This is a genomic window from Azospirillum sp. B510 (assembly GCF_000010725.1).
GTDB lineage: Bacteria > Pseudomonadota > Alphaproteobacteria > Azospirillales > Azospirillaceae > Azospirillum > Azospirillum lipoferum_B.
Genome location: NC_013859.1, coordinates 361,918 through 537,299 on the forward strand (window position 1 = coordinate 361,918; position 175,382 = coordinate 537,299).

Below are 175,382 nucleotides of genomic sequence, written 5' to 3' on the forward strand. Positions count from 1 at the left end.
TGAGGGGCAAGCGGCATTGCGCAGCCTCTCCCACCGTTTTGCGACCGCCGATCCCTTGTTTTGGGCGAGAGTGAAGCCTAATCCTGCGCCTGTCCAGCGGTGCGATGTCTCAAACCGTTATCGAGGAAAGGATTTGCGCAATGGCGGATGTCGCGGCCTATGGCGGCCTGTTCCTGGTGGCCCTGGTCGCTGCGACGATTTTTCCCGCCCAGTCCGAACTCCTGCTCGCCGGGCTGCATGCCTCCGGCAACTATCATGACGCCTTGCTGATTCTGGTGGCGACGACCGGCAATGTCGCCGGCTCCACCATCAATTGGGCGCTCGGCCGCTACCTGATGCGTTTCCGGGACCGCCGATGGTTTCCCGCCTCGCCAAGGCTGGTGGAGCGGGCGACCGGCTGGTACCGCCGCTTCGGCATCTGGTCGCTGCTGCTGGCCTGGGTACCGGTGATCGGCGATCCGCTGACGCTGGTGGCGGGCATCCTGCGCGTCGACCTGCGCCTGTTCCTGCTGCTCGTCACCATCGGCAAGCCGGGACGGTACGCTGCGCTGATTATCATGATATAAGACAGTACGGTACGAATATTGTAAGTAATACCTTTATTATTGAACAATAATCAGCTTGTGGATCTGGCTGCGGCCACAGTATTAACGGACCCTGGAATGCGGACCCCTCGAACCGGTGAAAAGCCTTGGGGCCAACAAGGCTTTCTCAGAATATCGACGCTGTTTGACCGAGGTCAAACGCGCCGTGCTGGTGGTCGACTATGCTCCGCGCCAACGTGGAACCGGTAATCAGGCGCATCGACATGCCAGACGGAAGCATCGTGCAGCAGGGCCCCGCCCAACCCGCCAAGGTTCCGCTGTACGAAAATCACAAGAAGATTCATCCCAAGGCGGTCAAGGGTGTCTATCGCCGCCTGAAGACGATCACCTTCTCCGTTCTGCTGGCGCTGTTCTTCATCGCCCCCTGGATCCGGTGGGAACGTGGTCCCGACGCCCCGGCGCAGGCGGTGCTGTTCGATCTAACCGCGCCGCGCTTCTTTCTGTTCTGGATCGAGATCTGGCCGCAGGAGATCTACTATTTCACCGGCATCCTGATCGTCGCGGCGCTGGGCCTGTTCCTGGCGACGGCGTTGGCGGGCCGCGTCTGGTGCGGCTTCGCCTGCCCGCACACGGTATGGACCGACCTGTTCGTCTGGATCGAACGCGCCTTCGAAGGCGACCGGGCGGAGCGCGTCCGCATGGACATGCAGCCCTGGACGATGCGGAAATTCCTGCGCAAGGCCGGCAAGCACGCGGGCTGGCTGGCGCTGAGCCTCGTCACCGGCTTCGGCTTCCTCGCCTATTTCAGCGACGCGCCGGCTCTGCTGCGCGATCTTCTGACCTTCCAGGCCAGCTACGAGGCGGTGTCCTTCTTCGCCATCTTCGCCGGCATGACCTATGTGATGGCCGGCTGGACCCGCGAGCAGATGTGCATGTACATGTGCCCGTGGCCGCGTATCCAGAGCGCCATGCTGGACGAGCATTCGCTGGTCGTCACCTATCAGGCCGACCGCGGCGACAACCGCGGTCCGAAGCGCAAGTCGCAGAGCTGGGACGAGCGGCGCGCCCAGGGCTTCGGCGACTGCATCGATTGCGGCCAGTGCGTCCAGGTCTGCCCGATCGGCATCGACGTCCGCACCGGCGAGCAGGCCGACTGCATCAATTGCGGGCTGTGCGTCGACGCCTGTGACGGCATCATGATCCAGCAGGGCCTGCCGACCCGCCTGATCGCCTTCGATTCGCTGGCCGCCCAGGATACGCGGGCCTCCGGCAAGACCTATCAATGGCGCTTGGCCCGTCCGCGCGTGATCGTCTATGCCCTGCTGATGCTGGTCATCGGCGGCGCCATGGCCTGGAGCTTCGCGCTGCGCCCCAGCCTGAGCATCACCGTGCTGCGCGACCGCGCGCCGCTGTTCGTCACCCTGTCGGACGGCTCGATCCGCAACGCCTACACCTTCAAGGTCGCCAACAAGACCCGCCAGACCCGTTCCTACACCCTCAGCGTCGCCGGCCTGCCCGCCGCCGACATCAAGGTGATCGGCGAGGCGGAGGAGGAGACCGCCGCCCACACCGCCACCCTCTCGGCCGAGCCCGACAGCGTCGCCACCTACCGCGTCTATGTGACGGCGCCGCGCGCGACGGTGACCGCCGCTTCCCTGCCGCTGACCTTCCAACTGTCCGACACCGGCACCGCCGAGAAGAACAGCCGCGACAGCGTCTTCATGGGTCCGGCGAACTGATCGTCCATTCCTCCCCGGCAGGAGCACGAAAGGCGGTGGCCGACAGATCGGCCTACCGCCTTTCGCGTTGGCGCGCAAAGGGAGGGCACCCGCATGGACAGTTTGCACAGGCCGGACGGCCGCTCACCTGACTCCCTGAACGATGGCCGGGCACGGGAAACCCTGAACCCGGCGAACGGGAGCGAGGTGAGGGACCCATGCTTTTCGATTTCGAGCCATCGGGCATCAACGACACCTACCTGCGCCTGACACGGTGCGGACTGTCCTGCGTCGTCGCACCGGCCGGGGCCTGGAACGGGCTTCTGCGGGTCAACTACATCGTCGCCAGCGCTCCCGGTGCCGCGGAGCCGCATATGGTCTTCCGCTGCCTCGATGTCGGCTGGGACGATGGCCGCTTCTGCTGGAAGGGTCGCGCGGCACCGGTAATGACCAGTTCCGCCATGGTCGACATTCTTCAAGATCGCGGGCTGGTGACCGAGACGGAGGCGGAGCGGCTGCTGTTCGGCATCAACACGCCGGCGGCCGGCGCGACCTCGGACGAGACGCTGATGATCCGCGCGCTGCTCGCCGGCTGCAGCGTCACCCCGGTCTATGACCAGCGCCCTCTCGATTCCGAACCGCCCGTCGTTGTCGGATTCGCCCTGCGTACCTTGTCCGATCCCGACGCTTATCTGCTGGACGCCCGCAACGGGGTACCCGTGCTCGACGGCGAGGCGCGGGACGCGCTGCGGCGCTTGGTGGGCGTTCTGTTGTGATTGCGTCATCCTTTGGTCGAAGACGGCGGCCGGATGACGGCAAACCCTGCCCAACGACATAGGGATTAGACGTTCGGGCGATAGAAACTGTCACAGTGCCGCGACATTCTTATTGCAATTGCACACAGGACCACCGCTGACGCCGACCCCGCCCCTTCGCGCGAGAGAGACCGACCAGCCATGACCGCCAGATTGTCCCATCGCTGCACCGCCCTGATCGACCGTGCCCGCGCGGCATGGCTCAGCAAGCCGCTGGTCCGCAAGCTGGCGGCGCGGAGGTCGACCGGGCGTGTGCGCGGCCGGCGCCGGATCACGATGGAACTGCTGGATCTGGAACTCTACCGCATCGACATCGGCGGCTGAGAACACCGTCTGCTGACAGCGGGACGCCGGAGCGCAAGGCCGCGCTCAGGCCGGCTTGGTTCCCTCCCCGTCCGTCAGCAGCCGGCGGATGGCGTTCACCAGCGGCTTCATGTGGAAGGTCGAGTTCGGCGAAACGGCAACGGTGCCGCCGGCCGCCTCCACCGCTTCCGCGACCACCGGACCGACCGCGGCGATGCGCGTTCTGGCCAAGCCCTGGCGGAAGGCATCACCGAGACCGTGGGCTTCCGCCACCTCCCGCAGGCGCCGCACCTGGGGCGAGGCGGTGAAGGCGACGAAGTCGATGCGTCCGTCCGCCATGTCGCGGATCGCCGTCTGGACGGCGCCGGTCTCCGAATCATTGGCGTAGCGGTAGGGCGTGACCGCCACCGGATCGCCGCCGCGCGCCCGCACCGCCTCCAGCAGGCCGTCGTTCGGGTTGTCGGGATAAAGCTGGACGCCGACGCGGCGGCCGACCAGTTCCTCCTCCGCCAACATGGCGATGACGCCGTCGCTGGTCGGGGCCGGGGCGGATTTGTAAGGGGCGCAACCAATCTCGCGCAGGGCCTTCACCGGCTTCGGGCCACGGACGAACACCCGCGCGCGGCCGATGGCGGCGATCACCTCGGCCTCCCGCCCCATGGCGCGGGCGGCGGCCATCAGGCGTCGCAGCCCTTCTCCGGTCAGCAGCACGATGTCGTCGAAGCCCTCGGCCAGCAGCCGCTCCAGCCAGGCCCGCGCCGGAGCCGGATCATCGAGGTCGAGGATCTTCACCATCGGACAGCGGATCGTCTCGGCCCCATGCTGTTCCATCATGCCGGCGAACAGGTCGAGATCCCGGCTTTCCGGCACCAGAATCCGCTTTCCCGCCAGATCGCCGCTTTGCCCGGCCATGGTTGCGCTCCCGTGATCGCGTATGTGGTGCGGGTAAGACTAGCAGCAGGGGACGGGCGCGGTCACGCGGGGATGGGCGGCAGCCGTACCCACATGCCGGCGAACGGACTTGACAAGCGCGGCGCACGGGCTTCCCCATCGCGCGGCCCTTTCATGGCGGCGCTTAACGACCCCGGAACGACCCGATGCTCCTGTCCCCGCTCCCGACTGTTTTCCTCTTCACGGTGGCGGTCTGCGTATCCTGGGCCATCCTGCGCCTCATCGCACCGCGGCTGCGCCCGCAACCCGGCTCCGACGCCCGCTATGCCGGCATCGACGGATTGCGCGGATTGCTGGCCTTCGCCGTGTTCATCCATCATGGCGTCATCACCTGGCAGTATCTGCACACGGGCGTTTGGGCGCTGCCGCCGTCCCGGCTCCACACCCATCTGGGACAGAGCGGCGTCGCGCTGTTCTTCATGGTCACGGCCTTCCTGTTCTGGGACAAGCTGCTGAAAGCGGGGCCGGGAATGGACTGGACCGGCTTTCTGTCGTCCCGCTTCCACCGCCTCTATCCGGTCTATGCGGTCGCCGTCCTCCTGACCATGATCCTGGCATTGGCGGCGACGGGATTCGAATTCAGGACGGGGCCGCTCGACCTGCTGCGCCGGCTGATCGGCTGGGCCACCTTCAAGGCGCCGCCGATCAACGGCCTGGAGAATGCCGGGCAGATCGTCGCCTACGCCACCTGGTCCCTGCCCTATGAGCTGCTTTTCTATGCCGCACTGCCGGCGCTGGCCCTTCTGGTCTCGCCCGTCCGGCGGCTGCGGCCGGCGCTCGTGTCGCTCGTCCTCACGCTGGCGCTGCTGCTCTATTTCCGCAATTTCAGCCTCAACGTGCTGCAATGCTTCCTGGGTGGCATCGCCGCCGCCTACGCGATCCGCCAGCCCCGGTTCGTCCGCTTCGCGCGCTCGGACCGCGGCCTCGTCCTGGCTCTCGCCGCCCTGCTGGCGACCGTGGCCGGCTTCCCCGGCGCCTATGCGCCGGGGCCCGTGCTCGGGCTCGGCCTGTTCTTCGCGATCGTCGCGGCGGGGCAGGATTTCCGCGGCACCCTGACCAGACAGCCCGTCCTCTGGCTGGGAGAGATCAGCTACGGAGTCTATCTGCTGCACGGCATCGTGCTGTGGACGCTGATCACCGCCAACGGTCCGCTGCGCGCCCTGATCGGAGCGGACGAGTCCCTCTATCTCCTGGCTCTCACGGTGGCGGGCGTCCTGGTCGTCGCCCTCGCCAGCCTCGTCCATCTGACGGTCGAGCGGCCGGCGATCCGGTTCGGCAAACGGAGCCGCGACCCGCGTCAAGCCAGGCGCGTTCCGGCCTGACGCAAATCCCCTTCAGGCCACCTTATTCACGCCTTCTGGCCACGCCGGCAGTGCAGCAGGCTGAACAGACCGAAGGGCGGCAGGGTGCGGATGGTCTCCACCGCCAGACGGGACCCGGTCATCATCGTCTCCAAGGTGAAGTCGGGACGCCAGCCGAGCTTCTTCGACAAGGGCGACAGCCATCCCTCCACCGCGCGGCGGATGCCCGGCCGTGGTGCGGCGAAATGATTGACGATGACGATGTCGCCGCCGGGTTTGCAAACGCGCTCCAACTCCGCCATCGTGCCCTGGGGGTCGGGAACCACCGTCATCACATACATCGCGACCACCACGTCGAAGCTGTCGTCGGCGAAGGCCAGCTTGCCGGCATCCATCTCCAGCAACCCCTCGACATGGTCGAGCCTCTCGCGCTCGACCCGCGCGTGCGCGACCTTCAGCATATCGGTGGACAGGTCGATGCCGACGACGCGATTGTCCTTGCGATAGTCCGACAGCGACAGGCCGGTACCGACGCCGACCTCCAGGATGCGCAGGCCACCGCGGCGGTTCAGCCACTCCACCGCCGCGTGCCGTCCGGAGGCGAGGAGCACTCCGAACACCCGGTCGTAGAATCCGGCATAGCGGCGATAAGCGGCGCGAATGGAGTCGACATCCATGATCCTGTCCTCCCTTTTTTGGTCCGTTTCCGGCAGATTCCGCAAGGTCATGCCAAAGCCGGCGGCGGCGCACCATACCCGGCTTTCACGCGTCATGAAAGTGACGCAAACAACAAAAGCCGGTCAATGTCGCGGCAAGGACCAAAATTCATTTGGCGTAGCGGCTGTATTGATTTGAACACCCGCCTTCCCATTATTTTTAATTGAACGTTCATTCAAAAGAAATTCATCCATTCATCACTCCGCCATCCCGCCGGAAAAGGCGCTGGACAGTATCGCCGTCACGGTTCCATAGACAGGCCATGGCCGAACCCGTTCCATCCCGTCCACCACGCCGCCGCAGGCTGGCGATCATCGTCGCGGCTTTGGCCGCGATGACGGCGCTGGCCTGCTGGGGCGCCTATCGCTGGGCCGAGGCCGAGGCGCGAGCGGCCCTGATCCTGAACGGCGACCAGCGGCTGGGGCTTTACGCCAGCAGCATCCGCAACGCCGTCGGCCGCTACGACTATCTGCCCTTCCTGGTGGCGCGCGACCATGAGATCCTCGATCTGCTGGCCTCTCCGTCGGAATCGCGCCGCGACACCGCGAACCGGCGGCTTGAGACGGCGAACGCGGCGGCGGGGTCGGCGGCGCTCTATGTGGTGGACCGGTCGGGGCTGGCGCTGGCGTCCAGCAACTGGGCCGATCCGGTGCAGAGCTTCGTCGGCCAGCGCTATGATTTCCGGCCCTATTTCCGTCAGGCGGTGGAAAGCGGCAGTGGCCGCTATTTCGGCATCGGCGTCACCACCGGCCTGCCCGGCTTCTTCCTGTCGCATGCGGTGCGTCAGGGACCCGCGCTGATCGGCGTCGCCGTGGTCAAGATCGATCTGGAACCGGTGCAGCGCGATTGGGCAGCCGGCGGCGAGCGGGTGCTGGTGACCGATGAGAACGGCATCGTCTTCCTGTCGAGCCATGCCGACTGGAAATACCGGGCGCTGCGCCCGCTGGCCGATGCGGTGAAGGCACGGCTGGCGCAGACCCGCCAGTATGACCGCAGCGAGCTGATCCCGCTCGGCCTGCATGACGGCCCGCAGATGGGGAACGGCGCGCGGCTGGTCAGCCTTCCCCTGTCCGCCGCCGGCACCGGCCCGGTCCGCCGCGCCTATCTGATGCAGGAGCTGGAGTTGCCGGAATTCGGCTGGACCATCCGCTTCCTGTCAGATTTGGAACCGGTGGAGGCCCAGGCCAACGGGGCGGCGGCGCTGGCCGCCATGGGCGTCCTGCTGCTGGCGGCGGCGGCGGCGCTGGGCTGGCAGCGGCGCCAGACCCTTCAGCTCCAGCGGGGCCTCCAGCGGGAGGCGCGGGTGATGCTGGAACGCCGGGTGGAGGAGCGCACGGCCGAACTGCTGACCGCTAACCGCGTCCTGCGCGAGGCGCAGGAGGAGCTGGTGCAGGCCGGCAAGCTGGCGGCGCTCGGCCAGATGTCGGCGGCGCTGGCGCATGAGATCAACCAGCCGCTGGCCGCCATCCGCACCTTCGTCGCCTCGACCCGGCTGCTGGCCGAGCGGGGGGAGACGGCGATGGTCCGCGACAATCTCGCCATGATCGGCGATCTGGCGGAGCGGATGGCGCAGTTGTCCGGCCATCTGAAGGAGTTCGCCCGCAAGGGGCCGGCGCGGGTCGAGGCGGTGGCGGTCGACCGCGCCATGGACCGCGCGCTGGTCCTGCTCGCCCCCCGCCTGCGCGAGGAGGAGGTGCGGGTGGAGCGGGACATCCCGGCCGACGCCCGCGTGCGCGGCGATTCGGTGCGGCTGGAACAGGTCTTCGTCAATCTGCTGCGCAACGCCGCCGACGCCATGGCCGGCTGCGACGAGCGGCGTCTGACCCTGACCGCCGCCCGCAACGCCGAGGGCTGGGAGATCCGCATCGGCGACAGCGGCACCGGCATCGCCGAGGCGCACCAGTTCCAGCTGTTCGACCCCTTCTTCACCACCAAGGAGGTCGGGCAGGGGCTTGGCCTGGGGCTGTCGCTGTCCTATGGCATCGTGCGGGATTTCGGCGGCACCCTGCGGGCGGAGAACAATCCCGGCGGCGGCGCCTGCTTCGTCATCCAGCTGCCGCAAGCGCAATGAGGGGCAGATGAAGACCGATCCACTTGCCACACCCGTGCTGTTCATCGACGACGAGCTGGCGATGCGCGTGTCGGTGACGCAATGGCTGCAACTGGCCGGCTTCGCGGCGGAAGGCTTCGAGACGCCGCAGCCGGCGCTGGATCGGCTGTCGCCCGATTTCCCCGGCCTGCTGGTCAGCGACCTGCGGATGCCGCGGATGGACGGCATGGCGGTGCTGGAGCGGGCGCTGGCCCGTGACGCCGACCTGCCGGTGATCCTGGTGACCGGCCATGGCGACGTGGCGCTGGCGGTGGAGGCGATGCGGCGCGGCGCCTACGACTTCATCGAGAAGCCCTTCGAACCCGACCATCTGGTCGCCGTGCTGCGCCGCGCCGCCGAGAAGCGGCGTCTGGTGCTGGAGAACCGGGGCCTGCGCCGGCGCGCGGCCGGCGGCGGGATCGAGACGCGGCTGATCGGCACCTCCCCCGCCATCGCAGAGCTGCGGCGCGAGCTGATCGGGCTTGCCGCCACCAGCGCCAGCGTGCTGATCCATGGCGAGACCGGCACCGGCAAGGAGCTGGTCGCCCGCTGCCTGCATGATTTCGGCCCCAGGGGCGACAAGGGCGCCTTCGTCGCCGTCAATTGCGGCGCCATTCCCGACAGCATGGCGGAAAGCGAGCTGTTCGGCCACGAGCCGGGGGCCTTCACCGGCGCCACCCAGCGCCGCGCCGGCAAGCTGGAACATGCCAGCGGCGGCACCCTGCTGCTCGACGAGATCGAGAGCATGCCGATGGCCATCCAGATCAAGCTGCTGCGGGCCCTGCAGGAACGGACCATCGAACGGCTGGGCTCCAACAAGCAGGTTCCGGTCGACCTGCGGCTGGTGGCGGCGACCAAGACCGATCTGCTCGACCTCAGCGAGACGGGACGCTTCCGCGCCGACCTCTATTACCGCCTGAACGTGGCGGAGCTGCACATCCCGCCGCTGCGGGCGCGGGCGGAGGACATTCCGCTGCTGTTCGACTATTTCGCCGCCGACTTCGCCACCCGCCACGACCGCGATCCGCGCCCGCTGGAGCCGGCCGACCTCGACGCCCTGCTGGCCCATGACTGGCCCGGCAATGTGCGGGAGCTGCGCAATCTGGCCGAACGCCACGTCCTGTCGGTCGGGCGCGGCGGCATCGCCGGCCTGCTGCGCCGCCGTCCCGTCGGCGGCGACGCGGTGGCGGCCCCCCGCGCGCTCGCCGATCAGGTCGACGCCTTCGAGAAGCGGGCGATCGAACAGGCGCTGGAACGCTGCAAGGGCGACATCAAGGCGGTGATGGAGCTGCTGGACATCCCGCGCCGCACCCTGAACGAGAAGATGGCCCGCCACGGGCTGGACCGCATGCGCTTCCTGCCGCGGAGCTGAGCCCCGCTGCCGTCGGGCCGGTCATCTCCCCCGTCCGCTTCGCGCCCGCCCGTCGGCGCGGGCCGCGAAATCCGTCGGCGGGAAGCACCGGCCGCCGCGCCTTGTCATGTGAAGTCCCCGCCATGGATCGGTGCCGGCGCAGCAGACGGGACAACCCTGACAACGCCGGACACCAGCCCGAACACAATCACGCCACCAGCGGAAAATTATCTCAAATATTCGAGTTCCCGGACTGAAGCGGGGAGGCAATACCCCGATGCGACACCTTAGCGCGGCCCTCCAGCAAGGATTTCGTTCAATATCCGAGCAACGTTTACCTGCATGACACCCTGCACGACAAGGCGACTGCGATACGCCGAAAGGTGGTGGTCAAATGGCCAAATCTTCTCTTTCCATCCGCGCCAAGCTTCTGATCCTGGTGGCGACGGCCAGTCTCGCCTGCATGGCGATCGCCGGCGCCGGCCTTTATCTCAGCTATAACCGGATGTACCAGGACCGCGTGGAGTCCCTGCGCTTCATGGTCGAGGCAGGGCACAGCCTGGCGGCCCGATTCGAAGGCGAGGTCACGGCGGGCCGCCTGTCGCGTGACGAGGCGCAGGCCCGCTTCAAGGACGCCTTCATGGCCATCCGCTACAGCGGGGAGGAGTATCTGTTCTCCCACACCTATGACAGCATCGGCTTCGCCCATGCCAACAAGGCGCTGATGGGCAAGGACGTGTCCGGCATCAAGGACGCGGCGGGGGTGCCGGTCATCCCGGCGCTGATCGCCATCGCCCGGACCAAGGGCGAGGGCACCTACGCCTATGACTGGCCGCGCACCGTCGGCGGCACCGAGACCGCGGTCAAGCTCGCCTATGTCAAGGGGTTCGAGCCCTGGCGGATCTTCATCGGCACCGGCGTCTTCATCGACGATCTGTGGAACGAGTTCCTGTCGCAGCTGTGGACCCTGCTGGGCATCATCGCCGCGCTGGCCGGGCCGGCGATCATCCTGCTGGCGCTGGTCGGCCACAATGTCAGCGCCACCATCCGCTCGCTGGCCGACCGGATGCGGACGATGGCGGACGGCGATCTGACGGTCGACTTCCCCGAAACCAGCCGGGGCGACGAGCTGGGCGACATGAGCCGCGCCACCCAGGTGTTCAAGGAGAACGCCCTGGCCAAGCGGCGGCTGGAGGCCGAACAGGCCGATCTGGCCCGCCGCGCCGAGGCGGACAAGCAGCGCGCCATGGCCGATCTGGCCGACCGGTTCGAGCGGGCGGTGGGCGGCGTCATCCATGCGGTGGTCGAGGAAACCGCCGGCATGGAGAGCCGCGCCAACGCCGTGACCCAGGCGGCGGACCAGACCGGCAGGCTGGCCAGCGATGTCGCGGTGACGACCGAACAGACCTCCGCCAATGTCCAGACCGTCGCCGCCGCGACGGAGGAGCTGTCCAGTTCCATCGGCGAGATCAGCCGGCAGGTCGGCCAGTCCTCGGAGATCGCCCGCGAGGCGGCCGGCATCGCCGAACGCGCCAACATCAAGGTCGGCGGGCTGTCCCAGGCGGTGCAGCGCATCGGCGCGGTGGTCGAGCTGATCAACTCCATCGCCAGCCAGACCAACCTGCTGGCGCTGAACGCCACCATCGAGGCGGCGCGCGCCGGGGATGCCGGAAAGGGCTTCGCCGTCGTCGCGTCGGAGGTCAAGGCGCTCGCCACCCAGACGGCGAAGGCCACCGACGACATCGCCGTCCAGGTCGCCGACATCCAGTCGATGACCGGCGAGACGGTGAGCGAGTTGCAGGAGGTGGTCCGGGTCATCGGCCACATCAACGAGGTCGCCACCTCCATCGCGTCGGCCGTCGAGGAACAGGGCGCGGCGACCCGCGAAATCAGCCGCAACATCCAGCAGGCCGCCCAGGGCACCCAGACCGTCTCCGACAGCATCGGCGGCGTCAACCAGGCCGCCAGCCAGAGCGGCAAGGTCGCCTACGAGGTCCTGACCTCCGTCCGCCAGTTGTCCAGCCACACCGACGCGCTGAGTCACGAGGTCGACCGCTTCCTGAGCCAGGTCCGGGCGGGATGACATCCCGGCGAAGCCCGGCGGACCCGATATAAAGTTCGCTTTAGCTCATTGACGTTGACTTCCCCCCCGCGCCCGTGGCGAAATCGCTGGCGCGGGGGATTGTCCATAACACAAATGACTATGACCGAACGGACTCGGGTGTATGGCGTGACGGAACTGGCGGCGGAGTTCGATCTCACGCCGCAGACCTTGCGCTTTTACGAGGAGAAGGGGCTGCTGGCGCCGCAGCGGGCCGGGGGACGGGCCGGTGGGCAGCGGCTGTTCACCTACCGCGACCGCGCAAGGCTGATGCTGATCTTGAAATTCCGGCGGGTCGGCTTCTCGCTGGAACAGATCGCGGACTATCTCGCCCATTACCGCTCCGGCCAGCCCAGCGCCGACCAATACCGTGACGGGCTGCGCAAGATCCGCAGCCGCCTCGACGAACTTGAGCGGATGCGGTCGGAAATCACCGAGATCATCGACGAATTGAAGGCGATGGAGGCCGACGCCGGACGCCGGCTCGCCGCCTGCGCGGTGGACGATGCCCCGGAACCGGGAACGGCCGAACAGAAAATGCCAAAGCGGAAGAGAAACGAACCGGGAGTGAAACGATGCTGCGCGGAATGATGATGAATGGCCCCCTGCTGGTGACGGCGATCCTGCGTCACGCGGCGCTCTATCACGCCGACACCGAGATCGTGTCGCGCACGACCGAGGGGCCGATCCACCGCTACAGCTACGCCGACGCCTGGGTCCGGGCGCAGAAGCTGGCCAACGCGCTGGCGGCACTGGGAATGAGGCCGGGCGACCGCATCGGCACGCTGGCCTGGAACGGCCACCGCCATCTGGAATGCTATTACGGCATCGGCGGGTCGGGCATGGTCTGCCACACCATCAACCCGCGCCTGTTCCCCGAACAGATCGCCTACATCGTCAAGCATGCCGAAGACCGGCTGCTGTTCACCGACCTGACCTTCGTACCGTTGCTGGAGGGCATCGCCCGGGAGCTGACCGGGCTGAAGGGCATCGTCGTGATGACCGACCGGGCGAACATGCCAACCTCCAGCCTGCCCAACCTGCTGTGCTACGAGGATCTGCTGGCCGAACAGCCCGACGGTTTCGACTGGCCGGAGCTCGACGAGAACACCGCCTGCGGCATGTGCTACACCTCCGGCACCACCGGCAACCCGAAGGGCGTGCTCTACAGCCACCGCTCCTCCTATCTGCACGCCATGGCCGCCTGCATGCCCGACGTGTTCGGCCTGTCGGCCTCGGACGTGGTGCTGCCGGTGGTGCCGATGTTCCACGTCAATGCCTGGGGCATTCCCTATGCGGCACCGATGGTCGGCGCCAAGCTGGTCCTCCCCGGCGGCAAGCTGGACGGCGCCAGCCTGTACGAGCTGTTCGAGGCCGAGAAGGTCACCAACAGCGCCGGTGTGCCGACCGTCTGGCTGGCGCTGCTGAATTGGCTCGACGCCAACAGGAGGAAACTCACCACCATGCGCCGCATCGCCATCGGCGGCTCGGCCTGTCCGCCGGTGATGATCCAGCGTTTCAGCGAGATGGGGGTGGAGATCCTGCATGCCTGGGGCATGACCGAGACCAGCCCGCTGGCGCTCGCCAACCGCCCCAAGGCCAAGCATCGCGGCCTGGACGCCGAGGCGTCGGTGGCGCTGGCGGCCAAGCAGGGCCGGCCGATCTGCGGCGTCGAATTCCGCGTGGTCGACGGTTCCGGCGCCGACGTGCCGCGCGACGGCGTCAGCTTCGGCCGGCTGCTGGTGCGCGGCGCCACCGTCTGCTCGGGCTATTTCGGCGTGGTGGACAGCCCGTCGCACCAGATGCTTCCCGGCTGGTTCGAGACGGGGGACGTGGTGACGATGGACGCCGACGGCTATGTCCAGGTCGTCGACCGCACCAAGGACGTCATCAAGTCGGGCGGCGAATGGATCAGCTCCATCGATCTGGAGAACATCGCCGTCGGCCATCCCGGCATCCAGGAGGCCGCCGCCGTCGCCGTGCCCGACGACAAGTGGGGCGAACGCCCGGTGCTGGTCGTCGTCCGCAAGCCGGATTCCAGCGTGACCCGCGAGGAGCTGCTGGCGGTGTTTGAAGGCAAGGTGGCGAAATGGTGCATCCCCGACGATGTCCGCTTCGTCGAAAGCCTGCCCCATACCGCCACCGGCAAGCTGTTGAAGAGCGAAATCCGCCACATGGTCACCAGTCCGGCCGGGGCGTGAGTCAAAAGAAGCGGGCCGGACGGTGTTGAACCGTCCGGCCCAGTGTCCTCGCGGGACATGCGAGGCGGACGCACCCGAGGGAGGAGCGTTCGGTCAAATCCGGATGGTCAGCGCTCGGACCGCACCCGCGCCACGGCGTCGCGCCAGCCGCCATAGAGGCGGTCGCGCTTGTCCCGCTCCATGCGCGGCTCGAACCGGCGTTCGCTGCGCCAGGCATCCGACACCGCCTCCAGCCCGTCGAACACACCGACCTTCAGCGCCGCGAGGCAGGCGGCCCCCAGCGCGGTGGTCTCGATCACCTTCGGGCGCTCGACCGGCATGTCGAGGATGTCGGCCAGGAACTGGCAGAGCCAGTCATTGGCCGACATGCCGCCATCGACGCGCAGCGCGTTGATGGTTCCGCCCCAGTCGCCGGCCATCGCCTCCATCAGGTCGCGGGTCTGGTAGGCGACCGCCTCCAATGCGGCGCGGGCGATGTGGGCGGGGCCGACATCCAGCGTCATGCCGAAGATCGCGGCGCGGGCCTCCGAATCCCAATGCGGCGCGCCCAGCCCGACGAAGGCCGGAACGAAATAGACGCCATGGCTGTCGGGGACGCGGGTCGCCATGTCGTCGGTCTGGCTGGCATGGGTGATGATGCCGATGCCGTCGCGCAGCCATTTGATCGCGGCGCCGGCGACGAAGATCGAGCCTTCCTGGGCATAGGCCGGCTTGCCGTTCAGCCGGTAGGCGACGGTGGTCAGCAGCCGGTTCTTCGACACCACCGGCGTCTCCCCGGTGTTGATCAGCGCGAAGCAGCCGGTGCCGTAGGTCGATTTCGCCATGCCCGGCGTCAGGCAGGCCTGGCCGAAGGCCGCCGCCTGCTGGTCGCCGGCGACCCCGGCGATGGGAACCGGGCGGCCGAGCAGTTCCGGCTCGGTGGTCCCGAAATCGTCGGAGCTGTCCAGCACCCGCGGCAGCATGGCGCGCGGCACCCGGAACAGCGCCAGCAGCTCGTCATCCCAATCCTGGGCATGGATGTCGAACAGCATGGTGCGCGAGGCGTTGGTCGCGTCGGTCGCATGCACCTGCCGGCCGGTCAGGTGATAAATGAGGAAACTGTCGATGGTGCCGAAGCACAGCTCCCCCCGCTCGGCCTGCGCGCGGGCGCCCGGCACATGGTCGAGGATCCAGGCGATCTTGGTGGCGGAGAAATAGGCGTCGATCAGCAGGCCGGTCTTCGACCGCACCAGCTCGGCATGGCCGGCGCTCACCAGATCATGGCAGAGCGCAGCGGTGCGGCGGTCCTGCCAGACGATGGCGCGATGGATCGGCTCCCCGGTGGCGCGATCCCAGACCACCGAGGTCTCGCGCTGGTTGGTGATGCCGATGGCGGCGATGGTGGCGGCATCGACCCCGGCCTTCTCCACCGCTTCGCGCGCCACGGTACGGACATCGCGCAGGATGTCGGCCGGATCATGCTCGACCCAGCCGTCGCCGGGATAATGCTGCGGGAATTCACGCCGCGCCTCGGCCAGCGGCGTCCCCCGGCCGTCGAACAGGATCGCCCGCGACGACGTGGTGCCCTGGTCGATGGCGAGGATGTGGCCGGGTTTGGTCATGCTGTGTGTCCCATTTTTCCGATGATCGCGCGTCTCCCCCTCCCCCCGGGGAGAGGGGATCCAGGAGAAAAATAAGAATGGGGCGGCGGCAAGCCGCCGCCCCAAGGGTCACCCCCGGCCCAACCAGGACGAAGCGCCGGGAGGGAGAACCGTCAACCGCACCCGTCGTTACTGGGCGCGGCCTTCCCGCCAAGCCTTGAGCAGGTCGTCATAGGCGATGGTCTGGCCCTTGGGCTTCTCGTTGTCGAGCTTGGGCTTCGGCGCGCCGGGAGCGGCGAACCACTCCTTCGGGTCCTTCTTCGGGTTCAGCTTCGGCGCGCAGTCGCCGCCGATGTTGGCGCGCTCCATGCGGGCCAGCACCTGCTCCATCTGCTCGGCCAGATTGTCCATCGCCTGCTGCGGGGTACGCTCACCCGTCACGGCCTCGGCGATGTTCTGCCACCACAGCGGGGCCAGCTTCGGATAGTCCGGCACGTTGGTGCCGGTCGGAGTCCAGGCGACGCGGGCCGGGCTGCGGTAGAACTCGACCAGACCACCCAGCTTCGGCGCCACCTGGGTCATCGCGTCGGACCTGATGTCGCTTTCGCGGATCGGGGTCAGGCCGACCAGCGTCTTCTTCAGCGACGCGGTCTTCGACACGGTGAACTGGGCGTAGAGCCAGGCGGCCTTGCGGCGCTCCGCCGGGGTCGACTTCAGCAGCGTCCAGGAACCGACGTCCTGGTAGCCGAGCTTCATGCCCTGTTCCCAATAGGGGCCATGCGGCGAGGGGGCCATGCGCCACTTCGGCGTGCCGTCGGCGTTGACCACCGGCAGGCCCGGCTTGGTCATGTCGGCGGTGAAGGCGGTGTACCAGAAGATCTGCTGGGCGACGTTGCCCTGGGCGGGCACCGGGCCGGCTTCGGAGAAGGTCATGCCGGCGGCTTCCGGCGGCGCGTACTTCTTCAGCCACTCGATGTATTTGACCAGCGAATAGACGGCGGCCGGGCCGTTGGTGTCGCCGCCGCGGGCGACCGAGGCGCCGGCCGGGCGGCAGCCCTCGACGCGGATGCCCCATTCGTCGACCGGCTTGCCGTTGGGCAGGCCCTTGTCGCCGGCGCCGGCCATCGACAGCCAGGCATCGGTGAAGCGCCAGCCGAGCGACGGGTCCTTCTTGCCGTAATCCATGTGGCCGTAGACGCGGACGCCGTCGATCTCCTTCACGTCGTTGGTGAAGAAGTCGGCGATGTCCTCATAGGCCGACCAGTCGAGCGGGACGCCCAGGTCATAGCCGTACTTGGCCTTGAACTTCTCCTTCAGGTCGGGACGGGCGAACCAGTCGGCGCGGAACCAGTAGAGGTTGGCGAACTGCTGGTCGGGCAGCTGGTAGAGCTTGCCGTCCGGAGCGGTGGTGAAGCTGGTGCCGATGAAGTCCTTGACGTCGAGCGTCGGCAAGGTGACGTCCTTGCCCTCGCCCCCCATGTAGTCGGACAGCGGAATGGCATGGCCATAGCGGAAATGGGTACCGATCAGGTCGCTGTCGTTGATGTAGGCATCATAGACGTTGCGGCCCGACTGCATCTGCGTCTGCAACTTCTCGATGACGTCGCCTTCCTGGATCAGGTCATGCTTGAGCTTGATCCCGGTCAGCTCGCTGAACAGCTTGGCCAGCGTCTTCGATTCGAACTCGTGAACGGTCAGGGTTTCGGACACGACGTTGATGTCCATGCCCTTGTAGGGCTCGGCCGCCTTCACGAACCATTCCAGCTCCTTCATCTGCTCGTCTTTGGAGAGCGAGGAGGGCTGGAGTTCCTCGATGATCCGCTTGGCGACGCCTTCCTGCTCCGGCGTCATGGCGGCCGACGGTCCGGCCGAGGCCATCGCCAGCAGAACGCCGATGCCGCCGGCCATCACGGCCCCGGTCAGACGGCGACGCAGAGTCTGTTGCTGAAGCATGTTTCCTCCCATTCGATCGACTTGGTGTCGGGTTGACGTTTCGTTGCTCTACGACCGGCGGAAACCACCGTTCTTTCCGTCCTCCCCGCAGCCCCGCGGGGGACCGGATCCCTTGAAAACCTGTTTCCTTCTCCTCAGCCCAAGCGGATCACCCGAACCGGATGACCAGGGCGATCCAGGCCAGCGAGACGGCGAAGGCGCCCCACAGCGACGCATCGGTCGCGGCGAGCCAGCCCAGATGGATGAAGGCGCTGCCGAGCAGGCCGATGAACAGGCGGTCGCCGCGGGTGGTGCGCATCGGCAGGAATCCCTTGGCCTCCACCGTCGGCGCCACCAGCTCCCAGACCGTCATGCCGGCCAGCATCAGGGCGATGCAGAGGAAGAAGATCGCGGTCGGCGCGGTCCACGCCATCCAGTCCATGTCCATGACGCGGGTCCTCCCTCAAACCCGGCCCAGGGCGAAGCCCTTGGCGATGTAGTTGCGGACGAACCAGATCACCAGCGCGCCCGGCAGGATGGTCAGCACGCCGGCGGCGGCGAGCAGGCCCCAATCCATGCCCGAGGCGCTGACGGTGCGGGTCATGGTGGCGGCGATCGGCTTGGCGTCGACCGAGGTCAGCGTGCGGGCCAGCAGCAGCTCGACCCAGCTGAACATGAAGCAGAAGAAGGCGGTGACGCCGACACCGGCCCGGATCATCGGCAGGAACACCGTGCCGAAGAAGCGCGGGAAGCTGTAGCCGTCGATATAGGCCATCTCGTCGATCTCGCGCGGCACGCCCGACATGAAGCCTTCCAGGATCCAGACCGCCAGCGGCACGTTGAACAGGCAGTGGGCGAGCGCCACGGCGATGTGGGTGTCGAACAGCCCGACCGTCTGGTAGAGCTGGAAGAAGGGCAGCAGGAACACGGCCGGCGGCGCCATCTTGTTGGTCAGCAGCCAGAAGAAGACATGCTTGTCGCCGATGAAGCGATAGCGCGAGAAGGCGTAGGCCGCCGGCAGCGCCACCGTCAGCGAGATGACGGTGTTCAGCGTCACATAATAGATCGAGTTGATATAGCCGCCGTACCAGCTTGGATCGGTGAAGATGACGGTGTAGTTGCGCAGGGTCGGCACATGCGGATACAGCGTCAGGCCCGACAGGATCTCCTCGTTCGTCTTGAAGGACATGTTGATCATCCAGTAGATGGGCAACATGAGGAAGACGATGTAGCAGACGAGAATGATCGTCCTTTTGGACACCCGGGCGGAGGACCGGCGGATGTTGGCCGGCGCCGCCAGGGAACCGGGAGCGAGAACCGCGGCCTTGCTCATTTCCTCTCTCCCGATCCGGAATTGGTGATGACGGTGTAGAAGATGAAGCTGAACAGCAGCACGATCAGGAAATAGACGATGGAGAAGGCCGCGGCCTTGCCGATGTCGAACTGGCCGACCGCCATCTGCGTCAGATACTGGCTGAGGAAGGTGGTGGAGTTGCCGGGACCGCCGCCGGTCAGCACGAAGGGCTCGGTGTAGATCATGAAGCTGTCCATGAAGCGCAGCAGGACCGCGATGATCAGGACGCCGCGCATCTTCGGCAGCTGGATGTAGCGGAACACCGCCCATTTCGAGGCGCCGTCGATCTTGGCCGCCTGATAGAAGGCCGGCGGGATCGACTGGAGACCGGCATAGCAGAGCAGCGCGACAAGGCTGGTCCAGTGCCAGACATCCATCACCAGCACGGTCAGCCAGGCATCCAGCGATGTGTTGGTGTAGTTGTAGTCGATGCCGATGGCGCGGAAGGTGGCGCCGAGCAGGCCGATGTCGCCGCGGCCGAAAATCTGCCAGATGGTGCCGACCACATTGAACGGGATCAGCAGCGGCAGGGCCAGCAGCACCAGCGTCAGCGACGTCTTAGCGCTGCGACCGCCGGGCATGCCAAGCGCGATCACGATGCCCAAGGGGATCTCGATGGCGAGAACGGCCAGCGAATAAATGATCTGGCGAACCAGCGCATCGTGCAGCCGGTCATCCTTCAGCACCGCCTCGAACCATTCGGTGCCGACGAAGAAGGTCTGGCCGGGGCCGAAGATCTCCTGCACCGAATAATTGACCACCGTCATCAGCGGGATCACGGCGCTGAAGGCGACGATCAGAAAGACCGGGATGATCAGGAACCAAGCCCGGTTGTCCTGGACCTTATCCATGGCTCATGGCTCCTTTCAATCGACCGGCCGGCAACCGACCAGATGGCTGTCGCGGTAGAGCTTGGTCCACCGGCTGGGGAAACGGATGGCGGCGTCCAGCGCCGGGATCTCCTGCTCCTCGCTCAAGCGGGCCTTCAGCGTGTGGTTGCCAAACCGCACCGTCGCCAGCTTGGAGGTGCCGAGATCGTCGACGCCGGTGACCTGCACCGGGATGGCGCCAGCGCTGCCGCTGCGGGTCAACTCCAGGAATTCGGGGCGGATGCCCAGCTCGAACTTGCCCCCCACGGTGGGGACGGCACGGTCGGGCAGCGGGATGGCGATGCCGTCGACCAGCGCATGATCGCCGCCCAGCGTGCAGGGCATCAGGTTGATGCCGGGGCTGCCGATGAAATAACCGACGAAGGTGTGCTGCGGATCCTCGAACAGCTCCTGCGGGGTACCGAGCTGGACCATGGCGCCCTCATACATCACCGCGACCTTGTCGGCGAAGGTCAGCGCCTCCACCTGATCATGGGTCACATAGATCATGGTCAGGCGGTATTCCTCGTGGATCTGGCGCAGCTTGCGCCGCAGGATCCATTTGGTGTGCGGGTCGATGACGGTCAGCGGCTCGTCGAACAGGATGGCCGCCACGTCGGAGCGCACCAGCCCCCGGCCCATCGAGATCTTCTGCTTGGCGTCCGGCGTCAGCCGCTGGGCGCGCTTCTTCAGGTCGGCGGTCAGGTCCAACGCCTCCGCCACCTGCCGCACCCGGCGGTCGACATCGGCGGCCGGAACCTTGCGGTTGCGCAGCGGGAAGGCCAGATTCTCGTACACCGTCATGGTGTCGTAGATGACCGGGAACTGGAACACCTGGGCGATGTTGCGTTCCTCCGGCGTGCAGCGGGTCACGTCCAGCCCGTCGAACAGCACCCGCCCCTCGCTGGGCACCAGCAAGCCGGAGATGATGTTCAGCAGCGTGGACTTGCCGCAGCCGGACGGCCCGAGCAGCGCATAGGCCTTTCCGTCCTCCCATTCCTGCGACAGGCGGCGGAGCGCGTAGTCCTCGGGCTTCTTGGGGTGCGGGTGATAGGAGTGGCCGAGATTGTCGAATTGGATGGTCGCCATCGCTCCCGTCCCCCTCAAGCGATGTTGCGCAGCGCGCCGCGCCGCCAGTTGGGTGCCGCCACCAGTTGCCCGGCGGCGGAGAAGACGAAGATGCGGTCGGGATCGGCATAGACCTGGATCTCGCTGCCGATCGGGTGGCTGTGCACCCCCTCCTCGCGCGCGATCAGCGTGGTGTCGCCGTGGCGCAGATGGATGAAGGTCTCCGACCCGCTGATCTCCGACAGCTCGACGCGGCCCCTGACCGGGACCAGCCGTTCGCTGCGCCGCAGCACCGTCAGGTGGTTGGCGCGGATGCCGACCTTGCAGGGACCGGCCGGCAGGTTGCGGTCATGGGCCGACAGCGGCAGGCCGGTGCCGTCGGACAGCGCCACCCGGTCATTGGTCAGGATCGCGTCCACCACATTCATCGGCGGATCGCTGAACACCTGCGCGCATTCCAGCGACACCGGCGCGTGGAACACCGCGCCGGTCGCCCCGGTCTGCAACATCCGCCCCTCATGCAGCACCGTGACGTTGCCGCCGAGGATCAGCGCCTCCTGCGGTTCGGTGGTGGCGTAGACGACGGTGGTCCTGCCATCGGCGAAGATGTCGCGCAGTTCGGCGCGCAACTCCTCGCGCAGCTTGTAGTCGAGATTGACCAGCGGCTCGTCGAGCAGAAGCAGGCCGGCGCCCTTGACCAGCGCGCGGGCGATGGCGCAGCGCTGCTGCTGGCCGCCCGACAGTTCGGCCGGCAGCCGGTCGAGATAGGGTTCGATCCGCAGCATGGCGGCGGTGCGCCGCACCTTGGCGTCGATCTCCGCCCTGTCCTTGCCCTGGCGGCGCAGCGGCGAGGCGATGTTCTCGAAAACCGTCATCGCCGGATAGTTGATGAACTGCTGATAGACCATCGCCACGTCGCGATGGCGCACCGATGTGCCGGTCACGTCCTTGCCGTTCTCCAGCACGCGCCCGGCGCCGGGCGCGTCCAGCCCGGCCATCAGCCGCATCAGCGTCGTCTTGCCGGCCAGCGTCCGCCCCAGCAGGACGTTGAAACTGCCGGGTTGCAGTTCCAGCGACAGCGGGTGGAGATGCTGCTCGGCGCCGACGCGCTTCGCCACGCCTTCCAGAGTGAGTGTCACCGCAATCCTCCCATCGACCGGCCGATTCAGGCGGCGGCGTTTTCGCCGGCGCCCCTGTTGGCCGTTGCTTCGCGGCGGCGGTCGAACCAGCCGCCGATGGCTTCCCGGATCTTGGCGTCCAGGTGCAGCCCGAGTTTGGAACGCCGCCACAGGAAATCGTCGCCGGTCATGGCGAACTCCTCCCGCTCGGCATAGTCGAGTTCGGCCTCGTAAACGCCGCCCCCGAAATCGATGCCCAGATCGCCGAGCCCCTTGGCGTCGCCCAGCAGCCGCTCCACCCGCGTGCCGTAGGCCCGCGCCAGCCGCAAAGCCAGCGCATCGGGCAGCCAGGGCCGGCGGCGCTTCAGACCGGCCAGGAAGCCGGCGAAATCGGCGTCGGCGATGTCGCCGCCGGGCAGCGGCACATCGGCGGTCCAGGTCACGGCGGTCTTGCCCAGCGCCTTGCCGAGCTTCTCCGTCGCCTCCTCCGCCAGCCGGCGGAAGGTGGTGATCTTGCCGCCGAAGATCGACAGCATCGGCGCGGTGCCGGCCGGTTCGTCCATTTCCAGCACATAGTCGCGGGTGACGGCCGAGGCGTTGCCGCTGGCGTCGTCGAACAGCGGCCGGACGCCGCTGTAGGTCCACACCACGTCGCTCTCGCGCACCGGCTTGGCGAAATAGCGCGACACCGCCCGGCACATGTAGGTGATTTCCTCCGGGCTGATCGCCACCGCGCCGGGATCACCCGAATAATCGAGGTCGGTGGTGCCGATCAGGGTGAAGTCGCGCTCGTAGGGGATCGAGAAGACGATGCGGCGGTCGTCGTTCTGAAAGATGTAGGCGTGGTCGCCCTCATACATCCGCGGCACCACGATGTGGCTGCCCTTGACCAGACGGACCGACTTGTCGACGGTGACGCCGGTGCGCTTGGCGATCATCTCGCGCACCCAGGGGCCGGCGGCGTTGACCAGCGCGCGGGCGCGGACGCTGCGGGTGGCGCCGGTGTTCACGTCGACCAGGGTCGCGTGCCACAGGCCGTCGCGCCGCTCCGCCGCCTCGCAGCGGGTGCGGGTCAGGATCTCCGCCCCACGGGCCTGCGCGTCCATCGCGTTCAGCACGACCAGCCGGCTGTCCTCGACCCAGCAATCGGAATATTCGAACGCCTTGGTGAAGCCGCCCGCCAGCGGCTTTCCGGCCGGCGCCGTCGTCAGATCGACGCCGTGCGATCCCGGCAGCAGCTTGCGTTTTCCCAGATGATCGTAAAGGAACAGGCCGATGCGCACCATCCAGGCCGGGCGCATGCTGCTGTCATGGGGCAGCACGAAGCGCAGCGGCCAGATGATGTGCGGAGCGGCGCGCAAAAGCACCTCGCGCTCCTGCAGCGCCTCGCGCACCAGACGGAACTCGTAATATTCGAGATAGCGCAAGCCGCCATGGATCAGCTTGGTGCTGGCCGACGAGGTGGCGCCCGCGAGGTCGCCCTGTTCGCACAGCACCACCGACATCCCGCGTCCGACCGCGTCACGGGCGATGCCGGCCCCGTTCACGCCGCCGCCGACGATCAGCAGGTCGGTCACCGCGGACTCGTTTGACATGGGTTCCTCTCCATACCGCGCCGGTTCCTCACGAACCCGGCCGCTTTCGTTTCAGAACATATGATGTTCGTTCGCGTTTGAAAAGGAAAATGTTCGTTCAACGGACCATGTTTCGGAGGCTACGCTGGATCGCACCATTTTCCTATCGGAAATATAGCTGCCCCGGTACCATACCGCGCATGAGCTTTCAGGCGGCGCGGATGCCGCCGAGCAGACGGTCGATATCGTCGCTCAGGCTTTCGGATCGTTGCGAAAGCGCGCGGGTCGCCTCCACCACCTGGGCGGCGGCGCTGCCGGTGCGGTTCACCGCGTCATCCACCGAGACCACCGTATCGGCGATGCTCTGCACGGCCTCGGAGGCATGGTTGATGCTGCGGGCGATCTCGTCGGTGGCGGCGGATTGCTCTTCAACCGCGGCGGCGACCATGGCGGTGATCTCGTCGATGCGGCCGATGGTGCGGCCGATGCCGTCGATGGCCGACACCGCCCCCTGGGCCGTCGTCCGCACCGCCTGGACCTGCTGGGCGATCTCCTCCGTCGCCTTGGCGGTCTGGCCGGCGAGGCTGCGCACCTCCTCCGCCACCACGGCGAATCCCTTGCCGGCATCCCCGGCGCGCGCCGCCTCGATGGTGGCGTTCAGCGCCAGCAGGTTGGTCTGGCCGGCGATGGCGTTGATCATGCCGACCACATCGCCGATCTTCTGCGCCGCGGCGGCGAGCGCCACCATCAACTGGTTGGTGCTGCGCGCCTCGTCCACCGCGCCGCGGGCGATCTGGCTGGAATCGCCGACCCGCCGGGTGATCTCGCCGATGGAGGCGGACAGCTGGCTGGCGGTGGCGGCGACCGACTGCACGTTGGTCGCGGTGTCGGCCACGGCGGAGCGGACGTCGGTCATGCTGCGGCAGGTCTGCTCGGCGGTGGCGGACATCCCCTCCGACGCCGCGCGCATGTCGGCGGACGCGGCGGCGATGTGGCGCGACGCCTCCTTCACGCTGGCTTCGATGCTGGCGGTGATGGTCTGGAGGGTATGCGAGCGCTCGGCATCGGCGGCCCGCTTCATCGCATCCTGTTCCTGCTGCAACCGGGCGATCTCGGCGCTCTTGTCGCGGAAGACGCCGACGATCCCCGCCATCTCGGCGATCTCGTCACGCCCGCCGACCCCGGCGTCGGCGGCCAGATCGCCGGCCGCCACGGCCCGCATCGCGCCGATCACCCGCAACAGCCGCCGGGTCAGCCGGTTGCGGACATAGAACCAGACGATCAGCAGGCTGGACAGCACCACGATGGCCGCGGCGGCGCCCTGGACGGCGACGGCGCCAGAGATGGCCGTCTCCGTTCGCTTCACATCGGCCTCGGTGCGCTCCTGCCGGTGGGCGACCACCGCGTCGATGGTCGCGTTCAGCTCGGTGGTCAGCCGCACCGTTTCGGCCAGCGCGCTTTCGATGTCGCCGATGATCCGCGCCTGATCGTCACGCAGGCGGAACACGCTGCCGGCACCGCCGCCGAAGGCGGCCAGCCCGTCGCGCGCCTTGACCAGCGACGGCCGGTCGGGGTTGTCCTTGGGCAGGGCGCCGATGGCGTTGTCGACCCGCAGCAGCGCCCAATTATATTTGGACCGGATGTTGTTCAGCGTCGCCCCATGGGGCACGCTGGAGGCGGCGGCGATCATGCCGAAGGCAAGGTTGCCGTTGGCCTGGACATTCATCAGCTGGGTGATCGCCGGCAGTTCCTCCTGCGCCAGCCGGCGTCCCAGCCCGGTGGCGGCGTCGACCGCCTGGGCCGCCGCCAGATCGCTGACCACATTGTTGACCGACAGGGTCGACACCTCCAGCAGCGGCGCCACCAGATCGGTGAAATCCTCATGCGCCATCACCGCGTCGGCGACCAGCGCGTTGAGCTTCTCCTCGACCGCCAGCCGTTCGGCGGTGCGCTTGCCCAGGGCGTCCAGCGCCGCCGCCATGCGCTCCGCCAGGGCGGCGACCGCGTCCGCGTCGCCGGCCATGCCTCCGGTGGCATCCGCGGCCTGCCCGCGCATCGCGCCGATGCGCTCGCGCAAGCCCGCCAGCCGCTTGGTCAGGCCACCCATCCGCTCCTCCAGCTCCGCCGTCTCACGCGACGCCGCCACCGCCGGGGCGTCGGCGGCGATAGCCGAGCTTTCCTTCGCCAGAGTGAGCGAACCGACGATGGCCGGCACGCTGCTGCGGCCGATCTCGCCCATCGATCGCCCGGTTTCGGTCAGCGACCACCAGGCCATGACGCTGGCGAAGGCGGCGAGCGTCGCCACTCCGCCAAAGGCCAGGAACAGCCGGCCCTGAATGCCGAGCCGAATGGCGAGGCGGCTCCGATCCCGCGATCCGGAACATCCGCCCTTCTCCAGCACCAGTCGCGTCATGTCCCTCTCCCATACGTTATCTTTCTGTCAGCGTACCGGATCATTGGGTAAAGCGGCAAATTTCATGGATCCGATCGACGGCGGTCAGTCGCGGCAAACCCCCAACCCACCCCAAAAAGACGGGACCGACCGTTTCGTCTCCGCCGGACAGGGCACAGGGAATTGCGCTGAGGCCCGTCATATCATGCGCGTTCATTTTCGTAAAGAAACATGCTTGTGTCACAAACAATATTCGGCGTAGGCTACCGCAGTCCGCCCAGGCGCCCCCTCGGGCGCCCCGCCAGACAGCGGCGGACGCCGGCAACGCGGACCCATGCTTTTCGCTTTGCCCCATTCCGCGCATCTGATTCACTGACGATCCTTCCACCGGAGACATGCCCCCAAATGGATGCGCGCCTGGACGCCGAACGCCGCCAGCAGGAAATCGTTGCCCTGGTCCATGCCAAGGGCATGGTGCAGATTCAATGGCTGGCCGAGCATTTCGACGTCACGCCGCAGACCATCCGCCGCGACATCGAGCATCTGGCCGGCCAGTCCGCCGTCCGCCGCTTCCGTGGCGGCGTCACCGTGCCGTCGAGCGTGGAGAACATCGCCTATTCCACCCGCCAGACCCTGATGGCGGAGGAAAAGCGCCGCATCGCCGAGCTGGTCGCCCGCCATGTGCCGGAGGACGCCTCGCTGTTCCTCAACATCGGCACGACGACGGAGGCGGTGGCCAAGGCCCTGCTCGGTCACAAGCGGTTGCGGGTGCTGACCAACAACCTGAACGTCGCCACCATCCTGCACAAGAACACCAATTTCGCCCTGTCCATCGCCGGCGGTCTGGTGCGCGAGCGCGACGGCGGCATCATCGGCGAGGCGACGGTGGAGTTCATCCGCCGCTACAAGGTCGACATCGGCATCATCGGCATCAGCGGCATCGACGCCGAGGGCGACCTGCTGGATTACGACGAGCAGGAGGTGCGCGTCGCCCGCGCCATCATCGAAAGCTCGCGCCGGGTCTTCCTGGTCACCGACCACACCAAGTTCGGCCGCAACGCCATGATCCGCATGGCCGACGTCGGCGTGCTCGACGCGCTGTTCACCGACCGTCTGCCCCCGGCCGAGCTGATGGAGGTGCTGGGCAACGCCGACTGTCAGGTCCATGTCGCCGACGGCAGCGACGCGGCGAACGGTGACGGCGAGGAGGCGGAGGAGTAACAGGATACCCCGCGTTTTCGGCGAAACTGCTTCAAACGCCGCCCCCCACGCACACCCCCGATGCCGCTTGCCGAAGCGGGGCATCGCCTCCACTCTGTGATGTCGGGCCCGTCGAAGCCGTTGGCCCGGCAAACAGAACCAGGCAGGTGCGCGGTGATCATCGAAAGCGATCTCAAGCTCGACTTCAAGGATGTGCTGATCCGGCCGAAACGCAGCACGCTGCAAAGCCGCAACGACGTGGACGTCAACCGGACCTTCACCTTCCTGCACACCAAGCGCGACTGGACCGGCTTTCCGCTGATCGCCGCCAACATGGACGTCACCGGCAGCATGGGCATGGCCCGCGCCCTGTCGCGCTTCGGCGCCATGACCGCCCTGCACAAGCATTACAAGGCCGACGAGCTGGTCGCCTTCTTCCGGGCGGAGGCGGAGTCCGCCATCCTGTCCAACGTCTTCTATTCGATGGGCATCACCGACGCCGACCATGACAAGTTCCGCGCGGTGACGGATCAGGCGCCGGTGGGGAAGATCTGCCTGGACGTCGCCAACGGCTATACCGAACGCTTCGTCGAGGTGATCGCCCGCCTGCGCGGGGAGAATCCCGACGCCGTCATCATGGCCGGCAACGTCGTCACCGGCGACATGACGGAGGCGCTGCTGCTGGCCGGCGCCGATATCGTCAAGGTCGGCATCGGGCCGGGATCGGTCTGCACCACCCGAAAGATGACCGGCGTCGGCTATCCCCAGCTCTCCGCCATCATCGAATGCGCCGACGCCGCCCACGGGCTGAAGGGACAGGTCTGCGGCGACGGCGGCTGCACCGTGCCGGGCGACATCTCCAAAGCCTATGGCGCCGGCGCCGACTTCGTCATGCTCGGCGGCATGCTGGCCGGCCATGACGAGTGCGAGGGCGACATCCGTTACGAGGACCGTGACGGCGACCGCGTGCCGGTCGCCATGATTTTCTACGGCATGTCGTCGGACACGGCGATGCACAAATATGCCGGCGGTGTGGCTTCCTACCGCGCGTCGGAAGGCAAGACGGTGGAGGTGCCCTACCGCGGCCCGGTGGAGAACAGCATGCAGGAGATCATGGGCGGCGTGCGCAGCATGATGACCTACATCGGCGCCACCCGGCTGAAGGAGGTGCCGAAACGCACCACCTTTGTCCGCGTCGGCGCCCAGTTGAACACCGTGTTCGGGAACTGAGGAGCCGCCGGGGTGCCGCTGAAGCCCCCGCTCAGGGCACCGTCTTCCCGGTGAACGGATTCCAGCCCAGCGCCGCCAGCGCCGCCCAGGCGGTCGCGCCCAGATGGGGACGGCGGTAATAGAGGAAATCGTCGGTCTTGCTGTCCGGCCCGATGGCCAGCCCGGTGGTCAGCACCTGCGGCCGGGTGGCGTAGAGATAGCCACCGGGGCTGATCTCCTTCAGCAGCTCGCCGAACAACCGGTCGGCGTCGCCCGGACGGCCGACCGCGCGGTAGGCGAGAGCCGCCTGGGCCGTGCCCTCCACCCACATGCCGTCGCGGTCGTCGTTGAAATCGAATCCGCCATCGACGCCATGGGCACGCTCCGCATAGGACAGCGCGGCATGCCAGCCCTCCGGCGCCTTCGGCAGCAGGAGTGGCCAGAGCTGCGCGTCGAGCCCGGAGGTCGAATTGCTGACGCTCACGCCGTCCGGCCCGGTGCCGATCGGGAAATGGTCGCCCCCCGCCGCCCACAGCTTGTCGAGGAAGCCGCGCGCCTCGCCCTCCGGCCCGGCGAAATCACCGGCCGAAGCGTTGCCCAGCCAGCCGAACAGCGCGACGAGATCGGTGTTGTGCTCGGTCGATTTCCAGGTCAGCGGCTGCGGCGCGTCGTCGAATCCCTGGACGCCGCCGTTGAAGCCGCCGGGACCACGCGGGTCGCGGGTATGCTCGACCACCCAGCGCGCCAGCTCCGCCGCACCATCGCGGAAGCGCGTCTCGCCCGTGACGTCGGCCATGGTCAGCAATGCCAACCCGGCCCAGGCGACATTGCCGGTGGCGGTGCCGACCTGATAGGCATCCTCGGCCCAATGGTTGCCGATGGCATCCCACCAGCCGTTGGGCGGGATCGGCCGCTGCCTCTGCGCGCCGGCCCGGTAGGTGTTGCGCAGCCGCCCCTTCCAGCCGGCCCGGTCGAGCGACACCGCGTCCAGCAGCGCCTCGCCGATGCGCGACGCCCGGTCACGCTGGCCGCAGGCGGTCAGCGCCATGATCGCCAGCGCGTTGTCATAGGTGAAGGCGGCGTTGGACAATGCCGGCTCCGAGGTCGGGCCCGGCGCATAGGAATTGTCATAGCTGCGCAGGAACAGCGGCCCGCTCCCCGGAATCTCGTCGACACGGGCGGTCAGCGTGGCGCAGGTCCTCTGCGCCAGCTCACGGGCCGGGGGGACCGGTGCGGCTGCGGCGGGAGCCATCAGGGCGGACACTCCAAGCACCGCCGCCGCCAGTGCCGCAAGGCCGAACCGCGCACCCTGCCGGAGAAGCACCCGCTCGACACTGATAGGCTTTGACATCGATACCGCCGGCCAGTTCCAGAAAGCCCCAGATATGGCCCTTCCGCCGGCCGGCGACAACCGAACGGGACGGCGACCGTCTCACAACGGCGCCAGACCCGCCATGATGTGCGTCTTGCGCTCGGCATAGGCGCTGCCCAGTTCGGCGGCACGGCCGCCGTTCAGGGCCTCCCTGGCCTCCTCGAACAACTCCTCCTCCTCCTCGTCCAGATGGTGGCGGACCAGTTCGCCCAGCACCTGGAGCTTTTCCGCCCAGCCGCTGTCGCTCGTCTTCATCGCGTTCAGCTCGTCCAGCAGGCCATTGATCAGGTGATGCTCGTTCAGCCCCTCGACGGTTTCCGACCTGGCCTCCTTGGCCGACCTCAGCGCGGCGTAGAAGACGCCCTCCTCCACCTTGGAATGGGCCCACAGCTCGCGCTGCAATTCCTCGAACACCGGGCGGCCGCTGCCGTTGGCCGTCTCCGTCTTGTCGAGAAGGCGGCGGATGGTGTCGTGGTCGGCCTTGATGCGGGCGAAGATGTCGGCCTGGGTGCCGGCGGCGGTGGTCTCGCTGGCCATCGTCGGGGGTCCTCAACGTCTGTTGCGGGGGGCGCCCGTCGTGCAGGCGCCGTTGAACGGTTGCCAATAGAACCCCGCCGCGGCCGGACGGTTCCCGGCCGCGCCACATCACCCCCGACATCGGGCCCCTCCGCCGTTCCTCACCCTTGCGGATGCGTCCCGACGAATTCCTCCAGGGTATGCATCAGCTCCACCGCATGGGCGACCTGCCCATGATTGCAGGCTTCGGCGATGTCGTCGGCGATGATGTGGGCGATGACGCCCGTTCCACCTGGGCAGTGGGCAAGGCAATGCCCCATCTCCACCGCCAGGATCTTCGGCAGATGCTCGTGTTCCGCGATCGCTTCGATCTCGGCTTCGGTGAGATCGCTCAGAGCGATGCAATCCGTGATCGTCAACATGGCGCATTCCTCCCGGGAATGGCCGGACTGCCCCGGTGGGCAGGATTGGAACGGTCCCGCTGAACGGCATCGCTGCAAATGCCAAAGCCGCACGGCTCCCCCGCCGGAACTGGCGGTGGGGAAACCGTGCGGCCGAAAACCGGCAAAAATCAGTGAGCCATCAGAACCGGCAGCCCGGCATGGTTCAGCACGTAGCGCGTGACACCGCCCAGGATCATTTCCCGCATCCGGCTGTGGCCGTAACCGCCCATGACCAACAGGTCGGCGCCCAGCTCCACGGCTTTTTTCGTGACCGTCTCCCCGACGGGTTCCGATCCCGGATGCAATATCGTTAACTCAGAGTTAACTCCCTGCCAAGCGAGATATTCGGCGATGCGGCGTCCTGTCGCGCCTTCCGTGACCGAGGTCTCGGCGGTCAGCACATGGGTGCGATCGGCGCTGCGCAGGAAAGGCAGGGCGGCGGCGACGGCGCGGGCGGATTCGGTCTTGCCGTTCCAGGCGACGGCGATGCTATGGCCGATCCCCGCCGGCAAGGTCTTCGGCACCAGCAGAACCGGCCGGGCGGAGGCGAGCAACGCCGTTTCCATGGTGGCATAACCCTGGGTGTCCGCCTCGACCGAGGTATGGGCGCAGACGATCAGGTCGGACAGGCGGCCTTCGGCCGGCACCACATCCTCGATCCGGCCGACGACCTCGCGCCAGGACGCGGACGGCTCCTCGATTCCGCCGGGAACATCGCGCAGTTCGAACCCGGACGCGGCGACGGCCGCGTCGAAATGGCGGCGGGCGATGGCGCGATGGCTGTTCGATTCCGTCTCCGCCGCGCGCATGATCTCGTCCACCATGGCGCCAGACATGCCCTCGCCCAGCATCGGCACGGCGTCGCGCGGGTCGAGACCGACGAAAAGACCGACGATGTGGGCGTCGAAGTCCCGCGCCACCGCGACCGCCCCCGCCAGGGCCACCGGATCGTTGTCACTGCCGCACAGCGGCACAAGAATGCTCTTGTAGGTCATTTCGTGTCCTCCCGGACCGGTTCGAGCGGCCTTTCCCGGACGGCGGCGGCCCGTCCGCCGGCGTGGCGGGCGGTTCTCACCATACCGTCATTCGCCCCATCGTCGCTGCGGTCCACGGCCCGGGGCGGAGGCTGCGGCCCTCGACATCTCGCAATCCGTTGTCTCACCTGGAATTAGGCCAAGCTTGCCAGGGCGTCGTCCAGCACATCCGCTGCAACCCTGCCAGAATCCAGGCGCGTCCAACCGATGGCTCCCAAATCATAGGATTCCTGCCGTTCCGCCAGTTCGGCGGTGGCGTCGGACGCGTCGTTGCGGCGATTGGTCACACGCGCCACCCGTTCGGACAGCGGCGCCTCCATCCAGATCCCGTCGAACCGAACGCCGGCCCGTGCCGCGACCGCTTCGATCCGCCGCCGCTCCTCCGGCCGGGCGCTGACCGCATCGACCACCGCGGCATGCCCGGCGGCCAGCGCCACCGCCGCCCGCCGGTACAGCTCGGCATAGACCCGGTCGGTCACCGCCGGGGCGTAGCCGGAGTCGGGCAGCCGCTCGGTGTCCGAGACCCCGCACAGCCGCTTGCGCAACACGTCGCTGCGCAGCACCACCGCGCCGGGCGACGGCCCCAGCCGGGGGGCGATCCCCTGGGCAAGCCGGGTCTTGCCGGTGCCGGACAGCCCGCCGACCGCGACCAGCCGTGCCGGCACCGGTTCCAATGCGGCAAGGGCCTGATCCAGATAGAGACGCGCCTCCCCGGCCAGCCCCCCGTCCACCCCCTCCATCCGCCCGCCCAGCCGCAGGGCCGCCGCCGAGACCTTGGCCCGCACCGCCGCGCGCACCGACAGGAACAGCGGCAGCGCGGCCAGACCGCCGTAATCCTCCGTCTCCTCCAGGTAACGGTTCAGCACCAGGGTGCCCAGCGGCCTCAACCCGCGATGCTCCAAATCCATCAGCAGGAAGGCAAGGTCATAGAAGACGTCGGCCACCGCCAGCGCCTCGTCGAACTCGAGGGCGTCGAACAGGGTCGGCTCGCCCTCCAGCAGGACGATGTTGCGCAGATGCAGGTCGCCATGACCGTGGCGGACGAATCCGGCCCGCCGCCGCTCCTCCAGAAACGGGGCGAGACGGTCGAGCGCCGCACCCGTGCGCTCGGCCAGCCGGGCGACCGCCGCTGTGGGAAACAACTCCGGCTCGGCGCGCAGCTCCTCGAAATTGCCGTCTGCCAAGCCCCGCATCGCCTCCACCCCTCCACCCTCCGGCCGGGGGGCGGCGTCGCGATGGAAGGCGGCGATCCGCTCGGCCAGACGGCGCATCAGGGCGGGGGTCAGCGCCTGACGTTCCGCCATGCGGTCGAACAACGCCCCGTCAGGGAAACGCGCCATCGACACCAGCCAGTCGACCGGCTCCCCTGGCGGCTCCCCTGGCGGCGCCCCCGGCGACTTCCCCGCCTCCGCGCCCTCATCACCATCCAGCCGCAGCCGTCCGTCAGTCCCCCGGCGAATGGCGCGCACGCCGCGATAGAGCGCCGGCGCGGTGCGGCGGTTGACCGCCAACTCGGCGAGACAGGCGGCATGGCGCGCCTCGACCGTCGAAAAATCCAGATAGGGGTAACGCACCGCGCGTTTCAGCTTCAACGCCCGCTCCCCCGCCAGGAACACCAGCGCGGCATGGGTGTCGATCCGCTCCACCGCCTGTCCACCATGGGTGCGCGGATCACCCAGAAAGGCGATCGTCTCCTCCTGCTGCGCGGGGTCGCAACGGGGTGGGGCGGGCTTCATGGGCACGATCCCATCGTAACGGAGCATGAGGACACGTCGCTCATGCTTTCATGGTTGAAATGGCGATGGCGATGGCGACATCCTAGGGGTAGTATCAATATGTCCTGGATCGGCCGTCACGCCCCATCTTTCCGGTGGCTGGACCGCCCGATACCACCTGTCGCCGGGAGGGGCCCGTGAAGCGCCTGCCGAACCGCCCGTCCCGCCGCTGGCGACCGCGTGTTCCTGCCGCGTGGGCGACTGGTTGGCCCGTGCTGTTGCTCGGGCTCCTGGCGGCCGGCAGCGGTGTGGCGCGGGCGGACGCCGTCGACACCGATGGGCGTTTCGGCAACTGGGCGCTGGGCGGTCTCGCTTATAGCCTGCAACAGCAACCGGACAGTAGCCTGACCGTGCTGAACAGCAAGATGCGGATCGGATCGTCGCTGATCCCGCAGGCCGAACCCTATCTCAGCGTACAGCCCTGGATCGGGCCGGGACAGGGCGGCAGCCTGACTCCGCGCGGCGCGGTGAACGGCCTGACCGGTGGCATCAGCGGCGGCGTGCTGATCGACGTGCCGCTCGGCTCCTTCGTCTTCACCCCCAGCGTCGGCGCCGCCACCCTGCCCAGGGCCCGGCGGGACGGCGCCCCCACCACGGAATTCCGCTCGCAACTGGAGGTGGGATACGAGTTCGACAACAAATCGCGCTTCAGCCTGGGGTACAGCCGCATCCTCAATGACGCCGCCGCAAGCGATCCGGCGGCCGGAACCAACAACATCTTCGGCTTCTATTACCGCTTGCCGTTCGGTGGCCCCTGACCCTGCGGACCAGCCTCCGATCACATGGCCAGGGCATCGGCCGGGACATCATGTCACGGGATCCGCCACCGGCGGAACGCGCGCACCGGTAGCGTCTTAACCGCATTTTAAACATGGTTCGCTCAAGTGGAGCCGGACCGAACGCTCCCTGGGGAACCCACCATGGCCACCAAGCGCAAGACCGCCTCCTCCGCCGCTCCCGCAACCGCCCCCGCCGCCACCGCGCCGGTGTTCGAGGCCCCGGTGGAAAGCTGGGCCGACACCATCCTGCGCACCAACTTCGCGTCGGTCGAACAGGACAGCATCGTCCTGCTGCAAGCGGCCGGCAGCCTGCTGGACTCGGAGTCGCCGGAGAAGGTCAACGTCGCGCTGGACCAGAATCTGAAGCTGTGGATCGCCATCAAGACGGTCCTGCTGAACGATGACTGCCCGGTCGAGCCGGAGGTGAAGGCCAACCTGCGCAATCTCGCGCAATATGTCGTCTCCACCACCATGCTGGCGACCCAGGGCGCGATCGAAACGAGCAAGCTGGTTTCGCTCGCCCGCCTGAACATGAACATCGCCGAGGGCCTGCTGAGCGGCCAGCGCAACCGCATGATCCAGGAACGCGCCTATCAGATCTGGGAAGAGGACGGCCGCCCCGAAGGCCGCGAGCAGGAGCACTGGCTGCGCGCCGAGGCCGAAATCTCCGGTCTCTTCAAGGTCTAAGCAATATCCAGTCCCCCGGTGGGTTTACGCAACGCCGCCATACCGCACCGGCATGACCGCCCGCGTCTCGACACCGTGACGCGGGCGGCGACGCTTGGTAGGGTCGGGGCATTGTGACATCCACACCGCGAACCCTCCCGCATCCGCACAAGCGCGTCGACAACACCCCGCTCGGCATCGGCTCGATGCTGATGTCCGTGCTGTTCTTCTCGCTGATGAACGTCCTGGCGAAGCTCCTGATGGACCGCTTCCCGGTGACCGAGGTCATGTTCTTCCGCAGCCTGTTCGCGCTGGTCCCGGTCTGCCTGTCGATCCATCTCGGCTCCGGCTTCGCGACGACGCTGCGCACCCGCTATCCCTGGGGCCATATGGGGCGGTCGCTGATCGGGCTGACCACCATGGTCGCCATGTTCTGGTCCTTCCACCTCCTGCCGCTCGGCGACGCCATCGCGCTGAACTTCGCCGCCCCGCTGTTCCTCACCGCCCTGTCGGTGCCGCTGTTGAGCGAGAAGGTCGGCATCCACCGCTGGAGCGCCGTGCTGGTCGGCTTCGCCGGTGTGCTGATCATCGTCCGGCCCAGCGGCGACGTGCTGAATCTGGGCGCCATCGTCGCGCTGTGCGGCGCCCTGACCAACGCGCTGGCGATGATCGCCATCCGCCAGTTGAGCCGGACCGAGCCGCCCGACACCATCGTCTTCTATTTCACCCTGCTGACCACGATCCTGCTGGGTCTGGCCCTGCCCTTCTCCTGGGTGACCCCCGACCCGATGGGCTGGTTCCTGCTGCTGGCGACCGGACTGCTCGGCGGCTGCGGTCAGCTGATGCTGACGCGGGCCTATTCGTTGGCGCCGGCCGCCGTGGTGGCGCCGCTCAACTACACCTCGCTGCTGCTGGCGGTCACCTTCGGCTGGTTCCTGTGGGGAGAGGTGCCGACCACCACCATGGCCGTCGGTGCCGCCGTGGTGATGGCGAGCGGTCTCTATATCCTGCACCGCGAGACCCGCCGCAGCGTCACGGTGACCAAGCCGCTGCCCGCCGGTGATGGCGACTGAGGTGACGGCCGGCACAGGCCGCCCCGCCGCGAAATTTCGGCTCCTCGCCACCCGTCATAGTTTCGCCATGGCGGCGTGATCGGCTGTAGCATCGCGACGGCGGACAAAACATGTCGGTGGGCATGCCACGGGTGGCGCCTATATGATGGGTTCGCGCCGAATGGCCCGGCGGCGGCGGGCAAACCGCCTGACCGACCGCTTTCCGGCGCCGAGGGGGCGGCATGAAGCAGAATGAGCGACGCGGCGACGCCGGCGGAAGTCAGGAGCAGGGCCGGACGGCCGACCCGGCGGACGGGATCCCGGAGCCCCGTTTCCGTCTGGCCCAGGCGCGGGCGGCGCTGCTGTGGGAGCGGCTGGGGCCGGCGCTGTGGGCGCCGCTGTCGGTGCTGGGCGGCTTTCTCACCCTTGCCCTGCTGAATGTGCTGATCCTGCTGCCGGGCTGGCTGCATGGGTTGGCCCTGCTGGTGCTGGCCGCCGCCTTCCTGCTGTCGCTCACCCTCGGACTCCGGCGGTTCCGCGCTCCGGCGGAGGGGGAGGCCCGCCGCCGGCTGGAGCGGGACAGCGGCCTCGCCCACCGCCCCTTGCACACGCTGCGCGACCAGCCCGCCGGCAACGACCCGACCGCCCAGGCGCTGTGGCGCCTGCACCAGAAGCGCACGCGCGCCGCCATGCGCGGCCTGCGCGTCGCCTGGCCGGGCACGGAGGTGCCGTCGCATGACCGCTATGCCCTGCGTGCCCTGGTGATCCTGACGCTGGTGGCCGCCGGAGCGGCGGCCTGGGGCGATTGGCGGCCCCGGATCGCCGCGGCGCTGGCTCCGCGCTTCGACGGCGGCACCGTCACGGCGGCGGCGACGCTCGACCTCTGGATCAACCCGCCCGACTATACCGGCCTGCCTCCGCTCTTCCTGAAATCCGGCTCCACCGCCAAGCCCGCCACCCAACCAGGCGCCCAACGGGACGGGGGCGACCACCCCGCCGACCAGCCGGTGCAGGTGCCGCAGGGCAGCCTCGTGCTGGCCCGCGTCACCGGCGGCGGCGGCGTGCCCAGCCTGGAGGCCGGCGACCAGACCGGCCCGTTCGAGGCGGTGGATTCGACCAACTTCCAGATCCAGAAGCCGGTGACCGGCGGCAACCGCATCGTCGTGACCCAGGGTGGTCGCACGCTGGGATCCTGGCCGATCCAGCTGGTGCCCGACCGGCCCCCCATCATCGCCCACGCGACCCCACCCGCCGCCGGAGAGCGCGGCGCGCTGAAGCTGGACTATGTCGCGCGCGACGATTACGGCCTGACCGAGGTGAAGGCACAGATCCGCCTCGCGCCCGAAGGGCCGCCCGCCGCCGCCCCAGCCACTGCCAAGGAGGCTCCGGCAAGCGACGCCGGCCCGGTCCTGGAAGTCCCGCTGTCGCTGCCTGGCGTAAGGCCGAAGGAAGCGCGCGGCACCGCCTTCCAGGATCTGACCGCCCATCCCTGGGCCGGCATGCCGGTGACGGTGCGGCTGACCGCCACCGACGGCGCCGGCCAGACCGGACGGTCGGACGACGCGGCGATCGTCCTGCCCGAACGGACCTTCAACCACCCGATCGCCCGCGCCATCGTCAACCAGCGCAAGATCCTGACCCGCAATCCGCAGGAGTCGCGGGTCGAGGTCGCCCGCGCCCTGGCGGAGATCTCCGCCCGCCCCGGCACCTATGGCGACGACATCGTCGCCTTCCTGTCGCTGCGCACCGCCGTCGCCCGCCTGATGCTGGACCAGAGCGCCGACTCCGTCCCCGCCCTCCAGCAGCTCTTGTGGGAGACCGCGCTGCGGATCGAGGATGGCGGGTTGTCGCTGGCGGAGAAGGATCTGCGCGACGCCGAGAAGCGGCTGTCCGAGGCGCTGGACAGGAACGCCTCGGACGAGGAGCTGAACCGCCTGATGGACGAGCTGCAGGCGGCCCTCGACAAATTCATGAACGCCATGGAACAGCGGATGATGGAGGCTCTGCAACGCGGCGAGCAGATCCCGATGGTCCCGCCGGAGATGGCCGACCGGATGACCGACCGCAACGACCTGCAACAGATGCTCGACCAGATGCGCGAGATGGCGCAGACGGGGTCGCGCGACGCCGCCCGCCAGATGCTGTCCCAGCTCCAGCAGATGCTGGAGAACATGCGTTCCGGCGCCATGGCCCAGATGAACCAGCAGAACGGGCGACAGCAGCAGAATCAGGCCTGGGAGATGATGCAGCAGTTGCAGAAGCTGGCGCAGCAGCAGCAGCAGCTCCTCGACCAGAGCTTCCGCCAGTCTCAGGACTCGATGGGCCAGCAAGGGCAGGAGCAGCCGCGCGGGCGCCAACCCACCCAGCGCCGCAACCAGCAGAACGGCCAACAACAGAACGGGCAGCCCACCGGCAGCCCGACCATGCAGAAGCAGGCCGAACAGCAGGAGGCGTTGCGCCGCCAGCTGGGCGAGCTGATGCGCCGGATGGGCGAGCAGCAGGGCGGCGAGATCCCGCAGCCGCTGGGCCGGGCCGAACGGGCCATGCGCGACGCCGCACAGGCCTTGCAGCAGGGCGCCCCCGGCGCCGCCGTACCGTCGCAGACCGAGGCGATGGAACAGCTTCAGCAGGGCATGCAGGGCATGGCCGAACAGATGGCCCAGCAGATGATGATGGGCCAGGGGCCGGCGATGATGGGCCAGCAGGGCCAGATGCCCCGCCAGGGTCGGGGCCGTGATCCACTGGGCCGCCGCCCGTCCGGCTATGGCATGCAGGATTCCAACGACGTGAAGATCCCGGAACAGTCGGACCTCCAGCGCGCCCGCGAGATCCTGGACGAGCTGCGCCGCCGCTCCGGCCAATATGGCCGCCCGCAGGAAGAGCGCAACTACATCGACCGACTGCTGAAGCAGTTCTGACGGGCGCCGCCGGACGGCGAAACGGAAACGCCGGACGGAAACGGAAACGGGACCGGCCCTTCGCCGGTTCCGTCCGCAGCATCATCGGGCTTCATCGCCTAAATCACTGGCCGGATCGCTCGTCATCCGGATTGTGGTTGGCGGCGTGATCCTGCATCTGCTCGGTCTGCACGGCCTTGCCGTCCAGGCCGCGGGCCTCGGAGTGACGGGACTTGTCGCGGTTGGACAGCACCGCGTTGTCGCCGATCGAGCCGGCAGGCAGGTCGGTGTTGGCGCCCGTGCCGGTGCCCTTGCCCTGTCCGCTGACGCTCATGTGCTTCTTGCTGGCGTTCGCCATCGCATCCCCTCCCTCATTTGTTCATGTCGGTGCCATGGCGCTTGCCCAGCGAGACGGTGGTGTCGTCGTATTTGAACTCCGCCATCTGCTTGACCTGATCCTCGGTCACCTGACGGGCGACGACGCGATCGCCGTCGGTCCGCAACAGGGCATAGTCGAGCGCCACCTGCTTGGCGCCGATCCCCATCACGCCGCCGCGGTCCAGGATCACCTGGGTGGCCTTGCCGGTCTGGCCGTCGAGGATGATGTCGGCGACGTTGCCCAGCTTCCCGCCATCGTCGCCATAGACGGTCTTGCCCATCATCTTTTCAAAGCTGGCACCCTGCCGCATGGCGCCAGAGGTGGAGGCCCCTGCGGAGGCGACCGCCGGGCGCAGGTCGCGGACCTGGCGCAGATGCTGTTCCAGCGTCGGCAGGGTCTGCTCGGCGAAGCGCTTCAGGTCGGCGTCCCGGCCGGTTTCCGCCTGCTGCCGGAACAGCGTGACGGCGGTCTGATGGGCGTCGATCTGGCCCTGGAGATAGGCGGAGTCGAACCGTTCGCCCTTCAGGCCGCGCAGCGTCTCCAACTTCTTCTGGTGATCGGCATCCAGCGTCGTCGGCAGCGTCATCGCCTTCTGTTGGGCCAGGGTCTTCATCGCGTCGGAGGTCTTGGTGTGGTCGGTCACCATATGGCTGCCGAACCGCTTGACGCCCTGGTCCTTCGCCTGATCCTGCGCCAGCTTGCCCGCCTGGATTTCGAACAGGTCGCTGATCGCCGCCGTCCGGGCGAAATTCATATCCTGCTGTGCCAGTTGCCCGGTGCCGCCCGCCGCCTTCGCCGGAGGCATCGGCGCCGGCGTCTGGGCCGGATTCTGGGCCAGGGCCGGAGATAGGGCCGGGGCGGTGAACAGGATCACCGCGGCGGTCGCGAGAAGACAAGGGCGTTTCATGGTGGCGGCTCCTGGATTTGCGTTACGTCCGGTCGACGTCTCCGGCCAGGCGGACAGCCGGACCGGAACGCCGTTCTCCGCCTTTTCAACCGACGGGCGCGGCTGTCGTTCCCGCCACCGAGAGCGTCGGTGGTGCCGCGCATTGGCGACGGGATCCACAGGGGGAACACGCCGGGGGTATAGCCGAATGAGCACTCGGCCTAGGCCACGCGTCCGGGGCAAGAAGGGTGGGCTTATGACTCCCGGTAGGAGGCCCGCTTGCTTCGTGACGCCCGCCATGTCCTGAACGGCACCCACATCGACTGCGATCTGTGCGTGATCGGCGGCGGCGCCGCCGGCCTGACCATCGCGCGTGAGCTGGCTGGCGGCCGCCTGAGCGTCGTCCTGCTGGAAGGCGGCGGGCTGGAGGTCGACGGCATCTCCCAGGCGCTCTATGCCGGCCGCAATGTCGGCCTGCCCTATGAACGGCTGACCACCGCGCGCAGCCGCTATCTCGGCGGCAGCACCAACTGCTGGGGTGGCTTCTCCCGCCCGCTGGAGCCGACGGACTTCGGCGAGCGGCCCTGGTTCCCCGGCAGCGGCTGGCCGATCCCGCGCAACAGCCTGATGCCCTATTACGAGCGCTCGCACGACGTGCTCGGCCTCGGCCCCTTCGATTATGACACCGACTATTGGATGGAGCGGGTCGGCGGTCCCAAGGCGGCGCTGATCCCGGTGGAGACCGGGGATGGCGGCAGCGGCGCTTTCGAAAACCGCGTCGCCCAGCTCAGCCCGCCGATCCGCATGGGGGAGGCCTACCGCGCCGAGATCGGGCGGGCCGCCAACATCACCGCCTTCCTGAACGCCAACGTCACCGGGCTGGACAGCAACCCGACCGCCACGGCGGTGGAGCGGGTGCAGGTGCGCACGCTGGACGGACCCTGCTTCACCGTCGGCGCCCGGTTGTTCGTGCTGTGCTGCGGCGGAATCGAGAACGCGCGCATCCTGCTGCTGTCCAACACGGTGCAGGCGGCCGGGCTGGGCAACGGCAACGACCTCGTCGGCCGCCATTTCGCCGACCATCCACGCTTCAAGACGGCGCCGGTCCGCCTGACCCGGCAGGGGCGCCACCGCACGCTTTACGACGTCAGCCTGTGTCTGGCCCGGCGGCGGCTGCGCCGGCCGCATCCGTCGATCGCGCTGGCCCTGTCGCCGACGGCCGCCCTCCAGGAACGGCACGGGCTGCCCAATTCCCGCACCTATCTGGTCGCCTCCTACCATTCGGCGGCGTTGGACGCCTTCAAGGCGATGCGCGACCTGCGGATTCTGCCCTCGCGCCACCGCTGCCGCCGCTTCGGCGTGTCGGAGGACGAGGCGGCGAGCCTGTTGCGCAATGCCGGACCGCGCATCCTGCGCAGCCTGCCGCAGTTGGCCCATGCGCTGTTCGACAGCACGGTCGATCCCGGCTGGCTGCCCCGCCGCTTCACCCTGGAAACCGTGCTGGAGCCGGTGCCCAATCCCGACAGCCGGGTGACGCTGGACCTCGCCACCGATCCGTTCGGCCGCAACCTGCCACGGGTGGACTGGCGCCTGACCGCGCAGGACCGCTGGGGCGCCACCGAGACCCAGCGGCTGCTGCGCGAGGAGCTGCTGCGCCGCGGCCTGATCGCCGTCGACAGGACGGCGAATGGGGCGGGAGGGAAGGTGGCGGAGGAGGAAGCGGCGATGGCCGATGTCGGTTGGTGCTGGCACCATATGGGCACCACCCGCATGCATGACTCGCCGCGCCATGGCGTGGTCGATCCGGACGGGCGGGTCCATGGAATGGGCAATCTCTATGTCGCCGGCAGCTCCGTCTTCCCGACCATGGGGGCGGACCACCCAACCATGACCATCGTGGCGCTGGCCCTGCGGCTGACAGACCGCATCCTCGCCCTGCTGCGGGACGAACGCGGCAGCCCGCCCGCCCCGGCGGTGGCAGCTTCGCTTTGAGCAGGGCGGCGGCGTTCTATATTCCTCTCCCGTCCGAGAGGAGTGCAGTATGGATCTGTTCGACGATGCGCCGGCCCCACCCCCGGAGGACATGCCGGCGGCCGCCGGACCGCTGCCGGACATCGTGGCGCCGGGGCTGGACTGCCTGTTCGTCGGCTTCAACCCCGGCCTGCGCTCCGGGGCGCTCGGCCATCATTATGCCGGGCGCGGCAACCAGTTCTGGCGCCTGCTGCACGAGGCCGGGCTGACGCCGCGGCTTTACCGGCCGGCGGAGGACGGCACCCTGCCGGCCGTCGGCCTCGGCTCCACCAACCTCGTCGCCCGCGCCACCGCCAGCGCCGCCGAGCTGTCGCGGACGGAGTTGCGCGGCGGGGTGCCCCGGCTGGCGCGGATCGTCGGCCACGTCCGGCCGCTGGTTCTGGCCTATACCGGCAAGGGCGTCTATCTGGCGGCGACCGGCCTGCCCGACGCCCCCTGGGGCGTGCAGCGGCAGCCGCTGTTCGACGGCGTCGCCGATGTCGTCGTGCCGTCGCCGAGCGGTCTCGCCCGCCTGCCCTTCGCCGAGAAACTGCGCTGGTTCCGCGAATTGCGGGCGGAGGTCGACCGGCGGCGACGCGGCCGATCCGGTCCCCTCACTCCAGATGGGGCTGGCGGGTCACCGTGAAGCTGACCGAGCCGTCGGCTTCATAACCCAGGATCCAGACGGTGTGGAAATCGTCGCCGTCCCACTTCTGCGGCACCTGGTCGGCGGGCGCGCCGAGCGCCAGAGCCAGTTCCGGCAACTTGCCATGATGCCAGCAGATCAGCACCGTGGCGCCGGTATAGGGTGCCGCGCTCAACAGCGCCGGAACCTGGGCGACATCGTCGTCGGCGATGGTGTGGCTCAGCGGCAGGGCACGGATCAGGCTGATCGGCGTCACCGTTTCGATGGGCCGCACGCTGTGCGGCGAGGGGGCCGTCGCCACCACCGCCGAAATGGCCGGCGCGCCCGTCGGAACCAGGGCCGGCAGAGTCGTGGTGATCGAGCAGGCGCGCTGCCAGCCTTTTCCCGACAGGTTGGGATCGGTGTCGCCGTCCGGCTTCTCGCCATGACGGATCAGCAGGACGGTGTTCGGCGTCGGGTTCGGCTTTGTCATCGGCATTGACTCTCTGGAACGGGGAAACCTTCCAGAGGCTACGCATGTATCGGGGATTCTTCCAACGGATTTCGCGCTGAACGGGTATGGACGGATCTCCCGGCCGCCGGTGAGGGCGGCCGGGAGATGGCGTCAGCTCCACCACCCGGTCAGCTGACGATGCCGCCCCGGCTGAAGGGCAGCGTCTGCAAGGGCTGGCCGGTCACCGAGAAGACGGCGTTGGCAACCGCCGGCGCCACCGTCGGCACACCCGGCTCCCCGGCGCCGGTCGGCCGCTCGTGCGAGGGCACGATATGGACCTCCACCGCCGGCATGTCCGACATCCGCAGCGGCAGATAGCCGTCGAAATTTCCCTGATCCACCTTGCCGTCGGTCAGGGTGATCTCGCCGCGCAGCGCATGGCCGATGCCCCAGCCGGCACCGCCCTCCATCTGCGCCTTGACGATGTCGGGGTTGACGACCTCGCCGCAATCGACGGCGACGACGACGCGGTCGACCTTGATCTGCCCCTTGGCGTCGACCGTCACGTCGGCGACATGGGCGACATAGGTGTTGAAGCTTTCATGCACGGCGACGCCGCGCCCCTTGCCCTTAGGCAGGGGCTGGCCCCAGCCGGCCTTCTCGGCCGCCAGCTTCAGCACGCCGGCCAGACGCGGATGGTCCTTCAGCATCTCCATACGGAAGGCCACCGGATCCTTGCCGGCCGCCTTGGCGAGGCGGTCGATCATCACCTCCTTGGCGTAGGCGGTGTGGGTGTGGCCGACCGAGCGCCACCACAGGGTGGGAACCGGAGAGGCGACGGTGTGGGCGTCGACCGCGAGGTTCGGCACCGGATAGGCCATGTCCGAGGCGCCCTCGACCATGGTCGCATCGACGCCGTTCTTGACCATCACCGCCTCGAACGCGGTGCCGGCCATGAAGCTCTGGCCGACGATGCGCTGCTTCCAGGCGACGAGCGCGCCCGTGGCATCGACCGCCGCGGCGATCCTGTGCAGGAACAGCGGGCGGTAATAGCCGCCCTTGATGTCGTCCTCGCGCGTCCAGACGAGATGGACAGGGGCCTTGGGATAGGCCTTGGCGATCATCACCGCCTCGGCGATGTAGTCGGCGGTGGTGGTGGCGCGACGGCCGAAGCTGCCGCCGGCCCACTGGGTCTCGATCCTCACCTGCTCCGGCTTACAGCCCAGGATATGGGCGGCGACCATCTGTTCGACCGTCTGGAACTGCGACCCCGCCCAGATGGTGCAGCCACCCTCCGGATTGAGCGCCACCACGGCGTTGAGCGGCTCCATCGGCGCATGGGCGAGGTAGGGGAAAACGAACTCTCCCTCCACCACATGGCCGCCCTTAGCCTTGGCGGCGGCGAAGGCCGCGTCGGCATCGCCCTTGGCGGCGGCGACGGCACCCGGCGTCTCCGCCAGCTTGCGGTAGTCGGCCAGCATGGCGTCGGTGCCGCGCATCTCGGCCTTGGAGTCGTCCCAGGTGATCGTCAGCGCCTCGCGGCCCTGCATGGCGGCCCAGCTGTTCCTGGCGATCACCGCGACACCGACCGGCAGGCTCACCACCTCGATGACGCCCGGCACATTGCGGGCGGCGGCATCGTCGACGCTCTTCACCGTGCCGCCGAAGCGCGGGCTGCGGGCCAGCACCGCCGTGACTTGGCCCGGACGGCGGATGTCCATGGCGAAGATGGCGGTGCCGTTGGTCTTGCTGACGTGATCCAGCCGGTGCAGGTCCGGCTTGCCGATCAGCACATAGTCCTTCGGGTCCTTCAGCTTGACCTGCTGCGGAACCGGCAGCTTCGCCGCCTCCTCCGCCAGCTCGCCGAAGGTGAGGCTGCGGTTGCCGGCGGCATGGCGGACCACGCCCTTCGACACCGTCACCTCGCCGGCCGGCACGCTCCAGCGAGCGGATGCGGCGGCGACCAGCATGGCGCGGGCGGCGGCGCCGGCCATGCGCAGCTCGTCCCAGCTGTTGGCGACGGCGGTCGAACCGCCAGTGCCCTGGATACCGAAGAAATGGTTGGCGTAGAGCTTGGCGTCGGCGGGGGCGAAGGCGCCGCGCACCTGGGCCCAGTCGGCGTCCAACTCCTCCGCCACAATGGTGGCGATGCCGGTGACGATGCCCTGGCCCTTGTCGAGATGCTTGGCCAGCACGGTGACGGTGTTGTCGGGCGCCACGATGATGAAGGCGTGCGGGCGCGGGTCGGCCGGTCCGATGATCTTGGGCGCCGTTTCGGCGGCCAGCGCCGGGAAGGGCAGATGGGCGCCGACCACCAGCGCGCCGGCCCCGGCGCCGATGGCCTTCAGGAAACCGCGGCGGGAGGGGACCGCCAGCGGCAGCGGCGACGGCGTGCCGCCAAAGCCGGTCTGGGCGGCCTGACGGATCAGATGATGCAGCATGGATCAGGCCCTCATCGTCTGGGCGGCATCCTTGATCGCCGCGCGGATGCGGACATAGGTGGCGCAGCGGCAGACATTGCCGTCCATCGCCGCGTCGATGTCCTGGTCGGTCGGGTTCTGGTTGTCGGTCAAGAGCGCGATGGCGCTCATGATCTGGCCCGACTGGCAATAGCCGCACTGGACGACGTCCAGCTTTTGCCACGCCGCCTGCACCGCCTGGGCGGCCTTGCCCTTCACCCCCTCGATGGTGGTGACCTTGCTGTCGGGCGTCAGCATGCCGACCGGCGTCTGGCAGGCGCGGGTCGGCGCGCCGTCGACATGGACGGTGCAGGCGCCGCACTGGGCGATGCCGCAGCCGAACTTGGTGCCGGTCATGTTCAACTCGTCCCGCAGAACCCACAGGAGCGGCATGTCGTCGGAGACGTCGAGCTGACGCTCCTCACCGTTGACGTTGATGCGAACCATGGCTTTTGCCTCTTTCTCCCTGAACGGAACCGCCGGCCTGCCGCGGTGATCTGGAACGCGGCGGCGACGGGTCCGCTGCCCGGTTGGGGCCTTGGCTACGGATTGTGCTATGGATTGGATTTTATGATTGGCGGCTGCTGAACCAGCTCTGGCTCGACAGAATACACGGTCCAGTGCACAATGAAGTAGACTGCTTTGGTTCATATCGCCATGAAGGCAATTCATAACCCTGCGCTCGACCTCAACCTGATCAAGGTGTTCGACGCGCTGCTCGAAACCCGCAACGTCTCGCGTGCGGCGGACGCGCTGGGCGTCAGCCAGTCGGCGGTCAGCCACGCGCTGGGCCGTCTGCGCACCCTGGTCGGCGACCCGCTGTTCGTGCGCACCGGCAACCGGATGGAGCCGACGCCGCGCGCGCAGCGGCTGGCCGAACCACTGCGCGACCTGCTGGTCGGAGCCGCCCGCGCCCTGTCGGCGGAGGAGGATTTCGACCCCCAGCGCGAGGAGCGGCGCTTCACCATCTCCACCCCCGATTCGATGCAGGCGGTCCTGCTGACCGGGATCCTGCGCAACGCTGTGGAAGGCGACCTGCGCGTCTCGGTCTCGCTGCTCAACCTCGACCCCGACGCCACTTTGAACGCGCTGGACGACGGCACCCTGGATCTCGCCATCGGCTATCAGCCGGAGTTGCGGCGCTGGCACGACCGGCAGGTGCTGTACCGGGAAACCCATGTCTGCCTGTACAATCCGGCCCTCGTCCCGGTCAAACCGCCGATCGGACTGGAGGATTACACCCGCTATCCCCATCTGATGCCGTCGCTGCGCGGTGGGCTGACCAGCTTCATCGATGACGAGTTGGCGGCGCTCGGCACAAGGCGGCGCGTCGCCGCCTCGACCACCCAGTTCCTGGCGATCCCGATGATCCTGACGCGGGCGCCGATGCTGACCTCGCTGCCCACCCGGCTGGCCCGGCTGTGCGCCGACGCGCTCGGCCTCGCCATCAGCCCGTTGCCCTTCGATGTCGGTGACTATGAGGTGTCGATGATCTGGCACCGCCGCGACACCACCTCCCCCTCCCACAGCTGGTTGCGCCAGCGCATCGGCGAAGAAGCGGCGGCACTTTAGGGCAAGGGAGCATGCGCCGGCCCCCGCATACACGGCAATGCACGCGGAAAAAGAGTTTCTGGTTTAGAATTTCCATTGAGTTGGCAAGGTTATCAACGCTAGATCATCATCCATATCGATAATTTCTTGCCTGGCGGGTGTCCTTGTCATCCGTCACAGCTTCTTTGCACGCCCGATCCAGCGCGGCCGGTCCGCCACGGCTTCGTGCGCCCTCACGGAAAGGAATCGACATGAGTTTCCTGAACCCGGTGCGCCTTGTTTTTTCAGGAATTTTCCAGGCCGACGTCTCGACGGTGAACAATGACGTCCGCCATTTCGACAATGAGAGTTTCGAATCCTCCTATCAGGAATTCCAGAAAAAGCTGCCGGGCGGGGAGACCGTCGCCAATGGCTGGTGGAATCCGACCGGCTCCGGCGCCTTCCGCCTGATCGACTGCAAGGTGGTCGGGCTGGGCTTCGCCGACGGCAGCTATGTCGACACTCCCGGCGCCGACGCCGCGCTGGGCATGCTGATCGGCGGTTCGACCGACCGCACCAGCGGCAAGCTGGTCGATCTCGACCCGCAATGGCAAGTCGCCTCGGCCCCCTGGGGCCTCGACGTGCGGCTGACCGACGGCAAGACCTCCGCCTTCTTCGGTGGCCGCTACCAGCCGAACCCCTTCCGTGACCTGTGGTTCAACCGGAACGTCAACGCCCAGTCCGACAGTGCGGCCTCCTCCACCTTCCAGTCCGTGCTGGAGAATGTGGAATGGGCCGACGGGGCCATGCTGAGCCCCTTCCTGCGGCAGCTGCGCGACGCCACCACCGGCGGCATGCTGTCGATCCGTCTGGCGACCTTCGGCTACAACGGCAACGTCAAGGATCCGCGCTTCACGCTGGGCACCGTGGTCGGCACCATCGGCCCGCAGCTGGAGGGCGAGCCGGTCTCCTTCATCCGCGGCCGCCGCTTCGTGCCCGCCAACAACATCCCCAACAGCTGGGCCGGCATCACCTATTTCTCCGGCCAGATCGACGAGCCGTCGCGCACCGCCTTCCTCGACCTGTCGAACGCGCTGCAGATCGTCGACTCCAAGGGCACGCCCAATCCCATCGGCACCCTGACGCTGGGCATCCTGCGCGACGACGCGATCGCCGAGAATACCCCGGTCACGCCCGACAGTTTCCTGCCCGTCGCCCGCATCCCCTATGACGAGCCCGGCTGGCTGGCCAGGACCGCCGGCGTCTTCGCGACGAAGCTGACCGACGAGCAGTTCGAGCTGGCGAAGACCCGTCCGCTCGCCCTGGTGACGGTGTCGGAGACCAATCCCGGCAGCACCGACCTCGACCTCGGCTACGGCATCGTCGCCATCCGCGAGGCGCAGGGCGGGATCTATGTCGGTGCCGAGCCGCTGGTCCACCGCATCGACGGGGCCGGGCGGGCGGAATCGCTGGTCTACGCCACGCGCTACGGCCAGCCGGTGCCCGGCGCCGCCATCGCCATCGCCCAGATGGGCCGCATCCCCGGCCAGGGCGGCGGCTACGGCATCGACCAGCCGGACGCGCCGATTCCCGACATGGGCGTGCCCGAAACGGCGGTGACCTTCGCGGTGGAAGGCGGACCGGCCACCGGCGGCACCCTCATCGCCGACGAGGACGGCATCGCCCGGCTGGACATCTCCACCCGGTCGCCGGACAACCCGCGCGGCTACATCGACGGGCAGGTCTATCTGGTCGATTACCGCATTCCCGGCCAGAGCAACACGGCGCGCTCCTCCTTCGACTATATCGCCCTGCATGTCCGCGACGATTTCGACGTGCCGGCCGACCCGAGCTGGGACGACATCGCCCCGATCATGACGCAGTACGGCAACCTGTACCCGATCATGAGCAAGCATCTGGTCGATCTCGGCAGCGAGGCCTCGTGCGCCCGGCATGCCGACATCCTGCATCTGGCCTTCTCCCTGCCGGAATCCGACCCGAACTACATGCCGGTCACCCGCGACCTGTCGGTCTACAAGCGCGACACCATCCTGCGCTGGCTGGAGAAGGTGCGGCGCGGCGAGACGGCGGTGAAGCTCAAGGCGCATCAGGCCGTCGCCACCGCCGACACCGCCAATGCCGCCCCGGCCCTGCGCACCGGCCCGTCGGGCGCCGCTCCGGCCAAGGCGGCCACCGCGACGCCGGACCAGCCGACGGCGGCCGACGGCAAGACCCGCTTCGCCCAGAATTTCGCCCGCGTCTCCCCGCGTCCGCGCTCCTGACGGTCCAACGGGCCGTAGAAGGAAGGATTCCGCCATGCTGAAGATTCAGCCGCACTTCACCCAGGGCATCGACACCGTCCAGGTCCTGCGCAACGCCCTGCAATCCGCGGTCGAGCTGGAGCACGCCACGCTCCCCGCCTATCTGACCGCGCTCTATTCGATCAAGCCCGGCACCAACCGCGAGGCGGCGGCCATCATCGGCTCGGTCTCGGTGCAGGAAATGCTGCACATGACCATCGCCGCCAACATCCTGAACGCGGTCGGCGGCAGCCCGGTGATCGACAAGCCGGGCTTCATCCCGGTCTATCCCGGCCCGCTGCCGATGGGCGTCCATGAAGGGCTGACCATCTCGCTGGGCAAGCTGACCCGTGGTCTGGTCTATGACGTGTTCATGACCATCGAGGAGCCGGAGGTGGCGGTGGCCTATCCGGTGAAGCAGCCGGCGATCGCCCTGCTCCAGCAGACGTCCGCCGCGCTCCATGATCCGGGATTCGCCACCATCGGCGAATTCTACCAAGCGGTCTCCGACGCCATCGCCCGGATGGGCGAGGAGATCTTCACCGGCGATCCCGCCAATCAGGTGGTGGACAATGGCTGGTTCCCGCCCGACCAGCTGTTCCCGGTCACCGACGTGGCGAGCGCCCAGCGCGCCATCCAGGTGATCGTCGAACAGGGCGAGGGAACGCCCCAATCCCCGCGCGAGGCCGACAACGAGGCGGCGCTGGCCCATTACTACCGTCTGGCGCAGATCGTCTATGCCCGCCGGCTGGTGAAGGACCCGGACGAACCGCTCGGCTGGTCCTATTCCGGGGCGCCGATCGGCATCGACCCGGCCGGGATCTGGAACCTCTACCCCAACGCCAAGACGGTGGATTATCCGGAGGGCAGCCGCGCCCGCACCGTCTCCCAGCAGTTCAACACCACCTATACGGCGCTGCTGACAGCACTGCACATCACCTTCAACGGCCAGCCCGACCGGCTGCGTTCCGCCATCGGCCTGATGTATGAGCTGAAGCTGACCGCCGACCAGCTGGTGACGATCCCGCTTCCCGGCACCGACTACACCGCGGCGCCGACCTTCGAATATGCGCCGGTGAACGTATAGATCGGATCGCGTAAAATCGGACCCGATTTGAAGCGTGAATCCGATCGTCCGAAGCTATGGCGTCGTGCGTTTCCTATCAAATGCACGACGCCATAGCTTGACCGCCCTCTCCCCACCCCTCAATCCGCCGTCACCGAGCGGATTTCGTCCCGGCTGAAGCGCTGCTGCTCCTCCATCACCATCTGCGACAGCTCGCGCTTCAGCCGGTTGAACTCGGGGGCGGAACCGTCGCGCGGGCGGGGCATGTCGACGGCGACGTCGCGCTTGATCGTGCCCGGCCGGTAGGTCATCACGATGATGCGGTCGGCCAGATAGATGCTCTCCTCGATGGAGTGCGTCACGAACAGGATGGTCTTGCCGACCTCCTCCCAGATGCGCAGCAGTTCGTCCTGAAGCGTGCGGCGGGTCAAGGCGTCGAGCGCGCCGAACGGCTCATCCATCAGCAGGATCGGGCTGTCGAGCGCCAGCACGCGGGCGATGGCGACGCGCTGGCGCATCCCGCCCGACAGATCCTTGGGAAAACGGTTGCGGAAATCCTGCAAATGCAGCTTCCGCAGCAGCCATTCCACCTTCTCCGCGATCTCCGCCTTGGCCATCCCCTTGATCTCCAGGCCGAAGGCGACGTTCTGCGCCACCGTCATCCAGGGGAACAGGGCATATTCCTGGAACACCATGCCGCGGTCGGGACCGGGCTCGGTGATGATGCGGCCATCGACGGTGACGGTCCCCCTGGTCGGCGGCTGGAACCCGGCCACCGCGTTCAGCAGCGTGGACTTGCCGCAGCCCGACGGCCCCAGCAGACAGACGAACTCGCCCTTGCGGATGTCGAGGTCGATGCCCTGAAGGGCGACGATCCTCTGCGCCCCGACGGCGAAGGTCTTCTCCACCCCGCGCACCCGGATCTCGACGGGGGCCGCCTCGGCGGCGGATTCGGCGGCGGCAACACTCTTCAGCATGGGCGTCATCTCCATCCCCTCCCTGTCCATTTTTTGATGTTCAATTCTCAAGACCGCGGTGCCAGCGCAGCAGGTGGTTGTTCAGGCGGTTCATGCCGATGTCGATGGCAAGGCCCAGCAGCCCGATGGTGAACATCCCGGCGATGATCTTGTCGGACCACATGAATTCGCGTGCCTCCAGGATGCGGAAGCCGAGGCCGGAATTGACGGCGATCATCTCCGACACGATGACGACGATGAAGGCGGTGCCGATGCCGATCCGGGCGCCGGCCAGGATGTAGGGGGTGGCGGCGGGCAGGATGACGCGCAGGAACATGGTCAGCTTGCCCGCCCCCAGATTGCGGGCGGCGCGCAGATAGATGCCGTCGACATGGCGCACCCCGGCGATGGTGTTCATCAGCACCGGGAAGAAGGCGCCGATGGCGATCAGGAACACCGCCGGCGCGTTGCCCAGCCCGAACCACAGGATCGCCAGCGGGATGTAGGCGATGGGCGGGATCGGCCGCAGCACCTGCATCAGCGGGTCGAACAGCGCGTGGATGCGCGGATTGCCGCCCATGGCGAGACCCAGCGGCAGCGCCAGCCCGGCCCCGATGGCGAAGCCGAGCACCACGCGGTACAGGCTGGACCAGGCGTCGAACAGCATCTCGCCCGACAGCGCCCACAGGATCCAACTGGATGTCGCCGGATCATAGGGCTCGGTCGGCAGCAGATAGGCCCACCAGCGCACCACCACCTGGACCGGCGAGGGCAGCACCACCGGGTTGATCAGGCCGGAGCTGGACAGAATCTGCCACAGCGCGATCACCAGGACCGGCACCAGGGAGCCGCGCAGCAGGGCGGCGGGCGAGAAACGGGGCTTGGCTTGGGACATGGGGCGTCCTCCCTGCGCTGGATGTGGCTCAGTTGGTCTTGACGGCCCCGCTCTTGTCGCCGCCCTGGGCGGCCTTGGCCTTCTCCAGCAGGTCCAGCTTCACCCAGTCGGCGGCCTTCGGCGGGTTCTCCATGCGGCCGACGCCGAACTTCTGCATCATGTCGGTCGTGACCTGCACATGCGCCACCGAGATGTCGTAGCTGTAAGGCGAGTTGCCGATGGCGTCCTTGAAGTCCTGGCTGGTGATCTGGCCCTTGAACATCTGCTCGCGAACGTATTTCTCGGCCAGATCGGGGTTGGCGATGAAGGTCGCCGTCGCCTCGACGAAGCAGCGGACCAGCCGCTCGGCCACGTCGCGCTTCCTCGTGTAGAAATCCTCGGTGACCACCAGCGAGCGCACCGGCTCGCCCAGCTCGGTGTCATAGGGCTTGACCACCTCGACGCCGAAACCCTTGTTGATGGCCTGGCTCGACTGCGGTTCGGACTGCGACATGGCGTCGATGCTGCCGGCGAGCAGCGCCTGATTCATGTCGGCATAGGCCATGTAGACGATCTGCACATCCTTGCCGGGACGGTCCGACCAGCTCAGCCCATGCTTGGCCAGCTCGGCCAGCAGGATCAGTTCCTGCGCGCCGCCGCGCGGGGTGGCGACCTTTTTGCCCTTCAGGTCGGCGACGGATTTGATGCCGGCGTTCGGCCTGGCGACGATGCGCGCCCCACCCTTGGCGAAGCCGGCCACCGCATAGATCGGCACGCCCGACGCCCGGCCGGCGATGGCGGCGTCGACCGCGCTGGCGGCCGCATCGATCTCCCCGGCGACGATGGCCGGCAGGATGTCGATGCCCTTGGGGAAGACCCGCTCCTCGATCTTCAGGTCATACTTGCCGGCGATCTCCTTCATGTAGGAGACCGCGCCGTAATGGGCGAATTTCAGGTTGCCGAGTCGGACCAGATCGGCGGCCGAGGCCCCCTGCGCGGCGAGGCTGGCGGCGGCGAAGGCGGCGGCGGCAAGCAGGCTGTTCCGGAGCATCTTTCTCTCCCCTGGGTCTTGATCCGCGGCCCGTCGCCGCGGTTGCCCGGAGAAGGAGCAAGGGGCATGCCATAATCAGTTCGCCGCGCAAACAGTTGGAAAGCCTGGACCAGCCATTCCAAGCGGAGCACAGCGTCGGCGGAAATCCGCCGGTGCGTTCGGCGTCATCGGCGGATTTCCGCCGACGGCCGGGCTGCGGCAGGACGCCGCGCCGGGCGAAAGTCGCCCCTGCCGCTTACGACAAGTCATCGCGACGCAATGGAAAAACGTGTAGAACTTGCTGCACCTGCGAACCAGCGCAATGACCAACCAGTCGACCGCGAACCAATAGGGACGAGAAACAATGGCCGAGAGCAAGGGAATCGAAACGATCGGCGTCATCGGCGCCGGTACCATGGGCAACGGCATCGCCCAGGTCTGCGCCGTCGCCGGCCTGACGGTGGTGATGACCGACATCTCCGAGGCGGCGGTGCAGCGCGGCCTGTCGACCGTCGGCGGCAGCCTGGACCGTTTGGTCAAGAAGGAGAAGATGACCGCCGCCGACCGCGAGACGGCCCTGGCGCGCATCACCGCCACCACCGACAAGTCCAAGCTCGGCACCTGCGATCTGGTGATCGAGGCCGCGACCGAGAACGAGGATCTGAAGATCAAGATTCTCAAGGACCTCTGCGCGCTCCTGAAGCCGGAGGCGCTGGTCGCCACCAACACCTCGTCGATCTCCATCACCAAGCTGGCGACCGCGACCGACCGTCCGGACCGCTTCATCGGCCTGCATTTCTTCAACCCGGTGCCGCTGATGGCGCTGCTGGAGATCATCCGCGGCATCCAGACCAGCGACGACACCCACGCCAAGGCGATGGCCTTCGCCAAGCGCGTCGGCAAGTCGCCGATCACCGCCAAGAACAGCCCCGGCTTCGCCGTCAACCGCATCCTCTGCCCGATGATCAACGAGGCGATTTTCGCTCTGCAGGATGGCATCGCCACCGCCGAGGACATCGACGCCGGCATGAAGGCGGGCTGCAACCACCCGATCGGCCCGTTGGCGCTCGCCGACCTGATCGGCCTGGACACCATGCTGTCGGTGATGGAGGTCTTCTATGAAGGCTTCAACGACCCGAAATACCGCCCGGCCCCGCTGCTGAAGGAGATGGTCGACGCCGGCTATCTCGGCCGCAAGACCGGCCGCGGCTTCTACGACTACAGCAAGTAAGGGCAGCCCGAGGCCACCCGCGGGCGAGACCACCGGATGCCGCTTCCATCCGACACCCGGCGGACTCCCGGCGACGGTGCGCAGAACCGTCAAAAGCGGTTCGGATGGAGCAATCCCCCGGCCGGGCATCGCCATAGGATCGGCGCGTTCCAGCGTCCTCATGGAGATGCCCCATGCCGGTCCGCCTTCGCGCGGCTGCGGTCGCCCTTTTGCTGTCGGCCGGCCCGGTCCACGCCGCCGGACCAGCCAACCCGCCGCCGCTGACCAACAGCCGCTTCGACGAGGATTACCGTTATCTCCTCGCGCCCGGCGCCGGAACCGGGGCTTATTGGGAGCGGTTCAAGGCGATCCCGGTCACGGCGGACGGCTCCGCCTCGCTGTCCACCGGGCTGGAGTTGCGCCTGCGCGGCGAGGCGATCCGCAACAGCGGCTGGGGCCGGGACGAACCGCGCAGCGACGCCTATGGGCTATGGCGCGCCCTGCCCTATGCCGATCTGCGCGTCGGCGACAGCCTGCGCCTGTTCGGCCAGTTGATCATGGCCGACACGCTGGGCAAGCTGAAGCCTCTCGCCCCGCCCGATTCCGACCGCATCGACCTGATGCAGGGCTTCGCCGACGTCAATGTCCCGCTGGGCGACGCCCAGGGAACGGTGCGCGTCGGCCGCCAGATGCTGGCCTACGGTTCGGAACGGCTGATCTCCTTGCGCTACGGCGCCAATGTTCCCCGCGCCTTCGACGCGGTGAAGGGCATCGTCAGCGCCGGCCCCTGGCGGGTCGACGCCTTCTATGGCCGGCCGGTCCAGCCGACGCCGGACCTGTTCGACGATGGCCGCGACGCCAGACGCACCGCCTGGGGGCTCTACGCCACGCGGCCGCTCGATCTGGGCTTTGGAAGCGGCGGAAGCGCCGGGCTGGACGCCTATTACCTCGGCTACCGCAACCGCCGCGCCGGCTTCGACGCCGGCAAGGCCAGCGAACTGCGCCACACCATCGGCCTGCGCAGCTTCGGCAAGGCGGCCGGCTGGGACTGGAACTGGGAGGCGATGGGCCAGTTCGGCCGTTTCGGCGGAGGGTCGATCCAGGCATGGTCGCTCGCCACCGACAGCGGCTATCGCTTCACCGCGCTGCCGCTGCAACCGCGGCTGGGCCTGAAGGCCAACATCGCCAGCGGCGACGGCAACCCGCGCGACGACCGTTTGGAGACCTTCAACCCGCTGTTTCCCCGCGCGAAATATTTCGGCGAGCTGACGCCGGTCGGCCCCTACAACCTGATGAACCTGCACCCGTCGCTGGACCTCGTCCTGTCCGACGGGTTCAGCCTCACCGCCTCCGCCATCGGCTATTGGCGCGAGCGCCTGGGGGATGGTGTTTATGACCTGACCGGCGGCCTGCTGCGCGCCGGCGCCGCGTCGCGGGCGCGCTACATCGGCACCCAGGGCGAACTGGTGCTGTCCTACGGCTCCGGCCGCTCCTTCGAGGGATTGATCTCCTATTCGCTGTTCCGTCCGGGAGCCTTCCTGAAGGGTAGCGGCCCGGCGAAGACGATCCAGTTCGCCGGGATGGAGGCGGTGTTCAAGTTCTGATCCAAGCCGGCCGGGTGGGGAAAGGGCTCCTCACTTGCCCCGCCCACCGAACAACCGCTTCTGCGCGTTGCGGATATGCCGGCGCATCGCCTGCCGGGCGGCGGCGGCGTTGCGGCCGCGGATCGCCTCCAGGATCACCCGGTGGTCGGCGCACATGCTGACGATGATCGAGCCGTCGGAATAGCGGCGCTCGAACTTCGCGTAATGCAGGGTCTTGCGCTTGCGCCACAGCATGTCGGTGAGGTCGACGAAGAGTGGGTTTCCCGTCATCGCCCCGATCATCTGGTGAAACTGCTGGTCATGCTCGTGGAAGGTCTCCATGTCGCCGGCCGCCGCATCCGCCTCCATCCGTTCGACGATGCGGGTGATGGCGTCGATCTGCACATCCGTCGCCTTCTTCGCGGCGAGCGCCGCGATCTCGCCTTCGATCGCCTCGCGCGCCTCCATCAGCGCCTCGACACCGATCTCCTCCTCCGCCGTCCCCGTGTCCGCCGTCGCCGCCGCCTCGCCATCATCGGGTGGGGTGGGGCGGACATAGACCCCATGCCCGGTACGGATCTCGACCCAGCCATTGATCTCCAGCGCGATCAGCGCCTCGCGCACCGAGGAACGGCTGACGCCGAGCTGCTTGGCGAGATCGCGCTCCCCCGGCAACAGCTGGCCCGGGGCGAAATGCCCGTCTCGGATGTACTGGATCAGCACGTTCGATATCTGGCGATACAGGCGCTCGACCTTGACCGTCGGCAAATCCATGACACTGCTCCGGAACGACTTTCTGCTGCGCGGCCCGCGATGATCGCGCCGGGCCAGGCCGGCGCCCGTGCGGCGCGGTGACGCATCCAACACCAGGAGCGCGGCAAAATCCAAGCGCCATCGGGCTTTCACCGGAAACGCCTCGCCAAGCCGGTCCGTTCGCCCTTGAAAAGCCCTCTTGCGGGTGGTCAGACGATTAGGCTAACGTTTGCCCAACTGGTCAGGCCAGTGGACCACCGGACCCGCTTCCGCTGGTCGGCGCAAGCGGCGCCGCCCGGCCTGATCCATCACTCATCCCGCAGCGCCGACCGCCGGCCTGCACGCTTTTGACGAGACCGACGATGAAGATGACCTTCCGCTGGTACGGCGAGTCCGACCCGATCCCGCTCAGCCACATCCGGCAGATCCCCGGCATGACCGGCATCGTGTCGGCGGTTTACGACGTGCCGGTTGGCGAGGTCTGGCCGGTCGCCAACATCCAGGCGCTGAAGAGCAAGATCGAGGCGCACGGCCTCGAGCTCGAGGTGATCGAAAGCGTCCCGGTCCATGAGGACATCAAGCTGGGCAAGCCGTCGCGCGACCGGCTGATCGACAATTACTGCGCCACCATCCGCAATCTGGCCCAGTGCGGCATCAAGGTGATCTGCTACAACTTCATGCCGGTGTTCGACTGGACCCGCACGGCGCTGGACATGACGCTGCCGGACGGCTCGACCACGCTGGCCTTCGACACCGCGACGGTCGAGAAGATCGACGTCAGCCAGGGCATCTCGCTGCCGGGCTGGGACGCCAGCTACCGTCCGGAGCAACTCAAGGCGCTGCTGGCCGATTATGCCGAGGTGGACGAGGAGACGCTGTGGAGCAACCTCGACCATTTCCTGAAGCGCATCATCCCGGTCGCCGCCGAGGTCGGAATCCGCATGGCGATCCATCCCGACGACCCGCCCCGTCCGATCTTCGGCCTGCCGCGCATCGTCAAGGACCGCGCCGACCTCGAACGGCTGCTCGCCATCGTCGATCATCCGGCCAACGGGCTGACGCTGTGCTCCGGTTCGCTCGGCGCGTCCTGCAAGAACGACATCCCGGCCCTGGTGCGTGAATTCGCCGGACGCAAGCGCATCCACTTCGCCCATCTGCGCAACGTGAAGATCAACGAGGCCGGCGACTTCCACGAGACCAGCCACCGCTCCGCCGACGGCTCGCTCGACATGGCCGAGATCGTCAAGGCCTATTACGAAGCCGGCTTCGACGGCTACGCCCGGCCCGACCATGGCCGCATGATCTGGGGCGAGACCGGCAAGCCGGGCTACGGCCTGTATGACCGGGCGCTGGGCGCCGTCTATCTGAACGGCCTGTGGGAAGGCGTCGCCAAGGGCGAAGCCGCCAAGACCAACGGCGGGAAGTGAGGATCCATACCATGGAAAACCCCTTCAACCCCGCCGATCTCCAGGGCAAGGTCGCCGTCGTCACCGGCGGCGGCGGCGTCCTGTGCGCCGGCTTCGCCCGCGCTCTCGCCAAGGCCGGCGCCCGCGTCGCCATCCTCGATCTGAAGGCGGAGGCCGCCGAGCAGGTGGCGGCGTCGCTGCGGGCCGAGGGTAAGGAGGCCGTCGGCATCGCCGCCGACGTTCTCGACCGCGCCTCGCTGGAGCGGGCGGCGGCCGTGGTGCTGGAAAGCCTGGGGCCGTGCGACCTGCTGGTCAACGGCGCAGGCGGCAACCACCCGCGCGGTACAACCACCAAGGAATGGCTGGAGGAGGGCGATCTCGCCGATCCGTCGCTGACCAGCTTCTTCGACCTTGATCCCGTCGGCATCAAGTTCGTCTTCGACCTGAATTTCCTCGGCACGCTGCTGCCGACCCAGATCTTCGCCCGCCAGATGATCGGCCGGCAGGGCTGCGGCATCATCAACGTCTCGTCGATGAACGCCTTCCGCCCGCTGACCAAGATCCCCGCCTATAGCGGCGCCAAGGCGGCGGTCAGCAACTTCACGCAATGGCTGGCGGTGCATTTCGCCAAGACCGGCATCCGCGTCAACGCCATGGCGCCGGGCTTCTTCCTGACCGCGCAGAACCACGCCCTGCTGATCGACGCCGCGACCGGCGAGATGACGCCGCGCGCCCGCAAGATCGTCGACCACACCCCGATGGGCCGTTTCGGCGAGGCGCACGAACTGACCGGCACCCTGCTGTGGCTGGCCAGCGCCAAGGCGTCCGGCTTCGTCAACGGCACCGTCATTCCGGTGGATGGCGGCTTCGCCGCCTATTCGGGCGTCTGAGCGCCCGTCCTCCGCTCCCGTTTCAAAAGGCCGACGCCCGGCGGCCGTTCACATCCGGGCCCGTCCCGGCACCGCGCTTTCCGACCCTGGGCCTTCCGGAAACCGGAGGCCCCAAGAAAAGCCACGATGCTGCCCGCCATTGGAGGAAACGTTGAAGATCAAGGGATTGAGATGGTGGATCATCGTTCTGATCTGCCTGGGAACCGTCATCAACTATCTGGCGCGCAACTCTCTCGGCGTGATGGCCCCCATCCTTAAGACCGAGATGAACTTCACGACGCAGGAATATTCCTACGTCGTCGCCGCCTTCCAGCTCGCCTATACGGTGATGCAGCCGGTCTGCGGCTACATCGTCGATTTCCTCGGGCTGAAGATCGGCTTCGCGCTGTTCGCCGTCCTGTGGTCGGTGTCCAACTGCCTGCACGGCTTCGCCACCGGCTGGCTGTCGCTGGCCCTGTTCCGCGGCATGCTCGGCCTGACCGAGGCGGCGGCCATCCCGTCCGGCATCAAGGCGGTCGGCGAATGGTTCCCGAAACAGGAACGCTCGGTCGCGGTCGGCTGGTTCAACGCCGGCACCTCGCTGGGCGCGATGCTGGCGCCGCCGCTGGTCGTCTATGTCCAGATGCAGCATGGCTGGTCGACCGCCTTCATCGTCACCGGTTCTCTCGGTTTCGTTTTCGCAGCGCTGTGGTGGCTGTTCTACCGCTCGCCCGCCGACCATCCCAACATCACCGCCGAGGAGCATGCCTACATCACCGCCGGCCAGAATCCGCCGGTGACCGGCGCCGGCGGCGCCCGCGTGAAGCCCAAGGTCAAGGAGATCCTCAGCACCAAGCGCTTCTGGGGCATCGCCATCCCCCGCTTCCTGGCCGAGCCGGCGTGGCAGACCTTCAGCTTCTGGATCCCGCTCTATCTCGCCACCGAACGCGGGATGGACATCAAGCAGATCGCCCTGTTCGCCTGGATGCCCTTCCTGGCGGCCGATTTCGGCGGCATCCTCGGCGGCTATCTCTCGCCCTTCTTCATGAAGCATTTCAAGTTCTCGGTGGTTAATTCGCGGCTGGCCGGCGTCGTCATCGGGGCCATCTGCATGATCGGCCCCGGCCTGATCGGGCTGGCCACCGACGCCTACACCGCCATCGCCCTGTTCTGCCTGGGCGGCTTCGCCCACCAGATGATCTCGGCCCTGATCAACACGCTGAGCGCCGACGTCTTCGAAAGCCACGAGGTGGCGACCGCCAACGGCCTGACCGGCACGGCGGCCTGGACCGGCGGCCTGACCTTCTCGCTGATCGTCGGCGCGCTCGCCACCACCATCGGCTATGCCCCGCTGTTCGTCTGCCTGACCGTGTTCGATCTGGTCGGCGCCTGCGTCGCCATCGCCCTGCTGCGCGACCGCGGCGACAAGACCCCGGCGGGGACCGCCGCCGCCCGCTGATCGGCCCATTCCGCAGTTCCGTTTCCATGGGGCGCGGCGCCTCCGGTGCCGCCCCCTCGCGAACGCCCCCTCGCCAATCCATCGAGACCCATCATGACCCAGCCGCTTCCGAACCCGTCGGCTTCCGCCCCCTCCGCGACGTCGCTGTCCGCCCCCCCGGTCTTCGCCCTGGCGGAGCGGGACGGCGCCCGCCTGACGCTGCGCGCGGCCGAGGGCGGCCATGTCGCCCATCTGTTCGTGCTGGAGGACGACATCGTCCGCGTCATGGTGCTGCCCGGCGGGCGGCTCAGCAGCCCGCGCAGCTGGACGGTGGCGCCGGGGGCGGAGGATGTGCCGGCGGAGGGCCGCGACCGCTTCGACCTGACCGGCTTCTCCCGCCCGGCGTTCACGGTGGAGGAGAGCGCCGGCACCTTGGTGGTCGCGACCGCCCGGCTGCGCCTGACCATCGCGCTGACCGGCCTGTTCTGCCGCTGGGAGACCCAGGTCGACGGGACGTGGCATGCGGTGGCCGCCGACCGTCCCACCCAGAATTACAATTTCGGCTGGTGGGATGAGCGGGTCTATCACTATCTGAAGCGCGACGCCGCCGACGAGATGTATTTCGGCCTGGGCGAGCGGTCGGGAACCGCCGACCGCCACGGCCAGTCCTACCGGATGAGCAATCTGGACGCGATGGGCTACAGCGCCCGGACGACGGATCCGCTCTACAAGCACATCCCCTTCTACATCACCTGGAAGAAGGCGGCGCGGGTCCCGTTCGGCATCTTCTACGACACCCTGTCCGACTGCGACTTCGACATGGGCCGCGAGCTGGACAATTATCACGGCCATTACCGCTATTTCGTCGCCGATGCCGGTGACCTCGATTACTACGTCATCGCCGGGTCGACCCCGGCCGACATCACCCGGCGCTTCACCTGGCTGACCGGCAAGCCCGCCTTCATGCCGAAATGGAGCCTGGGCTATTCCGGCTCCACCATGACCTACACCGACGCGCCGGACGCCCAGGACCGGATGAACGAGTTCCTGGCGAAGTGCGAGGAGCATGACATCCTCTGCGACTCCTTCCACCTGTCGTCGGGCTATACCTCGATCGCCGACAAGCGCTACGTCTTCCACTGGAACCGCGACAAGTTCCCCGACCCGGCCGCCTTCGCCCGCCATTACCTCGACCATGGCGTGCGGCTGTGCGCCAACATCAAGCCTTGCCTGCTGCGCGACCATCCCCGTTTCGAGGAGGCGGTGCGCGAGGGGCTGCTGGTGCGCGACCCCGACGGCAGCCCGGCGATGGTGCAGTTCTGGGACGAGGCCGGCGCCTATCTCGACTTCACCAACCCGAAGACGCTCGACTGGTGGAAGGCGCGGGTGAAGGAGGCATTGCTGGAACCCGGCATCGCCGCCACCTGGAACGACAACAACGAGTTCGAGATCTGGAGCGACCGCGCCCAGGCCGCCGGTTTCGGCACGCCCTTCCCGGCGCGCGACGCCAAGCCACTGCACACGCTGCTGATGATCCGCGCCTCGAAAGAGGCCCAGAAGGAGTTTGCGCCCGGCACCCGGCCCTTCCTGATCTCGCGCGCCGGGGCCGCCGGCATGCAGCGCTATGTCCAGACCTGGTCGGGCGACAATTACACCAGTTGGGAAACGCTGAAATACAATGTGCGCATGGGCACCGGCCTGGCTCTGTCGGGCGTGTCCAACACCGGCCACGACATCGGCGGCTTCTCCGGCCCGGCCCCGGATGCCGAGCTGTTCCTGCGCTGGGTGCAGTTCGGCATCTTCCTGCCGCGCTTCTCCATCCATTCCTGGAACGACGACAAGACCGTCAACGAGCCCTGGATGTATCCACAGATCACCCCGGCGATCAGCCGGCTGATCAAGCTGCGCGCCCGGCTGACCCCCTATCTCTACGACCTGCTGTGGCGCTATCACGATTCCTACGAGCCGATGATCCGGCCGACCTTCCTCGACTTCCCCAAGGATCCGCGCTGCTTCGATGAAAATGACGAGATGCTGCTCGGCCCCAACCTGCTGGTGGCGCCGGTGGTGGAGCCGGGGCGGCGGGACCGCGCGGTCTATCTGCCGGCGGGGGCCGACTGGTACGACGCCTGGACCGGGGAAAGCTTCACCGGCGGGCAAACGGTGACGCTGGCGGCGCCGTGGGACCGTCCGCCGCTGCTGGCGCGGGCCGGCTGCGCCATTCCGCTGAACCTCGCCGAACAGCATTTCAACCAGGGAGCGGACCAGCGCGGCTTCGCCCTGTTCCCCCATCGCGGCACCGGCGCCTTCCGCGCCGAATGCTATGAGGATGACGGGGAGAGCGAGGCTTACCGCGACGGCGGCCATGGCCGCTGGACGGTCGCCGTCACCGCCGGAACCGACCGGCTGACGGTGGCGCTGGGCAGGGAGGGTGCCCGCCCGCCCGCCGCCACGGCCCTGACCCTGCTGCTGCCACCGCAGGAGCGCCGCGCCCTGGAAATCGCCGGCGGCGTGGTGGCGTCCGACCGCATCGCCGACGGCTGGCGGACCGTCGCCGTCACGCTCGCCGACGACTGACGGGCGTCAGACCTGATGCCGGTTCAGTCCTGAAGGTATATCAAAGGCCGAACCGGCGGCAGGAGGGGTAGCGCGGATCATGGAAAAGAGTCGCAAGGCGGCGGGACCGGTTTCGCTCGCCACCATCGCCGCCGCGACCGATGTGTCGATCTCCACGGTGTCGCGCATCGTCAACGGCCAGACCCACCGCGCCTCGCCCGAAACCGTGGCGCGGGTGCGGCAGGCGGTGGACAGGCTGGGCTACAAGCCGAACCAGATCGGCCGCGCCCTGAAACAGGGCAAAAGCCGCGTCGTCGCGATGCTGACGGCGAACCTCAACAACCCGGTCATGGCGATGATCGCCTCGGCGACCGAGGCGGCGTTGCGCGACATCGGCCATGTCATGACCCTGTGCGACACCCATGACCGCGAGGATTTGCAGGACGATTACCTTCAGGCGATGCGGTCGCAATCGGTCGGCGGCTACATCCTGGTCACCAACATCAAGAGTCCGGGGCTGGCCGACTTCGTCGCCCGTGGCGAGCCGGTCGTCTTCGCCTGCCGCCCCAACCCCTACAGTTCGACCCCCGACGCCCCCGGCGCTTTCGTCGGCATCGACAACGAGGCGGCCGGGGCGGCGGCGGCGGACCGGCTATGGTCGCGCGGCTGCCGGACCCCGGTGGTCATCGGACCGCTGGAAGGCTCGGTGGTGACGAGGGAGCGCGAGGCCGGTTTCAGCCGCCGGATGGCGGAGCTCGGCATCCTGCCCGACCGGCTGGCGCCGGCACGGGCGCCGGGCCTTTCGCATCTGGACGTCGGCTATGCCGCCGCCCGAACGCTGTTTGCCGGAAGCACGCGGCCGGACGGCATCCTCTGCGTCAGCGACCAGATCGCCTATGGCGTCTACCGCGCCGCCATGGAGCGGGGCATCCGCATTCCGGACGATTGTCTGGTCGTCAGCATCGACGGCAGCGATCTCAACCGCTGGATCGCCCCGTGGCTGGAGTCCATCCATGTGCCCTATGCCGAGTTCGGGCGCCACATCGTCGACCAGTTGCAGACGATCTGGCGCGGCGAAACCCCCGGCGCCGCCCTCCTGCCCTTCCAGGTGTGAAAAGACCTCACCCCTTGTAGTGCCGGCCGAAACGGTTGGCGAGGAAGGCGTCCAGCGGCACCTGCTCCTGGCGGATGAATCCCGCCTGCGGGATGGAACCCTCGCGCAGCAGATCCAGCACGGCGCAGATGCCGGCGGCGGTGGTGACCTGGATGGCGCTCCAGGTCCGGCCGGCGATGGGCTTGCTGTAGATTTTCGTGGCGAAGGTCTCCTGGCGCAGTTCTCCCTCCTGCATGCCGGTGGCGGTCGCCAGCACCAGAACCACGTCCTGCAAGGTCAACGGCACCGCGGTCTCCAGCACATCCTTCAGCAGATGGCGCCGTTCGCCCAGCCGCAGGTCGCGGATCAGCAGGCGGACGATGTCGCGATGGCCGGGATAGCGCACCGTCTTGTAGTCGAGGTTCCGCACCTTGCCGGCCAACGTCTCGCACAGCGAGCCCAGCCCGCCCGAGGTGTTGAAGGCCTCGTAATCGACGCCGTCCAGCGCGAAGCGCTCGTCGCCCTCCAGCGGCATCACCTCGTGCGGGCGGCCGTCGACGATGGCCTCGCACGGGTTGCAATATTCGTTGATGAGGCCGTCGGTGCTCCAGGTCAGATTGTATTTCAGGGCGTTGGTCGGATATTGCGGCAAGGCGCCGACCCGGAGATGCAGATTGTGCAGCGCGTCGAACCGGCGGGCGAGGTCATGGCCGACGATGGAGATGAAGCCCGGCGCCAGGCCGCATTGCGGGATCAGCGCGCTGCCGGCGGTCTCGGCCAGCGCCTTCACCTGGCGGGTGGCGGCGACATCCTCGGTCAGGTCGAGGTAATGGGCGCCGGCCGCGACGGCGGCGGTGGCGATCGCCGGGGTCAGGGTGAAGGGGCAGGCGCTCAACACCGCCCCCTGGCCCGCCATGGCGGCGCGCAGCGAATCCTGGTCCTCGACATCGACGCGGGCCACCCGCAGCCCTGCCCGCTCGGCGCGGTGGAGCAGCGCCTCGTCGCGGTCGCCGATGGTGACGGCGAAATCATCGGTCTCCGACAGCAGCGTGCCGATCATCGAGCCGATCTTGCCGGCGCCCAGAACCAGAACCTTCATCCTTGCCATCTCCAGCGCTCCACTGTTCAGCCATGCGTGTGTTGGCGGGATCGCCCGCATACGAAGAATGTCGGCGGGGAGCGCCGGGCTGAACCGGGCAATGCGCCGAAAACGCGGGCGTTTTCCGGCGGATTGACGGAAAAGGCGGCGAAATGCCGGCTGGCCATGAAAAATGAATGGCCATACCGGATGACGGACACTGGACGGCATCAAGGCCGCACTGCCTCCCAAGACGGACACACCGTCAGGTCTGGATCGGATCGCGCAAAATCAGAATCGATTTTGGACGTTAGCTCCAATCACCAAGCATCAAATCAAAGCGCTGTGCGTTTCATGCTGAACGCACAGCGCTTTGACGGAAAACAGCGTCGACGCCGGAGCGATTACTGAGAATTGGGGGTGTAGGCACCAAATCCAACAGAGTTGTTAAGAGCATCAAATATCATGTCATGATTCATCAGCGGGTTGAAACCCATATTGACGAAAGGCCTACCATTGTTGTTGGAATCGTTCGGAGCACTGTTAAATATAACGTCGATCAATGTTGGAGAGTTACTATTATCATTCGTTCCATCATTTCTATATATGGCTTCATTATTCGGACTGTAAGAGTCATAAAAAGTTTTACTCAAATTAGTTTTAAAAACTGGAACACAGTCATTGGTTCCTGAGCGCAAATTGGCATATCCACTTCCTGTGACATCAATATTATAATTCAATATATATTTACCGCTGCCAGAGCTATCATCCATACGGACATTCAGGTTGAATTGAGAATTCACACTCTCTGGATCAGGGAAATCTTGGATATTTTTTATCAACATCGGGTTTATTCCAGTATCAACTATAAGAGAACAAATAGAATTTTCACTTATGCCGTTGCTATTACTCCATTCAATATATCCAGAGGGGGATTGCCATGATGAATTTTGGTAGGCATTACCATGAATATTATTGCCAAGAATTTGAAAATTGAAGTCACCATCATTTGGATTCGCTCCAAGATAGATTTGGTTTCGTCCCCCTGTTCCGCCAACCGCGGCAGTGATACAATAGGATGGGTAAAGTGCATCATTCATATCATTGGGATTATATATATTTGCCAGGAATGGATTATCCCCCATCAACGCACGATCAAATCCGACTCCAACCATGACATCACCAGTAATGCCACCCATGATGACGACATTCTGTGCAACCGCCAAGGGAAGATCATTGCCAACCAGACCAATCCCGATATCGTTCACCAAGAAAGAGCCATGGAAAACGACATCATTGGATGGTTGATATGCCAGCTCTGTGAATGAGTTCGGTATATAACTCACACCACTTAGAAAAGCATTATTAGACTCGCATACAGAAAATGCATTGTTTATTGCGGTCTGCACAATGGATGAATTTAATCCATTCTTTAATTCGTTTGCACCATACTGCATAGCAGCTCTTGCGATATTGATATAATTTTGATATTTTGAACCCCCTTTAAATATATTATCGATAGGAATTAGAATACCACAGGATCCCGTATCCACCCTACCATTGCTGACACTGATTTGAATTTGGCCGTTATTTGAAAATTGTGGGTATGCGTAGCCATCATTATATTCCAAAATGCCAATTTTTATCTCCAGATCTCCGATGACACTACCGGCATCGATAGCGATCGCATTCGGATACTGTGAATTTGAGCTGGTCATGACTTGGCCTTTCATTATTGAAACGCGCATTGGACATGCGCCCGCATCCATCGTCGTCGCACGATGATGGTTCCGTCATACGCCTTCCGAGCATCACAAAGAGCTCAGGCGCGGTATGAGAATGAGTGAATTCACCTTTATCTGATAAATCATCTATTTAAAATTAAATACAGGCACCTCGTCCAGTGTAATTAATTTATAATTAAGCACATTGCATTATCAAAATAATGCATGTTTTATTTCTTAAATATAATTTATATACCTTGATTAATCAAAATCATTCCGCATTTATATAATCAACATCGATTTTCTCGAGGACATTCCGCTCCATCACCTCCTTAAGTCTTTGGAGCATGACTTCCCCGACGACGGCACTGGAGAATTGATCAATGACGGCACGGGCGCGATCCCGCAGCGGCTGGAGTTCACTCCATTCATCATAGGCACGACGAAGTTGAATGCTCAGATGGCATTCATCGACATAAGCCCAGCTGGCATAAGTCAACGTATGATCGAAGCCCATAAAGGTTCGCGTGGCCGGCTGCCGAATCGGCTCGATGGTATAGTCGACAAGCAGTGAATTCCCTGAGTTCATAAAATCCATGTTGCCGCTGTAGCCGGTCGCAACCACAAGGTTGCCGTTCGCCATGGCCTCGCTGAGACAGAGCCCCCAGCCCTCGGAACAATGGGCGCTGACATAGCAATGCCCGATGCGATGCAAGGCGGCGATCTCTTCATCCGTTATGTGGCCAACCACATTGAGAACGCCGGGACTGTGCAAGAGCGCGGATTGCAGAGGAGCGGTCGTCTTCACGACGAAGGTGGTGGAACCGTCGGGGAAGGCCCGGGTGAAAGCCTTGAGCGCGGCATCAATGTTCTTGCGCTCCCACTCATAGCCCATGGTGTAGAAGACAAAACGCTCTTCAGCCAGCCCAAGCCGCTCACGCAGCCTTGCATCCGCCTCGGGATCGGTCTTCGCCGGCTTCACGATATGGGGAACCACATGCACAGGCTTGTTCACAGCCCGCATGATGTCACGACAAAATACTGAACACGTCCAGATTTCATCCAGCAACCCCAGCCAGCGGTATTGGTTGGGATTCAGTCGATCCGCCTCCCAGACACAGTATCCAATTACATATTTATCTTTTAAGATCGGATTTGCTCTAAAATAATTCACCATCCTATACGGTTCGTCGTGAATAATTACGATATCAGCATCCTCTATTGTTTTGACAATATCGATTCCTGCCGAACAAAGACTATAAATATAATCAATTCCAGCGCGCAAATGGCTTATATAAGATGACAGAATGAAGCATATCTTCATGAAAATTCTCCAATAACGCAATTATTAACTAGGGGTTTATTGGATATTTATCTTGAGAACTCCGAATTTATACAAGCGGACGAGGGTCCTATTCAGACGCTTCATATCAGTGATGCCACATATTCTGGCAATCTCGCCGACACTCCTTGGGCCTCGCTCCAGCAACGCGACCAACCCGTCGGTGGCGCCATGATCCAGCATCACCGGCAGCGAATATTGATCCATTGGGATCATGCGGCTGCGCCGCAGCGCGGTAAACGCGTCCGCATCGGCCCATTCAACCAGCATGTCGTCGGTCAGCGTCGCCGTGGGATAAGCGCCGAACATTCGGAACAGATCAGGATAATCAGGATGAACCGTCTCCTGGTCACGGCGCCGCTCGGACAAGGCCGGAACATGCGCGCGCAGTTCCGACAGCTCCCGCCACAATTCCCGATAGGATTGAATGACGATGCGCCAGTCATACACGCTTCGGGCCCGCTGGTGGGCGGCTTCACCCATGCGCCGACGCAGATCGCCATCCTGCGCGAGATGGGCGATTCTCGCGGCGCAGACATCAATGTCGATCGCGGTTGATTGCGACACATGAGCGATGAATGCATAATGATCTATCGCACCGCGTGCATGCGCATCGGCGAGGTCGATGCCCGCCCCCGGAGGCGCCATCAAGGTGGGAATACGGAATCCCGTGTCACCATCGATGACGGTCGACTTGTATCCATCCCAATCGCTGACGACACCGGGAAGCTGGGCCGCCATCGCCTCCACCGGCGTCATGCCGAAGCTTTCCTGCACATTATCCGACAATGAAATAAAGATGTCAGCCGCCGTCCAGCTGGCCTGTGCCGCCGGGATGTCGGCACCGTCAATCCAATGAACCGGGAGATCGGAGCAGTAAAGCCGTTGCGCCGCCTGGAAATTGGCGGCGGTGGCCTGGTCGCTGAATTGACCGACCATGAGAAGATGCAGGCGGGACTTGCGATAGATGCAACGAGCCAGCTCCATGGAACGGAAAACAGGGCTGGGATGCAGTTTGGAACGGAAATCGAAGCGGCCGAAATGCAGAACCACAATATCTTCGGGCGCTATTCCAAGCCGTTGGCGAAGCTGCCGTCCTTTTTCCAGCGCTTCATCGGTGCGGGAGAATTTCTCCAGATTGACCCCGAGCGGAATGACGGGAAGCTGAACCGGTGGCCGGATCGACTTCATTCCGCGGCTTTCAAGATACTCGTTCCAGATTTCGATGACTTTGTCCGTCGCATCGCGAACCGCCGGAGATGTACAGATCAAGGCGTCCCATGCCTGGGTGGGAGCAAGCATGAGGTCGCGGATGCTGCGGATCACCCGCTCCGTCGCGATGGAATGCGTGATACCACAAATGCTGTGACACCGTTCCCCAACCGAATAACGGCGTGTCCATGCGGAGTCGGCGACCAAAGGTCCCGGCGTGAACAGGCAACCGGCTTCCCTCATCTGCCCGTAATCGCCGGCGGATACCATTTTTGTGGTCATCCGGGCATCGACGGCGGCCACCCGCTTCTTGAATTCCTCATGAGTCCGGCTGCTGTCGACGATGCATCGCATCGTTTCCTGGCCACCATGCTCAATCAGAGCATCAAGAAAGCCGGATCCAGCCGACTGGCGACCGACGACGTTTCTCTTATCCCCTTCATATGCCTCCGGGACATAATAAATCGCACAGGATTCTGCGTTCTGTTCATTGGATACAGTGAGGGTATCGACAATATCCATGGATTGATCTTTCTTCATTTTGTGGAATCTGCTTCCCCGCCATCCACACGGGAAAAACAATTTTTAATAATTGTAAAATTTTTTAATCATCATTTTTGATATATATTGATGTTCGTTATTACTATAACGAGAAATAAATGAGATATATAACGCTATCTTGTGGAAACTATCGACGAATGGTAACCAGATGTAACATCCGGAAGGAGGAGCGGCGACGCTTGGGCCGGTGATTTCCATGGCCGCGCCCCTCCGAGGAGCGCTATGTTCCGCAGAGCTTTGCCACTTTCCCGCCGACCGCCATGTCCATCCGCCAACTGACCGCCCCGCATGCCGTCCTGCTGGAGGAGCCGCAAGACGGCATCGACCAGACCAGCGAGATGATCCGCGGCGAGCGTTTCCGCATCCTGGAGGAGCGGAACGGCTGGCTACGGGCGGAGAACGCCTTCGACGGCCATGTCGGCTGGCTCCCCCCCGCCACCGCGCATCGCGAGCCGGTCGCCCCCACCCACCGGGTGCGGGCCCTGCGCGCCGACCTGCATCCCGGCCCGACGCACCGGGCGCCGCCGGTGGCGACGCTCAGCTTCGGTTCGCTGGTGACGCTGGACGGCCGGGCCGAGAATGGCTGGGTCGGCACCGACGACGGGCTGTGGCTGTTCGCCGGCTGGCTGGAGCCGGTGGACGCCGCCGCCGCACCCAACCACATCGCCACCGCCCTGCGCTTTCTGGAGACACCCTATGTCTGGGGCGGCCGCAGCAGCTTCGGCATCGACTGTTCCGGGCTGGTGCTGACGGCCATGGCGGCGGCCGGCGTGGTGTCCCACCACAGCAGCGGCATGCAACGCAAGGACGAGCGGCTGGGGACGTGGCTGTCGGAGGATGGCGGGGATGTCGCCTATGAGCGCGGCGACATCGTCTTCTTCCCCGGCCATGTCGGGCTGATGATGGACGGGACGAACCTGCTGCACGCCACCGTCTTCACCATGTCAGTGGTGATCGAGCCCCTGGGCGAGGTCGCCAAGCGCGCCAAGATCAACGGCGTCCGCCGCCCCACTTTGACGCGGGCGTAGCGCCTCCCCCACCAGCAGCAGGGTCGGCCCCTTGCCGGCGGCCACCCCTTGTTCCGCCATCGCGCCGAGACTCGTCCAAAAGCGCCGTTCGTCGGGCCAGCAACCATTCTCCACCGCCAGCACCGGCGTGGCCGCCGGCAACCCGGCCCCGGTCAGGCCCTGGCCCACCGCGCGGGCCTGTTCCCGCCCCATATAGATCGCCAGCGTGCCCTGCGGATCGGCCAGCCGCGCCCAGTCGGGCTCGAACCGCTCGCCGTCGCGGCCATGGGCGGTGACGAAGGTGACGGCGCGCGACACCCCGCGCTTGGTCAGCGACAGCCCGGTCGAAGCGGCGCAGCCAAGCGCGGCGGTGATGCCGGGGATGACGCGAACCGGAATGCCGAGGCTGTCGAGATGCTCGATCTCCTCCCCCGCCCGGCCGAAAACCATCGGGTCGCCGCCCTTCAACCGCACCACCCGCTTGCCGCGCCGCGCATGGAAGGCGATCAGCGCGTTGATCTCCCCCTGCGGCAACGAATGCCGGCCGGAGCGCTTGCCGACGCAAATGCGCTCCGCCTTCTGAGGAGCGAGGTCGAGGATGCCGTCGCCGACCAGCGCGTCGTGGAGAACGACCTCGGCGGCGGCGAGCGCCTTGACCGCCGCGACGGTGAGCAGGTCGGGGTCGCCGGGACCGGCGCCGACCAGGGTGACGGGCCCGCAGCCTGCGCCTCCCCCGCCGTCATCCCCCTTTCCCCCCCGCTTTCGCGCAAACGAAGTTTGCGCTGTCGCGGCAGGCGGACCGAAGGTCCGCTGAGAGCGGGGAGAGGGTCGGGGTAAGGGGGAAAACGCCTCCGCCAGAAGAGCGAACATTGAATATCTGACGCGCAGCCAATCCCAAAAGGCTCCGCCGCGCGCCCCCCTCACCCCAGCCCTCTCCCCAGGGGGGAGAGGGAGAATCCGGCTATCACGCCATTTCGCGCTGATGGGCATGACGAAGCACCTCCTTGAGTTCGGGCACGCAGGATCCGCAATTGGTGCCGGCCTTCAACGCCACGCCGATCTCCGCCACGCTGGTCAGGCGCCGGTCGCGGATCGCACCGACCAGCCGGTTGATGCCGACGCCGAAGCAGGCGCAGACGATCCGCCCCTCATCCGCCTGAGCCCCCGGCGCCCGCCCGGCGAGCAGCCCGGCCCGCGCGCCGTCGTCCAGCCCGTCCGATTCCAGCAGCCCGGCGAGCCAGCCGCGCGGCGGCAGGCGGCCGTCGGTGGCGACGAACAGGCAGGCCTCCAGCCGGTCGCCCTCCATCCATGCCATCCGCAGATCGCCGCGCGCAGGGTCGCGGAACTCGACAACCGACTCGGCGGGGTCGAGACCGGGCAGCCAGCCCGCAAGATCGGGGATCGCCCCCATCCCCGCCATTTCCACCAGATGCCCGCCCGCCACAGCCCGGCGGGCCCAATAGCCGCCATGGGCCGGCTCCACCGCCCGGCGGACCAGCAGGAAGGCGGTCCAGTCCGCCCGCCAGGGCGCCACGGTCGCCGGCATCCGCTTCAGGTCGGGCTGGCCGGAGAAGGGGTCGACCGCCTCGTCGTCGATCAGCCGGCCGATGACGCAAGAAGCGGTGAAGCGGTCGGTCCAGTGCATCGGCAGGAAGATGGCGCCTTCGCTCTGGGCATCGGTGACGCGCACCCGCGCCAGCGCCTCCCCCGCCGCCGTGGCGATGCGGGCCAGCCCGCCATCCGTCAGCCCCCGCGCCGCCGCATCCGCCGGGTGGATGTCCAGCCGGGGCTCCGGCGCATGGGCGGACAACCGCGCCGACAGGCCGGTGCGGGTCATGGTGTGCCACTGGTCGCGCAGCCGCCCGGTGTTCAGCAGCAGGCCGCCGTCGGGAACGGGGCGGGGCGGCGGCTTCGCCGTGATCGGCAGCATCCGAGCGCGCCCATCGGCAGTGAAGAAGCGGCCGTCGCCGAACAGCCGCTTCCGCGGCTTGGCACCCGCCCGCCAGGGCCAGGGGAAAGGCGCCAGCGCCTTGTAACCGTCCTCGTCGAGTCCGCCAAGCGCCCCGATGTCGAAGGCCCGCGTCCCGCCATTCTCGAAGCCCGACAGCGCCGCATGCTCGCGGAAAACGGCGGCCGCACTCTCGTACGCAAACGCCTCGGCGAAGCCCATGCGACGGGCGACCTGGGTGACGATCCACCAGTCGGCCCGCGCCTCCCCCGCACCGGCGAGGAAGGCGCGCTGGCGCGAGATGTTGCGGTCGGAATTGGTGACGGTGCCGTCCTTCTCGCTCCAGCCCATGGCCGGCAGGCGGATATGGGCAAGGCGGCCGGTGTCGGTGTCGCGGACGCAGTCGGAGACCACCACCGTCTCGCAACGCTCCAGTGCCCGGCGCACCCGCCCGGCATCGGGCATGCTGACGGCGGGATTGGTCGCCATGATCCATACCGCCTTGACCGTGCCGGCCTCGATGGCGCGGAACAGATCCACCGCCTTCAGCCCCGGCTTGTCCGCCACGCGCGGCGCGCTCCAGAAACGGCCGACCCGATCGACCTCCGCCGCCGAGAAGCCCATATGGGCGGCAAGCTGGTTCGCCAGCCCGCCGACCTCGCGCCCGCCCATGGCGTTCGGCTGGCCGGTGACGGAGAAGGGGCCGCAGCCCGGCCGCCCGATGCGCCCGGTCAGGAAATGCGCGTTCAGGATGGCGTTGACCGTATCGCTGCCCTGGGAGGATTGGTTGACGCCTTGCGAATAGACCGTCACCACGCGGTCGGTCGCCGCGAATTCGGCATAGAAGGCGGCGACCTCGGCCTCGGCCAGCCCGCAGCGGCGGGCCACCGTCGCGAGGTCCGGCGCGTCGGCGCGGGCGGCGGCCAGCGCCTCCTCCGCCCCCTCGGCGTGGGCGCCGACGAAACCGGCATCGCGATGGCCGTTGCCGTCCAGATAGGCCAGCAGCCCGTTGAACAGCAGCGCGTCGGTGCCGGCCTTCAGCGCCAGATGGCGGTCGGCGGCATCGACGCAATCGGTCCGCCGCGGATCGACCACGACGATCCGCGTGCCGCGCTCCGCCCGCGCCGCCAGCAGCCGCTGGTTCAGCACCGGGTGGCACCAGGCGAGGTTGGAGCCCACCAGCACCACCAGATCGGCGCGCTCGAAATCCTCATAGCTCCCCGGCACCGCGTCGGCGCCCAGGCCCCGCTTGTGCCCGACCACCGACGAGGCCATGCACAGGCGCGAATTGGTGTCGATATTGGCCGAGCCGATGAAACCCTTCATCAGCTTGTTGGCGACGTAATAATCCTCGGTCAGCAGTTGGCCGGAGACATAGAAGGCGACCGAATCCGGCCCATGCGTGGCGATGGTGTCGGAAAGGCGCCGGGCCACCGCGTCCAGCGCCGCGTCCCACGACACGCGCCGCCCGTTGACTTCGGGATGGAGCAGCCGCCCGTCCGGCACCAGCGTGTCGGCCAGCGCCGCCCCCTTGGAGCAGAGCCGTCCCCGGTTCGCCGGATGGTCGGCATCGCCGCGCACGCTGACGGCTCCGCCCGCCGCCACGGTCGCGATCACCCCGCACCCGACCCCGCAATAGGGACAGGTCGTCTTCACCTCCCGTTCATGGCCGGAGGCCGGCCCCCCGCTCGGGTCAGGCTCGTCAAACATGGCCGCAGGCCTTGCGGCAGCCGCCGCGCGAGAGCCTGGCCTCGCCGAGAGCGATGGCGACGCCGCGCCCCTCCACCCGCACCGGAACATGGCCGGTGCGGCCCTCGTCGGGGGCGACCGCCTCGCCGGTCGCCAGCTCGATCACCCAGCCGTGCAGCGGACAGGTGACGCTGCGGCCATGGACGATGCCTTGCGACAGCGGCCCCCGCTTGTGCGGGCAGGCATCCTCCAACGCGAAGACCTCGTCGGCGGCCGTGCGGAACAGGGCGATGTCGCCATCGGGGGTGCGGACGACGCGCGAGCCCAGCACCGGGATGTCGTCGATGCTGCCGACCTGGGTCCAGATGGTTTCGGAGATGGCGTTTCCAGTGACGATGCTGTCCATGATCCTTTACCCCACTTCGGCGAGCAGATTGAATTCGTGACGGTCGACGCCCTTGGCGGCCCGCTCCGCCCACGGGTCGTCCTGCGAGAAGGTCTGCGAGAACAGGAAGCGCGCATGGAGGGCGCGGCGCCGCTCCGGATCCCCGACCAGCGCCGCCTTGATGTGATCGAGCCCGACCCGCTCCACCCAGGGTGCCGTACGCTCCAGATAGCGGGCCTCCTCGCGGTAGAGCTGCATGAAGGCGCCGGTGTATTCCAGCACCTCCTCCTCGGTGGCGACACGGACCAGCAGGTCGCAGGCGCGGACATGCAGGCCGCCATTGCCGCCGACATGCAGCTCATAGCCGCTGTCGATGCACACCACCCCCAGATCCTTGATGGTCGCCTCGGCGCAGTTGCGCGGGCAGCCGGACACCGCCAGCTTGACCTTGTGCGGGGTCCAGGTGCCCCAGGTCATCCGCTCCAGCTTCACGCCCAGCCCGGTCGAATCCTGCGTGCCGAAACGGCACCATTCCGAGCCGACGCAGGTCTTCACCGTGCGCAGCCCCTTGGCATAGGCATGACCGGAGACCATGCCGGCGGCGTTCAGATCGGCCCAGACCGCCGGCAGATCCTCCTTCCTCACCCCGAACAGGTCGATGCGCTGGCCGCCGGTGACCTTCACGGTGGGGATGGCGAACTTGTCCACCACGTCGGCGATGGCGCGCAGCTCCGCAGCGCTGGTCAGGCCGCCCCACATGCGCGGCACGACCGAATAGGTGCCGTCCTTCTGGATGTTGGCGTGGGCGCGCTCGTTGATGTAGCGCGACTGGTAATCGTCCTTGTATTCGCCCGGCCAGGCGCACAGCAGGTAATAGTTCAGCGCCGGCCGGCAGGAGGCGCAACCATCGGGCGTCGTCCAGTCCATCGCCTGGAAAATTTCGGCCATGGTCTTCAACCCGCGCTCGACGATGGCCGCCCGCACCGCGTCATGGCCGTGGTGGGTGCATTTGCACATCGGCTTGACCTTGGGCGCCGCGGTGAAGCCGTCGCCCAGCGTCACCGCCAGCAGCCGTTCCACCGTGCCGGAACAGCCGCCGCAGGAGGCCGAGGCCTTGGTGTGCGCCTTCACCTCGTCCAGGCTGGTCAGGCCCTTTTCGGTGATCGCCTTGACGATGGCGCCCTTGCACACGCCGTTGCAGCCGCAGATCTCGGCGCTGTCGGGCAAGGCGGCGATGGCGGCGTTCGGGTCGCCGGCATCGGCACCACCGCCCCCCCCATTGGAGAAACATGGGCCGAAGATCATGGTGTCGCGCTCGGCCGACAGGTCGGCGCCGTCCTTCAGCAGCGAAAAGTACCAGGCGCCGTCCTTGGTGTCGCCATACAGCACCGCCCCCAGCAGCCGGTTGTCCTTCAGCACCAGCCGCTTGTAGACGCCGCGCGCCGCATCGCGGAACACGATGTCCTCGGTCCCCTCGCCGCCGGAGAAATCGCCAGCGGAGAACACGTCCACACCGGTGACCTTCAGCTTGGTCGAGGTGACGGAGCCGGTGTAGGCCGCCCCCTCCCCGCCAGCGAGGTCGTGGGCCAGCACCTTCGCCATCTCGAACAGCGGGGCGACGAGGCCCCAGGTGACGCCGCGATGCTCGACGCATTCGCCGACCGCGTAGATCGACGGGTCGCTGGTGCGCATCTGGTCATCGACGCGGATGCCGCGCCCGCACTCAAGCCCGGCCGCCTTGCCCAGCGCCATGTTGGGGCGGATGCCCACCGCCATCACGACGATGTCGGCCGGCAACTCGCGCCCGTCCCGCAGCCGGACCGCGCCGACCCGCTCGTCGCCCCCCTGATTATTTCCGACAATCTCGGCGGTGTCGGCCCCGGTCAGCACCTCGATGCCGCGGCGCTCCAGCTCGCGTTGCAGCAGCATCCCGGCGGCCGGGTCGAGCTGGCGTTCCATCAACGTCGGCATCAGATGGATGACGGTGACCTCCATCCCTTTGACCCGCAACCCGTTCGCCGCCTCCAGCCCGAGCAGGCCGCCGCCGATCACCACGGCGCGGCCGCCCTTCGCCGCCGCCGCCAGCATGGCGTCCACATCCGCCAGATCGCGGAAGCCGATGACGCCCGGCAGGGTCGAGCCCGGCACCGGGATGATGAAGGGCATGGAGCCGGTGGCGATCAGCAGCCGGTCATAGGGAACGACGCGGCCGGACTGCGAGACGACCGTCTTGGCCGCGCGGTCGATGCCCTCCACCGGCTCGCCGGTCAGCAGCGTGATGCCGTTGGCGTCGTACCACTCGTGGCTGTTCAGCACGATCTGGTCGACGGTCTTCTCCCCCGCCAGCACGGGCGACAGCATGATGCGGTTGTAGTTCGGATGAGGCTCGGCCCCGAAGACGGTGATGTCGAAGCGGCCGGGCGCCTTGGCCAGCAGTTCCTCCACCGTCTTCATGCCGGCCATGCCGTTGCCGACCACCACCAACCGCTCTTTCGCAGAGTCGGCGCTCGGCAGGTCGGCCTCGTTAAGCTCAACGGCATCGGATTCGGCGGCGGGCCCGTTGTTCGATGAGAGATGCATGTCCATGGCGCGTCTGCCTCGTCTATCGTGTCCGGCCTGCCTTGAGGTCAGGCACGGGGCCAAAAAGAAAGGCGTCCGAACGGGCCTGCGTCCCTGCCCCGCGCATGGTTGGCGAAGGGGGGTGCGGACCTGTTCGGACGCCGTTGTCCGGGCGGTTCGTCGTCGAACCAGAGCCAAGCCCGCGCGTCGTCGCGTGGGCTTCGGCGGTGTCGCGGGCACTGGCGACATTGCTGGCGCCCGCTGTTGTCTCGCCATTCCCTTCGCAATCCACGTGCCAATCCTGTCACGGCGGAGCGGTCGCGGAAAAACTCCAGGGATTCCGCGGGGTCCGGCCTCCTGGCGGACCTGATACCTAGGTGCCTATTTTTGTACCATGCTTAGGTATTGCACAAAGTATGACCAAGCGTGCCTGTGCGCGCCGCAAAAATCAGCAGGCGGCGCCCCGACCCGGCCGGGCGCTTCATACCTTCCGCCCGGTCATAGCGAGTAAAATCAACCGCTCCGGCCGATTTCTCAGCGAAAGCCATCCTTTGGCATGAGGCTTGCGAAGACGGAGGCCAGAGACGCGCCAACGACGGTGCGTGCATCCAAAGCGTCCAATGATGGGCCAGCCCCGGCAATGTTGCCGACCCCGGTATCGACAAGCCTTTTCAAAAGGCTTTTCCGGTCGATCCCGCTGGACGCTTTCGATGGCCAAGGCACGCACGAGCCATTTGCCCGAGAAACAGCCAGTCCGGGATTTGCCCAGGAAATCGTCACCGGTGTCGCACGCCCGACCGCTGGTCCGGATTTCTAGAGATGGAGCAACCGACGTGGCCCACCGCAACCTCCGCCACCTTCTCGCATCCGCCGCCGCAATCGTCGCCCTCACCGCCGGCGTCTCCGCTGGCGTCTCCGCCCAGGCCGCCCCGCTCGACGTCGAGAAGGACCAGCTGAAGCTCGGCTTCATCAAGCTGACCGACATGGCGCCGCTCGCCATCGCCGTCGAGAAGGGCTTCTTCGAGGATGAGGGGCTGTCCGTCACGCTGGAGCCGCAGGCGAACTGGAAGGTCCTGCTCGACCGGGTGATCTCCGGCGAGTTGGACGGTGCCCATATGCTGGCGGGCCAGCCGCTGGGCGCCACCATCGGCTTCGGCACCAAGGCGCACATCGTCACCGCCTTCTCCATGGACCTGAACGGCAACGGCATCACGCTGTCGAACGAGGTTTGGCGGAAGATGAAGGCCAATGTGCCCAACGGCGCCGACGGCAAGCCGGTCCACCCGATCAGGGCCGACGCGCTGAAGCCGGTGATCGCCCAGTACAAGGCCGAGGGCAAGCCTTTCAACATGGGGATGGTCTTCCCGGTCTCGACCCATAATTACGAGCTGCGCTATTGGCTGGCCTCGGGCGGGATCAACCCCGGCTATTACAGCCCGACCGACGTGTCGGGGCAGATCGGCGCCGACGCGCTGCTGTCCGTCACCCCGCCGCCGCAGATGCCGGCGACGCTGGAGGCCGGTACCATCCACGGCTACAGCGTCGGCGAGCCGTGGAACCAACAGGCGGTGGTCAAGGGCATCGGCGTGCCGGTGATCACCGACACCGAGATCTGGAGGAACAACCCCGAGAAGGTCTTCGGCGTCACCGACGCGTGGGCCAGCAAGAACCCAAAGACCCATCTGGCCGTGGTCAAGGCGCTGATCCGCGCCACCCAATGGCTGGACGAGAACAACGACGCCAACCGCGCCGAAGCGGTGAGGATCCTGGCCAAGCCCGAATATGTCGGCGCCGACGCCACGGTGATCGCCAATTCGATGACCGGCACCTTCGAATATGAGAAGGGTGACAAGCGCGCCGTTCCCGACTTCAACGTCTTCTTCCGCTACAACGCGAATTATCCCTTCTATTCCGACGCCGTCTGGTACCTGACCCAGATGCGTCGCTGGGGCCAGATCGCCGAGGCCAAGCCCGACGCCTGGTATGACCAGACCGCGCGCAGCGTCTACAAGCCGGACATCTATCTCCAGGCCGCCAAGCTTCTGGTCGAGGAAGGCAAGGCCAAGGAGGCCGACTTCCCGTGGAAGAGCGACGGCTACAAGCCGGTCGACAACGGCTTCATCGACGGCATCCCCTATGACGGCCACAAGCCGAACGACTACCTCGCCAAGCAGCCCATCGGCCTGAAGGGCGACCAGAAGATCGAGGGCGGTCAGGTGGTGGGCGGGTAAGCGCCCCCACGTTCCCCCACCACCGACAGCTCAGGACACCCCGCCATGACCAGCCTCACCGACAGCACCGCCTCCGACCTCGCCCGCGTCCAACGCAAGGCCCGCCGCGCCCACACCCTCAACCGCGTCGCCGCCGTCCTGACCACGATCGGCCTCGGCTGGCTGGCGCCGCTGCTGCGGCTCGCCGCCGGCGAGACTCCGCGCCAGCAGGGCATCGAGCTGTGGCGCCAGATGGGCATCCCGCTGACCGCCATCCTGCTGTTCCTCGCCGCCTGGGGCTGGGCCGCCCCGCAGGTCCAGACCAGCCTGGGCGCCATTCCCGGCCCGGCCCAGGTGTGGGAACAGGCGACCAACCTCTATGCCGACCACAAGGCCGAACGCGCCAAGGAGGCCGCCTTCTACGACCGGCAGGCCAAGCGCAACGCCGAGATCCTGGCGAAGGACCCGAAGGCGGAGGTCAAAACCCGGCCCTATGCCGGCAAGCCGACCTATCTCGACCAGATCGTCACCAGCCTGAAGACCGTCTTCACCGGCTTCCTGCTCGGCGCCCTGGTGGCGGTGCCGCTGGGGGTGGCGAGCGGCCTGTCACCGACCGTCAACGCCGCGATCAACCCGCTGATCCAGATCTTCAAGCCGGTGTCGCCGCTGGCCTGGCTGCCGCTGGTCACCATGGTGGTCAGCGCCACCGTGTCGGGCGGCGACCCGCTGTTCGAAAAGTCCTTCCTGACCTCCGCCATCACCGTCACGCTGTGCTCGCTGTGGCCGACGCTGATCAACACGGCGGTCGGCGTCTCCTCGATCGACCGCGACCTGATGAATGTCGGCAAGGTGCTTCAACTGTCGGGCTTCACCATGGTGCGCCGCCTCGTCCTGCCGTCGGCCCTGCCCTACATCTTCACCGGCCTGCGGCTGTCGCTGGGCGTGGGCTGGATGGTGCTGATCGCGGCGGAGATGCTCGCCCAGAACCCCGGCCTCGGCAAGTTCGTCTGGGACGAGTTCCAGAACGGCTCCTCCAACTCGCTGGCCAAGATCATGGTGGCTGTCTTCACCATCGGCCTGATCGGCTTCCTGCTCGACCGCGTGATGCTGGCGCTCCAGTCCGCCGTCAGCCACAGCCCCGCCCGCTGAGGAGACCGGCCATGGCGATCCTGGACCTGAAGGGCGTGTCGAAATCCTACGGCGGCACCACCATCCTGCGCGACATCGACCTGTCGATCGAAGAGGGCGAATTCGTCGCCATCGTCGGCTTCTCCGGCTCCGGCAAGTCGACGCTGATCAACCTGATCGCCGGTCTGGCGATGCCCGACAGCGGCGAGCTGCTCTATCGCGGCAAGGCGGTCACCGGCCCCGGCCCGGAGCGTGGGCTGGTCTTCCAGTCCTATTCGCTGATGCCCTGGCTCAACGTGAAGGAGAATGTGGCGCTCGCCGTCGACGCCGTCCACAAGGCCAAGCCCTCGGCCGAACGCGGCGTGCTGACCCGCCGGGCTGTGGAGACGGTCGGGCTCGGCCACGCCACCGACCGCCGGCCGAAGGAGCTGTCGGGCGGCATGCGCCAGCGCGTCGGCTTCGCCCGCGCGCTCGCCATGAGCCCGGAGATGCTGCTGCTGGACGAACCGCTCTCCGCTCTCGACGCCCTGACCCGCGCCAAGCTCCAGGACGAGATCGAGGCGATCTGGCGCAAGGACCGCAAGACCGTCATCCTCATCACCAACGATGTGGACGAGGCGATCCTGCTGGCCGACCGCATCATCCCGCTGACGCCGGGTCCGAACGCCACGCTCGGCCCGGCCTTCACCGTCGATCTGGCCCGCCCGCGCGACCGCGCCGCCGTCAACCATGACGAGGAGTTCAAGCGCCTGCGCGCCGCCGTCACCGCCTGGCTGATGGAGGTCGGCGTCGCCCGCGGCACCGGCGGCGGCGAGAACCTCACCCTGCCCGACGTGAAGCCGATCACCGCCGCCCCGCCACCCGCCGCCTATATCGAGGCGATGGGCGGACGCGGGATGGAGGACCGCTATCTCGAATTCACCCGCCTGACCAAAACCTTCGCCACGCCCAAGGGGCCGCTGACCGTGGTCGACGGCTTCGATTTGAAGATGCGCAAGGGCGAGTTCGTCTCGCTGATCGGCCATTCCGGCTGCGGCAAATCCACCGTGCTGTCGATGGTCGCCGGATTGGCCGACGTGACCAGCGGCGGCATCGTGCTGGACGGCAAGGAGGTCGGCGGCGCCGGCCCCGACCGCGCCGTCGTCTTCCAGGCCCCCAGCCTGTTTCCCTGGCTGACCGCCTATGAAAACGTCATGCTCGGCGTCGACCGCGTCTTCCCCCATGCGGGCAAGGGCGAGCGCGCCGACATCGCCCGCTATTACCTCGCCCGCGTCGGGCTTGGCGATGCCATGGACCGCAAGGCGTCGGATCTCTCCAACGGCATGAAGCAACGCGTCGGCATCGCCCGCGCCTTCGCCCTGTCGCCCAAGCTGCTGCTGCTCGACGAGCCTTTCGGCATGCTCGACAGCCTGACCCGCTGGGAGTTGCAGGAGGTGCTGATGGAGGTGTGGGCGCGGACCAAGGTGACGGCGGTCTGCGTCACCCACGACGTGGACGAGGCGCTGCTGCTGGCCGACCGGGTGGTGATGATGACCAACGGCCCGAACGCCAGGATCGGCCACATCCTGAGCGTCGACATCCCCCACCCGCGCACCCGTCAGGCCCTGCTGGAGCATCCGCGCTATTACGAGTACCGGGAGGAACTGCTGAACTTCCTGGAAGGCGGCCATGCCGGGGCGCCGAAAAAGGCGGCATGACCGCTTTCACTCCCCGGAAAGCCCACCGAAGACCCATCGACAAGCTGGCCCCGCCGGGTCAGCCTGTCGTCTTTCGGCAAGACTGACGGGGAGTGAGGACATGAAGCGCGTGACCCTGCCGGACGGCACCGAGGTTCCGGCCCTCGGCCAGGGCACCTGGATGATGGCGGAGGGGCGCGGCGACCGCGCCGCCGAGATCGCCGCCATCCGGGCCGGCATCGACCACGGCCTGACCCTGATCGACACCGCCGAGATGTATGGCGACGGTGCATCGGAGGAGCTGGTGGGCGAGGCCATCGCCGGCCGGCGCGACGGCCTGTTCATCGTCACCAAGGTGCTGCCCAGCAACGCGTCGCACACCGGCGCGATCCGCGCCTGCGAGCGCAGCCTGAAGCGGCTGGGGATCGACCGCATCGACCTCTATCTGCTGCATTGGCGCGGCGGCGTGCCGCTGGCCGAGACGGTGGAGGCGTTCGAGACGCTGATCCAGGCCGGCAAGATCGCCCGCTGGGGCGTGTCGAACTTCGACGTCGGCGATCTGGAGGAGTTGGCGGAGACCACCGACCTGCACGGCTGCGCCGTCAATCAGGTGCTCTACAACCCCGAGCATCGCGGCATCGAATATGACTTGCTGCCGTTCCAGCACACGGCGCGGATGCCGGTGATGGCCTATTCCCCGATCGGCCAGGGCGGCCGGCTGCTGCGCTCGCCGGCCCTCTCGGCGGTGGCGAAGCGCCACGACGCCACCCCGGCGCAGGTGGCGCTGGCCTGGGCCTTGCGCCAGCAGGGCGTCATCGCGATTCCCAAGGCGGGGACCAGGGCGCACGTCGTCCAGAACGCCGAGGCCGCCAGGCTGACCCTGACCGGTGAAGACATGGCGGAGATCGACCGCGCCTTCCCGCCGCCCAAGCGCAAGCAGCCGCTGGCGATGATCTGAGGGCGCCCGGCGGGGGCGCTCACCCGTCGATCGGCGCCAGCAGAAAGTCGAGGTCGTCGGCGGTCAGCAGATCCTCCGCCGTCCGGTCCTGGTCATAGACCGCCTCGCCCAGCCGGCGCTTGCGCTCCTGAAGCTGGACCATGCGCTCCTCCACCGTGCCGGTGGTGACCAGCTTGTAGACGAAGACCGGCTTGTCCTGGCCGATGCGGTGGGCGCGGTCGGTCGCCTGATCCTCGACCGCCGGATTCCACCAGGGATCGTAATGGATCACCGTGTCGGCGGCGGTCAGGTTCAGCCCGGTGCCGCCGGCCTTCAGGCTGATGAGGAACAGCGGCACCTCGCCGGCCTGGAACCGGTTGACCGGCGTCTCGCGGTCCCTGGTGTCGCCGGTCAGCTCGACGAAGGGGATGGCCAACCGCTCCAGCTCCGGCCGCATCAGGTCGAACATCGAGGTGAACTGCGAGAACAGCAGGATGCGCCGCCCGTCGGCCAAAAGTTCCGGCAGCATCTCCAGAAGCCGGTCCAGCTTGGCCGACGCCGCTCCCTTCGCCACCCGCTTGCGGGCACTCTCCAGCTTCACAAGACGCGGGTCGCAGCAGACCTGCCGCAGCTTCAGCAGCGCGTCGAGGATCGTGATGTGGCTGCGGGCCAGACCCTTGCGCGCCACCTCCTCGCGCACGCGCTGGTCCATGGTCAGCCGGATGGTCTCATAGAGGTCGCGCTGGCTGTCGCCGGCCTCCACCGCCTCCAGGATCTCGGTCTTGGGCGGCAGCTCCGCCGCCACCTGCTCCTTGGTGCGGCGCAGCAGGAAGGGGCGGACGCGGCGGGCCAGCACGCGCTGGCGTTCACCATCGCCATGCTTTTCGATCGGCGTGCGGAAGGTCCGGCGGAAGCCGGTGCGGTCGCCGAACAGCGAGGGCACGCAGACCGCGAACAGCGCCCACAGCTCGTCCAGATTGTTCTCCACCGGCGTGCCGGTCAGGCACAGGCGCTGTCGCGCCTCCAGCGCCTGCGCCGCCTTGTAGGATTGCCCCGCGGGATTCTTGAGATACTGCGCCTCGTCGAAGATCGCCATGTGCCAGGGCTGGGCGGTCAGAACCTCGCGGTCGCGCGGCAGCAACGCGTAGGAGGTCACCACCAGATCGTGATCGGCCAATGACCCATGGGCCTCCTTGCGCTGCGGACCCTGCAAAACCAGCGTGCGCAGCGCCGGGGCGAAGCGCTGCACCTCCGCCCGCCAGTTGCCGAGCACGCTGGTCGGCGCGATCAGCAGGCTGGGACGGTCGAGCCGCCCGGCCTCCTTCTCCGCCAGCAGATGGGCCAACGCCTGCACGGTCTTCCCCAGCCCCATGTCGTCGGCCAGGATGCCGCCGAAGCCGTGGGTGCCAAGGAATTGCAGCCAATCGAGCCCGGCCTGCTGATAGGGGCGCAGGGTGGCGCGCAGTCCCTGCGGCGGCGTTACCGCCGGTACGCCGCCGGCCTCGCGCAGGGCCCTGCCCATGTCGCGGACGGCATCGGCGCCCAGCAGCGGGATCCCGGCCGCCGAAGCCGCATCCTCCAGCGCCGACAGGTCGCCCAGATGGGACCGGCCGATCCGCAGCTCGCCACCGGCTTGCAGACCGAACAGTTCCATCAGCACGCCGATCATCGGCTTCAGCCGCTCCACCTCCAAGGGGATGTAGCGGGTGGCGGCGATCCGCACGAACATCGTTCCGGACGGCGCCAGCTGCTCCAGGACCGCCTCCAGCCCGGCCTCCCGCCCAGGGGACGCAGGTGGCTCGTCAATCCCTTCATACTCATGGAACTCATCGTCGAGCAGATCCGGGTCGATCCGGGCCAGCGCGTCGATCACCTGACGCAGGATGGGCAGCAGGTCGATGCGCTCGCCGCCGATATCGACCCCCAGCGACAGGCTGAACCAGTCGATGCCGGATCCGTCCCCGACCTCGAACGCCCAATCCTTCGGCGCGTCCAGAACCTCGAAGGGAAAATCCGGGGCGACCTCGATGCCCCAGCCGTCGGCCCGCAGCTCCGGCAGAATGAAATGGCAGAAGTTGAGCCAGATCGACCGTTCCTCGAACTCGTCGCCGGGTGCAGCGAACAGCTCCTCCCGGACCGGCGGGGCGCCGCCGACGCTGAGCGGCAGCGGCGGATGGTCGAGATCGGCCTCCTTCAGCCGTTGGACCGCCTTCTTCTCTTCCGCCCGCTGACGCTGGGCGGTGACCAGGGTGCCGTCCTCCATCCATTGCAGCGGCGGCCCTCCCCGCTTCCAATGCAGCCGGGTGCCGGCATAGTCGAAATACAGGTCGGCCACCGCCAGTTCGGGCAGCGCCATCAGGCCATAGGACGGGCGGTAATAGCCGGATGACAGGAACGGTCGCGCCAGCCCGAGACGAAGCACCGGCCGCGGCGCGATGCGGCGCCGCTCGGCCCGCGCCGGGGGATCAGGCAGGACCGGCAGGCGACCGCCGAACCGCTCCGCCTCGGCACGGAAGGCCGCCACCTCTCCCGGCGGCAGCGGCGGGGCCGACAACAGGGCCACCGCGATGTGCGGGGACACCGCCGCCTCGACCGGACCGCAGGCGGCCATCGCCGGATCGACATAGAGCAGCGGCACGGTCGGCAGCGCGATGGCCGGCGGAGTACCGGCGGGCCTCCCTTCGAACCCGATGACGAAACGCTGGTTGCCCGCCCGGTCGCTTTCCCAAACGGGCATGCCGGACAGGGTCGGGCCGGGGTGCAGCGGTTCGCCTTCGCGGAAATCCTGCCAGTACAGCCGCCCGGTGGGCAGCATGCGCCCGATCAGCCAGGGGGCGAAGTCGGACGGCAGCAGGATGTCCTGGGACGTTCTCTGTCCGTTGCGCGATATCGCATCCAACAAGGCATGGTCGGCCGGGGTGACGAATTTCGTCGTCTTCAGCGTGTTGAACCCATACAGATCGTACCGCTTGTCATCGTTGGCGAACTGGCCGTCCTTGCGCAGGCTGACGGAGACGATCCGGAGCAGCAACTGCCGTCCACCGGAGGGAGCCTCGGCAAGGCTCAACAGATAGAGCAGCCGCTTGCGCACCGTATCGGCATAGTGGCTGTCCGAATCCCGCAGCGCCGCCGCATCCAGCCGCGCCAGCAGCTCCTTAAGCGGCGCCGAAAGCTCGGGCTCCGCCGGCGTCTTCGTTTCCTGATCCGCCACCACGGCCCGTAACGGTCCGGGCGCCGATGACGATTGAGCAGGGCGGGGCGGGGCGGCCGGTCGCTCCGCCCAGGCCAGCATCGCCGCCACGACATGCTTGCAATTATAGCCGACCGGACAGTCGCACATGCCGTCGAGCATCCTCGGCATGCCCTTGACCAGCTCGACCGAGATGTCCTGCTTGTAGAGTGCGCGGCCCGATCCCCGGACCGACGCGATCACGGTCCAGCTGTCGCCGTGCCGATGCCGAGCCTCGACCTGCTTGACCCGTCCCTCCAACCAATAGGCCCGGCCCCGCTCGAAAGTACCGGGATCGACAAGGCGGCGAAGATCGGACGAAGCAAACACGAGCGATGTCTCCTTTTCCGCCGGCTGGTCACCGCTGACCGGCCCGCCGACGGTTCGAAACGGAGGCGCATTATCGGCAACCGGCCCAATGGCCGCAACCCGCCGCGCTGCGTCGCATGCGCCATCCGCCCGGAATCTTCGGCGCAAATGGCGAAGGCCGCCAACCCGTTCCGGTTGGCGGCCTTCAGAATGGTGGTCCCGACTGGGATTGAACCAGTGACCCCTACGATGTCAACGTAGTGCTCTCCCGCTGAGCTACGAGACCACGGGAACCTGAACCTATCGCTCCGTAATGGAGCGGGCGAAGGGATTCGAACCCTCGACCCCAACCTTGGCAAGGTTGTGCTCTACCCCTGAGCTACGCCCGCAAAGTGGCGCGAGTGACGGGACTTGAACCCGCGGCCTCCGGCGTGACAGGCCGGCGCTCTAACCAACTGAGCTACACCCGCGCTGAGGAGCGGCGCCTTTTACAAGACATCACCCCGATAGACAAGACCTAAACCCTACCCGAACCTTCAGAAGTGGTGGAGCCAAGGAGGATCGAACTCCTGACCTCTACAATGCCATTGTAGCGCTCTCCCAGCTGAGCTATGGCCCCACGATACTTCTGTTCCTCTTCACCAACACTTGGAGTGTTGGTGCGCTTGGAGGGACTCGAACCCCCACGGCCTTTCAGCCACTAGGACCTGAACCTAGCGCGTCTACCAATTCCGCCACAAGCGCTTTCCCCGCACCGCGTTGGGCGCCGCAGGGAGCGCCTATGTAGCGGGATGGATCGCGGCCCGCAAGCGAAGAATTCACTCACCGCGAAAAATTTTTCGGGCGTCCTCAGCCGGCCGAAAAGCGCAACCTCATGGTGTGGCTGTAGGTCTCCCCCGGATCGAGCCGGGTCGAGGGGAAATGGCCGATGTTCGGGCTGCCGGGAAAGCGCTGGGTCTCCAGCGCCAGACCGGCGAAGCGGCGATAAGGCCGCCCGCCCTTGCCCACCACCCTCTCGCTGAGATAGCCGCCGCTGTAGATCTGCAAGCCGGGCTGGTCGGTCGCCAGCTCCATCCGCCGGCCCGATGCCGGATGCTCCAGCACCGCCACCGGCCGCAGCTCGCCCGCCGGCCCCTCCAGGCACCAGTTGTGGTCGAAGCCGAAGCCGCCGACCGCCGCCAGCGCCTCGCCCAGCAGAACGCCGTCGCGCAGGTCGAACGGCGTGCCGTCCACCGGCCGCACCTCCCCGGTCGGGATCAGGTCGGCGCCGACCGGCGTGGTGAAGCCGCCGCGCACCGCCAGCCGGTGGTCGCCGAGGTCACCCGACGCATGCCCCCCGAGGTTCCAATAGCTGTGATGGACGAGGTTGACGATGGTCGGACGGTCGCTTGTCGCCGTCATGCGAATGTCCAGAACGCCGTCGCCGGTCAGCCGGTAGCGCGTGGTCGCGGTCAGCGTTCCCGGATAGCCCTGGTCGCCGTCGGGCGAGACCAGCGTGAAGGTGACGGCGTTCTCCGCCTCCTCCACGTGCGCCTCCCAGATTCGCCGATCGAACCCTTCGGGTCCGCCATGCAGCTGGTTGGGCGGCTCGTTGACGGCCAGCGCGTGGCGCACGCCGTCCAGCGTGAAGGCGGCCCCGCCGATGCGGTTGCCATAGCGGCCGCAGGTGGCGCCGAAATAGGCGTCGCTCGCCAGATAATCGGCCAAGCGGTCGAAGCCCAGCACCACGTCGGCCGGCTCACCGTCACGGCCGGGCACCATCATCCGCAACAGCCGGGCGCCATGGGCGATCACCGTCGCCTCCAGCCCGCCGGCGGAAAGTACGAACCCCTCCACCGGCCGGCCATCGACCGTATCGAACAGGAAACTCTCGATGGGCATCACGCCTCCGCCGGTTCGCCGCCGCGGCCGGCCCAGACCGCCAGCAGGCCCTTCTGCAACAGGATGAAGACGAACAGCAGCACGCCGATGGCGATCTTGGTCCACCAGCTGCTCAAGGTGCCGTCGAAGGTGATGTAGGTCTGGATCAGCCCCTGGATCAGCACGCCGACGAAGGTGCCGACGACATAGCCGTAGCCGCCGGTCAGCTGGGTGCCACCGATCACCACCGCGGTGATGGTGTCCAGCTCCACCCCGGTCGCCGCCAGCGAATAGCCGGCGCCGGTGTAGAGCGAGAAGACGATCCCGGCCAGCCCGGCCAGCAGCCCCGACAGCCCATAGACCGCCACGGTCGTCCGCGCCACCGGCACGCCCATCAGCTCCGCCGACTGACGGTTGCCGCCCAGCGCGTAGAGGTTGGCGCCGAAGCGCGTCCAGTGCGCCAGCACCACCGCCGCCAGAACCACCCCCAGCATCAGCAGCGCCGGCAGGCTCAGCTTCAGCCCGAACTCGAAGCGCAGCGCCATGTCGTTCAGCTCGCCATAGAGCGGGTGGTTGATCGGGATCGAATCGGTGGTCAGGACGAAGCCCAGGCCGCGGGCGATGAACATGCCGGCCAGCGTGACGATGAAGGGCGGCATCTGGAAGACATGGATCACCCCGCCCATCGCCGCGCCGAAGCCGCCGGCGGCGATCAACGCCACGGCGAAGGCGGGAACCGGGTGCCAGCCGCCCTGCTCGATCAGTACGGCCAGCAGCACGGTGGTGAAGCCGATCACAGCACCCACCGACAGGTCGATGCCGCCGGACAGGATGACGAAGGTCATGCCGACCGCGGTGATGCCGAGAAAGGCGTTGTCGGTCAAAAGGTTGCCCACCACCCGCCAGGAAGCGAAGTTGGGGAACTGCGCCGCGCACAGCAGGAACCCGACCACCAGCACGGCGGTGGTGACGATCAGGGGAAGGAAACGCTGGAGTGCCCCGGTCATGGCTTCGCCCCTCCGCTGGTCGGCGCCACCGGCGGCTTGACCGTCCCGATCGGCCGGGCCGCCTTGGGGCGCGGCAGGAACAGGGTCAGCGTCGGCGATTGCAGCAGCAGGACGACCAGCAGGACGCCCGCCTTGACGATCAGGTTGAATTCCGGCTTGAAGCCGCTCAGCAGGATGCCGGTGTTCATCGCCTGGATGATCAGCGCCCCCACCACCGACAGCACCAGCCCGAATCGCCCGCCGAGCAGCGAGGTGCCGCCGACCACCACCGCCAGGATGGCGTCAAGCTCCAGCCACAGCCCGGCATTGTTGGCGTCGGCGCCGCGGATGTCGGCGGTGACGATCAGCCCGGCCACCGCCGCGCACAGCCCGCACCAGACATAGACGGCGACCAGCACCACCGGCGTGTTGACGCCGGCCCCGGCGCTGGACAGCCGGTTGATGCCGACCGCCTCGATCATCAGCCCCAGCGCCGTCGCGCGCACCAGCAGGGCCGTCACCGCCAGCAGGGCGATGGTGAGCACCACCGGCATCGGCACGGTCAGGAAGGAGCCGCCGCCGATGAAGGCCAGGGCCGGGCTGGTGAAGGTGACGATCTGCCCCTCGGTCACCAGCTGGGCGATGCCGCGCCCGGCGACCATCAGGATCAGGGTGGCGATGATCGGCTGGATGCGCAGAACCGCCACCAGCAGCCCGTTCCACAGCCCGCACAGCAGGCCCGCCGCCAGCGACGCCGCCAGCACCGCCGGCAGGCTCCAGCCGGCTCCGGTCATGGTGGCGGCGACGGCTCCGGAGATCGCCATGACGGCGCCGACCGACAGGTCGACGCCGCGGGTGGCGATGACCATGGTCATGCCGACGGCGAGCAGCGCCACCGGGGCGCCGCGGTTCAGCACGTCGATCAGGCTGCCGAACAGCCGGCCATCCTGGAGACGGATGGCGAAGAAATCGGGGAACAACAGCCAGTTGGCCAGCAGAACGGCGATCAGCGCGCCATATTGCGGCAGGTTGCGCGCCGGGCCGGGAACGGACGGCGTCATTGCCGCACCTCTCTGTTCGGTGTCTCCGACGCGATGGCGGCGACGATGCGCTCCACGCTGACCTCCCCTCCCCTCAACTCCGCCACATGGCGGCGGTCGCGCAGCACGACGACGCGGCGGCTGTAGGCGACGATCTCCTCCAGCTCCGACGAGACGACCAGCAGCGCCATGCCGTCGGCGCACAGCCGCTCGATCAGGCGGATGATCTCGGCATGGGCGCCGACATCGATGCCGCGCGTCGGCTCGTCGAGGATCAGCAGGCGCGGCTCGGTCGCCAGCCAGCGCGCCAGCAACGCCTTCTGCTGGTTGCCGCCCGACAAAAGCTGGATCGGCCGTTCGGCGTCCGGCGTGCGGATGTCGAGCAGGCGGATGAAGCGGTCGGCGATCTCCTCCTGGCGGCGGCGTGGGATCGGCTTCAGCCAGCCCTGCCGCGCCTGGAGCGCCAGGATGATGTTCTCGCGCACCGACAGCTCGCCGACGATGCCCTCCTTCTTGCGGTCCTCCGGACAGAAGCCGAAGCCGAGCCGCACGGCGTCGCGCGGCCCCTTCAGCCGCGCCGGTCGGCCGTCCACCACCGCCTCGCCGCTGTCGGCGCGGTCCATGCCGAAGACCAGCCGCACCGTCTCCGTCCGTCCCGACCCCAGCAGCCCGGCCAGCGCCACCACCTCGCCGGGGCGGATGTCGAGGTCGAAGGGCTCGACGCTGCGCGCCTTGCCGAAGGCCTTGAATCGGGCCAGCGGCGGACGGGTATCGATCTCCTCCGGACCGAGGTCGATGCGGTGGGCCGCCGCCTCCAGCTCCCGCCCCAGCATCATGGCGACCAGATCCAGGCGCGGCAGCTCGGCGGTGCGCCGCTCGCCGACCAGCCGGCCGTTGCGCAGCACGGTGATGCGGTCGCAGACCTCATAGACCTGATCGAGGAAATGGGTGACGAAGACGATGCCGATCCCATGCGAGCGCAGGGTCCGCATCACCTTGAACAGCACCGCCACCTCCTGCGCGTCCAGGCTGGCGGTCGGCTCATCCAGGATCAGCACCTTGGCCGACATGTCGACCGCGCGGGCGATGGCGATGATCTGCTGGGTGGCGACCGAAAAACGGCCGAGCGGGGCCGTCACGTCGACCGACAGGCCATAGGGTTGCAGAACCGCCCGCGCCCGCCGCCGCATGGCGCCGCGATCGACCAGCCCGAAACGCATCGGCTGGCGGCCCAGGAACAGGTTTTCCGCCACCGACAGGTTGGGCAGCAGGTTCACCTCCTGATAGACGGTGCCGATGTGCAGGCGCTGCGCCTCCTCGACCCCGCGCGGCGCGATCTCCCGCCCCTCCAGCGCCACGGTGCCGCCGTCGCGCTGATAGACGCCGGTCAGCGTCTTGATCAGCGTCGATTTGCCGGCGCCGTTCTCACCCAGCAGCGCATGGATCTCGCCGTGGCGCAGGGTGAAATCGACGCCGTCGAGCGCCTGCACGCCGAGAAACGCCTTCGACAGCCCGCGGATCGCCAGCAACGGAGCGGAAGGGGGAGCGGTGGACGCCGTCATGACGGACCTCGGCGGATATGCGAAAACATGTGGGGAATCGCCCTCCCCCATTTGGGGGGAGGGCGATTTCAACCCCCGCTCAGTAGGCGTCCTTGCGGCGCTCATACTCGGCCTTGGCGGTATCCGGAGTGAACAGCGCCGATTCGGTCTGGATCCACTTCGGCGGCGCCTTGCCGTCCTTCTTGAAGGCGATCAGCGCGTCATAGGCGGGACCGGCCATGTTCGGCGTCAATTCCACCGTGGCGTTCGCCTCGCCTTCCGCCATCGCCTTGAAGATGTCGGGCACGCCGTCGATCGAGACGACCAGGATGTCCTTGCCCGGCTTCAGCCCGGCTTCCTTGATCGCCTGGATGGCGCCGACCGCCATGTCGTCATTGTGGGCGTAGACGGCGCAGATGCCCTTGCCGCCATTCTCGGCCTTGATGAAGCTCTCCATCACCTCCTTGCCCTTGGCGCGGGTGAAGTCTCCGGACTGGGTGCGGATGATCTTCATCCCCGGAGTCTTGGCGACGACCTCGTCGAAGCCCTTCTTGCGGTTGATGGCGGGCGAGGAGCCGACGGTGCCCTGCAACTCGACCACCGCGCATTTGCCGCCGGTCTGCTTGGCCAGCCATTCGCCGGCCACCCGGCCCTCATGCACCGTGTCGGAGGTGACGGCGGTCATGTACAGGCTCTGGTCCTTGGTCTCGATCTGGCGGTCGAGCAGAACCACCGGGATCTTGGCCTCCTTGGCCTCCTTCAGCACCGAATCCCAGCCGGTCGCCACCACCGGCGCGATGAAGATCGCATCGACGCCCTGGGCGACGAAGGACCGGACGGCCTTGATCTGGTTCTCCTGCTTCTGTTGGGCATCAGAGATCTTGAGGTCGATCCCGCGCTTGTCGGCCTCGGCCTTGGCGGTCTTGGTCTCGGCCGCGCGCCAGCCCGATTCGGAGCCGATCTGCGAGAAGCCGACCACCAGCTTCTTGTCGGCGGCCTGCACCGCGCCGAGCCCGATGAAAAGCGCCGCGGCGGCGGTGGCGGCGGAGATCACCCATTTCCTGGACATCCGATTCACTCCCTGAAGGTCTTATGGCGGGGATTTATTGCGGTGCTGGTCGACGAGGGGCCGGCGATGGAACCGGGCGCGGAAACAGCATGATCGCAACCCGGTCCGAAATTGTTCGCTACACCTACTTTAAGTACCTTGAACCATAACTGTCCAATATGATTCTCGACCGCTATGATGCTGAAAAGGATATGTCCGGCCGGTCATCCAACCAAAACCCGGCAAAAAATGGCCGGGCGACGAAAGGCCGCCCGGCCGCGAGGTGACCCCGCTCCATCAAGGAGAAGGGCCGACGCACCCGAGGGAGAGCGCGCCGGGACGCGACCGCAGCGGTGGGATGGAAGAACACCGCCCGCGGCGCGAAGCCGAAAGGAGAGACGAGAAGGCCAGGACGTCGGTTGGCCTTTGTTCAGAGCGCGATGCCGTTAGAAGGCCAGATCCGTGCGGAGCAGGAAGATGTCGCCCTTGTCGCTGTTGGCGGCGACGTCGGAGCTGAGCTTGAAGTGGTTGTATTCCGGCGCGACGCTGAAGCCGGGGGCGACGACATATTTGGCGCCGACGGTGATCAGCTCGAACTTGCTGCGGCCGCGGATCGTCAGATCGCCGGCATCCTTGGCGTTGAGGTAACCGACGCCGAGCGTGGTGGCGCCGAAGGTGTACTGCGCGCCGGCCGTCCACACATCCTGCTTCTCGCGGCTGACGATGCCGGGGGTGCTGGCCTTGGCATAGCCGCTGTCACCCGACCAGGCATAGCTGCCGCCGATCTTGAAGCCGGCATAGGCCAGGGTCAGACCGGCATGGGTCGAGGACAGGTTGTCGAAGCTCACCGCCGGGGTGGTGGTGGAGTTCTTGGCCTGTCCGCCGAGATAGAACAGGCTGCCGTTGACCGCCACGCCGCCGAGCGTGTTGGTGTAGGTGCCGCCGACTTCATAGACGTCGCGATAGGCGCCGGTGCGGTTGGCGGACGCCAGCGCCAGCTTGGAGCGGTTGATGTCGGTGCCGCTGCTGTCCGACGACGGCTGGTAGGAGGCGCCGAACTTGAAGCCGGCGAATTCCGGGGTCCAGTAGGTGGCGCGGGTGGCGCTGTTGCCGGAGATCAGGGCGCGGATGTTGCCGATGGTGACCGGCGCGTTGGCGGCGCTGTTGCCGAGCCAGGACGGGAAGGAGCCGTCGACGCCGCCGGTGCCCCAGTCGGACGGGGCGATGATGCCGCTGTCGTCCGACGGACCGTTCTCCACACCCAGATGCAGGACGCCGAAGCCGCCATTGACGAACATGAAGGCGCGGTCATAGCTGGTGGTGCGGGCGTTGCCGGTGCCGTTCTCGGCCAGCAGGCGCAGGCGGGCGCCATATTCCAGACCGTTGTCGGCCTTGGCCTTCGGCGTCACCAGCAGGCGTAGACGGTTGCGGAACTCGGTGTTGCGCTGGCCGGCATCGCGGTCCTGGTTGACGTAGCCGCCTTCGAAATAGGCGTCACCGCCAATCGTGATATCGAACTTCGACTGGGCCGACGCCGGACCGGCGGCCACGACGGAGGCGAGCGAAAGGGTGGCTGCGCCAAGCAGCAGAGCGGATCTCACCATCAGGGGTTTCCTCTTTTAAGGTTTGCTTGTTATTGCGTCCAAGTCTTCAAAAGACAGAGCGGTCCTGCGGCCATCCTCCCCGGCGAAACACCGGATGAGGATGGCTGATCCCGCGTCAGCGCTCCCCTGACGCAGCGAGATCGGGGTTCAATCCTTGCCGAGCGTCCCATCGACGCGGCGCCACAAGCCCAGCGGGTTGCCGTCGCGCAAGGGCACCGGCAGCAGGTCGGCGGGGATGTCCTGGTAGCAGACCGGACGGAGGAAGCGGCGGATCGCCAGCGTGCCGACCGAGGTGCCGCGCGGGTCCGACGTCGCCGGGAACGGGCCGCCATGCACCATGGCGTGGCAGACCTCGACCCCGGTCGGCCAGCCGTTCGCCAGCAGCCGACCGGCCTTGCGCTCCAGCGTCGGGATCAGCCCGGCCACCGCCGCCTTGTCCGCCGCGTCCATCTGCAAGGTCGCCGTCAGCTGTCCTTCCAGCCTTTCGGCGACCGCCACCATCGCCGCCACGTCCTTGCAGCGGATCAGCAGCGAGGCGGCGCCGAAGACCTCCTCCTGCAACCCGCTGTCGGCCAGGAAGGCGTCCGCCGTCGTGGTGAAGAAGGCCGCCTGCGCCTGGTTCGGCCCGTTGCAGGCCAGACCGCGCGCCAGCGTCGCCACCGCGCCGCTGCCGGCCAGCCTGGCGACGCCGCTGTCGAAGGCGGCATGGATGCCCGGCGTCAGCATGGTCGACGCGGCACTGCCGCCGAGAGCCTCCACCGCCGCCGCGACGAAGCGGTCGAGCTCCGGCCCCTCCACGCCCAGCAGGATGCCGGGGTTGGTGCAGAACTGCCCGGCTCCCATGGTCAGCGAGGCGACGAAGCCCTTGCCCAGCGCCTCGGCCCGCGAGGCCAGCGCCGCCGGCATCAGGAAGACCGGGTTGATGCTGCTCATCTCGGCATAGACCGGGATCGGCTCGGGCCGCCTGGCCGCCACCCCCATCAGCGCCAGCCCGCCGCCGCGCGAGCCGGTGAAGCCGACCGCCTTGATGCGCGGATCGGCGACCAGCGCCGTGCCGATCTCCCGTCCATTGCCGAACAGCAGCGAGAAGACGCCTTCGGGCAGGCTGCAGGACGCCACCGCCGCCTGGACGGCGCGGCCGACCAGCTCGGAGGTGCCGGGATGGGCGCCATGGCCCTTGACCACCACCGGGCAGCCGGCGGCCAACGCCGACGCGGTGTCGCCGCCGGCCACCGAGAAGGCGAGCGGGAAGTTCGACGCGCCGAACACCGCGACCGGCCCCAGCGCGATGTGGCGCTGGCGCAGGTCGGCGCGCGGCAGCGGCGCGCGGGCCGGCTGCGCCGGGTCGATGCGGGCCTCGATCCAGCCGCCCTCGCGCACGACCTGGGCGAACAGGCGGAGCTGGCCGACGGTGCGGCCGCGCTCGCCCTCCAGCCGGGCGCGCGGCAGGCCGGTCTCGGCCATGGCGCGGACAATCAGCTCGTCGCCGATGTCGAGGATGGCCTGGGCGATGGTCTCCAGGAAGGCGGCGCGCCGCTCCAGCCCGGTTTCGCGGAAGGCGTCGAAGGCGGCCCAGGCCAGCGCGCAGGCGCGCTCCACCTCGGCCACGCCGCCGCCGCCGAAGGCAGGCTCCAGCGCTTCGCCGGTGGAGGGGTCGACGGCGCGGAACGCGCCCTGGCCGCCGCGATGCGCCGAAGCGCCGATCAGCATCTCGCCGGTGATGGTCATGATATCTCCATGGTCGGGGCGTCTTGCCCCCTCTCTAACGCTCCCAGCCGCGAGACCTCACCGGCCCCAGCGCAACACCAGCGGATCGAGCCGCTTCGCCGCGTCCAGCAGTCCGGCACGGCTGATCGGGTGCGGGTTGGCCACCGGGTGGCGCATCGCGTCGGACGCGATGATGCCGCCCTCCTTCATCAGGATCTTGGCGGTGGCGATGCCGCACTGGCGGTTCTCATGGTTGATCAGCGGCAGCCAGCGGCCATAGGCCGCCACCGCCGCCTCGCGGTCGCCGGCCAGATAGGGATCGACGATCTGGCGGATGCCGTCGGGATAGCCGCCGCCGGTCATCGCGCCGGTGGCGCCGGCATCGAGGTCTGCCAGCAGGGTGATCGCCTCCTCGCCGTCCCACGGCCCCTCGATGGCGTCGCCGCCCAGCTCGATCAGGGTGCGCAGCTTGGCCGCCGCCTGCGGCACCTCGATCTTGAAATAGGAGACGTTGGCGATCTCCCGCGCCATCCGCGCCAGCAGGGGCGCCGACAGCGTGGTGCCGCTGACCGGCGCGTCCTGGATCATGATCGGGATGTCGATGGCGTCCGACACACGGTTGAAGAACTCGACGATGCCGGCCTCCGGCACGCGGATGGTGGCGCCATGGTAGGGCGGCATCACCATCACCATCGCCGCCCCCAGATCCTGGGCGCGGCGGCTGCGCTCGGCACAGGCGCGGGTGCTGAAATGGGTGGTGGTGACGATCACCGGCACCCGGCCGGCGACATGGGCCAGCATCGTCTCCATCAACGTCGTGCGCTCGTCGTCGGTCAGCACGAACTGTTCGGAGAAGTTGGCGAGGATGCACAGACCGGTCGACCCGGCGTCGATCATGAAATCGACGCACCGCTTCTGGCCGTCGAGGTCCAGGTCTCCCGACTCGGTGAAGATGGTGGGAACGACGGGGAAGACGCCACGATAAGGGCGGGCGCTGGACGGCATGGCGATGGTGTCCTTTGTCGAAATCGGATCGGGATTCGAGTCGGATCGAAACCCGGTGCCGGAAAGAGCCGAAGCTATGGGGTGCCGAAGCGTCCGGGCGGCAGGCCGCGGACGCCGGGGTCGCACTCGAACAGCGCCCCGGCCAAGGGCTCCTCGGGCCGGCCGTGCGCCGCGGTGGTGATGAACAGCCGGTCGAGGTCCGGACCGGCGAAGACACAGGAGGTGACGCGGGAAACCGGCAGCGCGATCGCCCGGTCGAACGTCCCGTCGGGATGGAAGCGGCTGACCCGCCCACCATCCCAATGGCAGACCCACAGCCCGCCCTCGGCGTCGCAGGTCATGCCGTCGGGATAGCCGTCGGCCTCGCCGAAGCGGATGTGGACGCGCTTGCCCGACAGGCTGCCGTCCGACAGGCCGCCATCGGCGCCGATATCGAAGGCGTAGACCGTCCGCGCCGCGCTGTCGGTGTGGTAAATCGTGCGCCCGTCGGGCGCCAGCGCCGGCCCGTTGGCGACGGTATAGCCCTCGTCGACCCGGGTGACGGCGCCGTCGGCGTCGATCCGGTAGAAACCGCCGGCCGGCGCCTCCTCCGAATCGTCCATGCTGCCGATCCACAGCCGGCCGGCGCGGTCGGCCTTGCCGTCGTTCAGCCGGTTGCCCGGCTTGTCCGGCTCGATCCGGGCGATCTCCCCGCCGATCAGCGCACGTCCCGGCTCCAGCCGCAGGCGGACGACGCGGCGCGAGCGCAGGCCGGCGACGAAACCGTCGCCGTCGGCATCCTCGACCAGCCAGCAGGCGGCGTCATCCAGCTCCCACACGGCCTGCGAGCCGTCGGACAGGCCATGGCGCAGGATCCGCGCGCCGCGGATGTCGACGAAGTAAACCGCGTCCTGCCGCGGGGACCACAGCGGCCCCTCCCCCAGCAGCGCCCTGGCCTGCCAGACACACCGCGCTTCCTGCGCCATACCGTTCAGCCCCCCAAAGGCCCCACCGGAATCCCACCGACCGTCCTTGACGGGCGGCCATTTTAAATTTTGTTGACGGCCCCAACGATAAGGAGACACTTGATAATCGTCCAATATGAAGATCGGCGTTCGCGATATCAATTATCGTATCCCGGTGCCATTGCCCCATCGGAGGCGTTCCCCCGTGACTCCCCAACGCTTTTCGCCGAACTGGTTCCAGAAGGCGCGGCTGAAGCTGCGCCATCTCCAGCTCTTCGCGGCGCTCGACGAGCATCGCAACCTGCACCGCGCCGCCGCCAGCCTGAACATGTCGCAGCCCGCCGCCTCCAAGCTGCTGGGCGATCTGGAGGAGACGCTGGGGATCGAGCTGTTCGACCGCCATGGCCGCGGGATCGAGCCGAACTGGTACGGCAGCATGATGATCCGCCATGCCCGGATGATCCTCAGCGAATTGCAGGAGACCGGGGAGGAGCTGAACGCCCTGCTCGCCGGGCACAGCGGCCGCGTGTCCATCGGCACGGTGATGGCTCCGGCGGTGGAGCTGGTGGTGCCGGTGATCAGCGGCCTGACCCGCGACCATCCCAACCTGAAGGTGGCGGTGGCGGTGGAGACCAGCGATGTGCTGGCCGAGCGCGTCCGCCAGGGGGTGATGGATTTCGCCATCGGCCGCCTGCCCGGCCATTTCGACCCCACCGCCTTCGAATATCAGGAGATCAGCAGCGAGGAGCTGTGCTTCATCTCCCGCGAGGGCAACCCGCTGCTGACGCTCGGCCGCCCCCTGACCGCCGCCGATCTCTCCGACGCCACCTGGATTCTCCAGCCCGTCGGCACGCTGCTGCGCGACCGGGTGGAGGCGCTGTTCCGCGCCGAGGGCGCCCGCCTGCCGCACAGGGTGATCGAAAGCGCCTCTCCCGTCATCTCGATGGCGATGGTGGCGGAAACCGATTCGGTCACCGTCTTCGCCCGCGCGCTGGCCCAGGTCTTCTCGCCCAGCGGCTGCTGCGCCATCATGCCCTTCCACAAACGCTTCAGCGTCGAGCCCTACGGCATTTTCTGGCTGAGGGACCGGCCGCTTTCGCCCGGCGCGCGCACCGTGCTGTCCGCCGTGCGCGCGGCGTCGGAACGCAAGATGCGCCAATCCCCAACCCCATCCCCAACCCCCGCCACCGTCGCGGCGCCCGCCTGATCCGACCAATACCAAAACGAATATCGGTTTGCTGAATAATCATATTTGACAGTTATGGCGAAACGGAGGATTGCTAGTGGCACAAACCATCACGCTCAACGCCATCCGCGCCACAGAACGCGGGGGCGGCGTATCGCGTGCCGCAGTAACGGGGAGGATTCCGGTCCATGTCGTCCGCTAAGCGTACTTCCTTCAGCTCGAAATTCGCCGGCCTCGCCGTCGGCCTCCTGGTCGTCGCCGGCGCCGCCGTCCCGGCCATGGCCCAGGACAAGCCGACGGTCGGCATCGCCATGCCGACCAAGTCGTCCGCCCGCTGGATCGACGACGGCAACAACATGGTCAAGTATTTCCAGGAAAAGGGATACAAGACCGACCTGCAATATGCGGAGGACGACATCCCCAACCAGCTCGCCCAGATCGAGAACATGGTCACCAAGAACGACAAGATTCTGGTGATCGCCGCCATCGACGGGACGACGCTGACCGACGTGCTGCAGAAGGCGGCGGAGCGGGGCGTGAAGGTCATCGCCTACGACCGCCTGATCCGCGGCTCGGCCAATGTCGACTATTACGCCACCTTCGACAATTTCCAGGTCGGCGTCCTCCAGGCCTCCTACATCGAGAAGGCGCTCGGTCTGAAGGAGGGCAAGGGCCCGTTCAACATCGAGCTGTTCGGCGGCTCGCCCGACGACAACAACGCCTATTTCTTCTACAACGGCGCCATGTCGGTGCTGCAACCCTACATCGACAGCGGCAAGCTGAAGGTCGGCAGCGGCCAGGTCGGCATGGACAAGGTGTCGACCCTGCGCTGGGACGGCGCCGTCGCCCAGGCCCGCATGGACAATCTGCTGAGCGCCTATTACGGCAACAAGCGGGTTGACGCCGTGCTGTCGCCCTATGACGGGCTGAGCATCGGCATCATCTCCTCGCTGAAGGGCGTGGGCTACGGCTCGGCCTCGCAGCCGATGCCGGTCGTCACCGGCCAGGACGCCGAGGTGCAGTCGGTCAAGTCGATCCTGGCGGGCGAGCAGCGTTCCACCGTCTTCAAGGACACCCGCGAACTGGCGAAGGTCACGGTGGGCATGGTCGACGACCTGCTGGCCGGCCGCACCCCGCAGGTCAACGACACCAAGACCTACGACAACGGCAAGAAGATCGTCCCCTCCTATCTGCTGAAGCCGGTCAGCGTCGACGCCTCGAACTGGAAGCAGGTCCTGGTCGATGGCGGCTACTACAAGGAATCGCAGATCAAGTGAGTGAACGGCGCGGGAGCGGGAGCCATCCGGCGACCGCTCCCGCGCCTCGCCTAACGGCAGGTCGGGCGATCAGGGGTTTATCCATGAACAGTATTCTTGAGATGCGCGGCATCACCAAGACGTTCCCGGGCGTCAAGGCGCTCGACAACGTCAATCTCTCGGTCCGCGAGGGGGAGATTCACGCGCTGATCGGCGAGAACGGCGCCGGGAAATCGACGCTGATGAAGGTGTTGAGCGGCGTCTACCCGCACGGCAGCTACGAGGGTGAAATCCGCTTCGCCGGCCAGCCCGTCGCCTTTCGCAGCATCGCCGACAGCGAGAAGCTGGGCATCATCATCATCCATCAGGAACTGGCGCTGGTCCCGCTGCTGTCGATCACCGAGAACCTGTTCCTCGGCAACGAGCAGGCCAAACGGGGCCGGATCGACTGGGTCGCCGCCACCGCCCGCGCCCGCGAGCTGCTGCGCATGGTCGGCCTGACCGATTCGCCCGAGACCCTGATCACCGACATCGGCGTCGGCAAACAGCAACTGGTGGAGATCGCCAAGGCCCTGTCCAAGGAGGTCAAGCTGCTGATCCTGGACGAGCCGACCGCCAGCCTGAACGAGAGCGACAGCGACGCGCTGCTGGAGCTGCTGCTGCGCTTCAAGGAGCAGGGCATCTCCTCCATCCTGATCTCGCACAAGCTGAACGAGATCGCCAAGGTCGCCGACCGCGTCACCATCCTGCGCGACGGCACCACGGTCGAGACGCTGGATTGCCAGCACGCGCCGATCAGCCAGGACCGCATCATCAAGGGCATGGTCGGCCGCGACCTCGCCGACCGCTATCCGCGCCGCGCCAGCAACCCGGGCGACATCCTGTTCGAGGTCAAGGGCTGGAACGCCGACCACCCGATCCATGCCGGCCGCCGCGTCGTCAAGGACATCGACCTGCATGTGCGCCGGGGCGAGGTGGTGGGCATCGCCGGACTGATGGGCGCCGGCCGCACCGAATTCGCCATGAGCCTGTTCGGCCGCTCCTATGGCCGCAACATCCGCGGCCGGGCCTTCCTCGGCGGGCGCGAGATCGACGTGTCGACCATCCGCCGGGCGATGAACAGCGGTCTCGCCTACGCCACCGAGGACCGCAAGCATTACGGCCTCGTGCTCGACAACGACATCCGCCACAACGTGACGCTGGCCAAGCTGGACGGGGTCGCCAAGCGCGGCGTCATCCACCACGAGCGCGAGATCGAGGTGGCCAATGAGTTCCGCCGCCGCCTGCGCATCCGCTGTTCCGACGTGTTCCAGCAGACGGTCAACCTGTCCGGCGGCAACCAGCAGAAGGTCGTGCTGAGCAAATGGCTGTTCGCCGACCCGCAGGTGCTGATCCTGGACGAGCCGACCCGCGGCATCGACGTCGGCGCCAAATATGAAATCTACACCATCGTCAACCAGCTGGTGGCCGAAGGCCGAGGCGTCATCCTGATCTCCTCGGAACTGCCGGAGCTGCTGGGTGTCGCCGACCGCATCTATGTGATGAACGAAGGCGCCCTGGTCGCCGAGATGCCGGCGGCCGAGGCCAGCCAGGAAAAGATCATGCACGCCATCATGTCGTCCGCCTCGCAATCCACGGCGGCCCGCGCCGCCGTCGCCGCCGCCGCTTTGAACACTGGTGCCCGGGAGTCCCTGCAATGAGCGCCGAACTGAACCTGCCGGCCGCGCCGCCGCGCCAGGCCTCGATGGCCAAGTTCCTGAAGAGCCACATGCGCGACTACGGCATGCTGATCTCGCTGCTGGCGATCGTGGCGTTCTTCCAGTACATGACCAACGGCACGCTGCTGCAACCGCTGAACCTGACCAACCTCGTCCTGCAGAACAGCTACATCGTCATCATGGCGCTGGGCATGCTGCTGGTGATCGTCGCCGGGCACATCGACCTGTCGGTCGGCTCGATCGTCGGCTTCATCGGCGCGCTGGCCGCCATCCTGATGGTGCAGTTCCACTGGCACTTCATCCCGACCGCCATCGTCAGCCTGATCGCCGGTGCGGCGATCGGCGCCGCCCAGGGCTATTGGGTCGCCTATTTCCGCATCCCGTCCTTCATCGTGACGCTGGCCGGCATGCTGGTCTTCCGCGGCCTCAGCCTCGCCCTGCTCGCCGGCCAGTCGGTCGGTCCCTTCCCGGTGGAGTTCCAGCGCCTCAGCTCCGGCTTCATCCCGGATTTCTTCGGCACCGAAGGCTTCCACACCACCACGCTGCTGCTGTGCCTGGCGACGCCGGCGATCATGATCGGATTCAGCATCGCCGCCCGCCTGCGCCGCCACCGCTTCGCCATCGAACAGGAACCGCTGGTCCTGTTCCTGCTGAAGAGCGCCGGCCTGTTCGCCGTGGTCGCCTATGTCGGCTGGCTGCTGTCGACCTACAAGGGCCTGCCCAACGTCCTGATCATCATGGCGCTGCTGATCGGCCTCTACGCCTTCGTCACCCGCGACACCACCATCGGCCGGCGCATCTACGCGCTGGGCGGCAACGAGAAGGCGGCCAAGCTGTCGGGCATCGACACCCGCCGCCTGTCCTTCTACACCTTCGTCAACATGGGCGTGCTGGCGGCGCTCGCCGGCCTGATCTTCGCCGCCCGCCTCAACACGGCCACGCCGAAGGCCGGCGTGTCGTTCGAGCTGGACGTGATCGCCGCCTGCTTCATCGGCGGCGCCTCGGCGTCCGGCGGTGTCGGCCGGGTGACCGGTGCCGTGATCGGCGCCTTCATCATGGGTGTGATGAACAACGGCATGTCGATCCTCGGCATCGGCATCGACTGGCAGCAGGTGATCAAGGGTCTGGTGCTGCTCGCCGCCGTCTGCTTCGACGTCTACAACAAGGGCAAGGCCTGACGGCGGTCTTGTGACCGCCGCCCGCCTCTCCCCGACCGGACATACCGCCATGACGCTCCCCACCCTCGGCCTCGTCGGTCTGGGAAAGATCGCCCGCGACCAGCATCTCCCGGCCATTGCCGCGACCGGCCTGTTCCAGCTCGCCGCCGTGGTCAGCCCGGACGGTGCGACGGCCGACGATGTTCCGAGCTTCCGCTCCCAGGCCGAGATGCTGGCGGCCCTGCCGAACCTCGACGCGGTGGCGCTCTGCACCCCGCCCGCCGTCCGCCATGGCCTGACGGTCGAGGCGCTGCGCGCCGGCTGCCATGTGCTGATCGAGAAGCCGCCCGCCGCCGCCCTGTCGGAGCTTCACGATCTGGTGGCGGAGGCCGACGCCGCGCGCCGCACCCTGTTCACCGCCTGGCATTCACAGTTCAACCCGGCGGTGGAGGAGACCAGGCGCCGGTTGGCTGATGTCGGCATCCGCAGCGTTGCCATCACCTGGAAGGAGGATGTGCGGCGCTGGCATCCGGGCCAGGACTGGATCTTCGCGGCCGGCGGCTTCGGTGTCTTCGATCCCGGCATCAACGCCCTGTCGATCCTGACCGACATCCTGCCGGCCCCGGTCTTCGTCCGGTCCGCCGACCTGCATGTGCCGGCCAACCGTGACACCCCGATCGTCGCGACGCTGGAGATGGGGGCCGCCCCCGGCTCCCGCATCGGCCGGGTGACCGCCGATTTCGACTTCCTCCAGCTCGGTGAGCAGACCTGGTCGATCGTGATCGAGACCGACGCCGGCCGCCTCGACCTGACCCATGGCGGCACCCGCCTGATGGTGGACGGGGTGATGACGGTCGCCGAGCCGGACAGCGAGTATCAGCGCATCTACCGCCATTTCCACCGGCTGATCACCGACGGGGCGAGCGACGTCGACGCCCGCCCGCTGTCGCTCATCGCCGACGCCTGCATGGTCGGGCGCTGGCACCGCACCGATGCCTTCGACTGGTAGCAACCCCCGCGACAGGTCCGCGACTGGGAGGTCCCGCATGCCCGCAACCAGCATCCAGATCGGCACCCGCATCGGCCACCGGATCACCGCCGGCAGCGCCGGGATCCTGCTGTTCCTCGCCGCCGTCGCCGGGGTGGGCATCAACGCCCTGTCGGAGACCGACATGGTGGTGCGCCGCAACGGCGTGCTGGCGGAACAGGTGGTCGATCTCGGCCGCATGCAGGCCCTGATGCTGGACATGCGCCTGAAGACCACCGCCTTCCTGCTGAACGGCCGCGACGAGGACGCCGACGGCCTGTCGGGCGAGGCCGAGGATCTGCGCGGCTGCGTGTCCCGCTTCCTGGCGGACATGCGCGCGGCCTGATCCCCCCCCAACGCGACGCAACCCCAACTCCGGCGCCGGCCCATCCGGTCGGCGCCCCAACTTGAAACCGGTGCCGATATGTCCGAGACGAAGCCCCCCTTCCCCGCCAATTCCTCCGATTCAGGGCGTCGGCTGCGCTCGCGCGCGTGGTTCGACAACCCCGCCAACCCCGACATGACGGCGCTGTATCTGGAGCGTTACCTGAATTTCGGCCTGACGCGGGAAGAGCTTCAGTCCGGCGCCCCGATCATCGGCATCGCCCAGACCGGATCCGACCTCAGCCCCTGCAACCGCCACCATCTGGTGCTGGCCGAACGGCTGCGCGAGGGCATCCGCACCGCCGGCGGCATCGCCATCGAATTCCCGGTCCACCCGATCCAGGAGACCGGCAAGCGGCCGACCGCCTCGATCGACCGCAACCTCGCCTATCTCGGCCTGGTGGAGGTTCTGCATGGCTATCCGCTGGACGGCGTGGTGCTGACCATCGGCTGCGACAAGACCACCCCGGCCTGTCTGATGGCGGCGGCGACCGTCAACATCCCGGCCATCGCGCTCTCGGTCGGCCCGATGCTGAACGGCTGGTTCCGCGGCGAGCGCACCGGCTCGGGCACCATCGTGTGGAAGGCCCGCCAGATGATGGCGGCCGGCGAGATCGACTATCAGGGCTTCATCGAGCTGGTGGCCTCTTCCGCCCCCTCGACCGGCTACTGCAACACCATGGGCACCGCCTCGACCATGAATTCGCTGGCCGAGGTGCTGGGCATGCAGCTCCCCGGATCCGCCGCGATTCCCGCCCCCTACCGCGAGCGCCAGCAGGCCGCCTATGAGACCGGCAAGCGCATCGTCGAGATGGTGCGCCAGGACATCAAGCCGTCGGACATCCTGACCCGCGACGCCTTCCTGAACGCCATCGTCGTCAATTCGGCCATCGGCGGCTCGACCAACGCGCCGATCCACATCAACGCCATCGCCAAGCACATCGGCGTGCCGCTGACGGTGGACGACTGGCAGACCCACGGGCTGGACGTTCCGCTGCTGGTCAATCTCCAGCCGGCGGGCGAATATCTGGGCGAGGACTTCCACCGCGCCGGCGGCGTGCCGGCGGTGGTCGGCCAGCTGATGACCAAGGGCCTGATCCGCGAAAATGCGCCCAACGTCAACGGCCGCACCATCGGCGAGAACTGCCGCGACACCGAGATCCTCGACACCCGCGTCATCCATCCGATCGACGACCCGCTGAAGATCAACGCCGGCTTCGTGGTGCTGCGCGGCAACCTGTTCAACGCCGCCATCATGAAGACCAGCGTCATTTCCGAGGAGTTCCGCGAGCGCTACCTGTCCAACCCGAAGGATCCGGAGGCGTTCGAGGGCAAGGTCGTCGTCTTCGACGGGCCGGAGGATTATCACCATCGCATCGACGATCCCTCGCTGGGCATCGACGCCTACACCATCCTGGTCATCCGCGGCGCCGGCCCGATCGGCTATCCAGGCGCTGCGGAGGTGGTGAACATGCGTCCGCCCGCCGATCTCATCAAGCAGGGCGTTCATTCCCTGCCCTGCATCGGCGACGGGCGCCAGTCCGGCACCTCGGGCTCGCCCTCGATCCTGAACGCCTCGCCCGAGGCGGCGGCGGGCGGCAATCTCGGCCTGCTGCGCAGCGGCGACCGGGTGCGCATCGACCTGCGCCGCGGCAGCGCCGACATCCTGATCTCCGAAGCGGAACTGGCTGAACGCCGCGCCGCCCTGGAGGCCGCCGGCGGCTATGCGGCACCGGCGTCGCAGACGCCGTGGCAGGAGATCCAGCGCGGCATCGTCGACCAGCTCGACGAGGGCATGGTTCTGAAGCCGGCGGTCAAGTACCAGCGCGTCGCCCAGACCATGGGCATTCCGCGCGACAACCACTGACGCCATCGCGGAGGGGGGCGGATCAGCCCCCCTCCAACAGCTCGCGCACCGCGTCCATCGCCGCGAGGGCGCGGGCGAAGGCGGCTTCCGCCGTCGCCGCGAGGTCCTGGGCCTCGGCGCGGCGGCCTTCGCGCATGCCGTCCTCGACCGCGCGCATCAGGCCGACGAAGCCGGTCAGGCCGAAATGGCTGGCGGCGCCGGCGAGCCGGTGGGCGATGTCCTCGATCTCCTCATCCGCGGCATCGACGGCGGTCAGGCGGGGCAGCCCCTCCTCCGCCGAATCCAGCAGCAGCCCGCGGATGGTGGCGAAGCGCGCCGGGCCGAGGGAGCGGATGTAACGCTCCAGCACCTCCCGGTTGACGTCCTCCTCGACCACCGGCGGATGGGCGGGCGGCTCGTCCGTCTCCCCCCCGGTGGACGGGACGGAGGCCTCGTCGGACCGCGACGCGACGGCGTTCGACAACAGGTGCATCAGCCGTTCCGGGAAGATCGGCTTCTCGATCACCGCATCGATGCCGGCGGCGATGTAGCGGGCGCGGTCGGCGGCGAAGACGTTGGCGGTCACCGCGACGATCGGCACCGCCGCGCGGTCGGCATCCGCCAGGGCGCGGATGCGGCGCGCCACCTCCGGCCCCTCGATGTCGGGAAGCCGGATGTCCAGCAGGACGGCATCGAAGCGGCGCCGGCTCGCCAGCTCCAGCGCCCGCTCCCCGGTTTCGGCGATGGTGACGCGGTGGCCGGCATCGGACAACAGGCCCAGCGCCACCTCGCGGTTGATCGCATCATCCTCCACCAGCAACAGGGCCAGCGACCGCACCCGGTCGATCGGCAGCAGCCGGCCGGGCCGCGCCGGCAAGGCCGGCTCCTCCACCCGCAGCAGGGGAATGGTGACGGTGAAGACGCTGCCCAACCCCTCGACGCTGTCCACCCGGATGCTGCCCTGCATGGCGTCGAGCAGATGCCGCACGATGGCCAGGCCCAGCCCACTGCCGCCGAAGCGCCGGGCGATGGTGGAATCCGCCTGCTCCAGCTTCTCGAAGATGGCGGCGCGGCGGTCGGCCGGCACGCCGATCCCGGTGTCGCGCACGGCCAGACGCAGCCTCTCGCCAATCATCCCGCTTCCGGAATGTTCCGGTGCCGTTTCGATATCGACGCGCAGATCCACCCCACCGCGTTCGGTGAACTTCACCGCGTTGCCGACGAGGTTCACCAGGATTTGCCGCAACCGCTGACGGTCGACCACCACCAGCGCCGGGACCGCCGGCGCGATGTCGAGGCCGAGGCCGATCCCCTTCTCGTTCGCCAGTCCTTCCACGGTCGCAACGACCTCCTCCAGCACCGGCAGCAGGGCGCAGGGGGCGGGATCCAGCTCCAGCTTGCCATCCTCGATCTTGCGCAGGTCGAGGATGTCATTGACCTGATCGAGCAGCCCGTGGCCGCAGCGCATGATCGACATGGCATAGCGCCGCTCGCCGGACTCCAGCCGGCCGGTCAGCAGAAGCCGGCACAGGCCGAGGATGCCGTTCAGCGGCGTGCGCATCTCGTGGCTGACGGTGGCGAGGAACTCCGTCTTGGCGGCGTCGGCGCGCTCCGCCCGCTCCTTGGCCTGCCGCAGCTCCTCGCGCGCCCGGCGCGAGGCGGTGATGTCGTTGGCGACGCAGATGATGCGGCAGCGCCCGTCGCCCGACCATTCGAAAGGATGGCGCTGCAAGGCGAACACGGCGTTCTCGCCGTTGCGGGGCAGCACCAGCTCCTCCATCCCCAGCGAGCGCATGGCGCCGGGATCGCCGCCGGCCAGCGCCCGCCCGGTCTCCGGCCCCAGCACCTCGGCCAGCGTGCGGTCACCGATATCGGCGCGGCGGGTGGCGAAACAATCCTCCGCCGCGCGGTTCCACAGGACGACGCGGCCGGTATCGCCCTCCAGCACATAGAGCACGCTCGGCACATTGTCGATGACCGCGTCGAGGAAGGCCCGGGTCCGGCGCAGCAGTTCCTCCGCCTCGCGGCGGCGGGTGATGTCGACGACCGAGCTGAGCAGCACCTCCTCCCCCTGGAACTCGAAGGCGATGCCGGACAGCAGGCCCCACAGCCGGCGGCCGGTGCGGGTCACCAGCTCGGTCTCGACATCGAGGGCGAGGCCGCTGGCGAAGACATCGCGGACGAACTCGTCGCGCACCTGCGGGACGGACCAGACGCTGGCGGCGGGACGGCCCAGCAGCTCGGCCGCCGCCGCCGCCTCGAACAGGTCGGCGGCGCGGCGGTTGACGAAGCGGATCTGGCCGTCGGCCCGCCCGGAGATCACCAGCGGCACCGGGGCCACCTCCAGCACCGTACGCAGCCATTGTTCGTTGCGGCTGAGGGCCGCGCTCTTGTCCTCGGTCTCCTGGATGTAAAAACGCAGGGCGCGGGCCAGCTGGCCGATCTCGTCGGCGCCGGTCACCGGCACCTCGGCCCGGCCGCCGCCGGTGCGGTCGCGGATCGCCTCGCTGACCGCCCACAGCCGGGCCAGCACCTTGCGCCGGACATACAGCACGGAGAGCACCATCCCCAGCACCACCACCCCGACCGAGGCGAAGAACAGGCGGGTGTAGGTGGTCGACACCTCGATGATCCGCTGACGGCTTTCCTCCGCCGCCTTGGTCTGTTCGACGAAGATGCCGGTGTTCAGGCCGGTGTTGACCAGCGACACCTGATTGGCGCGGTCGACCAGCCCGTTCAGCATCTCCGACGCCTGCAACTCCGCCTGCCGCTGGCGGAAGACCGAGCGGTCGCCCTCCACCACCGAACGCATGGCCTCGACCAGCCGCAGCAGCCGGTCCGACACGCCATCGGGCGGGAAGCCATCGGACACGCCGGCCGGCACCGCCGCGTTCAGCGCCGCCAGTTGCGCCACGGCGCTGTCGGCCAGCCGGGCCAGGGCGAAGCTGTTCTCCGCCTGATGGACCGACGCGATCAGGAACAGCAGCCGTTCGGCCATCGCCAGCCAGCGCTGGACGCCGGCATCCTCCACCCCGCGCAAGGCGGGTTCGGCCAGGGCGTCGGCCATCCGCCGCACGTCGCGGGTGCGCTCGGCCAGGGCGCGGCGGGCGGCGATGCGGGCGGTCACGCCACGGTCGATGGCATCGCGCAGCCGCAGGATCTCGTCGCGCTGCAACTTCAGCCCGGCGATCCGCTGGGCCTGCCGGCCGTCGGCCGGCTCCATCTCCGCCAGCAGCCGGTCATAGCCGTTCAGCTGGTCGGCCAACCCCTGCTTGATCGTTTCGCGTCCGAAATTCTCGTTCGACAGAGCCAATTGTTCCAGGGTCCGCATGATCCGCTGGTGCTGGCGTTCCAGCTTGGCCGAGGCGACGACCGCCGGGAACTGTTCGGAGGTGACCTTGGTGATGCCGGCATGCAGCCCGTCGAAGGCGATATAGGCGCCGAGCCCGATCAGGAAGGCGACCAGCCCGTTGAAGGCGAGCGCGCCGAACAGCCGCGTGCCGACGCCAATCCTGACCACCCCGGCCCGCTCGATCCCGGACCCGTCACCCATGGACCTGTCGCCCGCCATTCCCGTTTCCGCCCGCCCGCCCGACCCCGCCCGCCCGGTTCCGGCACCCCGTCATTTGCGCGATGCCGCCGGCAGCGTATCATAGCCCGGCTGCCGGATGAGGGGAGAAGGATGCGGATGAAGCCTGTCGCCGCCGCGGTCGGCCTGCTGCTGGCTCTGCATCCGGTGCCGCCCGCCGACGCGGCGCCGCCCGACACCATCTCCGCCCGCGCCACCGACCGGCCGGTCCTGGCGGAGATCGAGCGGCGCGGGGTGGTGCGCTGCGGGGTGTCCTTCAATCCCGGCTTCGCCGCCAACGACGACGGTGGGCGGCCGGTCGGCTTCATGGTCGATCTATGCCGGGCGCTGGCCGCCGCCGTCCTGGGCAAGGCCGACGCCATCGAGATCCGCCGGCTGTCGAAGCCGCAGGAATTCGATGCCGTGGCCGCCGGCGAGGTCGATGTCTCCTTCGCCCAGACCTCCTGGACACTGACGCGGGACGTCACCCATGCCGTCGATTTCGGGCCGCCGGTCTTCTACGACGTGCAGGGGATCGCCGCATGGCGGCTGCCCGACGGCGGGTCGGCGCTCGATGGCGGCGAGTTGACGGTCTGCATGCCGGCCGGCACCACCACCCAGGCCGAGATGGAATCGCTGATCGCCGGGGGAAAGCGCCCATGGAAGCTCCGCAGCTTCCCCGGCTGGCCCGACGCGCTGGAAGCCTTCCTCAGCCGCGATTGCGCCGCGCTCGGCGCCGACCGCGCCCAATTGACCACGGCGTTGCACATGCTGGGCCTGCCGCCGGACTCGCTGGAGATCACCGACGCGCCGCTCGCTTCGCGCGAACCGCTGGCACCGATGACCCCGAACAGCGACCGCAATTGGATGGCGGCGGTGCGCTGGACCATGTTCGCCCTGTTCCTGGCCGATGATGCCGGGGTTTCCGGCGCCAACGCCAATTTCCAGCGCATCACCGGCGGCAGCGAGATGCGGCGCCTGCTGTCCGGCATCCCGGAGGTGGCGGCGAAGGCCGGCCTGCGCCCGGACTGGGCCTATCAGGCGGTGGTGCAGGTCGGGAATTACGGCGAGATCTTCGACCGCAACCTCGGCGCCCGCTCCCCCTTCAAGCTGGAGCGCGGCCTGAACCGGCCTTGGACCCAGGGCGGACTGCTCTACGCCCCGGTGTTCCAGTAATCCCGGCGGTCATCGCCAAGCGCGCTTGCCCTCGCTCCCTGGCTCCACCCCCGACTAAGGTCGGGGGTGACGCGAATGGTTCGCGCACACAACTATTATCGATAAACCAAGGTATCTGATCGGTTATCAAATCATCCGATCATAAAAACCATCTGAAAAAGACCAACCACAGTCCTGGATTGTTCACTTGGGAGGGTGAAGACCATGGCCTATGCGGCTTCGACGGGAGACGCCGTCCGACCGATGACGGGCGAGGAGAAGAAGGTCATCTTCGCTTCGTCGCTCGGAACGGTGTTCGAGTGGTACGACTTCTATCTCTACGGCTCGCTCAGCGCGGTCATCGCCGCGCAGTTCTTTTCCGGCGTCAATCCGACGGCGGGCTTCATCTTCGCGCTGATGGCGTTTGCCGCCGGCTTCGCGGTCCGGCCCTTCGGCGCGCTGGTCTTCGGCCGCCTCGGCGACATGATCGGCCGCAAATACACCTTCCTGGTCACCATCCTGATCATGGGCCTGTCGACCTTCATCGTCGGCATCCTGCCCAACTACGCCTCCATCGGCATCGCCGCCCCGATCATCCTGATCGCCCTGCGCCTGCTCCAGGGCCTGGCGCTGGGCGGCGAATATGGCGGTGCCGCCACCTATGTCGCCGAACATGCCCCGCATGGCCGCCGCGGCAACTACACCTCCTGGATCCAGACCACGGCGACGCTCGGCCTGTTCCTGTCGCTGCTGGTGATCCTGGGCTGCCGGGTGTCGGTGTCGCCGGAGGATTTCAACGCCTGGGGCTGGCGCATCCCGTTCCTGATCTCCATCGCCCTGCTCGGCGTCTCGGTGTGGATCCGGCTGATGCTGAACGAATCGCCCGCCTTCAAGAAGATGAAGGAGGAGGGCAAGCATTCCAAGGCGCCGCTGACCGAGTCCTTCGGCCAGTGGAAGAACCTGAAGATCGTCCTGCTCGCCCTGTTCGGCCTCGTCGCTGGTCAGGCGGTGGTCTGGTATACCGGCCAGTTCTATGCCCTGTTCTTCCTGACCCAGACGCTGAAGGTCGATGCCCAGGCCGCCAACCTGATGATCGCGGCGGCTTTGCTGATCGGCACGCCCTTCTTCGTCATCTTCGGCTCGCTGGCCGACCGGATCGGCCGCAAGCCGATCATCATGGCCGGGCTGCTGCTGGCCTGCCTGACCTATTTCCCGCTGTTCAAGGGGATCACCCACTACGCCAACCCGGCGCTGGAAGAGGCCATCGCCACCGCCCCGGTCGTCGTGGTCGCCGATCCGAACGAGTGTTCGTTCCAGTTCAACCCGGTCGGCACCAGCCAGTTCACCAGCTCGTGCGACATCGCCAAGAGCGCCCTGGTGCGGCGCGGCATCCCCTACACCAACGAGGCCGCCCCGGCCGGCACCGTGGCGTCGATCACGGTCGGCAGCACGGTCATTCCCAGCTATTCGGCCGTGCCGCAGGCCGGCACCACCGTGTCACTGAGCCATGGCCCGGCGACCGCCGCCACACCGACCGATGCCAAGGCCGCCGGTGCCGCCTTCGACAAGGGTCTGGGCGACGCGCTGAAGGCCGCCAACTATCCGGCCAAGGCCGATCCGGCCCGCATCGACGCGGTGATGGTCATCGCCCTGCTGACGGTGCTGGTCATCTATGTGACCATGGTCTACGGCCCGATCGCCGCCATGCTGGTGGAGATGTTCCCGACCCGCATCCGCTACACCTCGATGTCGCTGCCCTACCATATCGGCAACGGCTGGTTCGGCGGCTTCCTGCCGACCACCTCCTTCGCCATCGTGGCGGCCACCGGCGACATCTATTCCGGCCTCTGGTACCCGATCGTCATCGCCGCCGCGACGCTGGTGATCGGCCTGCTGTTCGTCCGCGAAACCAAGGACGTGGACATCTACCAGCACGATTGAGCGCCCGCAGAACGCTTGCGGACGGGGCGGGCGGAGGGTTTCCCTCCGCCCGCCCGCGCAATTTTGTGATAACATCCACCGCCATAGGGAGAAGAAGTCCAAAACCGGAGGCGAAAAGCCCCATGGAAAGCTGGTTCATCCTGGCCGCGTCGCTGGCCTATCTGCTGTCCTTGTTCGCCATCGCCTGGTACGGCGACCGCACCGGCACGCAGGGGGGCGGCAAGCAGGGCGGCGACCGGCGCACGCCCTGGCTCTACGCGCTCAGTTTTGGCGTCTATTGCACCTCCTGGACCTTCTATGGCGCGGTCGGCCGGGCGGCGACCGGCGGCTTCTATTTCCTGCCGATCTATATCGGGCCGATCCTGATGATCGGGCTGGGCTGGCCGGTGCTGGCCCGCATCGTCCGCGTCGCGAAATCCGAGAATGTCGTCTCGATCTCCGACTTCCTGTCCGCCCGCTACGGCAAGAGCCGCGGGCTGGCCGCCCTCGTCACCATCGCCGCGGTGATCGGGCTCCTGCCCTACATCGCCCTGCAATTGAAGGCGATCAGCGTCAGCTTCGAAATCCTGGCCGGCGCCTCGCTCGGCACCGATCTCAGCCAGATGCCGGGCGGGACGGCGCTGATGGCGGCATTGCTGATGGCGGCCTTCGCCATCCTGTTCGGCGTGCGCAGCGTGTCGGCCAACGAGCATCACCGCGGCCTGATGATGGCCATCGCCGCCGAATCGGTGGTGAAGCTGGCGGCGGCGCTCGGGGTCGGCGGCGCCATCGCCGTATCCGTCTTCGGCGACCCGGCGACCTTCGTCGATGCCGCCATCCGCAATCCGGGCTTCCTGGAGATGATCCGGCTGGACAGCATCGGCACCGACTGGTGGGTCGCCTGCCTGCTGTCCGGGCTGGCGATCCTCTGCCTGCCGCGCCAGTTCCATGTCGCGGTGGTGGAGAACACCCATGGCGGCGACGTGCGCTCGTCGGCGAAGCTGTTCCCGGCCTATCTGGTCGCCATCAACCTGTTCGTGCTGCCGGTGGCGCTGGCCGGGCTGATGCTGTTCCCCGACGGCACCACCAACGCCGACACCTTCATGGTCTCCATCCCCCTGAGCCAGGGCTGGCCATGGCTGGCGCTGGCCGCCTTCATCGGCGGGCTGTCGGCCGCCACCAGCATGATCCTGGTGGAGATGGTGGCGCTCAGCACCATGATCTGCAACGACATCGCCGTCCCGCTGCTGATGGCGCTGCGCCCCGACGACCGGCGGCTGCGCGATAATCCGGCCGGCATCCTGCTGCTGGTGCGGCGGTCGGCGGTGATCGTGCTGGTCCTGCTGTCCTATGGCTGCTATCGGCTGATCGGTCCGGCCTTTCCGCTGGCGACCATCGGCATGATGAGCTTCACCGCGGTGGCGCAGTTCGCCCCCGCCCTGCTCGGCGGCCTGGTCTGGAGCCGGGCCAGCCGCAGCGGCGCCTTCGCCGGCATCTGCGCCGGCTTCCTCGGCTGGGCCTACACCATGCTGCTGCCCTCCTTCGCCGACGCCGGCTGGCTGGCCTCCAGCGCGCTGCGCGAGGGGCCGTTCGGCCTGACCGGGCTCAGTCCGGTGGCGCTGGCCGGCATCGCCGGCATCGACCCGCTGACCAACGCCGCGCTGTGGAGCCTGGGGCCGAACATCCTGCTGTTCGTCCTGGTGTCGCTGCTGACCCGCCCCTCGACCCTGGAGCGCCAGCAAGCCGCCCGCTTCATCAGCCTGCGCCGTTCGACCGACGGCGAGCCGCACGGGCCGCGCGGCGCCACGCTGGCCGATCTGCACGACCTCGCCATGCGCTATGTCGGGCAGCCGCGCGCCGACGCCGCCTTCCGCCGCTTCACCGGGGTTGCCGACGGCGACCTGCGCACCGCGCTCCTGATGCGCACCGACGGCGAGGCGATCCAGCTGACCGAACGGCTGCTCGCCGGGGCCGTCGGCTCGGCCTCGGCCCGCGTGGTGGTGGCGGGGCTGCTGTCCGACCGCCGGCTGTCGCGTACCGACGCCCGCTCCATCATCGACGAGGCGTCGCGCGCCATCCTGAAGCAGCATGAGCTGCTGCGCGCCACGGTGGAGAATGTGCCGCAGGGCATCGCCGTGTTCGACGAGGATTGGCGCGTCGCCACCTGGAACAACCAGTTCGTCGTCCTGCTGGAACTGCCGGACGGCTTCGTCCAGGTCGGCACCTCGCTCCAGGACATCGTCGGGCTGATCGCCCGGCGCGGCGAATATGGCCGCGACGGCGAGATCGAGACGCTGCTGGAACGCCGCTCCGACCCGCGCCGCCGCAACCGGCCCGACGTCTATGAGCGGGTGCGGCCCGACGGCACGGTGCTGGAGATCGCCACCAACCCGATGCCGGGATCGACGCCCGGACGGGGGGGATTCGTCGCCGTCTACACCGACGTCACCGAACGCCACCGCGCCGCCGCCGCCCTGCGCGAGGCCAACGAGACGCTGGAACGCCGCATCGCGGAACGCACCCACGCCCTGTCGGAGGCGAAGGCGGAGGCCGAACGCGCCAACCGCGGCAAGACCCGCTTCCTCGCCGCCGCCAGCCATGACCTGCTCCAGCCGCTGCACGCCGCACGCCTGTTCCTGTCCGCCCTGGCGGAGCGCAACGGCGACAGCGCCATCCGCCAGATCGACGCCTCGCTGCGCTCGGTCGAGACCATCCTGGGCGATCTGCTCGACGTCTCCAAGATCGACAGCGGCGTCGTCAAGCCGAACCCGGTGCCGATGCGGATCGAGGAGTTGCTGAAGCCGCTGGGCGAGGAATTCACCGTGCTGGCCAGCCGGCACGGGCTCGGGCTGCGGGTGGTCGATTGCTCCGCCACCGTGCGCAGCGACCCCACCCTGCTGCGGCGCATCCTGCAAAACTACCTCGCCAACGCCGTGCGCTACACCCGCACCGGCCGAATCCTGCTGGGCTGCCGCCGCCGGGGCGGCATGCTGTCCATCGAGGTGTGGGACACCGGCCCCGGCATCCCCGAACACAAGGTGCCGGAAATCTTCATGGAGTTCCGCCAGCTCGACCATGACGGCGACGACCGCGGCGACCGCGGCAAGGGGCTGGGCCTCGGCCTCGCCATCGTCGAGCGGCTGGCCGGCATCCTCGGCCACAGCGTCCAGGTGCGCTCCCACGTCGGGCGGGGCAGCGCCTTCTCCGTGCTGGTGCCGCTGACCGACGAACCGGTCGCCGCCCGCGCCGTGGTGGTCCGCCCGCGCGGCCGTGACCTGAGCGGCGTGCTGGTGCTCTGCCTGGAGAACGAGCCGGCGATCGCCCGCGCCACCGAGGATCTGCTGTCGAGCTGGTCCTGCCGCGTCGTCACCGCCGTCGCCCCCGACCTCGCCCTGGCGGCGCTGGGCGGACGCGTCCCCGACGTGATCCTGAGCGACTACCATCTCGACCGCAGCCTGACCGGGGTGGAGGCGCTGCGGACCCTGCGCGGCTCCCTGGGCAGCGACATCCCCGCCGCCGTCGTCACCGCCGACCGCGACCCGGCCGTGCGCGAGGACATCGAGGCGGCGGGCTGCCGCCTGCTCTACAAGCCGGTGCGTCCGGGCGCGCTACGGGCATTGCTGGGGCAGCTGCTCGCGGAAGGGCAGCGGATGGCGGGGTAAGGCCGGGGAGGACCGCCGGAAATACCATTATTTTTTATGAGCTTATTGACGGTCGCCGCGCCGGGCCATACGGTTCCGGGGCATCGACCATCACGGCTGGCCTTGGAAGTTCCGGTCAACGGACTCCACGATCCGAACAGGCCGCCGCCGGGCCGGATGCGGAACAGGGCGCGGTGCGCGCGGCACCTTGGCACAGCCGTCGGGAGGAGCGGTTGCGCAACGGAGGCCACGGTGCACGGCTCTCGGCTTGCAATGACGGAACGAAAGGATTGCCCTCCCATGGCCAATTCCACGGCGGAACTTGAGGCTCTGCTGATGCAGCGCCCGCTGACCGACGCCGAGCTTCAGGCGACGGCGGAGGCGGCGGCGAATTTCCGCATCCTCCCCGATGCCACGGTGATCAAGATCGGCGGACAGAGCGTCATCGACCGCGGCCGGTCGGCCGTCTATCCGCTGGTGGACGAGATCGCGGCGGCGCGCAAGGCGCACCGGCTGCTGATCGGCACCGGCGCCGGAACCCGCGCCCGCCACCTCTACTCCATCGCCGCCGGCCTCGGCCTGCCGGCGGGCGTGCTGTCGCAGCTCGGCTCGTCGGTCGCCGACCAGAACGCCGCCATGCTGGGGCAACTGCTCGCCAAACATGGCGTCTCCGCCGTGGACGGCGCCGGCCTGTCGGCGGTGCCGCTCTATCTGGCGGAGGTGCATGCGGTGGTGTTCAGCGGCATGCCGCCCTACACGCTTTGGATGCGTCCGCCGGCCAGCGGGGTCATCCCGCCCTACCGCACCGATGCCGGCTGTTTCCTGGTCGCCGAACAGTTCGGCTGCAAGCAGATGATCTATGTGAAGGACGAGAACGGGCTCTACACCGCCAATCCCAAGACGTCGAAGGACGCCACCTTCATCCCGAGGATCTCGGTCGATGAGATGAAGGCGAAGGGGTTGCAGGATTCGATCCTGGAATTCCCGGTCCTCGACCTGCTGAAGGCCGCGCGCCATGTCCGCGAGGTTCAGATCATCAATGGTCTGGTCCCCGGCAACCTGACCCGTGCGCTGGCCGGCGAGCATGTCGGCACCATCATCACCGCGAGCTGAGGAACCGGGACATGTCCGATAGCGTCAACACCATCAAGCATGTGGCCTCGCCGCTCGCGCGCCAGACCCTTCTCAACGACGACCTGACCCGCCCGGTCGCCGGCGGGCGTCCGATTCCGCTGCTGCCCTGGCTCCAGGTGGTCAAGATCGGCGGCCGGTCGATCATGGACCGCGGACGCGACGCCATCCTGCCGATCGTCGAGGAAATCCGCCGCATCCTGCCGGAACACCGCCTGCTGATCCTGACCGGCGCCGGCATCCGCGCCCGCCATCTCTACAGCGTCGGGCTGGATCTGGGCCTGCCGGTCGGCTCGCTGGCGCCGCTGGCCGCCAGCGAGGCCGGACAGAACGGCCATATCCTGGCCTCGCTGCTGGCGTCGGACGGCGTCTCCTATGTCGAGCATCCGACCATCGCCAGCCAGCTCGCCGTCCATCTGTCGGCCGCCCGCGCGGTGGTGGGCAGCGCCTTCCCGCCCTATCATCATCACGAATTCCCGACCTCGCGCATTCCCGCGCACCGGGCCGACACCGGCGCCTTCCTGCTGGCCGACGCGCTGGGGGCCGCCGGGCTGACCATCGTCGAGGATGTGGACGGCATCCACAGCACCGACCCCAACGGACCCGACGGCGCCGCCGCCACGCTGCTGAAGGAGGTCGGCCCCGCCGAGCTGGCGGCGCATGAGGGGCCGCTGCCGGTGGACCGCGCCTTCGTCGAAGTGCTGGCGAACGCCCGCCACATCACCCGCGTCCAGCTGGTGAACGGGCTGGTTCCCGGCCGGCTGAGCGCCGCGCTGCGCGGCGAGCATGTCGGCACCGTCATCCACACCGGCGCCCGCCGGGACTGACGCCGGGGCGACGGGCGCGACGGGAACAAACCGGCGCGCCCATCCGGTAGGATCGACCCTCAATCCACCGGCGACGGCGGGGCGGCGGACAGCGCGAGCTGGCTCGCCAGCACCGCCGCCTGGGTGCGGGTCAGCACGCCCAGCTTGCGCAGGATCGTGGTGACATGGGCCTTCACCGTGGTCTCGGCGACGTTCATCTCATAGGCGATCTGCTTGTTCAGCTTGCCCTCGGCGATGCCGGCCAGGACGCGCAGCTGCTGGGGCGTCAGGGTGGCGGCGCGGCGCGCCGGATCGGGGGCTTCGGTCTCAGGGCCGCCATTGATCTCGGGCAGCCACAACTCGCCGTCCAGCACGGCGTGGATCGCCTCGATGATCTGGGTGTTGGGGGCGGATTTCGGCACGAAGCCGGAGGCGCCGTAATCGATGGCGCGCTGGATCGTCACCGGATCCTCCGAGGCCGACACCACGATCACCGGGATCGCCGGCTGTTCGGAACGCAGCATCATCAACCCGATCAGGCCGCTCATCCCCGGCATGTGCAGGTCGAGCAGGATGATGTCGGGCGGCTCCCCGGCCTCCAGCAGCGGCTTGATCTGCTCGAACCGCGACGCCTCCAGGATGACGGCGCCGGGGATCGCCTGACCGATGGTCTGGGTCAGGGCTGTGCGCATCAACGGGTGGTCGTCGGCGATCAGAATGCGGTGCGACATCGACTTTTCGCGCAGTTCCGGCAATGGACAGTCCGGGTGTGAAACCGTTGCGTCAGTATCCGCCCACAGCCGTCCGTTGACAACTGCGCCCAATGCCGCGCGTCCAAGTTTCCGATGGCGTTCAACCCTTATCCGTCCGCCGACGGGATGGCGCCGGCGCTGGTACGGTCGTGGATCGCCTGCCGGCGGAAGCGGTAAAGCTCGGCCGGCCGGCCGCCGGTCTGGCTTTCATAGTGTCCGGTCGGCTCGACGAAGCCGCCGGAGATCATCAGCCGGCGGAAATTCTGCTTGTGCACCCGCTCGCCCGACAGCGCCTCCACCACCAGCTGAAGCTGGTGCAGGGTAAAGGTCGGCGGCAGCAGCTCGAAGACGATCGGGCGGTAGCGCAGCTTGCCGCGCAGCCGTTCCAACGCCGTCGCCAGGATGCGCCGGCCATCGCGCGCCATCGGCCGGCCAAGCGCGCGCGGCATCGGCCCGCCGGCCGGAACCGACGCATCGACCCGTGCCGCCAGATCGCGGTCGCGGAAGGATTCGACCAGCATCCCGGCCTCGTAGAGCAGCTCGAACCGCTCCAGCACCCGCTCCATGTCCCAGTCGGCGCCGTCCAGACCGAAGGCCATCCGGGCGCGCTCGGCCCGGCGCAGGCGGGTCTCCCCGTCGGGTGCCGAGGCGATCCAGCCGCGCAGAGCCGGGGCGATCACCCCATCCAGCAGCGGCGGGCGCTGGTCGCGCCAGTCCTCCCACGGGAAATGATCGTAGAGGTCGCGCCATTCGGCCGAGGCATCCCCCCCCAGCGGGCCGTCGCGGACCAAAGCCAGATAGCCGACCACGACCGACCGCGGGCCGCCGAACAGCTCATGCGGATCGCGGTAGCGGTCGCCGAAGGTATAAAGCTGCTCGACATAGCGCAGCGCCAGCCCCGACAGCCCCTCCGCCACCGCGCGCACGCCGTCCTGAAGGGTGCGGAACCGCAAGGGCTCGAAGGGCGCGCCGGGCAGGGCGTCGCGATGCGGCAGCGGCTCGTCGCCGCGCCGGTGGTCTTCCGGCACGGTGAAGCCGCTGCGCACCGTCACCACGCGCGGCGTCCCGCCGGCCACCGCGACGATGGCGACCGACAGGCCAAGCTGAAGGGGCTGGGTCACGGCGCACCCCTCTCCACATCGTGGAGAGGGGGCGTCCAACGGGCTGGGATCAACGCTTGTCCAGCGGCACGAAGGGGCGGGCGGCGTAGCCGGTGAAGAGCTGACGCGGACGGCCGATCTTCTGGGCCGGATCCTCGATCATCTCCTTCCACTGGCTGATCCAGCCGACGGTGCGGGCCAGCGCGAACAGCACGGTGAACATACTGGTCGGGAAGCCCATCGCCTTCAGGATGATGCCCGAATAGAAATCGACGTTCGGATAGAGCTTCTTCTCGATGAAATACTCGTCCGACAGGGCGATCCTCTCCAGCTCCATGGCGATGGCCAGATGCGGCTCGTCCTTGATGCCGAGGCGGTCGAGGACCTGATAGCAGGTCTCGCGCATGATCTTGGCGCGCGGGTCGTAGTTCTTGTAGACCCGGTGGCCGAAGCCCATCAGGCGGAAGCTGTCGTTCTTGTCCTTGGCGCGGCGGACGAATTCGGGGATGCGATCGACCGAGCCGATCTGCTCCAGCATCTTCAGCACGGCCTCGTTGGCGCCACCATGGGCCGGACCCCAGAGTGCGGCGATGCCCGACGCGATGCAGGCGAACGGGTTGGCGTGGGACGAACCAGCGAGACGGACGGTGGAGGTCGAAGCGTTCTGCTCGTGGTCGGCATGCAGGATGAAGATCTTGTCCATCGCCTCCGACAGGACCGGATCGACCTTCCATTCCTCGCACGGCGTGCCGAAGGTCATGTAGAGGAAGTTTTCCGCGTACCCGAGATCGTTGCGCGGATACATGAAGGGTTCGCCGACCGTGTATTTGTAGGCCATGGCGGCCATGGTCGGCATCTTGGCGATCAGGCGGTGCGCCGCGATCTTGCGCTGCACCGGATCGAAGATGTCGGTGGAATCATGATAGAAGGCCGACAGGGCGCCGACGACGCCGCACATGATCGCCATCGGGTGGGCGTCGCGGCGGAAACCGCTGTAGAACTTGGCCAGCTGCTCATGCACCATCGTGTGGTAGGTGATGGTGCGCTCGAAATCGGCCTTCTGCTGCGGGTTGGGCAGCTCGCCGTTCAGCAGCAGGTGGCAGACCTCCAGGAAATCGCAGTTCTCCGCCAGATCGGCGATGGCGTAGCCGCGATGCAGCAGGACGCCCTCGTCGCCATCGATGTAGGTGATGGCCGAGTCACAAGCGGCGGTGGAGGTGAAACCCGGATCGTAGGTGAAATAGCCGGTCTCGGCGTAGAGCTTGCGGATGTCGATGACGTTCGGGCCGGTGGAGCCGCCGAGCAGCGGCAGTTTCAGCGTCTTGCCGGTGACGTCGTCGGTCAGCGTGACGGTGCCGACCTGGCTCACATCGCCGTGCGGCGTGTGCATGCTCGATTCCATGACCTTTTCACACTCCTTGCTGGCCGGCTGGGCGTCGGCTCGCGGCCTGCGCTGCCGGACCTTGGTGGTTGGCCCGTCTTCGGCGCGCCCGCCGGGCGCCGCGCCGTCTTCTCCCGGTCCGACGAGGAACAGGGCGGAGGGCGGAACACCCCACCCGTCCTGGTCGTTGACTCCTCCGGAAGATAGCAGAGGACATCATGACCGACACGCCTCAAACACGCACCCCCTCCGAAGGAATGGTCCCGCCGCGGAAATCCGGCGCGGACACCCCAGCAAGCACCCCGGCGGACACGCATGACCGGACCGCGGCCGGCGAGCGGTCCCCGCGCGAGGACATGACCAAGACGCCGGGCGACGGCACCTTGCAGGATGCCACCCCGGCCGGCCTGTCGTCGAAGGAGCTGCGGGACCGGGCCGAGGACACCGACGGTTCCACCCAGCCCGGCACCGGCTGAGCACGCATCCCAGGCGGCTCACCCCACCATCGGATGCTCGCCGGCACGCGCGCGCAGAAGTCTTTCCAGCCGGGCTGATTCGCGCAGCAGGACCGGCAGCAGCCGTGCCGCCTGATCGCGGTCGCCGTTGCGGCAGAGAACCTCCATCCGCCACGCGTGGTGCATCACCGCCATCCCGCCGAAGCTGCCGGCGAGACTGGACAGGTCATGCGCCTCCGACGCCAGCGCCCGCAGATCGGCGATGCCGGCCCCGCGCCCCTCCGCCATCGCCGACAGCCGCCCCAGCCGGCCGGACAGGTCGTCGAGGAAGCTGCCGACGATCCGCGCCAGGCTGTCGGCACCCACCGTCTGGGCCAGATCGTCCAGCACCGCCTGGTCCAGCGCCGCCTCCCCCGTCTCCTCCACCATCCCGCCCACCTTCCCGTCGACACCGGGGACGGTACCGGCGGAGGGGATGGCCGAGGGTTCGGACGGACGGCCCGCCGCCCCCATCCAGCGGTCGAGGGCCGACAGCAGGCCGGCGCGGCTGATCGGCTTGGTCAGATAGTCGCTCATGCCGGCGCGCAGACACAGCTCACGGGTGCCGGGCATGGCATCGGCGGTGAGCGCGATGATCGGCAGGCCGGCCAGGGCGCCGCCGCAAGACCGGATCGCCTGCGCCGCCTCCAACCCATCCATCCCCGGCATCTGCACATCCATCAGCACCAGATCGATGCCGCCGCGGCGGACCGCCGCCACCGCCCGCTCCCCGTCCTCCGCCACCTCGACGCTGTAGCCAAGCTTGCGCAGCAGGGTGGTGGCGAACAGCTGGTTGGTGCGGTTGTCTTCCGCCAGCAGGACGCGGCCGCTGCGCGGCATCTCCTCCGGCCGGACCTCCACCACCGGTGCCGCGGCCGTGGGAGCGGTGGCGGCGAACAGTCCGGTCAGGCAGCCGGCCAGCGCCCGCTGGCGCAGCGGACGGTTCAGGATCGCCTGGGCCACCCCCTGGACGGGTCCGCCATCGCCCCGCGCCGCCGGACCCAGCGTCACCATCAGAACGCGCCGCGTCTGCGCCAGCGCCGGGTCGCCGGCGACCGCCGCCAGCAGCGCGTCGCCGCTCAGGCCGGGCATGGTCTGATCAGCCAGCAGCACGTCGAAGGGCCGGCCGCCGGCCGCCGCGCGCCGCAGGGCCGCCAGCGCGTCGACCCCATTTTCGACCACGGCCGGCCGGGCGCCCAGACTGTCGAGCATCGAGGCCAGCACCCTGCGGTTCACCGCCAGATCATCCGCCACCAGCACGCGGCGCCCGACCAGCGCCCCTTCGGCCAGCGCCCCTTCGGCCAGCACCCGTTCGGCCGGCGGCTGCATGCCGTCCGACAGCTCGTCGTCCCGCACCTCGTCCGGCAGGGCCAGCGGCAGATCGACCAGGAAGCGGCTGCCGCTGCCCAGCCGGCTTTCCACCGCGATGCTTCCACCCATCAGTTCCGACAGCTGGCGGCAGATCGCCAGCCCCAGGCCGGTGCCGCCGAATTTGCGGGTGATCGACCCGTCCACCTGCTGGAACTTGTTGAACAGGGTCGGCATCGCCTCGGCCGGGATGCCGATGCCGGTGTCGGTCACCGTCATGCGCAGCACCAGATGGGCGTCGGTCGCCTCCCGCGCCTCCAGCTCCACCGCGACGGAGCCCTGATCGGTGAATTTCACCGCGTTGCCGACCAGATTGACCAGGATCTGCCGGATGCGCGTCGGATCACCCAGCAGCGTGCGGCGCAGCGGCGGATCGATGTAGAAGCCGATCTCGATCCCCTTCTCGTGCGCGCGCGGGGTCAGCAGTTCCACCACACCCTCGACCAGATCGGCGGGGTCGAAGGGCAGCGTCTCGATGGTGACGCGGCCGGCCTCCAGCTTGGAGATGTCGAGGATGTCGTTGATGATGGTCAGCAGCGCGTTGGACGAGCTGCGGATCGCCTGGGCGAACTGGCGCTGCTCTTCCGTCAGGGGGGTATCGAACAGCAGCTCCGTCATGCCCATGATGCCGTTCATCGGCGTGCGGATTTCGTGGCTCATCGCCGCCAGGAATTCCGATTTCGCCTGGGTCGCCGCCTCGGCGCGGGCGCGGAGCGCGTCGGCCTCCTCGCGGGCGGCGTCCAGCCCCTCGGCCAGCGCGCACATGTCGGCGGCCTGACGCTGAAGCTCCGCCTCGAAGCGCTTGCGTTCGGTGATGTCGGTGCGGGTGCAGACCAGCGAGCCGCTGCTGGTCCGGTTCTCCGCCACCACGATCCAGCGGCCGTCCGGCAGCTCGCGCTCGAACGGCGCGCCGGGATTGCGGTGCTGGGCCAGTTCGGCCTGGATCCAGGCCTCGTCACTCGGACCGTCCGGGTTGCCGGCGAATTCGCCGTTGGCGACGGCGGCGCGCAGGATCTCCTCGAACGGACGGCCGGGGGTGAACAGCGGCGCCGTCAGCGGATGGGCCTCGCGGTAGCGCTCGTTGCACAGGATCAGCCGGTCGTCGGCGTCGAAATAGGCCAGCCCTTCCGGCACCGCCTCGATCGCGTCATCCAGCGTCTGCTTGGCGAGCCGCAGCTCCTCCTCCGTCAGCTTCTCGCGCGTGATGTCGGTATGGGCGCCGACCATCCGCACGACCCGGCCGGCGGCGTCACGGATGTGGATGGCGCGGCTGAGGATGTAGACGGTGTGGCCCCGCTTGTGGCGGAAACGCTGCACCGCCTCGAAATTCGGGATCAGCCCGGCATTGTAGGCGCGGACCGTCTCCAGCGCCGTGAACCGGTCCTCCTCGAAGATCAGGCCGGCCCACATCTCCAGGCTGTTCTCCAGCTCATCGTCGCGGTAGCCGAGCTGCTCCTTCCAGGTGGGGGAGAACCAGATCCCGCCGGTCTCCAGATTCCAGTCCCAGATGCCGTCGCGCGTCGCCTGCACGGTCAGGTCGAGAAGCTCGCGGTTCGACCGCAGCTCCGCCTCCTCGCGCTTGGCGTCGGTGATGTCCTGGACGACGCCGAGCAGGCCGGCGGGCCGCCCGTCGGCTCCGCATTCGACGGAGGCGCGCACGAAGACATGACGCATGCCGCCGTCCCGCCGGACGACGCGCGCCTCGACCGAAAACCCCTCGCCGGTCCGCCGCGCCCGCTCGGCCATTCTGGCCAGAAGCGGAAGATCGTCCGGATGGTAGGAGGCGCGCGACAGCTCGACCGTCGGCGGCTCCTGTTGCGGCGGCAGGCCGAGGATGCGGTAGACCTCGTCCGACCAGCGCCGGGTGTCGGTAACGAAATCGATGTACCAGTGCCCGAACTGGCCGACCTCCTCGGCGAGATTCAGCAGGCGCGAACGGTCGCGCAATTCGGCTTCCGCCCGCTCACGCAGCGCCACCTCGCGGCGCAGGGTCAGCTCGTCCACCACCAGCCGGGCGAGCTGTGTCAGCGTTTCCGCCTCGCGCTCGTCGAAACCGGCCCGCGGCGCGTCGTCGATGACGCACAGCGTCCCCAGCTTCCGCCCGTCCGCCACCAGGGGTGCGCCGGCATAGAAGCGGATGTTGGGCGCCCCGGTGACCAGCGGATTGCCGGCGAAGCGCGGATCCTTCGTCGCATCGAGGACGACGAGAACGCCGTCATCCAGGATGGCGTGGGCGCAGAAGGCGAGGTCGCGGTGCGTCTCCGTCGCGTCCAGCCCGGCGCGGCTCTTGAACCATTGGCGGTCGCGGTCGATCAGCGAGACGAGCGCGATGCGCGTGCCGAAGAAATGCCGGGCCAGCCGGGTGATGTTGTCGAAACCGGGCTCCGGCGGCGTGTCGAGGACGCAATAGGAGTCGAGCGCCACCTGCCGCAGGTTCTCGTCCGGCGGCAGCGGCGCCGGCACCGCGCCCGACGGTTCCAGTCCGGCACCCCTCTCCACCGAATCCCCAGCCGAACGCCCGGTCACGCGGCGGTCTCCCCGGCCGCGTTTTCGGCGACACGCCATTGCTGGAGCTTGCGGTAGATGGTGGAGGGGCTGATCTCCAGCAGCAGGGCGGCGCGCGGCACGTCATCGCCGGTCAGCCGCAGCGCCTTCTGGATCAACTCCTTCTCGACCCGCCACAGCGGCTGGACCGCGTCATCTTCCTCCGCCGCGGCACTCCGCGGCATCCCGCAGGCGGCGCGGAGGCCATGGCCGGCGCCGGCATCCGGCCCGGCCATCGGCGGCAACATGTCGGGCAAGACCTGCTGCCCGTCATGCAGCACCACCACGTTGCGGACGATATTCTGCAATTGCCGCACATTGCCGGGCCAGTCATGGGCGCGCAGCCGCGCCTCCACCTCCGGCGCGAAGGACGACAGCGCCTTCCCCTCCTCGCGCGCATACTCGACCAGGAAGGAGCGGGCGATCTCGACCACGTCGTCGCCACGCTCGCGCAACGGCGGCAGGGCGAGCGGGATGACGTGCAGGCGGTAATAGAGATCCTCGCGGAAGCGGCCGGCCTGCACCTCGGCCAGCGGATCGCGGTTGGTGGCGGCGACGAAACGCACGTCCACCCGCTGCTCCCGCCCGCTGCCGACGGGATTGACCGTGCCGGTCTGGACGAAGCGCAGAAGCTTGCTCTGGAGATCGATCGGCATCTCGCAGATCTCGTCGAGGAACAGCGTGCCACCGTCGGCCAGCAGCGCCGCCCCCGGCCGGTCGCCCGCCGCCCCGGTGAAGGCGCCCTTCACATGGCCGAAGATCTCCGATTCCAGCAGATCCTTGGGAATGGCGGCGCAGTTGAGCGCGACGAAGGCGGCGCCGCGCCGCGGGCTGGCGCGGTGGATCGCCTGGGCCGCCACCTCCTTGCCGGTGCCGCTCTCGCCGGTGATGAAGACGTTGGCGCGGCTGACCGCCACGCTCTCGATGGTGCGGTAGACCGCCTGCATCTCCGGCGAACTGCCGATGAAGCCATGGAAGCGCCCGCGATCAAGATCCTTACGGTATCCCTCAACGATCCGGGCCAGGATCCGCCGCTCCAGCGCGTTGCGCAGGGTCAGGTTCAGCCGGTCGGCGTTGAAGGGCTTCACGATGAAGTCGAAGGCGCCGAGCCGCATGGCCTCGACCGCCAGATCGATCGACCCATGGGCGGTGACCACCACCACGGAGATGCCGGGGTCGCGGGCATGCAGCGCCTGGAGCACCTCCAGCCCGTCCATGTCCGGCAGCTTCAGGTCGAGGATCACCGCGTCGGGCGGTGCCGCCGCCGCCGCGTCCAGCGCCTCGCCCCCGCGTGTGCAATGCACAATGTCATGAGCCTCCGCGCGCAGGAACTCGATGTAGAGCCGGGCAAGCGGGACCGTATCCTCGATCAGCAGGACGCGGCGCTTTTTCGATGGGGACACGGGTCGATACCCTGGCAGTCGGTGGCGAAGTGAGGCACGTGGCAAGTGTAACCCGGCAATGGGAGCCCCCACCAGTCGGGGAGACCCCATAGCCATGCACCTCCGGATCGGTAGGCGGGAAGCGCTCCCCCCTCACGCCCCGCTGTCGATCAGGTCGGTCCGTCCTATCCGCCGTAGCGACACCTGGACCCGCGCATTGTGCTCGCGGATCTCGCGCAGGGTCTGCAACGTGAACTCGACATGGGCCTCGGCCGCGGCGCTCGCCGCCGCCGCGTCGCCGGCCAGCACCGCGTTGGCGATGGCCAGATGCTGCTGCAACAGCAGCTCGCGCACCCCCGGCCGGGAATAGAGGTCGGCACGGTTGTAGAACACGTCGTTGCGCAACAGGTCGGACAGCGTCCGCATGATGTGCAGCATCACGACATTGTGCGCCGCCTCGTAGATCGCCAGATGCAGGTCGGCGTCGGAATCCGCCTCCTCCGAGCTGTCGTCCTTGCCGTGGGCGGCCTGCATGCGGGCGACGATGGCGCGGATGCCGTCGCGGTCGACGTCGGTCGCCCGCTGCGCCGCCAGCCCGGCCGCCGCCACCTCGATGGAGCGGCGGAATTCCAGATAGTCGAAGGACGCGTCCGGCTTGTTGCGCATCAGCGTCATCAGCGGATCGGTGATCTGCGACAGGAAGGTCGCCACATGGGTGCCGCCACGGCCGCTGACCAGCAGGCCGCGCTCCTCCAGCTTGGCGATGGCGTCGCGTAGGGACGGGCGCGACACGTCCAGCTTCACCGCCAGTTCGCGCTCGGCCAGCAGCTTCTCGCCCGGACGCAGCGCGCCTTCCAGGATCAGCCTTTCCAAATGCTCGGCAATGGCGTCGGCCAGCTTGGCCGGTTTGATCGTCCCCTGCATTGGCTGGGCGGCCTCTCCCTGCATGTCCCGATCCTCTTCAATAGCGACGGACGGACCAAGCGTCCAGAGCGGTGGCGGGACGGTGATGGGACGGTGGTGGCGCGGGGGCGATCCGCCGCGCCACCCCCCTACCAAAGTTGGTCGCTTGGCAAACGATTCAGCCATTGCACAGTCTGGTAAAATAATTTATCCAATTATCACCGTATGGATAAGAGATGTCCACCGCCGGCTGGATGGCAAGGGGTCTTCCCCATAGCTGCCCCCGGCGGAAGGCGCATCCACACGTACCGGGACAGGACGGACCAGCACCCGAAAGGGCGCATCCGCGCCGCCGCCGGGGCCGAGAGCCCCCGGCGGCGGTGAACGCCCCCGTTTTGCCGAACATCCGGCCTTCCTCCCGCGCCGCCATCCAGGCGCGGGCAGGGCGGATGCGTGCAAAATCGGCCTTCCTTCTCCCGGCGCGCCGTTCGGCCCGACATCACTCCCCGAGAAGGAGACCCCTGACGATGAGCTGGTCGCAAGTCTACGACCCGATGAACAACATCTGGCTGTCGACGCTGTTCGCGTCGCTGCCGGTCCTGGTGATGCTGGGCGGTCTCGGCATCTTCCACATGAAGGCGCACCGCGCCGCCCTGCTGGGTCTGGCGACCGCGCTGGCGGTGGCCGTCGCCGTCTTCGGCATGCCGGTGGCGATGGCGGGAAAGACCGCCCTGCTGGGTGCGGCCTACGGCCTGCTGCCGATCGGCTGGATCGTCATCAACATCATCTTCCTCTACCACCTGACCGAACAGCGCGGGCAGTTCAAGATCCTGCAGGAAAGCATCACCGGCATCACCAACGACCGCAGGCTCCAGCTGCTGCTGATCGCCTTCTGCTTCGGCGCCTTCTTCGAGGGGGCGGCCGGCTTCGGCACGCCGGTCGCCGTGACCGGCGCCATGCTGATCGGGCTGGGCTTCACCCCCCTGGCCGCGTCGGGCCTGTCGCTGATCGCCAACACCGCCCCGGTCGCCTATGGCGCGCTCGGCACGCCGGTGCTGGCGCTGGCCGCCGTCACCGGCCTGCCGCTCCTGGACCTGTCGGCGATGATCGGCCGGCAGCTGCCCTTCTTCTCGGTGCTGGTGCCCTTCTGGCTGATCGTCGCCTTCGCCGGCTGGCGCGGCATGATCCAGATCTGGCCCGCGATCCTGGTCGCCGGCGTCTCTTTCGCCGTCCCGCAATATCTGGTGTCGAACTATCACGGCCCCTGGCTGGTCGACGTCGCCGCCGCCATCGTCTCGCTGGTCTCGGTCACCCTGTTCCTGAAGGTCTGGCACCCGAAGGCGATCTGGCACACCGCCGGCGGGGCATCGGCCCTGACCCAGGGTGTCGGCGCCGCCGTGGTCCAGGGCGAGGCCCGCCGCGACCATGGCTACAGCGCCGCCGAGGTCCGCCGCGCCTGGACGCCCTGGGCGATCCTCAGCATCCTGGTCTTCCTGTGGGGCATTCCCGAGGTCAAGACCTTCCTCGACGGCGTGTCGATCTTCAAATTCCCGATCGACGGCCTGCACAACATGGTGATGCGCGTTCCCCCGGTGGTGGCGAAGGCCCATCCCGAGGCCGCCGTCTATACCCTGAACTGGCTGTCGGCCACCGGCACCGGCATCTTCATCGCCGCCGTCCTCTCCGGGCTGCTGATGGGCTATTCGCCGGTCGAGATGGTCAGGACCTACGGCCGCACCCTCTACGCCATCCGCAACTCGCTGCTGACCATCTCGGCGATGCTGGCGCTGGGCTACACCACCCGCTATTCCGGCCTCGACACCACGCTGGGCCTCGCCTTCGCCAATTCGGGCTTCCTCTACCCCTTCTTCGGCACCTTCCTCGGCTGGCTGGGCGTGGCGCTGACCGGGTCGGACACGGCGTCCAACGTGCTGTTCGGCAGCCTGCAGAAGGTGTCGTCGGAACAGCTCGGCCTGCCGCCGGTGCTGATGGCCGCCGCCAACAGCTCGGGCGGCGTGATGGGCAAGATGATCGATGCCCAAAGCATCGTCGTCGCCGCCGTCGCCACCAAGTGGCATGGGCATGAGGGCAAGATCCTGCGCTTCGTCATCTGGCACTCGTTGGCGTTGACCGCGCTGGTCGGCCTGCTGGTGATGGCCCAGGCCTATCTGTGGCCCTTCACCGCCTTGGTCATCGGTCGCTGATCACCGGACCGCCTCCCCCCCCACACCAGCAGGAGCCGCCGCCAATGCTGCCCTCCCCCTACGATCACGTGCTGGCCGCGCTTCGGTCCGTCATCCCGCAGGCGAGGCTGGTCACCGACCCGCTGCGCACGCTGGCCTACGGCACCGACGCCAGCTTCTATCGGCTGATCCCGAAGATCGTGGCACTGGTGGAGACGGAGGAGGAGGTGGTGCGGCTCCTGCGCATCACCCGGACGCACAAGGTGCCGGTGACCTTCCGCGCCGCCGGCACCAGCCTGTCGGGCCAAGCGGTCAGCGACAGCGTGCTGGTGGTTCTGGGCGACGGCTGGCGCGGCTGCGCCATCGCCCCGGACGCCGCCACCGTCACCCTGCAACCCGGCGTGATCGGGGCGGAGGCGAACCGCCGCCTCGCCCCGCTCGGGCGCAAGATCGGCCCCGATCCCGCTTCCATCGCCACGGCGAAGATCGGCGGCATCGCCGCCAACAACGCCAGCGGCATGTGCTGCGGCACGGCGCAGAACAGCTACCGCACGCTGGAGTCGATGCGGCTGGTGCTGGCCGACGGCACGGTGCTCGACACCGCCGACCCGGCCAGCCGCAGCCGTTTTTCCGCCAGCCATGGCGCGCTGCTCGACCGGCTGGCGGATCTCGGCGCCCGCACCCGCGCCGACAAGGCGCTGGCCGCCCGCATCCGCGACAAGTTCCGCATCAAGAACACCACCGGCTACAGCCTGAACGCCCTGGTGGACTATGAGGACCCGATCGACATCCTCCAGCACCTGATGATCGGGTCGGAGGGCACGCTGGGCTTCCTCTCCTCCATCACCCTGCGCACCGTGGTGGAGCATCCGCACAAGGCCAGCGCGCTGCTGTTCTTCCCCGACATCGCCGAGGCCTGCCGCGCGGTGGCCCTGCTGAAGGCCGCCCCGGTCGATGCCGCCGAGCTGATGGACCGCGCCTCGCTCCGCTCCATCCAGGACAAGCCGGGCATGCCGCCGCAGATCCGCGGCTTCGGTCCCGAGGCGGCGGCGCTGCTGGTGGAGACCCGCGCCGCGACCGCCGACGCGCTCGATGCCAACACGGCGCGGATCGCCACGGTGCTGGCCGGCTGCGCCACCATCGGCGACACCGGCTTCACCACCGACGCCAAGGCCTGCGAGGGCTTCTGGAAGATCCGCAAGGGCCTGTTCCCGGCGGTCGGCGCCATCCGCCAGACCGGCACCACCGTCATCATCGAGGATGTCGCCTTCCCCCTGCCCCGGCTGGCCGAGGCGACGCGCGAGCTTCAGGCGCTGTTCGAGCGCCACGGCTACCGCGAGGCGATCATCTTCGGCCACGCGCTGGAAGGGAACCTGCATTTCGTCTTCACCCAGGCCTTTGACACCCAGGCGGAGATCGACCGCTACCGCCGCTTCATGGATGATGTCGCGGCTCTGGTGGTCACCCGTTATGACGGCTCGCTGAAGGCGGAGCATGGCACCGGCCGCAACATGGCCCCCTTCGTCGAGATGGAATGGGGTCCGCAGGCCTATGGCCTGATGATGGAGATCAAGGCTCTCCTCGACCCCGACGGGCTGCTGAATCCCGGCGTCATCCTGAACGGCGACCCCGAGGCCCATCTGAAGAACCTGAAGCCGCTGCCGCCGGCCGACCCGCTGGTCGACACCTGCATCGAGTGTGGCTTCTGCGAACCGACCTGCCCGTCGCACCGTCTCACCCTGTCGCCGCGTCAGCGCATCGTCGGCCGACGCGAGATGGCGCGGCTGGAGGCCGCCGGCGACGACGCTCCCCGTCTGGCCGAGATCGCCGCCGCCTACGACCATCAGGGCATCGACACCTGCGCCGCCTGCGGCCTGTGCGCCACCGCCTGTCCGGTCGGGATCGAGACCGGGCTGCTGATCAAGTCCATGCGCGGCGGGCGGCGCGGCGCCGTGGCGCGCAAGGCGGGGGCGCTGGTCGCAAACCATATGGAAACCACGCTGGGCCTCGCCCGCGCCGGCCTGCGGCTGGCCGACCTCGCCCGCCGCACCATCGGCGAGGACGCCACCCGGATCGCCGCCCGCGCCCTGTCCGGCGGCGCCCTGCCCACGCTGCCGCACAATTTGCCGACGGCCGCGACCTTCACGCCGAACGCGGACGCCGCCGGTACGGATGATGTGCCGACTTTGGTCTACGCCCCCAGCTGCGTCAGCCGGACCATGGGACCGGCCGCCGACGACCCGCAGCGGCGCCCGCTGCCCGAGGTGGTCGAATCGGTGATGCGCAAGGCCGGCTTCCGCATCCTCTATCCGGAGGCGGCCGACGGCCAGTGCTGCGGCATGCCGCTGGAAAGCAAGGGGCTGATGGAGGCCGCCGACGCCAAGGCCGACGCCATGCTGGCCGCGCTGTCCAAGGCCAGCCGGGGCGGCCGCTATCCGGTGGTGATGGACACCAGCCCATGCGCCCTGCGTCTCAAGAAACGGCTGACCGATGCGGGCTTGCGCATCCTCGACGTGGCGGAGTTCCTCAGCGAGTTCGCCCTGCCCCGCCTCGCCATCACGAAGACGGCGGAGCCGGTGATGCTGCATCTGACCTGTTCCACCCGGCGGATGGGGCTGGACGGCGCCCTGACGGCGGTGGCGCGGGCCTGCGCCGAAACGGTGGTGGTTCCGCCCGATGTCGGCTGCTGCGGCTTCGCCGGCGACAAGGGCTTCACCACGCCGGAACTGAACGCCCACGCCCTGCGCCGTCTGCCGGCCGCCGTGCCGGACGGCTGCGCGTCGGGCTACTCCACCAGCCGCACCTGCGAGATCGGCCTGTCCGACAAGGCCGGCGTGCCCTACCGCTCCATCGTCTATCTGGTCGACGCTTGCGCGACGGCCAAGGCGGAGGAGCGGACGCGGGTGGCCGAACCGGCTTTTTGAGCGATGATTTGCGAAAGCGCCGGCGCCAAGCCATGCCAAGACTCCGCTGAGGAAACGCCCATGGACCACCAGCCCCCCAAACCCAGCCGCGTCTATTATTTCGGCACCTGTCTGGTCGACCTGTTCTTCCCCGATGCCGGCATGGCGGGGATCGAGCTGCTGCAATCCCAGGGGCTGACCATCGTCTTCCCGCAGGGGCAGAGCTGCTGCGGCCAGCCCGCCTACAATTCCGGCTACCGGGCCGAGGCGCTGAAGGTCGCCCGCGCCCAGCTCGACCTGTTTCCCGGCGAGGACCCCATCGTCGTGCCGTCCGGCTCCTGCGCCGGCATGATGAGGAAGCACTGGCCCGACCTGTTCCACGGCGAGCCGGACGAGGCCAAGGCGGCGCAGGTGGCGGGGCGCGTCTGGGAGCTGACCCAGTTCCTGGTCCATGTGCTGGACGTCCGGCTCACCGACAAGGGCGAGCCGCTGCGCGTCACCTGGCACGCCTCCTGTCATGCCCAACGCGAGATGGGCGTGGTGGAGGAGCCGAAGGCGCTGCTGCGCCAGCTCGCCAATGTCGAGCTGGTCGAGCTGAAGCGGGAAAAGGAATGCTGCGGCTTCGGCGGCACCTTCGCCGTCCGCCATCCGGAGATCTCCGCCGCGATGGTCGGTGACAAGGTGGCGGACATCGAAGGCACCGGCGCCGCCCGCGTGGTGTCGGGCGACTGCGGCTGCCTGCTGAACATCACCGGCGCGCTGGACGCCGGAGCCAAGGCCGCGCGCGGCCAGCACATCGCCCAGTTCCTGAAGGAGCGCATCCATGGACGGTAACGCACCGGATTTCGCCGCCGCCTCGCGCGCGGCGCTGGCCGACCCGGAGCTGCGCGGCAATTTCCGCCGCGCCATGGACGGCTTGATGAGCAAGCGCGCCGCCCAGTTCGCCGACACCGGCGAATGGACCGGGGTGCGGGCGCTCGCCGCGGCGGTCCGGCTGCGCGCCCTGTCCAAGCTGCCGGAACTGCTGGAAAAGCTGGAGGAGACCTGCACCCGCAACGGCATCACCGTCCATTGGGCCGCCACGACGGATGACGCCAACGCCATCGCGCTCGACATCCTGCACAAGGCCAACGCCAAGCTGGTGGTCAAGGGCAAGTCGATGGTGACGGAGGAGATGCACCTGAACGCCGTGCTGGAACAGGACGGCATCGAAGTGCTGGAAAGCGACCTCGGCGAATATATCGTGCAGATGGACGGCACCATGCCGTCCCACATCATCATGCCGGCGATCCACCTCAACACCAGACAGATCGCCCATCTGTTCAAGCGCAAGCTCAAGGACGCCGAAAGCCGGGAGGATGCCGCCTATCTGACCGACCTCGCCCGCCGGGTGCTGCGCGCCAAGTTCGAGGCGGCGGATGTCGGCATGTCCGGCGTCAACGCCGCGGTGGCGGAGACCGGCACCCTCTGCCTGATCGAGAATGAGGGCAACGGCCGCATGTGCACCACGGTGCCGCCGGTCCACATCGCCTTCATGGGGCTGGAGAAGGTGGTGGAGAGGCTGGAGGACGTGCCGCCGGTGATCAGCCTCTTGCCGCGCTCCGCCACCGGCCAGCCGATCACCACCTACGTCAACATGATCTCCGGCCCGCGCAAAGACGGCGAGAAGGACGGCCCGCGCGAGGTGCATCTGGTCATCCTCGACAATGGCCGCTCCGGCATCTACGCCGACCCGGAGCTGCGCGACACGCTGCGTTGCATCCGCTGCGGCGCCTGCATGAACCATTGCCCGGTCTACACCAAGGTCGGCGGCCATGCCTATGAGGCGCCCTATCCGGGGCCCATCGGCAAGATCCTGGTGCCGCAGATCGAGGGGCTGGCCAAGCGCGGCGCCATGCCCCACGCCTGCACCATGTGCAACGCCTGCGTCGAGATCTGCCCGGTGAAGATCCCGATCGTCGAGATCATGGGCCGGCTGCGGGTGGAGGCGGTGCGGCCCGGCGGTGCCGTGAAGGATGGCGGCGCCAAGGCCAGCCGGACGGAATCGATGGTGTGGAGCGGCTGGGCGGCGATGAACGCCTCTCCCACCGCCTACCGCCTCGCCACCGCGGCGATGAGCAAGCTCGGCAACGCCGCGCCCTCGTCGCTGCCCGTGCTGAAGGAGTGGACGAATGTCCGCACCAAGCCGCGCTTCGCCGGCCGCACCCTGCACGACCTCGCCCGCGCCAAGGGGATTCCCGATGTCTGACGCCCGCAACTCCATCCTGGCGAAGCTGCGCGCCACCCGCGACGCCCACCCGCTGACCCCGCCCGCCTCGGACTTCACGCCGATCGAGGCGAAAGTCTGGCCGGAAGAGGAGCGCCTGCCCCGCATCCGCCGCCTGATGGAGGCGGTGCACACCGAGTTCCTCGACGCCACCGAGGCCGACTGGCCGGCGGTGCTGCGCGGGTTCCTGGCGCGCGAGGGGGTGGGCTCGCTGCTCTACGCCCCGGCGACGGAGGCGGGCAAACGGCTGGTCGAGGGGTGGGAGAAAGGCCCTCTCCCGGCCCCCACCCTCATCCCCTACGACCGCCCGCTCGAAGACCTGAAGCCCCGGCTGTTCAACGCCATCGACGCCGGCCTGACCACCACGCGCGGCGCCATCGCCGAGACCGGCAGCCTGATCCTGTGGCCGACGGCGGAAGAGCCGCGCTCCTTGTCGCTGATCCCGCACATCCATGTGGCGTTGCTGCGCGCCGACATGCTGCACGACACCTTCCTGCAAGCGGTGCGCGCGCAGGGATGGGCGCAGGCGATGCCGACCAACGTGCTGCTGGTGTCCGGCCCGAGCAAGACCGCCGACATCGAGCAGACCCTGGCCTACGGCGTCCACGGCCCGAAGCGGCTGATCGTCCTGGTGATCCATCCATGATGGCCCGGCTCTACGAGGCGATCCTGCATCTCAGGCGCCTCGGCCACCGGGTGGAGAAATGCGAAGGGCGGCGCGGGCGACACCGGCTGGATGGGGCCGAGATCGCCGACGCCGCCCTTGTCGAGCTGGCGATGACCCGCGTCCGCCGGGCGGCGCGGGTGTCCTGTTCAGATCAGACCAGCCCGGATCAGGCCGGACGCACCGCCGCCGGACGGGTCACCGTCACCGCCGGCTTGCGGCCGTAGCGCTCGACGCTGAGACCCTCCATGTCGATGTCGGTCTGGCGGCCGCCGACCACATCGGCCAGCACGCGGGCCGAGCCGGCCGACATCGTCCAGCCCAGCGTGCCGTGGCCGGTGTTGAGATAGAGGTTGCGGATGTGGGTCGGCCCGAGGATCGGCGTGCCGTCCGGGGTGTTCGGGCGCAGGCCGGTCCAGAATTCCGCCTTCGACAGGTCGCCGCCCTTCGGGAACAGGTCGCTGACGACATGGTCCAGCGGCCCGCGGCGCTTCTCACGCAGGGTCAGGTCGAAGCCGGTCAGCTCCGCCGTGCCGCCGACGCGGATGCGGTCGCCCAGCCGGGTGACGGCGATCTTGTGCGTCTCGTCCATCACCGTCGATTCCGGGGCGTGGGCGGCGTCGGTGATCGGCAGGGTCAGCGAATAGCCCTTCACCGGATAGACCGGCAGGTCGATGCCCAGCGGCTTGACCAGCTTGGGCGAATAGCTGCCCATGGCGACGATGTAGCTGTCGGCGGTCAGCGTGCCCTGGTCGGTCACGACGCCGGTGATCCTGCGCCCGTCGCTCTCCAGCCCGCGGATGGAGACGCCATAACGGAACTCCACCCCGCGCTTGGCGGCATAGGCCGCCAGCTTGTTGGTGAACTGGAAACAGTCGCCGGTCTCGTCGCCCGGCAGATGCAGCGCGCCGACCAGCTTGTCCTTGACATGGGCCAAGGCCGGCTCGACCGAGGTCAGGCCGTCGCGGTCGAACAGGCTGTAGGGCACGCCGTAGCGCTCCAGCACCGCCATGTCGTAACCGGCGGCGTCCATCTGCTTCTGGGTGCGAAAGACCTGGAGCGTGCCCTGGGTGCGCTCGTCATAGGTGATGCCGGTTTCGGCGCGCAGCGCCTTCAGGCAGTCGCGGCTGTATTCGGCGACACGGACCATCCGGCCCTTGTTGAGCTGGTAACTCGCCTCGTTGGCGTTGGCCAGCAGCTTCAGGCACCAGGACCACATCGCCGGATCCAGCTTCGGCCGGACCACCAGCGGCGAATGCTTCATCATCATCCACTTGACGGCCTTGACCATCAGCCCCGGCGCCGCCCAGGGGGCGGAATAGCCCGGCGACACCTCGCCGGCGTTGGCGTAGCTGGTCTCCAGCGCCGGGCCTTCCTGACGGTCCAGCACGGTCACCTCATGCCCGGCGCGCGCCAGATAATAGGCGGTGGTGACACCGATGACGCCGCTGCCCAGAACGATCACGCGCATGAGACTGGCTCCCCGAGGGATGAAGGACTTCACATGGCGGACCTCATCGCAATTGGCATGCCAGATGCGGAAATGGCGGATTCGCTGCGATACGGCGAGGCCGGCGGAGAGGCTGGTGTATGCAGATGTTTACAGATGAGGGATACGCAGAGGGCAAAGCATTGCAAATAAAAGAACTATGAGGGTGTAAAGATTTTGATACGGTGTAATGAATTATGTACATTGATTGCCGGATGCCCCCTCCCGCCCCGGCACACTCCCCATGCGCATCAAAGTCACCTTCGCCGACCGTGTCGGCATCGCCCATGAGATCCTCGCCGTGCTGGCGCTGCGCCGGCTCAACGTGGTGGGTGTCGAGGTCGATCCGCCGCTGATCCACATCGACGCCCCCGGCCTCGATCCGGCGGCGCTGCCGGCGCTGTCCGACGCGCTGCGCACCATCGCCGGGGTGCGCGCGGTGGCCGCCATCGACATGCTGCCGGGCACGCGCCGGCGCCTGCATCTCGACGCGCTGCTGGCCGCCCTGCCCGACCCGGTGCTGGCGGTCGACCGCGCCGGGCGGGTGGTGGTGGCGAGCGCCGCCGCCGTCCAGGTCGCCGGATTGCCGGAATCGCGGCTGGCCGGCCTCGACCTCGGCGCGCTGCTGGACGATCCCGGCCTGACCCGCGAGCTGGCAGACGGCGGCTTCCGCATGTCGGGGCGCGAGGTGACGCTGAACGGCCAGCCTTTCCTGCTGGAGGTGACGCCGATCGTCGATGTCGAGGCGGCGGGCGCCGTCATCACCCTGTTCACCCCGTCGCGGCTGGGCGAGCGTCTCGACGCCATCCAGAATTTCGACGAGTTGGGGTCGGGCGGCGGCTTCGACCGCATCCTCGGCGAATCGCCGCCGGTCCGGGCGCTGAAGGCGCGCGCCGTGCGCGTCGCCGCGATGGAGGCGCCGCTGCTGATCCTGGGAGAGACCGGCACCGGCAAGGAGTTGATCGCCCATGCCTGCCACCGCGCCAGCCCGCGCCGCGACAAGCCCTTCCTGGCGCTGAACTGCGCCGCCGTGCCGGAGAATCTGGCGGAGAGCGAGCTGTTCGGCTATGCCCCCGGCTCCTTCACCGGGGCGCAGCGCGGCGGCAAGCCGGGCCTGCTGGAGCTGGCGCATGGCGGCACGGTGTTCCTCGACGAGATCGGCGAGATGTCGGCCTATCTCCAGGCCAAGCTGCTGCGCTTCCTCAATGACGGCAGCTTCCGCCGGGTCGGCGGCGAGCGCGAGCAGAAGGTGGATGTCCGCGTCATCAGCGCCACCCACCGCTCGCTGGAGGCCATGGTCGCCGATCACAGCTTCCGCGAGGATCTGTTCTACCGCCTGAATGTGCTGACGCTGGATGTGCCGCCCCTGCGCGAGCGCGGGCAGGACATCCTGCTGCTGGCCCGCCATTTCATCGCCCGGGCGGCGGCGCAGGCCCGCCGTCCCCCCGGCCGGCTGACCCCGGCGGCGGCGGCGGCGCTGCTGGCCAACCGCTGGCCCGGCAATGTCCGCCAGCTGGAGAATGTCATCTTCCGCGCCGTCACCATGACCGACGGCGGCGCGCTGGACGCCGCCGACCTGGAGCTGGCCGGCGCCGGCATCCAACCGGCCGACGCCTCGGCGGACGAGGTGGCCACTTGGGAGGCGGCGGTGGACGGGTTCGAGCGCGCCCTGCTGCGCCGGCTCTACCCGCGCTTCCCGTCCAGCCGCAAGCTCGCGGCGCGGCTCGCCACCTCGCACACGATGATCGCCAACAAGCTGCGCAAATACGGCATTCCGGAGCGCTGATCCCGGCGGTGAAACCGGCGGTCAGTGGCCTGACGGCTTGGCCGGGGCGGTGTGCTTGTCGGCGGCATGCTTGTCGGCGGCGGGTTTCGCCGCCGGCTTTTCCCCACCCTTTTCAGTGGCCTTCTCCACTGGCTTCTCCGCTGCCGGCGCCTCCAGGCCGGGCGGCGGACCGCCGAAGGTGATGGTCACCTCGACCACCGGCCCCGGATCGGGCTGGCTGTGATGGAACGCCGCCGCGGCCCCCGGCCCCAGCGTCTCGGCCGACGGCTCGACGACCCAGCTCTGCAACAGCTTGCGCTCCGGGCCGAAGCTGTTGACGCGCAACGGCGGCAGCCGGCGCTCGCCGTCGGTGGTGTTGGCGACCTCGCCGTCCAGCAGCAGGACGGTCTTTCCGCCCTCCTGCTTCTGTTCGGAATGGATGTTGCGCAGGTCCAGCCCGAATCCCGGCGGTTCGGCCGGCATGCCGGCGAGGTCATAGAGCCGGGCGGCGGGTGGCCAGCGGTCGACGAGGACGTCGCGGCCGAAATAGGCGCCGGCGGCGGACCCGGCGACCAGCAGACCCAGCAGGGCGAAGCCGATCACCGTGCCGCGCGCCGGTTTGGCACGCGGCCCCCTGCCATGCCTGATCCTGGCCCTGGCGCCTGGCTTCACCGGCATCGACGGGCGCAGCTCCGTCAGCGCGTCGGGGATGACCGGCTCGCTCTCCTGCCGCTCGGGCTTCTGCCACCACATGTGGCCGCAGCGGGCGCAACGGACCTTCCGGCCATCCTGACCGAGCGAGTCGTCGGACAGGGTATAGCGCGTTGAACAGGTCGGGCAGGAAACGATCATCGCGCCGTCGCAGAAAAGTTGGCACTTGCCTTATAGATAGGAGCGGCGCCCGGCGCAACCGGCAGCCACCCCTACCCGCGGGGTCGCATCCCCAGCCGGGCGAGCTTCTTGTAGAAGGCGGCGCGGGAAATGCCGAGCGCCCGTGCCGCCGCTTCCGCCCGGCCGCCGCCGGCCGCCAGCGCCCGGCCCAGCAGATCGCGCTCGAAGGCGTCGAACGCCTCGTCATAGCCCGGCACCGGCTCCCCACGGACGGGCGGCGGGGGAACCGCCGCCGGGCTCACAGCCTCCGGCTTCGCCACGGCCAAATCCGGCAGAGCCTCCGCAAGGTCGGCGGCGGTCAGCCGGGGACTGTCGCTCAGCAGACAGGCGCGCTCCAGCACGTTGCGCAGTTCACGCACATTGCCCGGCCAGCGATGGCGGCCCAGCGTCTCCACCGCCTCCGGGGTCAGGCCGCGTGGGGAAAGTCCGCCGCGGGCGGCGATGTCCTGCAGGATGGCCTCGGCGATCGCCTCCAGCCCGCCGCCCATCTCCGCCAGGGCGGGCAGGCGGATCGGCAGCACGTTCAACCGGTAATAGAGGTCGGAGCGGAAACGGCCGTCGCGGATGCGCCGCTCCAGATCGACGTTGGTGGCGGCGATCACCCGCACATCGACCTTCACCGGCCGGTCGGAGCCGAGCGGCTCGATCTCCTGCTCCTGCAGGGCGCGCAGCAGCTTGGCCTGCAACCCCAGCGGCATGTCGCCGATCTCGTCGAGGAACAGCGTGCCGCCGTCGGCGGTCTTGAAGCGTCCCTCCCGTCCACGGCGGTCCAATCCGGTGTAGGCGCCGGGCACCGCGCCGAAGAACTCCGCCTCCAGCAGCGTTTCCGGGATCGCCGCCACATTGACGCCGACGAAGCAGCCGCCGCTGCGCGCCGACAGCCCGTGGATGGCCTGGGCGATCAGCTCCTTGCCGGTGCCGGTCTCGCCCAGCAGCAGGATCGGCGCGTCGCTGCGGGCGGCGAGCCGCGCCTTGCGCTTGACCTCCAGGCAGACCGGGCTGTCGCCGACATAGCTCTGCAGCGTGTAGCGCGGCCGCCGGCCCTCGTCGAGCCGGCGCCGGGCCGCCGCCAGCTCCGCCTCCAGCCGGGACAGCTCGGCCAGCAGGGGCTTCAGCCGGTGCAGGCTGTCATAGAGGACGAAGCCGACGGCGCCGATCACAGCACCGGCATCGTCGGTCAACGGAAAGCGGGTGACCACCAGCCGCTGGGTTCCGAACAGCATCAGGTCGAGCAGGATCGGCTGGCCAGTCGCCAGGACCTGACGCAATTGCGAATGGGGGATGATCTCCTCCACCTCGCGGCCGATGGCCGCGGCGGGGTCGGCGATGCCGAGCATGCGGGCGTATTTGGCGTTGATCCACACCACCCGCGCCTCGCGGTCGACCGCCACCGTACCCTCGGACTGGGTCTCCAGCGCCTCGAACAGCGAGGGAATCGCCCGGCGCCGCAGCAGCGCCGCCTCGCCCTGCCGCGCGTCGGAGAATTGCCCGCCGTCCCGATCCGTCACGCCCGCCGCCTCCGCTTGCCGTTCCCCTTCCTTATCGGCCGCAACCGGCCCGATCCGCAACCGGATCCCGGCATGCCCCTTCCGGCCAGGGGGACCTGTCCCGATGGCGGAGACGGCGCGACCATCCCGGCGACCCCCTGTTCTGATCTGCACCGTCGCGTTTCCGCACGGTGACGATTTCCGATATCGAACAAGATGGGAGAGCACATCATGGCGAGCCAGAACGAAGGGCGCAGCGCCGGCGGCCAGCACTCCGGCGGCAACTTCAAGAATGATCCGGAGCGCGCGGCCGAAGCCGGCCACAAGGGCGGCCAGGTCTCGGGCGGCAACTTCAAGAACGACCCCGAACGCGCCTCGGAAGCCGGCAAGAAGGGCGGCGAGCACAGCCATGGCGGCCAGGGTGGCGGCCAGGGCGGCAAGGAGTGACCGGCACCGCCATCCGGTGACGGACAGCGGCCGATCATCACCGCCGGCCGCCGCTACGGAAAAAGCGCGCCCTCGGGGCGCGCTTTTTTCTTGTCCCGCATGGAGGCTTGCGCGGCTTCGTCGGACGGGTCCATTGTCTGCCGGCACACACCCGCAACCGTCCCCGCCGAAACCGCCGCCATGCCCCGCCCGCGATGACCCTTCCGTCAGTCCTGCTTCTGGCCGCGGTCGTCGCCACCTTGTGGATCGCAGCGCGCAGCTGGCTGCTTCCTCCCTTCCCCGGCCGTACCGACTTCGTGCTGATGCAGTTGTCGGCCACTTGGTGGTCGACGTCCGTCGCGGTGGAGAGCATGGTCACGGCGCCGGCCGACAAGCTGTTCTGGGCCGAGATGGCCTGGATGGGCATCGTCTGCACCCCCAGCCTGTGGGCCTTCTTCCTCTGGTCCTACACGCGGGGCGAGTTGCCGGCGCGCTGGCGGCTGGTGCTGGTGGCGGTCGGGCTGGCGAACTGGGCGATGGCGCTGACCAACGACCTGCATCACCTGTTCTACACCGCGACCCGCCCGATCGATGCGACGCCGGGCGCGGCGCTGGTCTACAGCCACGGGCTGCTGTTCTACGCCACCACCGTCTACATCTATGCCTTCATGGTGATGAGCATCGTCGTCACCGCCAGCGGCATCCATCGGGCGACGCGGGCCTACCGCACCCATTACCTGGGCTTCCTGGTGGTGATGGCGGTGCCGTGGACCGCCAATGCCAGCTATATTTTCGGCAACGTGACCCTGTTCAACCAGGACCCGACCGCCTTCAGCTTTCTGCTGATGGACGGAATCTTCTATTGGCTGATCACCCGGCGGCGCCTGTTCGAACTGCTGCCGGTCGCCCGCGACGCGCTGCTGGACGCGGTGCCCGACCCGGTGCTGGTCCTCGATGCCGACGGCACGGTGGTGGAGGCGAACCCGGCCGGGCTGGCGCTGGTGCGCGACGGCACGCCGCTCGGGCGCCGGCTGGCCGATCTTCCCGGACTGTCGGCGCTCGCCTCCTGGGACGCCGCTCTGCCGCTGGCGCTGGAGCTGGACTGCGGCGGCGATCCGCGCAGCTTCGAGGCGACCAGGGTTCCGCTGACCTCGGGCGGCGGGGCGCGGGAGGCCGGGGCGCGGGAGGTCGGCCGCCTGCTGCTGCTGCGCGATGTCACCCACCGCCGCCGGGCCGAGATGCGGCTGGAGGACAGCGTGCGCCGCCTCGACCTCGCCCACCAGGAGACGGAGCGGCGGCTGCTGGCCGAACAGGAGGCCAAGCGGGCGCTGAAGGGCTTCCTGTCGATGGCCGCGCACGAGTTCAAGACCCCGCTCGCCATCATCGACGGCGCCGCCCAGATCCTGCTGCTGGATGCCGAGGGCAAGGCCCCCGCCATGCTGCCGCGGCTGGAGAAGATCCGCCGCGCCGTGCGGCGGCAGGTCAATATTCTGGACACCTGCCTGGCGGACGACCGGCTGAACGACCCCGCCTTCACGCTGCATCGCGACCGGGTGGAGCTGCCGGCCCTGCTGCGCGCCGCCGCCGCCGCGCAGTGCGACGCGGCACCCGGCCGGCGCATCGACCTTTATCTCGACGATTGTCCGCCATGGCTGACCGCCGACGGCCCGATGCTGGAGCTGTGCGTCCACAATCTGCTGAACAACGCGCTGAAATACTCCCCGCCCGCCAAGCCGGTCAGGCTGGCCGTCCGCGAGGAGGATGGGGCGGACGGGCATTGGCTCGCCCTGTCGGTGACCGACCAGGGCATCGGCATCCCGGCGGGCGAGCGCGACCGGGTGTTCGACCGTTTCTTCCGCGCCTCCAACACCGGGACGGCGGCGGGCAGCGGCGTCGGGCTGAACATGGTCCGCCGCATCGCCCTGCTGCATGGCGGAACGGTGGCGGTGGACAGCCGGCTGGGCGAGGGCAGCGTCTTCACGCTGCGGCTCCCGCTGTGCCGCGAGGAGGCACTCCGCGAGGCCGGGAATGCCGGCGGGATGATCGGCGGGGGAGATCGTTTCTTGCATTGATTGACCGGTGAAGGGAATAATCCCGCTCCCTCCATCTGGACCCTGGCAATATGAGCGAACACGACCCCACCGTCGTCCGGCCGGTGCCGAAACCCCGCGTCCCCCTGGGCATCGAAGAGCTGCTGGTCGCCCTCACCATGGCGGTGGTGGCCCTGATCACCTTCGCCAACGTCGTGGTGCGTTACCTGACCGACGTCTCCTTCGCCTTCACCGAGGAATATTCCATCGCGCTGATGGTGATCATGACCTTCCTCGGCGCCTCGGCGGCGGTGGTGAAGGACCGCCACATGCGGATCACCTTCCTGACCAGCAAGCTGTCGCTCGCCAACCGCCGCCGGGCGGAGATCTTCGCCATGGCCTGCACCGCCGCCATGTTCGCCCTGCTGGTGGTCTATGGCGCCTGGACGACCTGGGACGATTACCGGTTCGAGGTGACCTCGCCGGCGCTGGGGCTGCCGCAATGGATCTACACGATCTGGCTGCCCCTGCTGTCGGCCGTCGTCACCCTGCGCGCGCTCGGCCGCATGATCCGCATCGCCCGGCGGACGGAGAAGTTGGAGGGCGAGGCATGATCACCGTCCTGCTGTTCGGGTCCTTCCTGGTCATGCTGCTGCTGGGGGTGCCGATCGCGGTCTCCCTCGGGCTGGCCGGCACCGCCGCCATCGGCTTCGCCCATCTCGGCGTCATCTCGGTGCCGACCAGCGTCTATACCGGCATCGCCAAATACCCGCTGTTGACCATCCCGATGTTCGTGCTGGCCGGCACCATCTTCGACCGCTCGGGGGTGGCCCAGAAGCTGGTGCGCTTCGCCACCGCCGTCATCGGCCAGGGCAAGGGGGCGCTGGCGGTGATCGCCGTGGTGGTCGCGATGATGATGGGCGGCATCGCCGGCTCCGGCCCGGCCATCGCCGCGGCGGTCTGCGGCGTCATGGCGCCCAGCATGATCCGCGCCGGCTATCCCCGCCCCTACATCGCCGGCGTCATCGCCGCCGCCGCCGCCACCGACATCCTGATCCCGCCCTCGGTGGCGCTGATCATCTACAGCGTGCTGGTCCCGGCCGCCCCGGTCACCGCCATGTTCGCCGCCGGCATCATTCCGGGGACGCTGGCCGGTCTGGCCCTGATCATCCCCACCCTGTGGCTGGCCCGGCGTTACAATCTGGGCGGCGACATGGCGGGCGAGCCCCGCCCGCCCTTCTGGAGCAGCCTGTGGGACGCTTCGCTCGGCATGTTCGCCAAGGTGCTGATCCTGGGCGGCCTCAGGCTCGGCGTCTTCACCCCGACCGAGGCGGCGGTGATCGCCGTCGCCTACGGCCTGCTGCTGGGCATGGTGGTCTACCGCACGATCAAGGTCCGCGACCTCTATTCGATGATGGTCGAGGCGGCGGAGATCTCCGCCATCATCCTGACCGTCATCGCACTGGCCAGCGTCTTCGGCTGGGCGATGAGCACCCTGTCGATCATCGATCCCATCGCCAACGCCATCGTCAATCTCGGCATCGGCGAATATGGGGTGATGTTCCTGCTGATGATCATGCTGATCGTCATCGGCACCTTCCTGGACGGCGTGTCGACCTTCATCATCCTGCTGCCGCTGCTGATCCCGATCGCCATGACCTATCACTGGGATCTGGTGTGGTTCGGCGTGCTGCTGACGCTGAAGATCGCCATCGGCCAGTTCACCCCGCCGATGGCGGTCAACCTGATGGTCACTTGCCGCATCGCCGGCTGCACCATCGAAAGCACCATTCCCTGGGTGCTATGGCTGATCCTGACCATGTTCCTGACGCTCGCCGCCGTGGTGATCTGGCCCGATCTGGCGCTGTGGATGCCGCGCCGCATGGGGTTCTAGGGGAGGGGGTTCTAGGGGAGAGGGTCTAGACACGGGGCTGGAGGAAGCGGGCGACGTCGCGGCTGGTCAGGTGCAGGCTGGCCGCGGCGCCAAGGCCGCGCCGCGCGATCTTGCCGGCCGCCGCCGCCTCGAAGGCGGCGCGGTGGGCGGCGGCATGGGCGAGGCAGTCCTCCGGCACCGGTTCCCGCTTGTCGAGCAGGGCGCGGAAGGCCAACCGGTGGACGGCACACCAGCCGCCATGGCCGGCCGGGCGGAAGACCAGCGCGTCGATGTCGGCGCGCCAGGACGCCCAGCCCGTCATTCCCGCAACCCCAGCCGCCGGGCGAGGCGGAACAGGTTGCTGCGGTCGAGCCCGAGCGACCGCGCCGCCCGCGCCCAGTTGCCGCCATGGCGGGCCAGATGGGCGCTGACCATCCGGCGCTCGAGCGCCTCCACCGCCTCGCGCAGCGGCAAGTCTGGCAGCTCCGCCACCTCCCCGACCTCCGGCGCGCGGGGCCGGGGGGCCGGCATCGCCGACGACGGGGCGCCGGCTTCCCCCTCCTCCGCATCGGCCAGCCCCAGATCGGCCGGGGTCAGGGTCAGCACGCCGCCGTCGGGCGGCCGGGCGACGCGGGCGCGGATGGCGCCGCGGCCGATGGCATGCTCCAGCTCGCGCACGTTGCCGGGCCAGGGATAGGCCAGCATCCGCCGTTCCGCCGCCGGCGACAGGCGCAGGTTGCGCAGGCCCAGCCGCGCCCTGTTGCGCTCCAGGAACAGCCCGGCCAGCCGCAGGATGTCGGTGCCGCGGTCGCGCAACGGCGGCACCCGCAGCGGATAGACGCTGAGCCGGTGATAGACGTCGGCGCGGAAGCGCCCCTCACGCACCTCCGCCGCCAAGTCGCGGTTGGTGGCGGCGATCACCCGCACATCGACGGTGATGTGCCGGTCGGAGCCGACGCGCTGGATCTCGCCATTCTGCAACGCCCGCAGCATCTTCGCCTGCGCCGCCGCCGGCAGCTCGCCGACCTCGTCCAGGAACAGGGTGCCGCCGTCGGCCAGCTCGAACTTGCCGCGCCGGTCGGCCAGCGCCCCGGAGAAGGCGCCGCGCACATGGCCGAACAGCTCGCTTTCCACCAGCGCGTCCGGCAGGGCGGCGCAGTTGACGTGGACCAGCGGTCCGCCGGCCCGGCGGGAACGGGCGTGCAGCCGCCGCGCCACCAGCTCCTTGCCCACCCCGGTCTCGCCCAGCACCAGGACGACGAGGTCGCTGGCCGCCACCGTGTCGATCTCCGCCAGCAGGCCCGCCATCGCCGGGCTGGAGCCGACGGGGGCGAAGTCGCCTCCCGACGGCGCATCGTCGGGGAGCCGCAGGCCCACACCTCCCTCCCCCGCCGCGACCACCCGCCGCTCCACCGCGGCGGCGAGATCGGCGGCGAAATGCGCCCAGGCGGCGATCGCCTCCTCCCAGCCGTCAAAGCGTCCCTCGTTCAGCGCGTCCAGCGTCAGCATGCCCCAGGGGCGTCCATCGACGCTCAGGGACGCCCCGACACAGTCATGGACATGCAGACGCTGGTCGAGGTCGGGGATCAGCCCGTCATAGGGGTCGGGCAGCTCGCAGCCGGCGGGAAAACGCAGCGGCCCGCCGCCCGCCCCGGCGATCGCCTTCAAGCGGGGATGATCCTCCAGCCCAAAGCGCCGGCCGAGCGTGTCGGGGCTGAGCCCACGCGTGGCGAGCGGAACCAGCGGCCCATTCCCGGAACCCCGGTCAAGGCGCAGCAGCGCGCAGGCGTCGCAGGGCAGATGCCGGGCCATCAGGTCGAGCAGCAGCGGCCACAGCCGCGCCGGCTCGTCCAATGCCAGCAGCAGCGCCCCGGCCTCCTCCAGCGAAAGGGCCGGTGGGAGCGGCGTTGTCGGAATGACCGCATCGTTGTCCATTCGACATCATACCCCACGCGGTCGATCCGACAACAGCCCGGCCACGCGGCGCGGATTTCCGGGCTGCGTCGCTTTGGCACAGGGCTTGCCATCCGATTGCGACATCGTGACGCGCAAAAGGATTGCCCCTGCCATGCTGACCCCCGCCCAGATCGCCGTCATCAAGGCCACCGCCCCGGTGGTGGCCGCCAACGCCACCAGGATCACCGGCACCTTCTATCCGCTGATGTTCGAGCGCTTCCCCGAGGTGCGCGCCGTCTTCAACCAGAGCCACCAGCGCAACAGCGCCCAGCCGGAGGCGCTGGCCAACGCCATCATCGCCTATGCCACCAACATCGACCGGCTGGAGGTGCTGGGGCCGGCGGTGGAGGGGATCGTGCAGAAGCACGTCTCGCTCAACATCACCCCCGACCAGTACAAGATCGTCGGCACCTGCCTGATGGAGGCGATCGGCACGGTGCTGGGCGACGCGGTGACGGCCGAGATCGCCGACGCCTGGGGGGCGGCCTATTGGCAGCTCGCCGAGCTGCTGATCGCGGCGGAGGAAAAGGAATATGCCCGCAAGGCGGCGCTGACCGGCGGCTGGCGCGGCGCGCGGCGCTTCCGCATCGTCGGGAAGACGCCGGAAAGCGCCGTCATCACCTCGTTCCGGCTGGCGCCGGCCGATGGCGGGCGGGTGATGGACTTCCAGCCCGGCCAATATCTCGGCTTGCGCCTGACCATCGATGGCGAGACCGTTCACCGCAACTACAGCCTGTCGGCCTCGCCCAACGGCCATGACTACCGCATCTCGGTGAAGCGCGAGCCCCATGGGCTGGTTTCCGGCTTCCTGCACGACCGTGCCCAGCTTGGCGACGAGATCGACGTCTACCCGCCGGCCGGCGAGTTCGTGCTGCGCCAGGGGAGCGGCCCGCTGCTGCTGATCACCGGCGGCGTCGGCCAGACCCCGGCGCTGCCGCTGGCCGAGCAGGCGCTGGCCGCCGGACGCGAGGTCATCTATGTCCATGCCGCCCTCAACGGCTCGGTCCACGCCTTCCGCCGGCAGATCGACGAGTTGGCCGCCCGGCACGACACCTTGAAGCCGGTCTACTGCTATGCCGAGCCGCAGCCGGGCGACACGCCGCACATGGTCGGGCTGCTCGACCAGGAGCGGCTGGCCGGGTTGCTGCCGCGGGACCCCGGCGTCGCCGCCTACATCGTCGGTCCGAAGCCCTTCATGGCCGCCGTCGTCAAGGCGCTGTCCGCGCTCGGCCTGCCGGACAAGGCCATCGTCCACGAGTTCTTCGGCCCGCGCGAGGCACTCGCCTGACACGGCGCCGCAGCGGTTCAGCCCCTGACCGGAAGGGCCGGCCTGTCCCGGGGCCGGCCCTTTTGCCGTGCCGGTCCCCGCTTTCACCCCCCTCAGGCATCGCCCGCGGAGGACGAAAGCAGAGCTGTTGTATCGTCATGATGGCCTGTGGTCCGTTTCTCCCGGCCTTTCATACCTGCTCAAGTCCGACGAATTATACTCTCCCTTCCGATGAAATGGACCCGTGGGCCGGCGGAGTGATTATTGCGCCGCAGCACGGCGTAGCGACCATCATGAAAGAACTGTGGATTCTCCTTATTTCTTTCTTAGAGATTTTGGCGCTTTCCTACTTCCGGAACGAGAAGATTGTTTAAAATTGTTCCAATCTCCGTGGCAGCGGCCGCAACCATGCGGCGACCATGCCGGGATGGTGGAACCAGGAAAATATCTGCGGCGAGAGCCGGAACGGCGAACCGCGGTGACCGATCATGCGGCGGTGACCGAGCACCGGAGGGGAGGACAGGATGCCGAACGACAGCCTCAGCATGACGCCCAGCACCATGATGCCCAGCACCATGACGCCCAATGGCACGCACGCCCGGCGCGGCGCCTGGTATTCCGGCCTGCGCGTCAAACTGATGATCGCCATCGCCGTGGTGCTGTCCGGCACGCTGGTGGCCGCCGCCGTCGCGCTGATCGGTTATGCCAATGTGCGCACCACAATCGACACCATCGTCGGCGAAGCGGTGCCGGCGATGACCGAGGGCATGGCGGTGGCGCAGCAGGCCGAACGGCTGGTGGCGCTGGCCCCGGCCCTGACCTCCGCCACCAACGCCGCGGCGCGCGAGGCGGTGTCGGCGGACCTCGCCAAGGAGAAGGAGGAGTTCAACGCGCGGCTGACCCGCCTGCGGGCCACCGGCTCCGCCGGACCCCAGCTCGCCGCCATCGAAGAGGCGTCGAAGGGGCTGCTCGCCAATCTGGCCCAGCTCGATCAGGCGGCCGCCGAGCGGGTGGGGCTGGCCACCGACCGCATGGGGACGATGCCGAAGGTGATGGCGGCGGAGGCCGAGATCCAGAAATTCGCCGCCCCTTGGATGTCCGTCCTCAACAATGACGAGGAACAGGCCCGCTCGACCCTGGCCGAAGAGGATGCCACCCCCGCCGCGATGCGCGAGGCGGCGGCCAGCCTGACCGATGTCATGACCAAGAAGAAGCCGGTGCAAACCGTCACCGCCGACGCCGCCACCATCCGCAACATGCTGATGGAGGCCGCGAGCACCGATGACGAGCAGCGGCTGGCCATCATCGAGACCAGGATCACCCTGTCGCTCGCCAACCTGTCGAACAACGCCCAGCTTCTGCCGGACCGTCTGGCCGCCGTCACCTCCAAGCAGGCGGAGCTGTTGACCGGCTTCGCCAACGGCGAAAAGTCCCTGATCACCATCCGCCAGAAGGAGCTGGCGATCGAGGGCTATTTCACCCAGCTTCTGGAGAGCAACCACGCCCTGACCAACACCCTGGCCAAGGGCATCGCCACCTTGGTTGAGGGCCAGAAGGCCAGCATCGCCGAGGCCATCGACGCCACCGCCCGCATGCTGGACAACAGCCGCCTGACCCAGATCGCCGTCGCCGCCGCCAGCATCCTGGTGTCGATCCTGGTGGTCTGGCTCTATGTCGGCCGGGTCATCATCCGCCGGATGCTGGCGCTCAAGACCGGGATGGGCCGGATCGCCGCCGGCGACCTCGACGCCGAGATCGCGCTGGCCGGCCAGGATGAGATCGCCGAGATGGGGACGGCCCTGCTGGTCTTCCGCGACACCGCCCGCGAGGTGGAGACCACCCGCGCCGCCGCCGAGGCCGAGCGCCTGCGGGCCGCCGGCGAACGCCGGCAGACCATGCTGTCGCTGGCCGACCAGTTCGAGAGCGGCGTGAAGACGGTGGTGGAGACGGTGTCCGCCGCCGCCACCCAGATGCACCAGACCGCCGCCGGCATGGTGGCGACCGCCGACGACACCTCCCGTCAGGCCGGCAACGCCGCCGAGGCGGCTGAAACCGCCTCGGTCAATGTCGACGGCGCCGCCTCGGCCGCGCATCAGCTGTCGCGGTCGATCAGCGAGATCTCCCGGCAGGTGACCGAATCGGCCTCCATCGCCGCCAAGGCTGCCGGCGAGGCGGAACGCACCGACGGCACCATGCGCGCCCTGAACGAGGCGGCGGGCCGCATCGGCGCCGTGCTCGACCTGATCTCCGACATCGCCGGCCAGACCAACCTTCTGGCGCTGAACGCGACCATCGAGGCCGCCCGCGCCGGGGAGGCCGGCAAGGGCTTCGCCGTGGTGGCGCAGGAGGTCAAGCAGCTGGCCAGCCAGACGGCGAAGGCGACCGACCAGATCGCCGGCCAGATCGGCGCCATGCAGCAGGCGACCGGCCAAGCGGTCGACGCCATCCGCAGCATCGGCCACACCATCGGCCGCCTGAACGACATCGCCGCCAGCATCGCCGCGGCGGTGGAGGAACAGGGTGCCGCCACCTCCGAGATCGCCCGCAACGTCCAGCAGGCGGCGGGCGGGACCGCCCAGGCGTCGCACAACATCGGCGAGGTGCGCACCGCCGCCGGCCAGACCGGCCGTTCGGCGCAGGAGGTCCTGTCGGTCGCCCAGGAGGTCTCGTCCCAGACCGGCCGCCTGCAACAGCAGATCGACCGCTTCCTCAGCCAGGTGCGGTCGGCCTGATCCCGGCCCGGCCCGTCGGCCAACGCCCCTCCTCCGCAAGGAAAGAGGGGCGTTGCCCCGGTCAGACCCGCCACGGTCAGCCCTGGACCACCGTCTGGCGCTGGGTGCCGAGCCCCTCGATGCCCAGTTCCACCACATCGCCGGCCTTCAGGAAGACCTGCGGCTTCCGCCCCATGCCGACGCCGGGCGGGGTGCCGGTGGAGACGATGTCGCCCGGCTGAAGGCTCATGAAGCGCGACAGGTAGGACACCAGATAGCGGACGCCATAAACCATCGTGGCGCTGCTGCCGTCCTGATACCGCTGGCCATTGACCTCCAGCCACATCTTGAGGGCCTGCGGATCCGCGATCTCGTCGCGGGTCACCAGCCAGGGGCCGGTCGGGCCGAAGCTGTCGCAGCTCTTGCCCTTGGTCCACTGGCCCTGCCGTTCGATCTGGAAGGCGCGTTCGGACACGTCGTTGACGATGCAATAGCCGGCGACATGGTCCATCGCCTCGTCTTCCGAGACGTATTTGGCGGTCTTGCCGATGACGAAGGCCAGCTCGACCTCCCAGTCGGTCTTCTCGGAGCCGCGCGGCAGCTCGATCGGGTCGTTCGGCCCGACGATGGCGCTGGTCGCCTTCATGAAGATGATCGGCTCCGGCGGCACCGCCATCCCGGTCTCCGCCGCATGGTCGGAGAAGTTCAGGCCGATGCAGACCATCTTGCCGACCTGCCCGACGCAGGGGCCGAGGCGCGGCGTCCCCTCCACCAGCGGCAGCGTCGCCGGGTCGATCGCCCGCAGCCGGTCCAGCCCGTCCGGCAGCAGGGTGGTGCCGGCGATGTCGCCGACCTGGGCCGACAGGTCGCGGATGCGGCCGTCGGCATCCAGAAGGCCCGGCTTTTCCTGGCCCGGCGGGCCGTAACGCAGCAGTTTCATGAAACCCTTCCTGAAAAACGGAGGTTGGAACGGGAGCCGGCCGGAGGAGCCGGCCCGGCAGGATCGTCGCGGACGATCAAGGCGGACCATCACGGGGCCGCGCCAACAAAATGTAGCATTGCTTCACGGGCGGGTCGACAATCCGGCATATCTGTAGTAAAACTACATTCGTTTCCCCCGTCCTTTCGGCAGCCGCACCGGCCACCCCCATGCTGGACACGATCGTCTCCTCCCTCGACAGCCTCCGCCGCGCGGAAGCGGCGGTGGCGCGCTCGGTGCTGGCCGATCCGGAGGCCGCGGTGCGCGACAGCCTGGCCCAGCTGGCCGGCAAGGCGGGGGTCAGCGAGCCGTCGGTGCTGCGCTTCTGCCGTTCGACCGGCTTCGGCGGCTTCCAGGAATTCAAGATCGCGCTGGCCCAGCATCTGGCGGCCGCCGCCGCGCGGGAGGAGGCCGGCGAGCGCCCGACCCCGCTGGTGCGCGACCTCGCCCCCGGCGACAGCGTCGCCAGCGCGGCGGAAAAGGTGCTGAACCGCTCGATCGACGCGCTGGTGCGCCTGCGCGGCCGGCTCGACACCAACGCCCTGGAGCGCGCCGCCGCCGCGCTGGCGCGGGCCGGGCGGGTGCAGATCGTCGGTGTCGGCGCCTCGGGCACGGTGGCGCTGGACGCCCACCACAAGCTGTTCCGCCTGTTGCCGCAGGTCAGCGCCAGCACCGACGCCCATCTCCAGGCGATGGCGGCGGCGACGCTCGGCCCAGGCGACGCCCTGCTGGCGATCTCCAAGACCGGGACCAGCGACGAGATCTTCGACGTCGCCGCCATCGCCCGCGACGGCGGGGCGACGGTGATCGCCATCACCGCGTCGGCGACCCCGCTGGCCGAACGCGCCGACATCCGCCTGACCGTCGATGTCGACGAGGACACCGCCGTCCACACCCCGATGGCCTCGCGCCTGGCCCAGCTCGCGCTGGTCGACGCGCTGACCGTCGCCGTCGGATTGCAGGCGCCGCCCGGCCTCGACCGCCGTCTCGCCCGCATCAAGGCGGTGCTGGCCGGGCACCACCGCGTGCCCGAGCGGCCCGTCGCCGTTTCCCCCCTCCCCCGCAAGACCTCCCTCCGGGAAAATTCCCAAAGGCAAACCTCCGAGGAATCCTGATGTCCGCCACCCAGACCCCCGCCGAAATCCTCGACCAGCTCGTCGCCTATGGCGTCGTCCCGGTCATCCGCAACAGCTCCGCCGATCTGGCCCGCACCGCCGTGACCTGGCTGCGCGAAGCCGGCTACGGCACCTTCGAGATCACCATGACCACCCCCGGCGCCGTCGGCCTGATCGAGGAGCTGTCGGCGGCGGGTGGCGCCCTGATCGGCGCCGGCACGGTCCTGACCCCCGCCGCCGTCGCCGACGTGGTGAAGGCCGGCGCCCGTTACGTCGTGTCGCCCTGCGTCGTGCCGAAGGTGGCCGCCGCCTGCCGCGACCATGGCGTCGCCTGCCTGATGGGCGCCCTGACCCCCACCGAGGTGCATGCCGCCATCTCCGCCGGCGCCGACGCCATCAAGATCTTCCCGGCCTCCACCGTCGGCCCGGCCCACATCAAGGCGCTGAAGTCGGTCTTCCCCGGCGTGCGCTTCGTCCCCACCGGCGGCATCGACGCCACCACCGTCGCCTCCTATGTCGCGGCCGGGGTGGCCTGCGTCGGCGCCGGCGGCAAGCTGGTCGACGAGGGGCTGGTCAAGAAGGGCGACCGCGAGGCCATCCTCGCCGCCGGACGCCAGCTGATGGACGCCTACCGCGCCGCCAAGGCGGCCTGAGGCCGGAGCGGGGTGGGGGTGGGGACCGCCTCCCCCACCCCACCGCCCGATCGACCAACCGGCCGCCCGGCCAGCCGACACATCCCAGCAATGCCCGACCATTTTGCGCGACTTTTCACGCCCGCCCTTGACGGGCGCGGCGCTTTGCCCACATAAGTCTTCATAGAAACATCAAGGACTTTCGGCGGTTTGCCGTCCGACTTCCCCGCCTTCACATCCGACCAGCCGTCCGACGGCCGCCGCATGGCGCCTCCGGCAAGGTCTCCCACCCATGACGGACCCCGCATCGACGAGCGATGCACGCCGTCCGGCAGCGTCGAATGCCGGCTTTTACGAGACGTACGACAGAGGCATGACATTTGATTCACGGCGGCGCCGGATGGCGCCGAACAACCGCGCACGCAACCAGCGTCCGCGTGAGGACTTCGACGGCGCCCGCCCGCCCGTCAGCGCGGCGCATGGCGGCGGCCCCACCGGCCCGGTTCCGGGCAAGGACGAGATCCTGTTCCTTCCGCTGGGCGGCTGTTCCCGCATCGGCATGAACATGGCGCTCTACGGCCATGCCGGCAAATGGCTGATCGTCGATGCCGGCGTCGCCTTCGTCGGCGACGAGATGCCCGGCATCGACAGCCTGATGGCCGATCCGACCTTCATCGAGGAGCGGATGCAGGACGTCGTCGGGCTGGTGGTGACCCACGCGCACGAGGATCATATCGGCGCGATCCATCACCTGTGGCCGCGCCTGCGCTGCCCGATCCATGCCAGCCCCTTCGCCTCGCACATCATCCGCGAGCGGTTGAAGGAAAAGGGCGCGCATCGCGCCGCCAAGGTGCAGACCTTCGAGATCGGCGACACGCTGACCATCGGTCCCTTCCGGATCGAGACCATCGCCGTCACCCATTCGATCCCCGAACCGATGTCGCTGGCGATCCGCACGGCGGCCGGCACGGTGCTGCACACCGGTGACTGGAAGTTCGACCCCGATCCGCTGATCGGCCGCACCACCGATTTCCGGGCGCTGAAGCGGCTGGGCGACGAGGGGCTGCTCGCCATGATGTGCGACAGCACCAACGCCGACGTTCCCGGTTCGACCGGGTCGGAGGCCGACGCCCGCGCCGGCCTGATGGCGGCCTTCGCCGGCCGGTCGGGCGCCATCGCGGTGACCGGCTTCGCCTCCAACGTCGCCCGCATGACCGCGGTGGCGGAAGCGGCGGCGGCGGTCGGGCGCAAGGTGGTTCTGGTCGGCCGCTCCATGCTGCGCATGGAGAAGGCGGCGCAGGCCTGCGGCTATCTCGACCATGTGCCGGAATTCATGGATGTCCGCGAGGCGTCCTGGACCCCGCGTGAGAATCTGGTCTTCCTGTGCACCGGCAGCCAGGGCGAGGAACGGGCGGCGCTGAGCCGTCTGGCCCGCAACGAGCATCGCGACCTCTGGCTGGAAGAGGGCGACACCGTCATCTTCTCCGCCCGCACCATCCCCGGCAACGAGGAGGCGCTGGCGGAAATCCATGAGCACCTGCGCGGCATGGGGGTGGAGATCGTCACCCCGGCCGACGCGCCGGTCCATGTCTCCGGCCACCCGAAACGCGACGACCTCGCCCGCATGTATGGGCTGGTGCGTCCCCGCTTCGCCGTGCCGGTCCATGGCACCATCGAGCATATGGAGGCCCACGCCCGCCTCGCCCGTTCCTGCGGCGTCGAACGCGCCCTGGTGCCGGAGGACGGCGACATCCTGCGCATCGCGAAGGAGGGCACCCGCGTGATCGCCCATATCGAGCCCAAGCGCCTCGCCAACACCGGACGGGAGCTGATCTCCTGGGTTCCCCCCGCCGCGCAAGCGGAAGCGGAACGGGTCGCGGCCTGACCGCCTGCGCGTCCTGGACATGCAAAAGCGAACGGGTCCCGTGGGATGTCCCACGGGACCCGTTCGCTTTTTACACCGGAACCCTCATTCCGCCGGGGTGGCGACCATCGGCACCTCGATGGCGCGGGTTTGCAGCAGGTCCTTCCACTTCCTGAGCGCGGCGATCAGGATGACGAAGCCCAGCGCCAGCATGATGATCGAGATGCCGGCGTTGAAGGGGTTGTAGCCCTTGGACGCCGTGTTCAGATAGACGTTGGCGATCATCCAGTAGCCGGCGGCGTTCACCGTGACGAACAGGTAGGCCAGCGGGATCAGGCAGGTCAGCATATAGACCCGCTTCTGGGCCAGCCGCAGGATGATGGTGGCGCCGATGATCAGGCCGACCGAGGCCATCAGCTGGTTGGACACGCCGAACAGGGCCCAGACCGAGTTGATGTCGCCCGACGTCAGCAGATAACCCCAGGCGACGCAGGCGATGACGCTGGCGATGATCGATCCGGGAACCCAGTCCAGCCGCTTCATCGGGGCATAGAGGTCACCCAGCAGATCCTGGATCAGGTAACGGGCGACGCGGGTGCCGCTGTCCACCGCGGTCAGGATGAACACCGCCTCGAACATCACGACGAACTGGAAGAAGTAGGAGGCGAGGCTGTTGAACCACGGCACGCGGGTGAAGATCTCGGTCATGCCGACCGCCAGCGTCACAGCGCCTCCGGTGCGGCCATAGAGGTCGAGGCCGATGTCCTGGCTCAGCCGCGGCAGGTCGACGACGTCCATGCCCAGGGCCTTGAAGGCGGCCGGCGCCGAGTTGATGGCGAAGTAGTCGGCCGGATGCAGCGAGGTGGCGGCGATCAGCGCCATGACGCCGACCAGGCATTCCGCCAGCATGCCGCCGAAGGCCACCGGGCGGATGTCGCTCCACTTGTCGATCAGCTTGGGCGTGGTGCCCGAGCCGATGAAGGCATGGAAGCCGGAGATGGCGCCACAGGCGATGGTGATCGAGATGAAGGGCCAGACCGGGCCGTTCAGCACCGGGCCGCCGCCATGGATGAAGTCGGTCAGGGCGGGAAAGCGGATCTCGGGGTTGATGAAGACGACGCCGACGACCAGCGCCCCAAACACGCCGATCTTCATGAAGCTCGACAGATAGCCGCGCGGGGTCAGCAGCATCCACACCGGCAGCGCCGTGGCGAAGAAGGCGTAGACCGGCAGGGCGACGGCCACGGTTTCGGCATGCAGCGTCAGCCAGTCGCCCAGCATCGTGCCCTGGATGTAGGGGCCGGCGAAGACCGAGGCGGCGATGGCGGCGATGCCGACCTGGGTGGCGCCCTTGGACGAGCCGGTGACACGCTCATAAAGGCCGAGCGCGATGGCGATGGGGATCGTCATGAACACCGCGAAGGTGCCCCAGGCGTTGCGTTCCAGGGCATGGACGACGACCATCGACAGGCCGGCCATGGTGATGGTGATGATGAACAGCATCGCCAGACCGGTGCACCAGCCGGCCACCGGGCCGAGTTCGACCTTGGCGACCTCGGACAGCGACTGTCCCTTGTGCTTCATCGAGGCGAACAGCACGACGGTGTCATGCACCGCACCGCCGATGACGCAGCCGATCAGCAGCCACAGGAAACTCGGCAGATAGCCGAACTGGGCGGCCAGCACCGGGCCGACCAGCGGGCCGGCGGCGGCGATGGCGGCGAAATGCTGGCCGGCATTCACCCATTTCTTGGTGGGTACATAATTCTTGCCGTCCTCCAGCAGGTGGGACGGGGTGACTTCCGAATCGTCGGCACGGAGAACCTTGCGCACGAAGAACACGCCATAGAAGCGGTAGCAGAGCGCAAGAATGCAGAGTGTCGCGATCACAAAGGTTAGGGCGTGATCCATGACGGCTCTCCTGAAAGGGACCTGCCCCAGGGTCTACGCCGCCCGCGTAAGGTCGTGTGGGTGAATACCGCGAGCGGCGGCCGGGACGTGGCGAGCGGTCTCCGGGCGGGGGCGAGCGGCGCCGCTCAAGCCCCGGAATGCGCCGCTCGAACCGCCAGACCGCCGCTCGCGGGGAAGCGGACCATCGCATGCCACGGCGGCGCTATGGTGGGACGTCCCACATCGCCACTCCCGCCAGAGCCTCCCCGATGAGCACGCCCCGCCCCCGCACCCCGCTGCACCAGACGCTCGCCAACCTGCGCCGGCTGTTCAACGACGATTCCTATGAACGCTACCGCGAGGCCCAGGCACGGATCGCTCCGGACGAGCCGCTGCTTGACCGTCAGGCGTTCCAGGCACGGCAAATCCTGATGACGCTGGGGCGTGGCTGCTGCGGCCGGTAGGGTGAACCGGTGAACACCCCCCCGAAAGCGGTTCCACCCTGTTCCACCCCCAGCCCTCAGCCCATCCCGAGCCGCTCCTTCAGCGCGCCCAGGAAGCGCCGGCTGACCGGCACCGCATGGCCGCCGATGGTCTGGATCTCCGCCAGCCCACCATCGGCGAAGCGGATTTCCCGGATGCGCTCGGGATTGACCAGATACTGGCGGTGGCAGCGGAACAGCTGGCTCTTTTCCTGGATGGTGTGCAGGGTCAGCTCGGTGAAGCGCTCCTGCCCGTCCTCCCCCACCACATAGACCCCGGCGGGGCGGGAGACGACATATTCCACATCGGCCAGCTTCATCAGGGTGATGCGGTTGACGCCGGTGCAGGGGATGTGACGCAGTTCCGCCGCTCCCGGCAGCACGGCGACCTCCTGCGGGGCGCGCTGGCGGCGCAGGCGCTGCAACGTCTTCTCCAGCCGCGCCGGATCGGCCGGCTTCAGCAGATAGTCGAAGGCGTGCTCCTCGAAGGCCTGGACGGCATAGTCGTCATGGGCGGTCAGGAAGACGATGCGCGGCATCCGTTCGGGATCCAGCATGCCCAGCATCTCCAGCCCGCTGACCCGCGGCATCTGGATGTCGAGGAAGACGATGTCGGGTGCCTGCCGGTTGATGGCGCCGATCGCCTCGATGGCGTTGGCGCATTCGCCGACGATGCGGATGTCGGCGGCCTCCTCCAGCATCCGGCGCAGCTCCTCGCGCGCCAGCGGCTCGTCATCGACGATCAGGACGGTCATGGCGGGGGGCGTGGCGGGGGACATCGCAGGGGGCATCATGCGGGCACCGCTTCCTCAAGAGGCAGACGCAGGGTGACGCGGGTGAAGGCATCGGGATCGCAGGCGATGGAGACGCCATAGGCGTCACCGTAGCGGTTGCGGATGCGGCGGTCGACGATGGTCATTCCCAGCCCGTCGCCGCCCGGCTTGGCCTCATAGAGCCCGGCATTATCCTCCACCGACAGCAGCAAATCGCCACCCTCGCGCCGGGCGGCGATGCGCACCCGCCCGTCCTCCAGCAGTTGCGCCGTGCCGTGCTTGATCGCGTTCTCGACCAGCGGCTGGAGCGAGAAGGCCGGCAGCCGGGCGGAACGCAACCCGTCCGGCACGTCGATCTCCACCGCCAGCCGGCCGGTGAAGCGGGCCAGCTCGATCTGGAGATAGGCGTTCACATGCTCCACCTCGTCGCCCAGCGTCGCCGTCTCGCTCGGGCGCTTCAGGTTCTTGCGGAAGAAGGTGGACAGGTTCTGCACCAGCTGGCGCGCCCGTTCCGGATCGTTGCGGATGACGGCGGAGATGGTGTTCAGCGCATTGAACAGGAAATGCGGGTTGACCTGGGCATGCAGCAGCTTGATCTCCGACTGCGCCAGCAGCGCCTTCTGCTGCTCGTAGCGCCCGGCCAGGATCTGGTTGGACAGCAGCCGCGCCACCCCCTCCCCCAGCGTGCGGTTGATGGTGGAGAAGATCTTGGTCTTCGGCTCATACAGCTTGATGGTGCCGATCACCCCGCCCTCCTCCCCGACCAACGGGATCACCAGCGCCGCCCCCAGCCGGCAGCTCGGGCTGATCGAGCAGCGATAGGCCACCTCGTTGCCGTCGGCATAGATGACCTGATTGTTGGCGATGGCCTGATGGGTCTGGGGCGAGCTGATCGGCGTGCCCGGCAGATGATGGTCGTCGCCCATGCCGATGAAGGCCAGCAGCTTCTCGCGGTCGGTGATGGCGACGGCGCCGACGCCGGTCTCCTCGAAGATGATGCGGGCGACACGGGTGCTGTTCTCGCTGTTGAAGCCGCCGCGCAGCACCCCGTCGCAGCGCGCGGCGATCTTCAGCGCCTTGGCGGAAAAGGCGCTGGACTGCTTCTCGTCCAGCACCCGGCGTTCCAGCAGGATGCGCATGAACAGGGCCGCCCCCAGCGTATTGGCGACGATCATCGGCGCCGCCACCACCTCCACCAGATGCAGTGCCGCCTCGAAGGGGCGGGCCACCGCCAGGATGATCAGCATCTGCACCAGTTCCGCCAGGAAGGTGACGGCGCCGACGCGCAACGGGTTGAACAGCGGCTCGATCCGCCCGTGGCTGATCATGTGGCGGTGGACCAGCCCGCCGATCAGCCCCTCCGCCATGGTGGAGATGGCGCAGGCCAGCGCCGACATGCCGCCCAGCGAATAGCGGTGCAGTCCCCCGGTCAGCCCGACCGCCAGCCCCACCGACGGCCCGCCGAAAATGCCGCCCAGCACCGCCCCGATGGCGCGGGTGTTGGCGATGCTGTCGTCGATGTGCAGGCCGAAATAGGTCCCCATGATGCAGAAGATCGAGAAGATCACATAGCAGGCCAGCTTGTGCGGCCAGCGCACCGTCACATGGGTCAGCGGCAGGAACAGCGGCGTCCGGCTCATCAGATAGGCGATCACCAAATAGACGCACATCTGCTGAAGCAGGGAGAGGACCAGGGTGAAGGGCTCGGGAAGCATGGCGGTTTTCCAGCGGCGGCATTTGGACGGCCTTGGGCGGCCCAGATGCCCGCCATCCTACACCGGCCGGATCCCGCCGCCGATGGGACATCCTTTCACCCCGCCGCCACCCCTCACCGTTTCGGCGCCGGATGCAGCGCCGCCGGCGCCGGGGTCACCGACCGGCGCATCGCCACCTCCCACTCGCTCAGGGTGACGAAGCGCAGGCCACGCCTCCCCCCCTCCTCCAGAATCGCCGGCAGGGCCGCCACGCTCGCCGCCTTGGTGCTGTGCATCAGCACGATCGCCCCCGGCACCAGCCGCTCGGTGATCCGCCGGCGGATGACGTCGGGACCGGTGTCCTTCCAGTCCTGGCTGTCGGCGGTCCACAGCACCGTCGCCATGCCGTGATGACGGGCCAGCGCCGCCAGCGCGTCGTCGACATCGCCATAGGGCGGCCGGAACCAGGCCGCCGTCACGCCGACCGACGCCAGCGCCTGTTCCGCCTGCGCCAGGTTCCACTCGCGCTCGGCCGGCTTCAGGTCGGTGGTCATCGGATGGGTCTGGGTATGGCTGCCGACCTCGTTGCCCGACGTCGCGACCAGCCGGGCGATCTCGCGATGCTCGGGGATCTTGGCGCCGATGTAGAAGAAGGTCGCCTTCGCCCCATGCGCCCGCAGGATGTCGAGGATGCGCGGATCGTTGGCGTCGGGCCCGTCGTCGATGGTCAGCGCCACCACCCTGGCCGAGGGCAGCGTCAGATCGACCTGGGCGAGGTCGAGATCCGATCCGGGAATCAGATGCCGGGTCACGAAGGGGGCGGCGCCATGGGTGGCGGCATAGCTGCGCTGTCCGGCCAGGGCGGAAACCGGCAGGGCGAACAGGGCGGCAGCCAGCCCCAGCGGCAGGACGGCGCGGCGGAACGGGGTCATCATCGCGGTGGCACTTGGGAAAGGTCGGAGCCACCCTTCCCTTCGATAGGGGTAGGGCCGGCGGATGCCCGAGCTTTGCGCCCACCCGCCGCGATGGACAAGCGATTTATTGCGGATCCTCCGGCGAGCGGGGGCGGGGAGCGGAGGCCGGCGAGGCCCCGCTCCGGTGCGGTAAGATCTACAGTGTCGCCAGCGCCGCGCTCAGATCATGCAAGCTGTCGATGGTGGGGGTGCCGTCCGGGAAGGGATGCCCGCCGGACCGGTCGCGCACGCCAACGAAGGGTAGCGACAGTTCCGCCGCCGCCGCGTAATCCTGAACGGCGTCGCCGACGAAGGCGACGCGGTCCGCCCGGAAGCCATGGCGGGCCAGCAGCATCGCCGCCGTTTCCGCCTTGCGTGGCGGGCTGCCGTGAACCGACACGAAATGGTGGGCCATGCCCCGCCCGGCGACGATCCGCAGCATCTCCTGGTGCGGTGTCGCGGAGATGATGAACAGGGGTGGGCGGTCGGCATGCGCCGCCAGAAAAGCCGCGGCGCCGGGAATTTCGGCGCAGCCGACCACCGCCTGCTCCACCGCGGCGGCGAAGGCATCGACCAGCCGGTCGAGCCGCTCCGGTTCAATGTCGCGGCCAAGCACCTCGCGCTCGAAGCGCATCAGCTTCTCCCGCCGGGCCATGCCGCCATTGGCGCGGTGATAGGCGTGGATGGCGGCCTGAACCTCCGGCCCCTCGTCGGCGTAGAGAGTGACGAAGGCCTCGCCCTTCAGGCCGTTGGAATCGGCCAGCACGCCGTCGAAGTCGAACAGGATCGCGTCCCAGCGACGGTGCAACATGCCGCTCATCCCGCGAACCGATCCTTGAAACGCTCGCGCAGGAGGTTCTTCTGCACCTTGCCCATGGCGTTGCGCGGCAGTTCGTCGAGGAAGGTCACCGCCTTCGGCACCTTGAAGTTGGCCAGCCGCTCCTTGCAGGCGGCGATCACCGCCGTCTCGTCGACACCATCCCCGGCAGCACCCGGCCGGCGCAGGACGACCGCCATCACCGCCTCGCCGAAATCGGGATGGGGAACGCCGATCACCGCCGATTCCACCACGCCGGCGATGGCGTCGATCACCGTCTCGACCTCCTTGGGATAAACGTTGAAGCCGCCGGAGATCACCAGATCCTTGGCCCGGCCGATGATGTGGACATAGCCGCGCCCGTCGATCCTGCCGACATCGCCGGTAATGAACCAGCCGCCGGGCCGGATTTCCTGCGCCGTCTTCTCCGGCATCCGCCAATAGCCCGAAAAGACGTTCGGCCCCTTGACCTCCAGCACGCCGATCCCGCCCTCGGGAACCGGCTCGCCGCTCTTCTCGTCGGCGACCCGCACCGACACCTCGGGCAACGGAAAGCCGACGGTGCCGGGAATGCGCTCGCCGTCCAGCGGGTTGGAGGTCAGCATCCCGGTCTCCGTCATGCCGTAACGCTCCAGGATGGCCTGACCGGTGCGCTCGGCGAACTCCCGGTGGGTGTCGGCCAGCAGCGGGGCGGAGCCGGAGATGAACAGCCGCATATGCGCCGTCGCCTCCGCCGTCAGGCGCGGGTCGGCCAGCAGGCGGGTGTAGAAGGTCGGCACCCCCATCATCACGGTGGCGCGCGGCAGCAGGCGGAACACGGCGTCGGCGTCGAATTTCGGCAGGAACAGCATGGCGCCGCCGTTCATCAGCACGCAGTTGGTGGCGACGAACAGGCCGTGGGTGTGGAAGATCGGCAGGGCGTGCAGCAGCAGGTCGTCAGGGCGGAAGCCCCAGATGCGATGCAGGGTGGCGGCGTTGGCGGACAGGTTGCGGTGGCTCAACATCGCCCCCTTCGACCGCCCGGTGGTGCCGGAGGTATAGAGGATCGCCGCCAGATCGTCCGCCGCGCAAGCCACCGTCTCGAAGGCCGGATCCAGCCCAGCCGCCCGCTCCGTCAGGCTGCCGTCACCGTCGGCGCCCAGCGTCAACAGCGTGCCCACCCCGGCCGCCGCCGCGGTGTCGGCCAGCATCGCCTCCTTGTCCGGCGCGCAGACGAACAGCCTGGGTTCGGCATCGCCAAGGAAATAGGCGACCTCCGCCTTGGTGTAGGCGGTGTTCAGCGGCAGATAGGCCGCCCCGGCGCGCAGGCAGGCGAGATAGAGAAAGACCGCCTCCGCCGATTTCTCCACCTGGACGGCGACGCGGTCGCCCTTGACCACGCCCAGCCCGGTCAGCAGCCGGGCATAGCGGCCGCTGATCTCCATCAGGTCGCGATAGCTGTAGCGACGGCCGGACTCCAGCTCGATGAAGAGGCTGTCGGCGGTGTCGGGAAAGCGTGCGGCGGCGATGTCGAAGAAATTCTCGGTCATTCTCATCTGAACCCAGGGAAACGGTTTGCCCATCATACACCGCGGCGGGGCAGGGATGCAGCGGTACGGGGCCGCAGGCCGGGAGGGAAGCCGGGGCGGAATGGCGATGTGGGACGTCCCACATCGCCCGCATCATTTCGGGCGAGAGATAGAAAGCCACCACAGCCAGAAGGACATGCCGCCACCATGACGAGCCCTATTTCCTGAAAATGCGAGTCACGACGTATTAGCAGTGGAAACTCCCAGGATGCTTGCGTAAGCAGGAGTCACAAAGCGGGAAAATCATTAATCGAAAACAACTTTTTACCCGCGTCCCCACCCCGGCCACAGCGCCGGACGATACAGGAGACGGAACGAATGAGCGCCAAGGACCCCAACGCCACAGAGCCCGGCCAGACTCCCCCCTGCTTCGATTGCGCGACCGACGCCACCGGGCGTCTGGACGAGATGTTCATCGTCATGGGCCAGATGAAGAACATCGCGCTGGGCCAGAAGCCGGCGCAACGCGAGGTGTTCCGCAAGCTGCATGGAGCCGCCCATGGCCGGCTGGTGATGGACCCGAAACGGCCGGAGGCTCTGCGCGTCGGTGTCTTCGCCAAGGATGAACTGCCGGCCTGGATGCGCTTTTCCAGCGACACCAGCCCAACCGCCCCCGACCTAGGTTCCACGCTCGGCATCGGCCTGAAGGTCTGGGGCGTCGACGGGGTCAACGCGCTGGGCGAGACCGGCGACGTCGCCGATTTCATCATGCAGAACTATCCGGTCTTCTTCGTCGACAACGCACAGGAGATGTGCGAGTTCACCTATGCCGGAATCGTCCAGAACGACTATCCCGGCTATCTCGCCAAGCATCCCAAGACCAACGACATTCTGAACGCCATGTCGGCCCAGGTCGATGGCAGCGTGCTGACCACCCAATATTGGGCGATCCTGCCCTTCGCCTTCGGCCCCGACCATTACGCCAAATACGCCCTGGTGCCGGAAGTGCCGCCGCCCGGCCATCCGGCGGTCAATGTCCCGACCGACGACAACAACTATCTTGCCACCGACCTCGCCAACCGGCTGCGGGACGACGAATACCGCTTCACCTTCATGGTGCAGGTGGTGCCGAAAAGCGCCGGCTATCCGCTCGACAAGGCGACGGAGGAATGGCCGACCGACACATATCCCTATCAGCCGGTGGCGACGCTGATCCTGCCCAAACAGGATGTCTCGGCCCGCGGCCAGGGCGATTACGGGCAGGAGTTGGCCTTCAACATCTGGCGCACCCCGGTGGAGCAGACGCCGCAGGGCAGCATCGCCGCGGCGCGCAAGGTCGTCTACAACCATGGCGCCGATGTCCGCCATCAGGCCAACGGCCAGCCGCTGGAACAGCCGCTGGTGCCGCGCACCCCGGCGCCGGCGCCGCCCAAGGATGACTGCATCGTCAAGGCGGTGATCTATCCCCCCATCGGCGTCGCCCGCATCGGCAACGCGCCCAAGGGCCATGTCGTCGGCCCCGAGGTGCCGAACCCGAAGCCGCTGATGGCCAGCGACGACCCGGCGCGGAACCCCTATCGCGATGCCGAGGGCCGGCTCCTGCCGCAGGCGGCGCGCTTCCGCATCTATGGCGTCAACGCCCTGGGGCGGATCGTGCGCGAGCTGTCGGCTCCCGACAGCGGCGCCGACATCACGTGGAAGGTCCATCTCGCCAACAAGAAATCGGCCTGGTACGGCTTCCAGCTGGCGCTCGACATTCCCGAGGCGGCGTCGGCCGACCCGACCACCTTGCGCAACCCGACCGTCTCCGACCGCGAGGCGCTGGTGCTCGACGCCGGCGAACAGGCGATCCATGCCGGCCATGGCAAGCAGAGCCGCAAGCTGACCGCCGGCAAGTTCATGCATCAGGGCGAGCCGGTCTATCTCGGCCGCATGTGGTGCGAGGAGGGCGACAAGCGCCTGCTGGTCACCGGCGGTCGCGGCTTCTCCGCCTCCTACAACGGTACCAAGGCGATCACCTTCGGCAACAACGAGGGCTGGCACGACGATACCTCCGACGGGCCGGTCGATGCCGTCGTCAAGCTGAACGGCATGGAACTGCCCGTCACCCCCGCCTGGATCGTGGTGGCCCCGCCCAATTACGGACCGCAGCGCAAGTCGGTCCGCACCATGTGGGATCTGATGCGCGACGTGTCGATCCAGGCCAAGACCCTGCCCAAGCCGGCGCGCCCCTCCTTCACCAACGACATCTATCCGGTGTTCGAGCGGATGACCGGCCTGCAATGGGTCAATGCCGGCTTCGCCGCCGGGTTCGGCTGGCGCTCGGCCAACGACTTCACCAAGCCGGACTGGATCGAGCGGCTGAACGACCGCAGCCTCGCCAACCAGGAAACCCGGCGGGTGCTGAAGAACTCCTTCCGGCACGACAGCGTCGACAGCTGGTCGCCGATGCCCTGGCCCTGGGTCTATGGCGACGCGATGAACGTCCCGCCGGCCCAGACCCCGCGCCAATACACATCGCTGACCCAGACCCAGCTCGGCTTCCTCGACCAGTGGGTCGCCGGCGATTTCGACGATGATTGGGGCAAGGTTCCGGTCTACACCGAGTTCGACCAGGTCCCGCTGGAAGAGCAGGGCGAGGTCCTGACCCGCGCCGCGCTGGAGTTCTGTCTGGCGGACGCCTTCCATCCCGGCTGCGAGATGACCTGGCCGGTGCGCGCCTCCACCATGTACATGGAGCCGTTCCGCTTCGCCCATGCGCCCAAGGGCTGGATCGAGCCGGGCATGGGCGCCATCCTGTCGAGCGACACGGTGACCATTCCCAATGGTCCGCTCTATGGCCAGCTTCCGGGCGGCATCACCCGCTGGATGGCGGTGCCGTGGCAGACCGACACCGGCAGCTGCCGGTCGGGCTACGACGCCAGCTATGACCCCAACGTCCCCACCTTCTGGCCGGCCCGCGTCCCCAACGAGGTGCTGACCCGGGAAAACTACGCCCTGGTGATGGATGCCACCCAGCCGGCCCAGGTGCGTCTGGCCGCCTTCGCCAACCGCGCCGCCTGGGTGGCGCCGCTGGGGACGGGCAGCTACACCGACCAGATCAACAACATGATCCATCACTTCGATCATCTCGGCGTGGTCGAGGTCAATCCCGGCCCGACCGATCCGGAAGGGGCCAAGCTGTTCCCGCCGCTGATCGAGGTGGAGGACCAGCACATCCCCATCCCCGACGAGGATGACACCGTCGATGCCAAGGCGGTGCGGGCCGCCCACCACACCCTGACGACCAGGACGCCGGGGCCGACCGGCGGGGGAGGAGGCTTGCGGGCGACCCAGCCGGTCGATCTCAGCCGGATCGACAAGGTCCGCCGCTTCCCGCGCGGGCTGCGGTGAACAAAAGCGGTGTGATGGCGGTCGAGGCGGATGCGATCGTGGTCGGGGCGGGCCCCGCCGGGGCCGCCTTCGCCCTCAACCTCGCACCGCTGCACCGGGTGCTGGTGCTGGACCGGCGGGACGGTCCAGCCACCCGCATCGGCGAATCGCTGGCCCCGGCCGCCCGCCGGCTGCTGACCGACATGGGCCTGTGGGACGCCTTCCTGGCGGAAGGCCATTCCCCCTGCCATGGCGGCCGTTCGGTCTGGGGCGGCCCGCAGCCGGTGGAGGCCGACAATTTGCGCGACCTCGACGGGCCGGGCTGGCATCTCGACCGTGGCCGTTTCGATCAGTGGCTGCGCCGGCTGGCGGCATCGCGCGGTGCCGCCCTGCTGGTTCCGGCCCAGCCGCTGACGGTGGAGCGGGACGGGGAAGGCTGGCGGCTGGGGCTGGACGCCGGCGGACGCCACATCCCCGTGCGCGCCCGCCTGCTGGTCGATGCCGGCGGGCGCGGCTCGCCGCTGGCCAGGCGCCTCGGCGCCCGGCGGACGGTGTCGGACCGGCTGGTCTGCGGCTGGGTCCATGGCCAGGACGCTCCCGCCCGCCAGTCCGGCTTGACCTGGATCGAGGCGGAAGCCGACGGCTGGTGGTACAGCGCCCCGTTGCCGGAGGGCCGCCGTGTGGTCGCCTTCCACACCGACGCCGACCTGCCGGCCGCCGCCGACGCCCGCGATGTCTCCTCGCTGCTGCGTCGGCTGTCGGGCTGTTCCATGCTTTCGGACGCGTTGCGCGCCTGCGGTTTCGAAGCGGAAGGGCAGGGCGGCTTCTGCGCCGCCCACAGCAGCAGCCTGTCACCCGCCTCGGGCGATGGCTGGCTGGCGGTCGGCGACGCGGCGCTGGGTTTCGACCCGCTGTCGTCTCAGGGCATCTTCAACGCGCTCTATACCGGATTGGCCGCGGCGGAGGCCGCCGACCGCCACCTGTCCGGCGACACCGGCGCGCTGCCCGGCTACGCCGCCGGCCTTGCGCCGATCCGCGACGCCTACCGCGCCCATCTGCATGCTTGGTACGGCTTGGAACGCCGCTGGCGGGACCGTCCATTCTGGCGCCGGCGCCTTGAAATCCCCCTCTCCCCCCGAGGAGAGGTGATGTGGGACGTCCCACATCACAGCGAATAATCCCCGAGCTCCCGCACCAGATCCACCAGCGCCCGCAGCCCCAACGGCAAATGACGTCGGCCCGGATAATAGAGGCACAGGCCGGGGAAGGGCGGCGTCCAGTCCTCCAGCACGCGCAGCAGCCGCCCGGCGGCGATGTCCTCGGCGACATGCCATTCCGCCAGATAGCCCAGCCCCAACCCGCCGCGAACCGCGTCGAGCATCAGATTGGGATCGTCCAGGATCAGCGGGCCGGTCCCGTCGATGGCGACCGTTTCGCCACGACGCTCGAACTCCCAGCGATAGAGGGCGCCGCTCGGCAGGCGGCTGCGGATGCAGCGATGCCCGGCGAGGTCGGCCGGGGTCCGCGGCATGGAGCGGCCGGCGAAATAGTCCGGCGTTCCGACGACGGCGAAGCGCAGGTCGGGACCGAGCGGGACGGCGATCATATCCTGCGGCACCTGCTCGGCCAGCCGGATGCCGGCATCGAAGCCTTCCAGCACGATGTCGACCAGCTTCCCTTCGGTGACGATGTCCACCGTCATCCCGGGATAACGGCGCAGATACTCCAGGATGACCGGCTTCATGATCATCCGCGCCGCGCCGGACGAGCCGTTGATGCGCAGCGTTCCCGCAGGCGCGGTCCGATGCTCGGACAACCGGTCGATCGCGGCGCGGATATCGCGCAGGGCCGGGGCGGTATCGGCGACGAACTGTTCCCCCGCCTGCGTCAACGCCACGCTGCGCGTCGTGCGGTGGAACAGCCGCACCCCCAGCCGCGTCTCCAGCGCCGCGATGGCATGGCTGAGGGCCGAGCGCGACATCCCGAGTTCCGCCGCCGCCGCCCGAAAGCCGCGATGACGGGCGACGGCCTGCACCGCCTCCAGCTCCGCCAGTCCGGATATTTCCATTGTCCTGACCTGCTCACCGATTCATGCGGGATTGTCCATCTTATCACCCGACAGCCCGCGTGCCACCTGAATGGCGAACCACCCAACAGCCATTCCGGGACAGGCATCATGCAGGACATCGACACCATCTCCATCGACGGCCGCTTCGTCACCCCGCATGGGACGGAGCTGTTCGACCTTCACAACCCGGCGACCGGCGCCGTCACCGGCCGCGTCCGCCTTGCCGACGAGGAGGACGCCCATGCCGCCGTCGCCGCCGCCAAACGCGCCTTTCCGGCCTTTTCCCGGACCGGCGGGGCGGAGCGCATCGCCATGCTGAACCGGTTGGCCGACGCCGTCGCCGACCGGCGCGGCGACCTGCTCGACGCCGTGGTCGAGGAATATGGCGCCCCGGTCTCACGCGCCGCCTTCATGGTCGATCATCCGGTGAACGTCTTGCGCGACACCGCCGGGCTGCTGGCCGACTATCCCTTCGTCAGGCGGATGGGAACGGCCGAGGTCAGGATGGAGCCGCTCGGCGTCGCCGGGTTGATCACGCCGTGGAACAGCAACGCCGGCTTCATCTGCGGCAAGCTCGCCGCCGCCATCGCCGCCGGCTGCACCGCGGTGATCAAGCCCAGCGAGATGAGCGCCCGCCAGACGCGGATCGTGACCGAGGCGCTGCATGCCGCCGACCTGCCGCCCGGCCTGTTCAACATCGTCACCGGGCGCGGCGACCGGGTGGGGGCGGCCATCTCCAGCCATCCCGATGTCGCCAAGCTCTCCTTCACCGGCTCCACCGCCACCGGCAAGGCGATCCTGCGCGCGGCGGCCGACACGCTGAAGCGGGTGACACTGGAGCTGGGCGGCAAGTCGCCGACCGTCATCCTCGACGATGCCGACCTGGCCCGGGCGATCCCGCTGGCGGTCGACGCCGCCTTCATGAACAGTGGTCAGGCCTGCATCGCCGGCACCCGCCTGCTGGCTCCGCGCAGCCGCCTCGCCGAGATCGAGGCGCTGGCAAGGGCGGCGGTCGAGATGGTGCGCGCCGGCGATCCCCGCGACCCGGCGACCATGATCGGCCCGATGGTCAGCCGGACCCAGTGGGAGCGGGTGCAGCGCTACATCCGCATCGGGGTGGAGGAGGGCGCCGTCCTGCTGGCCGGCGGGGAAGGGCGGCCGGACGGGCAACCGGAATTTTCCGGCGGCTGGTTCGTGCGGCCGACCCTGTTCACCGCCGTCCGCAACGACATGACCATCGCCCGCGAGGAGATCTTCGGGCCGGTGCTCTCCATCATCCCCTACGGGGATGAGGAGGAGGCGGTCGCCATCGCCAACGATACCGTCTATGGCCTCCAGGCCTATGTGCTGTCGGGCGACGTCGGCCGCGCCCGCCGGGTGGCGGAGCGCATCGTCGCCGGCCGCGTGCTGATCAACAGCCTGGCCCACGACCCGAAGGCACCCTTCGGCGGCTTCAAGCAGTCCGGCATCGGCCGCGAATATGGCAGCTTCGGCCTCGACGCCTTCCTGGAACCGAAGGCGCTGCTGGGGGAGGGCGTTTAGGCGCCCGCTTCCCCATCCAGGATCGCGTCGATCTCGGCCCGCAGCCGCAAAAGCCGGTCGCGGCTGTCGGCGTCGAGGTGGCGGCGCCGCTCGCGCACCACGGCCACATCGCGCAGGATCCGCGCCACGCTGGCCTGGAGGGTCCGCACCGCCTCCCCGGCGTCCGGCTCCGGCGCAGCCGCGTCCGTGGCCCCGCCCTGGGCATGCTCGCGCTTGGCCTGCCGCACCGCCTTGACGCTCGCCCCCTCCTTGGCGCGTTTCCACAGCTGCGCATGCAGCTCCGCCGGGGCGGCGGCGATCTCGATCATCACCGAGCGCGAGACATGGGCGAACCGCGTCGCATATTCCTCCCGCATCTCCGCCGGCAGGCCCATGATCGCCAGCAGCTTGGTGACGTCGGTGCGGTCGCGCCCGACGACGGCGGCCAGCTCGTCATGGGTGTAGCCGTGCTTGTCGATCAGCCGGGCCAGCGCCGCCGCATATTCCACCGCGTTCAGGTCGACGCGCTGGACATTGTCGATCAGCCCGATCTCATCGGGATCGCCGGACGTCAGGATGGCGAAGACCGTCTTGCGACCCAGCATCTCATGCGCGCGCACCCGCCGCTCGCCGCCGATCAGCAGATACTCGCCCTGGGGCAGCGGACGCACCAGGATCGGGTTCTGCAACCCGTGACGCTCGATGGAGGCGGCCAGGCTGCGCAGCTCCGCCTCGTCGAAATGGCGGCGGGGCTGGTCCGGGTTGCGATGGACACGGGCGAGATCCAGCTCCACCACATGGGGGAAGCCGGCCGAGGTGCCGAACAGCCGGTCGCTGCCCACCGTCAGCCCGCCGGACATCACCCCCATCGGGACCCCCACCGGATCGCCGGCACCGCCCAGCAGTTCGCGGGTCTTGCGTTCGAACTTACGCGACATGCGGCATCTCCCGGGTCTGGGCATAGGCGCGGATCTGGCGCGCCACCTCACGGAAGGTGTCGGCCCCCGGCGCCTTGGGATCGCCGGCCAGCGTGATCATGCCGGCCGCCGCCGCCTTGCCATAGACCGTGGCGCGCGGGATGGGCTCGAACACCGGGACCTGATCGGCGTAGGATTCCATCAGCTCCTGCAAGGTCGCGCGGTCCTGGGTCAGCCGGTCGTTGTACATGGTCGGGATGATGCCGGCGATGCGCAGGGTCGGATTGACCCGGCGGCGGATGCGGCCGATGGTGTCGATCAGCCGCTTGACGCCGAGCAGGGCCAGCGCCTCCGTCTGCACCGGAACCACCACCAGCTCCGCCGCCGAGAGGGCGTTGGCGGTGACCAGCCCCAGATTGGGCGCGCAGTCCATCACCACGTAATCATAGGCGTGGCGAACCTCCTCCAGCTTTTCCCGCAGGATCAGCCCGCCGGTGGAATCCGCCGCCAGCTCGACATCGGCGTCGGCCAGCGACAGCCCGGCCGGCGCCAGATCCAGCCCGCGTTCCGCCGTCGGCATGATCACCGAGGTCAGCGGCTCCTCCGAGCGCAGCACATAATAAAGTGTCTTGCGCTGCTGCTCCAAGGCGACGATGGCGGCGTTGCCGATGCCGACATGGACGGTGGCGTTGCTCTGGGAATCGCAGTCGATCAGCAGCACCCGCGCCCCGCCCTCCGTCAGGGCATAGGCCAGGTTGACGGCGGTGGCGGTCTTGCCGACGCCGCCCTTCTGGTTGGCGACCGCCAGATATGTCGCGGAACGCGGACGCTCGTCCGCCTTGTGGCGGGTCAGGAAATCGACCAGCTGCTGCGGGATCCGCTCCGCCCCGCTTTCCCAGCGGCTGATCCGCGCCTTGGTGTAGCTGCGGCCGAGTTGCCCGTTCAGCCAGTCGGCGAACTGCGTCTGGTTCTCGCCGCGCCGCTCGCGCAGCTGGCGCATGTCGTCGCCCCCGCTCTTCACCGGCAGCATTTCCGTCAT

131 protein-coding genes and 5 tRNA genes are annotated in these 175,382 nt (G+C 68.1%); 66 read left to right on the forward strand and 70 right to left on the reverse strand.

The annotated features are described in order from the left end of the window. The first annotated feature begins 140 nt into the window (after positions 1-140). The 4 genes from AZL_RS31580 to AZL_RS31595 all read left to right on the forward strand — a co-directional run bounded on the left by AZL_RS31580 (position 141) and on the right by AZL_RS31595 (position 3,402). Positions 141-566, forward strand: coding sequence for a YqaA family protein (locus AZL_RS31580; RefSeq protein WP_012978425.1), 426 nt, complete (start codon positions 141-143; stop codon positions 564-566). Between the two features lie 242 nt (positions 567-808). After that, on the forward strand, positions 809-2,284 hold the full coding sequence (ccoG, locus tag AZL_RS31585; RefSeq protein WP_042446849.1) for a cytochrome c oxidase accessory protein CcoG: 1,476 nt from the start codon (positions 809-811) through the stop codon (positions 2,282-2,284). Between the two features lie 197 nt (positions 2,285-2,481). Beyond that, entirely contained in the window at positions 2,482-3,039 is a 558-nt protein-coding gene (locus AZL_RS31590; protein WP_012978427.1) for a hypothetical protein, read from the forward strand. Positions 3,040-3,219: 180 nt separating this feature from the next. Next, positions 3,220-3,402 (forward strand): hypothetical protein, encoded by a 183-nt coding sequence (locus tag AZL_RS31595; RefSeq protein ID WP_042446674.1) that lies wholly within the window; start codon positions 3,220-3,222, stop codon positions 3,400-3,402. 45 nt (positions 3,403-3,447) lie between these two features. Here the strand turns inward: AZL_RS31595 and AZL_RS31600 are convergent, their stop codons facing one another. Continuing rightward, the gene (locus AZL_RS31600) at positions 3,448-4,293 is read right to left on the reverse strand and encodes a uroporphyrinogen-III synthase (RefSeq protein WP_012978428.1); all 846 of its coding nucleotides are present in this window, start codon (positions 4,291-4,293) and stop codon (positions 3,448-3,450) included. Positions 4,294-4,478: 185 nt separating this feature from the next. On the opposite strand from AZL_RS31600, the gene AZL_RS31605 reads away from it, so the two are divergent. Next, entirely contained in the window at positions 4,479-5,654 is a 1,176-nt protein-coding gene (locus tag AZL_RS31605; RefSeq protein ID WP_012978429.1) for an acyltransferase family protein, read from the forward strand. 26 nt (positions 5,655-5,680) lie between these two features. Here AZL_RS31605 and AZL_RS31610 read toward each other — a convergent pair whose 3' ends face one another. Continuing rightward, positions 5,681-6,310: a class I SAM-dependent methyltransferase gene (locus AZL_RS31610; protein ID WP_012978430.1), complete on the reverse strand. Its 630-nt coding sequence runs from the start codon at positions 6,308-6,310 to the stop codon at positions 5,681-5,683. Between AZL_RS31610 and AZL_RS36070 the strand changes: the two genes are divergently transcribed. The 6 genes from AZL_RS36070 (at position 6,309) to AZL_RS31635 (ending at position 14,092) form a co-directional block, all read left to right on the forward strand. Next, on the forward strand, positions 6,309-6,488 hold the full coding sequence (locus AZL_RS36070; RefSeq protein ID WP_148219788.1) for a hypothetical protein: 180 nt from the start codon (positions 6,309-6,311) through the stop codon (positions 6,486-6,488). The genes AZL_RS31610 and AZL_RS36070 overlap by 2 nt on opposite strands. Positions 6,489-6,612: 124 nt before the next feature. Continuing rightward, a complete protein-coding gene (locus AZL_RS31615) occupies positions 6,613-8,421 on the forward strand; it encodes a sensor histidine kinase (RefSeq protein ID WP_012978431.1) in 1,809 nt (602 codons plus the stop codon). Between the two features lie 7 nt (positions 8,422-8,428). Further along, positions 8,429-9,811 carry a sigma-54-dependent transcriptional regulator gene (locus AZL_RS31620; protein WP_012978432.1) on the forward strand — a complete coding sequence of 461 codons (1,383 nt, stop codon included), beginning with the start codon at positions 8,429-8,431 and terminating at the stop codon, positions 9,809-9,811. Between the two features lie 373 nt (positions 9,812-10,184). Continuing rightward, on the forward strand, positions 10,185-11,873 hold the full coding sequence (locus tag AZL_RS31625) for a methyl-accepting chemotaxis protein (RefSeq protein WP_012978433.1): 1,689 nt from the start codon (positions 10,185-10,187) through the stop codon (positions 11,871-11,873). Positions 11,874-11,993: 120 nt separating this feature from the next. Then, positions 11,994-12,482, forward strand: coding sequence for a MerR family transcriptional regulator (locus tag AZL_RS31630; protein ID WP_148219789.1), 489 nt, complete (start codon positions 11,994-11,996; stop codon positions 12,480-12,482). After that, positions 12,467-14,092 (forward strand): long-chain-fatty-acid--CoA ligase, encoded by a 1,626-nt coding sequence (locus tag AZL_RS31635; RefSeq protein ID WP_012978435.1) that lies wholly within the window; start codon positions 12,467-12,469, stop codon positions 14,090-14,092. Before AZL_RS31630 ends, AZL_RS31635 begins: the two co-directional genes overlap by 16 nt. Positions 14,093-14,199: 107 nt before the next feature. Here the strand turns inward: AZL_RS31635 and glpK are convergent, their stop codons facing one another. The 9 genes from glpK to AZL_RS31680 all read right to left on the reverse strand — a co-directional run bounded on the left by glpK (position 14,200) and on the right by AZL_RS31680 (position 26,000). Then, complete coding sequence (glpK, locus tag AZL_RS31640; protein ID WP_012978436.1) at positions 14,200-15,693, reverse strand: glycerol kinase GlpK; 1,494 nt, start codon at positions 15,691-15,693, stop codon at positions 14,200-14,202. Between the two features lie 168 nt (positions 15,694-15,861). Beyond that, entirely contained in the window at positions 15,862-17,625 is a 1,764-nt protein-coding gene (locus tag AZL_RS31645) for an ABC transporter substrate-binding protein (RefSeq protein WP_148219790.1), read from the reverse strand. Between the two features lie 148 nt (positions 17,626-17,773). Continuing rightward, the gene (locus tag AZL_RS31650) at positions 17,774-18,046 is read right to left on the reverse strand and encodes a DUF2160 domain-containing protein (protein WP_012978438.1); all 273 of its coding nucleotides are present in this window, start codon (positions 18,044-18,046) and stop codon (positions 17,774-17,776) included. 21 nt (positions 18,047-18,067) lie between these two features. After that, positions 18,068-18,820 (reverse strand): carbohydrate ABC transporter permease, encoded by a 753-nt coding sequence (locus tag AZL_RS31655; protein ID WP_042446857.1) that lies wholly within the window; start codon positions 18,818-18,820, stop codon positions 18,068-18,070. Between the two features lie 113 nt (positions 18,821-18,933). Continuing rightward, positions 18,934-19,809: a carbohydrate ABC transporter permease gene (locus tag AZL_RS31660; RefSeq protein ID WP_012978440.1), complete on the reverse strand. Its 876-nt coding sequence runs from the start codon at positions 19,807-19,809 to the stop codon at positions 18,934-18,936. Between the two features lie 15 nt (positions 19,810-19,824). Next, entirely contained in the window at positions 19,825-20,916 is a 1,092-nt protein-coding gene (locus AZL_RS31665) for an ABC transporter ATP-binding protein (RefSeq protein WP_012978441.1), read from the reverse strand. Between the two features lie 14 nt (positions 20,917-20,930). Next, the gene (locus tag AZL_RS31670; protein WP_012978442.1) at positions 20,931-22,034 is read right to left on the reverse strand and encodes an ABC transporter ATP-binding protein; all 1,104 of its coding nucleotides are present in this window, start codon (positions 22,032-22,034) and stop codon (positions 20,931-20,933) included. A 26-nt stretch (positions 22,035-22,060) separates the two neighbouring features. After that, entirely contained in the window at positions 22,061-23,608 is a 1,548-nt protein-coding gene (gene glpD, locus AZL_RS31675) for a glycerol-3-phosphate dehydrogenase (protein ID WP_012978443.1), read from the reverse strand. Positions 23,609-23,795: 187 nt separating this feature from the next. Beyond that, complete coding sequence (locus AZL_RS31680; protein ID WP_012978444.1) at positions 23,796-26,000, reverse strand: methyl-accepting chemotaxis protein; 2,205 nt, start codon at positions 25,998-26,000, stop codon at positions 23,796-23,798. Between the two features lie 384 nt (positions 26,001-26,384). Here AZL_RS31680 and AZL_RS31685 point away from each other — a divergent pair, with 384 nt between their 5' ends. Both AZL_RS31685 and AZL_RS31690 read left to right on the forward strand, forming a co-directional pair. Beyond that, a complete protein-coding gene (locus tag AZL_RS31685) occupies positions 26,385-27,200 on the forward strand; it encodes a DeoR family transcriptional regulator (protein ID WP_042446680.1) in 816 nt (271 codons plus the stop codon). Between the two features lie 153 nt (positions 27,201-27,353). Then, positions 27,354-28,409, forward strand: a complete 1,056-nt coding sequence (locus tag AZL_RS31690) for a GMP reductase (RefSeq protein ID WP_012978446.1) — start codon at positions 27,354-27,356, stop codon at positions 28,407-28,409. 31 nt (positions 28,410-28,440) lie between these two features. Here AZL_RS31690 and AZL_RS31695 read toward each other — a convergent pair whose 3' ends face one another. The 5 genes from AZL_RS31695 to AZL_RS31715 form a co-directional block, all read right to left on the reverse strand. Then, positions 28,441-29,739: a hypothetical protein gene (locus AZL_RS31695; protein WP_012978447.1), complete on the reverse strand. Its 1,299-nt coding sequence runs from the start codon at positions 29,737-29,739 to the stop codon at positions 28,441-28,443. A gap of 81 nt (positions 29,740-29,820) precedes the next feature. Beyond that, a complete protein-coding gene (locus tag AZL_RS31700; RefSeq protein ID WP_012978448.1) occupies positions 29,821-30,297 on the reverse strand; it encodes a hemerythrin domain-containing protein in 477 nt (158 codons plus the stop codon). 140 nt (positions 30,298-30,437) lie between these two features. After that, positions 30,438-30,698: a hypothetical protein gene (locus tag AZL_RS31705; protein WP_012978449.1), complete on the reverse strand. Its 261-nt coding sequence runs from the start codon at positions 30,696-30,698 to the stop codon at positions 30,438-30,440. A gap of 149 nt (positions 30,699-30,847) precedes the next feature. Continuing rightward, positions 30,848-31,714, reverse strand: a complete 867-nt coding sequence (locus AZL_RS31710) for a universal stress protein (RefSeq protein ID WP_012978450.1) — start codon at positions 31,712-31,714, stop codon at positions 30,848-30,850. A 173-nt stretch (positions 31,715-31,887) separates the two neighbouring features. Beyond that, the gene (locus AZL_RS31715; RefSeq protein WP_042446860.1) at positions 31,888-33,489 is read right to left on the reverse strand and encodes an AAA family ATPase; all 1,602 of its coding nucleotides are present in this window, start codon (positions 33,487-33,489) and stop codon (positions 31,888-31,890) included. Positions 33,490-33,740: 251 nt separating this feature from the next. Between AZL_RS31715 and AZL_RS31720 the strand changes: the two genes are divergently transcribed. The 4 genes from AZL_RS31720 (at position 33,741) to AZL_RS31735 (ending at position 38,943) form a co-directional block, all read left to right on the forward strand. After that, the gene (locus AZL_RS31720) at positions 33,741-34,286 is read left to right on the forward strand and encodes a hypothetical protein (RefSeq protein ID WP_247894556.1); all 546 of its coding nucleotides are present in this window, start codon (positions 33,741-33,743) and stop codon (positions 34,284-34,286) included. Between the two features lie 162 nt (positions 34,287-34,448). Further along, a complete protein-coding gene (locus AZL_RS31725) occupies positions 34,449-34,994 on the forward strand; it encodes a DUF2934 domain-containing protein (RefSeq protein ID WP_042446688.1) in 546 nt (181 codons plus the stop codon). 113 nt (positions 34,995-35,107) lie between these two features. Then, the gene (locus AZL_RS31730) at positions 35,108-36,046 is read left to right on the forward strand and encodes a DMT family transporter (RefSeq protein ID WP_012978454.1); all 939 of its coding nucleotides are present in this window, start codon (positions 35,108-35,110) and stop codon (positions 36,044-36,046) included. A gap of 221 nt (positions 36,047-36,267) precedes the next feature. Next, on the forward strand, positions 36,268-38,943 hold the full coding sequence (locus tag AZL_RS31735) for a TIGR02302 family protein (protein WP_012978455.1): 2,676 nt from the start codon (positions 36,268-36,270) through the stop codon (positions 38,941-38,943). Positions 38,944-39,046: 103 nt separating this feature from the next. On the opposite strand, the gene AZL_RS31740 is transcribed toward AZL_RS31735, so the two are convergent. Next, the gene (locus AZL_RS31740) at positions 39,047-39,280 is read right to left on the reverse strand and encodes a hypothetical protein (protein ID WP_012978456.1); all 234 of its coding nucleotides are present in this window, start codon (positions 39,278-39,280) and stop codon (positions 39,047-39,049) included. 13 nt (positions 39,281-39,293) lie between these two features. Continuing rightward, the gene (locus AZL_RS31745) at positions 39,294-40,208 is read right to left on the reverse strand and encodes a DUF4142 domain-containing protein (protein WP_012978457.1); all 915 of its coding nucleotides are present in this window, start codon (positions 40,206-40,208) and stop codon (positions 39,294-39,296) included. 258 nt (positions 40,209-40,466) lie between these two features. On the opposite strand from AZL_RS31745, the gene AZL_RS31750 reads away from it, so the two are divergent. Next, positions 40,467-42,179 carry an FAD-dependent oxidoreductase gene (locus AZL_RS31750; RefSeq protein ID WP_042446691.1) on the forward strand — a complete coding sequence of 571 codons (1,713 nt, stop codon included), beginning with the start codon at positions 40,467-40,469 and terminating at the stop codon, positions 42,177-42,179. 49 nt (positions 42,180-42,228) lie between these two features. Then, positions 42,229-42,843 (forward strand): mismatch-specific DNA-glycosylase, encoded by a 615-nt coding sequence (locus tag AZL_RS31755; RefSeq protein ID WP_012978459.1) that lies wholly within the window; start codon positions 42,229-42,231, stop codon positions 42,841-42,843. Here AZL_RS31755 and AZL_RS31760 read toward each other — a convergent pair. The 3 genes from AZL_RS31760 to AZL_RS31770 all read right to left on the reverse strand — a co-directional run bounded on the left by AZL_RS31760 (position 42,812) and on the right by AZL_RS31770 (position 46,182). Next, a complete protein-coding gene (locus tag AZL_RS31760) occupies positions 42,812-43,315 on the reverse strand; it encodes a hypothetical protein (RefSeq protein ID WP_148219792.1) in 504 nt (167 codons plus the stop codon). The genes AZL_RS31755 and AZL_RS31760 overlap by 32 nt on opposite strands. Before the next feature lie 149 nt (positions 43,316-43,464). Further along, positions 43,465-45,717, reverse strand: coding sequence for a xanthine dehydrogenase family protein molybdopterin-binding subunit (locus tag AZL_RS31765; protein ID WP_012978461.1), 2,253 nt, complete (start codon positions 45,715-45,717; stop codon positions 43,465-43,467). A 3-nt stretch (positions 45,718-45,720) separates the two neighbouring features. Beyond that, positions 45,721-46,182, reverse strand: coding sequence for a (2Fe-2S)-binding protein (locus tag AZL_RS31770; RefSeq protein ID WP_042446694.1), 462 nt, complete (start codon positions 46,180-46,182; stop codon positions 45,721-45,723). A 210-nt stretch (positions 46,183-46,392) separates the two neighbouring features. Between AZL_RS31770 and AZL_RS31775 the strand changes: the two genes are divergently transcribed. From AZL_RS31775 to AZL_RS31785, 3 genes are all read left to right on the forward strand, one after another. After that, entirely contained in the window at positions 46,393-47,307 is a 915-nt protein-coding gene (locus tag AZL_RS31775; protein WP_012978463.1) for a LysR family transcriptional regulator, read from the forward strand. Between the two features lie 230 nt (positions 47,308-47,537). Beyond that, complete coding sequence (locus tag AZL_RS36475) at positions 47,538-49,547, forward strand: hypothetical protein (RefSeq protein WP_012978464.1); 2,010 nt, start codon at positions 47,538-47,540, stop codon at positions 49,545-49,547. 34 nt (positions 49,548-49,581) lie between these two features. Beyond that, complete coding sequence (locus tag AZL_RS31785; protein ID WP_012978465.1) at positions 49,582-50,652, forward strand: ferritin-like domain-containing protein; 1,071 nt, start codon at positions 49,582-49,584, stop codon at positions 50,650-50,652. A 119-nt stretch (positions 50,653-50,771) separates the two neighbouring features. Here the strand turns inward: AZL_RS31785 and AZL_RS31790 are convergent, their stop codons facing one another. Genes AZL_RS31790 through AZL_RS31800 form a run of 3 tightly spaced genes read right to left on the reverse strand, consistent with a single transcriptional unit; the run spans position 50,772 to position 53,512 of the window. Beyond that, entirely contained in the window at positions 50,772-51,608 is an 837-nt protein-coding gene (locus tag AZL_RS31790) for an ABC transporter ATP-binding protein (protein WP_042446870.1), read from the reverse strand. A gap of 40 nt (positions 51,609-51,648) precedes the next feature. After that, positions 51,649-52,482, reverse strand: coding sequence for an ABC transporter permease (locus AZL_RS31795; protein ID WP_012978467.1), 834 nt, complete (start codon positions 52,480-52,482; stop codon positions 51,649-51,651). Between the two features lie 28 nt (positions 52,483-52,510). After that, positions 52,511-53,512 (reverse strand): ABC transporter substrate-binding protein, encoded by a 1,002-nt coding sequence (locus AZL_RS31800; protein WP_012978468.1) that lies wholly within the window; start codon positions 53,510-53,512, stop codon positions 52,511-52,513. Positions 53,513-53,855: 343 nt separating this feature from the next. Here AZL_RS31800 and AZL_RS31805 point away from each other — a divergent pair, with 343 nt between their 5' ends. Beyond that, a complete protein-coding gene (locus AZL_RS31805; protein WP_012978469.1) occupies positions 53,856-54,722 on the forward strand; it encodes a 3-hydroxybutyryl-CoA dehydrogenase in 867 nt (288 codons plus the stop codon). A gap of 173 nt (positions 54,723-54,895) precedes the next feature. Next, positions 54,896-56,305 carry an alginate export family protein gene (locus AZL_RS31810; RefSeq protein WP_012978470.1) on the forward strand — a complete coding sequence of 470 codons (1,410 nt, stop codon included), beginning with the start codon at positions 54,896-54,898 and terminating at the stop codon, positions 56,303-56,305. Between the two features lie 30 nt (positions 56,306-56,335). On the opposite strand, the gene AZL_RS31815 is transcribed toward AZL_RS31810, so the two are convergent. Next, a complete protein-coding gene (locus tag AZL_RS31815) occupies positions 56,336-57,058 on the reverse strand; it encodes a FadR/GntR family transcriptional regulator (RefSeq protein WP_012978471.1) in 723 nt (240 codons plus the stop codon). A 341-nt stretch (positions 57,059-57,399) separates the two neighbouring features. Here AZL_RS31815 and uxuA point away from each other — a divergent pair, with 341 nt between their 5' ends. The 5 genes from uxuA (at position 57,400) to AZL_RS31840 (ending at position 64,420) form a co-directional block, all read left to right on the forward strand. Then, on the forward strand, positions 57,400-58,464 hold the full coding sequence (uxuA, locus tag AZL_RS31820) for a mannonate dehydratase (RefSeq protein ID WP_012978472.1): 1,065 nt from the start codon (positions 57,400-57,402) through the stop codon (positions 58,462-58,464). A gap of 11 nt (positions 58,465-58,475) precedes the next feature. After that, positions 58,476-59,333: an SDR family oxidoreductase gene (locus tag AZL_RS31825; protein ID WP_012978473.1), complete on the forward strand. Its 858-nt coding sequence runs from the start codon at positions 58,476-58,478 to the stop codon at positions 59,331-59,333. A 151-nt stretch (positions 59,334-59,484) separates the two neighbouring features. Continuing rightward, positions 59,485-60,771, forward strand: a complete 1,287-nt coding sequence (locus AZL_RS31830) for an MFS transporter (protein WP_042446875.1) — start codon at positions 59,485-59,487, stop codon at positions 60,769-60,771. A 93-nt stretch (positions 60,772-60,864) separates the two neighbouring features. Further along, positions 60,865-63,327 carry a glycoside hydrolase family 31 protein gene (locus AZL_RS31835; protein WP_042446699.1) on the forward strand — a complete coding sequence of 821 codons (2,463 nt, stop codon included), beginning with the start codon at positions 60,865-60,867 and terminating at the stop codon, positions 63,325-63,327. A 79-nt stretch (positions 63,328-63,406) separates the two neighbouring features. Continuing rightward, positions 63,407-64,420 carry a LacI family DNA-binding transcriptional regulator gene (locus tag AZL_RS31840; protein WP_012978476.1) on the forward strand — a complete coding sequence of 338 codons (1,014 nt, stop codon included), beginning with the start codon at positions 63,407-63,409 and terminating at the stop codon, positions 64,418-64,420. A 7-nt stretch (positions 64,421-64,427) separates the two neighbouring features. On the opposite strand, the gene AZL_RS31845 is transcribed toward AZL_RS31840, so the two are convergent. The 4 genes from AZL_RS31845 to AZL_RS31855 form a co-directional block, all read right to left on the reverse strand. After that, complete coding sequence (locus AZL_RS31845) at positions 64,428-65,498, reverse strand: saccharopine dehydrogenase family protein (protein ID WP_042446702.1); 1,071 nt, start codon at positions 65,496-65,498, stop codon at positions 64,428-64,430. A 383-nt stretch (positions 65,499-65,881) separates the two neighbouring features. Then, complete coding sequence (locus AZL_RS36075; RefSeq protein ID WP_148219795.1) at positions 65,882-67,195, reverse strand: hypothetical protein; 1,314 nt, start codon at positions 67,193-67,195, stop codon at positions 65,882-65,884. 277 nt (positions 67,196-67,472) lie between these two features. After that, positions 67,473-68,525 (reverse strand): glycosyltransferase, encoded by a 1,053-nt coding sequence (locus tag AZL_RS31850; RefSeq protein ID WP_012978479.1) that lies wholly within the window; start codon positions 68,523-68,525, stop codon positions 67,473-67,475. A gap of 36 nt (positions 68,526-68,561) precedes the next feature. Next, positions 68,562-70,295: a glycosyltransferase family 4 protein gene (locus AZL_RS31855; RefSeq protein WP_148219796.1), complete on the reverse strand. Its 1,734-nt coding sequence runs from the start codon at positions 70,293-70,295 to the stop codon at positions 68,562-68,564. A gap of 281 nt (positions 70,296-70,576) precedes the next feature. On the opposite strand from AZL_RS31855, the gene AZL_RS31860 reads away from it, so the two are divergent. Next, positions 70,577-71,344, forward strand: coding sequence for an NlpC/P60 family protein (locus AZL_RS31860; RefSeq protein ID WP_012978481.1), 768 nt, complete (start codon positions 70,577-70,579; stop codon positions 71,342-71,344). Here AZL_RS31860 and cobA read toward each other — a convergent pair. The 4 genes from cobA to nirB form a co-directional block, all read right to left on the reverse strand. Further along, a complete protein-coding gene (cobA, locus tag AZL_RS31865) occupies positions 71,261-72,193 on the reverse strand; it encodes a uroporphyrinogen-III C-methyltransferase (protein ID WP_012978482.1) in 933 nt (310 codons plus the stop codon). The two genes, AZL_RS31860 and cobA, sit on opposite strands and share 84 nt — an antisense overlap. A gap of 94 nt (positions 72,194-72,287) precedes the next feature. Next, a complete protein-coding gene (locus tag AZL_RS31870; RefSeq protein ID WP_042446711.1) occupies positions 72,288-74,981 on the reverse strand; it encodes a nitrate reductase in 2,694 nt (897 codons plus the stop codon). Further along, a complete protein-coding gene (nirD, locus tag AZL_RS31875) occupies positions 74,974-75,366 on the reverse strand; it encodes a nitrite reductase small subunit NirD (RefSeq protein ID WP_012978484.1) in 393 nt (130 codons plus the stop codon). The genes AZL_RS31870 and nirD overlap by 8 nt, the downstream gene beginning before the upstream one ends. 6 nt (positions 75,367-75,372) lie before the next feature. Next, the gene (nirB, locus tag AZL_RS31880) at positions 75,373-77,925 is read right to left on the reverse strand and encodes a nitrite reductase large subunit NirB (protein ID WP_012978485.1); all 2,553 of its coding nucleotides are present in this window, start codon (positions 77,923-77,925) and stop codon (positions 75,373-75,375) included. Between the two features lie 599 nt (positions 77,926-78,524). Between nirB and AZL_RS31885 the strand changes: the two genes are divergently transcribed. The 4 genes from AZL_RS31885 (at position 78,525) to AZL_RS31900 (ending at position 83,876) form a co-directional block, all read left to right on the forward strand. Beyond that, on the forward strand, positions 78,525-80,135 hold the full coding sequence (locus AZL_RS31885; RefSeq protein ID WP_371304263.1) for a CmpA/NrtA family ABC transporter substrate-binding protein: 1,611 nt from the start codon (positions 78,525-78,527) through the stop codon (positions 80,133-80,135). Between the two features lie 45 nt (positions 80,136-80,180). Then, positions 80,181-81,263, forward strand: a complete 1,083-nt coding sequence (locus AZL_RS31890) for an ABC transporter permease (protein WP_012978487.1) — start codon at positions 80,181-80,183, stop codon at positions 81,261-81,263. An 11-nt stretch (positions 81,264-81,274) separates the two neighbouring features. Beyond that, positions 81,275-82,939 (forward strand): ABC transporter ATP-binding protein, encoded by a 1,665-nt coding sequence (locus AZL_RS31895; protein WP_012978488.1) that lies wholly within the window; start codon positions 81,275-81,277, stop codon positions 82,937-82,939. A gap of 100 nt (positions 82,940-83,039) precedes the next feature. Further along, entirely contained in the window at positions 83,040-83,876 is an 837-nt protein-coding gene (locus AZL_RS31900) for an aldo/keto reductase (RefSeq protein WP_012978489.1), read from the forward strand. A gap of 19 nt (positions 83,877-83,895) precedes the next feature. Here AZL_RS31900 and AZL_RS31905 read toward each other — a convergent pair whose 3' ends face one another. From AZL_RS31905 to AZL_RS31975, 15 genes are all read right to left on the reverse strand, one after another. Continuing rightward, on the reverse strand, positions 83,896-87,414 hold the full coding sequence (locus AZL_RS31905) for a DEAD/DEAH box helicase (protein ID WP_012978490.1): 3,519 nt from the start codon (positions 87,412-87,414) through the stop codon (positions 83,896-83,898). Between the two features lie 190 nt (positions 87,415-87,604). Next, positions 87,605-87,679 (reverse strand) — tRNA-Val (locus AZL_RS31910). 28 nt (positions 87,680-87,707) lie between these two features. Beyond that, positions 87,708-87,782 (reverse strand) — tRNA-Gly (locus AZL_RS31915). 4 nt (positions 87,783-87,786) lie between these two features. Next, positions 87,787-87,863 (reverse strand) — tRNA-Asp (locus AZL_RS31920). Positions 87,864-87,936: 73 nt separating this feature from the next. Then, positions 87,937-88,012 (reverse strand) — tRNA-Ala (locus tag AZL_RS31925). Between the two features lie 38 nt (positions 88,013-88,050). Next, a tRNA-Leu gene (locus AZL_RS31930) sits at positions 88,051-88,137 on the reverse strand. 105 nt (positions 88,138-88,242) lie between these two features. Beyond that, complete coding sequence (locus tag AZL_RS31935; RefSeq protein WP_012978491.1) at positions 88,243-89,274, reverse strand: aldose epimerase family protein; 1,032 nt, start codon at positions 89,272-89,274, stop codon at positions 88,243-88,245. Continuing rightward, positions 89,274-90,260, reverse strand: coding sequence for a galactofuranose ABC transporter, permease protein YjfF (yjfF, locus tag AZL_RS31940; protein ID WP_012978492.1), 987 nt, complete (start codon positions 90,258-90,260; stop codon positions 89,274-89,276). The genes AZL_RS31935 and yjfF overlap by 1 nt, the downstream gene beginning before the upstream one ends. Next, entirely contained in the window at positions 90,257-91,300 is a 1,044-nt protein-coding gene (locus tag AZL_RS31945; RefSeq protein WP_012978493.1) for an ABC transporter permease, read from the reverse strand. The genes yjfF and AZL_RS31945 overlap by 4 nt, the downstream gene beginning before the upstream one ends. Further along, the gene (gene ytfR, locus AZL_RS31950; RefSeq protein ID WP_012978494.1) at positions 91,297-92,841 is read right to left on the reverse strand and encodes a galactofuranose ABC transporter, ATP-binding protein YtfR; all 1,545 of its coding nucleotides are present in this window, start codon (positions 92,839-92,841) and stop codon (positions 91,297-91,299) included. Before ytfR ends, AZL_RS31945 begins: the two co-directional genes overlap by 4 nt. A 79-nt stretch (positions 92,842-92,920) precedes the next feature. Further along, on the reverse strand, positions 92,921-93,889 hold the full coding sequence (gene ytfQ, locus AZL_RS31955; protein ID WP_042446715.1) for a galactofuranose ABC transporter, galactofuranose-binding protein YtfQ: 969 nt from the start codon (positions 93,887-93,889) through the stop codon (positions 92,921-92,923). Positions 93,890-94,314: 425 nt separating this feature from the next. Continuing rightward, entirely contained in the window at positions 94,315-95,472 is a 1,158-nt protein-coding gene (locus AZL_RS31960; RefSeq protein WP_012978496.1) for a porin, read from the reverse strand. A 147-nt stretch (positions 95,473-95,619) separates the two neighbouring features. Next, a complete protein-coding gene (locus AZL_RS31965) occupies positions 95,620-97,200 on the reverse strand; it encodes an aldehyde dehydrogenase (NADP(+)) (protein ID WP_012978497.1) in 1,581 nt (526 codons plus the stop codon). Positions 97,201-97,257: 57 nt separating this feature from the next. Next, complete coding sequence (locus AZL_RS31970; RefSeq protein ID WP_012978498.1) at positions 97,258-98,184, reverse strand: dihydrodipicolinate synthase family protein; 927 nt, start codon at positions 98,182-98,184, stop codon at positions 97,258-97,260. Between the two features lie 74 nt (positions 98,185-98,258). Beyond that, the gene (locus AZL_RS31975) at positions 98,259-99,149 is read right to left on the reverse strand and encodes an SMP-30/gluconolactonase/LRE family protein (RefSeq protein ID WP_012978499.1); all 891 of its coding nucleotides are present in this window, start codon (positions 99,147-99,149) and stop codon (positions 98,259-98,261) included. Between the two features lie 184 nt (positions 99,150-99,333). Here AZL_RS31975 and AZL_RS31980 point away from each other — a divergent pair, with 184 nt between their 5' ends. From AZL_RS31980 to AZL_RS32010, 7 genes are all read left to right on the forward strand, one after another. Then, the gene (locus tag AZL_RS31980) at positions 99,334-100,335 is read left to right on the forward strand and encodes a LysR family transcriptional regulator (RefSeq protein WP_012978500.1); all 1,002 of its coding nucleotides are present in this window, start codon (positions 99,334-99,336) and stop codon (positions 100,333-100,335) included. A gap of 167 nt (positions 100,336-100,502) precedes the next feature. Then, entirely contained in the window at positions 100,503-101,591 is a 1,089-nt protein-coding gene (chvE, locus tag AZL_RS31985; RefSeq protein WP_012978501.1) for a multiple monosaccharide ABC transporter substrate-binding protein, read from the forward strand. An 83-nt stretch (positions 101,592-101,674) separates the two neighbouring features. Beyond that, positions 101,675-103,270, forward strand: a complete 1,596-nt coding sequence (gene mmsA / locus AZL_RS31990; RefSeq protein ID WP_012978502.1) for a multiple monosaccharide ABC transporter ATP-binding protein — start codon at positions 101,675-101,677, stop codon at positions 103,268-103,270. After that, on the forward strand, positions 103,267-104,466 hold the full coding sequence (gene mmsB, locus AZL_RS31995; RefSeq protein ID WP_012978503.1) for a multiple monosaccharide ABC transporter permease: 1,200 nt from the start codon (positions 103,267-103,269) through the stop codon (positions 104,464-104,466). The genes mmsA and mmsB overlap by 4 nt, the downstream gene beginning before the upstream one ends. 49 nt (positions 104,467-104,515) lie before the next feature. Next, positions 104,516-105,454 (forward strand): Gfo/Idh/MocA family protein, encoded by a 939-nt coding sequence (locus tag AZL_RS32000; RefSeq protein ID WP_012978504.1) that lies wholly within the window; start codon positions 104,516-104,518, stop codon positions 105,452-105,454. Positions 105,455-105,491: 37 nt separating this feature from the next. Further along, positions 105,492-105,818: a hypothetical protein gene (locus AZL_RS32005; protein ID WP_042446720.1), complete on the forward strand. Its 327-nt coding sequence runs from the start codon at positions 105,492-105,494 to the stop codon at positions 105,816-105,818. 78 nt (positions 105,819-105,896) lie between these two features. Continuing rightward, positions 105,897-107,723: an IlvD/Edd family dehydratase gene (locus AZL_RS32010; protein ID WP_012978505.1), complete on the forward strand. Its 1,827-nt coding sequence runs from the start codon at positions 105,897-105,899 to the stop codon at positions 107,721-107,723. A 22-nt stretch (positions 107,724-107,745) separates the two neighbouring features. On the opposite strand, the gene AZL_RS32015 is transcribed toward AZL_RS32010, so the two are convergent. Next, a complete protein-coding gene (locus AZL_RS32015; RefSeq protein ID WP_247894557.1) occupies positions 107,746-111,255 on the reverse strand; it encodes an ATP-binding protein in 3,510 nt (1,169 codons plus the stop codon). A 135-nt stretch (positions 111,256-111,390) separates the two neighbouring features. Between AZL_RS32015 and AZL_RS32020 the strand changes: the two genes are divergently transcribed. The 5 genes from AZL_RS32020 to AZL_RS32040 all read left to right on the forward strand — a co-directional run bounded on the left by AZL_RS32020 (position 111,391) and on the right by AZL_RS32040 (position 119,944). Continuing rightward, the gene (locus AZL_RS32020) at positions 111,391-112,446 is read left to right on the forward strand and encodes an amino acid ABC transporter substrate-binding protein (RefSeq protein WP_247894558.1); all 1,056 of its coding nucleotides are present in this window, start codon (positions 111,391-111,393) and stop codon (positions 112,444-112,446) included. Between the two features lie 204 nt (positions 112,447-112,650). Further along, a complete protein-coding gene (locus AZL_RS32025) occupies positions 112,651-114,366 on the forward strand; it encodes an MFS transporter (RefSeq protein WP_042446891.1) in 1,716 nt (571 codons plus the stop codon). Between the two features lie 122 nt (positions 114,367-114,488). Continuing rightward, positions 114,489-118,007, forward strand: a complete 3,519-nt coding sequence (locus AZL_RS32030) for a hybrid sensor histidine kinase/response regulator (protein WP_012978509.1) — start codon at positions 114,489-114,491, stop codon at positions 118,005-118,007. 279 nt (positions 118,008-118,286) lie between these two features. Continuing rightward, positions 118,287-119,099, forward strand: a complete 813-nt coding sequence (locus AZL_RS32035; protein ID WP_012978510.1) for a uridine monophosphate kinase — start codon at positions 118,287-118,289, stop codon at positions 119,097-119,099. Between the two features lie 11 nt (positions 119,100-119,110). Beyond that, positions 119,111-119,944 (forward strand): molybdenum storage protein subunit alpha, encoded by an 834-nt coding sequence (locus AZL_RS32040; RefSeq protein ID WP_012978511.1) that lies wholly within the window; start codon positions 119,111-119,113, stop codon positions 119,942-119,944. Positions 119,945-120,003: 59 nt separating this feature from the next. On the opposite strand, the gene AZL_RS32045 is transcribed toward AZL_RS32040, so the two are convergent. The 6 genes from AZL_RS32045 to AZL_RS32075 all read right to left on the reverse strand — a co-directional run bounded on the left by AZL_RS32045 (position 120,004) and on the right by AZL_RS32075 (position 129,868). Beyond that, the gene (locus AZL_RS32045) at positions 120,004-120,654 is read right to left on the reverse strand and encodes a response regulator (RefSeq protein ID WP_012978512.1); all 651 of its coding nucleotides are present in this window, start codon (positions 120,652-120,654) and stop codon (positions 120,004-120,006) included. A 128-nt stretch (positions 120,655-120,782) separates the two neighbouring features. After that, on the reverse strand, positions 120,783-121,796 hold the full coding sequence (locus AZL_RS32050; RefSeq protein WP_012978513.1) for an NUDIX hydrolase: 1,014 nt from the start codon (positions 121,794-121,796) through the stop codon (positions 120,783-120,785). A gap of 49 nt (positions 121,797-121,845) precedes the next feature. Beyond that, positions 121,846-123,177, reverse strand: coding sequence for a citrate synthase (gltA, locus tag AZL_RS32055; RefSeq protein ID WP_042446724.1), 1,332 nt, complete (start codon positions 123,175-123,177; stop codon positions 121,846-121,848). A gap of 473 nt (positions 123,178-123,650) precedes the next feature. After that, positions 123,651-127,544: a response regulator gene (locus tag AZL_RS32065; RefSeq protein ID WP_247894559.1), complete on the reverse strand. Its 3,894-nt coding sequence runs from the start codon at positions 127,542-127,544 to the stop codon at positions 123,651-123,653. Then, a complete protein-coding gene (locus AZL_RS32070; protein WP_012978516.1) occupies positions 127,541-128,965 on the reverse strand; it encodes a sigma-54-dependent transcriptional regulator in 1,425 nt (474 codons plus the stop codon). The genes AZL_RS32065 and AZL_RS32070 overlap by 4 nt, the downstream gene beginning before the upstream one ends. A gap of 132 nt (positions 128,966-129,097) precedes the next feature. Further along, positions 129,098-129,868, reverse strand: coding sequence for an FCD domain-containing protein (locus AZL_RS32075; protein ID WP_012978517.1), 771 nt, complete (start codon positions 129,866-129,868; stop codon positions 129,098-129,100). Positions 129,869-130,374: 506 nt separating this feature from the next. On the opposite strand from AZL_RS32075, the gene AZL_RS32080 reads away from it, so the two are divergent. From AZL_RS32080 to AZL_RS32105, 6 genes are read left to right on the forward strand one after another with little or no spacing between them, the layout of a single operon-like run. Beyond that, entirely contained in the window at positions 130,375-132,051 is a 1,677-nt protein-coding gene (locus AZL_RS32080) for an L-lactate permease (RefSeq protein ID WP_012978518.1), read from the forward strand. Between the two features lie 44 nt (positions 132,052-132,095). Continuing rightward, entirely contained in the window at positions 132,096-134,954 is a 2,859-nt protein-coding gene (locus tag AZL_RS32085; RefSeq protein WP_012978519.1) for an FAD-binding and (Fe-S)-binding domain-containing protein, read from the forward strand. A 60-nt stretch (positions 134,955-135,014) separates the two neighbouring features. Continuing rightward, positions 135,015-135,767: a (Fe-S)-binding protein gene (locus AZL_RS32090; protein WP_042446729.1), complete on the forward strand. Its 753-nt coding sequence runs from the start codon at positions 135,015-135,017 to the stop codon at positions 135,765-135,767. Then, on the forward strand, positions 135,757-137,181 hold the full coding sequence (locus tag AZL_RS32095; RefSeq protein WP_012978521.1) for a LutB/LldF family L-lactate oxidation iron-sulfur protein: 1,425 nt from the start codon (positions 135,757-135,759) through the stop codon (positions 137,179-137,181). The genes AZL_RS32090 and AZL_RS32095 overlap by 11 nt, the downstream gene beginning before the upstream one ends. Further along, positions 137,174-137,845 carry a LutC/YkgG family protein gene (locus AZL_RS32100; protein WP_012978522.1) on the forward strand — a complete coding sequence of 224 codons (672 nt, stop codon included), beginning with the start codon at positions 137,174-137,176 and terminating at the stop codon, positions 137,843-137,845. Before AZL_RS32095 ends, AZL_RS32100 begins: the two co-directional genes overlap by 8 nt. Continuing rightward, positions 137,842-138,090 (forward strand): hypothetical protein, encoded by a 249-nt coding sequence (locus tag AZL_RS32105; RefSeq protein ID WP_042446732.1) that lies wholly within the window; start codon positions 137,842-137,844, stop codon positions 138,088-138,090. The genes AZL_RS32100 and AZL_RS32105 overlap by 4 nt, the downstream gene beginning before the upstream one ends. Here the strand turns inward: AZL_RS32105 and AZL_RS32110 are convergent. Then, positions 138,033-139,334, reverse strand: coding sequence for a D-amino acid dehydrogenase (locus AZL_RS32110; protein WP_012978523.1), 1,302 nt, complete (start codon positions 139,332-139,334; stop codon positions 138,033-138,035). The genes AZL_RS32105 and AZL_RS32110 overlap by 58 nt on opposite strands. Positions 139,335-139,596: 262 nt before the next feature. On the opposite strand from AZL_RS32110, the gene AZL_RS32115 reads away from it, so the two are divergent. After that, positions 139,597-141,138 carry a sigma 54-interacting transcriptional regulator gene (locus tag AZL_RS32115; protein WP_012978524.1) on the forward strand — a complete coding sequence of 514 codons (1,542 nt, stop codon included), beginning with the start codon at positions 139,597-139,599 and terminating at the stop codon, positions 141,136-141,138. Between the two features lie 21 nt (positions 141,139-141,159). Here AZL_RS32115 and AZL_RS32120 read toward each other — a convergent pair whose 3' ends face one another. Together AZL_RS32120 and AZL_RS37340 are read right to left on the reverse strand one after the other, a co-directional pair. Then, positions 141,160-141,969, reverse strand: coding sequence for an MJ0042-type zinc finger domain-containing protein (locus AZL_RS32120; protein ID WP_012978525.1), 810 nt, complete (start codon positions 141,967-141,969; stop codon positions 141,160-141,162). Positions 141,970-142,040: 71 nt separating this feature from the next. Then, positions 142,041-143,516 (reverse strand): sigma-54 interaction domain-containing protein, encoded by a 1,476-nt coding sequence (locus tag AZL_RS37340; protein WP_012978526.1) that lies wholly within the window; start codon positions 143,514-143,516, stop codon positions 142,041-142,043. 195 nt (positions 143,517-143,711) lie between these two features. Between AZL_RS37340 and AZL_RS32130 the strand changes: the two genes are divergently transcribed. The 4 genes from AZL_RS32130 to AZL_RS32145 all read left to right on the forward strand — a co-directional run bounded on the left by AZL_RS32130 (position 143,712) and on the right by AZL_RS32145 (position 147,845). Next, the gene (locus AZL_RS32130) at positions 143,712-143,942 is read left to right on the forward strand and encodes a general stress protein (RefSeq protein ID WP_012978527.1); all 231 of its coding nucleotides are present in this window, start codon (positions 143,712-143,714) and stop codon (positions 143,940-143,942) included. 194 nt (positions 143,943-144,136) lie between these two features. After that, positions 144,137-145,993: a sensor histidine kinase gene (locus tag AZL_RS32135; protein WP_012978528.1), complete on the forward strand. Its 1,857-nt coding sequence runs from the start codon at positions 144,137-144,139 to the stop codon at positions 145,991-145,993. Positions 145,994-146,043: 50 nt separating this feature from the next. Further along, a complete protein-coding gene (locus AZL_RS32140; RefSeq protein WP_012978529.1) occupies positions 146,044-146,565 on the forward strand; it encodes a TRAP transporter small permease in 522 nt (173 codons plus the stop codon). Continuing rightward, positions 146,562-147,845, forward strand: a complete 1,284-nt coding sequence (locus tag AZL_RS32145) for a TRAP transporter large permease (protein WP_012978530.1) — start codon at positions 146,562-146,564, stop codon at positions 147,843-147,845. Before AZL_RS32140 ends, AZL_RS32145 begins: the two co-directional genes overlap by 4 nt. Positions 147,846-147,870: 25 nt before the next feature. Here the strand turns inward: AZL_RS32145 and AZL_RS32150 are convergent, their stop codons facing one another. Further along, positions 147,871-148,146, reverse strand: coding sequence for a hypothetical protein (locus AZL_RS32150; protein WP_012978531.1), 276 nt, complete (start codon positions 148,144-148,146; stop codon positions 147,871-147,873). Beyond that, entirely contained in the window at positions 148,143-149,759 is a 1,617-nt protein-coding gene (norR, locus tag AZL_RS32155) for a nitric oxide reductase transcriptional regulator NorR (protein WP_012978532.1), read from the reverse strand. The genes AZL_RS32150 and norR overlap by 4 nt, the downstream gene beginning before the upstream one ends. Before the next feature lie 133 nt (positions 149,760-149,892). Between norR and hmpA the strand changes: the two genes are divergently transcribed. Together hmpA and AZL_RS32165 are read left to right on the forward strand one after the other, a co-directional pair. After that, the gene (gene hmpA / locus AZL_RS32160) at positions 149,893-151,068 is read left to right on the forward strand and encodes an NO-inducible flavohemoprotein (RefSeq protein ID WP_012978533.1); all 1,176 of its coding nucleotides are present in this window, start codon (positions 149,893-149,895) and stop codon (positions 151,066-151,068) included. Positions 151,069-151,571: 503 nt separating this feature from the next. Continuing rightward, the gene (locus tag AZL_RS32165) at positions 151,572-153,779 is read left to right on the forward strand and encodes a methyl-accepting chemotaxis protein (RefSeq protein ID WP_012978534.1); all 2,208 of its coding nucleotides are present in this window, start codon (positions 151,572-151,574) and stop codon (positions 153,777-153,779) included. A gap of 76 nt (positions 153,780-153,855) precedes the next feature. Here the strand turns inward: AZL_RS32165 and AZL_RS32170 are convergent, their stop codons facing one another. After that, positions 153,856-154,698: a fumarylacetoacetate hydrolase family protein gene (locus tag AZL_RS32170; protein WP_012978535.1), complete on the reverse strand. Its 843-nt coding sequence runs from the start codon at positions 154,696-154,698 to the stop codon at positions 153,856-153,858. 209 nt (positions 154,699-154,907) lie between these two features. Between AZL_RS32170 and AZL_RS32175 the strand changes: the two genes are divergently transcribed. The 3 genes from AZL_RS32175 (at position 154,908) to AZL_RS32185 (ending at position 158,369) form a co-directional block, all read left to right on the forward strand. Continuing rightward, positions 154,908-155,852, forward strand: a complete 945-nt coding sequence (locus AZL_RS32175; protein WP_012978536.1) for a MurR/RpiR family transcriptional regulator — start codon at positions 154,908-154,910, stop codon at positions 155,850-155,852. After that, positions 155,852-156,505 (forward strand): bifunctional 4-hydroxy-2-oxoglutarate aldolase/2-dehydro-3-deoxy-phosphogluconate aldolase, encoded by a 654-nt coding sequence (locus AZL_RS32180; RefSeq protein ID WP_012978537.1) that lies wholly within the window; start codon positions 155,852-155,854, stop codon positions 156,503-156,505. Before AZL_RS32175 ends, AZL_RS32180 begins: the two co-directional genes overlap by 1 nt. Positions 156,506-156,857: 352 nt before the next feature. Then, positions 156,858-158,369 carry a ribonuclease J gene (locus AZL_RS32185; protein WP_247894560.1) on the forward strand — a complete coding sequence of 504 codons (1,512 nt, stop codon included), beginning with the start codon at positions 156,858-156,860 and terminating at the stop codon, positions 158,367-158,369. A gap of 84 nt (positions 158,370-158,453) precedes the next feature. On the opposite strand, the gene AZL_RS32190 is transcribed toward AZL_RS32185, so the two are convergent. After that, positions 158,454-160,259 (reverse strand): carbon starvation CstA family protein, encoded by a 1,806-nt coding sequence (locus AZL_RS32190; RefSeq protein WP_012978539.1) that lies wholly within the window; start codon positions 160,257-160,259, stop codon positions 158,454-158,456. A 248-nt stretch (positions 160,260-160,507) separates the two neighbouring features. On the opposite strand from AZL_RS32190, the gene AZL_RS32195 reads away from it, so the two are divergent. Continuing rightward, complete coding sequence (locus tag AZL_RS32195; protein WP_042446737.1) at positions 160,508-160,702, forward strand: hypothetical protein; 195 nt, start codon at positions 160,508-160,510, stop codon at positions 160,700-160,702. A 56-nt stretch (positions 160,703-160,758) separates the two neighbouring features. Here the strand turns inward: AZL_RS32195 and btsR are convergent, their stop codons facing one another. From btsR to AZL_RS32220, 5 genes are all read right to left on the reverse strand, one after another. After that, positions 160,759-161,475, reverse strand: a complete 717-nt coding sequence (btsR, locus tag AZL_RS32200; protein WP_012978540.1) for a two-component system response regulator BtsR — start codon at positions 161,473-161,475, stop codon at positions 160,759-160,761. A 35-nt stretch (positions 161,476-161,510) separates the two neighbouring features. Continuing rightward, a complete protein-coding gene (locus tag AZL_RS32205) occupies positions 161,511-163,208 on the reverse strand; it encodes a LytS/YhcK type 5TM receptor domain-containing protein (protein ID WP_012978541.1) in 1,698 nt (565 codons plus the stop codon). Positions 163,209-163,321: 113 nt separating this feature from the next. Then, on the reverse strand, positions 163,322-164,122 hold the full coding sequence (locus AZL_RS32210) for a polysaccharide deacetylase family protein (RefSeq protein ID WP_012978542.1): 801 nt from the start codon (positions 164,120-164,122) through the stop codon (positions 163,322-163,324). A gap of 175 nt (positions 164,123-164,297) precedes the next feature. Beyond that, a complete protein-coding gene (locus AZL_RS32215; RefSeq protein WP_012978543.1) occupies positions 164,298-164,960 on the reverse strand; it encodes an HAD family hydrolase in 663 nt (220 codons plus the stop codon). Continuing rightward, the gene (locus AZL_RS32220) at positions 164,957-166,486 is read right to left on the reverse strand and encodes a malonate--CoA ligase (RefSeq protein ID WP_012978544.1); all 1,530 of its coding nucleotides are present in this window, start codon (positions 166,484-166,486) and stop codon (positions 164,957-164,959) included. Before AZL_RS32220 ends, AZL_RS32215 begins: the two co-directional genes overlap by 4 nt. 357 nt (positions 166,487-166,843) lie before the next feature. On the opposite strand from AZL_RS32220, the gene AZL_RS32225 reads away from it, so the two are divergent. Together AZL_RS32225 and AZL_RS32230 are read left to right on the forward strand one after the other, a co-directional pair. Beyond that, positions 166,844-169,858 (forward strand): LodA/GoxA family CTQ-dependent oxidase, encoded by a 3,015-nt coding sequence (locus AZL_RS32225; RefSeq protein WP_012978545.1) that lies wholly within the window; start codon positions 166,844-166,846, stop codon positions 169,856-169,858. Further along, positions 169,855-171,015, forward strand: coding sequence for an NAD(P)/FAD-dependent oxidoreductase (locus AZL_RS32230; RefSeq protein ID WP_012978546.1), 1,161 nt, complete (start codon positions 169,855-169,857; stop codon positions 171,013-171,015). Before AZL_RS32225 ends, AZL_RS32230 begins: the two co-directional genes overlap by 4 nt. Here AZL_RS32230 and AZL_RS32235 read toward each other — a convergent pair. Further along, positions 171,003-171,905, reverse strand: a complete 903-nt coding sequence (locus tag AZL_RS32235; protein ID WP_012978547.1) for a LysR family transcriptional regulator — start codon at positions 171,903-171,905, stop codon at positions 171,003-171,005. The genes AZL_RS32230 and AZL_RS32235 overlap by 13 nt on opposite strands. A 108-nt stretch (positions 171,906-172,013) precedes the next feature. Between AZL_RS32235 and AZL_RS32240 the strand changes: the two genes are divergently transcribed. Further along, positions 172,014-173,447, forward strand: a complete 1,434-nt coding sequence (locus AZL_RS32240; RefSeq protein ID WP_012978548.1) for an aldehyde dehydrogenase family protein — start codon at positions 172,014-172,016, stop codon at positions 173,445-173,447. Here the strand turns inward: AZL_RS32240 and AZL_RS32245 are convergent. Both AZL_RS32245 and AZL_RS32250 read right to left on the reverse strand, forming a co-directional pair. Then, entirely contained in the window at positions 173,444-174,364 is a 921-nt protein-coding gene (locus AZL_RS32245) for a ParB/RepB/Spo0J family partition protein (RefSeq protein WP_052293825.1), read from the reverse strand. The two genes, AZL_RS32240 and AZL_RS32245, sit on opposite strands and share 4 nt — an antisense overlap. Then, positions 174,354-175,382, reverse strand: a complete 1,029-nt coding sequence (locus tag AZL_RS32250) for an AAA family ATPase (protein ID WP_012978550.1) — start codon at positions 175,380-175,382, stop codon at positions 174,354-174,356. The genes AZL_RS32245 and AZL_RS32250 overlap by 11 nt, the downstream gene beginning before the upstream one ends.

Bases quoted from the DNA above. Each gene is read 5' to 3' on its own strand.
- AZL_RS31580 (WP_012978425.1), top strand. From the start codon at position 141: ATGGCGGATGTCGCGGCCTATGGCGGCCTGTTCCTGGTGGCCCTGGTC.
- ccoG (WP_042446849.1), top strand. From the start codon at position 809: ATGCCAGACGGAAGCATCGTGCAGCAGGGCCCCGCCCAACCCGCCAAG.
- AZL_RS31590 (WP_012978427.1), top strand. From the start codon at position 2,482: ATGCTTTTCGATTTCGAGCCATCGGGCATCAACGACACCTACCTGCGC.
- AZL_RS31595 (WP_042446674.1), top strand. From the start codon at position 3,220: ATGACCGCCAGATTGTCCCATCGCTGCACCGCCCTGATCGACCGTGCC.
- AZL_RS31600 (WP_012978428.1), bottom strand. From the start codon at position 4,293: ATGGCCGGGCAAAGCGGCGATCTGGCGGGAAAGCGGATTCTGGTGCCG.
- AZL_RS31605 (WP_012978429.1), top strand. From the start codon at position 4,479: ATGCTCCTGTCCCCGCTCCCGACTGTTTTCCTCTTCACGGTGGCGGTC.
- AZL_RS36070 (WP_148219788.1), top strand. From the start codon at position 6,309: ATGATCCTGTCCTCCCTTTTTTGGTCCGTTTCCGGCAGATTCCGCAAG.
- AZL_RS31610 (WP_012978430.1), bottom strand. From the start codon at position 6,310: ATGGATGTCGACTCCATTCGCGCCGCTTATCGCCGCTATGCCGGATTC.
- AZL_RS31615 (WP_012978431.1), top strand. From the start codon at position 6,613: ATGGCCGAACCCGTTCCATCCCGTCCACCACGCCGCCGCAGGCTGGCG.
- AZL_RS31620 (WP_012978432.1), top strand. From the start codon at position 8,429: ATGAAGACCGATCCACTTGCCACACCCGTGCTGTTCATCGACGACGAG.
- AZL_RS31625 (WP_012978433.1), top strand. From the start codon at position 10,185: ATGGCCAAATCTTCTCTTTCCATCCGCGCCAAGCTTCTGATCCTGGTG.
- AZL_RS31630 (WP_148219789.1), top strand. From the start codon at position 11,994: ATGACCGAACGGACTCGGGTGTATGGCGTGACGGAACTGGCGGCGGAG.
- AZL_RS31635 (WP_012978435.1), top strand. From the start codon at position 12,467: ATGCTGCGCGGAATGATGATGAATGGCCCCCTGCTGGTGACGGCGATC.
- glpK (WP_012978436.1), bottom strand. From the start codon at position 15,693: ATGACCAAACCCGGCCACATCCTCGCCATCGACCAGGGCACCACGTCG.
- AZL_RS31645 (WP_148219790.1), bottom strand. From the start codon at position 17,625: ATGCTTCAGCAACAGACTCTGCGTCGCCGTCTGACCGGGGCCGTGATG.
- AZL_RS31650 (WP_012978438.1), bottom strand. From the start codon at position 18,046: ATGGACTGGATGGCGTGGACCGCGCCGACCGCGATCTTCTTCCTCTGC.
- AZL_RS31655 (WP_042446857.1), bottom strand. From the start codon at position 18,820: ATGTTGCCCATCTACTGGATGATCAACATGTCCTTCAAGACGAACGAG.
- AZL_RS31660 (WP_012978440.1), bottom strand. From the start codon at position 19,809: ATGGATAAGGTCCAGGACAACCGGGCTTGGTTCCTGATCATCCCGGTC.
- AZL_RS31665 (WP_012978441.1), bottom strand. From the start codon at position 20,916: ATGGCGACCATCCAATTCGACAATCTCGGCCACTCCTATCACCCGCAC.
- glpD (WP_012978443.1), bottom strand. From the start codon at position 23,608: ATGTCAAACGAGTCCGCGGTGACCGACCTGCTGATCGTCGGCGGCGGC.
- AZL_RS31680 (WP_012978444.1), bottom strand. From the start codon at position 26,000: ATGACGCGACTGGTGCTGGAGAAGGGCGGATGTTCCGGATCGCGGGAT.
- AZL_RS31685 (WP_042446680.1), top strand. From the start codon at position 26,385: ATGGATGCGCGCCTGGACGCCGAACGCCGCCAGCAGGAAATCGTTGCC.
- AZL_RS31695 (WP_012978447.1), bottom strand. From the start codon at position 29,739: ATGTCAAAGCCTATCAGTGTCGAGCGGGTGCTTCTCCGGCAGGGTGCG.
- AZL_RS31700 (WP_012978448.1), bottom strand. From the start codon at position 30,297: ATGGCCAGCGAGACCACCGCCGCCGGCACCCAGGCCGACATCTTCGCC.
- AZL_RS31705 (WP_012978449.1), bottom strand. From the start codon at position 30,698: ATGTTGACGATCACGGATTGCATCGCTCTGAGCGATCTCACCGAAGCC.
- AZL_RS31710 (WP_012978450.1), bottom strand. From the start codon at position 31,714: ATGACCTACAAGAGCATTCTTGTGCCGCTGTGCGGCAGTGACAACGAT.
- AZL_RS31715 (WP_042446860.1), bottom strand. From the start codon at position 33,489: ATGAAGCCCGCCCCACCCCGTTGCGACCCCGCGCAGCAGGAGGAGACG.
- AZL_RS31725 (WP_042446688.1), top strand. From the start codon at position 34,449: ATGGCCACCAAGCGCAAGACCGCCTCCTCCGCCGCTCCCGCAACCGCC.
- AZL_RS31735 (WP_012978455.1), top strand. From the start codon at position 36,268: ATGAAGCAGAATGAGCGACGCGGCGACGCCGGCGGAAGTCAGGAGCAG.
- AZL_RS31740 (WP_012978456.1), bottom strand. From the start codon at position 39,280: ATGGCGAACGCCAGCAAGAAGCACATGAGCGTCAGCGGACAGGGCAAG.
- AZL_RS31745 (WP_012978457.1), bottom strand. From the start codon at position 40,208: ATGAAACGCCCTTGTCTTCTCGCGACCGCCGCGGTGATCCTGTTCACC.
- AZL_RS31755 (WP_012978459.1), top strand. From the start codon at position 42,229: ATGGATCTGTTCGACGATGCGCCGGCCCCACCCCCGGAGGACATGCCG.
- AZL_RS31760 (WP_148219792.1), bottom strand. From the start codon at position 43,315: ATGACAAAGCCGAACCCGACGCCGAACACCGTCCTGCTGATCCGTCAT.
- AZL_RS31765 (WP_012978461.1), bottom strand. From the start codon at position 45,717: ATGCTGCATCATCTGATCCGTCAGGCCGCCCAGACCGGCTTTGGCGGC.
- AZL_RS31770 (WP_042446694.1), bottom strand. From the start codon at position 46,182: ATGGTTCGCATCAACGTCAACGGTGAGGAGCGTCAGCTCGACGTCTCC.
- AZL_RS31775 (WP_012978463.1), top strand. From the start codon at position 46,393: ATGAAGGCAATTCATAACCCTGCGCTCGACCTCAACCTGATCAAGGTG.
- AZL_RS36475 (WP_012978464.1), top strand. From the start codon at position 47,538: ATGAGTTTCCTGAACCCGGTGCGCCTTGTTTTTTCAGGAATTTTCCAG.
- AZL_RS31785 (WP_012978465.1), top strand. From the start codon at position 49,582: ATGCTGAAGATTCAGCCGCACTTCACCCAGGGCATCGACACCGTCCAG.
- AZL_RS31790 (WP_042446870.1), bottom strand. From the start codon at position 51,608: ATGCTGAAGAGTGTTGCCGCCGCCGAATCCGCCGCCGAGGCGGCCCCC.
- AZL_RS31795 (WP_012978467.1), bottom strand. From the start codon at position 52,482: ATGTCCCAAGCCAAGCCCCGTTTCTCGCCCGCCGCCCTGCTGCGCGGC.
- AZL_RS31800 (WP_012978468.1), bottom strand. From the start codon at position 53,512: ATGCTCCGGAACAGCCTGCTTGCCGCCGCCGCCTTCGCCGCCGCCAGC.
- AZL_RS31805 (WP_012978469.1), top strand. From the start codon at position 53,856: ATGGCCGAGAGCAAGGGAATCGAAACGATCGGCGTCATCGGCGCCGGT.
- AZL_RS31810 (WP_012978470.1), top strand. From the start codon at position 54,896: ATGCCGGTCCGCCTTCGCGCGGCTGCGGTCGCCCTTTTGCTGTCGGCC.
- AZL_RS31815 (WP_012978471.1), bottom strand. From the start codon at position 57,058: ATGGATTTGCCGACGGTCAAGGTCGAGCGCCTGTATCGCCAGATATCG.
- uxuA (WP_012978472.1), top strand. From the start codon at position 57,400: ATGAAGATGACCTTCCGCTGGTACGGCGAGTCCGACCCGATCCCGCTC.
- AZL_RS31825 (WP_012978473.1), top strand. From the start codon at position 58,476: ATGGAAAACCCCTTCAACCCCGCCGATCTCCAGGGCAAGGTCGCCGTC.
- AZL_RS31835 (WP_042446699.1), top strand. From the start codon at position 60,865: ATGACCCAGCCGCTTCCGAACCCGTCGGCTTCCGCCCCCTCCGCGACG.
- AZL_RS31840 (WP_012978476.1), top strand. From the start codon at position 63,407: ATGGAAAAGAGTCGCAAGGCGGCGGGACCGGTTTCGCTCGCCACCATC.
- AZL_RS31845 (WP_042446702.1), bottom strand. From the start codon at position 65,498: ATGAAGGTTCTGGTTCTGGGCGCCGGCAAGATCGGCTCGATGATCGGC.
- AZL_RS36075 (WP_148219795.1), bottom strand. From the start codon at position 67,195: ATGACCAGCTCAAATTCACAGTATCCGAATGCGATCGCTATCGATGCC.
- AZL_RS31850 (WP_012978479.1), bottom strand. From the start codon at position 68,525: ATGAAGATATGCTTCATTCTGTCATCTTATATAAGCCATTTGCGCGCT.
- AZL_RS31855 (WP_148219796.1), bottom strand. From the start codon at position 70,295: ATGAAGAAAGATCAATCCATGGATATTGTCGATACCCTCACTGTATCC.
- AZL_RS31860 (WP_012978481.1), top strand. From the start codon at position 70,577: ATGTCCATCCGCCAACTGACCGCCCCGCATGCCGTCCTGCTGGAGGAG.
- cobA (WP_012978482.1), bottom strand. From the start codon at position 72,193: ATGTTCGCTCTTCTGGCGGAGGCGTTTTCCCCCTTACCCCGACCCTCT.
- AZL_RS31870 (WP_042446711.1), bottom strand. From the start codon at position 74,981: ATGTTTGACGAGCCTGACCCGAGCGGGGGGCCGGCCTCCGGCCATGAA.
- nirD (WP_012978484.1), bottom strand. From the start codon at position 75,366: ATGGACAGCATCGTCACTGGAAACGCCATCTCCGAAACCATCTGGACC.
- nirB (WP_012978485.1), bottom strand. From the start codon at position 77,925: ATGCATCTCTCATCGAACAACGGGCCCGCCGCCGAATCCGATGCCGTT.
- AZL_RS31885 (WP_371304263.1), top strand. From the start codon at position 78,525: ATGATGGGCCAGCCCCGGCAATGTTGCCGACCCCGGTATCGACAAGCC.
- AZL_RS31890 (WP_012978487.1), top strand. From the start codon at position 80,181: ATGACCAGCCTCACCGACAGCACCGCCTCCGACCTCGCCCGCGTCCAA.
- AZL_RS31895 (WP_012978488.1), top strand. From the start codon at position 81,275: ATGGCGATCCTGGACCTGAAGGGCGTGTCGAAATCCTACGGCGGCACC.
- AZL_RS31900 (WP_012978489.1), top strand. From the start codon at position 83,040: ATGAAGCGCGTGACCCTGCCGGACGGCACCGAGGTTCCGGCCCTCGGC.
- AZL_RS31935 (WP_012978491.1), bottom strand. From the start codon at position 89,274: ATGCCCATCGAGAGTTTCCTGTTCGATACGGTCGATGGCCGGCCGGTG.
- yjfF (WP_012978492.1), bottom strand. From the start codon at position 90,260: ATGACCGGGGCACTCCAGCGTTTCCTTCCCCTGATCGTCACCACCGCC.
- AZL_RS31945 (WP_012978493.1), bottom strand. From the start codon at position 91,300: ATGACGCCGTCCGTTCCCGGCCCGGCGCGCAACCTGCCGCAATATGGC.
- ytfR (WP_012978494.1), bottom strand. From the start codon at position 92,841: ATGACGGCGTCCACCGCTCCCCCTTCCGCTCCGTTGCTGGCGATCCGC.
- ytfQ (WP_042446715.1), bottom strand. From the start codon at position 93,889: ATGTCCAGGAAATGGGTGATCTCCGCCGCCACCGCCGCCGCGGCGCTT.
- AZL_RS31960 (WP_012978496.1), bottom strand. From the start codon at position 95,472: ATGGTGAGATCCGCTCTGCTGCTTGGCGCAGCCACCCTTTCGCTCGCC.
- AZL_RS31965 (WP_012978497.1), bottom strand. From the start codon at position 97,200: ATGACCATCACCGGCGAGATGCTGATCGGCGCTTCGGCGCATCGCGGC.
- AZL_RS31970 (WP_012978498.1), bottom strand. From the start codon at position 98,184: ATGCCGTCCAGCGCCCGCCCTTATCGTGGCGTCTTCCCCGTCGTTCCC.
- AZL_RS31975 (WP_012978499.1), bottom strand. From the start codon at position 99,149: ATGGCGCAGGAAGCGCGGTGTGTCTGGCAGGCCAGGGCGCTGCTGGGG.
- chvE (WP_012978501.1), top strand. From the start codon at position 100,503: ATGTCGTCCGCTAAGCGTACTTCCTTCAGCTCGAAATTCGCCGGCCTC.
- mmsA (WP_012978502.1), top strand. From the start codon at position 101,675: ATGAACAGTATTCTTGAGATGCGCGGCATCACCAAGACGTTCCCGGGC.
- mmsB (WP_012978503.1), top strand. From the start codon at position 103,267: ATGAGCGCCGAACTGAACCTGCCGGCCGCGCCGCCGCGCCAGGCCTCG.
- AZL_RS32000 (WP_012978504.1), top strand. From the start codon at position 104,516: ATGACGCTCCCCACCCTCGGCCTCGTCGGTCTGGGAAAGATCGCCCGC.
- AZL_RS32005 (WP_042446720.1), top strand. From the start codon at position 105,492: ATGCCCGCAACCAGCATCCAGATCGGCACCCGCATCGGCCACCGGATC.
- AZL_RS32010 (WP_012978505.1), top strand. From the start codon at position 105,897: ATGTCCGAGACGAAGCCCCCCTTCCCCGCCAATTCCTCCGATTCAGGG.
- AZL_RS32015 (WP_247894557.1), bottom strand. From the start codon at position 111,255: ATGGGTGACGGGTCCGGGATCGAGCGGGCCGGGGTGGTCAGGATTGGC.
- AZL_RS32020 (WP_247894558.1), top strand. From the start codon at position 111,391: ATGAAGCCTGTCGCCGCCGCGGTCGGCCTGCTGCTGGCTCTGCATCCG.
- AZL_RS32025 (WP_042446891.1), top strand. From the start codon at position 112,651: ATGGCCTATGCGGCTTCGACGGGAGACGCCGTCCGACCGATGACGGGC.
- AZL_RS32030 (WP_012978509.1), top strand. From the start codon at position 114,489: ATGGAAAGCTGGTTCATCCTGGCCGCGTCGCTGGCCTATCTGCTGTCC.
- AZL_RS32035 (WP_012978510.1), top strand. From the start codon at position 118,287: ATGGCCAATTCCACGGCGGAACTTGAGGCTCTGCTGATGCAGCGCCCG.
- AZL_RS32040 (WP_012978511.1), top strand. From the start codon at position 119,111: ATGTCCGATAGCGTCAACACCATCAAGCATGTGGCCTCGCCGCTCGCG.
- AZL_RS32045 (WP_012978512.1), bottom strand. From the start codon at position 120,654: ATGTCGCACCGCATTCTGATCGCCGACGACCACCCGTTGATGCGCACA.
- gltA (WP_042446724.1), bottom strand. From the start codon at position 123,177: ATGGAATCGAGCATGCACACGCCGCACGGCGATGTGAGCCAGGTCGGC.
- AZL_RS32075 (WP_012978517.1), bottom strand. From the start codon at position 129,868: ATGCAGGGGACGATCAAACCGGCCAAGCTGGCCGACGCCATTGCCGAG.
- AZL_RS32080 (WP_012978518.1), top strand. From the start codon at position 130,375: ATGAGCTGGTCGCAAGTCTACGACCCGATGAACAACATCTGGCTGTCG.
- AZL_RS32085 (WP_012978519.1), top strand. From the start codon at position 132,096: ATGCTGCCCTCCCCCTACGATCACGTGCTGGCCGCGCTTCGGTCCGTC.
- AZL_RS32090 (WP_042446729.1), top strand. From the start codon at position 135,015: ATGGACCACCAGCCCCCCAAACCCAGCCGCGTCTATTATTTCGGCACC.
- AZL_RS32095 (WP_012978521.1), top strand. From the start codon at position 135,757: ATGGACGGTAACGCACCGGATTTCGCCGCCGCCTCGCGCGCGGCGCTG.
- AZL_RS32100 (WP_012978522.1), top strand. From the start codon at position 137,174: ATGTCTGACGCCCGCAACTCCATCCTGGCGAAGCTGCGCGCCACCCGC.
- AZL_RS32105 (WP_042446732.1), top strand. From the start codon at position 137,842: ATGATGGCCCGGCTCTACGAGGCGATCCTGCATCTCAGGCGCCTCGGC.
- AZL_RS32110 (WP_012978523.1), bottom strand. From the start codon at position 139,334: ATGCGCGTGATCGTTCTGGGCAGCGGCGTCATCGGTGTCACCACCGCC.
- AZL_RS32115 (WP_012978524.1), top strand. From the start codon at position 139,597: ATGCGCATCAAAGTCACCTTCGCCGACCGTGTCGGCATCGCCCATGAG.
- AZL_RS32120 (WP_012978525.1), bottom strand. From the start codon at position 141,969: ATGATCGTTTCCTGCCCGACCTGTTCAACGCGCTATACCCTGTCCGAC.
- AZL_RS32130 (WP_012978527.1), top strand. From the start codon at position 143,712: ATGGGAGAGCACATCATGGCGAGCCAGAACGAAGGGCGCAGCGCCGGC.
- AZL_RS32135 (WP_012978528.1), top strand. From the start codon at position 144,137: ATGACCCTTCCGTCAGTCCTGCTTCTGGCCGCGGTCGTCGCCACCTTG.
- AZL_RS32140 (WP_012978529.1), top strand. From the start codon at position 146,044: ATGAGCGAACACGACCCCACCGTCGTCCGGCCGGTGCCGAAACCCCGC.
- AZL_RS32145 (WP_012978530.1), top strand. From the start codon at position 146,562: ATGATCACCGTCCTGCTGTTCGGGTCCTTCCTGGTCATGCTGCTGCTG.
- AZL_RS32150 (WP_012978531.1), bottom strand. From the start codon at position 148,146: ATGACGGGCTGGGCGTCCTGGCGCGCCGACATCGACGCGCTGGTCTTC.
- norR (WP_012978532.1), bottom strand. From the start codon at position 149,759: ATGGACAACGATGCGGTCATTCCGACAACGCCGCTCCCACCGGCCCTT.
- hmpA (WP_012978533.1), top strand. From the start codon at position 149,893: ATGCTGACCCCCGCCCAGATCGCCGTCATCAAGGCCACCGCCCCGGTG.
- AZL_RS32165 (WP_012978534.1), top strand. From the start codon at position 151,572: ATGCCGAACGACAGCCTCAGCATGACGCCCAGCACCATGATGCCCAGC.
- AZL_RS32170 (WP_012978535.1), bottom strand. From the start codon at position 154,698: ATGAAACTGCTGCGTTACGGCCCGCCGGGCCAGGAAAAGCCGGGCCTT.
- AZL_RS32175 (WP_012978536.1), top strand. From the start codon at position 154,908: ATGCTGGACACGATCGTCTCCTCCCTCGACAGCCTCCGCCGCGCGGAA.
- AZL_RS32180 (WP_012978537.1), top strand. From the start codon at position 155,852: ATGTCCGCCACCCAGACCCCCGCCGAAATCCTCGACCAGCTCGTCGCC.
- AZL_RS32185 (WP_247894560.1), top strand. From the start codon at position 156,858: ATGACATTTGATTCACGGCGGCGCCGGATGGCGCCGAACAACCGCGCA.
- AZL_RS32190 (WP_012978539.1), bottom strand. From the start codon at position 160,259: ATGGATCACGCCCTAACCTTTGTGATCGCGACACTCTGCATTCTTGCG.
- AZL_RS32195 (WP_042446737.1), top strand. From the start codon at position 160,508: ATGAGCACGCCCCGCCCCCGCACCCCGCTGCACCAGACGCTCGCCAAC.
- btsR (WP_012978540.1), bottom strand. From the start codon at position 161,475: ATGACCGTCCTGATCGTCGATGACGAGCCGCTGGCGCGCGAGGAGCTG.
- AZL_RS32205 (WP_012978541.1), bottom strand. From the start codon at position 163,208: ATGCTTCCCGAGCCCTTCACCCTGGTCCTCTCCCTGCTTCAGCAGATG.
- AZL_RS32210 (WP_012978542.1), bottom strand. From the start codon at position 164,122: ATGATGACCCCGTTCCGCCGCGCCGTCCTGCCGCTGGGGCTGGCTGCC.
- AZL_RS32215 (WP_012978543.1), bottom strand. From the start codon at position 164,960: ATGAGCGGCATGTTGCACCGTCGCTGGGACGCGATCCTGTTCGACTTC.
- AZL_RS32220 (WP_012978544.1), bottom strand. From the start codon at position 166,486: ATGACCGAGAATTTCTTCGACATCGCCGCCGCACGCTTTCCCGACACC.
- AZL_RS32225 (WP_012978545.1), top strand. From the start codon at position 166,844: ATGAGCGCCAAGGACCCCAACGCCACAGAGCCCGGCCAGACTCCCCCC.
- AZL_RS32235 (WP_012978547.1), bottom strand. From the start codon at position 171,905: ATGGAAATATCCGGACTGGCGGAGCTGGAGGCGGTGCAGGCCGTCGCC.
- AZL_RS32240 (WP_012978548.1), top strand. From the start codon at position 172,014: ATGCAGGACATCGACACCATCTCCATCGACGGCCGCTTCGTCACCCCG.
- AZL_RS32245 (WP_052293825.1), bottom strand. From the start codon at position 174,364: ATGTCGCGTAAGTTCGAACGCAAGACCCGCGAACTGCTGGGCGGTGCC.
- AZL_RS32250 (WP_012978550.1), bottom strand. From the start codon at position 175,382: ATGACGGAAATGCTGCCGGTGAAGAGCGGGGGCGACGACATGCGCCAG.